Below are 182,700 nucleotides of genomic sequence, written 5' to 3' on the forward strand. Positions count from 1 at the left end.
AAATTCCGCCGCGCCAAACGAAGGTTTAGCGCGGCGTCCTTAATCACTTTATAGCATATCCCCGAAATGTGGCTACCGGTTTTCGGAGAGGTATATGCCTGAAAACAAATAGATAGAAATCGAGCGCTCCGAATGAAGCGCCCGATACTCTGAATTATTTGGATTCGTTTGCTGCACTGTCTGCACTTGGTGGGAAGGCTGCATCAGTCTTCTCGCCGCGGAGCAGGGATTTTGCCAGGTTCAGCTGCACATCTTTGTCTTTGTCCTGTGGGACGTAAGCCTGACTACCAGAACCTTCATCGCCTTCTTCGGCCTGAAGGTGACCACGCAGACCTGCTTCGCCTTTGGTTTCAGCACGGCCTTTCAGCTCATCAGGCAGTTCTTGCAAGGAAATGATGTCAGGGCGGATACCCTTAGCCTGAATGGAGTTGCCAGACGGTGTGTAATAACGAGCAGTTGTCAGACGGATCGCACCATTCGCACCAAGTGGAATGATGGTCTGTACAGAACCTTTACCGAAGGAACGTGTGCCCAGAATAGTCGCGCGGCGATGATCCTGCAGAGCACCGGCTACAATTTCAGAGGCTGACGCAGAACCGCCATTCACCAGAACGATCACAGGCGCACCTTCAGTCAGGTCACCGTTACGAGCGTTATAGCGCTGGGTCTCTTCAGCATTACGGCCACGGGTAGAAACAATTTCACCACGGTTCAAGAACGCATCAGAAACAGCAATCGCCTGATCCAGCAAACCGCCTGGGTTGTTGCGCAGATCCAGCACAAAGCCCTTCAGGTTATCTTCGCCGATTTCAGCAGTCAGCTCATCAACAGCATTTTCCAGGCCATCAAAGGTCTGTTCGTTAAACTGCGTGATGCGGATGTAACCGATGTCATCTTCTTTGTTCCAGCGAACAGAGCGAATGCGGATCACATCACGGGTGATGGTGATATCGGTTGGTTCGTTGATACCTTCACGGCGCACTGTAATGACGATGTCTGTGTTCACCAGACCGCGCATTTTCTCGACAGCCTCATTCAAGGTAAGGCCCATAACCTGTTCCCCATCAAGATGGGTAATCAGATCGCCTGCCTGTACGCCTGCTTTGTAAGCCGGAGTGTCGTCGATCGGGGCAACAACCTTCACAAGGCCGTCTTCCATGGTCACTTCAATACCAAGGCCACCAAACTCGCCGCGGGTCTGCACCTGCATATCGCGGAAGCTCTTTGGAGGCAGATAGCTGGAGTGCGGATCAAGGCTGGTGAGCATGCCGTTGATAGCGGTCTCGATCAGCTTGGAGTCAGCTGGCTCCTCTACATAATCAGAGCGCACACGTTCAAACACGTCGCCAAACAGATTAAGCTGATTGTAGGTATCAGGAGACGCAGCAGAAGCTGGTTCAGCAAATCTGAATGGTGCCTGAGAATATGTTACGACCGCCGTAGCCCCCATGACTACGCCAACCAACAAAAGCGATGCTTTCCGTATCATCCGCGAACCTTTTCGTTTTCGGCGCGTGACCACCATGGGTTGGGGTCGATTGCAGTGCCGTCTTTCCTGAATTCTACATATAAAACCGGCTGGTCCAAACTAAAATTAAGGTTATTAGCGCTTGCGAGGCGCGTTTCTCCCATTTTAGCGATTGGCTCTCCAGCTAGAATAAACTGCCCTAACTCCACCATGACATCGTCCAGCCCGGACATAAGGACATGGTATCCGCCGCCTGCATTAACAATTACCATCTGCCCGTAAGAGCGGAAATCCCCTGCATACACCACCCAACCATCAGTGGGGGAGGTGACCTGGGCATTCGGGCGTGTCGCAATGGATTGGCCAGTCGTTACGTTGCCAAAACCATCTGCAACCCCAAAGTCTTGCAGGAGTGTTCCAGACACCGGATCAGGCAAAAGCCCAAGGGTATCCGAAAAAGCAACAACCGGTTTCAATCGGCTCGGATCAGCAAACGGATCACCGGAGGCGATCCGGTTTTGCCGCTCAATGTCCGCAAGTCGCGCTGCTTCTGCCGCACGACGGCTGCTATCCACTTCTCTTTCAAGGTTAGCAAGCAACTCTTTCAAAGAGGTTGCCTTTTCGGCAAGTTCCCTGGCGCGAGCCTTCTCGGCTTCCAGCGCTGCAAGGCTTTCCTGCCGTGCTGCCTTCTTCTTTTCTAAAAGCAATTCAACACGATGACGCTCTTCCGCCATCTGTATTGCACCACTTCGAACCCGGTTGCGCTCTGCTTCAATTTTTGCTCGAAGCCGAGACAATTCAGCAAGATCACTCGCCAGCGCTTCCGCCTCAATCCGCACTTCTGGCATGATTGAGTTGAGCAGGATCGCACTGCGTACCGCACCAAGAGCATCCTGAGGACGCACGACCATTGCTGGCGGCGGGCGATGACCGATCCGTTGCAAAGCGCTTAAAACTTCAGCTAAAACATCTTTACGTTCATTCAATGACGCCCGGACAGATTGCTCATTTTTTCTGTGCCGGCCCAAGCGCGCTTCAGTGGCTTCCAACTGGTTTTCCAGTTTCTTCATGCGCTCACCGGTACGGATCAACTCTCCGCTCAGGCTCTCGCCATCACGCTCCAGCGCACGAATGGATCTCTGAATTTCTTCACGCTTCTCTTTGGAAAGGGAGATGTTTTCATTCAGGCTGCGAAGCTCTTTTTCCCGTTCCTTTTTTTGGAGCAGGGCAATTGCCGCCGGATCTTCGGGGTCAATCTTGCCATCTTCAATTTTAAAGGAGACGTTCGTCAGTTTTTGCGCAGTACTTTGCAGCGGCAGAACAAGCGCTACCGCAAAAAACAAGGCAAAGCTTGTCACCAATCGGAGGATCAGGTTTCCCCTAAGACGCAACAACTGAACTCCCAAAGTGCAGCGCAGAGCAAAACGCTGACCTTAATACTAAAATATCGACGTAGACCAACCCTGCAAAACAACAGGCACGCAGCCCCAAAGCTAACGCCGAGGATAATGCTCCAGACAGCGTTAAGGAAGTGTCAACCACGTTGAAGGCTTAGCGACTTCCAATAAAAACATCAATATCCATAGCAGTCATTCGGGCGGGTGAAACCGGAATGGGCAAATACAAAACAGACTTAGTGGAAGGTATTGGAAAAAGAGAGGCAACCTCCGCACCATTCACGCGCGGTGATACGGATGCCCTGTCAGTATCGTGATGGCGCGGTAGATTTGCTCGCCGCACAGGATGCGGACGAGTTGGTGAGGCCATGTCATGGAGCCCAGAGCCAGCTTCAGGTCTGCGCGTTGCAGCAGCGCCTGGCCGTGGCCGTCGGCACCGCCAATGGCGAGCACCATATCCGAAATACCCTGATCGGCCCAACCGCCAAGTTTTTTGGCAAAGGCTTCGCTGGAAAGTGCCTTACCATGCTCATCCAGTGCAATCAGGATCGCACCGGAAGGAAGCGCATTGAGCAGCAGTTGCGCTTCTTCGTCTTTTCGATCACTCGTACGGGCAGCCCGACTCTCTGAAAATTCCACCACGGACACAGACGTAATGCCAACGGAACGGCCAGCTTTGCGGGCTCGGTCCAGATAGCGTTCAAGCATGTCCTTTTCCGCGCCAGCTTTCATTTTGCCGACGCAGGCAATCGTGACTTTCATAAAGTCTCCGGGATTAGATCGTAGTGACCCGCAAAAAGATCTCATGCAGATGGAGCAGCACCTGCATCAGCGGCATTTGCCCAGACTCCCTCATTCCCCCAAAGGGGTAGAGAATTGACTGGTGTAATAGTCAGTGCTTCAAAGAAGCACTGATACTATCCGATGAACTGCGTCGGTGCAGAGCTATCCGCAGACCACATCTTTTCTACATTGTAGAAACTGCGGACTTCTGGGCGGAAAATGTGAATGATTGCATCACCGATATCGATGAGCACCCAGTCACAATGCGGCATGCCCTCAACGCGAGCGTTACCGTAGCCAGCATCTTTCAGATCACGGAGCAGGTAGTCGGCAACAGCACCCACATGGCGATGAGAGCGGCCAGAAGCCACAACCATGTGATCAGCCAGAGCAGATTTGCCTGTAAGATCTAGAGATACGATATCCTCAGCCTTGGAATTCTCCAGGCTGTTGAGGATCAGTGCAAGCACGTCCCCCTCATTGGTGGGATCATGCGGTTGAAGAGGAGCGATGGTGTCCGTCCCTTCATGTTGAGTTGTCATGGTCAGCTTAAGAGCCCTCGCCATGGTTAGAGAAAGCAGTACTCTGCCGGTCGAAAAGCCTGAAATGCACAAACTCAAGCCTTCCGTCAAGAAGAATACTCAGGTCCCTATGGCATTTTCAAGACACTACTTGCCGTAAAAAGCGTAAAGTTACCCTGGGGTGTGTCCTCTATTCCTCAGGAGGGTGGAAGAGGTTTCATCCAGCGGACCACGTAAAATGGTCCAGCACGGGGCTTTGCACTCAGGCAGTTGGTCTGCACTTTTTTCTTTTAATTGAGCAAAGGCATACCTTTGGCAAACTTGAGCGGAAAGAGACGAAAGGGTCGCTTTGGGCCGGTCAACAATTGCCACAGGCACCCCTTCTATAATGCTCTGCCAGTTTTGCCAATGGTGAAAATTGGAGAGATTGTCTGCACCCATAACCCAGACAAAATTCAGATGCGGTCTGCGCAGCTTTAATTGCTCCACCGTACTTGCCGTGTAAGAGGTGCCAAGCACCTTCTCATAGGCCGTCACCTTCATGCGTGGATGTCGTGCCAAAGCCTGCGCGGCGGCAACACGTTCTTCCAGGGGTGCGAGGTTTCGGTGAGACTTCAGCGGGTTTCCGGGCGTGACCAGCCACCAGATTTGATGCAGGTTCAAGCGCCGCAACGCCGTCTCCGCCACCATAAGATGGCCGGGATGTGGGGGATTAAACGACCCGCCAAACAAACCAATGCGATTGCCCGGTGCAGCATAGGGAAGGCGCATCCAGTCTGGTTGCACAATCCCAAGCTTGCCGTGGCTATCGCCCATTGTGGGGTCGGGGTTCGTCATGGACGCGTTTGGCCGTTCCCGCGAACCACGTATTTGAAGCTGGTCAGCTGTTCCACACCAACAGGTCCGCGTGCATGCATGCGGCCAGTTGCGATGCCAATTTCGGCGCCCATGCCAAACTCACCACCATCAGCAAACTGTGTGGATGCATTGTGAAGAACGATAGCCGAGTCCACTTCTGCAAGGAATTTGCGGGCCGCAATCTGGTCTTCTGTGATGATACAGTCCGTGTGATTGGAACCGTAGATCCCGATATGCTCAATCGCATCTTCCAGACCGCCAACAATCTTCACAGAAATGATCGCATCCAGATATTCAGTCGACCAGTCATCGTCAGTCGCCTCAGAAGCGGTTGGGCAAAGCATCATGACGTCTTCATCACCGCGTATCTGGCAGCCTTTTTGTTGAAGAGCAGCAAGAATTGGCGGCAAAATGGTTGCTGCCACAGCTTCATCAACCAGCAGTGTCTCGGCTGCACCACAAATGCCCGTCCGGCGCATCTTGGAGTTGATGGTGATTTCAATCGCCTTATCCAGATCGGCCTTTTTGTCGATGAAGATATGAACCAGACCCTCCAGATGCGCAAACACAGGCACACGTGCCTCATCCTGAACGCGTGCAACAAGGCTCTTGCCACCACGCGGAATGATCACATCAAGATTACCATCCAGGCCTTTCAGCATTTCACCAACAGCAGCACGGTCTTTCACCGGCACAATCTGTATGGCATCTACCGGCAGTCCGGCGTCTGCAAGGCCAGCCTGCAAAGCTTTATAGATAGCAAGGTTGGAGTTGATGGTGTCTGATCCGCCGCGCAGTACAACAGCATTACCAGCCTTCAGGCACAGTGCTCCTGCATCCGCAGTCACGTTCGGACGGCTCTCGTAGATTACGCCAATTACACCAAGAGGCGTGCGGACGCGCGAGATGTCCAGACCGTTCGGGCGTTTCCAGTCCGCAATCGTAGAACCGACAGGGTCGTCCAGCTTGGCAATGTCTTCCAGCGCGCAGGCAATGGCTTCAATGCGCTCTTCGTTCAATGTGCCGCGATCAACAAAGGATGCCAGCTGACCATTGGCCTGCATGCTTTCCAGATCAATCGCATTCGCTTTGAGGATCTCAGGGGTTGCAGAGCGAACGGCAGCTGCCATCGCTTCCAGGCCTTTGTTCTTCTGGCTTGTGGGGGCAATGGCAAGAGTACGTGCAGCAGCGCGTGCCTTTTTGCCAAGAGTTGCCATCAGGTCGCGAACATCGGTGTTGTCCGCATTTGCCACTTCAGAAGTATTCAGCATCTGCAAAACCCTTAAGTCATCACTGGTTGAACTTGGTCAACCTAAACAGTTTCTATGAATTGTCCAAATCAGATGTAGAGAGCACAAGGTCGTCCGTATGGACCATCTCTGCCCGTCCCGGATAGCCAACAATGGCTTCAATTTCTTTGCTGTTGCGCCCGATGATGAGAGAGGCCTCACCGTAATCATAGGCCACAAGACCGCGACCCACATCGTGCCCGTCCGCATCTATAATACGCACAGCATCACCACGTGTGAATGTGCCATCCACTTTGGTCACCCCTGCTGGCAGCAGGCTCTTGCCCGCCTTCACAGCTTTTAGCGCACCTGCATCCAGCTGAATGGTGCCATGCGGCTTCAGGTGACCGCTGATCCACGTTTTGCGGGCGCGGGCGGGTGAGGATGGAGCAGGGAACCATGTTGCCCGTGCACCATTTTCAATTGCGTTAAGCGGGTTCATGGTCTTGCCACTGGCAATGATCATGGACGTACCAGCGCTCTGCGCAATCTTGGCCGCATCAATCTTGGTCTTCATGCCACCGGAGGAGAAGGCCGTTCCCGGCGCACCGGCCATGGCCTCAATCTCCTGCGTCACCTGAGGAACCTCAGGCAGGAAAATGGCATCAGGATCTGTCTGCGGAGCGGCGGTGTAAAGCCCGTCCACATCAGACAGCAGCACAAGAAGATCCGCACTCGCCATAGTCGCCACACGGGCGCCCAGACGGTCGTTATCGCCATAGCGGATCTCGGAGGTAGCCACACTGTCATTCTCGTTGATGATCGGCACAGCGCCCATCTTCAGCAATGTGCCAATCGTCTCGCGTGCATTCAGGTAACGGCGGCGCTCTTCCGTGTCGCCGAGCGTCAGCAGAATCTGGCCAGCCGTTAAACCACGCGCACCGAGAATTTCAGAATACGCCTGAGCAAGTGCAATCTGGCCCACAGAAGCGGCGGCTTGCGCCTGCTCCAGTTTGAGCGGACCAGCTGGCAGACCAAGCACACCACGACCAAGAGCAATGGAACCGGAAGAGACCACCAGCACTTCTTTCCCAGCTTCGGAAAGAGCCTGAAGGTCATCTGCCAGCGATTCCAGCCACTCACGCTTCAACCGGCCTTTTTCTACCAGAAGGGCAGAGCCGATTTTGACGGTGATGCGCTTATAGTCGCTCAGACTTCGAGCCATTACGGGCGCCACTCCTCAATTCCATCAGAAGGAATGGCATTGGCCTCGTCTTGCTTATCCTTGTCAATTGCACGAATGATCATGCGCTGAGCAGTGTCGATGTTTTCACCACTGGCAGACGAAATGATCAAAGGCTTCTGACCGCAGGCTTCTTCAAGAGACTTAAAGCGCTCTTCGCGCAGCTCTTCTGTCAGTGCATCTGCTTTGGAAAGACAAACAATCTCAGCCTTCTCATCCAAACCATGGCCATAAGCTTCCAGCTCACCGCGAATGGTGCGGTAAGAATCTGCCGGGTCTTCTTCGCCAGAGCCATCCACCAGATGCAACAGAACGCGCGTACGCTCCACGTGGCCAAGGAAACGGTCGCCAAGACCATGACCTTCGTGTGCACCACGAATGAGGCCCGGAATGTCAGCGAGCACAAAGCCGCGATTGTCGAGTTCACACACACCCAGGTTCGGGTGCAGCGTGGTGAACGGATAATCCGCAATCTTTGGGCGTGCTGCTGATACAGCGGAGAGGAAGGTGGATTTGCCAGCGTTTGGCAGACCCACAAGGCCAGCATCCGCAATCAGCTTCAGGCGCAGCCAGATCCACTTTTCTTCGCCTTCAAGACCAGGGTTCGCATGGCGCGGTGCCTGGTTGGTTGAGGATTTGAAGTGCGCGTTACCGAAACCGCCATTACCACCTTTCAGAAGCAACAAGCGCTGACCAATCTCGGTCATGTCCGCCTGAACGGTCTCGTTGTCTTCTTCAAGAATCTGAGTGCCTACAGGAACACGAAGCACAACATCGTCGCCCTTGGCGCCGGTTCTGTTGCGGCCCATGCCATGCATGCCAATTTTTGCTTTGTAGTGCTGCGCGTAGCGATAGTCGATCAGTGTGTTGAGGCCATCAACGCACTCAACCCATACATCACCACCACGGCCACCATCACCGCCGTCGGGTCCACCTTCGGCAACATATTTCTCACGGCGGAAGCTGACGCTGCCCGCGCCACCATCACCAGACTTTACAAAGATCTTTGCCTGATCGAGGAATTTCATTTTATTCTCTTTCGTCCACCTGTGACGTTCTTTGGAGGACGTCATAAAGCCCTATTGCGCTCCCGCCAAGGGCGGAACGGCAAATCTGGCTAATTTTATTGCTTAAGCGTGTTCCCGAAAAGTGTCTAGCGCTTTCCGGAAAAGAATAAGCAACCTGATTTATGGTTTACTGCCCTGAACAGCCAAAAGGCTCACGAACATCAATTCGCAAGCCTTTCAAAATTCAGATGCGCAAGAACAAATCCCTAAAGACAAGTTGCTTTAGAGACTGGACCGTCAGGCGGCGATCGCCTGCATCGATGTCCATCTGTCCCGGGTCAGCGTAACTGTAGTGTAATCCATTTCAAGATCACCACGTGCGCGGTTCTTCTCTTTAGTCTCGCCAGTCACCTCAAACCCGTTCTTCTGAAGCACATTCAGAGACTTCGGATTGATGGTGAACAGGCCAGTGTTCATCGCAGCCGCATTCAGCCGGTTGAACACGTAATCGCAAACCAGGTTGGTCGCTTCACTGGCATAACCTTTACCCCATTGGGATTTAGCCAGCCAGTAACCGAGGTGCGGTGTTGTCGAGACATTGCGGATGCCGATGACTCCGACAAGGCCTTCGCCATTGTCGATCACCCAGTTGATCTCTTCGCAGTGAGGTGTCGTGCGGCAATGGTCAAACCACCAGTCACCATCATCCTTTGTATAAGGATGCGGAACGACAGTCAGCATCTTGCTCACATCGAAATCGTTCAAAGACGCATTATGAATATCAAAATCACCCTCGCGAAAATCGCGTAGGATCAAGCGCTCGGATTGTAACTCCGGGAACATGACAATCTCTTCTTATTCTTCTTGGAGCGCTTGGCTTATTGTCGCTGGCGCTCTTTCTCTTAAGTACACGAAGATAGCGTCAAACCCGTCGAACCATATGCTCGCAACGCGCCGGTGCTATCCAACCCTTGCTTTTGGTTCCTGAGATCTAAAGTAAAACTCTGCCACGAGTGCTGGGTACAATCACAACGGGACGAGGGAGCGAAAGGCTGTTGCCGCAACCTTGCTCAAAGACCCTATCCTGCCATCTGCTGAAAGTCGCGGAACGCATAAACAGTCGCGCCAGCCAGATCAGAAGAGCAGGACCCATCTTCAATTGTCCGATAAACACACACAGATCGGAGAATCAAAGGTGATCGACACCTGCATCTTTATTCACAGGGGAACAAAGTAAGCAGACAACAGCATCTTGGAGGTTTCAAAATCCGAGAGGAACTTAAAAGCTTGGGGGCGGTCACTATCTCGGACCACTCCCTATTGCAAGCGCTTAGAGCATGTTCATGGAATTTTTTTCACATAGTGAGGAATATTTGCGCGAATATCGGCAAAACCTGCAATGCAACCACAAGGTGACCTAACATCGGGTTTTCCCTCAACTTTTATTGGTTTTGTGAAAACATCAGGGAATAAGTTAGGATTTGACTCAGTAAAAACACAGAGAATTTAAAAAAATTGGTTCTACAGGCATCAAATGGAAAGCTGGATCTTTACTTATCAGTCAATATGTGGAATGCCGTCTCTACGTTAAGACTATCGACACCCTGTCTCCTTTTTAGGCGTCAGTGCACTCGATTTCGCCCTGACGCAACCAAAGCCATCTGCATGTCGCAGCGGCACACTAACTAGGAGATATCACGATGGCTAAAGGCACCGTGAAATGGTTCAACAGCACTAAAGGTTTCGGTTTTATTGCACCTGAAGATGGAAGCAAAGACGTATTTGTTCACATCTCTGCAGTAGAGCGCTCCGGTCTGTCTACTCTGGCTGATGGCCAGGACGTAACTTACGAACTGGAAGCTGGTCGTGATGGCCGTCAGAGCGCTGTAAACCTCGAAACCGTATAATTCGAGCTGTTCAGTGAAAAAGAGCGCAGCAATGCGCTCTTTTTTTTGTCTGGAATTTGGCCCAGACATCAATAAACCAACAATGAGATAGCCATCAGGCGTCCATTCAGCCAAAACGCCCCTCTACAGAATACGACCCTCCCCAAATCCGGCTCTCAACATCATGCTTCGCCGTGATGTCAGCTGAACGCCTCCACATTCCATTCCCTTGCAATCTTGTTTCTCCTCACCAAACTCACTAGAGCTTAGTGTAAGATACGGTATCGTACCCACGTGAGAGACGGAAAACCTGCATGGAATCAGAGAAAAAGGTATCGCGCGGCGAAAAGCGGAAAAATGAGCTTTTAGAAATTGCAGCTGACGCGATCATCGAACTTGGCTATGCCAACACCTCGATGGATGAGATCGTCAGACGCGCCCGCGCCTCCAAAACCACAGTCTACAGACACTTCAAAAACAAAGAAGCAATGTTGGCAGAGATTGTCAGCAACCTGTCTGAAGGGCCTGTCCTCTCCATTAAACCTCTCGACTCAAACGAAGATGGTGGCTCCCGTCAGGAGCTTGAAGAGATTCTTTTTGTCTTTGGCAAGGCCGTTCTGACCCTCATCTATGATGACAGAACTCTGGGCCTTTGGCGCATGTTGATAGGTGAGGGCAGTCGCGCTCCTCATATTACCAAATCATTCTTCCAGCTTGGCCCCAAACGGGCAACCTCCAGCATTGCACAGCAGCTCCAACTGGCGAGCAGTCTGGGCATCGTCGCTATCGAACACCCTGAAAACGCAGCGGCCATCTTCATGGGTATGTTGCGCGAGGACACTCACCTCGCTCTTCTGCTGGGCGTTCAATCCGCACCGACTCTACAGGAAATCTCGGATCATGTTCGCCAATGTGTGCATGATTTCATGAAAGCATATGGCACCTGATCTCATCCAGCGCCGACCAGCCGAAAACAGTCATGCTTGACGAAAGTGATTTTTATCTGCTAAGTGTACGGTACAGTATCGTACACTTACGGAGGTAGAGATGCTTGATAATAACACTGTGACACATCCCATCGTGACCCGGGCAGCGGCCATGCCAACGCCCCAGCACATCAGCTTAAACAAAATCAAAAAGTCGAAAGACGGCATGGAGCTTGAGGTCGACTTCCTCGCAGAGCTCACAGGCGACGGCTTGGTCAAGACCGGCGTGGTCCAGCCCAACGTCCCTGGCTTTGGCGCTTTTGAAGTTCTCTGCGACGAAGGCTCATCCATTGGCGGCACGGATACAGCTCCCGCACCATTGTCTTACCTGGCCGCGGGTATCGGTTTCTGCCTGCTCACGCATGTGCATGGGTTGGCTCAGTCCCGGAAGCTGAACATCTCCTCCATCAAGCTGGAGCAGAAAATGAAGTTCCAGTCCAGAATTCCGGGAATGACCGCTGAAGAAGGCTCGGACATGCTTGGTGTTTCAAAAGGCGTCGAGACAGTCATCATCATCGAATCGCAAGAAGACCCATCTCTGATTGCCTCTTTGGTGGAGGCGAGTGAGAAAGCCTGCATGGCGCTTCAAACCGTCGTAAATGCAGTCCCGGCATCGACCACCATCATCAACAACGGCCAGAAACTCTGAGCCAGAATTGATGTGTAGGGCAGCCTCTCAAGTGAAATCGTTTGAGATGTTGCCCTCCTCTCCATTTCACCTTCTCAACAATGTCTCCGAGAAGGCGGAGGAAATACAATGACATCCTCTTCCCAACACAACTACTTCCCCACCACCTTTCGCAACCAGCTCATGGCAACAATCGTCTGGGCTCAGGTCTTTGTTCTCTATTGCATTGGTCTTTTGGTTTTCACCGAACAGAACACAAGTCAGATTTTCTGGGCAGATCCGTTCATCAAGATCGTGCCGATTTACGTCTCTACCTGGCTCATCATTTTCACCTCGCTGCTTTTGGGCTGGTTTTGCTTTAACAAACTCGGCTGGGCAGGCTTGATAAAGCACACGCCCGGTTTGCAGATCGTGAGCGGTGTAAGCACAGCAATCATCATCACATGCATTATCTGGGCGTTTTTTGGGAGTGAGCTGCCTGACTTTGTCCCGGCAGAAGAAAGCTCACGTCCAGGCTATCTTTTTGGCATGGTGGCTGGTTACGGCGAAGAGCTCGTCTTCCGCATGTTACTGAGTGCGCTGGTCTTCTTCGGAATGTTCAAACTGCTGGCAGGCGTTGAGTACAGATATCGTGTGTTCTGGTCTGCTGGCACTGCAATCCTCATCGCAGCACTAGCTTTTGTCTTCCTTCATGAGCTTGGAGAACTGGATAGCATCTTATTGTGGAACCTGATCGCCACACGCATTCTCGTTCCCGGCATCATAATGGGGGGCCTGTTTTTTCTGGTCGGTCCGGGCTTTCTCATCTTCATGCACAGCACCTTGCACATCATGATACCGCTGCTATTCGACTGATCCCAAAACTTGTCGCGCGCACCCATCGGCACGCGACAAGCAATTTACCTTCAAACCGTCACCGCCCGCATGGCTTCCCATAAATGCCGGGTGAGCTCCGTCTCAATTAAGGTCACTGCTTCATTTCCACGTGCACGACACTTATCTGGTCGCAAACCGGTGCGCTGAAAACCATTCTTTTCTTGTACGCGTAGAGAGCCATGATTTTCGTCGAAGGCCCCACAAGTGATCCGCTCTGAACCAAGGACTTCAAAGCAGTATTGAATAACCTCTGCCGTCGCTTCACTCATAAAGCCCTTGCCCCAGAATGGTTTGGCCAACCAATAACCAATCAAAGGCACACCTTCCTCTGAGATGTGGATGCTGATAACTCCTATAAAACGGTGCTCGAACTCGATGGCCCAGTTGACCTCCTGTGTCAGCGGAGTATTTGCGCAATTACTCAACCACCACTCACCATCGGCTTTAGTGTAGGGATAAGGCACCACAGACAGCATCCGCGTAACCTCAAAGTTATTGAGGTAGTCACAAATCGGCGTCAGGTCATTTTCTCGAAGTACCCGCAAAGTTAGACGCTTTGTTTTAAGCTCAGGAAATTCCATTTTAACAACACCTTTGCTAGCTAATCATCCTTAAACCGTCACCGCCCGCATGGCTTCCCATAAAGGACGGGTGAGCTCCACGTTGATGAGAGTGACTTCTTCTTCTCCGCGAGCGCGACTTTTTTCTGGCTCCGAGCCGATTGTCTGGAAGCCGTTCTTCGCCAGCACATTCAGGGACCCGTCATTTTCTTCAAATGCCCCGGAAGTCACTTTGGTAGAACCTAATTCCTCAAAACAGTAATTGACCACCGCCTCAGTTGCCTCGCTCATATAGCCTTTGCCCCAGAACGGTTGCCCCAGCCAATAACCAATGCGCGGGAAGCTATCTTCTGGGATGCGTATTCCAATGACGCCTGAGAACCCATGTTCGGATTCAATAACCCAGTTCGTCTCTTCGCTTAGCGGTGTCTCCTTGATGTGGTTCAACCACCATTCCCCATCCGCTTTTGTGTAAGGGTAGGGCACGACAGTCAGCATCTTGCTGACTTCAAAGTTGCTGATGTACTCACAGATTGGCTCCAGATCACCCTGCTGAAACTGGCGGAGTGTCAGGCGGTTTGTTTTGAGTTCAGGAAACATTATCATTACTCACGATTTTTTGTCTGAATTAGTCAGCCGAAGAAAGTCATTTCGGGCTATTTGAAGTTGGATCTCATCGAGCTCCACATTTCCCCGCGCGCGGCAGACGTGCTTGGCCTCACCAGTAATCTTGAAACCCATCTTGGTCAGCACCTGCATGGAGGCCGGGTTCTCCTTGAACACTCCGGTCCGCACCACATGCAGCGACCGCGCTTCAAACAGATAATCAAGAACAACACGCAAAGCCTCACTCATCAGTCCTTTGCCCCAATGCTCACGCCCAAGCCAGTAGCCAACGCTCGCAGCTCCATGCAATTCCTTCGCTTTAAAACCACCACAAAACTGCTCATCAAGCTCAATTGCCCAGGTCACACTCTCAGCTGTGTTGTTGGCAAGCGCCTGCTCAATATAATCCCGCCCATCCACTTCCAAAAACGGATGCGGTTGACTGCTCAGCGACTTGGAGACTTCAAAATCCCCTAGGTATGCACAAAGCCTCTCCAAATCCTCAGGCCGCATCTCGCGCAAGACTAGGCGCTCGCTGCGTAGAACGGGGAAGGTTGTGTAAGTGCTGTTTCGTTGTTTCATCACAGCAATTCTTTATCTTTAAAAGGCGAATGTTCGTCACTTGCCGTCCGGAACTGGTCAATGGAAACTTTCAAAAACTCCTCTTCCAGCTCCTCACCGCCCCTCGCATTGCTGGTATTGGTGCGTAGCCCTTTGGTAACGAAACCAACTTTCTGCAACACACGCAAAGAAGCTGGATTGCAACGAAACGCGCCAGTTTGCAGTGTTTCGAGGCCTCGTTTTTGGAACAGATAAGTCAGGGCTAAATGCAGCGCCTCACTCATCAGCCCTTTGCCCCAATGAGGTTTGCCAAGCCAATATCCGATGCCAGCATGAGTGGTCAGGTAGTTTGCTTTGAAGTAACCGCAGAACTGCCCTTCATGCTCAATTGCCCAATGGATCTCCTCTGTCAGATCGCCGCCCATTGTTTGTGCCAAGTACTGCTGCCCGTCCTCAAGGGAGAATGGATGCGGTGGGCTACAGAGCATCCTCGCTACGTCATAATCACTTAGATACTCAGTAAGCCTCTCCAAATCCTCAGACCGCATCTCCCGCAAGACTAGTCGCTCGCTGCGTAGAGCCGGGAAGGTGCTTTGGGTTGTCATCGCGCTCAACCTTCCGCTTCTGCTAAGTCCATAAAATCGGCTTTAGGCAATGCAAGCCGGAGATGTGGAACCATGATATCACCGCGCCCTTTAGAGGGGATAGTTTCTTCGCCCACTTTGCTGAAGCCCATCTTATCCAACAAATGAGAGGAGGCAGGATTGTCGGCAAACACACCGGCCTCAAAGTTCGTAACAAAGCGCTGTTCAAATCCGAAACGCAGAACTGTGCGCAGCGCTTCGCTCATGTAACCACGCCCCCAATAAGGCTCACCCATCCAATAACCGGTCCAGCCTGTACCATCCTCAAACTTTGCCCAGATGCAACCGACAAGGCCAGTCCCATCGTCAATGGCCCATAACACAACACTGTCAGGATCATTGGTTTTGCCGCGATGTATGTAGAACCTGCCAGTCTCTTCTGTAAACGGATGCGGCATGCCAGAGAGCATGCTCGCAATCGCGTAAGAGTTCGCCAGCTGGACAAGGCGATCCAGATCACCGTCTTCAATCATGCGCAATCGAAGACGGTCTGTTTTCAGCTCTGGAAAAGCCATCCTATCTTATCCCCGCCACGGCAAGCTGTGGTTGCTCTGCGTGCTGTGCCAGCTTGAGTTCGAAATTTTGGGTCTCAATTTCGTCGGACTCTCTGGAAGCGCAGGAATGCGTGCAGACGGAGGTTGGAACGAAGCCGTTCTTCATAAGAACGCGGAATGACGCAGGATTCTCCAAAAAAACGCACGCATCAACGTTCTCAACGCAACGTTCATTTTGTAGATAGTTTACAACGGCTTGCACGGCTTCACTCATATAACCCCGCCGCCAGTAGTATTTTCCAAGCGCGTAGCCCAAAGAAGCAGATTTGCCGATCCGGTGTGCACCAATGGACCCGATGAAGCCGGTACCATTATCAATCGCCCAAACCACATCCGAATTCAGATCATTAGAATGACTACGAGTGATAAACTCATGCGCCCACTCATTAGTGATCGGATGCGGAAAGCTGGCAGTCATCCGCGCCACATCAAAATCAGAAAACAGGAACCGCAGCCGAGGATAATCATCCGGCTGAAGTGCTCTTAAAATCAAACGGTTGGTTTGTAATTCCGGAAAAATCATTGCGCTGCCTCCTGCGCTCTGGACTGCTGTGCACTGATAAAATCAAGCGGGGATATGAGGAACTCTTCTGTCGGATAATTGCCCGCGAGGCGTGCTCGACTTCGTCCCTCATTCTGTCCGGTATGAACAAACCCAAGTTTTCGGATTAGTGCCTGAGATCCCGCATTGTCGCTAAAGGCATCGGCAAAGATGGAAGGCAGCTCACGTTCCAGCAGCAAGTAACGGAGAACCTCACTAACTGCCTCATACATAATGCCTTTTTTCCAATGTTCTTCTGCAAGCCAAAAGGCGAGTTCAGGTTTTCTGGAAAGGTGGCCAGCACCAACGCCACCAACCACTTCCCCCTGCAGCTCAACGGCCCAGTTCACTCCATGACCAAGGTCTCTGGGCATAAACCTTTGCAGAAAGACCTCAGCATCCGCTTTGGTATAAGGATACGGAGCACTCGCCAGCATTCGCGTAACATTTTGATTTTGCAGCAGTTCCAGAATGCGAGGCGCATCCGTCTCTTTCCATTCCCGAAGTGTCAGACTGGCTGTTCTCAAACGAGGAAAAGTGGTCATTGTGCTGCCTCCTGCACTCTGAGCTGTTGTGCTGCGATGAAATCAAGCGGGGATATGGCGAACTCTTCTGTAGGATAAGTGCCAGCCAGACGAGCTAGACTGCTCCCCATTCCTTGCCCGGTATGAACAAAACCAAGCTTACGCATCAGCGCTTGCGATCCCTTGTTATCGCTGAATGCATCCGCAATGATTTTGGGGAGTTCGCGTTCAAGAAGAAGGTAGCGCAAAGCTTCGCTAGCGGCCTCAAACATAATGCCTTTTTGCCAATGTTCTTCAGCAAGCCACCAACCCATGTCTGGTGTTTTATCAAGCGGCCCGGCACCAATACCACCAACCACTTCTCCTTTAAGCTCGACTGCCCAATTCAAAACCTCATTTAGATTGTGAGGCATAGCCTTATGCAAAAAGGCTTCGGCATTTGCCTTTGTAAAGGGATGTGGCTTGGAGGTTAGCATGCGTGTAATATTCTGATTTTGAAAGAGTTTTAGCGCGCGAGGTGCATCCGTTTCTCGCCATTCTCGCAGTGTCAAGCTGGTCGTTCTGAAACGAGGAAAGGTGGTCATAGCGCTGCTCCCATCATCACATGCGCATCACCATGCAACGCCTCAAACCGATCCCGCGGCAAATGCATGATGATATTCTCAACGTCTTGTTGCAAAGGTTTAGAGTGCCGAAGGCAAACACCAGCAGGCTCAAAGCCTAGCTTTTTCAATACCTTCTGAGAGGAATAGTTCGTCGCAAACACACGAGCGGCGAAGGTGTCACATGCAGCGCGCGCAAAGCCCCAATGCAGCGCAGCAACACATGCTTCAGTGATATACCCTTGGCCATGTGCGGCTTCGGAAAGCCAATAGCCAATGGTTGGCAGTTCCGGGAACTCTTTGAGATCACCGGGTTTTTGGACTTCAACGCCGCCTATAAGCTGTCCGTTACAGTCGATGGCAAACGGAAATGAGTCCGTTTTAGCATTTGCAAGGCACGCCTGTTCTATAAAGGCTTCGGCTTCCATCATGGTTGGAGGCCACGTTAACCCGGTGAGCCAGCGTGCTATTTCATAGTTAGAAGGTCCGATCTCCCAAAAACGAGGGAGATCGTCAGATTGGAATGGGCGCAGTTGCAGCCTTTGGGTATCTATAGTTGTGGTGAGCATTGTAAAAGGCCTTGTAAATCAAACTCATATTTCTCTAATCGTTCGTTGGAGTAGGTAAGTGAGGGTAAAACGCAGCAAGGCCTCGATGACCCGGATTGCAGACAGAGCGACTGCATCAGGATCAGGTTAAAGCCTGCTGGTTTTGTGTGGTTGAGGGTAAGCCGTTACAGCCAAACAACAATCACGCTGCCGGAAGCAGGTTGCTGTCACTGCAACCCGCTGATCTGGCATCACTTAACCAGCAGAGCCCCATCGCGTATTCGCGATCCATTGGCTGCGGGTCAGTGTAAAGCGTGTGGCATCCACCACGGCCATAGCGCCGAGAGAATGCAGCTTTGTCGTTCCGTCCTGCTTAAAGCCGCACTTGGTCAGCACGCGGTGCGAGGCAGGATTGCTCACGCGACAAGAAGCGGAGAGCTCCTTAACGCCGTTAGCAAACGCGAATTCGATAACAGACTGAACAGCTTCTGTCGCATATCCCTGGTTCCAGAATGGCTCGCCCACCCAATAACCCAGGTGCACAGCACCAAAGTCTTCGGCAAGCGGGTTGAAACCGATAGCGCCAATAATACGGCCAGTGTTCTTCATGCGGATCGCGAACGTCGCCTGAGATGGCAACTGCACATCACACCGTTTCACGAGCGCTTTAGCGTCTTCATACGTGAAGGGATGCGGCATGTTCGTCAGTTTCTCAGCGATCCGACGGTTGTTGGCTAAAAACAGGATGTCAGCCAAATCATCCTTGCGCGCTCGGTCGATGACAAGACGCGCGGTGTCCTGCGGCGACCCGGCCGCAACGCAACTGCTTTCTTCTGGGATTTCTTCGTATTCAACTACCATGGTTTTAACTCCGGTCTACTGCCCATCCCACTGGACAAAGAAAAAGGGAAGATGGCGTCCCATCTCCCCTTTTTCTGATCTTTCGATCTGAACCGGATTTTTCCAAATCCGTCGGGGTCTGATGAGACGCCGACGATTTGGATTATCACGTCAGCGTTACTCGGCGGCGAGTGCCACCGGCATCACATTAATAAATGTTCGGCCATTGCGTTTTTCTTCGAATGCAACTTTGCCTTCGACGGTCGCAAAGATGGTGTGATCTTTACCAATGCCAACACCTGCGCCTGGGTGCCACTTCGTGCCACGCTGACGTGCAATGATGTTGCCAGGAATCACGGCTTCGCCACCGAACTTCTTGATACCAAGGCGACGACCAGCTGAGTCGCGACCGTTGCGGGATGAACCGCCAGCTTTTTTATGAGCCATAACGAAGTACTCCTCGTTTAATCTCTAGGACAGAAACTTGCGCGAATTACTTCGCTGCGAGTTCCTTAGCCTGTGCAACCCAGTTATCACGTTCGAAGCGGCCTTTAGTGCCAGTTTCTTCTTCAACGCGGGCGATGTCTTCAGCAGAAAGAGCTGCGATCTGTGCGTAGGTAGAGATACCTGCAGCATTCAGCTTTTTCTCAATTGCTGGGCCAAGACCCTGCAATTTTTTCAGATCGTCGGAGCCTTCAGCAGCTGGTGCAGCGGCAGCTTTCTTAGGAGCAGCGGCTTTTTTAGCTGGCTTAGCGCCACTGGTCAGGATGTCGGTGATTTTCACAGTAGTGAAAGCCTGACGGTGACCATTACGACGACGGGAGTTCTGACGACGACGTTTTTTGAAGATGATGATCTTACGATCACGACCCTGCTCAACAACCTCAGCTACAACAGAAGCGCCTTCAACGGTTGGTGCACCAATGGTGGTTTCAGCATCTGAACCAACCATGAGAACTTCGTCAAAAGTTACTGTTTCACCAGCTTCGGCAGAAACTTTTTCGATCTTCAGAAGATCGTCAGCAGCAACAGTGTACTGTTTACCGCCTGTTTTGATGACTGCGAACATGCGCATGTCCTTCTTATCTAAGCGCACCCTTTGGCGTCGCAGCAAACTGCGAACTTTGTCGACCGTTTCCTTTATGCTCTAGGAACGTCCCGTTTCGGGGAGATCGACCGCAAACTCTGGAAAAAACCAGAAGGCGGTTTCGATGTCTTGCCTCGGACAGCGCGAAAACACGGGTTTCCCCGCAATTTATGAGCTGCTGGAATATACGCAGGCATTCTGGAATGTCAACGCAGAATCTCGCCAATTATATTAGAAATACGAGAGGTGAGATTTATGTCACGAATACTCAACTGTCAAAGAACGCTCCTTCATCGGAGTGATTCGCGCTATGGTTGCGCTGTCAGATTTATACCTACGATCTAATTGTTACGTCCAAATACCTATTACGCTGCGTTTTAAGGTTCATTCTATGATTGTTTTAAGGATCGATAAACCTTCGCCAGCCAACAATAGCGCAAAGAGATTTGTGCATGTTCCATACAAGTGCTTAGGGGAGAAATGAGCGCCGAATATGGAATGTATGTGACAATCTCGCGATCATTATCATCCAATGAATTAAACCGCATACGTGCGGGGGGCATAAAATGCGCATTCCAAAGTTCGCCTGGATATACTCCGTCGTAACTAGAGTTACAGCTCTTGGGTTGTTGCCGATACTTGTGCTGGGTGGGGCGTTGATTTCCCTCTCCCAAATGAACAGCCAGAATGCTGAGTTTCAAAAAAATACGCAGACCTACAACCAGCTGATGCAAAACGCTCAGGCGATTAGTGCAGCAGTAGATCGTATGCGCGCAATTGGTGGGGAGTTTTTGCTTCATCCAAAAGCAGAGGCATCTGACATTGCAGCAGATGCTCGTGAGCGCGTTGTTGTATTGGTAGAAGAAACACGTGAACTGAATGTTTCAGGCATTGAGGACGAACTCTACGATAACCTGGAAGGCTATGCCTACGGGTTTTCGGAGACGTTTGGCGCAGTGGTTGAAGCGACACTAGAGCGTGGAACCAGCTCAGATGGAGGTCTCATTTCAGTCCTTCAGGGGGCTAGTTCCACAATGCAGCTCGAAATTAATAAGGCACGCCGGAAACTGAACGTCAGCAAAGATACTCATCGTGTCGCTGGTTTGCTAAAAGATCTTCAGGCCATGGAATGGACCATTGGCGTTGACGGGTATGAAATTGAAAAGAGTACCTTCAAAAGCCGCATCGAGCAGTTTGGCATGGTCATTCAAACAGCGAAAATGCCAGAAGAAACATCTCAGGTAGTGAGCGAGCTCTGGGCAACCTACACAGAGACGCTGGAGCAGATTGAAACTCTGAATGCTGACATTCAGGAGGAGATGGTCTTCGCTCTGGAGCAACTGGACGAGATGATCCCGGCTGCGCAACAACTCAACGATTTTGGTGCGGCTGGTGAAGCGGAAGCAACTGCACTTCATAATGAGGCATCAGCGGCAAGCATGCAGCGCTTCTTGTTGCAAGCTGGCGCCATGGGCATTATCGGTCTGATGATTGCGGGTTACATTGCATGGCGCATCTCTCGCCCGCTGGCGAACCTGCATACGGCCATGGGCGTTCTGGCAAAAGGGGACGTCTCAATCAATATCGAAGGCACTAAAGGCCGGGATGAGTTCGCGAAAATGGCGAAGATTCTGGAAGTTTTCCGTGCCAACGCTATTGAGCGAAATCAGCTGAACGATGAGCGCGATGAAGATAACAAGCGTCGTCAGGAACGTGAGCAGAAAGTTGCTCTTCTGGTGCGAGAGTTTGAAAAAGCAGCAACGGCCGCAGGCGATGGCTTTAACTCCGCGATCCAGTCTTTGCATGAAGCCTCCTTCGCTTTGAATGTCACTGTCGAAAGTGTCTCTGATAAAGCTGGCAAAGCAGGTGATGCGGTCAGCCATGCATCAACATCAGTGGCAACTGTGGCATCTGCCAGTGAGGAAATGTCTCTTTCCATTAAGGAAGTCGCGTCTGAAGCGGTGAACTCCAAAGACGTTGCCGATGAAGTCGGTGGGCTTGTCATCAACACGTCCAAGACAATTCAGGAGCTGGCTGAAACTGCATCCCGTATTGGAAAAGTTGTTAGCCTGATCAAGGATATCGCAGACCAGACCAACCTTCTTGCTCTCAACGCCACCATTGAGGCGGCGCGTGCTGGCGAGATGGGCAAAGGCTTTGCGGTTGTGGCTTCTGAGGTGAAACATCTGGCAAACCAGACCACCACGGCAACGGAAGAAATCTCGCAACAGATCCATGCGATCCAGCAGGTGTCTACTGATGCTGTTGGCTCCATCGAAAAAGTGACGAGCATGATGGAGAAGCTATCCACCAGCTCTTCAGCAGTGGCAGCAGCTGTAGAACAGCAGTCTGTAACTGTTGGCGAAATCGCGCGTTCTGTGACCGATGCTTCTGATCAGTCTCGTATTGGTGAGTCCGAAATGGGGGAAGTTGCTAGCACTATCGAAAACTCCACCAAAACGGCAGAAGACATCAACAATCAGGCAGACAGCATCTCTGAAGAAGCTGATCAGTTTAACCGCTCGATCAAAGCCTTCCTTGAAAACGTTCAAGCCGCATAACTCTCCAGAAATGGACAGTCATTTCAACGCAGTGGGTTCGCTCACTGCGTTTTTTATTAGCAGGTGACACGTGAGCTGTGAGTTATCTGCGGCATAGCCGTCGCAGGGCTTGCCGAAGGGAAAGCTTCTTTATATGGTCCCGCAATCCTCACCACGAGGATCAATTAGGAGAGTTGCCGGAGTGGTCGAACGGGGCGGTCTCGAAAACCGTTGAGCACGCAAGTGTTCCGAGGGTTCGAATCCCTCACTCTCCGCCACATATGATATTTAAGATATTGATTATATTGGCATTATTTTGATTCTTGATTTTATGTTCCCACATTCGTTCCCACGCGAAAGAGTTGCTTCACTGCCTGTTTTATTTGGGTAATAGGCCTCTTCATTTCATTCATCAGGTTTTCGTCCTGTAATTAGTTCTCGTTGCCGTTCACGGCTGATCTGGCCATAGCTTTGCAGGGTCGTCAAAACAGAGGTATGACCTAGGTTCTGGGAATTTGCTACTAGCTCGGCGATAGAGGTTGATGAGTTTGCGGCATGGCGCGCCAACATATGACGGAAAGAATGCGGGCCGAAGGTTGGCAAACTTGCTTGGGAGAACGCGTCATTCACTATTTTGCGGACGGGCTCTGTGCTTCTCCATGGACGGCGCTTGAAACCATCAGCTTTGAAGCCCGTATTAGCTTGTGCGATGATGGCTGTGGCCGGGAATAGTGGATCATCGGGCCCAAAGAGCATTTCCTGGTCAAGGTGCCTGATCCATTGGGCTAAAACAGATTCTGCTTCTTCAAAGTTCTTCATGAAAAAGGTGTCGATGCTCTTGCCGAACTTGGTTGCGACCTCGCGCGGGTTCTGTGTAATTGAACGTTCCACCAGATCGACGTGTTTGACCCTTAATGAAATCAGAGCGGCTACGCGAATACCTGTTAGGCAAAGCAGGGCAAAAACGGCCTTGTCACGGAGTTCGCATGGGGTTCTATCTGGAAGCAAGGACAAGGCGTGTTTGGCTTGATTGATGCTGGGCGCAGGGCGCGGGGGTGCCGCGCGCGCCTCTGCTTCGTCACGGCGGGAGAGCTTAAAGTAGTCGGCGTCTGATGGTTTGATCCGACTGCGAAAGCCATCTTGCTGAGATAACCAAAGTACAAACTCGCGTAATGTTGCTAAAATCGCCCGCGTTGTAGACTTGCCCAATGGCTTGCCAGTGGTGCTTTTGAACTGCTCTAGAAAAGTGCGAAATTCCATGGCCCATTCGATATGGAATCGAGCGAAATCCTTGCGCCCATTCCAGACGTCGAAACGTTCTAATGCAGACAGTTCTTTATCGAGTGATTTCTCTGAGAGCTGCCGCGCAAATTTTCGGTAGTCTAAAAATTGGCGCTTGATCCGCTCATTTTGTTCATTAGGCCGCCTGCTCATGTCTATCTCCTGTGGGTCGCTAAATCGGTGACTCAAAACCTGACAATCGGCCTAGGCGCGAAGTGGAAGAACAAGGGGAGCAGTGTCCACCACTATAATGCGGTCTCATGCCGCTTGATTGTAAGGTCAAGAGTCTGCGCGATTTCGGGAATACTCGCCTCTGCTATGGGCTTAGAAAGCACCGTTTCGCAGACTTCGCAGAGTGCGGTAAGCATGGCCCGTCTTCCTTTGATGTTGCAATCTGCAATCCTGCCTGCGGCCTGTTGTGGCTGTCTGCAACGGACACAATAAAATTCATCTGAGGCTGTTTTAGCTTTCCTACCCTGACGCTGGGCCTTGATGAAGTCTAATAGGTCGTCACCACGTACCAACGCCGGACGCTCCTTGTCCATGATCGCCAGACCTTTGGCCACCCAACTGCGAACGGTGCGTGGTGAGACGCCGGTGACCCCCGCCGCCTCGTTGATGGTGTAGGTGCGGAAGGATTTGATCCCTCTCAGGCGCGCTTGCTTTGGCATGTCGCATCCTTCACGCGCCTGGCGTTTGCTGGTTCTTCTTCAACCATGTGCGCAAGGCCTCAATTGTGATCAGACGGCGGGTGCCGATCTTGACGCTTACGAGGTCGCCAGAAGATAGTGCAGCGTAGAGCGTGGTGCGCCCAATGCTGCATAGGCGCGCAGCTTCATTTGGCGAAACTGCCAGAACTTGTGCCGCTTGCGTGATGAGTTCGATTGATTCCGTCATTGCCCATACTCCTTTGTTTGGGTATGGGCGAACGATGGCGGATTAAACTTGGACAGAAACAGGCCGAAGGTTCTTATTCAGTTATTCACCAGCTCGCGCTTTGGTCACGTAGCTCTTGATAGATGGCAGTGAAGGCATTTTATCAATCGTGTCTCGGCTGTTAAGGATTGACTGAATGGCTTGGGCTTCCTCATTGCGCCCCAGCAATGCGGAGCCATCCTCTATTCGCGACTGGATAAGGGGCTCGAGAATACCTTTGTATCGGTTGGGTGCCCCGCCTGGGTTCTTTCGTGGAACTTCCACAATCTCGCGTGGATCGGAGAGTACGGAAAATCCAGACTGATCAGGTGCCAATCCGATCACATCAGAAAGCAGGACCGTTTTTGTGTTTGGGAGTGGTAAGGTGCCTGCTGCCGTCAGAACCAAACTGTATGGCGTGGAAACCTCACGGGCGAGCGCTGACAAAACCGCCATAGCGTCTTTTTCGTCTAGTAAGGTAGGGTGGAGGTAAAGTGAAATGTCTCCTCCTTCTGATGGTAAAGCACCAATGCGCCAAGTTTCACCGTGCACTGGGGAGGATTTGCAGCGCTTGCAGCCAAAAGCATTTGCTAGGCCTGAAACAACGGCCTGCAGATCAGTATACAAACCTGTAAGAGATGCGCGTTCAGGCTCTAAGAATCCAAGCGTTGGGCAAAAATATCCGTATCTATTCGTGTCAAACACGAGTTCGGCGTCATGTGGCCAATCGCATTCCTCGCACACCACGGACTGCACAAATCCCATTTCGCGAATGTAGCCATGGCGTAGCAGTTCAGGAAAGCCAGGCCGTTCTCTAAACGTGAATGCCGAGGCCTTTGCTCCCAGCGCTATGACTTCACTGAGTAGCTCAATGGCGACCAATCAACTCTCCCCAAGCCCATCACCCTCTTGCGTACGTGGAGCAAGAAGCCCCCAGCGTTCCAAAAGAGAAAATGCAAACTGCCGATCCTGCTCTGTCTTGTTCGGTAGCGTTGTTGTGTTAGGTGTCCGCAGCGTGACCGTTAATGTACGTCGCCGCTTTCCCTCTGTCGCAGCCAGGATAATTCGCAGCGTTGCACCAGTGATTTGCCAGCCCGCAGCTTTCAGCGGGGAGGTGTTGCCAAATCGTCTTTCCAAAAACTGGTAGATGGTTTCATCTTCTCCACGCCTTTCCATGTGCATGAAGCCTCCTCCAGTTGAAAAGAAGTTAAGCGATGAAACTTCAATGCGGTCGATCCCGTCAGCAGGTTCAACGTCGAAGTCTGGAGCGCTTCGTAGAATGTTCAGCATGACATCGCGGCGCGGAGTTTCAATCGGCGTGGCTGATTGTGGAGCAAAATTTTTGGCAAAGGCATTCGCGTAATCGTCGCGAATGCGCTTTCCCCCTTTAGCGCAGATTTCGACGATCCGCTCTTTCGCGTCGCAAGCGATCCCAACTTCCAGAACTTTTTGGACCGTCTGCCTTTCGAGCGTTTCAGATGCACCAAATGCCAATTCACTCTCTGGTCGTTCCTCCACATAGATTGTGGCCTGGATTATTTCCGTTTCTTCCCCGGTGATTGAGTTTATCCGAATGGATTTATACCAATCAGCTTCACGTTTACGGTGATCTGGCAGATCGAGAATCTTTATTGCATCTGCCAGAAAGACCTCGCGCGCGCGTTCGTCGTCTAGGGTCCAAGGTTTTCCATCGTCCTCAAATTGAAACGCGGACCATTGCTTGCCGCCGGTCTTTCGCATCAGAGACGATTGTGCCGCAATTCTGTCAATTATCTCGGGGTGATCTACAGCAAGCATCAATAGAATATCTTGAAGCCCTTCAAAGCCTTCCAGCTCGATGCCATGCCCAGCGCAAACCTGTTCCGCACTCACCAGACAGCTCTTATTCGCCAAGCTGGCAAGATGATCCAACTCAGCTTTCAAATTGTCTTGTTTCCGGTCTGGCAAACTGTCAAGTAGCTCTTCGATTGATAGGACCAATGCGCCACCGCGTCCGCTGCTTGTCCAATCAAAACTTTCAGGAACGATAACGCTTCGCGCCTCAAAAAAGCGCATCAGTCTTTGTGAGGGCGACTTGCGAATAAAGCCGCTGAAACTGCCCATATTTAGTGCCCTGTGTGAAATACTTAAGTAAATATAGTATTCACCGGCGTTCAGTGCAACTCGTACGCGTGCGGGATGTGTAAAACTTACGCTACGGCATCTATACTAAGCTTATGCGAGTGCTCATAGCATCCGATACGTTCCAACCGGCACCCACAGGGGAATAGATCAACCCTCAAAGCGTTTAACTTGAAAGCAGCTATCCACCCTAGGGCGCACTCAAATTGCGTATCGTTTTTGCCAAGTTCAGAGCTTCGGCCCTGCTGTTAGGCCACATAGTCGAATTCTGCGCTCCAGTTTTCACTCAACGCCTCAGCCTGTTTCAGGCACAATTCAATAGCTTCATCGGCCCTATCAGGCGGATACCGCCATTTTCTCAGCGCTCGTCGAACAAGATTGCGAAGTTTTGCTCTAACGTTATCACGAACCTGCCAATCCACAGTGGTACTCTTCCTGAGTTGTGCCGTGACGTATTTCGCGAGTTCCCTAAGATTGTTATCGCCAAGCTCTTTCACTGCTGATTCATTTTGAATAAGAGCGCGATAGAAGGCTATTTCATCTGGGTTCAAACCGGACTTTGCAGCCAGATCTGCATCTTCGGCCATATCTTTAGCCATCTTAATCAGCTCTTCGATTACCTGAGCAGTTTCAATTGCACGGTTATGGTACTTGCGCAGTGTCTCCAGAATCCGGTCAGAGTATTTCTTCTCTGACACAACATCAGTTTTCATTCGTGCTTTTACTTCGTCGCGTAGCAGGCGCTCCAGCAAGTCAACGGCTAGGTTTTTTTCCTTTAAATTCGCCACATCTTCCATGAATTCAGGCGACAGCAATCCAATATTTGGCTTATCCAGCCCAACCAGTTTGAAGATATCATCTACGCCTTCAGCAACAATTGCGTTGTCAATAATCTGTTTCAGAGCGGAGTTCTTCTCTTCATCCGTTCTGCGCTTATCGACGGTTGTGAATTTGGCAATGGCGTTCTTGATGGCACTTAGAAAGGCGATTTCCTTTTTAAGCGGCGCAACTTCATCCAAGGTGCTGCACAGTGTATAGGCCTTGCTGATAGCGGCCATAACATCAAGAAAACGCTTCTTGCCGTCCAGTTTTTCACCATCTCCTTTGGCCGCTAGGATGTGGTTCATTGCTCCAGGCAGCAGCTGCAAGGCCTTGTCTTCAAAAGCGCTGTAATCGAAGCCATGCAGAATACCGCGAACCACGTCCATTTTCTCCAGCAAGATGGCATAGGCTTCATGGGTATCATGGGTCGGCTTACCCTTACCGTTTGACCCCGTGTATGCTTTCAAGGCTTGTTTCAGCTCACTGGCGATACCAATGTAATCGACCACCAGCCCGCCAGGCTTGTCTTTGAACACTCGATTGACGCGAGCGATGGCCTGCATCAAATTGTGCCCCTTCATGGGCTTATCGATGTACATGGTATGGCAGTTGGGCGCATCAAAGCCTGTTAGCCACATGTCTCGCACGATCACCAGCTGCAAAGGGTCGTTCACGTCCTTAAATCGCTTCTCAAACAGCTTCTTCGTTTCTTTGCTGTAAACGTGTGGGCGCAGCTTCTCTTTGTCCGAGGCAGATCCCGTCATGACGATTTTGATGGCACCCTTGGCCGTATCCTCATCATGCCACTCTGGTTTTAGAGCGACGATAGCATCGTACATATCCACGCAGATTTCGCGGCTCATGCAGACAATCATACCTTTCCCAGGCATGCTTGCGGTACGCTCATCAAAGTGCTCAACTAGGTCTTTGCCAATCTCGGCAATCCTAGCCTCGCTCCCGACAAGTTTTTCTAGGTTTGACCACTGAGATTTGGCTTTCTCACGCGCAGAGACGTCCTCTTCATCTTCGATGACCTCGTCTACGTCATGATTTAGTTTTTCAATCTCGTCTGCATTTATATCCAGCTTGGCCAAACGGGATTCATAGTAGATCGGGACTGTTGCGCCATCATCGACAGCATCTTGAATGTCATAGACTGAAACATAGTCGCCAAAGACGGCGCGTGTATCTTTGTCGCCAACCTCAACAGGCGTTCCGGTGAAACCGATGAAAGACGCGCCCGGCAAGGCATCTCGCATGTGTTTTGAATACCCGAAGGTATACTTGCCGGTTTTTACGTTGAACTTGGCTTTGTCGCCATATTGGCTTCGGTGAGCTTCATCACTCACAACAACAATATTCTTACGCTCACTTAAAACCGGGTGCGCGGTCTCATTACTTTCCAGCGCAAATTTTTGAATAGTGGTAAATATGATCCCGCCAGACTGGCGCGCAGCCAGAATTTCTCGCAGTTCTTCGCGGCCACCAGCTTGACTTGGTGTTTGCTTCAGCGTTTCCGCCGCCATGCCAAAGGTGTCGTAGAGCTGCCCGTCCAAGTCATTGCGATCTGTTACAACGACGATTGTGGGGTTATTCATATCCGGCTGAGCCAGCAGCTTACCCGCATAGCACACCATAGAGATCGATTTACCAGACCCCTGGGTATGCCAAACAACACCGGCTTTACCTGCATTCTCGCCTTGCACTTTCGTTGCTGAGACGGTGGCGTCTACCGCCGCTCGAACTGCGTGGAACTGATGATAGCCCGCAATCTTCTTGATGGTGACATCGCCGTCTTGTTCAAACAAAACAAAGTGGTGGATGTAGTCTAATAGTAACTCAGGCTGGAAGAAGCCTTTAACCAGCGTCTCTAAAGCATATTCAAAGTGCGGCCTGTCTTTTTCATGGGCGACAGTGCGCCATGCCATAAACCGCTCTTTGTTTGCGGTAAGTGATCCCACACGCGCATTTATGCCATCGCTGACAACCAAGGCCTCATTGAAAGCAAAGAGATCCGGGAGTTCTTCCTTGTAGGTCTGCAGCTGTTGATAGGCAGACCATATATCTGCATTTTTGTCCGCAGGGTTTTTCAACTCCAATACCGAAACAGGCAGGCCATTGATAAACACAATCACATCGGGGCGGCGGTTCCCTTTCGATCCGGTAATCGTGTATTGATTGACAACAAGGAACTGGTTGTTGTTGGCTCTGTCAAAATCAATCAAGCGAACGTAGTCGGTTTTCTCTTCACCGGAGGCATCCTTGAACGTGACTTTCACACCTTCCAACAAATACTGATGGAATGCCTTGTTGTTCTTAATCAGGATTGGTGTTTCTGGCTTTGCCAGATGGTGACCAACTTGTTCCAGCGTCGCCGATGGAATGTGCGGGTTGATAACTTTGAGACGGTCAATCAAGCGGTCATGCAGGATAATTTGCCGATAATCCGCACGTTCTGAGGCGTTCCCATCCGGTGCAATGTCATAACCGCAGATATAGTCGTATCCAATGGATTGAAACCAATCGAGGCACAGCTGTTCTAGTTGATCTTCGGTTATCATTAACTTTACTCCGCCATTAATGAAAATAAAGATTCAATTGAAATATCGTGCTCATCCTCGGGATACCAAATTGGAAATATATTTGCGTGAGCAAGTTCTTTCTTTCGAGCAATACGATCATCACCTTCTCTTAATTCCAAAAATGCGTAATGTCTTGGTAAATTACTTGATCCATGTTCCTTAACCATTTCAACCATAGACTGAATAGTTCGATCAACATTTAGACTACATCCTAGAAAAATAAGAGACTGGCCAAATAGTATCCGATTAAAGAAGTCTTTAACGTCACTGTTATTGGCGTAAGCTAAATCATATTCATTTTTCAGCAATACTCGCTCGCCCACGAACTCACAGCTTCCGTGTAGCTTTAATAGCAGCCGGCTACCGGTTGCTATTAAACGAGTGACTTCTTTTAGTGTCTTTCCGCTTCTTACCAGATCAAAATTTTGGTTGGCATCACCGAAGACCTGCTCAATGAGACCATCAAAGTTTGTCGTTACGATAGAAGATTTCGGGAACAACCTCGGCAGATAATGTATTGCACCGGAAACCTCTTTCTCTGACTTAAAAACTGACTCTAGTAATTCATTGAAACCTGCCGCAGTCATATCATCATGCAGCTCTTGCGCGGCCTCCTCGTACATTCCATCACCGAGAAGTTTTTTCAAAACCTCTTCGGTCACATGTGACTCATTGCAAGCATCATATAAAAACTTAGTCCAACTTGGGTAGCCGCTGGGCATTGACATGCCAGCGCCAATAAATGGCATCAGCTTTCCATTGTCAAAAGTTCTACGGAGCTGCTCAAAACGGTTTGCGTTATCGTAGCAACCGAGAATCTCTTTGGCTGTTTCCACCAGTCTTTCAGATCGCTGTGTTGACCAATCTTCAAAACTTACCTCATAAGAACGAGGCTCTAATTCTCCCAGTATTCGACTGCGCTGGAATTGTAAGCCGATTATCTCCACATCTCCATCGTCATTCAGTTCGTCATCATAAAGCGACTTCAGAAATTTCATCTCAGCCCCCTTTGACAACTTCAGTTGTTAGTTCACCAGAGAGGAGTTTGGGGAGAAGCGTATCTCTTAGAGAGGCTAATTTGTCTGCCTCTGAACAAGAAATAAAAATTTTATCCATTAGCGGGTTTACTAAATCATTGAAGGCAGCAAGTAGTTCTTTTGAGGGAGCTAGCATTTCTATCGAACGCAACGTTTTTAAAGACAGGTACTTTTGTGTGGTTCCCGCCATTCTGGCTTCCAGATATGCTTTCATTTTTGGAGATTTGAGAAGTAAATAGAAATAATTTCTAAGTTGCTCAACTTCTGAAGTTCGAAAAAGGCCAATATTTTTAATCGCGAAGTTTACTTCAGGTTGTAACACAAAGTAAGACACACCCACTGTGCCGATCATTGTCAGTAAAATATCATACTGTTCAACTCTGCTACGTTTATTTATCTTTCTAAAATCTTCATCGGAAATCAGATACGCGTCTTCAATTTTCAAAACACCCGAAGTTATGTGTTTTGATGTCACCAAAGGATAACCAATCTCTGATTTTTTTGGCGAATCATGAGTGCCATCTCGAACATCCAAAACATCACCAGTCAGCTTTATTGCCCACCCCTGCGGAATCTCACCGAGTTCGGAGTCTTCCATAGCATCAGGGAAGAGGGCGGCGGCGGTGGAGAGGGTTTGGAGCTGTTCGGGGGCGAGCGTGTCGAGATGCTCTGTGGTTTTTCCGGCGAGGGCGGCCATGGCGGCGCGGGTGGGGTCTTCTCCGTTTTCCTTGGCTTTGATTTTCGCGCGGGTGGGATCAAAATCCACAAACCAGCTCTTAAACACCGCCTGCGCCATCTCCTCCAACGTTTGGTTGGTCTGACGGTTGAGGTTCATCTTGCTCGTAGTGTTCATCCAAACATTACGAATAAAGTTGATTTCATTTTCTGGGGGCACAAGAATTGGAACTTCACTCAAAATCGAGGTGTTTAGGTTCGGCATCGTTGCTCCGACAGCACGCCGTGATATCCATTCACGAATTGCTGGATGTGAAAGATAGGCATGAATGTAGCTTGAAGGAACACTGCTATAATCCCCCAGGCTAACCTTCAGGCAACCAGTGCCACATAGCCAGCCGCTTTCCTTCTCTGAAATAAGAGAACACTTTTCAACATCGCCACGTCGGCTATAAACAATGTCCCCTTCTTTAACTAGGTATTTTGCAAGCCTATTTGCATCATCTGTAGTAATTCTAGCAATGTCTTCGGTTGAAATGCCTTCGATAGAAATATTCTTCGGCATAATGGACGGTATGCCAAACTCCACATAATCAGATGCGTGCAATTGGCTACCAAACGGTCCAGTTTGAATGGTTCCCCCTCCGTCGGAACAAAGCTGTCCGAGTGTAGTTAGCTTCCAATGCTCTGGATAAGGGGTAATTGCAGATTCAACACTCATAACCCAACCCCGCTAGGTTCTTTTTAATCGCTGCTTCCAGACGGTCGGATTCTTCAAACTGGCTTTTCAACTGCGCGGTTAGCCTTGCCATTTTCTCGGCGAAGGGTTCGCTGTCTTCCTCCACATCGGCTGCGCCCACATAACGACCGGGGGTGAGGACGTGATCATGTTTTTGGATCTCTTCAAGCCTTGCGGATTTTACAAAGCCTGCGACATCCTCGTAGTTCTCGCCCATCTGCCAATTGTGAAAAGTGCCAGTAACTTTACCTAGGTCGTCCGCTGTAAAGTCCCGCAAGACGCGGTCTTTCATGTAGCCCAAGTTTCGCGCATCGATGAACAGGATCTCACCTTTGCGGTCCCGCAGTTTGCGGCCGCTAGCGGCGATACGCTCGCCTTTGTTCTTGGTGAGAAACCAAATGCAGGCGGGAATTTGGGTGTTGGTAAACAGCTGCCCCGGCAGGGCAACCATGCATTCCACCAGATCTTCTTCTATGAGCCGTTGACGAATTGCGCCCTCGTTGTTGGTGTTGGAACTCATGGAGCCATTGGCAAGCAACAAGCCCAAGGAGCCGTTGGGCGCGAGGTGGTAGAGCATATGCTGCAGCCATGCGAAGTTGGCATTACCTGAGGGCGGCGTGCCGTATCGCCAACGCGGGTCATTTTCACTTACGCCAGTGTCCCATTCCTTCATGTTAAAAGGTGGGTTCGCCATAACGAAGTCAGCGCGCAAATCGGGGTGCTGGTCGTTGGTGTAGGTATTGGCAGGCTCTTTACCGAAATTGAAATCAACACCGCGAATGGCCATGTTCATGGCTGCAAGTTGCCATGTGGTGTGGTTGTATTCCTGCCCGTAAATGGAGACATCACCAATCCGCCCCTTGTGGGCATTGATGAAATGCTCTGACTGCACAAAGAAACCACCCGAGCCCATAGCAGGATCGTAGACCCGGCCTTTGAAAGGCTCCAGCATTTGCACGATCAAGCTAACGATGGATTTAGGCGTGTAAAACTGCCCGCCCTTTTTACCCTCAGCCAGAGCGAACTGTCCTAGCATGTACTCGTAGACATGGCCAAGGATGTCTTTGGAATTCAGGCTGGCGTGTGTAAATGGAATGGTTGCGACAAGGTCTATCAACTCGCCCAGCTTGGCCTGGTCGATTTGCAGGCGGGTGTAGAGCTTGTTGAGGACGCCTTTGAGCTTTGGGTTGTCTGCTTCGATCTGCTCCAGAGCATTGTCGATCAGGTGGCCAACGGAGCTAAACTTTTTCGTGGTCCCATCGGGAAGGGTGAGTTCTGCGCCGCCAATAACGGCTTTGTTGTTGTCTCGCAGGAAGCTCCAACGTGCGGCGGCAGGCACCCAAAAGACGTTGACTTCTGCATAATAATCCCGCTGCTCAAGTTCTTCTAAAAGTTCCGCAGCATACTCTTGTGAATCTTCCCCGTCGTAATCAGCTGGATCGAGATAGTACTCATCATCGGGATTCTTCAGCTGCGCGGTGAGTTCATCCTGACGGATTTGAAAGGTGTCCGAGACGTACTTGAGGAATACGAGACCAAGCACGGTGTGCTTGTACTGTGCCGCATCGAGTGTGGAGCGTAGCTTATCAGCAGCATTCCAGAGCTTTTTCTCTAGGTTTGTGAGAAATTGTTGTTCTTCTTCATTCGTCATTATTCGCCCTCAATCCGGCCTCTATGTCGCTAACGTATAGAAGCTGCGCCTTGTTCATCCCAAGATTCGAAAACCACCCTCGCACGCACTAACACAACCACCAATTGCGAAAGACCACAAATGCAAATGCCTGCTCTCCACATGAGAGCGGTATCATGTCGTGCGGGGTTAATCTGGGGACGGCACGTTTCTGGATAACAAGTCTATTTTGAGATCGCAATGACGTTGGAACCGCTGTTCTCTGGCAATGCAGTAAATGCCCAAGCTGCCATCAGATCACGCCGCTTATCAAAGAGGTCAGATCGTGCATAGGCGGCTTCGGCCTTGTTCTTAATACCATGTGCTAAAGCCGCCTCTATCACCTCGCGCGGAAAGCCTGTGGTTTCACCAGCCCAATCACGGAAGGTGGAGCGGAAGCCATGGACAGTAATGCCGTCACGCTCCATTCGGCGCAGAACGGCCGTCATGCTCATATCGGAAATAGGTTTGCCAGGTTTCGCTTCGCTTTCAAAAACCAAGTTGGCATGGTTGCCTTGTGCACCAAGGAAAGCGATAGCAGCATCTGTAAGCGGAACGCGGTGTTCTTTGCCCGCTTTCATTCGTTCCGCCGGAATAGTCCATACCCGAGTTGCTAAATCGACTTCGCCCCATGTCATGCCGCGCGTTTCACCTGACCTCGCCACAGTTAGAATGGTAAAGCCCAGCGCTCTAGCTGCTACACCTTCACGCTCAGCTAATTCACCCATGAAGTCGGCTATCTGCGCATGGGCCAACGCTGGGTGATGCTTAACAGCGCGAACTTTAGCGGGCTTCGGCAGAAGGTTATCAAGATGCCCGCGCCAGCGCGCAGGATTGTCGCCTGTGCGTATTCCAAGAGCAGAGGCGTAATCAATCACGGCCTCTATCCGTTGGCGCACCCTGTTGGCAGTTTCTGGTTTTTCTGACCAAATAGGCTTGAGCGCGCCGATCACATCAGCGGTCTCCACTTTCGCAACCTGCATTTGTCCAATCTTAGGGAACACATAGGTTTCCAGTGTCGAAGACCACTGCGCAGCATGTTTTGCGTTTTTCCATCCAGAACGCTTGCTTTCGATCAGTTCCAAAGCAGCTTCTTTGAAAGTTTTTGGTTTTGCCTGCTGTTTCTTAGCGATTGGGTCTTCACCTTCGGCAATTAGCCGGCGTGCCTCTGCTGCTCGTTCGCGTGCCATCGCAAGTGTGACATCTGGGAAAGCGCCCAGACCTAGATCGCGTCTGCGACCTTGAACCTGATAGCGCAGCACCCACGAGCGTGAGCCGGACGGCTTTACATAAAGAAACAGACCTCTTCCGTCGCCGTGCCGTCCAGGCTTAGCTGTCTTCACTTTTTGCACGCTTAAGCTCATGCTGTTCCCACATTTGTTCCCACACTAAAGTTAGGTTTAAGACGAACGCATACGAATGGCAATAGATCTCGGTGAATTTAGATAATTGAAAAGCAATAATAATTTAGCTATGGGCGAGTTCTGGTAAATCTTGGTGAACACTGATTATACGGACTCACTCTCCGCCATTTGTTCTTTAGCCTACTTTTTCAATGATCATCGTGAGCCACTTCTCGTTAGGGCTGTAGGGCTTGTTGCTCAGCGTAATGCGGGCATCTCGAAGCTGTAGGTTCGGGACCTGCTGCAGGATGTTGCTGAAGCGGGCTTCGGTCATCATGGAAAAGCGACGCCCGTCATCGCGGTTTACTTCTCCTTCTCCCAATTTGAAAGAAGCAAACAAGGTGCCGCCATTCTTGAGGGCATTGCAGAGATTTGTGAGTGCGAGAGGTAATTCAGAATAAGGAACGTGAAGCAATGAGGCATAGGCCCAGATAGCATCGTAAATCGGCTCGCTGTTGAACTCCTGAAATGTGTTGTGCTGGACATCTATACCGATCAGTTTACTAGCCGATTTTACCATTTCAGCAGATGCATCGAAGGCGTCAACTTCAAAGCCAAGCTGCTTGAAAGCGTAGGCATCACGCCCGGACCCGCATCCCGCATCGAGAACTCGCCCACCTGGCGGCACTCTCTTGAGGAACCGTTGGTAGTGCTCCTCCATGTCCAGATGCAGTGTGCGTTCGATAAAGCTCTCTGCATTCTTCTCGTAATAGGCTCGGGTGGTCTCTGATGAGTTCGGCATAAGACCTTCTGCTCTCCCTTAAGTCAGCAATAGTTCAGCCTGGATTTTGAAACAGTTTCTCTGAAATGACCAACACTTTTGCAAAAGAGCATTTGCAATTACCGATCTCAGACTTAATGATCCTACAGGTTCAGGTGGTGCTGTTGCGCTAACCGATATCTGCGCCTGAGAAATATGGAGAATGCATAATGACCGTCGAAGCTGCTGAGCCACAACAAGTGTTGGATATTCCGAAAAAATTGGGACGTAGGCTGCGTCTGGGAATGATCGGCGGCGGTCAGGGTGCATTCATTGGCGCAGTTCACCGCATCGCATCGCGTTTGGATGATCGCTATGAACTTGTTGCTGGTGCCCTTTCTTCTGATCCAACGCGGGCAAAAGCGTCAGCTGAAGAACTCTATATCTCATCTGATCGTGCCTATACCTCCTTCGAAGAAATGGCAGAAAAAGAACCGCTTCGGGATGATCCGGTTGATGTAGTTGCCATTGTGACGCCTAACCATATGCACTATCCGGCAGCTCGCGCGATGCTCGAGGCTGGTATCCATGTCATCTGCGATAAGCCGATGACAACGACGAGTGAAGAAAGTGAAAAGCTTGTTCAACTGGTTGAGGAAACTGGCAAGCTGTTCCTGTTGACGCATAATTACACCGGCTACCCAATGGTCCGGCAGGCGAAAGCTATGATTGAGGCAGGTGAACTCGGGAAAGTTCGTCTGATTCAAGTGGAGTATCCGCAAGATTGGCTGACTGAGCCGATTGAGCAATCAGGCCAAAAGCAAGCCAGCTGGCGTACTGATCCAAAACGATCCGGAGCAGGCGGCTGTATCGGAGATATCGGCACGCACGCCTACAACCTTGCCTCCTTCGTATCCAGCATGAAAGCAACGGAAGTTTTGGCGGAGCTGACAAGTTTCGTAGAGGGCAGAGCGCTGGATGATGATGTGCAGATGCTGCTGCGCTATGAAAATGGTGCCAAAGGGATGCTGTGGGCGTCTCAGGTTGCCCCGGGTAACGAAAATGGGCTGAGACTGCGTGTTTATGGAGATAAAGGTGGTGTTGAATGGGTGCAGGCTGACCCGAACCATCTGGTTTACTCACCCTATGGGAAGTCAAGCTACCGCATCACACGCGGCGGACCTGATGCAATAGAGGCCGCAAATGCAGTCTCTCGCATTCCAGGCGGTCATCCGGAAGGGTATCTGGAAGCCTTCGCAACAATCTATAACGAGTTTGCTGATGTTTTGGCTGCGCGCATCTTAGGTCAGTCAGAACCCGAGTGCAGTAAACTGCTTCCGACTGTATCTGATGGGCTGGATGGGCTGAACTTTATTGAAACAGCGGTGAAAAGCTCTCAGAATGGCTGTTCATGGCAGAAACTATAAGAGATGCTCCCCTCGCCATAGCAGAACGGCGAGGGGAGTTTCTTTAGGCTTGGGAGCCTGCTGGTTTGAGTGGTGGATCCTCTTGTGAGGCCATGCCGCCTGAAACTTCTTCCGTTGCTTCGGCAGTAAGCTCTTCCGGCAATACAAGATTGAGTACAATCGCGATCAGAGCAGCAGGAAGCAAGCCACTCGTCATCAAAATGCGCAGTGTGTCAGGCAGATACTGAACAGCTTTTGGATCCAGCTGCAAACCAAGGCCGATTGATAACGCAATCGCGAAGATCACCATGTTTCGGCGGTTCCAGTTGACGTCGGAGAGCATGGAGACGCCAGCAGCGACCACCATTCCAAACATAACGATCACACCTCCGCCGAGTACTTCGATAGGAATTGTGCGAATGATCGCTCCAACTTTGGGTATCAGTCCGCACACGATGAGGAATAAAGCTCCAATGGTCACCACGTGGCGGCTCATCACGCCTGTCATGGCAATCAACCCCACATTCTGGCTGAAGGATGTGTTTGGCAAACCACCAAAAACACCGGCTATGGCTGTGCCAAAACCATCAGCGTAGGTAGCCCCCTGGATCTCCTTGTCAGTCGCCTCGCGTCCTGCACCGCCTTTGGTGATGCCAGAGACATCGCCAACAGTTTCAACTGCACTCACAAACGCCATGAGGCAGAAGCCAACCACAGCAGCAAGGCTGAAATCAAAGCCGTAGGCGAACGGCATCGGTAGGGCAAAAGAAGCAGAGCGACCAACGCTTGTGGCAATACCGTCCACGGTCACCATGCCAACCATCATCGCGTAAAGGTATCCTGCAAGGATGCCAATCACCACAGCAGATACAGCTAGGATTCCGCGGGCATAGAACTTCAGGCCAAGCGTGACGAGAATAACAATGAGCGCAGCAGACCAGTTGAGCATACTTCCATACTCAGGCTTGCTAATAGCAGGCACACCACCAGCAGCATACTGAATGCCCACTTTCACCAGCGCCAGACCGATCATGGTTACGACAAGGCCAGTCACCAGCGGTGGTAAAGCAAAGCGAATGCGACCAATGAACATCCCTAGAATGGCATGGAACAAACCACCAATAAGCACGCCTCCAAACAGAGCAGGCAAAGCTTCAACGCCTTTACCTGCAACGAGTGGGATCATGATGGGTATGAAAGCAAAGCTGGTACCTTGCACAATCGGCAAGCGGGCTCCAACTGCTCCCATTCCAATTGTTTGAAAAAGCGTCGCTATTCCGGCAAACAGCATGGACATCTGGATCATGTATGTCATGTCCGGGAAGCCCTGCGCCCCTGCATCAGAGCCAAACCCAAATCCGGCAGCTCCGGCAATAATGATCGCCGGAGTAACGTTTGAGACGAACATGGCAAGCACATGCTGAATGCCAAGTGGTACCGCCTTATGTAAGGCAGGTGTGTAGTTCGGATCACGCAGTTGTTCTGGTGTCCCGATGGAATTGCTGGTCATTTAGTCCCCTCCTACTAATGACGCACAGTGTTATTCCGTTATTAAGTAGGCCTCCTTCAGCCAATGTTCTTCTAGGTTATTTCCGTCCCCAATCCGGTCGACAACAGCGAACAGTCCTGACCCGTTGATGGGAGTCAGAACGCCGTGCCATGTGTTCCGTTTGATATTGATGGACTGGGTTGAACTCGCCATAAACGCACGAGGTGATGAAGGCCGTCCACCTTCATCTTCGGCGACTATGACAAGATATTCTGATTGGTTCATCGGAATGAAGCATTGCGAGCCCAATGGATGGCGCTCCAACATCGTCAGCGTGTGCGGCAGGCTGCGAAGCTCTGCCTGAAACAGGCTAACACCAGCGCGGCCACCAATAAACTCAACATCAGCCAGATCAGAAAAACGCTCACATCGGCCTTCGTTGATTAATATAGGTGATGTCCCGCCGGTCTCAATCAGTTCACCAAACGGCATAAATACCGCAGAGGTGAGCTTCTCAATCTGTATGGTGCGCTCTGTTGTGACCTGATTACCCATATCTGATCACCTTTGAAACGAGCCGAGTTGAGCATGTCGATTGACGTCTTTGTAAAGCAAGTACCGGAAACGATCTGGACCGCCAGCGTAGCAAGCCTGCGGACAAAAAGCGCGCAGCCACATAAAGTCACCGGCTTCCACTTCAACCCAATCGTTGTTCAGCCGGTAGACTGCTTTCCCTTCCAAAACATACAGGCCATGTTCCATCACGTGGGTCTCAGCAAACGGAATGCAGCCACCGGGCTCAAAGTTCACGATGTTGACGTGCATGTCGTGGCGCATATCGCTGGGGTCCACAAAGCGCGTCGTCGTCCAGGCTCCATTGGTGTCTGGCATGGGAGCAACCACAGCATTCTTTTCCTGGGTGAACAACGCGTCGGGTCTCGCAATGCCTTCGACAGCCTCATAGCGCTTTCGAACCCAATGGAATGTGGCAGCTAGAGAGCTATTGTTGCGCACTTCATATTGGGCTCCAGCAGGTAGATAGGCGTAGCCACCTTCGGTAAGTGTGAAAGCCTCATTGCCCATTGTGATAGTAATCTCACCTTGAACAACGAACATCACGCCCTGCGCTTCAGGGTCTGGCTCAGGTTTAAGAGAGCCTCCATCTGGCTGAACTTCCATGATGTACTGCGAAAACGTCTCAGCAAATCCAGAGAGTGGCCGGGCAATAATCCAGGCACGCGTCTTTTCCCAGAAAGGCAGATTTGAGGTCACGATGTCCCGCATCACGCCTTTGGGAATAACGGCATATGCATTAGTAAACACTGCCCGGTCTGTCATGACTTGCGTTTGCGGAGGCAAGCCTCCCGAAGGTGCGTAGAAAGAAGAAGGTGATATGCCCTCAGAAGAGGCATCAAAGGTGCGGGGTGGCAGTGTTTGGGTACTCATATGTAAGTTTACTTCCTTGTACGACACTCACGCAGTGGCAGTCCGCGTAAGTGCAGCAACCCGAATTAAGTTGAATTCCTTGCCGGGGAGGTGCACTCGTCGAATTAGGGATCGACGAGGCACTGTTCGAAGCACTGGGCAAATGTGCTGGTATCAACCGTGTCCATTAAGCTCGTCAGCTGGCAGGGCCACCAAACTCCTCCCATCTATCAGTTTAGCCTAATAAATGAGTTGGATTATCAAAATTATTTTGAAAGTATTTCGCGAATAACTATCAAAAGAAACAGATACATAAACGACTTTCCAGTCGGGAATTACTTGCCTTGAAGATGAGTAGAGTACTGAAAACTCTTGTCTTTTAGATACGTCTTCAATCGCTCACTGATGAAATTCAGAAAAAGCCGGATCTTAGGATCTTGATAGCGTTTGTGCGGAAATAGACATGCGAAATGCACATCAGCAGGAGGGGTAGCAGTGCAGACGGCGATAAGGTCTCCGCTGAGCAAATGATCGACAACATCAAACAAAGAGGCATTGATGAGGCCGTGATGGCCGAGTGCCCAGTTCACCAACACATCGCCGTCATCAGAAGTGAAAGGCCCACCAACTGTGAAGCTCTGTAAGCCCTCAGGAGTTTGAAGCGTCCATCGGCTTTCAGCGGAACCGGGAAACTGGAGCAGTAGGCAATCATGCTTTCCGTTTTGGAGATCTGCCCCTTGCTGTGGCTCACCTCGCTGATCAAGATAGGTAGGGGAGGCGCACAGTACCCGAGGACAGTCCAACAGGTTTTTCAGCCGCATTTCAGAGTTTGGTAACTGTCCCAGAATGAATGCCAGATCCAAACCTTCTCCAGTAATGTTGAGAGGACGGTCTGAGAGCCTGAGGCGAACATGAATTTCAGGATAAGCATCGTGGAATTCAGGAATAAGCGGTGCGATCAAACGCCGCCCTATGCCGAGTGGAGCAGAAACAAAGATTGAGCCGCGTGGAGTGTGTGTCACCTCCTGAACAGCCGCTTCAGCCTCTTCCATTGCTTCCAGCATTTTACGGGCACCGGGATAAAAAATGCTACCTTGCTCAGTGGGTTGGATGGTGCGGGTGGTGCGGTTAAACAAGCGAATGCCCAGGTGCTTCTCAAGCTCTCCGATACGGGAGGAAGCAACAGCAGGAGAAACATGCATGTCCCTTGCCGCAGCAGACATGCTGCCAAGTTCAAATACGCGCACAAACATCCTGACATTGTTGATGTAAGACATTGCTTTAACTTTGAAATCCCCACCTCTACACGAAACATACCAGCATCAGTGTAGTCTGGATAGGTGTTTTTCATTTCGTCGTGAGTTGGAAATAAAACATAGTTTTACTCCAAGTTGTATTTCAATTTTACTCGTTTAATCCTGTTCTTTCTATGAGTTGCTCTACTTTTGGGTGCTAAAGCTCCTGAGATTCTATGTGGATTGTCTTACCTGCTAGAATTCAGGATCAAATACTATGCATTCACTTGAGGGTGTTACTCGCTCCGATCAATATAGGGCATTGGGTCTCAGTACCTTTGCTTTTACTATCTGTTTTGCAGTTTGGACCATTTTTTCCATCATTGGCGTGCGCATTAAAGGCGAACTGGGGTTGTCCGATACTCAGTTCGGCTTATTGGTTGCCACACCAGTGCTCACAGGTTCTGTGAGCCGCATTTTCCTGGGAGTATGGACAGAGCAGTTCGGTGGACGGATTATGTTCCCGCTGCAGATGCTCATTACAGCAGTCTGTGTCTGGTTGCTCACCTCAGTACAAACCTATGAAGTGTTTCTGTTAGCCGCCTTGGGCCTTGGATTGGCCGGCGGCTCTTTTATTATCGGGGTAGCCTATGTCTCCCAGTGGTTTGAAAAAGAGAAACAAGGCACTGCACTCGGCATTTTTGGTGCCGGTAATGTCGGCGCAGCAGTTACCAACTTCGTAGCACCATTTCTGGTCGTAGCAGTTGGGTGGGAAGGCACAGCCCGCGTTTATGCAATTGTTTTGGCAGTCACAGCTGTTCTGTTTTATCTGTTCAGTAAAGATGATCCGTCTCAGCAAGAGCGCAAGAAAGAAGGTAAGCAAGCTGTATCTACAGCAGAGCAACTCGCTCCGTTGAAGAACCTGCAAGTCTGGCGTTTTGCCACCTATTACTTCTTCGTTTTTGGCGCCTTTGTCGCGCTCGCATCATTCCTACCGCGATACTACACCGGGGCTTACGGATTGGAGCTCACGACGGCTGGCGTTTTCGCTGGCCTTTATTCACTGCCCGGGTCTGTTTTCAGAGCACTGGGCGGTTGGATGTCAGACAAATGGGGCGCGCGCTTTGTCATGTACCTCACATTTATCGTCTCCCTCTTTTGTCTCTTCCTGCTGAGCTACCCAGAAACCTCATATGTTGTCAGCGGCATTGACGGCCCAATCGAGTTTAACTTCGGTCTTGGTGTTGGTGCCTTCGTCTCTGTGACCGTCGTTCTGGGTTTTGTCATGAGCCTTGGTAAAGCAGCGGTCTACAAGCACATCCCGGTTTACTACCCCTATCATGTTGGTGCTGTCGGAGGCCTCGTAGGCATGATCGGCGGCCTTGGTGGCTTCTTCTTGCCAATCGCCTTTGGAGTTCTGCTCGACTGGACTGGCGTTTGGACGGCACCCTTCATGCTTCTCTTCATCATTGTTGCGGTCTCAACTGTGTGGATGCACGTCGCTATCCGCAGGATGGAGCGCAAGCGTTATCCAGAATTGCAAGACGAAACAGATTTGTCTGATCTCCCGGATGAGCCGGTTGAAGGTCCGGACGGACCTGCAGGCGTAGAAAAGTATCCGTAACCAGCGAAGCCCTTTCTGGACATTCGGTCTGGAGAGGGCATGTAGCCAAAAGGAATGAATGTATGTCTGATAACAACACTCAAAAAGGGCACACACTAATTGAATGGCGACCGGATGATCAGGAATTCTGGGAAACCAAAGGAAAGGCGATCGCCTCTCGGAACCTTTGGATCTCTATTCCGGCACTTTTGCTTGCCTTCTCAGTGTGGCTCGTTTGGAGTGTTGTTGTCGCAAGGCTACCCGCCATCGGTTTTGATTACACGACAGACCAGCTCTTCCTGCTGGCTGCTCTGCCAGGTCTTTCTGGCGCGACGCTCAGGATTTTTTATTCTTTTATGGTTCCTATCTTTGGTGGTCGCCTTTGGACAACGCTAACCACAGCATCGCTGCTTCTTCCGGCTCTGGGTATCGGGTACGCAGTTCAGGACCCCACCACGCCTTATAGCATCTTCCTTCTGTTAGCCCTACTTTGCGGTTTCGGGGGCGGTAACTTCGCTTCTTCAATGGCAAATATCGCATTCTTCTATCCAAAGAAGGAAAAAGGGAACGCGCTTGCGCTCAATGCAGGCCTCGGAAACCTTGGCGTTTCCGTCATGCAGTTTGTGGTGCCGCTTGTCATCACAGCTGGTGTCTTCGGTGCGATCGGTGGCGCTCCTCAAATACTTGAGGATGGATCCCAACTCTGGATCCAGAATGCTGGCTTTATCTGGGTTCCATTCCTCATCATCGCGACGCTGGCCGCATGGTTCGGCATGAACGATATCGCTGATGCCAAAGCGAGCTTTAAAGAGCAATCCATCATCTTCTCAAGAGCGCACAACTGGATCATGTGCATTCTCTACACGGGAACCTTCGGCAGCTTTATCGGCTATTCCGCAGGCTTCCCGCTGCTCATGAAGACACAGTTTCCGGAAGTAAATGCACTCACCTTCGCATTCCTTGGACCTCTCGTTGGTGCACTCTCCCGGGCTGGTACGGGTTGGGTTTCCGACAAGTACGGCGGTGGCCGTGTAACCTTCTGGACCTTCTTGTTTATGGCGGTTGCTGTTGGTGGCGTGCTGTTCTTCCTGTCCATCAAAACAGAGCCGGGAGCTTTCTGGGGCTTCTTTGCCTGCTTCATGGCACTGTTCTTCCTGACAGGCGTAGGCAACGCCTCCACATTCCAGATGATCCCGACCATCATGCGCCAACAGGTCGGCCTCTTGATGCCAGAGCTGGATGCAACAGCTCACCTGCGCCAGTCAGAACGTGAAAGTGCAGCCATCATCGCCTTTACCTCTGCAATTGCAGCCTACGGTGCCTTTTTCATCCCCAAGGCCTACGGAACATCCATCGCCTACACAGGTGGTCCGGATGCCGCGCTTTGGGCCTTTGGCATCTTCTACGTGATCTGTCTGGTGATCACGTGGTTCTTCTACACCCGCAAGGGTGCCTCCGTTCCGTGCTAAGCAAATAACGTGAAGGGCATTTCAGATGTCTCTACTACTCGATAAACTGAACTTCTTCGCAAAACAGGACACTGGTACCTTTGCAAACGGGCACGGTGTTACAACCAATGAGAATAGAAACTGGGAAGACAGCTATCGAAAGCGATGGCAATACGACAAAATCGTACGCTCGACCCATGGTGTGAACTGCACTGGTTCCTGTTCCTGGAAGATCTACGTTAAAGGCGGGATTGTCACCTGGGAAACCCAGCAGACGGATTATCCGCGTACCCGCCCGGACCTGCCAAACCATGAGCCACGGGGTTGTTCTCGTGGTGCCAGCTACAGTTGGTATATGTACTCCGCAAACCGGGTGAAGCATCCACTCATACGCTCTCGCCTCCTCAAGCTATGGCGTAACGAGCGGACAGTGAAATCGCCGGTCGCTGCGTGGGCAGCCATTCAGGATGATCCCGCAAAGCGCGCAGATTACCTGAAAGTGCGCGGACACGGCGGTTTTGTGCGAGCCACTTGGGAAGAAGTCAACGAAATCATCGCAGCAGCAAATGCTTACACCGCGAAGAAGTGGGGCCCTGACCGTGTCGTTGGCTTCTCTCCAATTCCGGCTATGTCCATGATTTCTTACGCAGCTGGTACCCGCTACCTGTCCTTGCTCGGCGGCACATGCATGTCGTTCTACGACTGGTACTGCGATCTGCCTCCTGCCTCACCACAAACATGGGGTGAGCAAACCGATGTGCCTGAATCCGCTGATTGGTACAATGCGGGCTTCCTGATGTTGTGGGGCTCCAACGTTCCACAAACGCGTACACCGGATGCGCACTTCTACACCGAGGTTCGCTACAAAGGCACCAAGTCAGTCGTGGTCTGTCCAGATTACTCGGAAGCGGCCAAGTTCTCGGATCTCTGGCTTCATCCAAAGCAGGGCACTGATGCTGCTCTGGCGATGGCCATGGGCCATGTCATCCTTCGTGAATACCATTTAGACAGGCAGGCAAAATACTTCGAGGACTACTGCCGTAAGTACTCCGACATGCCACTGCTGGTTCGCCTCGTCAAAAAAGACGGCAAATACATCCCGGAGCGCCTTCTGCGTGCTTCCGAATTTGCGGACAATCTGGGTGAAGAAAACAATCCGGAATGGAAAACCGTCGCCCTGGACCGCAAGTCGAAGAAGATTGTGGTTCCGCATGGCTCCATCGGCTTCCGCTGGGGGGAAAAAGGCAAATGGAATCTTGAAGAAAGAGACGGCGCCGGCAAAGACACGGACCTCGCCATGTCTTTCATTGACAAAGCTGATCATGATGAAGTCGCTGACGTGGCTTTCCCATACTTCGGCAATCGTGAGCATGACCACTTTGCGGGAACCAACCATGAAAGCGTGATGGTGCGCAAAGTTCCCGCGAAGAAAGTGAAGCTGGCGGAAGGTGAAGCGCTTGTAGCGTCCGTTTTCGACCTCTTTATTGCCAACTACGGTCTGGATCGCGGATTAGATGATCCAAACTCTGCCAAATCTTACGACGAAGAACTGCCTTACACGCCTACATGGGCAGAGAAAATCACTGGCGTTCCCAAAGATCATATCATCACAACGGCCCGCGAGTTTGCGACAAACGCCGAGAAGACAAACGGACGTTCCATGGTCATCCTCGGTGCTGGTCTGAACCACTGGTACCACATGGATATGAACTACCGTGGCATCATCAATCTGCTGGTGATGTGCGGCTGCGTTGGTCAATCTGGTGGTGGCTGGAGCCACTATGTGGGGCAGGAAAAACTTCGCCCACAAACCGGTTGGACAGCGCTGGCCTTCGCCTTGGATTGGACACGCCCACCACGGCATATGAACTCAACATCCTTCTTCTATGCGCATACAGACCAGTGGCGCTATGAGACGCTCAAGGTAGATGAAATCTTGTCGCCAACCGCCCCTGATGGGGATTGGGATGCATCGCTGATTGATTACAACATTCGCGCAGAGCGCATGGGATGGTTGCCATCAGCACCGCAACTTGAGACCAACTCGCTTCAAGTTGCCAAAGCGATAGAAGAGAGCGGCAAAGAAGCTAAAGACTACATTGCTCAGGAGTTGAAGTCTGGCGGCCTCAAACTGTCTTGTGAGGACCCCGACAACGAAGCCAATTGGCCGCGCAACCTGTTCGTCTGGCGCTCCAACCTGCTTGGGTCCTCCGGTAAAGGTCATGAATACTTCCTTCGCCATCTACTCGGTACTGAGCATGGTGTACTTGGCAAAGACCTCGGTGAAGAAGGCCGTCAGCGTGCAAAAGAAGCTGTCTGGCATGACAATGCGCCCGAAGGAAAACTCGATCTGCTCGTCACGCTCGACTTCCGTATGTCCACCACCTGCGTGTATTCGGATATCGTTCTGCCGACAGCCACATGGTACGAGAAAAACGACCTCAATACCTCGGATATGCACCCCTTCATTCATCCACTTTCCAGTGCAGCTGATCCTGCTTGGGAAGCCCGCAGTGACTGGGAGATCTTCAAGGGTATTGCTAAATCCTTCTCTGAGGTCTCACAAGAAGTTCTCGGCAAGGAAAAGGACGTCGTCCTTGTCCCGATCCTGCACGACACCGCTGGTGAAATCGCCCAGCCATTCGACGTTGCAGATTGGAAGAAAGGCGATATCGACCCGCAACCCGGCAAGACTATGCCAAACGTTGTTGTTGTCGAACGAGACTATCCAAACATCTACAAGCGCTTCACGGCTCTTGGCCCACTGATGAGTAAACTCGGCAACGGTGGCAAAGGCATCAGCTGGAACACCGAGCACGAGGTAGACCTCCTCAAAGGCCTAAACGGAGAGGTGCTTGAAGACGGGCCAACCAAAGGCTTGGCCAAGATCGAAACGGATATCGATGCAAGTGAGGTCGTCCTGTCTCTGGCCCCGGAAACCAATGGTGAAGTGGCTGTCAAAGCATGGGCTGCTCTCTCTGAGTTCACTGGTAGAGACCACACCCATCTGGCACTGCCGAAGGAAGAAGAGAAAATCCGCTTCCGCGATATCGTTGCTCAGCCGCGTAAGATCATCTCTTCGCCGACATGGTCCGGCATTGAATCTGAGCATGTTTGCTACAACGCAGGCTACACCAACGTGCATGAGCTGATCCCGTGGCGAACGATCTCCGGTCGTCAGCAACTCTATCAGGATCACCTCTGGATGCGTGCATTTGGCGAAGGCTTCTGCGTGTACAGGCCGCCGATAGACACCAAAGGCGTCAAACCGGTGATCGACGATAAATCTCTCGGCAGAAAGCAGTTGGTCCTCAACTTCATCACTCCGCACCAGAAGTGGGGCATCCACTCCACATACACCGACAACCTGTTGATGCTCACGCTCAACCGTGGTGGTCCGGTGGTCTGGATCTCAGAGGTTGATGCGCAAAAAGCTGACATTGAAGACAATGACTGGGTCGAAGTCTTCAACATCAACGGTGCGCTTGTGGCGCGTGCGGTGGTCTCTCAGCGCATGAAGGAAGGCACGATCTACATGTATCACGCTCAGGAAAAGATCGTGAATACACCGGGATCAGAGCTCACCGGACAACGCGGCGGTATCCATAACTCGGTGACCAGAACCGTCACCAAACCAACACACATGATTGGTGGGTACGCTCAGCAATCCTACGGTTTCAACTACTATGGAACGGTTGGCTCCAACCGCGATGAGTTCGTTGTGGTTCACAAACTGGAAAAAGTGAACTGGATGGAAGAACCACTGGATGACAGTGGTCAGGAGGCAGCAGAATGAAAGTCCGCGCTCAAGTCGGAATGGTGCTGAATCTGGATAAATGCATTGGCTGCCACACCTGTTCAGTGACCTGTAAAAACGTTTGGACCAACAGAGAAGGCGTTGAATACGCCTGGTTCAACAACGTGGAAACCAAACCCGGTATTGGTTACCCCAAAGACTGGGAAAACCAAAAGAAATGGAACGGTGGCTGGGTTCGCAAACGCAATGGCAAGATCATTCCCAAGATGGGTGCCAAATGGCGTATTCTGGCGAAGATCTTTGCTAACCCTGACTTGCCAGAAATCGACGACTACTACGAGCCGTTTGATTATGATTACGAACACCTGCAGGGCGCTCCTGAAAGTGCTCAGTTCCCAACAGCCCGCCCAAAGTCAGCGATCACCGGCGAGCGGATCGAAAAAATTGAATGGGGACCAAACTGGGAAGAAATTCTCGGTGGTGAGTTCTCCAAGCGCTCAAAGGATTACAACTTTGAGGGTATTGAGAAGGAAATCTATGGCGAGTTCGAAAACACTTTCATGATGTACCTGCCACGCCTTTGTGAGCACTGCCTCAACCCAACATGTGTTGCTGCATGTCCATCAGGTGCCATCTACAAGCGTGAAGATGACGGTATCGTCCTAATCGATCAGGAAAAATGCCGTGGCTGGCGCATGTGCGTCTCTGGCTGTCCTTACAAGAAGATCTACTTCAACTGGTCCTCCGGAAAATCAGAAAAATGCATCTTCTGCTATCCACGCATCGAGTCAGGGCAGCCTACAGTCTGTTCAGAAACCTGCGTAGGCCGTATCCGATATCTGGGTGTCATCCTGTACGATGCGGATAAGATCGAAGAAGCTGCCTCAACCAAGGATGAGAAGGACCTCTACGAAGAGCAACTGAAGGTCTTCCTTGATCCGCATGATCCGAAGGTGATCGAACAAGCCCGCAAAGATGGTGTTCCTGAGGATTGGCTCAAGGCTGCCAAGGCATCGCCGATCTATAAGATGGCAATCGACTGGAAAGTGGCTTTCCCACTTCACCCGGAATACCGCACACTGCCAATGGTTTGGTACATTCCACCTCTCTCCCCAATCCAGTCAGCTGCAGAAGCTGGTAAGATCGGTTGGGATGGCGACCTGCCGGATGTCCGCTCCATGCGCATTCCGGTCCGCTACCTCTCCAACCTCCTCACAGCAGGCAAAGACGAGCCTGTTGTCACGGCGTTGGAGCGGATGCTCGCCATGCGCTCCTACATGCGCTCCAAGTCAGTTGATGGTGTAGTCAATGAAGCTATCGCTGAACGAGTGGGTCTGACTTCTGAGTTGATTGAAGACATGTACAAGATCATGGCGATAGCCAACTATGAGGATCGCTTTGTCATCCCAACCACACACCGTGAAGTTTCCGAGGATGCCTACGATGTCCGTGGCTCCTGCGGCTTCTCCTTCGGCAATGGTTGCTCTGGCGGCAGTGATGGAACTGACCTGTTCGGTGGTTCACGCAAGAAAACTGTCGAAACACCAACGGATATATTTAAGGAGATGCGCGGATGATCGTCTCCTTAAAAATCCTCTCGCTCTTGCTCAACTACCCAACGCAAGAACTGCTGGATGACCTACCAGCACTGAAAAAAGCGGTAAACTCAGATCGCTTGCTCTCTGCAAAAGGCCAGAAAATGATCTGCACTCTTTGCGATGATCTGGCTGGTAAAGATCTCTATGAGGTGCAGGAAAGATACGTGTTCCTGTTTGATCGGACACGCTCACATTCACTACACCTGTTTGAGCATGTGCATGGTGAGGGCAGAGACCGTGGTCAAGCTCTAGTCGATCTGCGTGAGATGTACCTGACAAACGGTTTCGCGGTAGAGACCACGGAACTACCAGACTACATCCCGCTGTTCCTCGAGTATCTGGCGCATCAACCATTTACAGAGGCACAGGAACTGCTTGGCCAGACAGCTCATATCTTCGAGGCCCTTCGTTTGCGTCTCAAAAAGAAGGGCTCAATCTACGCCAATGCGTTTGGGGCTGTTGCTGAAATCAGCAAAGCGGCACCGTCCAAGGAGCTCCTCTCCAATATTCTTGCAGAGCCTGAAGATGATCCAAATGATCTCGAAGCCATGGACCGTATTTGGCAGGAAGAGGTCGTCAAGTTTGGTGGCAATGCAGGAGAGGGTAGTTGCGGCCCTGATCGCTTAAGAATGCAAATGAGAGCTGCGGACAGACGCCCGCCTGATATCACGACCCAGAACATTCAAGGGGAGAACTAGAAATGTCTGGCTTCTTCAACACGTTGTTCTTCGGAATATATCCATACATTGCCCTCTCGGTTATGATTGTAGGCACAATCATCCGTTATGACCGTGAGCCTTACAGCTGGCGCGCTGGTTCAAGCCAGCTCCTGCGCCGCAAGCAGTTGGTCTGGGGTTCAGTGCTCTTTCATGTAGGCGTGCTGATCATCTTCTTTGGCCACTTGGTTGGATTGCTGACCCCAATAGTCCTGTTCGATCTGGTGGGTATCAGTCACGGTGCCAAACAGGTTCTTGCTGTCGTCGTCGGCGGTATTGCTGGCCTGATGGCGATTGTGGGTGCAGGGATGCTCATTCATCGTCGCTTGTATGATGCGCGTGTACGAGCAGTCTCCAGCACAATGGACACCTTCATTATATGTCTGTTGGGCTTCCAGTTGCTTCTGGGTCTTGGAACTATACCTGTTTCCCTCATGCATCTGGACGGTGAGGAAATGGTCAAATTCATGAGCTGGGCACAAGGCATCTTCACATTCCGTGGTGATGCAGCAAGCTATGTCGTTGATGCTTCATGGATCTTCAAGTTGCACTTGTTCGTGGGGCTGACGATCTTGCTCATCTTCCCGTTCACACGCTTGGTGCATATGCTCAGCGTTCCGGCAAGATACTTGTGGCGTCCCGGTTACCAGATCGTGCGTGAGCGCAACTCCACCAATTCACGCCATCCTGCTGAGTGAGGTGAAATGGCCAATCTCTACACCAACCCAAATCTGAATGAAGGTGCTCAGGCCGATGCGGATCTGCCGAGCACTAAGGTGCCTCCAAAAAGCAAACCGATCATTACCGATGTGTCGGTCAACGGGGTCCAAATCTCAGAGCAAGACATTCTGGCAGAGGCCCAAAACCATCCGGCTGAGAACCCAGGTCAGGCGGTGCAAGCTGCTGCGAGAGCGTTAGTTGTCCGAGAACTGCTGTTGCAGCAAGCCAAGGCCTTGAACATTGAGGCTGCACCAGAACAGATGGATGACGGGAGTGAGACACCTGAAGATGCAGCGATCAGAGAACTGATTGAGCAGGAGGTCGAGATCCCGACTGCTTCTAAAGATGAGTGCCAGCGTTACTACGAAAACAACAGGACCCGCTTTAGTTCAGAGCCAATCTATGAAGCCAGCCATATCTTGTTTGCAGCTGGGCCGGAGCAACACACTGCCCGCAGCATAGCCAAAGCCCGTGCCCACGATGTCATCAAACTGCTTGAGGACAAACCAGAAGCTTTTGCTGATCTGGCGCTGGAGTACTCCGCTTGCCCTTCAAAAGAAACGGGCGGAAATCTGGGCCAATTGACCAAGGGAAGCACAGTTTCGGAGTTTGAAAAAGCGCTCCAATCGATGCATGCAGGACAGATGACAGGCGAACCTGTTGAGACCAAGTTCGGCTACCACATCATTTTCCTGAACAGGAAGATAGAGGGAAATACCCTGCCATTCGAGCATGTTGAGGAAACCATCAGAGCATGGTTGGAAGCCGCAAGCTGGTCCAAAGCAGTGTCTCAATACATCACTATCCTGGCAGGGTCTGCTGAGATAAAAGGCATTGATTTACTTGGTTCTGACAGCCCGTTGGTTCAGTAAAATTGTAAGTACTCAGCGATGAGTACCTGCTCTTTTATCGATAAACTTGGATAAGCAGTAAGCTATTGATCTCTGGTATTTTCTCCTTCCTTAAATGTGATTAGGGTTATTTCCGGAGTTCTTCCCGTGATGTTCTCGGGATCCTGTGTTCTGGAGAAAAACAATGTCGAAACTGAACTGGGGCTTTCTCGGAACAAGCTTCATCTCGCTGACAATGGCAGACGCTATACAAGCGGAAGGATCGACGCGGATACATTCCGTGGCAGGCCGGTCAGAAGTGCCTCTGAAAGTCTTTGCAGAAAAGTACGATGTTGAGCATACCTTTGATGACTTCAACGAGCTGATTGAAGACGAAGCCGTTGATATCATTTACATCGCTCTCCCAAACCACATTCACCACGAGTACGTGGTCAAGGCAGCAAATGCGGGGAAAGCAATCCTCTGCGAAAAGTCGCTGTCTATCGACATGGAAAAAACCGATCAGGCGCTGAAAGCAGTTGCCGAGAACGGTGTATTCTTCGTGGAAGGATTGATGTACCTGAACCACCCGTTTGCAGCTGCTATTCGTGATGTGGTTGCTTCTGGTGAGTTGGGTGAGATCCAGTCGATTACAGCTCAGTACTGCGCGTCAATTGCCAGGTTCGTGAACCCACATAGCAAGGGGGCACTTTATAACCTTGGTTGCTATCCGACCTCGCTGATGCATCTTCTATTACAGACTGCATTCCCGACCCATATCTTTGATAATTATAACATATCGGCAATGGGCCGACGTGGTGCAGATGGGAACATCTGCGAGTCAGCAGCAACGTTGCGATTGAACAACGGTGTTGTTTGCCAGCTTCACACGGCAGAAGACTACGGTCTCCATGCTGGTTTCACAGTGCTTGGCTCCAAGGCAAGTCTGGTGTTGAATTCCAACCCATGGCTACCGGAAGCTGAGGGGAATATCTTCACGGTCACCCCCTACGAAAAGCCGGGTGACACGCGCACAGTTACGGCAGACGGCAACGCCTTTATTTATCAGGTCAGAGCGATCCGTGAAGCGATCGAAGCTGGCAACAAGGCGCTGGAAAGTCCGGCTCCGAGTGTTGAGGACAGCCGTCAGATCATGCAGATCCTGACCGCTTGGGAAGCTGCAACCGTGACTGCCTGAGCGACATGATATTGCAATGTGAGGGGTGCGATTGCACTCCTCCGAGCAGCCTGTGTGGGTTGCCAAAATACTCGCAACTACAACAATTCCCAAATTTTTCTCAGTGATCCGTTGCAGCTTGCATTGCCTGCTCTATAAGCAGCAAGCGTCAATTCCTGCATAAAATCAGCTTGCTACGTGGATGCAATTTAGGCAATCAGAGCAATCATTAGCGCTGTGTGCTATTTTTCAATCCATGGAAAATATTGCAAAATAATATTGATTGAAATTATTTGACCGAAAAGTAAAATTTCATAATGTTGCTTCGATTCGAGTGTTTTATCGTCACTTAGCTCAATCCACAGCTATATAGTGGTCCAATAATATTTATACAGTCGATAAATAGCTGAATACCATAAGAAAAGTACTGTGTGATCTGCATTAATTTACGTGTCGTCACGCAAAAAATACTTCTGAGGCATCTAGTCATTAGCCGCTTTGTCTCGTATACAGCCATTTTTAATGCCTTCGTCCTGCTCAGGACCTTTTCACTTAAAATGCGAGATAGGGCAGATTGCGGCTGCAGTCTGATCTGCAGCCCTGCACAATTATTGATTTCAGGGGGTGTGCATGTTTGCGACACGTTTGAACGGTTTGGTGAGACGCCATGTTCTCGCAGCCGTAGCTGTTTTTGCGGCCATAATCGCGGTTTATTCACCAGCAAAAGTTTTAGCTGCCGAACCTCTCAAGGTCGCAGCGATTTACACCGTTCCTGTTGAGCAGCAATGGGTTGGACGTATCCACCAAGCGCTCAACGCAGCGGCAGAACGCGGTGACATCACCTACGTCTATTCCGAGAACACAGCCAACACCGACTATGAGCGCGTCATGCGTGAGTACGCCGAAGCTGGTCATCAGCTCATTGTTGGTGAGGCGTTTGCAGTAGAACGCGCAGCGCGCAACGTGGCTGCAGAATACCCGGAAACAGCTTTCCTCATGGGCTCCTCCTTCCCGGCAGCTGAGCCAAACTTTGCGGTGTTCGACAACTTCATTCACGAACCATCCTACCTCTCCGGTATGATCGCAGGTGCGAAATCTAAGTCTGGCAAAATCGGCATGATCGGCGGCTTTGCTATTCCGGAAGTAAACCGCCTCATGCACGCATTCATGAATGGTGCTAAGGCAACCAATCCAGAGGTGACTTTCACAGTCAACTTCATCAACTCCTGGTACGATCCGCCAAAAGCGAAAGAAACCGCTTACGCCATGATCGATGCCGGTGCGGATGTATTGTATGCAGAACGCTTCGGTGTGTCTGATGCGGCTATGGAAAAAGGCATCTTCGCGATTGGCAATGTGATCGATACCGCTGCCGACTATCCAAACACCATCCTCGCCTCTGCCATCTGGCATATGGAGCCAACAATCGACACTGCGATTGCGGCTGTAAAGGCGAATAACTTCAAGGCTGAAGACTACGGCAAGTACTCCTTCATGGGCCATGCTGGTGGTTCGCTGATGGTTGATGAAACGCTGGTGGATGCGGACCTTCTTGGCAAGGTCAAAGCTGTCGAAGCGAGCATTCTGGATGGGTCCTTTACCGTTGAGATCAACGACGAAGAGCCAAAATCCTCCAATTAACGCTGATCGGGCCGGGGGGATATCCCGGCCCGTCTTCTCCGCCTGCTACGCGCATAACCTCGTCAGTCCAAGGGTATCCCATGCCAGAAACTGAGAGCGGGCATCCGCTTTTATCTCTTCAAAACATAACCAAGATCTTCGGTGATCTGGTTGCTAACGGAAACGTCAATCTGGACCTGCATGCCGGGGAAATCGTTGCGTTGCTGGGTGAGAACGGAGCGGGGAAAACCACGCTCATGAATATCCTGTTTGGTCATTATGTGGCTGATCAAGGACGTGTCATGGTTCGCCACTCCTCCGGTATTCTGGTAGATTTGGAGCCCGGTGCTCCTCAGGCGGCCCTTGAAGCGGGGATAGGTATGGTTCACCAGCACTTCACGCTGGCTGAGAACCTGACAGGTCTTGAGAACATCGTTTTGGGCACTGAGAGCCTGTTCTCACGCCGCTTCAGCCGCTCCAAAGCGCGGGCAAAACTACAGGAGCTGATGCAGAGCTCCGGCCTAGAAGTTGATCTGGATCTGCGCGTCTCCAAGCTCGCTGTTGGTGAAAGACAGCGCGTCGAAATCCTCAAAGCGCTCTACCGGGACGCCCGCATTCTGGTGCTGGATGAACCCACAGCGGTTCTCACACCTCAGGAATCCGACAGTCTTTTCAAAACCTTGAAGCTGCTTGCTGCCAAAGGCATGGCGATCATCTTCATCTCCCACAAGATGGCCGAAGTGCTGGGCGCGTCTGATCGTGTTGCGGTTCTCAGAGGGGGCCGGATTGTTGCTGACCTTCCTACATCGCAGTGTGATCGCCACCAATTGGCTGAGGTGATGGTCGGGCATTCCGTCCAAACCGCAGAACGCAAACCTGGCTATCCGGAAGACGAAACGCTCGTTTTTGCCGGTGTCAGCGCTGGGGATGGCCGCGAGCAGATCGAGAACGTCAATCTCGCCCTCTGTAAGGGGGAAATCATCGGCCTCGCAGGTGTTTCCGGCAACGGCCAAAGCACGCTGGCTAAGGTCATCTCTGGGCTGGAAATCCCTACCTCTGGCTCCGTCCTGCTCAACGGCAAACCGCTCAAGGCCAGTGCTGCGGCTGCCATTAAATCCGGTGTGGCCCGCATTCCGGAAGACCGTCACCACGACGGCATCGTTGGCGCTATGTCGGTAGAGGAAAACCTCGTTCTGGAAGAGATCCGCAAGCCTGCCTACCAACGCTTCGGCCTTCTTCGCTTCAACGAAATTCGCATGCGCGCTCAAGAGGCTATCAAGGCCTACGACATTCGCTGCTCCGGCCCGCTTGCTGTCTCCCGTCTGCTTTCCGGCGGGAACATCCAGAAAATTGTCCTCGCCAGAACGCTGGATCAGCAACCCGATATCGTCCTTGCCGCCCAGCCCTCCCGTGGGTTGGATGTTGGCGCAACGGCTGATGTGCACCGCCGCCTGCAAGAGGCGCGGGATAGAGGCGCTGGCGTCCTTCTCATCTCTGAAGACCTGGACGAACTCTTCCAATTATCCGACAGGATTGCCGTGATCCATCGCGGGCATATCTGCGAGCCAGTGGAGACGGAAAAGCTGGATAAGAAACAGGTTGGTCTGATGATGGCAGGACAATCCATAAAAGGGGAACAAGCAGCATGATCCGGTTTGAACCTCGTACCAATGTTTCTTCGCTCTTCGCGTTTGCCCTGCCAATTATCGCCGGAATCACCGCGCTCGTGCTGGCTGCGATCCCCATTGCAGCGGCAGGGGGAGAAGTTTTCGCCGCCTACGGGCATATCTTCAAAGGCGCATTCGGCTCAAAGTTCGCATTCTCTGAACTTCTGGCCCGCGCAACGCCGCTCATTTTCACGGGTCTGGCCGTCAGTGTCGCCTTTCGTGCCAAACTCTGGAACATTGGCGCTGAAGGCCAGCTCTATGTAGGCGCACTCGCAGCAGTCGCCATCGGCACCGGCGCAATCTCCGCGCCCGCCTACATCATGATCCCGCTGATTATACTGGCAGGCATGATTGCAGGCGGCACTCTTATGCTCGTCCCAACCCTGCTGAAAACGAAGCTGGGCGCAGATGAAGTGGTCACCACCTTGCTGCTCAACTTCGTCGTGCTGCTGTTTGTGCAGATGATGCTGGAAGGCCCGATGAAAGACCCCATGGGCATGGGCTGGCCGCAGTCAGAACCCATGACCAGCGCCGCCACACTGCCCAAAATGTTCGCCCGCATGCGCATCCACTGGGGCCTCGTGATCGCACTGGCATCAGCCCTGATCATCTACATTATGATGAAGCGCAGCGTCTGGGGTTTTGAAATCCGTGCAACGGGTGAAAACGTCTCTGCCGCAAAACATGCTGGCATTCCGGTCACCTCCACATTCATCAAAGTCGGCCTGATCTCCGGTGCATTGGCAGGCCTTGCAGGTGTCAGCGAAGTGGCTGGCCTCAAAGGGTATTTGACTGCCGATATCTCCCCGGGCTTCGGCTACACCGGCGTCGTGGTCGCCATGCTTGCAGGCCTCTCACCCGTTGGTGTGGTTGTGGCTGCTGTCTTCATCGCGGCAGTCTTTGTGGGGGCAGATAGCATGAGCCGCGCCATGGGCGTTTCCAGCTACATTGCTGATCTTGTGGTCGCCATGTCTTTGATCTGCGTATTGATTTCCAGCCTCTTTGTGCGCTTCAAAATCCGCTTTGTCAGGCCCAAAAAGACACCACTTGTCGCTAAAGGGGAGGCATAAGACATGGAATATATTGATATTCTTCTCTCCGCAAATTTCTGGGCTGCTGCCATCCGCATCGCAACCCCGCTCATCTTTGGTGTGTTAGGTGCCTTGGTCTGCGAGCGGGCAGGGGTGCTCAACCTCGGTATTGAGGGCATCTTCGTGGTTGGCGCCATGTGTGGCTGGATGGCTGTTTGGCTCGGAGCTGGCCTCTGGGGCGGCATCCTCGTCGCAGCACTGGCTGGGGCATTTTTCGGCTTGCTCCACGGCATCCTCACGGTGCCGCTGGGCTTGTCTCAGCACGTGTCTGGCCTTGGCATAACCATGTTTGCAACCTCGGTCAGCTACTTCACCTACCGCACAGCTCTGCCAAAAGTGTCCAGCCCACCACGGATCGAGGCATTCCAGCCGCTTGATATTCCGGTTCTTTCAGACCTGCCTTTTATTGGCCCAGCCCTCTTCCAGCAAACATCCATGACCTTTCTGGCACTCGCCATGGTCTTGCTGGTCAGTTACGTGCTCTATCGCACCCCGCTTGGCCTCGCCATCCGCGCCGTGGGTGACAATCCATCCGCCGTTGAAGCACAAGGCCTCTCGGTCTTTGTGCTACGTATCGGGGCGATCATGGCCGGGTCTGCGTTGATGGCGCTGGGCGGTGCCTTCCTCACCATGTCCGCCTTTGATGCCTTCTTCTTTGGCATGATCAACGGACGCGGCTGGATCTGCATTGCACTGGTGGTGTTTGCAAGTTGGAGACCGGGCAAGGCTTTGCTGGGCGCGCTGCTGTTTGGCGCGTTTGATGCCTTCCAGATCCGCCTGCAAAACGAGGTCGGTGCGGTGATCCCATCTCAGGTCTTCCTGATGATCCCGTATCTGCTATCCATCGTGGCGCTGGTGCTTGTGGCTCGCAAGGCAGACTACCCACGCGCCCTGCTGCAACCTTATTTCCGTGGTCAGCGTTAAGCTGGAAAAGCAAGAAAGGCACCACTCATGTCTCTGGATCTCCTTGTCAAAAACGCAGTTCTGACCACTGGCGAAGCTGGTGTAGATATCGCGGTGAAAAACGGCACAATCACCGCGATTGAAAAGGGCATCACCGCAGAAGCGGAGCGTGTGATTGATGCACAGGGCCAGCTGGTCTCAGCACCATTTGTTGACCCGCACTTCCATATGGATGCCACCCTTTCCCTCGGCCTGCCAAGAATGAACGAGAGCGGCACCCTGCTGGAAGGCATCAGCCTTTGGGGAGAGTTGAAACCGTTATTGACCATTGATGCGGTTGTCGAACGTGCTCTGCGCTACTGCGATCTGGCAGTCTCGCAAGGCCTGCTGGCTATCAGAAGCCATGTGGATGTGTGTGATGATCGTCTGCTCGGTGTGGAAGCCATGCTGGATGTAAAGCAACGCATTGCGCCTTATATCGATTTGCAGCTGGTCGCCTTTCCGCAGGATGGCTTCTACCGTTCACCAACGGCGGAAAACAACCTGCTCCGCGCACTGGATATGGGCGTGGATGTGGTCGGCGGCATCCCGCACTTTGAGCGCACTATGGAAGACGGTGCCCGCTCCGTGAAGGCCCTCATGGAAATTGCAGCACAACGCGGCCTGCGGGTGGACGTGCACTGCGATGAATCTGATGATCCTCTCTCTCGCCACATTGAGACACTGACTTACGAGACACGGCGATTGGGCATGCAGGGCAGGGTGACTGGATCGCATCTCACCTCCATGCATTCCATGGACAATTACTACGTCTCCAAGCTGCTGCCTTTGATGGCGGAAGCTGATGTCTGCGCCATTGCCAACCCGTTGATCAACATCATGCTTCAGGGTCGTCACGACACCTACCCAAAACGCCGTGGCCAGACCCGCGTGCGTGAGATGCGCGAACTCGGCATCACCGTCGGCTTCGGTCATGACTGTGTAATGGACCCCTGGTACTCGCTGGGCAATGCAGACATGTTGGAAGTCGCCAGCATGGGCCTGCATGTAGGCCAGCTCTCCAGTCGCGATGACATCCGCTATTGCTATGAGGCAGTCACAACAAACTCTGCAAAGATCATGGGGCTGGAAGGCTACGGCGTCAAAGTCGGCGGCAACGCAGACTTCGTGTTGCTTCAGGCACAAGATGCCATTGAAGCCCTCCGCATGAAGGCAACCCGCCTCACTGTTGTTCGCCGCGGTAAGGTCATCGCCGAAACTGCCCCACGCATCGCCAACCTCTCTCTGGATGGCCGCCCAAAAACTGTGAATGCCGCGGATTACTCCCCAAGCGGCAACGCTTAAAACGGGGACAACCCCGCAAAACCGCGCTTGCGTTGCTATGTGCGTTCATTTGCGTTGAATGCGTTTTTTCTGCGTTCCTACGTCCCGCAGTACGCTGCAGGGCGAAATAACTCCCGCCAAATAAAGTTATCCCCCTGCACACCAGAGCTGGCTATGATGGACTTCTCTGATCAAGCAGGAGGGATGAGCGGTGGAACGCATTCCGGCCCGGAAGTGGTATCGCACTACGAAACTGGCAGATGACATTACGCTGATTGATGAGCCCTACATCAAGCAGTTCTACCGCTGCAACATCTGGCATGTGCGCGGACGCCATAAGGATCTGTTGGTGGACAGCGGCATGGGCGTGGTCAGCCTGCGGCAGCATGTGGCGCTCACCGCTGAAAAGTCCGTCATGGCCGTTGCCAGCCACACCCACTTTGACCATATCGGCTGCCACCACGAGTTTCCGCATCGCTTGATCCATATCGCAGAAGCTGACCTGCTGGCCCATCCAACCCGTCAGAACACGCTGGCTGATCCTTACGCAACTGACGATATCTTCGACGCGCTTCCGCCAGAGCCCTACAAGTCTTCCGAATACGCCGTCAAACCAGCCCCTGCCAGCCACCTGCTGGAAGATGGCGAAGTGCTCACCACCGGAGATCGACACTTCGAGGTCATCCATACCCCCGGCCATTCCCCCGGCGGTATCGCTTTATGGGAGAAGGCGACAGAAACCCTGATCGCAGGAGACATCGTCTATGACGGCCCGCTGGTGACAGACTGCTACCACTCCAACATGGCGGACTACATCGCCAGTATGAAGCGTCTGTTAGACATTCCCGTCCGCACTATCCACGGCGGTCACTTCCCCAGCTTCGACGGCGAACGCCTTCACGAAATCATCTATGCCTTCCTGAAGGAGCATGACAAATAGCGCCAACTCCGTAGTCTTCCCTATAAAATCCAGTCATCTCCTGTGACGCTCAGAACAGCAACCTGCAAAGTCATTGCTTACTCTGGAAGGTGGGAGGGCAGTACGCCCGGGCCGCTGACATCATGGGAGTTGGACAATGACAGCGATTGGTTTGAACAGTTTTGTCTCCGCCGCACACACCATCCCGCAGGATGGCAAGCTCACGGTTGCTGAGGGACAGGTGAAGACCCACTCCAGCACTGCAATCGCAGGCAGGCTCGTCACCTGGGTCAAACAGCAAGCGGCGGGAGAAGTTCAGAAGCAGGAAGATCAGGGCGCCTTCCGTCTGGCGCTCACCAACCACTACGGCAAAACGCTGGGCGAGAAAGCCTATCAGGCCGCCTGTCGGGCTTGCGACCAGAATCCTGGCACAAGCCACAGCCTGACATCCCGGCAAGTGCAGGAAGGCGTCACCTTTGCAGAACATCAGGTGCTGAGAAACGAAAGCTCAGCAGTGCGCATCAAGGCCCTCTCTGAAGATGTGAAGCACAATCCGATCAGCAATCTGGTTCAGAACAAGGCCCATCAGACGGTTCCTTCGTTCCAAAGTGAGATCATTGAGACCCCGGAGACAAACACCGAACGTCTCGCTGCTCGCGCGGATGGCAAATACACGGAGCGGAATCCCTTCCACGTAGAACGGGAACTGATGGCCCGCCTCAGTACAGAGATTGCCGGGAAGTATGATCCACTCCTGGCCGAAAATGCCACCTCCAAGGCTTGGGGCAATGAACTGTTGCAGAGTATCTATCGTGGTGTGCTGCGAGACCAAAGACCTGTCGAGAAGGGGGAGACTCTGAGTGTTTCCGAAACACCTCACCCGATGAAGATCGCCGTTGAGCGCTTTGAAAAGCAGGTCTGGAAATACGCAGAACAAAGCTTCCTGCACTCTCTGCCAGAAAATGCGGAAGTCGCCATCCATGATCTGTCACGACAGCTGAACTGGGAGAACTTCCCCGCACTGGCCGAGCAGCACGGCGTCCCTGGCATTGGCTGGGACAGCGAGGCGACAGGCACCTACTTTGCGGCCAACATCCCGCCAATCCGCGATCTCGCTATTGAGCGGCTCATTGAGAAGCGGGAGGATGAGACGTTCCTGAGCTCCGTCACCGTCGAGAGTTTCAACGACATAATTGAAGATGCGTTGAGCGAACTGAAATCACCGCAACAAAAACATGCCAGCCCACCAGCTGCCGACCACACCAGCAACACCACAAAGCACGTCCGTTGGGTCTAAGCCGATAAGCTCAGCCTGAGGAGCCCATCTCCTCAGGCATCCACGAGATGACATAGCGCGGTAGATCCGGAAACGGTCCTTCACCACGTTTTTCAGAGGAGAGCTGCTCAAATCGCCCCGCCTTGCCAAGAGCCTCACACCCGCATTCCCAGTTCGCCAGCCAGATCCCCAAGGCCACCATGGCGTAGTACCGTGAATGCGTCGCCGCACAAAAATCCACCCGCCGTATCCTCGCATTCTCCGCAAGCACGATACCCCGTGTCGACTGTGCATTGTAGGAGGAGGGCGACCACTGACACACCTCATAACACCGCCCAAACTCCCGATAGGGCCGTGCGTTCGTGTTCAGTGGCTTGGCAAAACCAGCATCCGCAAAGAACAAGTCCTGCACATCCAGCCGATGCCGCTGTGTCTTCTGGATGAGGCGGATCGCCAGCGGGGTGTAGCGGGAGCGATACCCAAACCCGCAAACGCAGATGATGTGATCCTTCTCAGGATCAAACCGTGCGCCCAGATGTTTGATGATGCTCTTGTGGTCCGCTCCCGGCCCAATCCAGCAGGTTGCCAGCCCTTGCCGTGTGGCCTCAATCACCACCTTCTGCAAACTGCGCCCCACATCCACCACCGCCATCTCATGATACTCACGCGGTGCAATAGCCACCAAAAACTCATGCGTCCCAACCGCAGGCCAAACCACAAGCGGATTGTCGACATACTCAAAGCGAATGGGGTGAGGGCTCAGACAATGCTCTGGCCTGCTAGTCCGCTCTGCCAATGAAAGCACCATTTGGCGATGCTCTTCGCTCATAAGCCGCTTTTGAAAGGACCGGCACGAGACCCGCGCCCGCAGCAACTCAAATGCATCCAGATGCTCAAGGCTGGTTGGCAGCGGCTCTTCCGGGTGAAAGCCATACCGAACTGTCACCACATCGAAAATCAGATTGAGAAACAGCAGTCCAGCAAGAACAAGCGGCAAATCCACCAACAGAAATGACCAGCAGCCAACCAGCGCGCCGATCCCAGCCAACACCAGCAACAGCACCACAGCCACCAGATTGGGCAGATACTGCAGCCAGCTGGTCCACTGCAGCCACATCTTCACCCGCCACCACCACCTGGTTTCAAACCAGGCCTCGTTAGGAGTGCGCGTCTCTTGAGGAGGTGTTTCGTTCATGCACGTGTTCCGCAATCAGACCAGAGGAGGCTCACTGCGAAACATTTTAAGCGAGGCTTCTTCCTGAAACGTAACCAAGCATCAGGAACAGGATAGGGTATCAGCCAACCGCCTTAGCTGTTTTCGCTGGGCGGTAAAGGAACCGGTTGAATGCATCCTCCGGCATCATCTGGATCAGACGACCAATCAGCGCCATGGCTGCAACGCAGAACACAAAGCGCCCAACCAGTGCGCCGGACCAGTGCGCGCCAAATGCCATCATCACCAGCGGATCCTCAATCAACCCATGGCAGATGCCCATGAAGGAAAGCGACAGCACCGCATCGCGAGAGGATAACTTGCCTTCCTGCGCTTCTTTGATGATGAGACCACCACCGTAAGAAAGCCCAAGCAAAACACCCACCATGGTGATCGGCGTTGCCGCCTTGCTGATGCCCATAAGGCGCAGTAATGGAGAGAGCAGCCAGCCAATCAGGTCGGTGATCTTCATCAGTTCCAGCAGTTTCAGGAAGATGATCAGCCCCATGATAATCCAGAACATGGTGAAGAGCAGAGACGCACTGGAATAGCCCCACTGCAGCCATGTCTCTTCAATCGTCGGCGCAAAAGGCAACCAGTCAAGCTGGATCGGCTGCTGCAGCCAGCCACCCGCAGAGTAAAACAGGTTCAGCACCATGCCGTAGGTGATGCCCACCACGAAACGCAGGCTGGAGGAAAACACAAAGCTGATCCCGGCACGGCGGGAGATACTCTGCTCCAGTGGCAATGCATGGGCGATCAGCACCACAGAAAGCAGTACGGTCACATCAGCAACACTCAGCGACACCAGTGGCAAAATGGTCAGCATGACAGCCACGGCAGAATAGGTGCTCACCAGCAAACCAACAGCAAGCACAAGCCCCGTTGCAGCAGGCAGTCCCATCAGGCCCATCAGCGGTTCAAGCGCAACGCCAAGATAATCAACCAGCCCTAATTCCATCAGAATGCGCACAAGGATCATCACGGGAACCATGGTCTTGACCATAATCCAGAACAGACCGACGGAGTCTTTTGCAATTTTTTGACAAGCGGCGGTGAAGCTTTTCATTTTTTGACAAACCAATGCTGCGCGCGCTTCGTCTTGCTCAAAGCACTGCGAGTGAACGGAGGTTGGGAAAATCAAAAGGGTCGGCCCTTGCTGCATTGCCCAGCAAAACTACTAGGATATTTCAGGTTTTGAGGAAATAGTATTTTACTCAACCCACCCACTTTAAATTCTCAAAGGAACGTTTGTGCGTGGGGGAAGACCTGTGCCGTTTCCGGCTTAGTCTTTCAGACAGACCAATGCGAATTGTCTCGCTGTAACTCTTGCTTTTGTCACCTCCGGTTCTGCTTTGCTTAACTATCGAAAGACCTCTTCCTTTTGAGCCTGCCTGTTTTGCATTAGCGTTTTTTGAAAGAGCAAAAGCAGGTGAGAAAAATGGCCGGAAAAACCCTGAAGACCTTTAAGAACCTTTCTGATTTTCGCAGTGGCTTCTCTGATCTCAAACAGAAGATGGACCACAAACACGGCATCCATCTGCTGGACATTACCAAGTTTGACAAGGAGTTGGGCAATAAGACCTTCCTTGAAAAAAGCTATGAGGCAGCCGTTGAGGATTCCCCAAAAGTCTCCAAAATCTCTGAAGCGCATGGAAAGCTGACACGGCTCAAAAACTCACTGGAGCGCGAAAGCAGCGGTTTTGAAGACCTCGACAAGCTTTACAACAAGCTGGTTGCTCAGCTGAATGAGGCAAGCAAGAAAAACAAAGGCGACGTCAAAAAGCTCAGTGAAGACAAAGAGTATGATGAAGCCCAAGCCAACCTCCTAAAGCTTGCCCCCCATTGGAAAAAAGCCAGTAAAAAGCGGAATGACTTCCAGAAAGCCGAACGCGAACTCGCCGCTCTCGACAAAAAACTCACGGAAATCAAAGCCGAAGCCTCGAAGAAATGCCCTGTTGAAGTAAAACGGGACTCTAAGAAACTCCTCTTGCTTATCGCAGGCGACAAGGTGGTCGAATACTCTTTGAAACATACAAAGTAAATAATGGTTCAATTGCTAATTCATACGACATAATAATTGGTTACAAATATCAATAACATGATTCTAACGCTATAGTTGTTTTCCTCCGGCGTTGCTGTTTTTCAACTGCCTATCAGCTATGTTGCAGCGACCTTAAGAGATAGCGATCTTTCTCATTGGAGAAAAGATTTTAGAGTTTTAAGTAATTGATATTTTTAATATATTTTTGTTCAGCCTTGGAGGGTAGGGGTGTTTGAAAGACACTCTAACAAATAGGATGAACGTGATTAAGCACGTTGGAGTGATACATTGACCAAAGCAAAATATTCGATTTCTTCAATCCGGAGCATGATAAGTTCTTTTGATAAATTGCTTAGAAATGCTGATGTTGAAGGTTTCTCAAAATCTAGGAAAGATGTTATTTTAAATGAGTTTTCTGCTATTCGCGAATTCTCTGAAGTATTTCCCAAGCACTACCTCAAACGGACGGATGCTATTGATCGGATTGATTATCTGCGTACTCTCTCGACCAATCCCAGAACTATCATCGATGTCGGAGTAAACAAAGGTACTCCTAAACTCTATCGAGCATTTGCGGAGCTCCCGTTCGTATTGATCGATCCTGCCTTCGAGGGAGAAGAGCGGCTCACGGTGAAACCTGAGAATTATACGTATGTGAACAAGGCAGTTGGAGATCACCAGGACACACAAATATTGCATGACAACTCCGGTAAATCATCGCTTCTAGAGCCTAAGGGAGAGTTCAAAATATGGGAGGCACATAGCAAATATGAGGTTCAGATAGATAGGCTTGATACTATTCTCACTGAGGTTGAAGCAGAGCCACCTTATGGTGTGAAGCTTGATGTTCAAGGATATGAGTTGAAAGCGGTCCGTGGAATGACCAAAATAATGCCTAAGATTGATTTCTTGATCTGCGAGACAAACATAAGAAATACGGCAGAAGGGACTTATCAGTTTTCAGAGCTTGTTGCAGAGCTGCTTAAACACGACTTCCTATTTTTTAATTTCCTCAACAATTTCAAATCAAACGCCCGCTACTATGATGTTGTTTTCCTGCATCGTAGCAACGTGAAATTTAATCGTTTGGATTGATAAAACTCGATTTGACTATTGGTCCATGTGTTACTCTTTGCTTGCACTTTTCGAACAGCGCATCGCACATTATTTGCATTCATGCACCGTGGTTTTGGCTAACCAAATATATAAACAAATGCTTGCTATATGGGGAGACACGCTTACTAATCCTGCCATTTGAAAGAGTTGAATACGACTGCTTCTCATCCCCCGTCTGACAGAGTTGTTACTCAGGTGTCATGAGCGCTGTGATGAACAGGACACTGGCTCTTTTGACTTAGCGTTAGCCTGATCCCATTACAAAAGAAACCAGCAGAATGGGATGGACACTATGACTTCAGTTAGCTTGAGCAATTTTCAGAATATCGCGGTCGATTCAGCGCCTTCTCAAAAGCTGACGGTTGCGGATGGGAATGTGCAAACCCGTCAGGCAAGCACGTCTATACAGGGTCGTTTTGTCTCCTGGCTTGCTCTGCAGGGCAACCTAGATTCTCAAAAAGCAGCAGATCAGGGAGCGTTCCGGACTGCCCTTCAGGACAAGTATGGCGCAACCCTTGGAACACAAGCGTACGATCAGGCCTGCAACGCCTGCGGTTTCTCAGCTGGCCAAAACCACAGCCTGACATCAAGACAGGTCGTAACCGGTGTTCACTATGCAGACGAAAAGTTGAATAGCGATCCACTCGCCGCGTTAATTTCCGATCACGAAGTAACAGCTGCAAAATATGCAGCGTCGAGTTCCAACGGCGCTATACAAGATGAGGAAACTGCAGCGTTTATTTCGAAAGTCGAAGCAAAAGCAGCAGAGCCGGAAAACCATGACGTGGCCTCTGTGCTTCCGGCAAACTTGCTGGAGGGGAACTTCTCCGTCCCTGATAATGAGATCAGGCAGGCAGCCGTGGACACCCTCGATGTGATCACACAGTTTATCTCAGAAAAGTACACCCCTGAGATTGCGGAGGTCGTGGAAGGCCGAGTTGTAGAAGCAGGATTGTTTGATGAGCTCCTTGCTGAACAGGTCGATCCAAACAACAGCGTTGAACTGCGCGAGACCATCAGTATCTTCATTGATGCGATCTGGGAAGAAGCAAAGAAAGTTCACATCGAGTCTATCCTGTAAATGATCAGGAAAAGCGCCGAACCATAGTCGTCGGCCTTTGTTAAACCCGTAAGCGAACCAAGCAAAAAAGAAGCGCCTGCTAGGTAGGCAGGCGCTTACAAACCCCGGGCAAGGGATAGTTTAACGATGACCGCTGCTCTTACTCGGCAGCTTGTTTAACTTCTAAAAGGCCAAAGAGATTGCGCGGATCAGCCGGTTCAGCAATCATCTCCAGGTCCTGAGTTGCTTCGTCCTGCTTCACCAGATCATAGATGTAGCGCAGGCCGGAAAAGTCCTCGATGGCAAAGCCAACAGAGTCGAACAAGGTAATATCGCGCTCGGTGGTGCGGCCTTCAGCAGCTCCTGTAATCACTTCCCAAAGTTCAACAACCGGATAGTCATCATCCAGCTGCTGGATCTCACCTTCAATGCGGGTCTGTTCCGGGTATTCAACGAAGATCTTGGACCGCAGCAAAATGTCTTTGTGCAGCTCGGTCTTGCCAGGGCAGTCGCCACCAATCGCGTTGATATGCACACCAGCCCCAACCATGTTGTCTGTCAGGATGGTGGCTTGCTGCTTATCCGCCGTCACCGTGGTGATGATATCCGCACCCGTGATCGCTTCTTCAGAACTGCGGCAGATGGTGATGGTAAAGCCTTTGCCATCAAGGTTTGCAGCACACTTCTCAGTCGCTTCCGCATCCGTATCAAACAGACGCAAGTTGGTAATGCCCATCACCGCCTTAAACGCCAGCGCCTGAAACTCGGACTGAGCCCCATTGCCGATGATTGCCATCGTCTTGGAATCTGCTCGCGCCAGATGCTTTGCCGCCATAACGGAGGTCGCAGCAGTGCGCAGGGCAGTCAGAACGGTCATCTCGGAGAGGAAGAACGGGTAGCCCGTGTCCACATCAGCAAGCATGCCAAATGCAGTCACAGTCTGCTTACCTTCCTTGGTGTTCTTCGGATGACCGTTCACATATTTGAAGCTGTACAGCTCCCCGTCGCTGGTCGGCATCAATTCGATAACGCCAACTTTGGAGTGGCTTGCAACACGAGGTGTTTTATCAAACAGAGACCAGCGGCGGTAATCTTCCTCCACATACTCGGTCATGCCTTTCAAAACAGTCTCAACACCGTGTTTGTTGACCAAATCCAAAATTTTAGAAACGCTTACGAACTGGACCATATGGGGATACCTATCTTTTATTGTGTTGCTTGCGATCAGGCGCGGTTTGGATGGTCCAGCACCTGTTTGCCAAACAAGCTGGAAACCAGATCTGCCATCAAAGTCGCCGTCCGGCCACGCACATCCAGGAATGGGTTCAGCTCAACCAGATCCACAGAAGTGACCAGCTGACTGTCGCAGAGCATTTCCATAATCAGATGCGCCTCACGGAAAGTCGCACCGCCGGGAACAGTTGTGCCCACTGCTGGCGCAATGTCCGGGTCCAGAAAGTCCACATCAAAGCTCAGGTGTAGGCGACCATTGGCGGCTTTCACACGCTCCAGAAACTCATTGATCGGCTTGACCACACCGTTTTCATCAATCCGGCGCATGTCATAGGTCTCAATGCCGGTTTTCTGCAGGGCAGCCCGCTCCGCATTGTCGACGGACCGCAAGCCCATCATGCAGATATTTTCTGGCTTGATCGCTGTGTTCAGCTCCGGATAATACCCCTCAAAACCGGAGAGACCACAAAAGTAAGCCGCGGGCGTGCCGTGCAGGTTGCCGCTGGTCGTTGTGCTGAGATTATGGAAATCAGGATGTGCATCCAGCCAGAGCACAAACTGCTCTTCACCAGCTTCTGCCGCCGCATGGGCGATACCGCTGACAGTTCCAGCTGCCATGGAATGATCGCCACCAAGGAAGACCGGGAGATGACCTTCGCGGACTTCCGCCAAAGCCACATCATGTAGCTTCTCGGTCCAGCTGATTGTCTCACTCAAATGGTGGACAGCGCCGTTGGAATGAACCCGATCCCGACTTGCCTCTGGTAAAATGTTGCCCCGGTCTATAACGGAGTAGCCCAGTGCTTCCAGGGAGTCTTGCAGTCCGGCAGTTCGCAGAGCATCCGGGCCCATCAAGCAGCCCTGAATGTTGGTTCCTGTCTGTACAGGTGCCCCGACGAGCACAACGGTATTCTTCATTCCCACTTCCCGATTAAATCCGATATGGGGTATTATCCTTGTGGAAGTGGCGGTAAAAAGCTGGCATTGTGATCAAAATGGTGGTCGCATTGGCCAGATTGGTAAGTAAGGTTACGCACTTTGGATGAGATAGATCAAAAAATCATCGCGATACTACGTAGAAATGCGCGTGCGAGTGTTTCTGATCTTGCCCTTGAGCTGAAGATTTCTCGCTCGACTGTGCGCTCACGTATGGAGCGTTTGAAGTCCATCGGCGACATTCTCGGCTACACGGTCGTGCTGCGGGGCGATGTCTTTGAACAACCTGTTCGTGGCATTATGATGATCAAGATCGAGGGCAAAGGCACCCAGCGCATCGTCGATCACCTCAACAAGATGACCGAGGTCACTGCCTTGCACACAACAAACGGCAAGTGGGATCTGATCCTAGAACTGGGAACCGACACGCTGGTCCACTTCGATGATGTTCTGCGCCGTATCCGCCTGATTGACGGCATCTCAGCCAGTGAAACCAACCTGCTCCTCTCCACCAAACGCACCAACGAAGCCCGCCGCAACGTGATGCTGGACTAAGTCGCTCAACGCTTGAGATGAAACCGCCAGCACAAGAAATCCACACTGGCGGTCACTTAAGCTAACTAAGCTTCTGCGTGGAAGCCGTCCATGACAACCTTGCCAACCGCAGCGCCGGATTGAAGCCGGTCATGAGCCTTTGCCACATCTGTTATTGAGAACTCAGTCTCGTCCAGCAGAGGCGTGATCTTGCCATCGTCAACCAGCTTGGCAATCTGCTCCAAAATCTCACCATGCACACGCCGGCTCTTGCCCGTCACCATCGGGATTAACATGAGCACACTATGGAAGCTGAGGCCTTTCAATGCCACCAGCAAAACATCTGCAATCGGCAGGATCGTAGCAACTGCGCCATTCATGCGAGCAGCTTCAAAGCTCTTCTGAATATGATCCCCGGCAATGGTATCAAAGACAGCATCAAACCCTTCGCCTCCAGTGTGCTGAGCAACGTACTCGGCAACGGATGTCTCGTCCGCATTCACCACATGGTCTGCACCAAGCTTCTGAGCTGCTGTGAGTTTCTTGGAACGTGAAGTCGTTGTCACCTCACTCCCCAAAGCCTTGGCAAGCTGCACTGCAATGTGACCAACCCCACCAGTTGCACCATGCACCAGCACTTTATCGCCCGCTGAAATCTTCAACTTCTGCACCAATGCTTCCCAAACGGTGATGGAGACCAATGGCAGTGCCGCTGCCTGGCGCATGGTCAACGAAGTGGGCTTGTGGGCCATCAGGTCCGCATCAACCAGCATGTACTCACTCAGCGCACCATTAATGCCAGCTACACCACCAGCACAGCCATAAACCCGGTCTCCCACTTTAAACCGTGGAACGTCCGCACCAACCTCTTCTACAATACCTGCAACATCTCCGTGCAGAACCTGAGGCAGGTTTTCAGACCACGGTGTCTCTGTGGATCGCAACATTGTGTCCAGAGGGTTCACACTGGTCGCGCATACCTTTACGACCAGATGCCCGGCACAGGCTGCTGGTTTTTCAATCTCAGCCAGCTCAAACACATCGCTCGCGCCCAGCCCGTTCAAAATCATCGCTTTCATGGGAAGCCTCATTTGTTATTCGTGAGGCAAACTTATTTTTGCAATTAGCGCAGAACAATACGGCACCAAACAAATCATTTTTGCGTATAAAGCAATAATGAAATCGAGGAGGACGCTGTCATGATGAAACGGATCGCTTATTTCAACGCGGTGATGGAAGCGCACAGCATCACAGAAGCCAGCCGCCGTTTTGACCTGCAGCCCTCCTCAATCTCTCGGCAAATTGTGAGCCTTGAGGAAGAGCTTGGCGTTCGGTTGCTGAACCGGAACACAAGAAAAGTCTCACCAACTGAGGCTGGACTGCGCTTTTACAGCTACTCACGGCAAATCCTCTCGGACCTTGATGAAGCCAAACGCGCAATCAGTGATCTGCAACAGGAGCCTCAGGGCACCCTCACAATCAGCTCCACCGTTGGCTTTGGCGAAACCGTCATCCTGCCGCTTGTGCCAGAGTTTCTTGCAAACCATCCCAAACTGAACATCAAGGTGGAGCTCACCGAGCGCGTTGTCGACTTGATTGAGGAAGGAGTCGACGTTGCAATCCGAAGCGGAAAACTGTCAGATTCCTCACTCATTGCCCGGCATCTGCTGCCCAACAACTTCATCATTTGTGCCAGTCCAACCTATCTTCAACATGCAGGAACACCAGAAACTGCAGATGATCTTTCACATCACTGCTGCATCAAATACGGCTATGCGGGATGGGCCAACTGGTTTCAAATCTCGGAGAAAATTGAAAGGCTGACATTGGGCGATGCGCTTGAAACAAACAGCGTCAACGGACAAAAGCAGCTGATCCTCAATCATGGGGGACTGGCACTTATCCCTCACTGGGCCGTGCGCCAGGAGCTTGATAAAGGCGATCTCGCTCAGGTGCTGCCCGATCTGACCTTCAGTCCCCACGGCCAGCAAACCTCGACCTACGCGATCTACCTGAAACGCGAACTGATTTCTCCCAAGATCAAGGTCTTCACGGACTTCATAATCAGGCAAATCAAAGCGTCGGATTAATACTGGAATTGACAAGAGAACATCGTTCACTTAATTGGAGCAACGATAACTCATCGAGGTGCCAAATGGACTTCATTCACTACACCCTGCAATGGTGCAAGGGCGAGATTCTGGAAGCGTCGCTCTTCGGCGTGTTTGGCCTGACATTATTGCTCTCAGGCATTGCCTTTGGCTGGTTTGGCACCACACCACATGCCAAGGCTATGATGATCCCGCTCATTGTGCTTGGTCTCATCGGTGTTTCAACAAGTGTCTTTGGTGTCATCAACAACACCCAGCGGATGACCACGTTCGCCGAGAAGTATGAGGCTGATCCTGCTGGCTTCATTGCAGAAGAAAAACAGCGCGTGGAAGGATTTGAGCAAATCTTCCGTATCACCTATCCGCTTGCAATTGCGTTCGCTCTGGGCGGCCTCGCGCTCTTCTTCCTGTTCAGCAACGCGCACCTTCAGGCAATTGGAATAGCGCTCCTGATCCTCTCTATGCAGACCCTCACCATCGACATGTTCGCCGCAGAGCGTGGTGAGATCTACTACAAGCACATCCTGCAAGCGCAGCAGCCTGGCTGATAGCGGCAATCGGACGGCAGATAGAAAAAGAGCCCTGAGCGCGTCTTGGAGGACGCTCAGGGCTCTTAAGTTTACAATTACCTTGGCTTGATGGGGAGCGAGTGCCTTACGCTTCTGCTGGCGTAAGTGCTTGTTGTTGTTGCTTTCTCAGTTTTGCCAAGTGGTAAATGTTGATGAACACGCACATGCCGTTGAGCAAAACAACTGGGTAAGCATCAACTGCAACACCATAGATGGTGAACAGGATACAACCGACCATATTGATCACACGAAGCCACAGGACGTTGCCCATCAGGAGGGAAGTCATCACAGTAATTGAGGCCAGATAGCCTACAAGTTCCATATTCATTATGCCGCAGCCATTTCTGGTGTTGTTGCATATGCAGTTTCCAGAGCCAGTTCCATCATCTGGTTAAAGCTGGTCTGGCGTTCTTCAGAGGAGGTTTCCTCAGCTGTGATCAGGTGATCGGATACGGTCAGCACGCACAGCGCTTTCACACGGAATTCCGCAGCAATTGCAAACAATGCAGCAGCTTCCATTTCAACTGCCAGAACGCCCATTTTCTGCATCGCTGGCAGCAGCGCAGGGTTGGAACCGTAGAACAGATCACCTGAGAGGATGTTACCAAAGCGCGGCGACAGACCCAGCTCGCCAGCTGCATCAGAACAGGCCTTCAGCAATTCAAAATCAGGTGCAGCAGCATAGTCATAGCCAGCAAAGCGATCACGGATCATTGCGGAGTTGGTGCTGGCACTTGTTGCGACAATCAGATCGCGCAGTTTCAGCTCTTCATCAACACCGCCACAGCTGCCCACGCGAATGATTTGTTTCACGCCGTAAAAGTTGATCAGTTCATGCGCATAGATAGAGATGGATGGCATGCCCATACCATGTGCCATAACTGAAATTGGCTTACCCTTGTATTCACCAGTAAAACCAAGCACATTACGCACGTTTGTTACTTCGCGTACATTTTCCAGATAGGTTTCTGCAATATACTTTGCGCGAAGCGGATCACCCGGCATGAGGACTGTTTCAGCAAAGTCTCCAGTCTGGGCGTTGATATGCGGTGTCATCAGATTCTCCTATGCAGCTTGCAAGGAGAAAGGTAGAAATATCTCCGATTCAAAAACAGGACAATTGTCCGCATCTCTGAACTAAATAATGCAAAAATGACAATTAAATCGCTCGCAGACATTGGACATAAGGAAGTATTAGAATGGGTCAAAACTGGCCCGTTTCTTCTACGCCATATGGAGCCTGGAGATTACCTCCTCCGGCAAGGCCAAAACCTTGAACACCTGTATTGGATCGATGATGGCTTCTGCACGGTCAGCTACACCGCTGCCAATGGGCGACGCTTCAGTCACGGCAGATTCAATATCGAAGACCGCCTCTATGGTGAGATCGAATTTCTGACGGGAAAACCAATTCAGTTCGACATCCGCTGCGATGGTCCCGTCAGCGTGCGCGTCATCCCGATTGCAGAGCTGGAAGCCCTGTTGGTGCAACATCCTCATGTGGGCATCTGGCTCAGCCAATGTCTGGCCGACACCTATCAGGGTGTGATGGACCGGGTCACCTCGCACTTCATGTACCCGCTGGCCTACAACATCGCCAAAGACCTGCTGATGCGTGAACGCGGCAACAAACCGCCAATCCAGTTCGAGCGCGTCTTCCGCGAGGCCGAACGCTTCGGTTGCTCAGAACGCGTCTACCGCCGCGCCGTCAGCCAACTGATTGAACACGGCTTGGTCGAAAAACGCGGCCGCGAACTCAAAGTCGCCAACCACACCAAACTCGAACGCTACCTCGCCGAAGAGGAAGAGCGGTAATCACACGGCCCTCGGTGCCTCTGCAACAAACATCAGCACTTCATGGAGGGCGTGATGTCGTGATGCCTTTCGAACCTATCTTTCTCTGAATTTGCCCGAGCACGAGCGGTTAACGCTAACCGCAGCATTTCGGTTGCTTGAGCCAAACAACGACCTCCCACCATTGCTCAGGAACGGCGTCGTGATAGTATGTGCGCGCTGCATTTCCTGATCGTAGGGAGGCAACATGTCTGGCGCATCAAGACGGGACTTTTTCAAAGCTGCTGTGGCAGCAGGTATGGGCGGAGCGGTTGCGACACAAGCCTCTGCAGCTGAATACCCATCAGGGCCATTTTGGAACAACGTTCCTGAACCGGATTTGGCCAACACAGAACTTCCGAGGTTCAAGTTCGAACTGGAGAAGACCAAAGGGCGCGTTGATGGTGGCAGTTTCGGCAAAGAGGCGACTGTCGAGCAGTTCCCCATCTCGACAGGAATTGCCGGAGTCTCCATGCGGTTGGAGCCGGGCGTTGCCCGAGAGCTGCACTGGCACGCGACAGCAGCAGAATGGGCCTTCGTCATGGATGGCCGCTGCCGCACCACGGTTATCAATCCTAATGGCCAGTCTTCGACAGATGACTTTGACCCCGGCGATGTCTGGTACTTTCCAAGAGGTCACGGACACTCAATCCAATGCATCGGAGATGAGCCCTGCCACTTCATCCTGATCTTCGACAACGGCTACTTCTCTGAGTTCGGCACGTTCAGCATCACCGATTGGCTGGGGAACACTCCGAAGAACATACTGGCAAAAAACCTCGACATGCCGGAAAGCGCGTTTGACAACTTCCCCAAATCAGAAGCCTACTTCGTGCACGGTGTCATCCCGCCAGAACAGCCAACGCTTCCGCATCAGGGCGAGTTCAACCCCACTCCGGAAGCGCACAAATACAGCCTGATGAAGCAGGAACCTAAGGTCACACGCAAGGGTGGACGGATATGGCGCGTCAGTCAGAATGAATTCCCCATTGCAACCACCATCACCGGCATTGTTCTGGAACTCGATCCAGGTGCGCTGAGAGAGCTGCATTGGCACCCCAACGCGGATGAATGGCAGTACGTGATGGACGGCAGCATCGACGTGACGATGTTTGGCGCAAAAGGTCGGTATGCCATCGAAACGCTGAATAAAGGCGATGTTGGCTACATCCCACAAGGCTATGGCCATTCTATTGAAAACACAGGTACGAAAAAGGCCCGCATCCTGATTGCCTTTAACACGGGGGAGTATCAGGCCATCGACTTGTCAGAATGGCTCGCCAGCAATCCGAATTACCTGCTGACAGCACACTTCAACCGGCAATCCAAGGCAGTCAGGCAGTTTCCAAAGCGAGATGTTTTCATCGCCACGAAGTAACGATATGCGTATGATCAAAGAGGTGAGGCATTCGGAGTGAATCCGTTTGCTCCCTCGTTGATCTGATGGCAAATTGCCTGAAGCGGACCACCAAGCAAACAGGGGAGGGAATGTTTGCAGCACAATCACACATGCGCGTCCCTGCCTGAAACGCTTGCTCAGGTCTGGCATCATTCGGGTGAACTCGGTGTCTCTGGCCCAATCTTGCCGGATGGGTGCAGAGATCTGATCGTCACGGAAGTAGAAGGCAAACGCCCGTCGTGGCACGTATCAGAGCTGTTCGACGAGCCCCACCAGACAGAACGAATAACTGTTAAGCGCATGATCGGCTTTCGCCTGAAGCCGGGCACGCAGGTAAACGAACAAGACCTGATCAAAGCGCTGAGCGTGCTGGGCTCCTGGGATGAAGCCACCATCTGCAGATTGCTCGCAGACCACACCCGCCTCAACACCAGAGTCTCCGAAGCGCTGGGTTGTATCGCGGAGGAGCAATTGTCCATTGCCGCCTCCGCTGGAGCGTTGGGGGTGACGCTCAAAACCTTGCAGCGCACCTTGGCGCGCCACACCAGCCGCTCGCCTGTCTACTGGCGCCAGCTCGCCCGCATCCGCAAAACCGCGCGTGCGATTGAAACCGCAGAAGGTTGGGCTGATTTTGCCCTCGACAACGGCTTCTCCGACCAGGCGCATATGACCCGCGAATTTCAGCGCTGGTTCGGCACCTCGCCCATGCAATTCGCCGCAAATTCCGGCTTCAAACGACAGGCTCAGTCCATCGCCTTCGGATAAGCACCAGCCTCAGGCCGGGGCCGTCACTGGCGAGCAAATCTCAATCAGAAAGCCGTTCATGTCCTTGACGTAGGATGTCGTCTGCCCCCATGGCTCGTCTTTGACCTCCTGCACAAGCTCAGCACCGGCGGCCAATGCTTTTTCAAGGTTGCCAGCCACATCGTCAGTCTGGAATGCAATCTCAAAGCAGGGATTGCCTGCATCCGCCTGCGATGGGTTTTTGCCAAGGTTCTTCATCAACTCGAAGGAGGAGAAGGACAGCGTCGTCTCGCCAGTTTTCACCTCGCCATAATCCCCTCCCTCAGTAATCAGACCCGCCTCTACATCAAACGCCTTGCAATAAAAGTCGATGGTCTCACGAGGGCTCTCAACGTACAGAATAACGTATTTCAAATGCATGGATTTCCTCCTGTTTTCATGAGGATGACCCTAGTCAGGCACGGTGCCCACGTATTGAAAAAAAGCGACACTTTCATCGGCAGCACCCTGATCAATCTTGAATGCAAAGCAGAAGGAATCTGCTAGGCTCCCTCAGGTTCCTGCCAACGAGGCTGTCTTATGCGCAATTTCCGCAAAGTCCTGTACGTGCTCATCACCTGCTTTATCAGCATCTACGGCGCCTACTTCGCCTACACATCGTTTTATGAAGGCACGCTGTTCAACGTCATCGCGGGCCTGCTGATTTGCATGGTTGGCATCATAGGCCTCTACGGCACATTTAGCGGTAAAGTGCAGGATTCAGAGTAAGGGGAGGGATGATGCACGACTTATCAAAATACAAGGCAAAATCAGGAAGTTTCGAGCCAGTCTGGACAATCGAAATCCAAACGCTGGAGGAGGACACTGACCGCATATTAGACGCCGTCATGCAAGTGCACCCGCTCAGCTTTGGGCGCTACCAGCGCAACGCCAGTATTTCGGCGGTTGGCAAGGAAACAGCACAGCCCGAACCAAACTCAACCACCACAACCCACATTGAGGGCTTTCAGGCTGGCATGACAGAGACCTACCCCATGGTAGAGCTCAAAATCTCCATCGAACGCGACCCGAAAGTGCTCGAAAAAGTCATGGACGCCATAATCTACGCTCACCACTACGAAGAACCCGTCATCTTCCTGCGCGAAGACTGGGCCAGCCGCGCCGCCTACAACCCCAACAGCACCAACCCAAACCGCTGGTGGAACAACGGCAAAGGCATGCCGGAAAAGGTGGGGTAACTGGGGAAGCCTACTTTGGAACGCATCCACCACACAGAAGTGATTGTTGGAACGACCTCTGGGTAGCGAGAGAATAAATTGTGCGGGAAATGCAGTTCGGACTTGATGCTAAGAGAGATGAGCCTAAGCTTTTTTAGTGAGCCTGACGTCTTCCATATATGGCTGCGGTAACTGTGCGGAGGTTAGAGACCATACAGATTGCCTGACATGGGTGTCAGCTCCTGTTCCGACTTCTTGTCAATGGGTTTGCTCCTTACATTTCAGGGCGGCATAACCCTCATGGGCACCAGAGCCCAGAGAAGCATGAAACAGCCAAATAGCTTAGGAAGGTGCCCACTTTCACTGTCTCATATAACCTTGATGACAGGTTTGCACTGAGCAGTAGAGCACCCAAGCAAGCACTCAATGTGGTCCTCTGTATGAAACACCAATAATTGGAGGTGTTTGAAAATGAGTAAGTACGACGATACGATCAAACTTATTGAAACACGTTGCGGAAACAACAAAGAAGTGGTTATTGCCCTCGCGACAATATCCTTATCTGAGAAGGAAGCCGGTAAACCCCGCCCTTCAACCCGCATGGTTTGCGCCTATTATGAAAGTGGTACGTTTTATGTGTCCACTGACGCAAGAAAAAATAAGACCTTACAGATAGAGCAGAACAGCGAAGTTTCTGTTTGCGGTATGGAAGGCTTTTCTTTCCAGGGAACAGCTGAAAATCTCGGCTGGGTGAAAGCTGAAAAGAACTCAGAAATTAGAGCGAAGTTCAAAGATATCTTCAATTGGTTTGATGAAGAAGGCGATGAGGATAACCCCAACTCAATCGTTCTGCGCATTACCCTTTCAGAAGGTACGATCCTTGATGGTCAACAGGCCTATGGCATCGATCTGGTCAATAAGGTCGTCCATTAAAGGCTATCCATTGGGGAGCCCAGAACAAGCTTTGGCTTTGATTTAACAAGCATAGAGAGCGAGCAGAGGTAGTACCTCTGCTGAACTTGCCTGAGAGGCAATGCGCTTCTCAGGCTTTTTCAGTGTATCTCCGAAAAGTGGAAACCGGTTTTCGGATAAAGATACGCAAGCACAACAGCTAAAGCAGTTCAGCTTAAATGCGAACTGCTTTAGCTAAGGTCTGCTTAAAACTGAACCGGCACAGTCTCGCCGGTAGAAATCTTACACTCGCCAACGCCGCCATCTGAAAAGCCAGAGCTTGGGTTGCTCAGAGTAATCTGGCACTGCATGGAGCGAGCAGCGCTGAACAGCACGCCTTTGGCTCTTGAATTGTACGTGGTGGAAGAGCTGGAGGAGAAGAAATCATCGTCGTCATCGTCATAGAAGAACCCGTCTTCGACGCTCTCGGTCTGCTTTTTCTCAGTCACCAGCTTGCCGGTGAAAAACTCGCCGCTGGAAAGAGTAGCCACAGCGGAGGCCGCGCCATCATCGAGGAATTCTTCCGTCACCTGAAAAGTCACGCTCTGGGAGTTCTTGCCGTCTTTGCTGACAACACGTCCCTGTCCGGTTGTGGTGGACTGACAACCCGCCAGAACTGCAACAGCAGCAACGCACACACCCACCTTGAAAATAGTCTTCATTGTAATTCACCAATCCCGAAAAGTTAAATGTCGGTTTTGGCTGTCTGGAAGTCGTTTCAAATAACGCAGTCACCACAGCCAAAAGCCCCTGAACCGGCTGTAGGTCAGGGGCAACTTGGTCGGCAATCACAAAAAGCACAGTGTGAGAAAAATTTCGCTCTCTAAAACTCGACTGGGAACGACCCACCAGTAGAGAGCTTACACTGCCCAACACCACCATCAGAGAAACCATCAGCCGGATTGGAAAGCGTTACAACACAGCGCATGCTCCGCTTTGCGCTGAACAAAACACCGCGGGCATAAGGGCTGTATGTGGTTGAGAAGGTGGAGACAAAGAACGGCCCGTCGTCAAAGCCGTCAAAATCATCGAAGTCGTCGAAATCATCAAACCCATCATCGAAGTCGCTTTCTCCAATGTTGGTGGTCTGGCTCTTCGCAGTAACGAGCTTACCGGTAAACACCTCGCCATCTGGCAATGTGGCCGTTGTCGCTGCTCCGCCACTGCCAAAGAAGTTCTCGGTCACTTCAAAGTTAACCGCTTTACCGCCTAGACGACCTTGCCCGGGCGTTGTTGTCTGGCAACCCGCCAAACCAGCAATGGCGACCAGGCACAAACCTGTCGTGAAAAAGCGTCTCATTCTGCGTTCCAATCCCGAATTAAAATGCAAACAACTCGGGGCAGAATTACAGAAAAATGTTGCCAAACGTATTCAAACACCGCTTGCAACAAATGTTGAAACGCCAGCGAAAATGTACACTGGCAGACTACTTTTTCTTGCCGTGGCGCACAGCTCCACGACGCTTGAAAATGGCTTTACGTTTCTTGATTGTCTGCTGCTTCAGCTTCCGCTCCATATTGGCGATAATGGTGTTAAGGAAGCCAAATTGCACCTCTGCTTCCATAACCCTGCCTTTGCTCAGGAAACTCTCAATCTTGTAAGCTGCCTCACTGGCTGTTTCGTTGTTGTCTATAAAGAGGGCCAGATCGTCATCATCCTGAATAGCACTGCGTTGGCCGAAAAGTTTGTTGACGGTATCAGTCAGTTCCTCAACTTTCGCCAGATAACTCTCAATTTTCGCAGCAGTACGTTGCCCACGTTCAAACGCAATTCGCACGCTCTCCATAGCAATCTGGGCATTCTCAAGAGCATCCCTGGCTTCATCTATCCGAGCGAGATCTTCTGCCTTGCTGAGATAAGCTTCGGCATTCTTGACCATGCTCTCAAATTTAGCGAGCTCCTCGGAGTTCTTAAAGAGGTCCTTGCTTCTGTCATAGGACTTGAGTTCGCGATAGATTTGCTCAATGCCAATCTTAACATCTTCCTTGGCATCAAGATCCGGTGTCTGGTCTTTGCTTTCTTCTTCAACAGCTGGCGCAGGAGCCTGCTGCAACATCTCTTGTAAGATCGATGCGCATTCATTGAACTTGTCGAACTGCTTCTCCGCCTCCTTCCCTTCATCTATTTTTAGATGATCCAGCATGATCTGGATGCAAACCAATGCCCTTGCGTGATGTATCGCAAAGCGCTCAAGAAGAGCCTCATTTCCGTCAAAGCGATACTGATCGGCATACAGCTTTGACAATAAGGATTGCCTGTCACCGACTTCTAGGATCATTTCAGAGCGCAGATTATCTCGGTCGATGCGTGTTGCTTCATAGGCTTCCTCAAAAGCTCTCCGGTCATCCTCAATCTTGTCCATCATGGTTTTGGCAAAGTCGACGAGTTGATCTTTGATCGCTTTGCGAAGATTAGTCAGCGTTTCCTGAGAGGTTTTGTAAGAGCTATCAAATGAAGTCAGGTCGATGTTCCAGGCATCAAACTCAGCGCGTTTTTGATGAATTCCGGCAATAATGTTCTCATAGTATGCCGCACCTTCAGACAAACCATTCAACAATGAGCTCAGGATTTGTCGGCTGTTGTCCTGTATCTTCTGCAGGATGATCAGATCTTTCTTTGCTTCAGAAAGAGATGCACGTGCGCTTTCCAGATCATCTCCGGCAAGTGCCGTACTGCCTTCTTCATGATGTTGCATTGCGTCAGCATAGGCAGCTTCCAGATCAGTCACATACTCATCAACACAATGCGGTCGTGCTTGACTGAAAATCGTATTGATAGCGGCGCGGGTCTGATCAAATTGCTGCACCAGCTCAGCCTGCTCCGCACTATGAGGATCAAGAGGTGCCTGTTGCTGCGCTGGGTTCGGTGCGGGTTCAGCTTTTCTTTTCTTTTTCTTCCGCGGTGCCTGCGTAACGCAGCGTTCCAGATTTGCCAGAGCGACCTTGAGATTGCTCAAAATGGCCCGTGCATCCCTCACTTTACCTTCTGCAATCAGCCCTTCCACCTGAAAGGCGAAATCATTGGCAATGCTGTTGTAGCTCAGGAAGTCGTTTTTATGGTCAGGATCTTGTAGAGCGATCCCTTGCTCATACACAGCGTTGATCCGGTCTTTCGCAGCTTCGGCATCTGCAAGATAACCCTCAACTTTTGCAGCAGTATTCGCGCCGCGCTCATAGGCAATTTCCATGGAATCGAGCGTAATACGAGCATTGTCGAGCGCGTCCTCTGAGGCCTCAAACCTCTTCCGTTCCATAAGGACCGATGCTTGCTCGGCAAAGCCTGCGGCCTTGTCATGCAGGTTGGTGTAGATCAATCGCTCTTCATTGTCTCTGAAGACACTGCCCATACTGTCATAATCTTCAAGTTCCACATTGATAAGTGCAATTGCCTTTTGCAGCATCTCCCGGGCTTCAGCTTCAGTCGCAGCAGTGTTGACCTGCGGCATCCACTGCAAGCTACGGGTTTCTTTCTCCAGTTTTTTCAATCCATTGCGTGAGTTTCCAATAGCCTGATCAGCTTCCTCAACCCGCTGGCCACCCACGCAGGCCTCTGCGTAATCAATAAGTGCAGTCACTTCACCGCAAAGGGCATCAAAGCGCACCAACTGCTTGCCACCAAACTTCTCGTCAGCCTGCGCGTATCTCTCAAAATCTTTGCGCGTGTCTGCCAGTGGTTCGAGTGTTCTGCGAAGATCCTCGATTTGCTGAGTTTGAATCTGAAGCATTGATTCCGCTTCAGTTATGTAGTCCCGCATGTCAGCCGCACAGTCACGAATGTCCATGATGCTCTCTTGAGCAAGACGGACACTCTTGGCCAGGAGATCGGTACGCGCGCTTAGGATCGCCGTACGGGCAGATTGATAAGCTGCCTCGAAAGAGGGGAAGTTGACACCGTGGTTCTTTACAATATCCCGTTGACCGTTAAGTCCCTCGACAGTGCTTTCCTGAGCGGTGACTTCACCTGAAAGTCTCTTGAGTTCCTCCTCATCGAAACCTTCCGGTGGAGTGATCTCGATCTCTGAAGTTCCAACAACTGCCTGCAACAACACCTGCTGCATCTGCGAAATGAGCTTTTCCGTTTCCTCCAGTGCGTTCTCACAGTCTATGCCGCGGTTGCTGAGGACAGCATCGTTTGCTTTCTTTGCTGCAGCCGCTGCTTCACCATAGACCTTATCAAAGGTATTTTGCTGCTGCGGGCTATTATCCAATGTGACGCGCTGACCAGCCAGATCTCGAATTTCTCGCTGAGCGATCGACACCTTCAGCAAAAGCGCGGTACCAGCAGCATCCGCGTAACGTTTCGCGCTGTCCATCGCATCTTTCAGAACAGTGTATCTCTCTTTTGCAACTGAAAGAGTCCTGTCGACCTCTGACACCACATAACCGGAGATCGCTCTGTTCATTTCCGTGAAGTTGTCTTGCGCAGCGTCATAAGCCTTATCGACTGCAGACAGGTCCACATTCCAGAGCAAGACAGGCTCGCGCTCTTTGTAGACATCCTCAACGCGCTTTTGTTGCAATGCTGCAGTTTTCTTAAGCTCAACCAACTCCTCAACCGCATTACCGCGCCCTTTTTGATAGGCGGATTGCATTGTCTTCAGGTATTGGTCCGCCTTGTCGGCGTGCGCTTTGATTGAGACAAGATCCGTGAAACCGTTCTCATCCTCTTTGCCAACCAGATCTTTAGCCAGCTCAATCTGTTCTTCTCCCAGCTGCTTAGCTGCTTCAAAAAGATCCTGACTTTCATCCTCTTCGGTAAACACAGGTTTGCGTTTTCCGGCAACCCTGATGGACTTGGCAGCCTTTCTGAGACGCTTGAAGAGATTGCCGAGTTCCGCATCGTGCGCTTTTTTGCGGGCAGTCAGCTCATCATCTGGTTCCGCATCGGTTTTTTGAGTGACCTCTTCATTGCTCTCAGCCGTTGCATCAAGGGAAACATCATCAAGCGGGATGTCTTCAAATTCACCCTCCTCAGTGGGATCTCCCTCCACCAATGGGAACTTCCATTGCAAACGCCTGTAGACCTTTTGCGCCCAGTGGTGCTGTTCTGAAGTGAGCTTGTTCTCCGGCATAGGAAACTCCGCAACGAGATGGATTGTTGGTTGTAACTTAGTCTCTGATGTTCTGGATTTGAGGCATAATCGGGCGTTAGACATGAGAATTGAGCGAACTAGTGAAGATAGAATTGTGACCACTTGCAGATATTGAAATAAAACGAATGGTTACTTGCCGCGCGGCTTGCCTTCTCTGAGTATCTCACCTAGTAAAGCCTCGTAATTTGCGAGCAAGGCTGCCAGATGTCTGAGAAACAACCCATTATCGTTATTGACCGTGAAACCGGCAGAGAGTTTGAAGAAACGGTTCTGGGGGAGAAGTGGATCCGTTGGGCCTATCAGGACGCCAGCTCAAGCCTGATCGAAAAGCTGTTGTTCCGCTCCGCTGCGCTCAGCAAGGCCATGGGCTGGTATTATGACAGCCCGCTTTCCAAAGGCAAAATCCAGAGCGCGATTGATGAGCTGAACATCGACACAGCAGAGTTTGCAGACCCTCAGGAGAGCTTCGCGTCTTTCAACGAGTTCTTCATCCGCCACCTGAAAGAAGGCACTCGTCCGTTCGATACTGGCGCAAACACCATCGTCAGCCCAGCGGACGGTCGTGTATTAGTCTTCCCTAAGTTGGATGAAGACACCTTCACCCCAGTGAAAGGCCATCCATTCTCCATCCGCAAAATGCTGCCAGATATCGCAGATCGCTTTATCGGTGGTTCACTGGCAATCGTGCGCCTGTGCCCGGCAGATTATCACCGCTATCACTTCCCTTGTGCGGGCGAAATTGTTAACGCAAGAGACTTTCAGGGAGCCTACCACTCTGTAAACCCGATTGCTCTGGGCGCTGGTCCAGATGTGTTCGGCGAAAACAAACGCAGCTACACACTGCTCAAGACCGAAAATGCGGGCACCATGTGCTACGTGGAAGTTGGCGCGTTTGGTGTCGGTAGCATTGTAAATACAAAGACTTCTGGCCACGTCGCTAAGATGGATGAAAAAGGCTTCTTTAAGTTTGGTGGCTCAACAGTTGTTGTCGTGTTTGAGCCGGGTGCGGTAAACTTCAGCGAAGATCTTGTCGCCAACAGTGCTGCAGGTAAAGAAACTCTGGTTAAAGTCGGTCAGCCCTTCGCAACGGTTGCCTGAGAAAATCTCCAGATCGCTTAGCATAAGTTGTATTTATCCAGCGTGACTCTTCGTCCAGACTGTCGGCTTCGCTAACAGACTGGACGGGACTATGCCATCTTCACTTATCACTCAGGACCACATCGATACCTATCAGCGCGAAGGTGTCGTACTGATCAAGGGCCTCTTTAAGAATCATGTAGATCTGATCAGGGCTGGTATTGAGCGGAACATGGCAGAGCCGGGAGAATATGCAGCAGAAAACCTGAAGGAAGGCGAGGGCGGCCGCTTCTTTGATGACTACTGCAACTGGCAGCGTATTCCTGAGTTTGTCGAGGTGGTGAACAACTCACCAGCGGCAGAAGCAGCAGCAGACCTGATGCAATCCCAAACCGTTCAGATGTTCCACGACCACGTACTCGTCAAAGAACCTGGAACCTCCAAAGCAACGCCATGGCATCAGGATGGACCCTACTACTTTGTTGAGGGACAGCAGACCGTCAGCTTCTGGTCGCCAATGGACGCGGTAACAGGCGCCACCTTGCGCTGCGTCGCTGGTTCTCATCTTTGGGAAAAGCCCGTGCTGCCAATTCGTTGGCTGTCCGAGCAGAATTTTTATGGCGACAGCGACGAGTACATGCCAATCCCGGACCCTGATGCAGAAGGCATGCCGATCCGCGAATGGGAGATGGAACCGGGTGATGCAGTCGCGTTCAACTATTACACCCTGCACGGCGCACGCGGTAATACCACAGAACAGCGCCGCCGCGCATTCTCACTGCGTCTGCTGGGCGATGATGCCCGCTATATCGAACGTCCGGGCCGCACATCTCCGCCATTCCCGGGTCATGATATGAAGCCAGGGCAAATCTTGCGAGAAGACTGGTTCCCAATCATCTACAAGCGCTGACGATTAAAGATCAGGAGTGCAGTCAGTTGACCGCACTCCCCAAGCTTTAGCTCCTACCAGCATTCAGAGCTTCAGGCTTGAACTCCAGCACCCAACACGTTTTCAGATGTCCTTTCCTGAAGACGTTTCTGGTTTCACTGTGATACTGAACTTCCCGTAGTTCCAGAAAATCTGGCAGGGACTCTTGAGCCTGAGCGTCCTTGGCAAGCAGCTCACCCCATTCCCGTGCCAACTTACTTGGCTTTTCAACAACCTCCGCACCCAAGCTGGCTTCACCGGTTGGTTTCAGGATGAGTTGAGTTCGAATTTTGGGCTCTAACAACGCCCGCAAGGTGCCTGTCACTCCCGGAAATTCATCATGTGCCTGAGGAGCTGTTGCCCCAGCTTCCTGCGTTTCCGGGTCTTCAACCGTAACGGTTGTGTGAGCTGGTTCAGGAGCAGTCTTCTGCTTCACAGAAATCAGATACTCGCTCTTCTTGCCTCCCTCAGGACGTGTGACAGAAACATCAAACAATGCGACCCATGGCTGCTCAGAGATCCATTTCTGGATCCTCTTCAGGCTTCCGCCAGATTTTTCAATCCGGGCGTGCACGTCATCGCGCACATGCTCCATCAGCTTATCCAGCGCAAAGTGTGCCTTTCCAAAGCTCATCAGCAGGCCATTGCCCTTGGTACTCAAGAAATTATCCAAACGCTCTCTCATGGAAGAAAGCTCGTCAAATTGTTTGGTTTGACTGTCTTTCAACTCATTCAGGTTGACAGTCAGAGCAGCCAGATTCTTAGCAGCAGCTTGCGGCAACGCTCTCATTTTGCCGATCTCTGACATCGTATGAGAGGTCGGCTTGTACTCAACCACCCAGGCTGGTTCCAGCATGTCATTCTCGATCAGGAAGCCTTCTATCTTGTGATAGCGCACCTGCTTCAGGATGAAGTAGTCGGGTAACATCTTTGAAATGTTATCGCCCCGTTGCTTAGCCTCCACGAGTGTACTTCCCCACGCCATGGCCAGATCACTTGGCTTTTCAACGATGGGCAAATCATCTACGCCGTCTTCGCCAGTAGGCACCAACTTCAGTGCTTCCATCATCTCCTTGGAGCGCAGACCATTCAGAACCAGCTGGGGCTTGTCGCGCAACTCGCTCTTCGTCAGTCCCAATTGCGGGACCACATCGGTATTGTCAAAGAACGTGCTGTTGCCAACTTTTCTTGGAGCAGGATCGTGACGCAGTTCCGTGTTGATGTTGTAGTATCCGCCATCTTTTTGAATGGAAACAGAAACCAGCGCCGCCCATGGCTGCTTAGCGATCCATGTCTCAGTCTTCTTGGTACTGTGATGATCCGCCAGGTGCTGCTCAGTCAATTGCGAGGCCACCTCACGCAGGCTGGCCAGCGCGTATTGCGCCCGACCATTCTCGTGCGAGAGGCTTTCTGTGCTGGAATGGATCGCATCACCAAAGCTCATGGCTGCCAGTAAATCATTGCTGGCATTCAGCGCTTCTCCCAGTTGCTTGGAAGTCGCCATTCGATAGGTGACAATGTCTTTCTCGACCTCATCCAGATAACGCACATCCTGCTCGGTCACAGCATTTTCTCTGGCGGTGTCGACTGCTTCACTCACGCCTTTACTAAACGCATTCTGGCGCATGAGCGCGTTGACGTCGCCAACAACTTCTTTATTCAGCGCCTTCAGGTTCTGGCTCAGGAATACCAGCAGCTCTTTGTGATTACTGGACAAATCCTCTGGTGCAGCCAGTGCCGCGACCTTCAGGAAGGCAAGGAAGCGAGGATCATGAGCGGCATCTTCAAAGATTTGCTTGGCCAACGTACGTGCATCATTGTCCAGCCCGGTTCTAAACTGCATACGCAGATATGTGTCAGCCTTGTCTTGAGCCATACCCAACAGACCTGTGATCAGCCGTTGCTTTTTTGCTGCTTCCGGTCCTTCATGTGCAGTGCCTGTCGGGTCATTGATAAAGGCCGTTTTCTTTTCTTGATACGCTTGGAATTGCTGCTCAAGCTCCGGGCTTACCGTCAAATCCAACTCATGCATAGCCAGCATTGCCGGATGTGGTTTCAACTCCAACAGTTCGCTGCGTGGTTGAGGTGCGGTTGGCTGCTCAGCGGCTTCCAATTTTGACTGCTCAACAGCTTGTGACGCACCATTTGCGGCAGACGTCTTACTTCCCTCAGGCTTGGGAGTGTCAACAATAACGTAGTCGCTTAAATCAGGATCTGAGCCCATATGATCAAGTGTGTTCGCATGCGCAGCGAGCGGAGGCTCTGCTTTAGTCGAAACAGTCTTTGCACTTTGCTGTGAGGATGTCGCGGTATTGCTCGCGCCATGCCCCATCAACTTTTCTGAAGGCAAACGGTAGCCCTCATAGCGAAGCTTTTTCGCAGCGCGTGACATGCCATCAGTTGGGTTAGAAGGTTCGCCCTCCGGTTTATGATGCTTGTGATAAGCGAGTGGGCGCAGTTGGGGGTCCTTCGCCCCGGCTTTTGCTGGGCGGCTGTGCTGTGTAGACTTTCCGTTCAGCTCATCCAGCTGGTCCAGCAAGCGATGCACATTCTTTGGCTCGGTATGGCCCAGCTTATGCCCTTTATGAGAACTGGTTGTTTTCTTAGGCGTAGCCCCTTGTTGATCTGGATTGACCTGAGGCTGCGAAATTTTTGAATGAATTGGAGAACGACCCATCGGACACCTCATAAATTCCCGGTGTTGGCCTCCATTCTTCAGGAGCGCCGGAACACCAACGTGAAAACAGTAAATTCCATTGATTTGTCAGAGCGATCAGGAGCCAATGATCACCATGTCTGAGCCGTACTTGGGCAAAGGCACATGGATTTCATCGAGGGCCCCCTCTTCAGCAGAAGGCTGTGCACGCTCCAGTCGTCCGTTTGCATCAAGGAGCAAATCAAACGCTTCGCGCATAAGCTCAGCACCACCGCCCGTAGAAACCTCGGTCCAGTGAGATACGCGCTGCCCGGTGATCGACGCGATGATATGTGGTTGAGTGAATGCGTTGCCGTTGCTTTTTAAAAGCATGAGGGCTTGATCAGCAGAAAGGTCAACTTTACGCAGCCCACTCGTCAGTGCCATCATGATAAAATCCTCATGATGCTGACACAAAATCAAATGACTGCGCTCATCAACGCAGAAAAAGTAGGCACCATTACACGGTTCCGGCAGGTCCAGATCAAAACTGGACGAAAACGCCCGAACCAACTCATCAAATGCAGTTGTCTCAGCCATGGCATACTCCTCACCATGAGTGGAAGAGATCTTGGAATGAAGATCTCGATGCAGTTGAGATTGGCACTTCTACAAAGGAGCTACTGTGCTGATCGAAACAGTTACTTTCAGAAAATGAAGAAAAGACAGATCAGCTAGAAGCATAAGATAAAATATAGGTTGAATTACTTATTTTCACCTATCGCTCTCATTGGAACAGTGTATGCTGGCTATGTTAAGTTCCTACCTCTTCTCCGGCAATCCATACTTCGATGATTTCGTTTAAGCATATGTATTTGCGGGCGTTACCGCTCTTCCTCACCGGCAGCGCTGCTTTGTTCACCAACTGGACAGATACTTACGTCTCCAGTTATTTCGGTGCACCCGCTGTCGCTGCGGTCGGAATCTGCGGCATGATGTTTTTCGTCTTGTTTTCATTTTCCAACGGCTTTTCCATCGCAATCCAATCTTTCACTGCTGGGTTTCTGACCAGTCGAGAAAACAACGAAGTGCTGGACGCGTTTGTGGTCTGTCTGATCCTGGGCGTAAGCTTTGGGCTCTTGCTAACTATAGCTTCAATCTATTTTCTCGAAGACATACTTGTTTTCATGAATCCGGACGCTGAAGTCAGGGAAGCTTCAAGACGATATCTGGAGTTTCTCCTTTATGCGACACCGTTTTACTACATGTGCGGCGCCTCCCGCGGTCTCCTTATTGCTGTCGGCAAAGCGTGGACCGTCTCTTACATCGGCATTGGAACGCAGATAGTGAATGCCATTGCAACTGTAGCGCTGGCATTCGGCTGGGCTGGCGCTCCTAAACTGGGAATTTCAGGAATTGGCTTCGGCACGTTCATCGCATTTGCGCTTGCAGCGGTCTTCTATGTGTCAGCAGCACTACAAGCGATCTCGCAGCAAAAGCTGAGGCTTGGAGTCTTGTCTGTACCTTTGATCATCGAGATTTTGAGGAAGGCAATCCTGTCAGCCTCTCAAAGCACAATCTACGCTCTTGGGATCTTTTCAAGCTATTGGATTGTCGGGCATCTCAGTGTTTTAGCTTTGGCCGTCTATCAGGTCATCACTCAGGCAACACTCATCCCGATTTATGTGGCAAATGCTTTGGGAAGCGTCGCGATCAGTCAGGTAGGTCAGGCAGTTGGGGCTAAAGACCTGTCGGGAGCCCAACAGGTTGGTCTGAAGATGATCTCAGGTGCTGCATATCCCATTGTGATCTACGCACTGCTCGTCATGGTGCTCTCTGAGGATGTCCTGACCCTTTTGCTGGGAGAAGCATTGGATGAACCGCAACTCATTATGGTGTTCACTCTCTCCTGCTTAATCTTGCCAATCAACATTGCGGGAGCAGTGATGAACTATGTTCTGCAAGGTGCTCAACTGTTTGGGCGAGCGTGGACAGTCTCAGCAATCACGCAATGGCTCATTTTCTTACCGCTGGCCTATGTATTCGGTGTTTCAATGAGTTACGGTTTGGCTGGTGTTATCTTCGCGGACTTCATTTATCGCGTTGGCTTGTTCCTGACGCAATACAGTTTCTGGAGAGGCTATTCCGAACCTGCATTGGCAAGAGCTTCAGTAAAAATGGGATAAACCGCAGGCCTCTTTCCGACACCTACGGTTTATTGGTTGTGCAGGCGGTGAGGGGCTTTGCCTCAAGCTGCTGCCATTTCGGTCTCTGGTTTGTGCAGGCTCACCACAATCGCAACCGCCAAGCCGTTAGCAAAGTAATAGGCTGCGTCCAGTCCAGTGAAGCCGAAGAGGAAAGGTGCGAGCAAGAAGAGCGCACCAACCGCTCCATCAACGGCCAGATGGAGGCTGTAAGGCAGCACACGGAGTACACCAAACTGGTGATCCGTCAGAAGCGTCAAAATTAACGCTGCTGTGCCAGTGCCAACAGATAGCCAGAGCGCCAATGGATTGGATGCTCCAAGACCAAGAATAAAGGGCAAACCGATCAAGGCAAAGGCAACGGGATAATCCAGATAAGCATGGATACTTTTTGTAACGAAACGGAGGGACATGACAGGGTTCCTTTTTGACTGTGTCGGTCTTTCGTTTTGGGCACAGTCAGATTAGGAGAAGCTCCCGTTTAGCTCAATTTCAGGACGTTCAAAGGAATATGCAGATCGTTCAGGATGGATCTAAAAGTAGAACAGTTGAGCTAATTTTATTTAATGGGATGTGCGATACGCCGCTGGTGTTAAACCCACTTCTTTCTTGAAAACCCGCGTAAATGCAGATTCAGAAGCATATCCAGCAAGCGCTGCCACTTCAGATACACTCATCTGGTCGTCAACCAAACCCTGCTGCGCAATCTGGATGCGCCAACTGGTCAGGTATTGCATGGGTGTAAGGCCCATCTTGCTGGAAAACTGCGTCGCAAATCCAGTCCGCGAAAGACCTGCCTCCCGCGCCAAGCCTTCTACGCTCCACTCGCGTGCTGGAGCCTTATGAAAGGCGGCCAGCGCTCTGCTCAACTGCGGATCAGCGAACCCGGCAAGCCCGAGGTGCTTTTCACCTTCCTGCTCAATGAAACTGCGCAGCGCCTGAGCAAACAAAACCTCGGTCATTTTAAGCGCGATCAGGTCACCGCCAAGGCGTGTGCCATGTGTTTCATCTCCTATCAGACGCAGGGTGGCCTCCATCCAACGCCCTGCGGCTTCTCCATAGTTCGATATATGGATGTAATCAGGCAGCTGATCAAAGATGAGATGACGGGCATTGCGAGCCAATGAGATGTGACCGCAAATCAGCTGTGTCTCACGTTCATCCTCCTCTCCGCCATAAACCAGCACACCTTCACCGTTGTACCCGGAAAGCTCCAGAACACGATCCAGCGGCAGGATGACTTCCTCCTCAGAGCGCCCGCAATAGATATCATGTGCGGCGCCATGAGGAACGATCAGCAAATCACCTTGAGCAAGCAATACCTTCTTGCCCGTCTCTTTCACCCGCACCATACAATCCCCACGATGGGCAAAATGAAAACGTGCCACATTCTCAAAGGACGGCACGGCAACACCCCATGGCACCGTAAAGGAGGTGCGGAAGTAAAGCGTGCCTTTAACAGAAAGGCGGGTGAGGATGTCACTGAGCGTATCAAGCATCCACTCACTATGAGCCTAAGCAACTTACTCGTCCAGAAGCCTGAACGATCTGAGAGATAAAATGAACGCTATGGCCTAAACGGCATCAATAAAGATCGCACGAAAGTCGTTCACGTTCGTCAGTGTCGGGCCGGTGATAACATTGTCGCCAATCGCCTCAAAAAACCCATGCCCATCGTTGTCAGCAAGGGATCGCCGCGGATTGATCTCTTTGCCCCAGGCTCTTTGTAGGGTGGAAGGATCACAGTAAGCCCCTGCAATCTCCTCAATCCCGTCAACGCCGTCTGTATCTCCAGCAAGGGCGTAGACACCTTGCTGGCCGTCTAAAGCAACTGCCAGTGAGAGCAGAAACTCCACATTTCGCCCTCCACGACCATTGCCCTTGATCGTGACTGTCGTCTCACCACCAGAAAGCAACACACAAGGGGCTTTGAACGGCTGTCCATGCGAGGCAACTTGCTTGGCAATCCCGGCCATCACAACGCCTACATCCGTTGCTTCGCCCTCGATGCTGTCACCCAGTATGTAAGCTGGAACACCTTGTTTCTCGGCAACAGATGCTGCGGCTTCCAGCGCCAACTGCGGCGTCGCGATCATATGCGTCTCAACAGATCCGAGGCTCAGGTCACTTTCATCCGGCGTTTCACCAACGCCACTTTCAAGAACCTCCAATGCTCTTGCAGGGAGCTCAATCTTATACCGCTCCACAATCGCCAGAGCTTCGGCACAGGTGGTCGGGTCAGCAACCGTTGGACCAGATGCAATGTTGATCGGATCATCACCGGGAACGTCGGAGATCAGCAGGTTGATCACTTTGGCAGGATGACACGCTGCAGCCAAACGCCCGCCTTTGATCTGCGAGAGATGCCGCCGCACACAGTTCATTTCGCTGATCGTAGCGCCACACCGCAACAGCTCCTTGTTGATGCACTGCTTGTCTTCCAGCGAAAGCCCCTCAAACGGCAAGGGTAGGAGCGAAGAACCGCCACCGGAAATGAGGCAGAGAACTGTGTCATCAGCAGAAAGATCAGAAACAAGCTCCAACATGCGCCTAGCTCCAGCCAATCCTGCTTCATCAGGCACTGGATGCGCCGCTTCAATAATCTCGATGGATTTGCAAGGAACGTTGTAGCCGTAACGTGTGATTACCAGACCACTGAGATGGCCTTGCCAGTTATCTTCCACGGCCCGTGCCATGGCTGCGGAGGCTTTCCCTGCACCAATAACGATGAGCCGCCCTTTGGGCGCGTCAGGCAAAAACTTCGGGATGCACTTTTCCGGTTGAGCGGACTCAATGGCCGCATGAAACAGGTCTCTCAGAAAACGCTTAGGATCAACTGCCATTGCTGATCACCCCCGATTACTACCGAAAAGTTTCGGTTATCTTTTTGAATTTCTTCGTATTTTCTAGCTTTAACCCGCAACTATTTCCAGCAAAAACCTATAGGCTCCGCTCTCTGACGAGAAAGCGGAGCCTGCCACTTTTCGAAACTTGATCGAAACCTGAAAAACTACAGAGAGTTATCTCAGTAGGAAGCCGTTACCAACAGGATCATCGTTTTCCCGCCAGAAGGTTGCTTCTCCGCTGTAATGTGCTTTGCCTGCTACCTGCGCGATGATCGCATCATGTGGCCCGCATTTGGCATCCGCGAAATAAGTGCCTTCAAAGCTTGTTGCAATCAGGCTCTCAAATCGCCGCGTCTGCCCTTTGCTAATCAGACCCTTCGCGGCTTGTGCAGCCAATCGTGCGGTTACACCGGACCCGGTTGGGCTGCGGTCTACCTGGCTGTCAGCAAACACGCAGATGTTCGCAGTTGGGTCAGCGCTGTAAGCGTCATTTCCATCTGTCAGGATAGTTCCATACAGGAATGCAAGATCAGCATCATCCGGATGCTGAAGCGTCACTGCTGCACGAATAGCATCGCTTACAGCGTTTGCAGCATCAACCAGATCACGTGTTCGGGATTTCTGTACATCCAAGCCAAACGCAGAAGCAGGCGCTAGACCATAAAATGCGCCTCCATAGGAGACATCGACGGTCAGTTCACCCAGGCCTTTCACATCAACCGTCACGTCGCGAGAATGAAGGAATGCTGGCACGGAATCGAAGGAGACTGCACCAGGAACACCGTTATCGACCTCGACGGAAGCAACAACCAACCCACAAGGACATTCGATGCGCACTTCAGTGATGGGTGACTTGGCCTCAACCAACCCGTGATCAATTGCGTATCGTCCCAGAGCTATCACTGCATGACCACACATGGTGCTGTAACCTTCATTGTGAATGAAGAGCACACCAAAATGAGCATCCGGGTGAGACGGTTCAACGAGGATCGCGCCGTACATATCGAAATGACCACGAGGCTCAAACATCAAAAAATGCCGGAGGTGGTCAAGGTTATCTCGTGCATAGCGACGCTTTGCCAAAATGATGTCGCCAGGGATCTCCGGATAGCCGTCGGTTACAATACGAAGCGGCTCGCCGCCTGTATGCATGTCGACAACACTTATTTTCTGTTGTTTATCCATGTTCTCCCCCAGAACTAGTCGGAATGCCTTATTTCCGAACTGTTTGTCTTAGCATAGAGCTCCTTCAGCGCTTTCCATTTAATTAGTTGCAATTGATCGGAAAAATGCGCTCAAGCAAAACGAGCCCCTTCATAGCGTGCACAGGAGGATGGCTCAATATGCTGTGAAATATTACTACTCAAGTGATTTGGAGTTTTTCTTAAGATGCTCGTGGCTCTTGGTGTTTATGGTGGCTTGTTTGCGTTTTCATTTCTAGCTGCCACGCTAGCTCCGGGCTCATCAGAGGCAGTCCTCAGCGGCTTGTTACTAGCGGGAGGTTGGGATCCGGTGATCTTGATTGCATCAGCTTCGCTGGGCAATGTGGCCGGCTCAGTGTTCAACTGGTATTGCGGACGTTTTCTGTCTCACTATAAAGACCGGTCGTGGTTCCCGGTAAAAGAGCATCAATTCAAGCAAGCTGTGCGCTGGTTTAAGCGTTACGGACAAGCCTCAATGTTGCTCGCATGGGTGCCAATCATTGGCGACCCACTCACACTCATTGCCGGCACTTTGCGCATGAAATTCATGAACTTTCTGGTGCTGGTCGCAATCGGCAAAGTGGCCCGATATCTGTTTGTGTATTACGCAGTCACGGTTTGGCAGGGATAACCCACGGATTAAGCATGGTTATAAATAATCAATTCTGATTAGAGTAAATGGCCGAACCCTATGGGTTCTATAGATAAAATTAATTTTATATGTGCAATGCAATTTATCATGACTTAGCGGAAATATCGACAATGTAGAAGGGGGGTGATAGAGAAAAACGATCTTTACTCGAACTCACCTTTTGGAAATGCCTTCGTCCACGTCTAACGTCTCCATCGCTTATCGCAAACTGAAGCAAGCAATCCTCGAAAACCGGCTCGGTCCGGGTACGCAGGTGCTTGAGCAGGAAGCGGCTACCCAGCTGGAAATGAGCCGTACGCCAGTGCGTGAGGCCATGCTAATGCTGCAGAAGGACGGGCTCGTGGAAATGCGCCCGCGTCAGGGTATGCGCGTTCTTCCAATCACTGTCGGCGATATCTCGGAGATCTACGAGATCCTTGAAGTTGTTGAAGGGCTTGCTATTCGCAAACTTGCTGAAAAGCCAATTAGCGAAAAGCAAGCACGTGCACTGGAAGACTCTGTTACCCTGATGGATCTTTCACTTGAACGTGGAGACCTCAGCGTTTGGACATCTGCTGACAAGAAGTTTCACGAGGATGTCGTCAAGTTCAGCGGCAACGTGCATCTGGAAACTGTCTTCCTACAGCTCTGGGACAGATCGCAACGCGCGCGTAACATGTTGCTGAAAGCGCATGGTGCCCCTGTCAACTCCGCTCAGGAGCATTGGGAGCTGTTGAAGTTCATCAAAGAAGGCAAAGCGGCGGAAGCTGTCGAGTTTCAGAAAAGCCTGCGTGCTGAGGCCGCAGAGCAAATCTGTAAAATGATCTTTGACGTGATGAGCGGAATGGTCCCGTCAAACTAAAAGCGGGACCGAAGCCCCGCCTTTCCTGAAATCTTAGTCTGCTTCCCAAAGGTGCCCGGGTTTTCCGGTCACATATCCGTTTGCCAGCGCGCCAGGCAGCTGTTGTGTTTGCAGACGTGCTACGGCCTCGGCACTTTCAATCTTTCCGTCAACGAGATCACGATAGATCTCGGCAATCGCAATCATATCAATATCATGCGGTGAAAGACGCAAGCGGCCAACGCCTTTTGTCAAAAGCTCGTCGCGGCCAAGCGTGATGGCTTGAACACTGTGAGACAGTGTTTGAATACCATTCGCTGCAAGGAATTTTTGGTCATCCAGTGTCGTTACGTCCATGCCATCAAGATCACGGTCACAGATGAACTGGCAGTTATCTTTATGCAGCTTGTGAGCGCGTGCATGGTAGCAGCGACCAGAGACGGCCAGTGGCAGACGACCAAATGCAAACAGCTCGATGGTCAGGTCTGGCAGAGCCTGCGCAATCGCTTCAACAGACTTGATCGGCAGTTCAACAGGCGGGCAGAACGTTTCCATACCCAGGTTTATGAGAACCTTCGCTGTCTGCTCATTGTAGATATTGAGGAACGGCCCACCAACGAAAGGCTCGCCCGAGCGTTTGTGAACACTCGCAATATCGTTAGCTTCGACCAGCTCGCAATCTGCTGAAAGGGCATTGATGGACTTACGATCACGCATGGTGACGGGCAGCGCAATTGTTGAGAAGACAACCGTTTTACCTGCATTGGTGAGGCGCTCATAAATCTCAGGCCACACCTTGTCGTTGAACGGCATGCGTTTGCCACAAATAACTTCGCCAATGTAAACGCGCTCAACAGGAGCTTCATCTGCTACACGCGCATAAAAGTCGACGAGTTTTTCGTTGGACCAGTTGAAGAAGTTAGGACCAATGGAAAGTTCGATCTTGCTCATGATTGGTCCTTATCTCCAGATCTTTTTGTAGGCGCCGGTGGTTTCGCGTCCACCTTCTGTCATTGCGCTCAACATGGCTGAAACTTCTTCTTCTGCATTGCCGCCTGCATCCATGGCATCAACAGCTGCACGAAAGGCTTTCACCACCTGTGAAATGTAGGCTTTACCGCGCTGGCGACCTTCAATCTTAACTGCGGTCACACCTGCTTTTTGAAGGCGCGGTAACAAGCTTGCAGCATTTAGGCTAACTGGGTCTTCAAACAGGTAGGAGGTTTCTCCCTCTGCTTTAAAGCGTCCCTTACAGAGCGTTGGGTATCCAGCAGTTTCGCCTTCACCAAAACCATCAATGGTAAAGCCGCCCAGACGGGCATAAAGATTGCTGCCATCTTCGTCGTAAGAAACATCGCCTGGAGGGGAGCAAACGCCAGTCAGGTTTGGAGACTTGCCTGTAGCGTATGAAGACAAAGCGCAGCGCCCTTCCGTCATCACGCATAGGCCGCCAAACACAAAGACTTCAGTCTCGACCGTGACCTCTTTATTGAGCTTGACGATTTCTTCAACGGACATGACACGTGGAAGAACCACACGCTGCACGCCAAAGGTATCCTGATAAAAACTGATTGACTCCGGTGTTGCCGCAGCAGCTTGTACGGAAAGGTGCAGACGCAGGTTCGGATGCTTCTCTTGTGCGTAGTCAAGCACTGCAATATCGGCAGCAATGATCGCATCAGCACCAGATGCAGAAACAGCATCAACCGCGCGCTTCCAGATGTGTGTGTCACCCGCCCGGGCAAACGTGTTCACAGCAACAAGAACGTGCGAACCGTGCTTGTGAGCGAGGCGAACCCCGGCATTCAGCTCCTTTTCAGAGAAATTCAGACCGGGGAAGTTTCGAGCGTTGGTTTCGTTGCGCAAACCGCAGTAAATGCTGTGTGCGCCCGCTTCTGCGGCGGCTTTAAGAGCAGCTGGTGTACCGGCTGGGCAAACAAGCTCCAGTGACGGATTATTATCGTTGCGCTGTCCAAGCATAAAACACCTTCTAGAAAATAACAGAGTTAACCACTTGGTTCGCGCAGGGCGCCTTCACCCTGCAGCGGCAATCAGGAAGTGGCAGTTGGTGCGTCGAGTAGTCGGCGCAGATGATCTAATGTCTTGTTGGTCGCTCCATCCACGACCTCACGTGGGCGACCATTGAAACCAAGGAACTCAGCAGGAGAGAGGTCGGCTTCTTCCATGGTGTTGCGAAGCGCAAGCACAGCGTCCGTGTCACCTTCGATCACCAGATCGCGGGTAAAGAAAACGGCATCACCATCGTAGGTGCCATCAACCAATCCCAGCAGGACGATGAGTGGTCCAGAAATACGCGCCGCACCTTCAGGCGCATCTTTGCGCTTGAACATCTCAACCGTCGCATGTTCACCATTTGGGATCATGCGGAAGACATGCGGGATATCAATCGGGTCGATTATGAAATGAGTGCGTTTGTATGTGTCCAAACGCTCGAAGAGGTCTGGGCGATTACGGGCAAGCCGACGCACAGCTCGGGTCAGAGCAAAGCCAAGCGGAGGAACCGGCAATATGCCGAGAGCTTTTTGCAGGGCAGGAGGAAACAGGCCTCGGTCCGGTTTAAAGAACATACTTTAATCTCCACTGATCAGTATCCTCTCCTATTAATCCTAGCGGAACTCATCATTGATGGAGGTCAAGGACCAGAGCGACAACACCCTTCAAATGTGTGTTAACCCAGCGAACAGATCCCGAGTTTGCCTAGTAATCTGGAATTGGCATGTATTGGCGTACCGAAAAGAAGTTCGAGACACTCTCCAGCTTTCTCAATGTACTGGAAGCGAAGCAGGAGCTTGTGAGAGTAAAGGCGCCGGTCTCAGCTCAGTTTGAAGCGACAGAAATCCATCGTCAGGTGATTGAGCAAGGTGGTCCCGTACTTCAGTTTGATAATACGATCACATGTTCGGGAACGCACAGCAATATGCCGCTCCTGACCAATATGTTCGGCACGCGAGAGCGCGTCGCTCTAGGGCTCGGCTGTGCACCAGATGAGCTTCCGGCCTTAGGTGAACTTCTGGCCTATCTTCGCTCGCCGCAACCGCCGAAGGGCCTAAAGGGCTTCATAGATGCGCTGCCTGTTGCCAAAGCAGCCTGGGCGGCTCATCCAAAACGCTTGCGGTCATCTCCACTGATAGACATGCCGGTTGATCTGGAACAGTTCCCCGTGCAGATGTGTTGGCCAAACGATGCTGGCCCGCTGATCACATGGGGCATCGTTATCACCCGCCCTCCGGGAAAAGATGATCCCTCTCAGTACAATCTGGGTATCTATCGTGCGCAGGTCATCGGCAAAGACAAAGCAATCCTGCGCTGGCTCGCCATGCGCGGTGGAGCTGCCCACCATCGCCTCTGGCAAGCGCGTGGTGAGCGTATGCCGGTTGCCGTTGTCATTGGTGCTGATCCTGCAACAATCTTGTCAGCTGTCATACCAACACCCTCCGATGTAAGCGAACTGATGATTTCCGGTGTCTTGTCCGGCGGACGACCAGAGCTGATCCCATGTAAGCACGTTGACCTGCATGTGCCAGCATCCTCCGAGATCGTTCTGGAAGGCTTTGCGGAGCCATTAGAAACAGCTGAGGAAGGTCCATTTGGGGACCATACCGGCTATTACAACGACCCTGATCAGTTCCCAGTTTTCAAAGTATCGGGTATTCGTGCCCGCAAGGATCCAGTCTACATGAGCACCTTCACCGGCAGAGCGCCAGACGAACCTGCAGTCCTGTCCGAAACTATGAACGATGTATTCTTGCCATTGCTGAAACAGCAAATTCCGGAGGTCGTCGATCTATGGCTGCCACCTGAGGCGTGTTCCTATCGAATTGCAGTTCTCAAGATCAAAAAAAGCTATCCCGGTCAGGCACGTCGCGTGATGATGGGCATGTGGTCGCTGCTACCTCAATTCACCATGACCAAGCTGATCATCACCGTTGATGAAGACATAGACTGCAGAAGCTGGAGCGATGTGATGTGGGCCGTTGCCACCCGCATGGACCCATCTCGTGATCTCGTTGTTCTGGATCGCACACCTGTCGACACGTTGGATTTTGCATCTGGTATGGAAGGTCTGGGCGGCAAGCTCGGTATTGATGCAACAACCAAAATCGGATCAGAAACGCGTACTGACTGGCCGGAAGTGATGCGTATGCCGGAAGAGCTGACCAAGAAGGTTGAAGATCGCTGGGATGAACTGTTCCCCAGTGGCTTGCCTAAAAAACAAAACCAGGATCAACCAAAGGATGCTATCACCCCTTCAGAGATCAAGAATTCTCCTGAAGGAAGTGAGTAGGCTGCATGACGAAGCGTATCATTGTCGGAGTATCGGGCGCATCCGGAGCTCAACTTGCTCTGAAAACGCTGGAAATCCTGAAAGCGCTGAGTGTCGAAACGCATCTGGTACATTCAAAAGGAGCCGTCGCTTCTGTTCAACATGAGCTTGGCAAGGATGGTGTTGAGCAGCTCAAAGCGCTTGCATCCATCACCTACGCACCTGATGAAATGACAGCCGCTATTGCAAGCGGCTCGTTCCACACTGACGGTATGATCATCACGCCATGCTCCATGCGTACACTATCAGGTGTGGCCTATTCTTTCTCAGACAACCTGCTCACGCGTGCTGCTGATGTTGTGCTCAAAGAGCGCCGCAAGTTGGTTCTCGTCCCGCGTGAGACACCTTTGCATGAGGGACATTTGGAGGCGATGCTCAAGGTGACTCGGATAGGTGGAATTATCGCACCGCCGGTGCCTCCATTTTATGCAGATATGCAAAACAAAGCGGATATGCTCAAAGAAATTGCTGCTCGCGGCATTAATACACTAGGAATTGACCCGGGCGTGAACATGACTAAGTGGCAATAGAATTATCCTAGGTTACTTTACTGTAATCTTATGAAAATTCATCGTCCACTTTGCGGCTTAAGTTTACCGGCGATAGCTACCTTTACCTCGGAATTGAATAGGTAATTTCTATTCAATTTTAATAGAAAAATACTAAAGGTGAAGATAATGTCCCTGTGTTTTAAGCGCCCCCTCTGGTTTGGCCTCTTCGTATTTTCGGCTCTTTTCCTAGTGTTAGCGCTAGGTCAGAAAGCGAATGCGACATCTATCACTCTGGATACCACTGATACCGAACTCTGCGAAGTTCAGGTCACAATTGGACCGGAGGCTCCCAACGGACCCATTCATAGATTTACTGATATCGATGCGGATGATCGCTACACCTTCCAGACGAATAAGCTCTGCAATCGCCGCTCTGTAGGTGGTGAGGCATGCCTGGAAGATTACACCGAATGGTCATGTTGTGAAGCGAAAGACGGCGAGGACATCACCTGCAGAGTGCCTTAAATTAGGTCTCCCAGCTCAATTGCACAAAAAACGACCTTCTCTAAGTCGGCGCAATTTGCCAACATAGTTCCTACGACGAGTATTGTATGTCGAGGAATGTATGAAAACGATTGGCTTATTAGGAGGAATGAGCTGGGAGAGCACTGCTACTTATTACAGACTGATTAATCAGCAAACACGTTTACGGCTTGGCGGACTCCATTCTGCTGAGTTGGTTTTATGGTCTTTTGATTTTTCTCAGATCGAGTTGCTTCTTGCTCACGGAGAGTGGGAAGAAGCGGGTAACCTGCTAAAACAGGCGGCGCTGAAATTAGAAGGTGCCGGTGCTGATTGCATTGTGATCTGTGCGAACACAATGCACAAAGTCGCCTCCTACATCCAGGATGGTTTGACGATCCCATTCATTCATATTGCTGAAACAACTGCGAATGCCATCCAAAAGGTAAAACGCAGGAAACCACTTTTGCTTGCAACGCGTTACATTATGGAACAGGATTTTTACATCAGAAGATTGCAGGATACCTACGGATTATCGGTAGTGATCCCTGACAATGGAGGGCAAGCCGTCGTCCATGACATCGCCTATAATGAGTTGTGTCGGGGTCAGATTAATGAGGATTCTCGCCGCACACTCTTGCAGATTGTCAGAAAAGCACAGGACCAGGGTGCAGATAGTGTCATTCTGGGGTGCACAGAGCTTGGACTGTTGGTGGGGCAGGAGGATATTTCAGCTCCGGTCATTGATAGCACCACGGAACATGTGCGTGGAATTTTGGATTTTGCATTGAAGAATGAAAGTGAATTTGAAGAGCTAGTCTAATCAGCGGGAATTTGCCCGCTTCAGGAGGGAAAATAATGAAGAAACTATGGGTCTCTGCCGTACTGGCAGCAGGGCTTGCTTTACCTGCGCAAGCGCAGGAGGTGGCGGACAGTATTGCGCCGGAAATGGCAAGCGGAATCTCCGACAAGCAAATGGTAACCGCGCAGAAGTTTATGGTGGTTGCTGCAAACCCTCATGCATCAAAAGCGGGTTTTGATGTTTTGAAAGCTGGCGGAAACGCCATTGATGCAATGGTTGCTGTGCAGCTCATGTTGGGGTTGGTTGAACCACAATCCTCCGGGATCGGCGGTGGTGCCTTCCTCGTTTATTACGGCGCAGAAGCGGGCGAGCTGACCACATATGACGGTCGTGAAACAGCGCCTGTATCCGCAACACCGGAATTGTTTCAAAACGAAAACGGCGAACCGCTCAAATTCTATGATGCAGTTGTTGGCGGCCTATCTGTAGGAACGCCAGGCACAGTAAAGCTGCTGTATGATACTCATGCGAAATTGGGCTCTCTGCCATGGGCAGATCTGGTTGCACCTGCCATCAAACTCGCAACAGACGGCTTTGAAGTTTCGCCACGCCTGAACGCTTTGATCACCAATGATCAAGAGCGCCTCTCTCGTTTCGAAACAACGAAAAACTACTTCCTGCCGGGTGGCACTCCTTTGCCAGTTGGGCACCTGCTCAAAAACCCAGAGTATGCAGCGACACTGACTGCAATTTCTCAAAATGGAGCGGACGGTTTCTATTCCGGAGATATTGCAAAGTCCATCGTTGAGACTGTTCAGTCTGCTAAGGGCAATCCGGGTAAACTGGCTCTTGAGGATCTGGCAAACTACCAAATCAAAGAGCGTGCCGCTGTTTGTGCAGAGTACCGCGCCTTTGAAGTTTGTGGCATGGGCCCACCATCCTCTGGCGCTCTGACTGTTGGTCAAATCCTCGGTCAGCTCAACAGCTATGACCTGCCTTCCATGAACTCAGGCGATCCAAATGCATGGCGCTTGATTGGTGATGCATCCCGTCTCGCCTTCTCTGATCGCGGTCGCTACATGGCGGACAGTGATTATGTGCCAATGCCAACCAAAGGCCTCGTTGCGCCTGCTTACCTCAAAGAGCGCGCAGAGTTGCTGAGTGGTGACAAAGCATTGTCAAAAGAGCAGGTGGTACCGGGGAACCCAACATGGGATCACGCCATGTTGCTGGCTGACGATGAGAGCATTGAACTGCCATCAACCAGTCATTTCTCTATCGTAGATGCAAACGGCAATGCTGTTTCCATGACGACCACAATTGAGAACGGCTTTGGTTCACGCCTGATGACCAATGGTTTCCTGCTCAACAACGAGTTGACGGACTTCTCGTTCCGTACGCATCGTGACGGTGTGCCGATTGCTAACCGCGTTGAGCCGGGCAAACGTCCACGTTCTTCCATGTCTCCGACAATCGTGATGAAGGACGACAAACCATTCGTTGTTGTTGGGTCTCCGGGCGGCAGTCGCATCATTGGCTATGTTGCAACAACACTGGTTGCGAACCTGGATTGGGGCATGAATATTCAGGAGGCGATCTCTATGCCGCATCTGGTCAATCGCTTTGGTACCTATGACCTTGAGAAGGGCACCGCCGCTGAAAAGCTGCAGCCAGCACTGGATGCTATGGGTTACAAAACCAATATTCGCGACCTCAATTCCGGTCTTCATGGAATTGTGATCACGGCAGATGGCCTGCAAGGTGGCGTAGATCCACGCCGCGAAGGTCTTGCTCTGGGTGAATAAAAACCAGAATTAACGAAGCTGAGACTCGAGAGATCGGCATAATTGTCTCTTGAGTCTTAGCACCCTGCTAAGCGTGTACCAAAGTACGCTCTTAGGTGTCTTCCTTCCTCTGTGATAGCTAGAAACTCTTGAAATTGGCTGTGCCTGTCGGCTCTGGCCTGTGAGGTGCTAGTGCCAATGACGGAGCTACTCCAACATCCGCCCAAAGATACTTGCATGCCATCGGTTGTGCATCGGTGGGTGCTGCTGGCTGCAATGAGTTTCATCCTTGGGCTCGCTTTGTTGGATGAAACAGTCGTCAGTCTGGCTCTGCCAACCATCTCAGAAGAGTTTGGTATGACACTCACTCAAGCCCATTGGGTGGTGAATTCCTATCTGCTGATGTTCGCAGCTTTGGTGGCTCTGGGTGGCAAACTCGCTGATCTGGTGAACATCAATTACCTCATCCTCTCTGGCATGATCATCTTCGGTCTAGCGTCGCTGGCCTGTGGTCTTGCTCCAAACGGAGGCTTCCTCGTAGGCGCGCGTGTGGTACAGGGGATTGGCGCTGCAATCATGTTCCCTCTGCCCATTGTTGCTATTTCACGCATATTCCCACCTGAAGGCAGAGGCTTTGCATTGGGCGTGTTCGGCTCAATCGCCACTATCTTTCTGTCTTCAGGGCCACTCGTGAGCGGCTACTTCACGAGCTATTTCTCTTGGCGATGGATTTTCTGGATCAACCCACCCTTTGTTCTGATCGTCTGCTTGGTTATCGCATTTGCTCCGTTGAAAGGGCGCATTGCACACGGACAGGATAAAAGCCTTTCGGATTACTCATTTGACTGGCTCGGCATCATCACATTGCTTGTGGGGCTTTTCTTCTTCGTGCTGGCCATCATGCAAGCGCCGGAATGGGGCTGGACATCAAGAGATATCGTCTTGTCATTTGCTGTTGGGGTGTCCGCGCTAGCCATCTTCCTCTGGAATGAACTGCATATAAAAGCGCCGCTCATTCAAGTGCGTTTCTTCAAGAAGCCTTCCTTCGCAGTTGCGGCATTTGTGGTCTTTCAGGCGCAATATTCCAAGATTGCAATGTTCATTTTTGGAGCTTTGTACTTTCAGGATAAACTCGGCTTTGCTCCGTTCTTCGCAGGTTTAGCATTGATGTCGGCAGTCGTGATGAATGCAGCAACAGCTGGGTTGAGTGGTGTCTGTGTTGACAAGTTTGGTGTTCGTAAGCCGGCCATGTGGGGCCTATTGGTGCTGTCCAGTTCAACGCTCTGGCTAACTGCCTTCATTGCCGAAGATAACTATTGGTTGCTGCTCCCCGCACTTCTTGCATGGGGAGCAGCAATGCCATTGTTGTTTCTGCCATCAATGAAGTCATCAGTGGACTCAGTTGAGCTAACGAAGAAGGGGCAGGCGAGTGGTGTGATGATCACATCTCAAATGCTGGGTGGCACAATAGGAATGTCCATCTCCAGCTCGATCTTCCTTTTCACGGAAAGCTATGAGTACGTATTCGGCACCGCAGCAGCTGTCACTCTGCTCTGCTACCTGCTGTCTTTTATGTACTTCGGAAAAGATGCAGGTGCTCTCGACAGTGAAAAACAGAGCTGATGCAATCACCAGCTCTGACCGTAGCGTTATCCTGCTTGAGAATAGACCCGCTTACCATCCACATAAGTCGCTGCAATCGCGCGATCATCGCCAAGGATCATCTGAATAAACAGCTGCTCAATCACGTTATTGGCGTAAGCCATGCGGTGGCGGATCAGTGGTGTTGAGAGTGGGTCAATAATAGCGAAATCCGCTTCCATACCCACTTTGATGTTACCGATCCGGTTTTCCTGATAGAGCGCTTTGGCTGAACCAACCGTCGCCAGATAATAGGCCTGTACCGGGTGCAATGAGTAGCCTTGTAACTGGGCAACCTCATAGGCCGTCCGCATTGTGGTCAGCATGGAGAAACTGGAGCCACCACCCACATCTGTTGCCAGCCCTACAGTGATCGGATCGTGTGTAAAATGCGAACCGCGTACATCAAACAATCCAGAGCCAATAAAGGTGTTCGAGGTTGGACAATGCGCAATCGATGTCCCGGTTTCATGAATAAGCGCTTTTTCACGATCATTCAGATAAATCCCATGCCCAAGCACACAGCCCTTTCCCAGCAAGCCAAAGTGTTCGTAAACGCCAACGTAATCAGGATGCTCAGGATATAGCTCTCCGACCCATTCCAGTTCCTGGCGGTTCTCAGAAGTATGGGTCTGTAGCAAAGCTTCAGGATGCTCTTTCCAGAGCGCTCCGGTCGCTTCCATCTGCTCAGGAGTAGAAGTTGGTGCAAAGCGGGGAGTTATGGAATAGAGCGCACGACCCTGTCCATGCCATTTCTCCAACAACGCTTTGGATTGATCATAACCTGTCTGCGCAGTATCACGCAGGTTTTCTGGCGCGTTGCGGTCCATCATGACTTTACCGGCAGCGATGCGCATGTTGTATCGCGCAGCCTGCTCAAACAGCGCATCCACGGACTCAGGATGAATGGTGCAGTAAACGGAAGCACTGGTGATGCCGTTTGAAAAGCTTTGCTGCAAATAAACGTCGGCAGCACGGCGCGCGTAGTCAATGTCGCCAAATTTGGCTTCAGCAGGGAAGGTATAGGTGTTTAACCACTCGATCAGCTGAGCGCCGTAGGAAGCAATAACCTCTGTCTGCGGATAATGGACATGGCAATCCACAAAGCCCGGCAGAATGAATTTGCCGCTGTGATCATGAACCACAGCATCACTTGGCAGCGCCTTAATAAGCTCTGCCGCGTCGCCAACTGCGGTAATCCTACCGTTTTCGGTAACAACCAGCCCATCAGACCAGTCTGTCAGTGCCTCTGCCGGATTATCGCAGAACGGATCGCCGCTAAATTGGAATACATGGCCGCGAAGCGCTGTAATCGTCCGAACAGTGTCTTGCATCAGATCTTCCCCGGGAATTGAACCAAACAGCCATATCTAGCGTAAATCCCGGTAGGGATCGAGGGTAAATACGTAATTACCCGGGAGAGATCTGAGAACAACGTGATGCGTGTAAGAGATCAGTCCTCTTCTACTGCTGCTTCATTGAGTTCAACGTCAATCATCAGATCAGCCGCAATACCTTCCAATGCTTCAGAGACTTCTGCCGGCGACAGATGTGGCGGAATAATAATGCGAGCATTTGCGCGGAACATAAGATCACCACTCATGGAACCCGGTTCAACCAGTGACTCCAGAGTCTCAATGCTCACATGAAGATCTGCCAGCACGCTGGAGACACGGCTGATCATGCCGGGTTGATCTTGTCCCAGAATATGAAGAAGCGCATGAGCACCTGCTGGCGCATCACCCGTGTTGTGAACGTGAATGCCAATGGTAAGCCCCACAGACTCAAGCTTGGTCAGAGCGGCTGAAAGATCTGCTGCCTGTGCCTTTTCAACATGTACACGAACAATCCCCGCAAACTGGCCTCCCAGACGCGAGAGGGAACTGTCGATCCAGTTCGCTTTGTGATCAGCAACCACCTTGGAGATTTCACCAACCAGACCTGGGCGGTCATCAGCAACGACGGTGAGGACAAGCTCTTTTTTCATAACGCATTCTCCACAAAAGCGACCCCTGTGATAGGCTAGGGCCTTGCCTATAATAGCAATGCCAGATGCAGGTGTAAGTCAAACACTTCGATCAAGTTACCCGTATTTTTGCACCTAAGAAAACCTCTGGTATCGACCAATTGCGCAAATTATCATCTTGCTATCTCCAGGGTCGCCAACTAGCTTGCTCCTCGTAAAACTATGGACGGCGTCCCGTGACGGACTGAAATGGATTTCGGGGGCGGTCGACCCACATCGGGGGCCAGAATCGAAGCTGTCTGACGAAATAATGTGTGAAGCTGCGGACTTATAGTGCGCGGTCGATGTTCTATTTCGTTGGTCCATCTATTGTCTTTGCGACGTCTCCTTAAATGACAGCGATAAACCCCTGTTGCCAGTGGCAATGGAAGGCACCGCTGCATGTTGGAGATAGAACATGTCTTATTTTTTGAAGCCCGCGCTCCTCGCAGGAGTGATGGGGCTTTCCTCGTCTGCTGCCTTTGCACATGCGGGACATTTGGGTGAGCTTGCTGGCCACAGCCATTGGATTGGCGTAGCCGCAGTCACCGGCGCTGCAATCATCGCTGGTCTGGCTGCCAAAGCAAAAAAACGATCCTCTTCCTCTGAGGAGAACTCGCCGGAAAATGCTGAGAGCGATGGTGCTCTCTCCCCAGATGGTACAGAAGCAGAGCCAGCATAATGACAATAAAAACAGAAGAAAAACTCGGCGTCATGATCTGCGGACATGGCAGTCGAAACAAAGGTGCAGTTGCCGAATTTGCTCGCCTTGCAAAAGGTATGCGTGAAAGATTTCCGGATCTTCCAGTGGACTATGGATACCTCGAGTTCGCAAATCCAGTGATCCATTCAGGTCTGGACAATCTGCGCGAGCAGGGGTGTACGCGCATTCTTGCAGTTCCAGGCATGCTGTTTGCAGCTGGTCACGCAAAAAATGATATTCCGTCTGTGCTCAACACCTATCAGGCCAAACATCCTGAAGTGTCCATCGAATATGGCCGCGAACTGGCCGTCGATACACGCATGGTACAGGCTGCAGGCGCACGCATTCAGGAAGCCATCGATGCAGCTGGTCCTGAGGTGAAGCCGGAAGAAACCCTGCTTATGGTGGTTGGCCGTGGTGCTTCAGATCCGGATGCAAACTCCAACGTTGCCAAAATCACCCGCATGTTGTGGGAAGGTTTCGGCTTTGGTTGGGCAGAAACCTGTTATTCTGGCGTAACCTTCCCGCTCGTTGAGCCGGGGTTGGAGCACGCTGTTAAGCTTGGTTACAAGCGTATCGTTGTGTTCCCATATTTCCTGTTCACTGGCGTTCTTGTACAGCGTATTTACAACTTCACCGATGAAGTTGCCGCACGCCACCCGGATGTTGAGTTTATCAAAGCTGGCTATCTGAACGATCACCCGAAGGTCATCGACACGATGCAAGAGCGTGTGACGGAGATTGTTCAGGGTTCAAACAACATGAACTGCCAGCTTTGTAAGTACAGAGAACAGGTTCTTGGGTTTGAGGCTGAGATCGGTTTGCCACAGGAGAGCCACCACCATCACGTGGAAGGCTTGGGTGATGAAGCTGAATGCAAGCTGTGTGATGTGACGTGTACTGGAGAGTGTGACAGCAAGGGCGCGGATGCTCACGATCATGCGCATAGTCACTCCCATGACCACAGCCACGGACACCACCATCATCACGGTGATGACCACGGACATGATCACCATCATCATCCGTATCCTCATGCAGATCACCCGCTTGGGCCAAAATCCATGTTGAAGGATGATGCCTGAGAATGGGCCAGAACGTGAATCCAGAAGTTCTGGCACCCTACGATTACATTAAGGATCCTGCCGAAATCTATCGGCAGTCCTTTTCAATCGTACGGACAGAGGCTGACTTAAAGTGCCTGCCAGATAACTTGAGGCCTGTTGCAGTCCGCCTGATCCATTCCTGTGGGATGACTGACATTCCGCAGGATTTGTCATATTCTGAGGATGTAGTTGCCAAAGCAAATGAGGCTCTGCGAAACGGCGCCCCGGTACTGACCGATGTCGAGATGGTTGCACATGGTATTATCCGCAAATACCTGCCAGCAGACAATCAAGTCATCTGCACTTTGAACCAGCCAGACGTGCCCGAGCTTGCAAAACAGCTCGGCACAACAAGGTCGGCTGCGGCTGTTGAGCATTGGAGACCGCATCTGGAAGGTGCTGTTATCGCCATTGGCAATGCACCAACGGCGCTGTTTCATCTTCTTGAGATAGTGGCAAATGGTGCACCAAAGCCAGCAGCTATTCTCGGCTTTCCCGTTGGGTTCGTGGGAGCCGCAGAATCCAAGCAAGCACTGGCGACAAGTTCACTCGGCATGCCGTTTCTAACACTTCAGAGGCGCAGAGGTGGCTCTGCAATTGCAGCTGCAGCAGTCAATGCAATGGCAGCAGGCTTGCCTGAAGAAAAGGTGCAGGAGACATCAAAATGAGCAGTCAAACAGCACCTTGGCTCACAATCATCGGCATTGGTGAGGATGGCTTTAACGGCCTGTCTGAAACAGCCAAATCAGCGCTGAAAGCTGCCTCTCTCATCTATGGTGGAGCACGGCATCTGGAATTTTTGCAAGATGGTGCAAGCAACATCAGTTGTGAGATGAAAGCATGGCCGTCTCCACTTTCAAAAGGCATTGAAGAACTTGCGGTAAACCGTGGTCAAAACACAGTGGTGTTGGCGACGGGGGATCCGCAATGGTTTGGTGTCGGAGCAACACTTCATCGTCAGTTCTGTGCTGAAGAGATCGAGGTCATCCCGCATCTCTCAGCATTCGCTTTGGCTACAAGCCGCTTAGGCTGGCCTCTGCAAAATGTCGAAACCCTCAGCTTGCATGGCCGCCCTCTGGATACCCTGCGCGGTTTCCTCTATCCCGGCGCCCGCATCATCGCACTCACGTCTAATGGTGCAGCCCCAGGTGAGATTGCAGATCTACTCGCTGATGAAGGGTATGGCGCGAGTACCCTGACGATACTTGAGCATCTCGGTGGCCCGCAGGAAAAAGTAATAAGCCGCGAGGCTGAAGAGTATTCTGATCAAGCTGCCGAGCTGAACACGATTGCGATTGAAGCCAAACCAATCCCAAACACGCCTGTCTTGTCACGCACGCCCGGTCTGCCGGATTCTGCGTTCCGTCATGATGGAAAAATGACCAAACAGGAAGTACGGGCTGTAACGCTTGCCAAACTTGCACCTATTCCGGGACAGCTCCTGTGGGACATTGGCGCTGGCAGTGGATCCATCGGTATCGAATGGCTGCGGGCTGCAAAGGATACCAAGGCTCTTGCCATTGAGCCGTTGGAAAAACGGCATGTGTTCATTCGTGGAAATGCAGCAGCCCTAGGGACACCTATGCTTCAGCTGATTGAAGGCAAAGCCCCCGAGGCACTTGATAATTTGCCGCAGCCAAATGCGATTTTTGTCGGAGGTGGCCTCACATCAGCGGGTATACTCAAAACATGCTTTGAAGCGCTGCCATCAGGAGGTCGCTTGGTAGCCAATGCTGTTACTCTGGAAGGAGAGCAAGTGCTGGCAGAGGGCTGGAAGAAGTACGGTGGAGATCTAAGCCGTATAGCAATCTCAAGAGCCGATCCCATTGGCGGTCTCACGGGTTGGCGTCCATTGATGCCGGTAACACAATGGAGCTTGGTAAAGTCATGACTGGTACGCTCTATGGCGTTGGTCTTGGACCAGGAGATCCTGAGCTTTTGACGCTAAAAGCTCACCGGCTCATTTGTTCTGCAAAAACAATCGCATACCCAGCGGCAGTTGGAGTGTCCAGTTTCGCTCGGCAAATTGCAGCACCGTATATTCAAGAGGGAACAACAGAAGTCCCGATTGAAATGCCGATGAAGGTCGAACGTTTTCCCGCAAAGGAAATCTACGATCAGGCGGCAGAGACGATCTCGGAGAAATTGAAAGCGGGAGAAGATGTTGTCGTTCTGTGTGAGGGCGATCCATTTCTCTATGGCTCGTTCATGTACCTCTACGAACGTCTGCGCGGTAACTTTGCCTGCGAAATCGTGCCGGGCGTATCATCAGTCAATGCCTGCGCTGCTGCGCTCGGCAGGCCCCTCGCTGCGCGTAATGAAGTGCTGACAATCATTCCCGGTCCACTGGAAGATGAGCAACTTCAACACAGCATTGGGCAGTCCGACGCTTTCGTCATCTTGAAGGTCGGGCGCCATCTACCGCGCGTCAAGGCTCTGCTTGAAAAACTGGGATTACTTGGTGCAGCAGGATACGTCGAACGGGCGACCCTGCCGGAAATGGTGGTGGCCCGTCTGGTTGACTATCCAAATGAAACTGCACCGTATTTTTCAATGATAATTGTATATAAGGGAGAAGAGGCATGGACGTTGCACCCGCAATCGTTGTGATCAGCCCGGTCGCTCTGAAAACCGCTCAGAAGCTCTCCACTGTACTGGATGAAAGCCTCATTCACGGCTTTGCAAGAAACGGTTCAAAGCCGAATGTAGATTATCATCTCTCCTTCTCTGAACCGATGGATCATCTGCGGTCCTTGTTTCAGTCAGGTACACCAATCATCGGTATTTGTGCTGCAGGAATTCTCATCCGCGCGCTCGCACCTGTCTTGGCAGAAAAGCGAAACGAACCACCTGTCATTGCAGTGTCAGAAGATGGTTCAAGCGTTGTTCCGCTGCTTGGCGGCCATCGCGGTGCCAATGCCTTAGCCCATGAAATTGCAGAGGTCCTGCACGGTCATGCCGCGATCACGACCGCAGGCGACACTGTCTTTGGTGTTGCGCTTGATGATCCACCAGAAGGCTGGACGCTCGCCAATCCATCAGACGCCAAGTCTGTTATGGCGCATATGCTGGCAGGCGATGCTGTAAAACTCTCCGGTCAGGCAGATTGGTTGGAGGCGGCGACTCTTCCTGTTGCGGATGATGCTGAACTGGAAATTGTTGCAACCGAGCAACCCCATGATGGACACAACGGAAAGCTCGTGTTCCACCCTCAAACTCACGTGGTTGGTCTTGGCTGTTCCCGAGGGTGTTCTCTTGAGGAGCTGGATGAGCTCCTTCAAAAAGGCTTGAAACAGGCAAACATCTCAATGGGAGCCGTAGCAGCTTTCGCGAGTATCGACCTGAAGGCCGATGAAGTGGCAATGAACAAGCTCGCTGCCCGCTACAACAAGCCTTTCCGCCTGTTCACGGCTAGTGAGCTCAACGAACACAAAGATCGTCTGCAAAATCCGTCTGATGTCGTCTTTGCTGAGGTTGGATGCCATGGCGTGAGTGAAGGCTCTGCCTTGGCAGGCGTCGGCACATCCGGTGAACTGGTGCTGGAAAAGCAGAAAACTGCAAACGCCACAGTTGCTATTGCCAGAGCGTTGGTCCCTGTGAAACACGAGAAACTTGGTAGAGCAAGAGGCCGCCTTCACGTCATCGGCATTGGGCCGGGGCAAGAAGCATGGCGTACGCCAGAAGCCTCCAGCTGGTTGGCAGAGGCAGATGAAGTCGTCGGCTACGGCCTCTATCTCGACCTCGTCTCATCCCTGATCAGAGGCAAGCAACGCCATGCGTTCCCACTGGGAGCAGAAGAAGAGCGCGTCCGCTTCGCACTCGAAAGAGCTGGGCAGGGCCACAACGTTGCGCTGGTCTGTTCAGGAGACTCTGGCGTGTATGCCATGGGAGCCCTGGTCTTCGAACTACTAGACCGCGCACAGGATAACGGCGGCGTTAGCGATGCCGCTCGCCGCGTTGAAGTTGCATCTGCACCGGGCATCTCCGCAATGATCGCTCTCAGCAACCGCATCGGAGCGCCGCTGGGACATGACTTCTGCGCCATTTCTCTGTCAGACCTTCTCACCCCATGGGAAACAATTCAGCAGCGCCTGGAAGGTGCAGCAATCGGTGACTTCGTGATTGGGTTCTATAATCCAGTCTCCAAGCGTCGCCGCACGCAATTGGCTTGGGCACGGGAGAAGTTGCTGCAACATCGTCCTGAAAATACGCCAGTTATTCTCGGTGCGAACATCGGACGAGAGAATGAGGTCATCACCACAACAACGCTGAAGGATCTACAAGTCGATGATGTCGACATGCTGACTACGGTTATTGTGGGATGTAGTCAAACCCGCTTGGGAGGCAACGGCCAATCCCTGCATTTTGTCTACACGCCACGGGGTTATGCCAAAAAGATCGATGCACCAGAGAAAGAAACGGAGACAGCAGTGTGACGGTTCATTTCATTGGAGCAGGGCCGGGTGATCCCGAACTGATTACGGTACGTGGGCTAAAGCTCATCGAAAAATGCAAAGTCTGTCTCTACGCAGGCTCATTGGTACCGCCTGCTATTGTCGAGGCCGCACCAGAAGATGCATTGGTCATGGATACAGCTTCCATGACCCTTGATGAAATCATCGACGAAATTGCAAAGGCTCACGAAAAAGATCTGGATGTGGCACGGGTCCACTCCGGCGATCCATCCATTTATGGTGCCACTGCGGAACAGATGCGCAGATTGGATGATCTGGGCATTGAGTACGATGTAACTCCGGGTGTACCCGCATTCGCCGCGGCGGCTGCAGCCTTGAAAACCGAGTTGACGATCCCTGAAATCGCACAAAGCATCATCGTCACCAGAACCTCGATGAAGTCCTCAGGCATGCCTGAAGGTGAGGATCTGCAAACGCTTGGCCGCTCTGGTGCTACATTGGCAATCCATCTCAGTGTCAGAAATCTTGGAGAGATCTACCGGAAACTGGCTCCGCTCTATGGTGAAGACTGTCCGGTGATCATCGCCTACCGCGTTGGCTGGCCGGATGAAGCATTCATTCATGGCACATTGGCGGACATTCGTGAAAAAGCAAAAGCTTCGAAGATCACAAGAACGGCTCTCATCTTCGTTGGGCCAGCCTTGAAGGCAGGGAAAGAGTTTCGAGACAGTGCGCTCTATGATGCCAACCACGTTCACGTTCTTCGTCCAAAGAAGAAGACAAAGGTGACTGCGTAACTGCTGGAATTAGGAAGAAGCGGACCACCATTCTTCGCTTCTTCCTGCCACCACATGCGCGAAAGACCCCATGACACGCCCATTGATGTGGCCCAGAGGGTCCAGATCGTGATGCTCCGCATCCTGAGCATCAAAAAGCGGCGGTGCTTCTGATTTGATCGTCAGCGTTGAATAGTGGAACTCATGCGCACCCAACGGGTTCATCCAAGGAAAGCCAGCAGACCTTGCGGCCTCTGTCGCCTTCAGCTTCCGATAGCCTAAATGCAGCTTTCTCTTCGCAAAGCTGGTTTCAATCGGCAGCAGACCAAGCATCTCGTGGGACTGCCCACTTTTATCTGTCAGCGCTTCACCAAGTACCATGTAGCCGCCACACTCACCATAAATGAGCTTGTCTGCAGCTGCAGCAGATTTTATTCCGCGCTTAAAGATGTCTGCTTGAGATAACTGTTCTGCATGAAGTTCCGGATATCCGCCACTCAGGAAGATTGCGTCAGCATTTTCTGATGGGCCTTCGTTTGCCAACGGAGAGAAGAAGGAAAGTGTAACGCCTTGCCTCTGCCAATCACTGAGCAGATGCTCGTAACTGAAAGCAAAGGCAATATCCTTAGCAATCGCGATATATTGCCCAAGCGGAGGTAAATGAGAAATGCCTGTCAGCTCTTTGTTTTCCCGGGCAGGAATAGCAAGCACTTTCGCAAGGCGCATCAAGGCTGGCACATCCACACTTTCAGCAGCCACCTCACCAGCTGCATTTAGGAACTCTTCCAAATCCTCACGCTCACTGGCTTGCACAAGCCCTAAATGGCGCTCAGGCAACTCCAATCTCTTTGAGCGATAAAACGCGCCTAAGACAATGACATCCAAAGGCTCTAGCGCACGCCGCAAAATGCGCTCATGACGCGGAGACCCGACCCGGTTGAGAATGACGCCATTGATGTGGCAATGAGGATGGTATGTGAGAAACCCATGGACAAGGGCAGCAACCGATTGCGCCTGAGACTTGCAATCCACCACCAGAATAACCGGCAGACCCAGATGAACCGCTAATTCTGCAACAGAGCCAGAGCCATCAGCTGCACCGTCAAAGAGACCCATAGCTCCTTCAACAACCACAACGTCAGTGTGTTTTTCCTGCTCCGTGGCGTTGAGTGAAAGTTGCGCCAATGACATCGCCCAGGCGTCATAGTTCAGGCATGGCCGCCCGGAAGCCGCACTATGAAAAGCAGGGTCGATATAATCTGGTCCCGATTTGCCCGAGGCAATACGAAGCCCGGTATCACGAAGAGCACGCAGCAGCGCCAATGTAATCGTTGTTTTGCCAGACCCGGAAGACGGCGCTGCAATAACGAAACCCTTCGCAATGGTCATAGGGCAGGCTCTTCTTTCAATTGAGAGGTTTGCGAGGTACGCGCAAGAGCTGGCTCAATCCAGTTCAGTTGCTCACGCAAATTCACCACATCACCAACGACAACAATCGCAGGTGGCTTAAGGCCACTACTTTCAATATCCTCAGCGCAAGAAGCAAGCGTTGTTTCCAGCACTTGTTGGTTCTGCTGTGTGGCATTGCAGATGACAGCAACAGGTTCAGCTGCACGTCGGCCACCACTCATAAGCTTCTGGGTAATGAGTGAAATATGCTTCATTGCCATATACATCACGATCACGGGTGATCCTTTGGCAAGAGCATCCCAGTCAAGCTCATCAGGCGCAACCCCATTCTGGTCATGACCTGTGAGGAACGTAACTGCTTGATTAATCCCTCGGTGAGTAGATGGAATTCCAGCATATGCCAGCCCGCCAACGCCAGCTGTGATACCTGGAATGATACGGAAGGGAACGCCAGCATCCACCAGTGCAAGAGCTTCCTCCCCACCGCGGCCAAATACAAACGGATCTCCACCTTTGAGGCGCATGACACGCTTGCCGGATTTTGCAAGCTCCACCAGCTTGATCGAAATACTGGACTGCTTGGGGGAAGGTTTGCCACCGCGCTTGCCAGCATAAATGATTTCAGCACCTTCAGCCGCAAATTGAAGAATGCGTTCATCCACCAATGCGTCATAGACAATGAGATCTGCTTGCCGCAAGCCATTCAAGGCATGCAGGCTCAGCAGACCGGGGTCTCCGGGGCCGGCACCAGCAAGCCAAACCCATCCAGCTTCAAGCACCGGAAATTCAAAGTGGGGGAGGGAGATATCAAACAAGTGGTTCTCATGATTTATGTGGTTTTGCGTAGCAATTTAATTGGAAACCAATTGGAAGTCCAAAGCCTTCTGCTTGGTATATCCCGCTAAATCTGTATAGTCGCCGGATGGCTGAAACTGGGCAAAAAAAACTGAGAACAGGCTGGACAACAGGCGCCTGTGCAACCGCTGCGGCAAAGGCAGCGTATACAGCTTTGTTGTCTGGAGATTTTCGGGATCCGATCAGCATCACCTTGCCTCGTGGTGATACGCCATCCTTCTCACTCGCCTTCGAAAAGCTGACTGAAAATTCTGCATCAGCTGCCATCATCAAGGATGCTGGTGATGACCCTGATGTAACCCACGGAGCGCTCATTCAGGCCAGAGTGACCTTCAACACAAAGGTTACCGGAATTCGCTTTCTCGCTGGTCCTGGCGTTGGAACGGTCACAAAACCCGGGCTGCCGATCCCAGTTGGTGAGCCTGCCATTAATCCTGTGCCTCGCCAAATGATGACCCGTGAGTTGCAACAAGTGGCAGATGAGTACGGCGTAACTCTTGCTGTAGATGTTGAGATATCCATCCAAAACGGCGAAGAGCTGGCTCAAAAGACCATGAACTCGCGGCTTGGTATTATCGGCGGCCTCTCTGTACTCGGCACAACGGGTATTGTCCGGCCATTTTCGTGTGCTGCCTGGATAGCATCCATTCATCGTGGTGTAGACGTTGCGCGTGCCACTGGCTTGGCCCACGTTGCAGCTGCAACAGGAGCAACCTCAGAAGATGTGTTGCGTGCCCACTATCCTGATTTATCCGAACAGGCTTATCTTGATATGGGAGACTTTGCGGGTGGCCTGCTCAAGTATCTGCGTGCGCATCCTGTTCGGAAACTAACCATCTCCGGCGGAGTTGCCAAACTGACGAAGCTTGCACAAGGGGCTATGGACCTGCATTCGGCTCGCTCAGCAGTCGATTTTGATGCACTGGCAGATGTGCTGCGTCATGCCGGAGCTTCGAAAGAGCTCCTCGCGGAAACAAGAGAGGCAAATCTAGTCTCTTATGTTGCTCAAAGAGCTGCTGCCGAAAATATTCATATGGGAGAGGTCGTTGCGCAGGGAGCACAACGTGCGGCCTTAAGCATTCTTCGTGGAGCTGCTGTAAGCGTTGAGATTATCGTGGTGGATCGGCGAGGTCAGGTATTGGGTCATGTCCCGGCTGAAGAGTCTGCAAAACTGGAGCAGTTTTGATGCCAGAGAAGCCCAAAATCCTTGTGCTCGCAGGTACACGAGAAGCTAGAAAGCTGATTGCTGCACTGGCTGTGAATGGCGAGCAAAATGTCATTGCTTCACTCGCTGGAGTTACCAAAAACTCAATAGACCTTGCGGTGACAACACGTATCGGAGGCTTTGGTGGTGTCGATGGCCTCTCGAACTATCTGCAAACTCAGGATATTGCTGCCGTTATCGACGCAACCCACCCGTATGCTGCTCAAATATCCTGCAATGCGGCCAAAGCAACAAGGCACCTCGCGATTCCGTTGCTCCGGTTTGAACGAGCTGCTTGGGAGCAAGCCAATGATGATATTTGGTATTCTGCAGATAACGTAGAAGCGGCACTAAAGCTGATTCCACCCAGCGCAAAGGTCTTTTTTGCTGCCAGTGCCAAGATTGCTGCACCGCTGAAACAACGCCCGGATCTTACATTTGTAATCCGTACCTTAAATCGCCCGAGTGGGAGTGAAGTGCTTCAAAACGCGGAGTACATTGAAGGATTGCCAAATGAGAGCTGGTCCGAAGAATCCGAGCTTTTCAAGGTGCTGCAAGTAGACTGGCTCATCAGCAAAAACAGTGGCGGATCAGCATCCTACGGCAAAATCAGAGCTGCTCGTGAGCTACAGATGCCTGTTGCGATGCTTAAGCGCCCAAAGCCATCCGGCGGCATTTTATGCGCGTCGATTGATGAGGTCTTGAAGACCTTAAAGGCTTGCGTGAAAAATACGCAACACTGCCAAACTAATCTTTAGGTTTCTGATAGGGCGCCGTTGTCATCCGCTCGATAATCCCATCTTTAGCGATGAGCCAGTGATAGAGCGCGCCTAAAATGTGCAGCGTGATCAGCCATGCAAACACAACACCAACAGTTGCATGGAAATCCAGAATGCTTTCTGAAACTGGACGATTTTGCGAAACGATACTCGGCAGATCAAACAAGCCAAAAAATGGCATTGGTGCTCCATAAAGAGAGAGCCCAACCCAGCCTAATATCGGATTTACGATCAGCACGAGATAGAGCAACCCATGTACTGAACGTGAGACGATCCGCAGAGCTGGTGAAAGAGAGGCTGGCGGCGGTGGAGCAGGCGTAATCCAATGCTGAAGAAGGCGCAAAACCACGAGCAGGAAGAGCAGGATACCGATGCTCTTGTGATAGAAGTAGAGCGTATTCTGAAGGGCTCCAGGCCCCAGATCTGTCATCACCAGTCCCATCGGAACCATGATTAAGACCAGAATGGCGACGATCCAGTGATACGTCTTCGCCATGGCTGAATATCCGGCAACTTGATAGGCCATGCTCTATTCTCCTGATAACCCCAGAGGTTCCTGAAGAGCCCCTGCAATCTCCTGATCGACAGATTAATCAAGGTTCGTTACCACTAGGCTAACCTTAGGTGAGGTGAGCTGTGAACTCGGTAAAACAAGGGGGCTTGATGGACAGGGGCCACACAACACCAATACATCAACAAGATCATCCGAATAATTCTCAGTTGACCTGCGAAAAGCCGCTAGAACAATCTTCAGGGTTTTTGTCTCCTGATGAATGGCAGGAGGTCTTAGCAGCATCAGTGGAGAGGCGTGCGCCAAACCTGCAAGGTTATGGCAGTGTGTTTGCACCTCTTTGCATGGCGCAAAAGCAGTTTGTTATTGGTCAGCTTGGACAGTCAGTTGATGGCCGCATTGCAACGGTCACCGGAGACTCCAATTATGTGAGTTGTTCTGAAGCATTGATCCATCTTCACCGGCTCCGGGCACTTTGTGATGCTGTCGTGGTGGGAGTGGGAACAGCGGTTGCGGACAACCCTCAACTCACTGTCAGGCATGTCAGCGGACGGCACCCCGCACGTATTGTCATTGACCCTTATGGCCGTATGCCGCGCGACAGTACACTCCTGCAGGATACAAATGCCCGCCGCATTGTGATTACGCGAACAGATGCCCATGCGCGTTATCCTGATGGAGTGGAATGCTTTCAGCTACAGCCAAATGCAAAAGGCCGTCTGTCCTGTGCTGAAATCCGGCATGTACTGCGAGAGTTTCGATGCATCCTCGTTGAAGGTGGTGCTTGGACATTGTCTCGCTTTATCGAGCTAAAAATGATCGATCGTCTTCACCTGATGATCGCCCCGCTCATCATCGGATCAGGACCAAGAGGTCTTCAGTTGCCTGCAATTGATTATCTCGCACAGGCTATCCGCCCCGATGTCACTTGGCATCCTTTGGGTGTTGATATGCTGGCAGATCTGAGCCTGAACAATTAACTTTTCCAAAGGGTTGAAAAGCATTTCCTTTCGCCGGCAAGTGCCCGTATAAATTTGCGTGAATTCCCGAATAAGGACACACGCATGCCAGAGCTCATAAGACGCACGACCCTTTGGGAAGCTAAAGGGCGGATTGAGGAAGTTGAAGTGCGTGTTGTTCACGAAGATGGACGCGAGCACATTACGACAGATCCGGTATGGGTCTACGGCGATTCAATTGCTGTGCTGGCTTATGACCCTCAAGCGAAAACAGTCCTGATCGTTAAGCAACTCCGAGTCGCGCCCTACATTATGGAGGAAGAGATTATCCTAGAGGCATGCGCTGGCGGAATCGAGATCAGCGATCTGTCCATAGAAGAAGCATGTGTACGCGAAGCTCAGGAAGAGCTTGGGTGCCTGCTCACCAATCTCACTAAGGTCGCGAATGTCTTCATCAACCCCGCACGTCTTGCTGAGCGGGCGCATTTTTTCCTCGCCGAGTACACATCTGGCGACCTGAATATTGAAGGGCGCGATCTGGACGAAGACGAAGATATTGAAGTTGTCGAGCTATCATTCCATGAACTGCGAAGCCTTTACGAGAAACAGGAAATCCGCTGCCCACGCCTTTTCATGCTCACACAGGCGTTGATCTTAAAGAACATAGGCCTCTAATTTTGAGCGCTGGAAGCAAAGGTCTTCATAGCTTCATTGAGGCGGAAGGCCAACAATATCAACATGCCCGACCTGCAGTTGTGATTTGCCTTTGCCAAGTGCCGCTAAACGAAATTCCAGCCAATCATCCACGATTGTATCTGATACCCCAACTTCGCGTGCCGCTTGGGCCCACCCCTTAATCAGCTCCAGCTGCAAAGCATCGTCTTCAGGTGCACATACCCAGTCAGAGCGTCCGGTAAAGCAGGTATACCCCGCCTTAAGTAATCGCTCACGAGCATGAAACCCACCAAGCGGCCCTAACGCAGACCCAAATCCTTTATCTGTGGCTTGGTGCTGATTGAATGCGCGCTGAATAAGCCGGTCTGTTGGGTGGTGTGGTTTGCTCAGTAGGATACCGTTGTACGAAAGCCCTGCAAGAAACGGGAGTTTCAGCTGACGCATACGGGCAACAAAGCTATCCAGCCAATTTGCACTTACAAGATCCAGAAAGGCCGAGGTAACAACCCCATGATGCCCTTCCAGAATATCCAGTGACCCGGCATCAGTCAGTTCGCAAACATCTGTTTTCGTTCTCGTATGAGGCAAGGGAGGAGAGATGCGTTTTGCAACTTTGAGAAGTTCAGGGTCGTTGTCGATCAGCAACCACACCTGCTCCCTGTTTGACTCAATGTGTTCTGCCAGATCCTGCAGAAAGGAACCGGTTCCAGCGCCCACATCTATGAGCCGGAGTGGGCCACCCTTGGGGGCATGCTCGACCAACCAGCTACAAAATTTTTTCATGACGTCTTTGTTGCGCGCTCGCCGGTCTGCTTTACGACGTAATGAGAGCCATTCAGAGGAAAATCCACTCACCTGTGAGCCTCCAGTGTGCAAGCAAAGGCCTTTGCGCTGTCATTCCAATCTGGCAATGCACGAGCAGCAGCAAGGGCCCCAGTTGAAAGTTGAGAGCGTAACTCTTTGTTTTGAAGAAGTGTTTCGATGGCCTTGCCCAAAGCTAGAGGATCGCCCGCACCAACATGAAAGCCAGCTGTAGGCGGAACCGTCGATGCGACAGCGCCTTCGCCACTTGCAATAATCGGGAGCCCAAAACTCATAGCCTCCGCAAAAACCATCCCGTATCCCTCATAGTATGTTGGGAGCACAAAGAGGTCGGCTGATTGATAGAAACCCGTTAGTTCAGCTTTGGGAATACCTCCATGAACGCGAATACGCTCAGTGAGGTCATGCTTTTTGATCTGAGATCGCACTTGGCTCGCATATTCTGGATCAAACCGCGTTTCTCCAATGAGATCCAGATGCCAGTCCATATGCTTCAGTTGCCCCAGCGCTTCAACTAAATGCAATTGTCCTTTTCGCGGTACCAACGACCCAACACAAAGCAACTTTGGGGTTGCCAGAGCTTCGTTCGAGGTTGCAACGCTCTCCGAGACAGTCGGCCGATCAATACCGGGCAGAACAATACTGATCTTTTCCGCTGGAACGCCCATTTGAGAGACAAGCGTCTTCTGTGTCGAAGGACTGGTCACAATCACATGCTTTGCAAACGTGAGAGCTTTCGTCTCAGCCGCGCGGAGCACCTTTGCCAGCTTAGGGTCAATCCCACTTTCCAGAAACAGTGGGTGATGAACCAGCGCAATGAGATTGGAACGCTCAGCGATACTCTGCGCCAAATCAGATGAAGCCCCAAGCACCAAACCATCCACGATGATCAAAGCTGAGGGCTCTATCTCTTCAATGACTTCAAACGCCAACTTTTTGTCGGCATCAGATGGGACCGGGTAGGTGCCTTCAAGGCTAATGAGTGAGACATTCCAGCCGTGTTTCTGCAGCCCCCGAATGATCTCACGATCATATCGATAACCACCTGTAGGCGTGTTCAGATCACCCGGAAAGACAAAATAGCAAGATCTGGCAGGTGCTTCTGCTGTCTGGCCTAAAGAAGGATGTAAGTTACTCATGAGCCTCGGATGCAGTCAACGGCGCCTCATAAGACGCACGCGCATTAGGGTTCTCGGAAATTGAAACGCGCACCTTGCTAAGTTCGCTCGGTTCGCGGCCCAGTTTATGTAGATAAGCAGCATCGCACACGCGCTGGTAAATGTAGCTACAGAGAAAATCGACCGTGGTGTTCCGCCCCTTGAACTGAGGAAGGTCATCAAGATTCTTGTAGTTGAACGGATGCAGAATTTCTGCCAGCACATCAAGTGCATTGCCAATGTCTATGACAATCCCGTTCTCATCCAGTTCCTCTGCAAATATAGCGACGTGGACGTGTGCAGTAAGGCCATGAAGCTGAGAGGCAGGACCAAACACCTCTCCTTTCAGGCTGTGCGCGATCATAATGTGATTGCTGATTTCGACTGAATACATCTCAAAATCCTCATAAAATTAAGTGTAAACAATGGGTTGACATAAAGTATCTTTCTTGCCTGAAAGAACGTCTTTCAAATCCTTCGGCGCTTTTTCAAATTCGATGGGAGGCGCGAGCAAAGTATCGAGTACGTCATCTTTCAGAAGAGAGATTGCCGCCTCCATTCGCCTGCGGTGCGTCCAGCGTGGCCTCATGATGGGAGCAACCTGACCGACTTGAGACGAGATAAGACTAAGGCGCTGACTGTGAAAACTCCCGCCAAGAACAAGGCCGGAAGGGCGCGAGCCATACCAGGACGCCTCCACAATTCTGGCTTCTCTCCCTGCAATTCGGATCGCAGTGTTCAAGCCAGCTTCAGAGGCGCTGCAATGCACGACAACATCTTGATTTTCGGGAGCAACTTCCGGCAAGGAAAATGCGCAGGAAAACTCGTCTGCAATGTCCTGCCGCTTCGGGTTGACGTCAATCATAGTCACGTGCGCACCTGCGATGCGAGCGCAAAGATAGCCAACCAGCGAGCCAACAGTGCCAGCACCAACCACGGCAACGTTGGAGCATGGCAGAATAGCTGCATCCCACATGATGTTCAGCGCTGTTTCCATGTTTGCTGCCAAAGTGGCTCGGGTGCTCGGTAAATCACAAGGAATAAGATAGAGCGCATCTGCGGAGAGCAGAAAGTTGTTCTGGTGCGGAAAAAGAGAAAAAACGCGTTGGCCCGCTTTTAAATTATCTTTTGTTTCAATCACTTCAGAAACGTTTGCGTAGCCGTATTTAACAGGAAAGGGAAAGGTCCCTTCCTGAAACGGAGCTATCATTCGTTCCCGCTCGCTCACTGGCACATCGCCACGATAGACAATGGCCTCCGTACCTCGGCTGATCGCGGAAGCATGAGTTTTTAAGTAAACACGGTTACCAGATGATTTAGAGAGTTTTTCCTCTCTTATTTCAATGGTTTGAGGCGCAGTGTACCAAAGCGCTCTGGCTAACTCAGACAAGAAACGCGCTCCCCGGATCGCTAAGTTTTCACAAATATACTCTAGGGAAACGTGAACAAAGGAAACTAGCAGAAATGTAGGTGCCTCTAAAAACAATAATAATTTGGGTAGGACATGACAAAACAATCACGGGTTCCTGAAGAGAACGCCCGCACTAGTCTTGTTGACCAGCTGCTCTCCACCAACATCATCGACAAGCATCAGGAAAATAAGCGCTTATTCAGGCGCAGACTGATCTTTGGAGGGCTCGTTCTAACCTCTTTAGCAGTGTTGACCACCATCATGTCACTCACACTGTTCCTCAACGGTTTTGCCCTTTCAAAAGTCGTGATGCTTCTCGCATTTCTGGTAACCTTACCATGGCTCGTCATCGGTTTCTGGCATGCTGTCATTGGCTTGATGCTCATGAGATTTTCTTCAAATTCCACCGCTCAGGTATACGCTGGCACGCCGCTGGGTACACTTGACCTAAAAAAGCCTTTGCAGAATAAGCAAACCGCCTTGCTTTCCTGCGTGCGAAACGAAGATTCACCTGAAGTGGCTGCGAAGCTGGAAGCGATGCTTCAAGATCTGGATCGTCTGGAAAAACTCAACGGCTTCTCTCTCTATATCCTGAGTGACAGCAATGATCCTGAGCATATCCGGCAAGAAATGCGGGAGTTCTCCCTACTGCGGGCACGATGGCAAAATCGGATTGAAGTGCTTTATCGTAGACGTGAAAAGAATACCGGCTTCAAAGCAGGAAATGTCGAAGATTTCTGCCGCAACTGGGGGACACGGCATGAATATGCGATCACGCTGGATGCTGATAGCTTCCTCTCAGCAGAATCCCTATGCCACCTTGTAAGCAAAATGAATGCAAATCCGCGTCTGGGTATTTTGCAAACACTTGTTCTGGGACTTTCAACCAACTCGTTCTTCACCCGTGTTTTCCAATGGGGTATGCGTTTGGGAATGCGCTCCTACACGCTTGGCGCAGCGTGGTGGCAAGGCTCGTCAGGTCCGTATTGGGGACACAATGCGATTTTTCGCATAAAGCCCTTCACGCAGTTCTGCATGCTGGAGCCTCTGCCAGGAAATGACGCATTGAGCGGCCCGATCCTCAGTCATGATCAGGTTGAAGCTGCGATGATGGCAGACGCGGGCTATGAGGTGCGCGTATGGCCGGTAGAAGGTGGCAGCTATGAAGAAAACCCACCTCATTTGATCGAGTTTATCCGCAGAGATCTGCGCTGGTGTCACGGAAACCTTCAGTACTTTAAGTTGCTCAGAGAGCCCGGGTTTAAGCTTTTGGGACGAATCCAACTTGGCCTTGCAATCCTCATGTTTGCTGGCTCTCCGGCATGGCTCGTTTTTATCGCAATGGCGATTTTAACCGCATCTGTTTCCGCGCCCGAGACGATAACATTCGATCCGTTTTACGGCACGATCCTGATTGTGGCCATCATGAGCATGGTCTTTGCACCCAAACTTGCGACGCTTGCCCATGTCCTGACAGTTCGGAACGAACGCCGGGATTATGGCGGCTCTTTCTCGGTGTTTGTCAGTGCATTCTTCGAGCTGGTCTATTCCATGTTGCTAGCACCAGTCATGGCAATTGCGCACAGCATCTTTATTGCACAACTGTTCGCAGGACGAAAAACGCAATGGGGAGGGCAGGAAAGACAACCCCATGGTATTCCGTTCCTTTTGGCAGTGAAGAAGTTCTGGCCCCAAACTCTTTTCGGCCTTTGCGGTGTGATTTGGATGATGGATTATACCTTTGCAGATACGTGGCTTCTGCTTCCGGTAATCCTTGGACCATTGCTAACAATACCGTTTGCAATGATCACCTCAAAACCAGCGCTCGGTATGTACTTTAAACACTCCGGACTTTGGCTGTTGCCTGAAGAAAAGAAAACACCGCTTGAACTGCAAGGCCTCAATAAAGAGCAGCGCCGTGTAGAGTTGGAACTTGCCAAGGCAAACCGAGCTGCGGTCACGCGATAAAAGAATAAGCTGAAGGTGGTGAGAGCCGTCAGGTTTCCAGGAAAAAGCCGGTTGCGTAAATAGCACGCAACCGATTTTCTGATTTCTAGGTTTCTATTGAACTGGCAAAGCTACAGCGTATCTCCGAAAAGTGGAAGCCGGTTTTCAGATAAAGATACACAAAAACAAAGACTAAAGCAGTTCAGGTGTTCCAACTTAAATGCGAACTGCTTTAGGAAGCTGGTTTTTCCTTTGGCTTTCTCCATGGCTCACCCTTAAACCATGCCACGGTATAGGCGACGGCAATTAAGCCTGCAAAACCAAGCAAGTTTGCCATGATTCCACCTGTGACCGTGCCTTTCAAACCGAGCTCATCCCGGAAGATTGCAATGCCCTGCGCAAGAATGAGGCTTGCAAGGAAAACAGCGAGAGACTGTTGGCCTACCTTCTTGATGACCCGGACAACTTTGCCACCAAAACCGCCCATGAGCAGCCGTTGCCCGCCTTCTCCAACAGCTACCCACGCCACATAAGCAAGGGCTAGGAAGTGGATGTAGCGCAGGAGGCCCATCTCGGATTTTACGGTGAGGTCGCTGATATCATTTGCAATTCTGCGGAGCTCAGGCACCTCATTGAGAATGCGGAAGTAAGCAAACGGAATCGTAAGAATAATAATCGAGGCGCTCAGGAACAAGAGACGTTTCTTGACTGGAGGAGCCGGAATCCAGCCCTTGATGAAGGCAAATCCAGTAAAGAACAGCAACTGCCATGCAAATGGATTGAAGAACCAACGGCGATCGGACCATGGCTCAGCAGGGAAATCCACCAGTCGGAAGGTTGCGATCAGCCAAAATGCAATGATGATTGCTGCAACCGCACCTCGTCCGGCCTTGTAATAGGCAATCATGATCACCGGCAACATCGCAAGGATCACCAGATACATTGGCAGAATATCGAAGTAGTTCGGCACATAGGTAAGGGTCAGCAAACCTGGCAGCTGGAAGATCGGATCTTCGAAGAAGTGCCAAAGGTTCAGCTTCCCGACATAGTCGTCGCTGGTCCAGCCGTTGATTTGCAGGAAGGCAAGCATGCCCGCAACGGCGAGGAACAGGCAGATATGGGCCCAATAAACTTGCCAGACGCGATAAAGAACACGCGCGCTGCCCATGACCAGGCCATGCAGTTCAAAGACGCGCCCGAAGGCAATTGCGGAGGCCATGCCAGAGCAAAACACAAATATCTCGGTTGCATCGGAGAACCCGAAACGCGCCGGAATCCAAAGAGCCCACCCGTTTGCAGGAAGGTGGGCTATGAAGATGATGAACATTGCGATCCCTCGAAAAAAATCGAGGCGTGGATCTCTTGGTCGGCTGGCCGTTTTCATAGGGGTCGGCGGTATACTGTGCTGGTTCACGATGTCTCTGAAACTAAAAACTATAGATGATGAAATGCAGCTCCGAAATCCCCCGAAGCTGCACCTCCATTTATCCCATACGGAATCGTAGGTGTTCACTTTGCATGAGGTCGGTGGCTTCCGTCATGCGAGTTGCTTGAGCCATGCGGGTTTCACCATAGGTGTCTGATCCGCCTCTCAAGCGTGTGCGCTCATCAATCATCCGTTTTGCTTCCTGGCAAAGGCCAGCGCGCAAAGCGGCTTCAATGGTGAGGCGTTCAAATACATCACGCTGAGCATGACTGCCACCAACGGTACGCAGCAGCGGGCGTGCTTCTGCGAGGTGGTGGTAAGCGCTGAAGTAATTGCCGTTCTTGAACTGCATCAATCCAGATGCTGTTGGAGAACCGGCTGTTTTGGTCACGAGACCCATCTCGTTGGTGTCTTGTTCGCCAAATGTGCGCATTCGAGTCAACAGGCGGTCAGAGGACTGACGACGGTTGTCTCCCAGCAGAGCAAGCATGTAGTGCAAGTCTGCGAAAACATTACAGGAATCGTCGACACGCTTTTCGCTGATGCTCGCCAGCTCTTCCCAGCGGTTACCTACCTTGATGCCCTCAAGCTCAAGGCGAACCAGCATGGAAGCTGCGTTGGAGATATCGCGATAATCGTCTGTGTGATCTTTACGGAACTTTTGGTCATAGAGCTCGAAAACACGCTCAACATTGCCACGATCAAGGTGCAGCAGCGCAAGGTGCCACCAAACGTGATAACCAAAGTTGTTGCAGTGTTCCCAAGCCTTTGGCTGGTCATCAAGCCATTTGATGCCTTCTTCGGTCTGGCCGGTCATGTCCAGCACGTGGGCAACTGCATGCAGGCCCCAGGCATCATCATGTTGAAAAGCAACGGCTTCTTTGCCGATCCGTTCAGCCCGGTCAAAATCACCAGTCTCTTCCAGCGCAAAGGAGTAACAACCGTGTACATAGCCTTTTGCGATATGGTCGTCTTCATAAGACGAGATCACACCTTCAATCGAGGAGCGCATGCGGGATGGCTGGCCAAGAACGAAGCGAATAGCGTGGACGAGCTTCAGAAGGAATGCATCGCGTGGGTATTTAAGAAGCAGTTCGTCAAGGCGATCAGCAGACTTGGTCGGCGTACCCTGAAGCCAGTCATTCAAAGCTTCAACAACAGCTTCTTCACGGTCCGTAATCTGTGTATCTCTGCGGCATTTATCAGCAATTGCATAAGCTTCAAAAGCAGTTGCTGTCATTTCGCGTCTGCCAAGCAGTAGGCAGAACAGGCCACGCGCGGCTTGAGCCAGAGCGAAGTCTGGATCGGCCTCCAGTGTTTTCGCAAGATGCTCCGGCGTTGCAGCACTATGTGCCAAAAACGCAAGAATAGTGTTGTTCCAGTGTGTTAATGCACTCTTATCGGAGAGTGTTACCGTGTATTCGAACTGGTCATCAATGCGCATGGATGCGACCCGTGGTTGAGGCGACCAGTATTTCGTGCAATGTGCAATCGCTTATGAGATAAGCCATTGGGTTTACATTACTAACGACACAGGTCTGCCAGGAAATCTGTTGATCAGAACCCTTTCAAAACTGGCGATGACGTTCAACACACAAAATGGTGTTTAATATCAGCAAGCTTTGTTTATGTAGAAAATATAGTTCAACCTCATGAAGAAATAGAAAACACTATTCTATTCACTAAGAAAAAATATGCGTCAAATAGAAGCTTACCTGTAAAAATCTACTATTATTAATAGTGATAATAAGTAAGATTTTAGATATTAAGTTCTATTATACCAGTATTTATTACCTTGTGATAATCTTCTGTTTGTCGGATGAAATAGTGTTCACTGCTTCTTGATTTTCTAGTTAGTCCCCACTGTGTAATGTCCTTACTCCAATTGAGACTAAGTACGTGGCGAATTCATGGCGAATACGAGTAGCTATCAACAAACAAAAATCGATCAACAGATTCAATCACCGCAATCTGTGATCGTCATCGGAGCGCTGGTCGCGTTGGCCGGTGTTGCTCTCTTGGGACTCCAGAACAACGGCTGGCGTGTTTTTGGCGGTGCTTTGATCGGTGCTCTGGCAGGCGTTGCGCTGTACCATACGAGCTTCGGATTTACGGCAGCATGGCGCCGTATTGTCACCCAGCGAAGAGGGCAGGGCCTTCGTGCTCAATTCCTGCTTATCTCATTGGTTTGTTTAATAAGTTTCCCACTCCTCCAATACGGTCCAAACATCGGCATACGCACCGGTGGCTTCGTGTTTCCATTCGGTGTTGGAGCAGCTGTCGGAGCCTTCATTTTTGGCATCGGAATGCAGCTCGGCGGAGGGTGTGGATCAGGCACATTGTTCACTGTCGGAGGCGGTTCATCACGCATGGTGATCACTCTTGCCTTCTTCATTTTGGGCAGCGTAATTGCAACAGCGCATCTTTCATTCTGGAATTCTCTTCCAAGATTACCGGCATTTTCGCTTGTGCGTGGCTATGGGGTCGTCCCTGCGCTACTGATCACCATTGTGCCACTTGTCGCCTTTGCGATATTCTCGGTGTTTATCGAGAAAAAACAATGGGGTGAACTAGAGAAATCCCGCAAAACCACCGGGTTTTTTCAAGGCCAATGGGGCTATGTTCTGGGTGCGTTGATGTTGGCGTTGGTTTGCGTTCTTACGTTCATTGTGTTGCAGCGCCCATGGGGCGTGACATCCGGCTTCGCACTCTGGGGTGCAAAGTTTTTCTATGCCATTGGTATCCCGGTAGAGACCTGGCCTTACTGGCAATGGCAGGTTGGGGCGATCAAAAGATCTGTCTTTGCCGATTCCACATCCGTCATGAATTTCGGCATTGTGCTCGGGGCTCTGATTGCAGCTGGGCTGGCCGGAAAGTTCAATCCGGTGAAAAAAATTAATCTCAGAGATGCTGGAACTGCAGTGATCGGAGGCCTCTTGCTCGGCTACGGCGCGCGCCTTGCTTACGGATGCAACATCGGAGCGTATCTCGGGGGCATAACCTCCGGCTCCATACATGGCTGGTTGTGGCTCGTCTTCGCCTTTGCCGGGTCTATGGTTGGAACCCGTGTCCGTCATTTGATCGGAATGGATCCTGCACCTGTTACCGCAAAATAGAAACCAGCTGCCGGATACGACTAAAACTTGGCCAATTAAAATCAAGGGAGCTTGAACAACAGCCTGTTCAACTCCCGCTTTTAAACTCATTTCATTACGAAAAGGATTGAACCATGAAACTCCTTACGGGGATGCTCGGCTTTGTTGGAACATTGATGTTCGTTATGGCCGCTTTTCAACCATCCCAGGCTCAAATCACCACAGAGCAAGCGCAGCAGGGCAAGGTGCTGCCGCGCAATGGCTGGCGGGTTATCGAAACCACCATGGCGATTGATGAGCTACTGGACTCCCTGAAAAAAGCCATTCGCGAAGAAGACATGCTGCTCGTCAGCATGGCAAGTGCCTCTCGGGGTGCTAAAGCAAACGGCTTCGAAATCCCTGGCAACTATGTGATTGGGGTTTTTCGTAACGACTTCGCCAGACGCATGCTGGCAGCAAGTGTGCAGGCAGGTATTGAGGCGCCAGTTCGCTTCTATCTGACGGAAAATCCGGATGGCACAGCAACGCTGTCCTGGAAAACACCGAGCTTTGTCTTCCAGCCTTACCGAGCCACAGCCTCTGAGGATCTGGTCTCACTGAGCGAGGAACTGGATGTGATCTTCCAGCGCATTGCAGACCGTGCCACAGACAACACCTGAGGCACTCTTTAGAAATCAAAAAAAGAGTGTGTCACCTTTCCCGCGACACACTCGAAAATGCAAATGGTTCTACAGCTTACCGTCGTAGGCTCTGCGGTCAATGCGGCAAGCAAGAACGGTGAAGGTATCGCGCTTCAGTGCTGCCTTCGCTTCTTTCTTAAGGCTCTCAGCATCATCCACCCAAACACCATGCCCGCCATAAGCGTCAGCAAGTGCAGGGAAGTTGGTTGCAGAGAAGTCCACGCCCAGATTAGGGTTCTGGTTCGCACGCTGCTTCAGCTCAATCAGAGACAAGCTCTCGTCGACCAGCACGCAGACAATAAACGGCACCTGCATATCTCGCAGAACCGCCAGATCACCAAGACCCATCTCCAGACCGGCATCACCTACAAACACAACAACCGGATCTTCCGGTTTTGCCATCTTATGCCCGATGCCAAGCGGCAAGGCACATGCCATCGTACAAAGCGCAGAACTCTGCAGCATTGTGCGCGGGTAGTGGCTCTCCCAGATTTGGCTTACCAGAATGCGGTGCGCACCACTGTCCGCAGTTGCAACAGTGGTATCCGGCAAGGCTTCCCGAAGGCCGTGGAACACAGTGGCTGGGCCCCAACCACTTTCTTCCGCAGTAAAGTCGGCCTTCAGCTTTTCCTTGGCTGGTGCGATACGGTCACGAAGCCAATCGCTCTCTTCTGGAACAATACCGGCCTCATCTTCTGGTGTCAGAGCCATCAGGGTTGGCTTCACATCGCCTTCCAGAGTATGGCTCACATGGTGCATGCCATGGCTGCGCAACACAGGCGTCAGCTCAATAACTGATGTCTCTTCACTCCACGGATTACGCCAGTTCACGCGCATTTCAATGGGGTCATAGCCGATCAGCACAACAAGGTCCGCATCAGCCAGCAAAGGCATCAGGTTCTTGTCAGCTTTGGGCGACAAACCTGCTCCACCAAGCGAAAGCTTATGGCCTTCAGGAATGAGCCCTTTGCCCTTGTAGCTGGTGATTAGCGGAATCTGGTAGGCCTCGCAGAACGCCTCAATCTCATTGCCTGCATCCACATTGACGGCATCAACACCAGCAATTGCGATAGGGCGTTGAGCAGAGCCTAGCAAATCACGCGCTTGCTCCAGCACATCACCAAATGGCAGCTGGGCAGCACGAACACCATAGTTCGGTGTTTTCTGTGTTTCGTCGCTTTCACCTTCGGCAACGGAGATCGGCACATCAATGTGCACTGGTCCCGGTTGACCAGACATGGCAATGGAAATTGCCTTGTCCATCATGGCATTCAGCGCACCCGGAGCTGCTTTGAAGCTGGCTTTCACAATAGGACGCAGCAGTTGCTGATGGTCCATCACCTGGTGAGTGTAGGTCTCAGCCTCAGCAGTATCTACGCAGCCTGTCAGGAAGATCAGCGGAACGCGATCCTGAAAGGCATTGGCAATCACGTTGACGGCGTTGGTCACACCCGGCCCAAGTGTTGCCAGCAAAACAACGGGGGCATCCCTGCCTTGGCGCGCAAGGCCATGCCATGCGCCTTCAGCCATAAAGCCACCAGCATTCTCGTGCTTCACCAGATTGAATTTCAAACCAGCAAGGTTCAGGGCATCCATAAGGGCCAGCACTTCGCCACCCGGAATCCCGAAGGCATACTGACTGCCAGCCTGATGCAGTTTTTGAGCAATAAGATCAGCGCCGCGCATAATTATGAATCTCCCAGTGACACGACACCGCGAGCAGCGAGATCGTCAATTTCTTCTTTGGTTTTTTGTAGATACTTGGTCAGCACTTCAATGCTGTCCTCGCCAAGGGTCGGCGGTGCCTTCCGGTATGTAACAGGCGTCTTGCTGTAATTGATCGGGTTACCAATCAAGCTTACCTGACCATCGTCAGATTGCTTGTGTGGCAGAGAAATCTTCATACCCCGATGCAGAATCTGCGGATCGCTGAACACGCCAGCCAGATCATTCACCGGACCACACGGAACGCCAACAGCCTCAAGTTCATCCGTCCAATGCTGGGCACCTTGTTTGATTGTGAACTGACGCAGCAAAGGCACCAGTTCAGCACGATTGCGCACGCGGTCAGCGTTGGTTGCAAAGCGAGGATCAGTGTTCAGTTCAGGACAACCCAGAATCTCACAGAAACGCTGGTACTGCGCATCGTTGCCAACAGCCACCATGAAGTCCTTGTCAGAGGCCGGGAAGGTCTCATAAGGCACGATGGTTGGGTGCGCATTGCCAAGCCGTTTTGGGATGTTGCCGTCAGTTAGATAGGAAAGGCCTTGGTTGATCAGCCATGCCACCTGACAATCCAGCAAGGAGATGTCGATGTGCTGACCTTCACCGCTTTTCTCGCGGTGGTGCAGAGCTGCCAAAATAGCGTTGCAGGCATACATCCCGCACATCACATCAGCAATGCCGACACCAATTTTGGTTGGGCTGCCACCTTCCTCCTCAGGAAGGCCCGTGATGCTCATGATCCCGCCCATGGCCTGAATCAGCGCATCATAGCCCGCTCTATGTGAGTAAGGGCCAGTTTGGCCAAAACCGGTAATGGAGCAGTAGATCAGCCGATCATTCTTCGCACGCAGGTCGTCATAACCGAGGCCCTTGCGGGCAAGGTCACCAACCTTGAAGTTCTCGATAACGATGTCAGCGGTCGCCGCCAGCTCTTTGAGCATCTCCACGCCTTCTTCAGAACGCATGTCGATGCCGAGAGAATGTTTGTTGCGGTTGGAGCTGAGATAATACGCGCTTTCGCCAGTATCCGCACCGCCTTTGCCTTTCAGGAAGGGAGGCCCCCATTTGCGGGTGTCATCCCCGCGTGTTGGGTGTTCAATCTTGATGATTTCAGCGCCCATATCACCCAGCAGCTGAGTGCAGGTTGGGCCTGCCAGAATGCGCGAAAGGTCAAGCACCACAAGGCCATCCAAAGGTCCTTTGGTGGTAGAGGACTGGTGCTGTTCACCGTCTACTAGAGAATTCAAACCGTCTAATCCATTGGTTTTGAGGCAAGATTGACCGCAAATGGAGGGTGACTGACCCTGTCATGTACAGCAATCCAGCAGATTTTGGAGAGACGTTAGAGCACTCAGAAAAGGCCCACCACAACAATCTGAAAAATCACACAGTATCGTGATGGCCCGTGAAATTTGAAGTTTCTACCGTGATGGACCTGTGGGTTTTACCAGTGCTTTGTGTTGGCAAGATCAAGCCATGCACGCCGGATCCAGTTGGCCTTCATGGAGTGTCCGCCATCATGCAGGCAAAGCTCAAGCTTCTCGCCTTTGGCAGACCACACATCACACTGCAACTCGCCAGCACTGATGGATGTCGGCTCGGTATCATAGAGACCAGCTTGCCGCTTCCAGACATCAAGACTGTCAAATACATCGGACTGACGCCAGTTCGCGCCAATCGCACGGCCCACCATCGGAACGGTTTTATCTTCAACCCCGTGGGTATGGTAAAGGTTGGTCAAAGGAGAAGGGCAGGCTGCTGGGATTGGATCCCAGAAGGCACCGGCAATCGGTGCGAAGCCAGCATAGTTCTCACCCTTGTAGCAGGCCAGATTCCAAACCATGGAACCACCCATGGAAAAGCCTGAGAGCAGGATCTTCTCACGATCAATCGGGAAGCGGTCAGAAACGTCTGTCAGCATCTCATCGAAGAACTTGAACTCGTCACGATCCTGACTTGGGGAGCCCGGATAGGACCAGGAACCGCCAATGCCCTGCGGGACAATGAGAGCAACGCCAAGCTCGTTTGCAAGATTACGCAAAGCTTTATTCTCGATGGCGCGATCAGCTTTGCCCTTCCACCCGTGCAGGTAGATTATGGCGCCAATCTGTTCATCATCAGCAGGAGAATCCGGAAGTGCAACATAGTATTCACCGCTCTCAACTTCACAGGGAGCAGTCACACCACAGGTCGCTTCCTCTGCCATTGTCGCATTGGGAACCAACCCGGAAATAACCACGGTAGCAAACGTAATCGCACTTGTAAGAAGGCTCATGCCCATTCCACTTCTTGCCGCTCTCTCGGATTAAACCTATTGAAACTCATGGATGAATCCAGGAATTGCCGAGATTAATTTTGTTTATGCTAACATACGCCTCAAGGGCGGTCTTACTCTCAAAATTGATGCCGTCATTTACAGCTTACCGCGAGAGGGCCTACTGCCATTCCCCTTCCGTGGGAATGTGCAAAGTATTGCCGCAATGCTTGCAGTGAACGGCGTCATTATCGTGACGATTAAGGCCACAATCAGGACAGGCATATTTTACTTTAGACGGACGGAAAATGGTCTGGATCAGCCGCAAAAACAGCGCCACACCAAACACCATGATGACGATTGTAATCCCGCGGCCCATCGTATCCGTCATGGTGATGTCGCCATAACCAGTCGTTGTCAGCGTTGTGACGGTAAAATACAGCGCATCCATGTAGGAGTTGATGTCCGGGTTCAGATGCGCCTCAATCACATAAACAATTGCACTCACCATAAACACGAAGACCAGCAGGTTCATCGCTGAGTTGATGATCTCTTCATGCTCTTTGAACCACGAGAACGTCTCCCGTAAATCCTTCACCACATGGTAAGAGCGCAGCAATCGCAACATGCGGATCACGCGCAAGAAGCCGAGGTTCTCGATGAGGGCTTCAGCAAACAAAGACAGGATCACAATGAGGTCTGCAATGGCCGTGCTGTCAAGCGCCGCTCGGGCAGGCCTCAGCGCAATTGTGAGGCGGAACCCGTAATCAATCAGCAGAATGAACCCGATGGCCCAGTCCAGCCGCGGGTAGCTCTCCAGCTGAGGAAGCGTTGCAGACAGCACGAAGTAGAGGATCGTGACCACATCAAACATCAGCAAGCCGATACGCCAGGAACGTCCAACAGTGGTCTGCCCGAAATACAGACGTCGCAAAGCGCCCCTGAAATCGGTTATTGCTTCCTGCATAAAATTAGATCCCTCAATCCCGATAGCGCGCCCAGATAAAATCTACTAGCAAATGTGGGCATTTCTGCAAAGTCACTCAAGCTCGTCACGCATAAACTTTCGTGTGAGCGACGCTGTCTTGACCCAGCAAGAAAACCTTACGCTTTCCCTCAGTGAGTTTATCGAAAAATTCTGCAACTGATTAAAGGGTTTCTGCTCTACTTCTGGCATGAAGAAAGCCAAGGCCATTCCGGTGCCACCACCTCCCGGGTATTTGGAGGAATGGCGGGCAACCAACAACACCTGTCTGGTAACGGGCGCGACGGATGGCATCGGCAGAGCGCTTGCGATCCGTTTGGCAGATGCTGGCCAAACCCTCGTCATTGTGGGGCGTTCTAAGGAGAAAGTGAGTGCCGTCCTCAAGGATGTTGGCGACGCCGGCCCCCATCACTCCCACCGTGGTTTTGTGGCAGACCTCTCTCTCATCTCAGAGGTGGACCGTCTCGCCGATGAGATCTCGCAAAAGCTGCCGAACCTGAGCCGTATCGTCCTCTGCGCTGCCGAAACACCGGGGTTTCGCGGCATTACAGGAGAGGGGATTGAGGCCGGGTTTGCGGTCAACTACCTCAGCCGATTTCAGCTGCTGAGCAAGATCACACCGCTGCTCAAGGACCAATCAGCACCAAGGGTTGTCTCGTTTGCAAGCCCGGTGACAAAGTTTGAACTACCCGACCTGAACATCCTCAACGATCCTGACTGTGAGCTAGATAGTTGGGACCGAGGAAGAGCACACACCAACTGCAATCTGCTCTTCTTGATGGAACTGGCTGATCAGCTGAAGGACACAGACATCTGCATCAACGCGTTCGGACCCGGCCTTGTGCTGACCAAACAAATGCAGGGCTACAGCGCCATGAGGCGGTTCTGGCTTGGTATGAAAAGCTCGCTGGTCGGCAAATCTGCCCCCTATGCAGCCCTGCCAGCTATGCACATGCTGCTCTCTCCGGACTTTGCGGGCAAGACTGGAGGGTTCTACGAATGCGGAACAAAAATCCCGCCGGACACGCAAATCCTGAGCAAAGAAATCCGCCAGCAATTCTGGACAGAAACCACTCAGCTTGTGCACCTGGCACAGGCGAACAAGGGGTAAAAATTTCCAGAAACCGCTTTTTGTGACACCAGTCACGGGCTTTCCCTCACGAAAGTGGGAGGACAAATGCACTTCTCAGTCTGACTTGATTTGAACGTTGCCAGGGGACCTTGGCAGCGAAGGATAGAGCTGTGCCCAACGCCATCAAGGATTGAGTCACTTCCCTAAGGTAATGTTAGGCAAGTGCTGCCAGCAATTCTCAATGTGTAAGAGTAAAAAATGAACAATAAAATGGAATTCCCTGCCGGCCGGAATGGAAATCTGCTTTCATCAACGCGCAAAGCCACCCTCGCATTTCTGGGGGCGTCTCTTGGCACATTTCTTTTCTCCTCGGCAGTCTTTGCTCAGGAAGCTCCCCCCCCTCCAGGTGTTATTGTTGAACCTGCACGCGAAGAAGTTATTGAAGAAGAACGCGTTTTCTCTGGCCGTACCGAAGCAATCAGTCAGGTCGCACTCATTGCCCGCGTCGGCGGGTTTCTTGAGCCGCTGGAGTTCAAAGAAGGCCAGACAGTTCAGCAAGGCGACCTGCTCTTTGTGATCCAGCAGGAGCCCTATGAGTTCTCAGTAGAGCAATCCCAAGCCAATCTGGAAAGTGCTCAGGCGAAGGTTGATTTGGCAAAAGTTGACTTTGACCGCAAGGAGCAGCTCGTCAACCGGGATACAATTTCAGTCTCCGAACTCGACACAGCCCGCGCGAACCTGAAAGAGGCCAATGCCGCATTGGCTCTGCGTCAGGCAGACCTGAAGCTCTCCGAGTTGGATCTGAGCTACACAGAAATCCGCGCTCCGCTGGATGGTCAGATCGGAACTGCTGCCTTTAAAGAAGGTGCCTACGTCAATGCCAACAGCGGAACTCTGGCAACCATCACGTCTTTGAACCCCATTCGCGTGGCGTTCCCGGTTCCACAAGCACTGATCTTGCAATCTCAGCGCGCCAACAACTTCGTCACCAATAACATACTCATTCGAGTTCGCCTGTCAGACGGCAAGTTCTACCAGCACAACGGAAAGCTGGACTTCCTTGAAGCAGAAGCCAACCCGGGCACAGACACCGTCACCGCTTATGCAATCTTTGAAAATCCTGATCACTTGCTGTTTGACCACCAGCTGGTTGATGTCGTTGCCAACGCCAAAGATGCCACCCCAGTCCTGGTTGTCTCTCAATCCGCACTGCTGCTGGATCAGGAAGGCCCGTATGTGCTGAAGGTGAATGACGAAGACGTGGTTGAGCAACAGCGCATCGCCGTCGTCGATCAGATTAACGGCCTTGTTATTGTTGGAAGTGGCCTCGAAAAAGGTGATCTGGTGATCACATCCGGCATCCAGAAAGTTCGCCCGGGAATTAAAGTCAACGCACAGCTGGCAGGTCAATAAACCATGATCTATGACATGTTTATTCGCCGGCCTCGGCTGGCGATGGTGATTTCGATTCTCATAGTCGTGGTCGGTGCGATCTCGATTTACTCAATTCCGGTATCACAATACCCGACCATTGCTCCCCCAACCGTGCAGGTCAACGCCACTTACATTGGCGCGGATGCGCTGACGGTGGAAGAGAGTGTTGGCCAGCTTGTTGAAGGGGCAGTCAACGGCGTAGACGGCATGCGCTATATGAAGTCGTCGTCTTCCAGTGATGGCACCTACTCGCTAACAGTCTACTTCGATCTGACAACAGACCCCGATATCAATGCGGTGAACGTTCAGAACCGAATAAGCACCATTGAAAGCAAGCTACCGCAGGAAGTCCGGGATCAGGGTGTCAACGTTACCAAAAAGGCCGGTGATCTCCTGCAGGCGATTTCCTTCTATTCGCCCGATGAGACACATGATGGCCTCTTCATTTCCAACTACGTCACCATCAACATCGTAGACGAACTGAAGCGTATTCCAGGTGTGGGTGATGCCAGTGTGTTCGGCGCGCAGGATTACTCCATGCGCATCTGGCTGGATCCGGTCAAACTAAGAGCCCTCAATCTGACAGCAGAAGATGTGATCTCTGCAGTTCAATCACAAAACAAACAAGCTGCTGTCGGTCGTATCGGTGCAGCTCCTCTGGCGGCTGATCAGCAGCTCCAGCTCACCGTCACAGCAAAAGGCCGCTTGAACACCGTTGAAGAGTTCCAGAACATCGTTCTGCGTGCAAATCCTGATGGCTCTGTGGTTCACCTGAGAAACGTCGCCCGCGTAGAACTCAGCAGCGCCTCCTATGACATATTGGCAGAATACAACCAGCAACCAACAGCGATGGTGGGGATTTACCTGTCTCCGGGCGCAAACGCTGTGGCTGTGTCAGAAGCGGTTAATGAGCGTATCGCGTATCTGGCAGAACGCTTCCCGGAAGACCTCACATACATCTCCATCTTCGATACCTCGCTCTTCGTGAATGAGATGATTTCGAAGGTGATCCATACGCTGCTGGAAGCCTTCGTGCTTGTGACCATCGTGGTCTACGTCTTCCTCGGCAAATTCCGCGCAACCCTCATTCCGCTGATCGCGGTCCCCGTATCCATCATCGGTGCTGTCGCAGTGGCCTTCATGATGGGCTACACGGCCAACACCATCTCGCTGCTGGCCTTGGTGCTGGCCATCGGGATCGTAGTGGATGACGCGATCATCGTGGTTGAGAACGTTGAACGCATTATGCACGAACATCCTGATCTCACACCGGCTCAGGCAACATCAAAAGCGGTCAGCGAAATTGCAGCCCCTGTGCTCGCAACTACGCTGGTACTGCTCTCCGTGTTTGTGCCAGTAGCCTTCTTGCCGGGATCGTCCGGTGTACTCTTCAGAGAGTTCGCGGTCTCCATCTCCGCGGCAATGGTGATCTCCACCATCAACGCATTGTCACTGTCTCCAGCTCTTTGCGCCATCTTGATGAAGTCAGAAGACCTGACAGGTGTCATGGCCAAGGTTTCCAAAAAGATTGATGACGTCGGCCATGGTTACGCCGGCCTTATCAAGCGCATCGCAAAAATGTCGTTGCTTTCTCTGCCTGTCGTGGTGGGCTTCGCGCTCTTTGGTTTCCTGGTTGTTTCCAACACCCCAGATGGCTTTGTCCCGGATGAAGACAAAGGCTACGCCATGGTGCTGGTCAATTTGCCTCCGGGTGCATCTCGCAACCGTACTGAAGCGGTCATGCGCAAAGCCGACGATATCATCCGCAAAGACCCGGCAGTCAACTCCACCACAATGATCATCGGGCTCGACCTGCTGGCAGGTGGCGGCTCATCACCAAACGCAGGCGTTTTCTTCGTCAAACTCAAGGATTATGAGGAACGTCCATCACGCGAACTGTCTTCTTTCGCCTTCGTTTACAGAACATACGGAGCTTTGGCAGGTATTCCGGAAGCAACCTTCTTCCCGGTCAACCCAGCTGCAATCGATGGTCTCGGCACGGTAGGTGGCTTTGAGTTCATCATGGAGGCACTGGAAGGTCAGGATCCAACAGTCCTTGCGCAAATCTCCCGCTCCCTGATTGTAGCGGCTAATGAAGCGCCGGATATCGCGTCTTTCTTCACGACCTTTAACGCAAACACACCGCAGTTGAATGTGAAGCTGGATCGTGAGCGTGCTCAGGTGCTTGGCCTGAATGTGGCAAGTGTTTACAACGCATTGCAAGCCACGCTGGGCGGTTATTACATCAACGACTTCAATCTCTACGGTCGCACATGGACCGTCCGCCTGCAGGCAGAGCAGAAGTATCGCTCTGGTGTTGAAGACATCGGCTCCATCTTTGTCCGTTCAGACACAGGTGAGATGGTTGAACTGTCCTCCGTCGTGCACACTGAGCTGTCACGCGGGGCAAACACTATCACCCGTTACAACAACTACCGCGCAGTCGCGTTCAACGGCAATGCAGCCCCCGGTGCAGGCTTGGGTGAAGCTTTGACGGCGATGGATGGTGTCGCGGCCAAAGCCCTGCCAAAAGGCTATGCCTATGAGTGGACGGGGCTGGCATTGGAACAGAAAGAAGCTGCGGGTCAAACTGCACTGGTACTGGGACTAGCCTTCCTGTTTGCCTATCTGTTCCTTGTGGCGCTGTATGAAAGCTGGAATACACCAATTCCCGTTCTGCTTTCGGTTGCTCCTGCATTAGCAGGTGCCTTGTTGAGCCTCTGGATCTTTGGTCTGGCGTTCGACCTGTATGCGCAGATTGGTATGGTCATTCTGATCGCGCTGGCGGGTAAAAATGCGATCCTGATGAACGAGTTCTCACTCGAAAAACGCATTGATGGTATGGGGATCTACGAGTCCGCAATTGAAGGCGCTCGTTTGCGCTTCCGTCCAGTGATGATGACATCACTGGCGTTCTCTGCAGGTCTTGTTCCGTTGGTCATTGCATCCGGTCCGGGGGCAGGAGCCATGGTTGCGGTGGGTGTGCCGGTGCTGGCAGGTATGCTGTTCTCAGCGACTATCGGTATCTTCCTCATCCCGACCCTTTACGTCAGCTTCCAATGGATGCGCGAAAAGGCCGGTTGGACCATCGAGGAAGGCCGTGCAGCAAGAGGTTCCAGTGGTGAACTGGTCATTGATGCCAAGGAAGACAAGCCATCTGAAAATTGATCTGAGAATGATCCTGATGACAATGAAGAAGGCGCCTCTGGCGCCTTTTTTGTTAGGCTACACGCAGCAAGGCGAACCAGTAAAATGCCGCAAGCCCGGCAATCGCGTGGCTGGTGGAAACCGCCACCCATGACCGGCGATACTGGAACATCACCCCCCAATAAAAACTCACCATAAACGTCAGCAAAACGGCCAGTTTGGAATAGGGCAGATGGATGATAGAAAAAGCAACAGAAGCTGCAAAATTGCCCCAGAACACAGAGGAAAGCTTATGCGGCCCCAGCGCGGCTGTCACAGGAACCTGCATGCCACACCGTACAATGAACTGCTGAATAGGGCACATCACCAGTGCATAAAAAATCGCAAACGCCACCTCTGGCCACCCCATGAATGGCCCCTGTACCTGATGCGCGAGAAAGTAGAAGGAAAACGACTCTTCTGAGGGGTGCACAATGTACCGGATAACTGCCATCACCAGAATAATCGGAACAGTCATCACCACCCCATAACCAAACTGGCTTGGGAGATGACTGAACTCAAGCCCGAAGATGCGTGGCGGCAAATAGAGGTTTTTCATGATGTAAAACAGAATAGCCGCGAGAATGAAGTTCAGGCTCAAACTGTAAACCGTCATCGCAATGAAGCCGTAGCCGTAATCATCAAACGTATTTTTGTAGAGGCTGATGAACAACGCAAACGACGACATGGCGATCATGTTCGCCACCAGCAAAACCGCGTAGGCCTGCAATCGACGGGATCGGATCTTGATCTCTTCCAGCACGCGGGAGCTGCTTTGTTCCAGCTGATGCGCCGCCTGCCGGGCAAAATAGCGAAACAGCATGGAATTGGTTTCAGTCGAGGTCGGCAGGGTGCCGTACCGGTTCCAGCTCAATGCAGCGACAACCGTATCCCGTTTGGCTCGCACGCTCGCTATGTAACTTTGTGGTCCTACATGGGCGCGAATGTAAGCCAGTTCTCCTGCCACATCACCGGCTTTCAGGTGTCCAAGAACAGTATCGGCTCCATCCTGATCCTCTTTGATAACCTCTAGATCACCTTCAAGAATGATGAAAAACCGGTCCGCACTTTGCCCTTGTACCAGCAAATCCTCGTGGGCTTTGAGGGAGTAGTACTGGGCACAATCCAGCACCTCACGAATAACAGGCTGTGTCGGCAAGCCCAGGTCGAGAAGACGCTGATGCAACTGCGTGCGATGGCGCGGAATATTGCCATAGCTCACCTCAAGCTGTGATTTGTTTTTTTTAGGAGACTGTTCCTCATCGCGCTGGGACAGGAAGCGCATCTATGGGCCTTCTTTCAGTAAAATCCTCGGCTGAAAAGCACTGCAATGGATTTTAGCGTGCCAGTTCCATCCTGCATGCACTTTGGTAAATCATGGTAATCCTGCACCAATGGGATCTCTCAAATTCCATTCAACTCTATAGCGTATTCCCCAAAACTGGCCGCGGTGTCTGGCCAAGAATACGCACCAAGCTCTAAGGGGATAGGGAGTTCTCTGGAAATGGTGGGAAAGATTTCAGAGTGGCGCCAAACAACAGTGCACGCTTAGATATCGGAAAGCGCAGGAGGGTTGGTTGGTCTTTTCATTGCTGCAATACAAATCCTATCAGTGGATGCCGCGAGACAGAGAGGAACACCACTGCAAGTTTATCTCCAGCAGAGGCCTCGCCAAAGCCTGCCAAAGCCGGAACCAGAAGCTGAAATCTTCGGTGCCTGACCTCGATGATGAGTTGCTGGAGCATCACCACGAAGGTGCCACGCTTTACATCACCACGGATGCCCTGCCGCATTTCGTCCAAACCAAACTACTGCACATTCGCCAGCCATTCGTCCTGCTCAGCGGCGACAGTGATCTGCCCGTTGGACCGGACACGACCCTGCCAAACACGCTGTCCTCACTCGATCTGAAGAACCTGCTCTCCCATCCACTGCTGGTTGCATGGTATGCGCAGAATTTGGCTATCGAGCACGAAAAGGTCTTCAACCTGCCCATCGGTTTGGACTACCACACCATGACAGCCCGCAAATCTCACGCTTGGGGGGACTTTCAAACACCGCTTGAGCAGGAAGAGTGCCTGCGCGTCGTAGCTACCGATGCCGCGCCGTTGGAAGCTCGGGAAGCCCGAGGCTACTGCAACTGGCACCATGCAGCCCATCGTGGAGACAGGGCGGAGGTGATGGAGATTGCGGATAACTCTACCGCTTACTTCGAAGATGATCATCTTCCCCGAGAGCAATCCTGGCGTAAGAACGCGCAGTTCCTCTTCACAATCAGCCCTTTTGGGGATGGAATGGACTGCCACCGCACTTGGGAAGCGCTGTTTCTTGGCGCGATTCCCATCGTCAAAACCTCAAGCCTGAACCCGCTATTTGAGGACTTGCCAGTCGTGGTTCTCGAAGATTGGAGTGAGTTGACCAGTGAACGTCTGCTTGAAGAGAAACAGCGTATTCTGGCAGGAACCTTTGACTTCTCCAGTCTCTACCTGAGTTTCTGGCAAAACCGCTTTCTGGGCCATGAACCTGCACGCCAAGGTCCTCTGACCTATCAGCAGTTCTTAGATACCCTTTGAAAAATGATGCCCCGAAAAAGAAAAAGACCAGAGGAACGAATCCTCTGGCTCAGGTAAAGGGTCAATAGCCCTTGGGGGAACTTGATCGGGATTTCTGAACATGCTGAAAAATGCTCAGAGACACCCTGCAAAATAAAGCAAGTTGCAGACTCAGAACTAACGCAACCTGCTTTTGCGGAGCTGACGCTCAAGCAAAAACGTCAGATCGCCAGATAGGTTTGTCGAAGCTCTTCGTTGTCGAGCACATCCTGTGCCGTGCCATCAAACACCACTTCGCCCATGTCCAGAATCACCGCACGGTCAGCAAGGTGCAGAGCCGCCACAGCGTTCTGCTCCACGATAATCGTCGTGATGCCCAGCTCCTTCACGTTCTCAAGAATGCGCTCAATCTCTTGAACAATCACCGGAGCAAGGCCCTCGTACGGCTCATCCAGCAACAGCAGCTTTACATCACGAGCCAGTGCACGGGCCACAGCCAGCATCTGCTGTTCACCGCCAGACATGGTCACCGCTTCCTGCTTGGCGCGTTCAGCAAGGCGAGGGAAGTGATCGTAGAGACGCTCAATCGACCACCCATGCGGTTCCGAAATCTGCGCCAGTTGAAGGTTTTCCTCCACGGTCAGCCCCGGAATGATCCGGCGATCTTCCTGCACCAATTGGATCCCGTTCTGAGCAGCCAGATAATTTGGCATCTCATGAATAGGCTTATGGTCCAGCCAGATCTCACCATGTGTCAGCTGCGGGTCGCTGGCACGTGCAATCGCGCGAAGAGTAGACGTCTTCCCAGCCCCATTTCGTCCCAGCAGCGCAAGGATCTCGCCTTCGCGAATATCAAAGCTAACACCTTGAACGATATAGCTTTCGCCATAGTAAGCGTGCAGGTCCCATGCTGAGAAATAAGCCGGAGCACCACCTTTGGAGCGCACAGGCGTAACACCCGGCGCGGTCGCGCCCTTGAATTGATCTTCGAGAATGGTCATACGTGCGCCCCTCCCAGATAAGCTTCCTGAACGCGTGGATCGCCCTTGATGTCTTCCGGCTGCCCTTCAGCAATCACAGTACCCTGCGCCAAAACGCTGATCTTGCTGGCGAGGGAGAACACCACATGCATGTCATGCTCGATAACAATCTTGGTGATGCCGCGCTCTCCGATACGCTTCAGCAGATCAATGGTGTTGTTGGTATCAGCCCGCGACATGCCTGCAGTCGGCTCATCCAGCAGCAGCAGTTTTGGGTCCTGAACCAGACACATTGCCAGTTCCAGACGCCGCTTGTCGCCGCGAGAAAGCGAGTCCGCCCTCATGTCTTTCTTCTCGGCAAGCCCAACATCCTCAAGCATATGCATGGCTTTGTCGCGAATTTCGCCCTGACCATCCACACGAGCCCAGGCGTTCATAGTGAATGCCCCATCTCGCTTGGCCAGCGTTGGGATCATCACGTTTTCCTGCAAGGTCAGATCACCAAAGATCTCCGGCGTCTGAAACACGCGGGAAACACCCGCCTGATTGATCTCATGCGGCTTAGCGCCAATGAGATCCTTGCCCAGAAAGGTCACAGAGCCCGTATCAGGGATCAGGCGCCCTACAAAGCAATTGAGCAATGTGGATTTGCCCGCGCCGTTTGGCCCGATGATGGCATGCACATGCCCTTGCTCGATAGAAAGGTTCACGTCATCGAGAGCTTTCAGGCCACCAAAGCGCTTGTTCACGCCCTTAACACTAAGAATTTCCATGGTTGCCTCTCTCTATTCCGCTGCATTGGCTGATGCTGGAGAATGCGAATGACCTGCTCTCTTGCCAACACGCGAAGGTCTCCGGCGGAACAGCTTGGTTATCCGGTTGAAGCCTTCCATGATACCGCCCGGCAGGAAGATCACGATCACCATGAACAACAAACCAAGCGTCAAATGCCAGCCTTCGCCCACAAACAAGCTTGCAAGGCTCACTACTGCTCCCTCCATGAAGTCAGGCAGGAAGGAGAAAATGGCATGCAGTGTCTGCTCGTTGTATGCAGAGAAGATGTTCTCAAAGTACTTGATGAGACCTGCACCTAGGATCGGCCCAAGCAGAGTGCCGGCACCACCCAGGATAGTCATCAAAACCACCTCACCAGATGCCGTCCACTGCATGCGCTCAGCACCCGCAAGCGGATCTGTCACGGCCAGCAGACTACCTGCAACACCAGCAAACGTGCCGGAAATGACGAACGCGGCAAGGGTGTAAGGCCGTGTATTGAGGCCGGTATAGCTCATGCGGTTTTGGTTGGATTTCACAGCACGCAGCATCATCCCGAATGGGCTGCGGAAAATGCGTTGTGAAATATAAAACCCGATGATGAGCAGAACAGCACAGAAGTAGAAACCCGAGTACCCGGTCATCTCAATCCCAAACAGATTGGAGATCAGCGGACCGGACGCCTCTGAAGAGCTGTCAAACAACCGCGGGTCAGATTGCAGCACCCGCAAGCCGGTCTCACCATTGGTGATTGGAGTTAGCACAGAGTACGCCAGATTATAGCTCATCTGCGCAAACGCCAGCGTCAGAATGGAAAAGTAAATGCCTGACCGGCGCAGCGAGATATACCCAATGGCTACCGCAAACAGGCTGGAAAACACCACGGAAAAGAGCAGTGCTGGAATAGGGTTCATTCCCAGCAGTTTGAAGCTCCAGACCGCGGCGTAAGACCCGATGCCCAGAAAGGCTGCATGACCAAAGCTGAGATAGCCAGTCAGGCCAAACAGCAGGTTGAAGCCCAGAGCAAACAGGCCGAAAATTGCAAACTTTTGCAAGAGGTCTGGATACCCGGCACCAATCGGTGCCAGCCAGATCGGCATCGTCAGGATTGCAGCTGTAAACAGCACAAGCATGAGCAGGTCGGAGCGTGGAGAAATCTTGGTCATCATTGGCTCAGGTCTCCATCACACCTTTACGGCCCATAAGTCCACGTGGACGAACCAGAAGGATAATAACTGCAACTAGATAGATAATGATCTGGTCGATACCCGGCAGAATGGTCTTCACCTCATTCATACTCGCAAAGCTTTGCAAGATGCCCAGCAGGAAGCCAGCAGATACCGCACCGGGCAAAGAGCCCATGCCCCCCACGACCACCACCACGAAGGACAGCACGAGGAAGTCCATACCCATGTGGTAATCTGGCGGAAGGATCGGCGTGTACATAACGCCAGCAAGACCAGCGACGACGGCAGCAACGGCAAAGACCAGCGTAAAGCGACGCTCAATGTTGATACCAAGAAGGCCAACAGTTTCGCGATCAGCCATGCCAGCACGAACAACCATGCCAAAGGTGGTGAACTGCAGGAAGGCAAAGACCCCGCCAATCACGCTAAGCGAGAAGAACAGATACACAATGCGCCACTGCGGATAAACGACAGTTCCCGGATCAAAGCCGATCCAAATGCCCAGATCCATCGCGCCGCGCACCATGTCCGGTGCAGATTGCGGAATAGGGTTTGCCCCGAAATAAGTTTTGATGATCTCTTGCAAAACAATGGCCAGACCAAAGGTCACAAGGATCTGCTCAGCATGTGGGCGCTTGTAGAAGTGGCGGATCAAACCACGTTCCATCACATACCCAACCAGCAGCATGACCGGAATGGCAAATGCGATCGACAATGGAACGGAGTAGTTGAGCATCGTCGTGCCAGTGTCACCCAGCCAAACCTCAATGTAAGGTACACGGGTTTCCAAAGGCGTACCCCAGGCCGTGGTCTTGGTAGGATCGACGACAACCTGCTCAAGGCCGATCAGTTTATTGAAAGCTACGGCACAAAATGCGCCAAGCATAAACAAGGCCCCATGGGCGAAGTTCACAACTCCAAGCGTACCGAAGATAAGCGTTAGCCCAAGCGCAATCAAAGCATAGGCACCGCCCTTATCAAGGCCGTTGAGAATTTGAAGAACGATGGCGTCCATCCGCTCTTCTCCCTTTAAATTCGTGAGAAGGTGCAAGGCATCCAATGCGGAACATCAGTGGTTCAAGCAGGAGCCATTGCCCGGCTGCAAAAAACTGCAGCCGGGCAAACGGTGCTGTTAGACCTTGTAAGGTCCAAGCTCGCCACCAAAGATCTCTGGGTCATACGTGACCTGAGAAGCAGGCGTCACTTCAACAACTTCCAGAAGGTCAAACTGGGAAGTCGCGTTCTCGTTACCTTTCACAACCAGCACATCCTTGAAGCATTGGTGATCAGAACCGCGGTAAAGAGTTGGGCCGTTACCCATACCGTCGAACTGGTGATCTTCCAGAGCCTTGATAACCTCTGCTGGATTGAAGGTGCCCGCACGTTCACACGCATCTGCATAAAGCAGTGTCTGAACGTAGCAGGTGTGTGCAGCCTGGGATGGTGGGAAGCCATATTCCTGGCCGAACGACTTAACAAAGGCCTTGGAACCTTCGTCCTGCAAGGACCAGTTCCAGTTGGTTGTGCCGTAAATGCCTTTGATGTTTTCGCCTGCACCCTGAGCCATAAGGCGGGAGTACAGCGGAACGATGATCTCAAAGTTCTTGCCATTGACAAGCTTGTCACGCAGACCAAACTGAACAGCCTGTGTCAGCGAGTTGATCATGTCCTTACCGTAGTGGTTCAGGATCAACACATCAGCACCAGAGTTCAGAACAGGTGCGATGTACTGAGAGAAGTCACCAGCACCTAATGGAGTGCGGACTTTGTTGACGGTTTCCCAACCAAGGCCTTCTGTAGTGTTGGCAATAGACTCTTCCTGTGTCCAGCCCCACGTATAGTCAGCTGTCAGGTGATAAGCACGACGGTCTTTGCCCATTTCTTTGTCAAGCACAGGGCCAAGTGCTGCACCGGACATGTAAGCGTTGAAGAAGTGGCGGAAGCCATAACGCCGCTTGTCCTTGCCGGTGGTGTCGTTGGAGTGGGTCAGACCGCACATAAACACGACGCCCATTTCCTGTGCCAGAGACTGCTGTGCAATCGCCACGCCGGAAGAAGAGCCACCAGACCACATGACAACGCCGTCTTTTTCGATCATGCGCTTTGCAGAGGCGCGAGCCGCATCAGACTTTGTTTGAGTATCACCGGTGACGTAGTCAACTTTCTTGCCAAGAACGCCGTTACCATTGAGCGAAAGCGGCTTCATGGTGCTCAGCATACCGCCGTCACCTTCACCGTTCAGGTGCTTGACGGCCAGCTGATAAGCACGCAGCTCGTCAGCGCCTTCGTCAGCATAAGCGCCTGTTTGTGGCACGTTGAAACCGAATGTGACTGTTTTAGAATTGGTTGGGTCATTGCGGAAATTGGTTTCAGCCCAGGCGCTGCGGCTGATAATAGTTGGGGTCGCCAGAACCAGACCACTGGCTGCTCCCGCCTTCAATAGGCTACGCCGATTCATCGGCCTACGAATAATGCTCATGAAATCCTCCCGAAAGGCAAAATGCCCGAATTGACGTGATAGAGGTCCCGTCCTCCTAAGAACCTGCCGCGTTCACCATTCCTTGTTCACCAGAAACAGTTACGTCAGCTCACGCAAAGGAAAGCCTAGTTCGGTAGTATAATGAATCGCAATTCGACTTATGGTTTTTAAACCAAAGGTTAATACCAAGTAAGATTCTATTATATGTTGTAAATCTTTTGTCCTATTTAGTTTTAAGGAAGTGTTGCACTGCAAATGTGACCTGAATGAAATAAATGCATTTTACGTAAGGTGTCCATTAAAACTGTAAAATACTGAATTCATGAAGAATGTCGTTTAAATTTCTCAGGGTATGCAGAGCACTGGTGTTTGTCTTTTGGTTGAAGGACAAACACCAGTTTTTCGTAGTGCAGCTAACGCAAGTGCGAAGGCTTTCTATCTCAAGTTGCCGAGGAAAGTGCCAACCGACGAACGCAGGTCAGCAGCCTGATTGGATAAAATTTGTGCAGCATCAAGCACGCCTGAAGCGGTTTTGTCGGTTTCATCCGCCGCTTTTTGTACCTGGCCGATGCTATCTGACACCTGCGTGGTTCCCAATGCAGCATCTTTGATGTTCACGGCAATGGATTGCGTTGCGATGCCTTGTTGTTCAACCGCACTGGCAATGGCATTTGCACTGTCATTCATCTCTTCAATGATCTCTTTGATCTCAGAGATCGCCTCTTTGGACTCGCTTGTGCTCTCCTGAATCCCAGAGATTTGATCGCTGATCTGCACAGTTGCATTTGCTGTTTGCTGAGCGAGCGACTTCACCTCGTGTGCAACCACAGCAAAGCCTTTGCCCAACTCACCGGCACGCGCCGCTTCAATGGTTGCGTTGAGGGCGAGCAGATTGGTTTGCTCCGATATTTGAGTAATTAAATCAATAATATCACCAATCTCGATTGCCACTTGGGACAGATGATTGACCTGCTGGAAGGCCTTTGTGGATGCGAGTGTCGCGTTGGAGGCTGTAATCGTTGTTTTGTGAACTTGTTCAGCAATCTCGGAAATGGCAGTCCCCAGCTCCTCGGTTGCAGAGCGCACCGCCTCCACGTTCTGAGAGGCATCCAGAGACGCTGCCGCCACGCTGGAGCTGATCTCGTTGGTGTGCTCCGAGTTGCCGGAAAGGGAAACTGCAGACCCATGAAGCTGATCTGCAGCACTGGCAATGGAGGACGTGACTTGGCCCACGGATCCTTCAAAATGCTCTGCAAGGTCCGTCAGAAACTCTTGACGCGCCTCTTCCCCGGTCTGGTCATAAACCGCCAGTGCAAGGTCCATATCAAGCAAGATGACCTTGTTGAGGATGCCAGGCAGGTTCTTGCTTGGCCGGCTGGAACGGGAGAATAAGCCGCCACCAGACTGCTCAAGAAGAGCTGCGCTGAGCAACGTTCCCAACCTGCTGTAAGCTCCGATATACCATTGCGGTGTCAGGCCGAGTCGCTGATGCGTTCTGCCGATCCGCTGCACAGACTGTGCATAGTCATCATCCAGCTTCCCACTGCATATGAGCCGCCAATGCTCATGCTGCTTCTCCCGCGCATGACGCATGTGCTCTTCATTCTTGAAAAACTTCATAGTCTCAGGAAAGTTTCGAATGTGTCTATAAAACTCATCCAAGACCTCCGGCATGATCGCCATGATGATATCCTGGGAGTTTCCAAGTTCTTCCAACTCCGCTGAAGATATACAGTGATACGTCAATCGATCATCGATAGTTTCGCTCATTAAAAATCCATGCTTAATAAATCATAGTTTTCGTTTCTTTCAGTTATTACGTAAGGAAATATTGGGGTCACGAAAGAAAAAAACGCAAAAAAAGTTATTTACGCTAAGTATAGAATGTAGATTCTAATTGACCCAGCGTAATGGTTTGGATGTGTGTAGTTGGTAATTGTATTTATATTTTGATAACTTTTGATGGAGATCAATGTTCCCATGTGAGTACTGCTCTTTTGTAGTATATGACCGGTGTCAATCAATAAAAATAATACCCCAAATGTTTTTATTAACTGTAATTCGATGAAGCAATTTCAGCTTTAGAGTAAGGTCGAGGTACCTATGAAATTAACTGGGATGACAGATGTAGCGGTACGCATACTGATGCTCATGGCTGTCAACCGGAGCGATAAGTGGACAATTGACCGCTTGTCTGAGGCAACCAACAGCGGGCGTCCTCAGGTCGCCAAGGTCGTGCAGATCTTAAACCGGAAGGGCTACATCAAATCCAGACGAGGGCGATTGGGTGGTCTGATGCTTGCTCATGCGCCAGCTTCCATCAACATCGGCAAACTCATCCGGAATGTTGAAGACAATTTCGCACTGGTGGAGTGCTTTGCATGCAATCCTGCCAAACCATGCCCGTTATCGGGTGTCTGCCGTTTCAAAGGCAAGCTGAAGCATGCGCTGAACTCTTTCATGGAAGAGCTGGATGCAATCAACTTGACTCAGATTATTGAAAACGCAGACGAAATTAGGACAAGCGTTGAGGTGAACGCTGAGAGAAAACTAGAGCTCTCTGCCTAGTACGATGCAATTAAAGTGCATTTAACCAACCTGCTTTCGTGAGCATTAACCGACAAAACTCATAGTTTGGTAGTGCTCACGCCTGCTTAAGACAGTTTCGCGACAATCAGGCCTTGTTCATGAGACCTCTGTGCCCTCACGCACGAGGTTTTTGTTCATTTGGCGAATAGCAAACTGTTCGGCGCAGGCAATTTCTATGAGACGAGTCCGGCACTCAATTTCTCTTAAACTAGCAATCATCTCTGTTGTCGCCATTGCTCTATCTTATTTTGCGCTGACATTTCTCGTTGTAATTCAGTGGGAAAGAACGCTCCAACTCCAAAGCGAACAGCTCTCCCAGATCGCCGTAAACCAATTCTCCACGACGCTTGAGCGTGACGTAGCGCTGGTGAGACACCGTATTCAGTCTCAGCTATCCGAAACAGCAGCCAGCCTTTCTGCCATTGGTGAGCGCGGTGACATCGTAAAAGCTGCAGAAACACGCGTCTGGGCAGGGGATGTGAACATCCTGTCACTGGTGCAGGAAGGCACGCCGCTTGACGCCATTATCCTGCTGAACTACCGTGGCCAGATCGTCGGAGCATCCAAGCGTGCTGATCCGGGGCTGATCCAGAAGCAACTCCTCAAAGTTCATCTGAAACAGTCGCTTAGTACTGTCTGGACACCGTCCACGGGCACAGGCCCAGCCGTCCGATACACGCTTCTTCCAGCCACCCAATTTGGCCCGTTATTGCCAGGGGAGCCTGATGCAGGCGTCTCTCAAGTCCTTTATTCCTCACTCATCGATCCGGGCACCCAGTGGCGTGGAGCCTTGGTGGCGCAGCGGTGGTTTCCCTTCAACTCTGGTGTGATTGACGAATACAGCAAGATCTCAGGTGCCGAGATTGCGATTTTCTATCAGGACAAGCTGGTTGGCGCCTCGCCACATGCACCGGTCGAAGCGCTGCAAATGCCTGAAAACCTGCGTAAACTTAAGATCCTGAACACTGCATTCGAGTATTGTGACAACGGTCCATCACCGCTCGTAATTTGCGCCTTCAAGCCACTCGAAGTCTTGCTGGACGCGCAGGAACGCCTACGCAATGTGGGCGAAGAGACCAGCGCTCAGACGTTCCAGCGGCTTATTGTGTTGGGCTTTACCGCCTGTCTCATCATCTTCATCGTAGCCCTGTTTGTTTCCCGCAAAATGTCCCAGCCACTGCAGCGTATCGCAGATGCCCTCTCTGATGTGGCGGGCGGTAACTTTGATGTGCGGGTAGAGGGCACCAGAAGGATGGATGAAGTCGGAGAGATCGCCCGCGCTGTTAAAGTGCTCCAGGCCTCCGCTCGGGAGCGTGACAGTTTGCGCCTCAATATCCAGCGCAAGAACAAGGAATTGCGCAAAAAAGAACAGGAATTGGTGAAGCAAAATACGTTATTTGACGCTGCATTGAACAACATGTCCCATGGGTTGTGTATGTTCGATACACAGAAAAGATTGATTGTGTTCAATCAGCGCTTTGATGACATCTTCGCTTGTGAACAAGGCGAGGGTAAAATTGGCATGACATGGGATGAAATGGTCCAATGTATGCCTCTGGCCCAGGAGTTTTTGCAGGATGATGGCGAAAACTCCGTCGCACAACAACACTGGCCGAGTACCGTTCGCAGCACATTTACACTCACTTTGCAAAGTGAACAGGTCATCTTGATGACGCTGGAACCGCAAGATGGCGGCGGCTGGGTTGCGATCTTTGAAGACATCACTGATAGGCAGCGCATCAGTGATCACCTGAGCTATCTCGCAACGCACGATGCCTTGACCAAACTGCCCAATCGTTTGCTGATGAATGAGCGCTTGCAAGAGATGAAACAAGCTGCTCTGGCACAAGATGAGCACTTCGGCATTTTGTGGTTGGACCTCGATGAGTTTAAGACTATCAATGATTCATTGGGTCATGCAGTTGGCGATAAGCTCTTGTGCCACGTCGCAAAAATCCTGCGAGAAAAGGTGGCTAACAAAGAGATGGTCGCCCGTCTCGGCGGTGATGAGTTCGCGATCTTGTCTAAATTGCCTGCTTCTCGTGAAGATCTGGAACAGCTTGCCAAAGAAGTGCTGAAAGTCATCGCTTCTCCGTGTTTCCTGGAAGGTCATGAAATCGTGGTCGCCGCAAGTGTCGGTATCGCCACATTCAGCAAGGAATATCAAAACGTGGATGAGCTCATTCGCTTTGCTGACCTTGCCTTGTATCAGGCCAAAAATGACGGTCGAAACACCTTCCGCTTCTTCGAAGATGATATGGCTGCCAAAATCAAGCAGCGTCAGACCCTGATCACCGATCTCTACAAAGCCACTGCAAATCGGGAGCTGGAGGTTTATTTCCAGCCACAGGTCATCTTGGCAACCGGCGAAATCTCGGGGTTTGAAGCACTACTGCGCTGGAACCACCCGCGCTACGGTTTCATCTCACCATTCGAGTTTATTCCACTGGCAGAAGAAACGGGTCTGATTCTGGAAATCGGGGCATGGGTACTGGATGAAGCTTGCTCTCTGGCTGTCGGTTGGCCGAAGCGGGTGAATTTGGCAGTCAACCTGTCACCCCGTCAAATTTACTGCGAACAGCTTCTACCGGTTGTCGATGATGTGCTGGCTCGTACGGGTCTGGATCCCGGACGGCTTGAACTGGAAGTGACAGAAACTGTGTTACTGGCAGATCATCTGCGCGTACGTCAGACTCTGGCGAAGCTGCAGCAAATCGGCGTTAAGATCTCTATGGATGACTTTGGAACAGGCTATTCTTCACTGAGTACACTCCGCCGCTTCCCCTTTGACAGGATCAAAGTTGATAGGTCTTTCGTGATGAGTATGACTGAAGATGATGACTCCCGCTTCATCGTCAACTCCGTCATCGATCTTGCAAACAGCCTCGGCATCACAACAACAGCAGAGGGCGTTGAAAGCAAAGAGATCGCAGAGCAATTGACGGCAATGGGATGTTCTGAAGCGCAGGGCTATTACTTTGGCAAGCCCGCACCTCCCAATCAGGCGCTCTTCTGGATGCTGGAAGAAGCACGCGGCGTCACGCTGGAAGCGCAGGTCAACAACTCAAAACTGACCAAGAAAGCCGCAGGCTAAATCGTCACTCAGCAGGTTCCATCGCGGCGGAACCATCAACTTGCACGGCTGCATCATCCCATGGTTGAAAATTTGGAATGCGCCCGTAAGTGGCTTGCGCATCTATGAAAACATGCTCAAGGCCGGTAATGAAATCGCGTGAACCAGCCATATAAGCCATGTCAAACTCGGTCAAATCTGGCAGCAGTGCCTGCAGAGTTTCAGCTGCGCCATCACCTTGCAAGTCCGCAAAGGTTGGCTGTATGCCGCGGCGGTTTAGCCAGTTAAACACCTGCTGAAACTGGTCTTGCTTCAGCGACTGATCCAGAATGAGCACTTTCTCACGGCGCGGTTGCCCCATGGCAGAACTCAAAGCCATCGCCCAGATCGGAGGTAGGCTGTTCGGTCCGGCAACCATAATCAGCGGCTCGTCATCATGCCCAAGGAAGGAAGAGCCATAAGGACCGGTGATGCCAACCCGCCCCTTCACATCGCCCTTCTTCGCAAGCATTGCGAAGAGATCAGGGGTGTTGGCCCGTTCTATGAGGAAGATCAGCGTATTGAACTCAGTCCCGGCATCCAGAGCAAAACTGGCAAACAGGTTCACCCGCTCCTGACCACGAAACTCAACATGGTAATACTGGCCCGGACGCCATGAAATCGGCTTGGTAAAACTCAGGCGCAACTCGAAAAGGTCATCCGAAACCTTCCGCACTGCGGATACATGCCCCTTAAGCGACTGCAATTCAGAGGATGCGGGCAGCTTCAGCTCAGCATCGCCAGCAACCGTTGCCTTACAAGCAAGAACGGTACTTTTCAGCCGAGAGCCATTGGCTTCCACCTCACCGGAAATCACAGTAACACGCGTGCTTTCACAAGTGCTATTCCCGCAGTCACACTGCAAAGCTAGTCCACCACGCTCAGCGACTTCTAGAAGTGTTTCACCAAGCTTGGCATCAATTGATCTGCCATTGATATTAAGACTGGTCATGGGCACCCATGTTGCTCCGCGTATGTGACGGACGTATCTAAGGTTGTGCAAGTTATAGAACTGCACGCTTATTTCCTAGGGGGAAATCTAAGTCATTCGCGACATTAATACAATTTTAACAATTAATAGTCACCTGACTTTATCTAGTTATTTTTACGCCCTTAGCTCTTCTTGTAGGCCGCAATAACCAGATGACCCGGAACTGGCTCACCCTGCTCAAAGCGAACGGTGATTGGCGAAAGATCAAGAATGGTAAAACCACTGCTCTCCAGCAAGTTCCGAACATAGCCCTCAGCATGCGCAAACCGATGGTACTTGCCCACCATGAAGTTCTGCTCGCCTAACTCCTCTGCAGGAAGTGTCTCAGAGGAAAATGCAAAGACACCATTGGCTTCAATGTTGCCCGCTACACCGGCGAAAAACTCTTCCAGCTCGCCCATGTAGGGCAGCACATCAGTTGCGACGATGAGGTCCCAGCGCTCTTCTTCCTCAACCTTGAGAAATTCAACCACTTCACCCACGTAGAGGTCGTCGTAGATTTCCTTCTCATCCGCAACTTCAACCATCCCCTCGGCAATGTCCACGCCGGTTTTATGGGGCACCAGGTTATTCAGGGCTTCGCCGGAAAGGCCAGTCCCGCAACCAAGGTCCAACAAACGTTTGAAAAGGCCAAGTTCCAGCTTTTCAATCTTGTCACGCACCATCAGCGGAACGGAATAGCCAAGCTGATCCACCAGAACCATGTCGAACACTTCGGCATGCTGATCAAACAGCGTGCTCACATAAGCATCCGGCGCTTTGAGGGGCGCATTTCCTTTGCCCATGCTCGCTAGGCGAACGGCCACGCCACCATGATCTTCCGGATCTAACTCCAGAACTGCTTTGTAGGCCTCAGCAGCCTCGTCAAACTTGCCTGCTTTTTCCAGATCCAGAGCCCGGTTATATGCGTCAGCAAGTGCTTCATTGTCTAGTTTAGTCATGGGGACAGTTGAGCCGCTGTAATATTGAAATTGTAGGTCTTCCTTACACAAGAAATTCTCGAAAATCTACGCAATACATAAGGTTTTGTTGCCGCATCAGAGTAAATAAAATGGATCACCCCGATTAAAATACGCAGATCACTTTTAAACGGCAAGTGAGGTCATGCTGATAGAACCAAGGCTGGTGAACAGTGAGGCCCGTATGGAAGGTGCGCAACCTGAGCTAATTGAGATTGATCCTTTTACGACAATCACAATTGCAATCCTTGTTTTGTTTGTCGGACGAGAGCTCGTTCGAAAAAGTGTAGCCCTTCGCAAACTGACGATCCCTGACCCTCTGGCTGGCGGATTGCTGTGCGCCATTCTTGTTACTGTGCTGACGGTCTGGTGGGGTGTAAAACTTAAATTCTCGACAGAACCGATTGATTTCTTTCTGATTTACTTCTTCGCGGCAATTGGCCTTCGTGCAAAGGTGAGTGACCTTCTTACAGGTGGCAAACCACTTGTCATTCTCATCATCATTTCCTCGGTGTTTCTTGGCGTTCAGAATTTTGTCGGTATGGGGGCGGCCAGCGTCTATGGCTATCCGGTACACACAGGCATCATCGCCGGGTCAGTCTCGCTATCCGGCGGGGTAGGGACAACGCTTGCATGGGCACCAATTTTTGCTTCAGAACTTGGCGTCGCAAATGCGCAAGAGATCGGCATTGCTTGTAACACTGTTGGCATCGTGTCTGCTTGCATTATCGGCGGACCAATTGCTCAGTACCTCATGAAACGGCATAAACTGGCAGGATCCCTCAGCACAGACGAAGCTGTCGGGCAGAATTTCAAGGATGATGGTAAGCTGAATCTGCACTACTACGATGTTCTGGGCGCCGTCTTCTTCATCAATATGGCAATTTTCATCGGCTACATGATGTACCTTGGCCTGCAGGAAGCTGGTGTCGTTATTCCGGTATTCGTGCCAATTCTTGTCGCAGGCATCATCATAAACAACGTGGGCCGCCTGCTTTTTCGCAACTACGACAATGTTGGCCGCGAAAAAGGCATGGCGATGATCTCAGACATCAGCCTCGGTATTTTCCTCAGCATCGCACTGATGACCATGGACCTGTTGGTGGTTTGGCAATTTATGGGCTTCGTCGCACTGGTGATGTCCCTGCAAATCGCGCTTGCCATTAGCTATGCCCTCTTTATCGTTTTCACCTCCATGGGCAAGGATTATGATGCAGCCGTTATCGCAGCAGGCTTTGGCGGGATAGCGCTCGGTTCCACCGCTACAGCCGTGTTGAATATGACCTCCGTCACCCGTCAGTTTGGTGCATCGCCTAAAGCATTCCTCATTGTGCCACTCACCTGCGGCTTCTTCATTGACCTGATGAATACCTGGGTGATCTCAAACCTGATTGCGCTCTGATGAGCGTGAAGTTGAAGCTGAAAACATGGCTGGAGTAATTAAGGTCGCACGAGCAAATATCGCGAGATCGTTGCATACGGTCCGGCCTCATAGTGCACCAGCTCCATTGTGTCAGAGTTTATCATGCGCCCCTGCATAGTGCCTGTGTCAGGGTGCTCAACAAGTGTAATGGACGCGCCGTCCCATCCGATCATCCCAATCACGGGTTCTTTGGATTGTGAGACCTCGGACCGTCCATCATGATCTCGCCCGGACCCCGGACTGATCTGCCAGAAGAAAACTCCCTCCAGCACCGGTCCTGTTTGCTCATCTATTCGCAAATGAGAAGGTCCGTTCTCCTGACTTTGGATATCCCGATGCCAGTAAACAGCATCTTTCTTGATCACCACCCATTGCCCGACCAGCTCTGGATAATGCTGTGGCGGTTTGCCATCAATTGCAAAGGCAACAAACGTGGCACACCCCATCATCAGTGCCGCAATAGCAGCCTGAACAGGAAGTTTCCATTGCCCCATTTATGCCTCCCCAACTCAACTTGAACTCACAGGGCAACACATCTCAGCCAAGACCTAAATCCCTGGGATCTGACGTGGTAGTTCAGATCAAAGAAATCTGCTTGTATGGAAGCAAGAGCATCTGTTTTGTCGTTCTGATAAGAAAGGGATAGCCAATCTTGCCTCTGGAACATATAGTGAACGGAATCTATTATAAGTGATGGCGATCAACCCGGATGATTGCTCAAAAGGATATTTGAAATGACGAAGATTGCAGTGATCCTCACCCAAGGCTTTGCCGATTGGGAATACGCATTGATTGCTGGCACTGGCGGCCCATTTTTCGGTATGCAGGTTGAGTTCTTCACCCCTCAGGTCGGTGAAGTGAAGTCGCAAGGCGGGCTCGCTGCGATTGTCTCGCGTAAGCTGGATGAGATCAGGACGTTTGAACCAAGTGTTATTGTCGTTGTTGGGGGAACAATCTGGGAAACTGAACAGGCTCCGGATATCGCAGATCTGCTCAGGGCTCACCACGAGCGCGGTGGTGCTGTTGCTGGAATTTGCGGTGGCACATTGGCTCTTGCCAGAGCAGGTCTGCTGAATGAAGCGAGACACACATCAAACAACGCAGAATTCCTGCAGCAAAATGCGAAAAACTACAAAGGTGCTGAACACTACCAGTCAAGTGCATCCGCTATCTCGGATCGTGGCGTGATTTCCGCTCCTGGAACGGCCCCGGTATCCTTTTCAGCAGCTGTTTTTGAAGCTGCCGGGCTCGCCACTGATGCTCTTCAGCAGTTTAAAGCCATGCTTGGCGCGGAGCATTTGGAACCAGCAATGGCTGAGGCTACCTCTTAAAACCTGAGTCAGTGCCCCGGGTTGATAGGGCACTGACCAGTTTCTGCTGACTACACGAAAGCAAAGTCGCTTTCGCCAAGGAGTGCAGCATCCACATTCACCAGAGAAATGGAGTTTGTTCCAAAGGTGATCACGGTATCTCCGCCATCATCAAAGATGGTGAGGTTGGCAAACTCTGCCATGCGGCTCTTGATCATGATGAGATCACTGCCAAGTTCAAAGTCGTTGATGGTGTCATCACCTCCCAGATTGAAGAAGCAGAAGTTGTCAGCGCCTGAACCGCCTGTGAGCGTGTCGTCACCAGCACCTGCAATCAACTTGTCCGCACCAGAGCCTCCATCCAGAGTGTCGTCCCCGGCACCGCCTTTCAGCACATCATTGCCAGAGCCACCACGCAGGGTATCGTGACCGTTTCCGCCAATCAGCTTGTCCTTGCCGCCGTTGCCGAGCAGCGTGTCATTGCCAGCTTTGCCAACTAGAGTATTGCCAGCCGCATTGCCGATGATGGTGTCATTGCCGCCACTGCCAATCGCGTTCTCGATAACGGCGTTGTAAGCAATCGCCAGATTACTCAGGCCACCACCCACATCGGAGAAGGAGCCATCAATGAGGCTGATCATCTGGTTGACCTTACCAGCACCTGACATGTCGATGGTGTCATTTCCACCAGCATCCCAAATGGTGACCGCGCTGGGCATTTTTTCAGAGAAATCGTAGGCACCACCAGCATTGGAGTTGTAGCCGTAGACCGTGTCATCCGCACGGGTGGTCATATTCACCCCGTAAAGCTGCTGAAGTGCAAGCACATCCAGCGGCATGAGTGTGTCCGGGAAGCCACCGTAGCCGAGGTTGGAATCGGCGTTGCTCTCATCAAAATAGCTCATCACAGAATACTGCTGCGTATCCTGACGGAACTGAGCATGCTCATCATAAGTAATGCGCACACCCGGACCAGCGTTGTAGTCCCCCGGATGCGCCAGCCCCACAGCATGGCCGATCTCGTGCATAACAGCAAAGTGGCTGTAAGAGCCGGTTGGCAACTCATCGGTTGAGACACTGTTCGTGTTCAGCCAAACGTCGCCTTCATTTTCGCCAGCGTCCGGCGAACCTGGATAATATGCATAGGCACCAGCACCATCCGTGGTGGAGTTGTAGTTGGAAAACAGCATGGTCGCATCGTCGGTGTATCCGTCCGGGTTCACCCGATCAAACGAGATATTGGCAATTTCTGAGTAGGAGGCCAACACCTTCTCAATAGCTGCAATCTGCTCATCAGTGACGTGCGCAAACGTGTCTTCAACCCCGTTGTTGTTCTCACGGAAGCCATAAGTCACTGTCGCAGCTGTACCCGGTCCACTCCACGAGAGGCCAGGGCGAAGCAAGGCACCAGCACCCATATTGCCGTCATAATAAGCTTTGTCGCCTTCCACAGCAGACAAGCCGTACTGGCCGGTGCCTTCATCACCATAGGACGCCACATCAAGATAGAAAGTCCCGCTGGTTGCTGCGGTAAACGTAATGGTGGAGTGCGTGCCCGGTCCGCCGTCATCGTCATCCACCAGCAGGTTCCCATCGGAATCCCGCAGGCGCAGATAAGGGTCAACCAAGCGGCTTTCGCCATCAAAAGTGCCAATAGCAGCAAAGGTGTAAGTCTGCCCGGCAACCAGCTCAACTTCATACCAGTCGTGGTCGCCGTCACTGGCAATAGTGCCCTGAACTGTCTCGAAGATATTGTTGTCCGATCCCTGCGCATCCTGCCCCGTGTCCCTCAAACGGTAGGATGTAGACGTGTTGTCTGCGGCATCTCTGGTCTCATAGAGATTTGTCATTATGTTTCTCCAGCTTAAAATGGACATTCAGATGAATGAGTTCATTTTCGCCGGGGCTTCGGAAGGTCGTCCGTCCGCCCAGCATCTTCCAGGCACGCACGTTCCACTTGCTCAATGGCATATTGAACAGTCCGCTGTTGCTCCTTGCTACTTTGCAAGGGGCTGCCAGCCACAGCCTCCTTCAACCGTTCGATAGCATAGGAACAAGTGGGGTCTGAGTAGGGCCGGTCAGGATTAACCGGCATTGAGGCTCTCACGCCGAAAGCGGAAAAACAGAAAGCAACAACCGCAATAAGCAATCTGGCGTTCTTCATGTGTCACAGCATCCAGTTCAAAAGCTCATGGACCATCAGAGAAGAGCAAAACACAGGTCAGGCAACAAACAATAGTTATTCATGACCGGTAGAAATGACGTCTACCGATGACCTCCCACACATTATGTAATGATCATGCGTACGTGAATTTTCTATCAGTTGACGTAGGGGCAGAAAAACGAAATATCCTTAGGTGAATACATGCAAAAAGCATTATTCATCAAAGATCTGGCATATATGATAGATTAGGTAGATTTATCGTGTATTATTATCAACTAAAATTACGTCAATTAATGTAATTATATTGCGCCTATGGTGATTGGATTAGTTTTATTCATTAGATTTCACGTGGATGAGCTGGCTGATTAATTGTTTTCTAATCAGCCAGCAATCTACGCTACGGCAATCAAGAGTCCTCATCTTTCAGGCCAAACTTCTCACTGAAGACTTCGATCACTTCTTTGCACTCAGCGCCAACCTCGTCCTGCTTTTCACTCAGGCAGGTTAGAACACGACCACCACCAACTTCTGTTTCTGAGCACTGAGCTTCAATGTCAGGTGCGCAAATTGCCAAAGCCTGTCTGGCATTCGCGAAGAAGAAATCCAGCGCATCGGCGAAGTCATCAATCGCAGCTGAGCATTGCTTACTGAGTTTATCCTCATAGGCATACATGCATGCAAAAATGCGACCTTCTCCGGGTGTCACTTCCTTACAATGAGATTTTATCTCTGGTTCACAGGCTTCAAACACGCCTTGGGCTGCATTCTGCGCTGCTGCATCCTGTGCCATCGCATTGTATCCAGTGGTCGCAACCAACAAGCCAAGGCCGAGCAGGGCGGTTCCAATTGATTTAATCATCTTCAGTCTCCAGAACAGCAAAATTATGGATTAACAACGACATAGACAGTCACGCCGTTTTGAAGGACAGGTCTGTAATAGACGCCGCCGCAATTGTAATAGGAGTTGTAGGGCGCGCATCCCGCGATGGACTGACGGGCGTTCACACGCCTGGATGTTCTGCGGGAAGTCCGACGAGAGGTACGCCGGGCTGTGTTGCGTGCAGGGGACTGAGCATTGGCTGTGCCAACGGAAAAGAAGAGCGCCACACCAGTTGGAAGCTCTGAAAAGTCGATCTGGCTGGTATAGCCAACCGAGAAGGCGATAACTGCCGCTGCAAGTAACTTCATCCGCATGGTTGTATCCCTTGATTGCTTCGGCAGAACACAAGCTGAAGGAGGTTTTGCTTGCTCGCCTTTGCTCATCCATGGATGCTTAGGGACAAACGTTAGAGTTATCTTTCAGAGGCTACTCGCGTTTTAGTCATACAAAACCTCAGGCCACTTCGCAGGGCACCTGTTCAAGTCAGCATCAAGTTTTTATGGGATGAACGCTTCAAGTTTGCTCAAAGCTTGAGAGATCTCCTTCAAGCCGTTTTCACTCAAACTCTCATATATGGAGGCAAGAACTTTCTAGCTAAGCATAATGGTCGCAAAGAAATTAAGCTGTCACCGCATTGGTCTGGAGTTGCTGAATGCCGGATGTAGACGCACAAACCATCTCACCAGAGGTCGAAGCCTGGGTGGAAAACGTACTAAGCGCTTGTAACCTCAAGTGGACTGGTCCGACGAAAAATTTTGAGCGCGAACCCAAAGAGAACCTGCGCATTGATGGCAAAACGCCTGTCGCGGATCACATCAATTACCTACGCAAAACATTGAAGGATACATATGCCAGGCGATCTGAGATCGCCGGCAAGGCGAAACTTGACCGAGAGCTTGCGGTGCACCTCCAACACTTTGATCAGGCCTATGTTGCAGTCGATAGTAATATCGACAAAGCACAGGCCAGTATGGGCAGTGGCGATGCTGGAGGCGCAATCAGTGACGCCGTGGACCAGCTTGAGTTCATGAGGGATGCGCTGGAAGCAGCTTATTACTCCGCAGCAAAAGATCCGGAAGAGGCCTACGCCGAGTTGCGTGAGAAAATCGATGCTGCCAAGGCTGAATTGGCAGAGCTGAGTAAAGAAAAAGACAAAATTCAGGATGAGAACGCCCGAGAAGAATTTGAAGACATCTACTCAGAAGCCAGGGATGGGCTGGATCAAACTTTGAAGACGTTGGAAGCTGACAAATTCCTCGAAGCTGAAGAAGAGCTGGAAGAAGCCAAAACCGTGATGCTCGATTTGCGACCTGGCAACAGTGAGGACATCGCAAAACGGAAGAAAGAATATCAAGCTGCTGTCGAGGATGCCCAAAAGAACATCAAAAACCTGTCTGGCAAGCTGGGTACTTTGAATAATCCGGACAAAGTCGCCGAATTCAACAAACACAAAGCCTCCGCAAACAAGTTGATCAAGAAGGTCGAGACGGCTCTCAAGAACGGCAAGGTAAAGTCTGTGCGCTCAGATATTCCGAAACTGAAGGGCGAAGTCGAAAAGATGAAAGCCTGCTTCAAGGTGGAGCCCAAGGCAAAAGCACCGCCCAAAGGCAAATCCGGCAAAAAGTGACCTAAGGCGCAAGCTGAGCAAATGGCCGCTCGCCAAGATGCTGCCAACAACAGAACAACACAATCAGGAAATGAATGCCCCATGAAAACCACAGGCAAAGCCCTCGCGATGTGCGCTGCAATCTTGTTGAGTGGCTCAGCATTGGCTGCAGAGACTGACCCAAAGACCATCATCAATCCTGACACCCTGTCAGATTCAACTAAGTCTGGGTATGCGCAAATTGTCGTTGTCGCTCCAGGTGCTCGCATCGCATATGTGGCTGGTCAGGTGGGCATTTCCAAGGATGGATCAAACACCTTTGAGGAACAGGTCGACCGAACGTTCGACAACCTGATCAAAGCGCTCGAAGCTGCTGGGAGCAGCGTGGAAGACACGGTGAAAATCACGGTGCTGATTAAAGATCATGACCAGTCCAAACTGGACTATGTCAACAAAAAGCGCCGCGAAATCTTTGGTGCCAGCCCACCAGCAAGCACACTCATTCCAGTGCCGGTCCTCGCAACGGAAATCATTGAGTTTGAAGTGGATGCGATTGCAATTGTGCCAGAAAAAGCATCTGCTGATTAAGGTGCTTGCCTGCGAAACTTCTGCCTGTACCGGGCTGGTGAGACGCCAACCTGCGCAAGGAACGAGCGCCTAAATGCGTTCTCGTCAGAATAGCCCAATGCCTCAGAAATCGTGGCTATTGGTGTCGTCGTATACTCCAACTGAGACTTCGCACGCTCACAGCGGATGTTCAAAATGAATTGCTGCGGAGACAGTGACAGTTCTCGCTTAAAGTGCCGCAACAGGCTGCGTGTGCTCATACCCAAAAAGCCAGCAAGCTCCTGTACTTTGAGGGGGCGTGAGGACAAATTGTTCTGCACCCATTGGTCCGCACGTTCAATCGTCTCATCCCGTGTTTTTTCATGCCACGGGATCATGAAGGGCTGCTGCAAGCCTCGGTTTTCTTCAAGAACCATAAATCGCGCACATAATCTGGAAAGGGCAGGGCCTTCCAGCCGGTTGATGAGATGTAGTGCAAGGTCCAGAGAGGAAGTGCCCGCAGCGCTGGTAATGACATTGCCTGCATCAACGAGAATTTCATCACCGGCCAGCTCCACACCTTCATAAGCCGCACTAAATTCCTTCTGCTTCCACCAGGTTGTTGTGGCTTGCTTTCCCTCTAGCAGTCCCGCTTCAGCAAGTAGAAACGTGCTGGTACAACTCGCAGCAATGATGCTGCCGTTTTGAGAATGGCGTTGAAGTTGCTCAGCAACACCACGGAACCAGTTTGTGCTGATCGTGCATTGCGGCGCTGAGGTCGTGCCAATGCCGGGAAGAAACACCACATCAGGCGCAAAAATCTCCTCTAGGGAGCTATCGGGTGTCACCAAAATACCGTTTGAAGATCGAACAGGCTCGCCATCTAATGAGTAAGTCTGGACCTGAAACGGCATGACCTCGTCGCCACGCACTTCTGCAATCTGGTTTGCAGTCTTGAACATGTCTGCGGACCCAAAGGCTGCGAGCCCCAGAAAGTTCTCCAGCAGCAAAATCGCAATGGTTGAAGTCATGCTCAAATCTCATGTGGCGGATTATGTATGATTTGTGTCTAGTCGGACTATATCAAACTTCCTGCCAAAAACTAGGATCAACGGACCAAGGTCAGGTTAGAGCAGTAGGTCAGGATGAAACTTCACTTTCTTCGCAATGCAACCCTCATCATTGAGCACAAGCAACACCGCATACTGGTTGATCCCATGTTGGGTAAGGTTGGATCACTGCCAAGCTACAGCTTCATCCGACATAAAAGCCGGAGAAATCCGATGGTTCCGCTGCCTGATGGTGCCCAGCAAAACCTTGAGGGTCTTACTGCGGCACTGGTAACGCATTGTCAGCTCGGCCATTCAGATCATTTGGATGGCGCAGCAAAGAAACTTCTGCTCTCCAAGAAAATCCCGACCTATTGCCGTTTGGATGATGAGAGTTTCATTGGGAAAAGGGGAATTCTCACCGTGCCGCTGAAGGATGAGCAACGCCAACCCTTCTTCGACGGTTACATCACCCCAATCCCAACGGTTCACGGCTACGGCTGGATTGCGAGATTCATGGGCCCCGGCGTGGGGTACTTTCTCGAGCTGCCCGATGCACCTTCGCTCTACATTTCCGGCGACACTGTCCTCACCAAAGATGTCCGCCACTGCCTCAAAACCCTGAGGCCCGACATCGCAGTTGTCGCAGCAGGCAACGCAAGTCTGGATATCGGCAAGGACATCCTCATGTCGCTGGATGAGATCATGGAGTTCATCAGACTAGCGCCGGGACAAGTTATCGCAAACCATCTGGAGGCCATAAACCATTGCCCTGTAAAGCGAACGCAGCTACGGGATCTGGCGCAAAAGTCTGGTGTCAGTGACAAACTCCTGATCCCGGCAGACGGCGAAACACTGACGTTCAGCAAACAGCCGGAGTTCGCCTGACCGTAATGAGGTGATCCGAAGTGTGCCTGCTCAGCTCTCGGTTCCCATCAGGTCATCCCAGATGGCTTGCGCGACAATGCCAACGTCTCTGTCGCGCTTGCGGATCTGAAACAGGCGGGACTGGCGTGGCTGGAAGCCTTCAACGTTCAACTGGACCAGTTCACCACGTGCCAGTTCCTCGATGATCATATGTTCGGGAATGCCACCCCAACCGAGCTTGGCCTGCAGGATCTCCTTCTTGGCGGCAAAGTCCGTCACCGTCCAACGCAAACCACCCGGCAACAAATCCCGGCTTTGGCTGAGCGCACCGCTACCGCTGTCTGCCACGATGATCTGGGTATACGTCTGCATTTCAGCTATGGTTTTCATATGCTTACTCTGCGCAGGCTCAAACGCGGGGTGCGCAACGGGCAGGATGGTAACATCCGCGAAAGAAACCGCTTCCACCTGTTCAACAGGCACACCATCCATGCTGGCGATAATAATATCAGCCCGGTCATGGAGCAGCCGTTCAATGGGGCCACTCATGCTCTCGCGCGACAGGTGAATATGGGTCGCCGGAAACTTCGCCCGCACATGGCCAATAACCTCAAGAACGCGCTGTAACGGCAACGTTGCCGCAATCGCCAGCGAGACTTCAGCCTCCTGTGTTGCATTCAGTGTTTTCGCCAGACTACCCAGCTCATTCATCTGCTGCATTACGCGAATGGCTTGCCGGTAAAAGACCTCTCCTGCAGGCGTCAGTTTAGGCCGATACGCCTCTCTGGACAGCAAGACCATATCAATCTCGGCCTCTAACTTCTTCAGCATGTGACTGATGGCGGACTGAGACTTGTGCAGGCGATCCGCCGCACCGCGAAAAGTCCCTTCTGTCACAATCGCATGCAAAACAACCAGCTGCTCATAAGTCATAGAATACGCTCACTCAAGATGATCTGAATTTCTAATCATTATCGTGAATATTCAATATTATCAATTAATCATGAGAGGCATTACTTCCTCAAAGCCTGATAACAAACACCTTGAGGAAAGAGCTTCCAATGAAACTGTTTTACAAACCCGGCGCATGTTCTCTGGCAACACACATCACGCTGAATGAGATCGCAGCCACCTACGAGATCGACAGCGTAGACACCGATGCAGGGAAGACCAGCACGGGCGTAGATTTCAAAACCATCAACCCGAAAGGCTACGTTCCTGCGCTCCAGTTGGCGTCAGGAGAAGTGCTCACCGAAGGCGCTGCAATCCTCCAATACCTGGCAGACAATCACCCGCAACACGGGCTTGCTCCAGCAGCTGGAACTGTTGCCCGCACGCGTTTGCAGGAGCACCTGAACTTCACCAGCTCAGAACTCCATAAAGCATTCACCCCGTTCTTCACCGCATCAGCAACGACACAGGACAAGGAAAAGGCCGCAAAGAACGTTGCCGCCAAGTTCAACTATCTGGAGGCTCTGTTCAGTGACGGCAGAGCTTATCTCCTGGGTGCGGAATTCTCTGTTGCGGATGCGTATCTGTTCGTCGTCTGCAACTGGTCGAATTTCGTCGGCGTCGATCTGATCAACTGGCCGTCCCTCGCTGCCTTTGTCCAGCGCACAAGCCAACGCCCATCGGCACAGGCAGCAATGAAAGCTGAAGGCCTGATCTGATGAGCAACCCACAAACCTTTGCAGAAGTTCAGAAGGTGATGACAGGCTACTTTGACGGCCTCTATCACGCAGACACCAAGGCCCTGGCTGAGGTGTTTCACCTCGATGCGCGCTACGTCAACATGATCGAAGGGGACTACATGCATAAGTCCCTGAGTGAGTACTTCGAAATGGTGGATCGCCGTATCCCACCTGCAAAGAAAGGGGAGCCGCGGCAGGACCGCATCCACTCCATGGAATTCGGCGGCTCTCAAATGGCCTTCGTCAAAGCCTCAATGACCATGATGAACCGCGAGTATCTGGACTTCCTCACCCTGACCAAAGACCAGCACGGCTGGCGGATCATGACCAAGATCTTCACCTACATCGCAAAGCCGGAGGCAAGCTGATGCCATATGTAAACATCAAGATCACCAGGGAAGGTGGACCGGATGGCAAAGGTCCAACCGCAGACGAAAAAGCCGAGTTGATCCACGGCGTAACAGAGCTTTTGTCCCGCGTGCTCAACAAAAAGCCAAGCACGACCTTTGTGGTGATTGATGAGGTTGCCCTTGAGGACTGGGGCATTGGCGGCCTGCCAGTCATCCAGTATCGCCAGCAGGTCTCTTAAAGCACTTCAAACAAAAACGCAGGGCTCAAACCCTGCGTTTTTCAGTTCGCCTTATTGCGGCAGAATCTTCAGCGTCACATTCCGGTCTGGCACCAGAAAATCCGATGCTGCCACGACCAGATCGTCCGGGGTGATCTGCTCCAGAATTGTCGTGTAATTCTGATAGCGCTGGATCGCCTCAGGATAGCTTACAGCCTGACTTGCCAGTTCAAACCACAATCCATTGCTGTGTTCGGCATTGTTCATGGCTTCCAGAATAGGCTGACGCGCACGCAGCAACTCATCCGCTGTGATGTTGCCCTTCACCTGCAGCTCTTTGACGATATCCTGATAAACAGTCTCCGCCGCATCCACATCATCCAGTTTCAACTTGCTGGACATTCCAATATAGCCAAACCCTTTGATTGTATTGGAGTTCATGCTGAACGCATAAGGGCTGTAAGTCGCGCCCATAGCCTCACGCAGTTTATCGCGCAGACGAAGCTCTATGACGCCCTGCAACAACTGCAGTGTATAGCTCTGCGTTGCATCTGCATCATCGCTGGTTTTCCAATAATGCTGCAAAAGTGCCGCGTCACTGTCACCCTCATGGGTCAAAGAAACAGCTTGCGCCTCAGGAAACTCAATACCAGTTGCGTAGCTATGCTTTGGCGCCTCAAAGGATTGCTGCAAAGCGCCGAAAGTCTCGGCAACCGCATCCAGAGCGGTCTGAACCTCAAGGTCGCCTACAATACCAATCTCGATCGGGCCCTTTTGAGCGATGCGGGAGATGATTGGCTTCAGCTCCTCATAGTTCCGCTCCAGCAAAGCTTCTTCACTTCCTGCACCCCAGCGTTTGTCACCACTATGCAAAATGCGGGAGAACTCGCGGCCACGAACAGCTTCAGCAGAGCTGCGGGAGTTCTTGTAGGTCTCTTTCAGGCTCTTTTGGTAAAACGCTTGCCCCTCAGGACGATATGCCGGATCTGTCAGATACGCCGCGACCACCTGCAATTGCAGCTTCAGATCGTCCGGCGTTGTTCCGTATTGCCCGGAAATGCCGTCTTCGCCAAAGGAAAGACCAACGCCAACTTGTGTACCAGAAAGTACCTTATCCAGATCAGCAACCGAGTACTTGCCAAGACCACCAACAATAAACGCGCTCTGGAAGAAACCGGCCAAACCATCTTTATCAGCCGGCAGGTCTTCAATACCGCGACCAGTGCGCAGGGAGACAAACACCTTACCCTTGTCAAAGTCCGTCCGCTTGAAGTTCAGCACCACGCCGTTTTCAAAAGTGTAAGAGCGGATTTGCCCAAAACTGCTAATTGTCTGCTGAGCAACTTTGCCTTTGGGACCAAAGCTTTCATAGTCAAAACTAGTCAGCGACTTGGCTTCAAAGGCTGCAACTGGCTGCTTCTGGCTTTCTTCAAACACGGAAAGAATGGTCTCTTCAGCATTTGGAAAGGCCTCGGCAGTCGTCATAAACAGGTTTGGTTTTGCGCCTTCCCAAAGCTCAAGCAGTGCCTTTGAGACTTGCCGCGCTTTCAGATCAGAAAAGTGTTTCTGGAAGAAGGCCAGATCATCAGCAGAGGATGTGGTGACGCTCTCATTGAGCACATCGCGCACGAGTACATTGGCGATTGCACGGTTTGGAATAGTCTCTTCCGCTTTCACCGCAACTTCCAGTGAGTTGAGCCGGTTCACCAACTGCCGGTCAACTTCTTCCTGTGTCACGCCATAAGCCAGTGTTTGCCGCAGTTTCTGCTCCAGCAAAGCAAAACCGTCCTGCCACTTGTCGGTGGCAACGGTCGCGCTGGCAACAACGGTGTCGGCAAAGTCTTCGCTGTAATAATCCGTGCCGGCAGTGACCATAGTATCGTGAGAGGCAAGGGCTGCATCACGCAGACGCTCTTTCAAAATACTGATCCCGATCCTGCGCAGCGTGTTCTGAATGCGGTTCTGCTGGTTATCAATAAGCTCTTGAGAAGGTTTGACGAGATAAATGCTCAACACGGTAGGCAAAGACGGTTCTACAAAAAGCGCAGCACGCGGGGCTTCAGCAACCTTCAATCTCCCAAAATCCGGCTCTTCGCTGTCCAGTTGCTCTGCATTCGCAGGGCGCTTCCAATCCGCAAAGTGCTTTTGAATGGCAGCTTCTGTTGCTTCAACATCAATATCGCCAGTCACAACCACTGTGGTCCGACCGGGCGTGTAGTAGCTCTCGTAAAAATCGCGCAGGGTTGCCTGGTCAACGGCATCAATGCCATCCATTGTGCCAACCGGCAGCAAGGTGCGCTGTTTAATGCCCGGATAAAGGTAATCAAATCTGGCAACCAGCGCGTCATAGCCTGGGCCGTAATTGCCGCGCACTTCAGAGGCGACAACACCGCGCTCACGGTCAATCGCACTTGTTGAGAGTGTAAGTTCACTTGCTGTCTCACGCATAATAAACAGCGCAGTGTCCAGCAACTCCGCATCTGCTGAAGGCAGAGAGAGACGGTATGTGGTGTTATTCAACGTGGTCGCTGCATTGGTGCCTGCGCCAAAGGCCAGTCCTGCGCGCTCCAGTAAGGCCACCATCTCGCCTTCCGGCACATTGGTAGAACCGTTAAACGCCATGTGCTCCAGATAATGGGCAGCACCTGGTTCTGACCCTTTTTCCAAAGAGGATCCAGCATCAACCGCCATACGAACCTCAATCTGGTTCTTGGGGGATTGGCTCTGAACCAGCAAATACCGCATACCATTGGGCAGCTGACGAGAGATTATTCTGGGATGCAGTTTAAGGTCAGTCTCAGGAAACCAATAGGACTGCTGATCTTGGGCAACCTGCAACGCCGGCTTGGGCTGAGGAGCCGCGGCATCCTGCGCATAAACAGGAACAGAAAAGACCAGTCCAGTGCTCAGCAGTGCTGGCACCATAAGGTGTCTGATTACGTGCATTATTGTTTCCCTGCGCCCTGCCCAAATTGCCTATGTGCTCTTGATTGGTGTTCCCGGTGTGAAGATGTTCACGAAAGCACACCCCCATGCTTCAGCGCGCAGGTTTTGCAGACTTTGTTGAAGCCCGTCACAAAACAAATCCTAAGCTGAACCCGAGTACCCGCGAGGTCTTCACCTCATAAAAGCTACATCTGCGTAATTATCATAAACTTTGCTGTTATCTATATGCTTTCGCTTCATGTTGCTTTTGTGGCAAAAACAACTTTGAGGCTATGATGTAAAGCAACGCCACAAAACAAAAAACGCAGAGCCAAAGCCCTGCGTTTTCATCAAATCTTGTGTCTGGCTAAAGAACCGCTTAGAGCGGTAGTTCGCTGACACCACCGTTGGCAGCGGACCATTCCAGCGGATTATTGAGGAACTTCTCAACTTCGTTCACCTTCTCAGCTGAGAAGTAATCGTTTGTGCGGCAAACGCGCAGGATGTCGTGCCATGTGGCAAGGTAGTGCAGGTTTACGCCATGCTCTGCCAGCTTGCCTTTCGTTTCCGGAAAGATGTCGTAATAGAACACCACCAGCGTGTCGGTCACTTCCGCACCCGCTTTGCGCAGTGCTTCGCAGAACTTGATCTTGGACCCGCCATCGGTGGTCAGGTCTTCCACCAACAGAACGTTCTGCCCCTCGTGAATATCACCTTCAATTTGCGCATCACGGCCATAACCCTTTGGCTTTTTGCGCACATACTGCATTGGCAGTGCCATCTTATCTGCAATCCACGCGGCAAACGGAATACCAGCCGTCTCACCGCCTGCGATCGCATCAAACTTCTCAAAGCCCGCATCACGCAGCAGGGTTGCCACGGCAAACTCCATCAGTGTGCCACGAATGCGCGGGTAGGAGATCAGTTTACGGCAATCGATGTAAACCGGGCTCGCTAGGCCGGATGCCAGAATGTACGGCTCTTCTGGACGGAAGTTCACCGCCTTGATTTCCATGAGCATTTTTGCGGTCAGTTCCGCCATCACTTCGCGGTCAGGAAAAGAATTGGAAAACATCGCTGTCCCTCAAGTCACAGTAGGTGGTTTAGAGCGTATTCCCGAAAAGTGGTTCCGGTTTTCGGATAAGAATACGCGCGAAAACAAAGATCTGGAATGCGTGGGATGACAGGGAGCTGGCACCGCACGCATTCACGTCAAAAAAAAGCAGCTTGCCCCGGCCATATTAGGTGCAAACTGCTTTGAAACTCATCTTTAGGTCTCAACCTTCCAGAATATATCAAATCCCGGATTGAAGAGGGTCACCGGCCCGTCCGGTGTTGGAATACTCGGCGGGTAACTGACCTTTTCATCGGCCTTTACCAGGTCAATGGTCGCCTCGTTTGGTGCCATGCCATAAAACGCCGGACCATTGAGAGAGGCAAATGCCTCAAGCTTGTCGAGCGCACCTTCCTGCTCAAACACATGTGCCAGACAGCTCATAGTGTTTGGCGCGGAGAAGATGCCAGCACAGCCACACTCACACAGCTTGTTCTGGTCAAGATGCGGGGCGCTGTCTGTTCCAAGGAAGAAACGGGCATCGCCAGAAGTGGCTGCAGCACGCAGCGCAAGGCGGTGTTTCTCACGCTTCGCCACAGGCAGGCAATAGAAGTGAGGCTTGATGCCACCGACCAGAATGTCATTCCGGTTGATGATCAGGTGGTGCGTGGTGATCGTCGCCGCCAGATTGTCACCACCAGACTTGGCATAATTAACGCCTTCTTCCGTGGTGATGTGCTCCATCACCACTTTCAGCTTAGGGAACTTGCGGCGGATCGGGTCCAGTACAGTCTCAATGAACACTGCTTCACGGTCAAAGATGTCCACGTCAGACGTTGTGACCTCACCATGCACCAGAAGCGGCAAGCCAATCTCGGCCATGCGTTCCAGAACACCCGCCACCTTATCAAAGTCGCGCACACCACTTTGTGAGTTGGTTGTCGCGCCAGCAGGATAAAGCTTCACCGCAGTCACCAGACCAGACTTGGCTGCCTGCTCCAGATCATCCGCATCGGTGGTCTCAGTGAGATAAAGCGTCATGAGGGGAGTGAAGTCGTGCCCCTCTGGCATGGCTGCCAGAATGCGATCCCGATACCCGGCAGCATCCTTGCTGGTGACAACAGGCGGGACCAGATTAGGCATGATGATCGCGCGGCCAAAGTTTGCAGAAGTTGACGGCAGAACGGCCTTCAGCATCTCGCCATCACGTAAGTGCAGGTGCCAGTCATCAGGCCGTCTAATGGTCAGGCGGGTCTCGGTCATCTTCATGCTCCGTGTGGTCGAAAGGCTGCGCGACACCGGTTTACTGCCCAATGCCACCAAATCTCAAGGAAAAACTGATGCTTTCGAGCATCTCGCACAAATACGTAGTTATGGGAACTAGCCCTTCGGGTGAAATGCGCTGCGTAACATTGCGAAAAGTACGCAACTAGGTACTTCCCACTATCCACATCTTCATAGTTTCAAAGTGCCCCGCACAAATCCTAAGCGAATCTACCTGTCAATTCTCACAGGTCGCCAAGCCCCAAATTTACATGGATTGATCTGGTGGGTGGATTATCATAATGTTCCTGTTATGTACTAATTTAATTCACTTTTAGTTCTGGTTTTTGCAGGCGATTCGTTACGGCAGTCTTCACAGCTTGATCTCTTTCAAATGAAAATCGTGTCCATGTCAGTTTTCACGGCCTCCGCCTCATCCGCTCATTCAACTCCCAAGGAGAAGATCGCCTCCTTGCCATCACGTGTTTCCCCTGTTCACCATGGCGCAGGTGAGCAGGGGCGCGTGTACTTTATCGAAGAGGTCATCCGCTCAACCGTGCTCTATGATCTGCTGAAGGTCCTGCGTGACGCCCGGTTGCCAGATGCCTGGCTCGCGTCGGGCGCAATCTACCAAAGTGTCTGGAACGCACTGACGGGTAGGGAGGCTGGACACGGCATCAAAGACTACGACCTGATCTACCATGATGAGGCGGAGACATCCTACGAGGCCGAAGACCGTGTGATCACCAGCCTCGCCAAAGCTTGCGAACCGCTGGGGCTTCCAGTTGAGATCCGCAATCAGGCCCGCGTGCACCTCTGGTTCCCCAAGCACTTCGGCATGGACTACCCCAAACTAGGCTGCTCGCTGGAGTCTCTCCTCTACTACGCCTCAACAACCCACTCCGTCGCCGCCCGCCTGCACGACGATGACCGCCTGCAGATCGAAGCCCCCTTCGGACTGGAACCCATCTTCCAAATGCAGATGCTCCCAAACAAAGTCCTGCCCAACGAAGAAACCTTCACCCGCAAAGCCAACCGTCTCACCAAGCACTGGCCAGAACTAACAATCATCCCTTGGTAGGCTGCCCCCAAATTTTATCCGCCTACCCAAAAGCCCGCTTTTCGATCTCAAAAGCGGGCTTTTGCACGCCAACCACTTGTAAGAATTGAGATAACGAACCGAACCATAACAACAAACGACCTGCAATTGATCCTCAACATTGTTTACCAAGGCCCAACCCACCAATGGATTATCTCATTGGAATCTTTTAGTAGTTAGAAAGAGTAGAGCATCTCCCCGAGGCATGGGTTCCATTCTTTGGATCAGGATATGCATAAACATGAAATGTCAGAGCATCACCCGTGATCCGGTTTGATCACCCGATACTCTGAAATGAACCGGTGCAGGCGTCATCAGGGCTATGCCAAAATTAGTGCGTCACTCAGCTTTGGCCAATGCCAACTTGGAGTACCTGGATCAGGCAACGCTTGCGGACCCTCAACTCACCAGTGAGGAGGATCGCAAGCGGTTGCTTGAGCTGGTCCTGCGCTCCAACGCGCATCTGATTTCCGCCATGAAGGGCATCAGATCCCTCCGCCTGCCGGACTGGTGCATCTCCGGTCCCTCCATCGCATGGCCTCTTTGGACTGCGTTGAAGGGCAAGCCCGCCATGGCGGGAAATCACCAGCTTTACATCACCTACTACGATCCATCAGAGCAAGCCCTCGAAAAAGAAGCCACCTACCTGCGCCATATCCGTCAGATCCTGAGCGCTGGGCCATATCAGGTGCACCTGTCCAATCAGGCAGGCCATGTCATCCATCATGACAGTGAGCGAATGAGCAATGGAACACCAGTCACATGCACTGCAGAAGCTTTAGTGCGCGATCCCGTCCAAACCTATGCACTCGGCGTTCGCTTAGAGACCAACGGAACCTTCACCGTCCTGGCACCGTTCGGTTTGTCTGGCGTTTTTTCAATGAAGATGGAACGCAATACCGGATACTGCGACGAAGAGCACTTCCTCTATAAACTCCGCCGCGTTGAAGCCATGTGGCCGGGAGTTGCTCTCAGATAGCTTTTGCTGGGGCGTTTTCCCAAAAGGTGTTCCGGCCTCCAGGCAGGAATACGCGTGCAAACAAAGAGATAGATCTTCGCACGTGAATGAGCTGTGTCCTAACGAGGCGGCTGAACTGGCAAATAGCCTCTTTCTATCAAATGTACGGTTAAACCAACCGGAAACGGCAGAGCAACTGCATTCTCGTAATCGCACTTTGAACTTGGCGCTCCATCCGGGCAGGCATACTTCCGGAAATCTTCTTGATCACTCCGGCTTCTATCTGTGGCTTGTGCGACAGCAGCCATCCCGTCTCCCAACCGCGCCCGAAGAGCTGCCCAACCGGCAAGGAAGCCATTTTCGCCCCAAAGCGACTTCTCAGCGCCAGCTAATTCCTCGAGATAAGCCAGCTCTTTTCGAAAGGCAGTCTGATAGACAGGGTCCATGTTTACATCGGTGATTTCGTCGTAATAGAGCTTTTCAATGTAAAGCGGTGCAAAACTGCCTGCGTATGGCGCGAAAAGATAAAAGAAGCTGTTGTCCGCACTCACAAGCTCAAGTGTGCCGTCACCATCCAAGTCCTCAAAGCTATAGCCATATCCGCCATCCAGCACCGCACCCTGAACCATCACCCAGCTTCCCTCTCGATTTTGCGTGATGATCTGTTGCTCCACACAGCAATGCGCCCCACCCGTAAATCGCTTGATCACGACCTGAGGAAACTCAGTCTCCTTGGCAAGACGATTAACCTCAACGCTCTGGCCGTACTGAGGAAAATAACTTGGCTCCGTCTCAAACGAGAACACTTTATTCTGCCCGGTCCATCCAACAACCTGTACCTTTGAATTCTTTGAGAATTCATCATTCGGGTCAGTCTGTTCCGTGATGAGGCCCGCATCAACACGCAGCTTTTCGAGTTTCAGAGAAAAATGGTTCTGCGCTTCAAACTCTCCAAAACGCAAGTTTCTGGCGGGCCAAACAGTCTCCAAGTAGCGGCGCCCGTGAGATAGATAAGCATCCTCAGGCAAATCAATCGAAATCTGCTGGCGTGCCAGTTGCAGTTTTTTAAAGTTTACAGGGCCAACAACCACACCGAACCAGCCGTTTTCTGAGCGAACCACCCGCACTTTATCCTGATAGGGTGTCCCTTGCAGAGCGTCCTGAAAGCCTTCCGCCAGCTGCACAGCTTCGGTCGCATCCTGTTTGCTGGCAAAAACAAGCCATTGTTGCCCGCCTGAAAGGCTGAGACTGTCTGCTGCAAAACTGATATTTGGCGTACTGAAAAGTGTGAGCAATAAAACTGAAATCACTTTTAGAAATTGCATTGCTCAACTCCACATACAGTACTAACTAAAACCAATTAAAACAGGTTCTCCTGGTTGCTTCAAAGAGTTTCGCCAAAGCTAGCAACAAGAAACACTAATCAAACCGATTGATGTCGAAATCCGCTGTCTCTTGTAAAAACTCAATAAAGCCATCCACTTGATGCTCGGCGGTCAAACGCCCTTTCTCTGAACTTGCATTTGCAGCATTTCCCACTGTCCCATGCGGGTTCAAATCAGAAGCAATCCAGCCATAAGAAGGGAGCCCGGTTGGCCCCAGCCGGGCATTTTCATCAAGATCTTGAGCTGTTGAGCGGAAGTCTTGTGCATGCGACATGTCAACAAGGTCTGCCCGAAAATGCAGCATCAACGAAGTTTCCTCATCGCCTCCATGCAGCCCAAACTTCAGTTCTTCCTCGCTAAATAGCCCGTTTGGCGCTCCAAAGCTGGACCAATGACATTTGCCAACCAACATCTTGCAGCGAATGCGAAGCTCCCGCGCGACAATGCCGATCAAGTCCAGGTTCCCGCCATGAGAGTTGGCAATGATCATTTTCCGGATGCCACAGGCTGCAACCGAAGTGCCAATGTCAATCCAATGTTTTGCCGCTGTGTCGGCTCTTAGCGACAGTGTCCCCGGCGCATGAATATGCTCATCAGACTTCCCAATGCATTGTATAGGCAAAATACGGAAGTCCAGCGTTTCCGGTGCACGGGCGCACAAGGTCTCTAGCATACCCTCATTAATGTATGTGTCCACGCCAAGCGGGAGATGAGGACCATGTTGTTCAACAGCAGCTGTCGGCAATATCGCAATCGTCCTTTGAGCATCAATATTTTCAAAGTCTGTGGTTTTAAAATCCATCCAATAGCGTCGAGGAAACATGGCAGACACCTCTAGAGTCAGTCGCTGTTCGCAGGCCATCTTTAGTTTGGCCTGAGAAGAGGGGCTAAGCTTTGCAAAGGCTTCGGGTTTTTCTATCAATCACCTTTAAATGGCGAAGCCTTGAGGTTTCAGTAGAGCTGTCCATGTTGTAATGGGCAGCGTATCTGGTTTTTACCCATGGGTTGCAAAGCACACGCACGCCGCGCAAAACGGTTTTCTTGCCGGGCATGCCCATAAGAAAACTAAGCCATCTTGGCGCACCACAGGTGGTAAAAACGGCAAGTTTCTTAATGTTCTGCAAATTTGGTTTGATCGCGCCCTCTTCAGTCAGCTTAAAAGCAACACCTGGCACCAGTACGCGATCAAGCCATCCTTTGATCATGGCAGGCAAGCCATACCACCAGGTTGGATAAATGAAGATGAGCGTGTCGCAGCGCTGCAATGCGTCAATGTGGTGCTCAAGACCTTGCTGGTTGAGGGAGGTATCCAAATAGCTATCCAGCTCGCCCTTGGTTAAAACTGGCTGAAAACCCTCCTCATAAAGATCAATGAGATCCAGGCTGACGTCTTGAAGCCTGAGTGTCTCTACCACCTGTTCAAGGACAGCCTTGCTGAAACTTTCAGAGTTTGGATGGCAATAGACGATCAGCGCATGCATGTTCTTTTCCGGTTCAAATGTTTTTCCATCAATTTCTACCACGCCTTATACGAGTTGAGGCTGGCTTCTCATTGAGTTTCATCATCATGATCGCATGAAAATCGTCTAGTTCGTAATCCTCCCTAACTCAGCTAATGTTTTCTGTAACGTGATGATAATAATAGTATAAATCTACGTATTTCTTAGTTTTGCTATGCTTACTCAGCGGTGCTTTTTGGGTAATGCCTCAATATTTACACAATTTTGTATATTTTTTAGTGCGTACTTTCTGAAAGACCAATTCAGAAAACAAGCCGCGAGCCATCAGGAGGAGATGAGCCCCGGTAAGAAGAAGCGAAATCGCCAATCAAAAATGAAAACCGCTTCCAATCCTCCCAAAAATAATCTGCGCCCTATGAATGGTGCACTGTGTAACTCATCAAAAAGAAGCAGAACCAATGACGAACCACAGACCTACTCTCCGATCCGTTCAGGCTCCATCTGCCGTTGTTATGATCCGCCCTTTGTTTTTCAGCACAAGCAAAGATGCAGCTCAGAGCAGTTCTCGCAGTCTTATTGGTGAATCTCAAAAAGACATCGATTTTGCAGAACAGGCATATGTTGAGATTTCTGCCGCAGCAGATGAGTTGAGTAGGCATGGTGTTGATGTTCATCTGTTCGAAGATAAGTCTCGTGACACACCACACTCTGTTTTTCTGAACAATTGGCTGTCAACGCATGCAGGCGGTTATGTCACCATCTACCCAATGCAGGCGGAGAGCCGTCGAAAAGAACGTCGTAGTGATGTAATCGAGCTTCTTAAATCCGAATACCGCGTTCAGGATGTAGTTGATTTTTCAGAGCTGGAAGATGAGCAGCAGTTCCTCGAAGGAACGGGCGCAATGGTGTTCGATAACGTTGAGCGCGTTGTATATGCAGTCCCGTCAAGTCATGCAAATCAGCAGGCTCTGGAACAGTTCTGTGATCATTTCAAATATGAGCCTGTGATTTTTCAGGCGCAACACACTGATGGCAAGCCTGTTACTCACACCAATGAAATTCTTTGCATTGGCACTGGCATCGCATTGATTGGATCAGACTTGATCACTGATCCTGCAATAAAAGCAGAGATCCTTCGCCGTTTAGAGCAGTCTGGACGTCAGGTTGTTCAGTTGAACAACGAGCAAATTGAAGCCTGTGCAGGACGTTCCATTGAGTTGCATAGCAAAACAGAAGGCTTGCTTCTTGCTATGTCCGAGGGAGCATACTCTTCTTTACATCAGGATCAGATCGATCTGATTGAGCAGAGCACCAAGATTGTTCAGTTGAAGCTGGATACCATTGAACAAGCAGGCGGCTCAGCCCGCTGCGCTATGGCAGGCATCCACCTCAACCTGCGCGAAGTTGAACCTGAGCTGGAAACTGAAGCTACTTAAAGTTTCCCTGCTGAGTATCGTTTAAGTCCACAATATCGGTGACCGTCAGAACAGCTGGCGTGTCACCTTTATTTTTGACCCAATGCTGCACCTCAGAGTTTTCGTTGATCACTTCACCAAGCTTATGAATGACCGGCACACCGCACTCATTACCATACTCAACAAA

168 protein-coding genes, 1 tRNA gene and 1 pseudogene (1 of these 170 only partly in view) are annotated in these 182,700 nt (G+C 51.6%); 76 read left to right on the plus strand and 94 right to left on the minus strand.

Translation table 11 applies throughout. From position 1 onward, the window contains the following. Positions 1–154 precede the first annotated feature (154 nt). The 9 genes from DHN43_RS20820 to DHN43_RS20860 all read right to left on the minus strand — a co-directional run bounded on the left by DHN43_RS20820 (position 155) and on the right by DHN43_RS20860 (position 9,349). The gene (locus DHN43_RS20820; RefSeq protein WP_057462750.1) at positions 155–1,489 is read right to left on the minus strand and encodes a S41 family peptidase; all 1,335 of its coding nucleotides are present in this window, start codon (positions 1,487–1,489) and stop codon (positions 155–157) included. After that, positions 1,486–2,862, minus strand: coding sequence for a murein hydrolase activator EnvC family protein (locus tag DHN43_RS20825; protein WP_208981645.1), 1,377 nt, complete (start codon positions 2,860–2,862; stop codon positions 1,486–1,488). Before DHN43_RS20825 ends, DHN43_RS20820 begins: the two co-directional genes overlap by 4 nt. Positions 2,863–3,144: 282 nt before the next feature. Next, the gene (rlmH, locus tag DHN43_RS20830) at positions 3,145–3,627 is read right to left on the minus strand and encodes a 23S rRNA (pseudouridine(1915)-N(3))-methyltransferase RlmH (RefSeq protein ID WP_108819896.1); all 483 of its coding nucleotides are present in this window, start codon (positions 3,625–3,627) and stop codon (positions 3,145–3,147) included. Positions 3,628–3,782: 155 nt separating this feature from the next. Further along, a complete protein-coding gene (rsfS, locus tag DHN43_RS20835) occupies positions 3,783–4,214 on the minus strand; it encodes a ribosome silencing factor (RefSeq protein WP_208860027.1) in 432 nt (143 codons plus the stop codon). 126 nt (positions 4,215–4,340) lie between these two features. Further along, positions 4,341–5,006 (minus strand): nicotinate-nucleotide adenylyltransferase, encoded by a 666-nt coding sequence (locus DHN43_RS20840; RefSeq protein ID WP_082826887.1) that lies wholly within the window; start codon positions 5,004–5,006, stop codon positions 4,341–4,343. After that, the gene (locus DHN43_RS20845; protein WP_108819897.1) at positions 5,003–6,298 is read right to left on the minus strand and encodes a glutamate-5-semialdehyde dehydrogenase; all 1,296 of its coding nucleotides are present in this window, start codon (positions 6,296–6,298) and stop codon (positions 5,003–5,005) included. Before DHN43_RS20845 ends, DHN43_RS20840 begins: the two co-directional genes overlap by 4 nt. Positions 6,299–6,350: 52 nt before the next feature. Continuing rightward, on the minus strand, positions 6,351–7,481 hold the full coding sequence (proB, locus tag DHN43_RS20850; RefSeq protein ID WP_063286534.1) for a glutamate 5-kinase: 1,131 nt from the start codon (positions 7,479–7,481) through the stop codon (positions 6,351–6,353). Beyond that, positions 7,481–8,527 (minus strand): GTPase ObgE, encoded by a 1,047-nt coding sequence (obgE, locus tag DHN43_RS20855; RefSeq protein WP_057461561.1) that lies wholly within the window; start codon positions 8,525–8,527, stop codon positions 7,481–7,483. Before obgE ends, proB begins: the two co-directional genes overlap by 1 nt. Positions 8,528–8,803: 276 nt before the next feature. Then, a complete protein-coding gene (locus DHN43_RS20860) occupies positions 8,804–9,349 on the minus strand; it encodes a GNAT family N-acetyltransferase (RefSeq protein WP_063286535.1) in 546 nt (181 codons plus the stop codon). An 857-nt stretch (positions 9,350–10,206) separates the two neighbouring features. Between DHN43_RS20860 and DHN43_RS20865 the strand changes: the two genes are divergently transcribed. The 4 genes from DHN43_RS20865 (at position 10,207) to DHN43_RS20880 (ending at position 12,861) form a co-directional block, all read left to right on the plus strand. Further along, on the plus strand, positions 10,207–10,413 hold the full coding sequence (locus DHN43_RS20865; protein WP_057461563.1) for a cold-shock protein: 207 nt from the start codon (positions 10,207–10,209) through the stop codon (positions 10,411–10,413). 293 nt (positions 10,414–10,706) lie between these two features. After that, on the plus strand, positions 10,707–11,339 hold the full coding sequence (locus tag DHN43_RS20870) for a TetR/AcrR family transcriptional regulator (RefSeq protein ID WP_108819898.1): 633 nt from the start codon (positions 10,707–10,709) through the stop codon (positions 11,337–11,339). Between the two features lie 100 nt (positions 11,340–11,439). Further along, a complete protein-coding gene (locus tag DHN43_RS20875) occupies positions 11,440–12,027 on the plus strand; it encodes an OsmC family protein (protein ID WP_063286536.1) in 588 nt (195 codons plus the stop codon). A gap of 108 nt (positions 12,028–12,135) precedes the next feature. Beyond that, on the plus strand, positions 12,136–12,861 hold the full coding sequence (locus DHN43_RS20880) for a hypothetical protein (protein WP_108819899.1): 726 nt from the start codon (positions 12,136–12,138) through the stop codon (positions 12,859–12,861). A 50-nt stretch (positions 12,862–12,911) separates the two neighbouring features. Here DHN43_RS20880 and DHN43_RS20885 read toward each other — a convergent pair whose 3' ends face one another. From DHN43_RS20885 to rplU, 12 genes are all read right to left on the minus strand, one after another. Next, positions 12,912–13,463, minus strand: coding sequence for a GNAT family N-acetyltransferase (locus tag DHN43_RS20885; RefSeq protein WP_108819900.1), 552 nt, complete (start codon positions 13,461–13,463; stop codon positions 12,912–12,914). Between the two features lie 30 nt (positions 13,464–13,493). Continuing rightward, the gene (locus tag DHN43_RS20890; RefSeq protein ID WP_108819901.1) at positions 13,494–14,042 is read right to left on the minus strand and encodes a GNAT family N-acetyltransferase; all 549 of its coding nucleotides are present in this window, start codon (positions 14,040–14,042) and stop codon (positions 13,494–13,496) included. Between the two features lie 9 nt (positions 14,043–14,051). Further along, positions 14,052–14,630, minus strand: a complete 579-nt coding sequence (locus tag DHN43_RS20895) for a GNAT family N-acetyltransferase (protein ID WP_108819902.1) — start codon at positions 14,628–14,630, stop codon at positions 14,052–14,054. Continuing rightward, positions 14,630–15,214 (minus strand): GNAT family N-acetyltransferase, encoded by a 585-nt coding sequence (locus tag DHN43_RS20900; protein ID WP_108819903.1) that lies wholly within the window; start codon positions 15,212–15,214, stop codon positions 14,630–14,632. Before DHN43_RS20900 ends, DHN43_RS20895 begins: the two co-directional genes overlap by 1 nt. 5 nt (positions 15,215–15,219) lie before the next feature. Further along, positions 15,220–15,768, minus strand: a complete 549-nt coding sequence (locus tag DHN43_RS20905) for a GNAT family N-acetyltransferase (protein ID WP_108819904.1) — start codon at positions 15,766–15,768, stop codon at positions 15,220–15,222. A gap of 1 nt (position 15,769) precedes the next feature. Beyond that, entirely contained in the window at positions 15,770–16,330 is a 561-nt protein-coding gene (locus DHN43_RS20910; protein WP_108819905.1) for a GNAT family N-acetyltransferase, read from the minus strand. Next, positions 16,327–16,893 (minus strand): GNAT family N-acetyltransferase, encoded by a 567-nt coding sequence (locus DHN43_RS20915; protein WP_108819906.1) that lies wholly within the window; start codon positions 16,891–16,893, stop codon positions 16,327–16,329. The genes DHN43_RS20910 and DHN43_RS20915 overlap by 4 nt, the downstream gene beginning before the upstream one ends. Beyond that, positions 16,890–17,456 carry a GNAT family N-acetyltransferase gene (locus DHN43_RS20920; RefSeq protein WP_108819907.1) on the minus strand — a complete coding sequence of 189 codons (567 nt, stop codon included), beginning with the start codon at positions 17,454–17,456 and terminating at the stop codon, positions 16,890–16,892. Before DHN43_RS20920 ends, DHN43_RS20915 begins: the two co-directional genes overlap by 4 nt. After that, complete coding sequence (locus tag DHN43_RS20925; RefSeq protein WP_108819908.1) at positions 17,453–18,043, minus strand: GNAT family N-acetyltransferase; 591 nt, start codon at positions 18,041–18,043, stop codon at positions 17,453–17,455. The genes DHN43_RS20920 and DHN43_RS20925 overlap by 4 nt, the downstream gene beginning before the upstream one ends. A 234-nt stretch (positions 18,044–18,277) precedes the next feature. Beyond that, positions 18,278–18,883, minus strand: coding sequence for a GNAT family N-acetyltransferase (locus DHN43_RS20930; RefSeq protein ID WP_057461575.1), 606 nt, complete (start codon positions 18,881–18,883; stop codon positions 18,278–18,280). 156 nt (positions 18,884–19,039) lie between these two features. Next, a complete protein-coding gene (gene rpmA, locus DHN43_RS20935; protein WP_057461576.1) occupies positions 19,040–19,309 on the minus strand; it encodes a 50S ribosomal protein L27 in 270 nt (89 codons plus the stop codon). Positions 19,310–19,355: 46 nt separating this feature from the next. Continuing rightward, a complete protein-coding gene (gene rplU, locus DHN43_RS20940; RefSeq protein WP_057461735.1) occupies positions 19,356–19,931 on the minus strand; it encodes a 50S ribosomal protein L21 in 576 nt (191 codons plus the stop codon). A 584-nt stretch (positions 19,932–20,515) separates the two neighbouring features. Here rplU and DHN43_RS20945 point away from each other — a divergent pair. Together DHN43_RS20945 and DHN43_RS20950 are read left to right on the plus strand one after the other, a co-directional pair. Then, positions 20,516–22,510 carry a methyl-accepting chemotaxis protein gene (locus DHN43_RS20945; protein WP_208981647.1) on the plus strand — a complete coding sequence of 665 codons (1,995 nt, stop codon included), beginning with the start codon at positions 20,516–20,518 and terminating at the stop codon, positions 22,508–22,510. Positions 22,511–22,677: 167 nt separating this feature from the next. Beyond that, positions 22,678–22,767, plus strand: a tRNA-Ser gene (locus DHN43_RS20950). A 127-nt stretch (positions 22,768–22,894) separates the two neighbouring features. Here DHN43_RS20950 and DHN43_RS20955 read toward each other — a convergent pair. The 11 genes from DHN43_RS20955 to DHN43_RS21005 form a co-directional block, all read right to left on the minus strand. Then, a complete protein-coding gene (locus DHN43_RS20955; RefSeq protein WP_108819909.1) occupies positions 22,895–23,923 on the minus strand; it encodes a tyrosine-type recombinase/integrase in 1,029 nt (342 codons plus the stop codon). A gap of 92 nt (positions 23,924–24,015) precedes the next feature. Continuing rightward, entirely contained in the window at positions 24,016–24,441 is a 426-nt protein-coding gene (locus DHN43_RS20960; RefSeq protein ID WP_108819910.1) for a helix-turn-helix domain-containing protein, read from the minus strand. 10 nt (positions 24,442–24,451) lie between these two features. Further along, positions 24,452–24,667 carry a helix-turn-helix domain-containing protein gene (locus DHN43_RS20965; RefSeq protein WP_108819911.1) on the minus strand — a complete coding sequence of 72 codons (216 nt, stop codon included), beginning with the start codon at positions 24,665–24,667 and terminating at the stop codon, positions 24,452–24,454. Between the two features lie 81 nt (positions 24,668–24,748). Further along, entirely contained in the window at positions 24,749–25,567 is an 819-nt protein-coding gene (locus tag DHN43_RS20970; protein WP_108819912.1) for a hypothetical protein, read from the minus strand. Then, positions 25,568–26,788, minus strand: coding sequence for a hypothetical protein (locus tag DHN43_RS20975; protein ID WP_108819913.1), 1,221 nt, complete (start codon positions 26,786–26,788; stop codon positions 25,568–25,570). It abuts the gene before it with no gap. Between the two features lie 266 nt (positions 26,789–27,054). Further along, positions 27,055–30,189 (minus strand): type I restriction endonuclease subunit R, encoded by a 3,135-nt coding sequence (locus DHN43_RS20980; RefSeq protein WP_108819914.1) that lies wholly within the window; start codon positions 30,187–30,189, stop codon positions 27,055–27,057. 5 nt (positions 30,190–30,194) lie between these two features. Beyond that, positions 30,195–31,208, minus strand: coding sequence for an SIR2 family protein (locus tag DHN43_RS20985; RefSeq protein ID WP_108819915.1), 1,014 nt, complete (start codon positions 31,206–31,208; stop codon positions 30,195–30,197). Position 31,209: 1 nt separating this feature from the next. Further along, positions 31,210–32,643: a restriction endonuclease subunit S gene (locus DHN43_RS20990; protein ID WP_108819916.1), complete on the minus strand. Its 1,434-nt coding sequence runs from the start codon at positions 32,641–32,643 to the stop codon at positions 31,210–31,212. Further along, positions 32,633–34,312 carry a class I SAM-dependent DNA methyltransferase gene (locus DHN43_RS20995; protein WP_108819917.1) on the minus strand — a complete coding sequence of 560 codons (1,680 nt, stop codon included), beginning with the start codon at positions 34,310–34,312 and terminating at the stop codon, positions 32,633–32,635. Before DHN43_RS20995 ends, DHN43_RS20990 begins: the two co-directional genes overlap by 11 nt. A 203-nt stretch (positions 34,313–34,515) precedes the next feature. Next, positions 34,516–35,694 carry a tyrosine-type recombinase/integrase gene (locus DHN43_RS21000; RefSeq protein WP_108819918.1) on the minus strand — a complete coding sequence of 393 codons (1,179 nt, stop codon included), beginning with the start codon at positions 35,692–35,694 and terminating at the stop codon, positions 34,516–34,518. Between the two features lie 175 nt (positions 35,695–35,869). Continuing rightward, entirely contained in the window at positions 35,870–36,475 is a 606-nt protein-coding gene (locus DHN43_RS21005) for a class I SAM-dependent methyltransferase (RefSeq protein WP_208995539.1), read from the minus strand. Between the two features lie 188 nt (positions 36,476–36,663). Here DHN43_RS21005 and DHN43_RS21010 point away from each other — a divergent pair, with 188 nt between their 5' ends. After that, positions 36,664–37,860, plus strand: a complete 1,197-nt coding sequence (locus DHN43_RS21010; RefSeq protein ID WP_108819919.1) for a Gfo/Idh/MocA family protein — start codon at positions 36,664–36,666, stop codon at positions 37,858–37,860. A 43-nt stretch (positions 37,861–37,903) separates the two neighbouring features. Here the strand turns inward: DHN43_RS21010 and DHN43_RS21015 are convergent, their stop codons facing one another. The 4 genes from DHN43_RS21015 to DHN43_RS21030 all read right to left on the minus strand — a co-directional run bounded on the left by DHN43_RS21015 (position 37,904) and on the right by DHN43_RS21030 (position 42,030). Continuing rightward, positions 37,904–39,349, minus strand: a complete 1,446-nt coding sequence (locus DHN43_RS21015) for a uracil-xanthine permease family protein (RefSeq protein WP_063299439.1) — start codon at positions 39,347–39,349, stop codon at positions 37,904–37,906. 30 nt (positions 39,350–39,379) lie between these two features. Then, a complete protein-coding gene (locus DHN43_RS21020) occupies positions 39,380–39,883 on the minus strand; it encodes an ureidoglycolate lyase (protein WP_108819920.1) in 504 nt (167 codons plus the stop codon). A 6-nt stretch (positions 39,884–39,889) separates the two neighbouring features. Further along, complete coding sequence (locus tag DHN43_RS21025) at positions 39,890–40,723, minus strand: bifunctional allantoicase/(S)-ureidoglycine aminohydrolase (protein WP_208995554.1); 834 nt, start codon at positions 40,721–40,723, stop codon at positions 39,890–39,892. A 365-nt stretch (positions 40,724–41,088) separates the two neighbouring features. Further along, the gene (locus DHN43_RS21030; protein ID WP_108819922.1) at positions 41,089–42,030 is read right to left on the minus strand and encodes a LysR family transcriptional regulator; all 942 of its coding nucleotides are present in this window, start codon (positions 42,028–42,030) and stop codon (positions 41,089–41,091) included. Positions 42,031–42,265: 235 nt separating this feature from the next. On the opposite strand from DHN43_RS21030, the gene DHN43_RS21035 reads away from it, so the two are divergent. From DHN43_RS21035 to DHN43_RS21105, 15 genes are all read left to right on the plus strand, one after another. Then, positions 42,266–43,612 carry an MFS transporter gene (locus DHN43_RS21035; protein WP_108819923.1) on the plus strand — a complete coding sequence of 449 codons (1,347 nt, stop codon included), beginning with the start codon at positions 42,266–42,268 and terminating at the stop codon, positions 43,610–43,612. A gap of 62 nt (positions 43,613–43,674) precedes the next feature. Further along, the gene (locus DHN43_RS21040; protein WP_108819924.1) at positions 43,675–45,060 is read left to right on the plus strand and encodes a NarK family nitrate/nitrite MFS transporter; all 1,386 of its coding nucleotides are present in this window, start codon (positions 43,675–43,677) and stop codon (positions 45,058–45,060) included. A gap of 25 nt (positions 45,061–45,085) precedes the next feature. Next, entirely contained in the window at positions 45,086–48,835 is a 3,750-nt protein-coding gene (locus DHN43_RS21045; RefSeq protein WP_108819925.1) for a nitrate reductase subunit alpha, read from the plus strand. After that, entirely contained in the window at positions 48,832–50,373 is a 1,542-nt protein-coding gene (gene narH, locus DHN43_RS21050; protein WP_057461585.1) for a nitrate reductase subunit beta, read from the plus strand. The genes DHN43_RS21045 and narH overlap by 4 nt, the downstream gene beginning before the upstream one ends. Then, on the plus strand, positions 50,370–51,092 hold the full coding sequence (gene narJ / locus DHN43_RS21055; RefSeq protein ID WP_108819926.1) for a nitrate reductase molybdenum cofactor assembly chaperone: 723 nt from the start codon (positions 50,370–50,372) through the stop codon (positions 51,090–51,092). The genes narH and narJ overlap by 4 nt, the downstream gene beginning before the upstream one ends. A 2-nt stretch (positions 51,093–51,094) precedes the next feature. Continuing rightward, positions 51,095–51,808, plus strand: a complete 714-nt coding sequence (gene narI, locus DHN43_RS21060) for a respiratory nitrate reductase subunit gamma (protein ID WP_108819927.1) — start codon at positions 51,095–51,097, stop codon at positions 51,806–51,808. A gap of 6 nt (positions 51,809–51,814) precedes the next feature. Further along, positions 51,815–52,702: a peptidylprolyl isomerase gene (locus DHN43_RS21065; protein ID WP_108819928.1), complete on the plus strand. Its 888-nt coding sequence runs from the start codon at positions 51,815–51,817 to the stop codon at positions 52,700–52,702. A gap of 163 nt (positions 52,703–52,865) precedes the next feature. Further along, a complete protein-coding gene (locus DHN43_RS21070; protein ID WP_108819929.1) occupies positions 52,866–53,858 on the plus strand; it encodes a Gfo/Idh/MocA family protein in 993 nt (330 codons plus the stop codon). A gap of 609 nt (positions 53,859–54,467) precedes the next feature. Next, positions 54,468–55,478 carry a BMP family protein gene (locus DHN43_RS21075; protein ID WP_108819930.1) on the plus strand — a complete coding sequence of 337 codons (1,011 nt, stop codon included), beginning with the start codon at positions 54,468–54,470 and terminating at the stop codon, positions 55,476–55,478. An 80-nt stretch (positions 55,479–55,558) separates the two neighbouring features. Next, a complete protein-coding gene (locus DHN43_RS21080) occupies positions 55,559–57,106 on the plus strand; it encodes an ABC transporter ATP-binding protein (protein WP_108819931.1) in 1,548 nt (515 codons plus the stop codon). Next, on the plus strand, positions 57,103–58,194 hold the full coding sequence (locus DHN43_RS21085) for an ABC transporter permease (protein ID WP_108819932.1): 1,092 nt from the start codon (positions 57,103–57,105) through the stop codon (positions 58,192–58,194). The genes DHN43_RS21080 and DHN43_RS21085 overlap by 4 nt, the downstream gene beginning before the upstream one ends. A gap of 3 nt (positions 58,195–58,197) precedes the next feature. Further along, positions 58,198–59,139, plus strand: coding sequence for an ABC transporter permease (locus DHN43_RS21090; RefSeq protein WP_108819933.1), 942 nt, complete (start codon positions 58,198–58,200; stop codon positions 59,137–59,139). Positions 59,140–59,166: 27 nt separating this feature from the next. Continuing rightward, positions 59,167–60,462, plus strand: coding sequence for an amidohydrolase family protein (locus tag DHN43_RS21095; protein WP_108819934.1), 1,296 nt, complete (start codon positions 59,167–59,169; stop codon positions 60,460–60,462). A 190-nt stretch (positions 60,463–60,652) separates the two neighbouring features. Further along, complete coding sequence (locus DHN43_RS21100; protein WP_108819935.1) at positions 60,653–61,381, plus strand: MBL fold metallo-hydrolase; 729 nt, start codon at positions 60,653–60,655, stop codon at positions 61,379–61,381. Positions 61,382–61,517: 136 nt separating this feature from the next. Further along, entirely contained in the window at positions 61,518–62,657 is a 1,140-nt protein-coding gene (locus DHN43_RS21105; protein WP_208995540.1) for a hypothetical protein, read from the plus strand. A gap of 10 nt (positions 62,658–62,667) precedes the next feature. Here the strand turns inward: DHN43_RS21105 and DHN43_RS21110 are convergent, their stop codons facing one another. Continuing rightward, on the minus strand, positions 62,668–63,831 hold the full coding sequence (locus DHN43_RS21110; protein ID WP_108819936.1) for a nitroreductase family protein: 1,164 nt from the start codon (positions 63,829–63,831) through the stop codon (positions 62,668–62,670). Positions 63,832–63,931: 100 nt separating this feature from the next. After that, positions 63,932–64,918 (minus strand): nucleoside recognition protein, encoded by a 987-nt coding sequence (locus DHN43_RS21115; protein WP_208995541.1) that lies wholly within the window; start codon positions 64,916–64,918, stop codon positions 63,932–63,934. A 372-nt stretch (positions 64,919–65,290) separates the two neighbouring features. Between DHN43_RS21115 and DHN43_RS21120 the strand changes: the two genes are divergently transcribed. From DHN43_RS21120 to DHN43_RS21130, 3 genes are all read left to right on the plus strand, one after another. After that, complete coding sequence (locus tag DHN43_RS21120; protein ID WP_108819937.1) at positions 65,291–65,893, plus strand: hypothetical protein; 603 nt, start codon at positions 65,291–65,293, stop codon at positions 65,891–65,893. A gap of 288 nt (positions 65,894–66,181) precedes the next feature. After that, complete coding sequence (locus tag DHN43_RS21125; protein WP_159096955.1) at positions 66,182–66,988, plus strand: FkbM family methyltransferase; 807 nt, start codon at positions 66,182–66,184, stop codon at positions 66,986–66,988. Positions 66,989–67,301: 313 nt separating this feature from the next. Further along, entirely contained in the window at positions 67,302–68,090 is a 789-nt protein-coding gene (locus tag DHN43_RS21130; protein WP_108820009.1) for a hypothetical protein, read from the plus strand. A 139-nt stretch (positions 68,091–68,229) separates the two neighbouring features. Here the strand turns inward: DHN43_RS21130 and DHN43_RS21135 are convergent, their stop codons facing one another. Both DHN43_RS21135 and rocF read right to left on the minus strand, forming a co-directional pair. Further along, on the minus strand, positions 68,230–69,258 hold the full coding sequence (locus DHN43_RS21135; RefSeq protein WP_108819939.1) for an ornithine cyclodeaminase: 1,029 nt from the start codon (positions 69,256–69,258) through the stop codon (positions 68,230–68,232). A 35-nt stretch (positions 69,259–69,293) separates the two neighbouring features. After that, positions 69,294–70,220 (minus strand): arginase, encoded by a 927-nt coding sequence (rocF, locus tag DHN43_RS21140; protein ID WP_063317295.1) that lies wholly within the window; start codon positions 70,218–70,220, stop codon positions 69,294–69,296. A 120-nt stretch (positions 70,221–70,340) separates the two neighbouring features. Between rocF and DHN43_RS21145 the strand changes: the two genes are divergently transcribed. Next, positions 70,341–70,793, plus strand: coding sequence for an Lrp/AsnC family transcriptional regulator (locus DHN43_RS21145; RefSeq protein WP_057461604.1), 453 nt, complete (start codon positions 70,341–70,343; stop codon positions 70,791–70,793). 65 nt (positions 70,794–70,858) lie between these two features. Here DHN43_RS21145 and DHN43_RS21150 read toward each other — a convergent pair whose 3' ends face one another. Next, positions 70,859–71,851, minus strand: coding sequence for a zinc-dependent alcohol dehydrogenase family protein (locus DHN43_RS21150; protein ID WP_108819940.1), 993 nt, complete (start codon positions 71,849–71,851; stop codon positions 70,859–70,861). A gap of 120 nt (positions 71,852–71,971) precedes the next feature. On the opposite strand from DHN43_RS21150, the gene DHN43_RS21155 reads away from it, so the two are divergent. Together DHN43_RS21155 and DHN43_RS21160 are read left to right on the plus strand one after the other, a co-directional pair. Beyond that, a complete protein-coding gene (locus DHN43_RS21155) occupies positions 71,972–72,862 on the plus strand; it encodes a LysR family transcriptional regulator (RefSeq protein ID WP_108819941.1) in 891 nt (296 codons plus the stop codon). A 65-nt stretch (positions 72,863–72,927) separates the two neighbouring features. Continuing rightward, complete coding sequence (locus DHN43_RS21160) at positions 72,928–73,431, plus strand: hypothetical protein (protein ID WP_108819942.1); 504 nt, start codon at positions 72,928–72,930, stop codon at positions 73,429–73,431. 106 nt (positions 73,432–73,537) lie between these two features. Here DHN43_RS21160 and DHN43_RS21165 read toward each other — a convergent pair whose 3' ends face one another. Both DHN43_RS21165 and deoD read right to left on the minus strand, forming a co-directional pair. Continuing rightward, the gene (locus DHN43_RS21165) at positions 73,538–73,780 is read right to left on the minus strand and encodes a YgjV family protein (RefSeq protein WP_057461608.1); all 243 of its coding nucleotides are present in this window, start codon (positions 73,778–73,780) and stop codon (positions 73,538–73,540) included. Next, the gene (deoD, locus tag DHN43_RS21170; protein ID WP_057461610.1) at positions 73,780–74,508 is read right to left on the minus strand and encodes a purine-nucleoside phosphorylase; all 729 of its coding nucleotides are present in this window, start codon (positions 74,506–74,508) and stop codon (positions 73,780–73,782) included. The genes DHN43_RS21165 and deoD overlap by 1 nt, the downstream gene beginning before the upstream one ends. A 96-nt stretch (positions 74,509–74,604) precedes the next feature. Between deoD and DHN43_RS21175 the strand changes: the two genes are divergently transcribed. From DHN43_RS21175 to DHN43_RS21185, 3 genes are all read left to right on the plus strand, one after another. After that, complete coding sequence (locus DHN43_RS21175; protein WP_082830558.1) at positions 74,605–75,267, plus strand: Crp/Fnr family transcriptional regulator; 663 nt, start codon at positions 74,605–74,607, stop codon at positions 75,265–75,267. Positions 75,268–75,493: 226 nt separating this feature from the next. Next, on the plus strand, positions 75,494–76,663 hold the full coding sequence (locus DHN43_RS21180; RefSeq protein ID WP_244306869.1) for a cupin domain-containing protein: 1,170 nt from the start codon (positions 75,494–75,496) through the stop codon (positions 76,661–76,663). 114 nt (positions 76,664–76,777) lie between these two features. After that, on the plus strand, positions 76,778–77,449 hold the full coding sequence (locus DHN43_RS21185) for a helix-turn-helix domain-containing protein (protein ID WP_108819943.1): 672 nt from the start codon (positions 76,778–76,780) through the stop codon (positions 77,447–77,449). A 9-nt stretch (positions 77,450–77,458) separates the two neighbouring features. Here the strand turns inward: DHN43_RS21185 and DHN43_RS21190 are convergent, their stop codons facing one another. Continuing rightward, positions 77,459–77,848, minus strand: coding sequence for a VOC family protein (locus tag DHN43_RS21190; RefSeq protein WP_108819944.1), 390 nt, complete (start codon positions 77,846–77,848; stop codon positions 77,459–77,461). A 159-nt stretch (positions 77,849–78,007) separates the two neighbouring features. Between DHN43_RS21190 and DHN43_RS21195 the strand changes: the two genes are divergently transcribed. From DHN43_RS21195 to DHN43_RS21205, 3 genes are all read left to right on the plus strand, one after another. Beyond that, positions 78,008–78,196, plus strand: a complete 189-nt coding sequence (locus DHN43_RS21195; protein WP_108819945.1) for a hypothetical protein — start codon at positions 78,008–78,010, stop codon at positions 78,194–78,196. A gap of 11 nt (positions 78,197–78,207) precedes the next feature. Then, a complete protein-coding gene (locus tag DHN43_RS21200) occupies positions 78,208–78,666 on the plus strand; it encodes a hypothetical protein (RefSeq protein WP_208995542.1) in 459 nt (152 codons plus the stop codon). Between the two features lie 450 nt (positions 78,667–79,116). After that, positions 79,117–79,578 (plus strand): pyridoxamine 5'-phosphate oxidase family protein, encoded by a 462-nt coding sequence (locus tag DHN43_RS21205; protein WP_108819946.1) that lies wholly within the window; start codon positions 79,117–79,119, stop codon positions 79,576–79,578. Positions 79,579–79,802: 224 nt separating this feature from the next. On the opposite strand, the gene DHN43_RS21210 is transcribed toward DHN43_RS21205, so the two are convergent. From DHN43_RS21210 to DHN43_RS21220, 3 genes are all read right to left on the minus strand, one after another. After that, positions 79,803–80,258: a hypothetical protein gene (locus DHN43_RS21210; protein WP_108819947.1), complete on the minus strand. Its 456-nt coding sequence runs from the start codon at positions 80,256–80,258 to the stop codon at positions 79,803–79,805. A 161-nt stretch (positions 80,259–80,419) separates the two neighbouring features. After that, complete coding sequence (locus DHN43_RS21215) at positions 80,420–80,896, minus strand: hypothetical protein (protein WP_063286588.1); 477 nt, start codon at positions 80,894–80,896, stop codon at positions 80,420–80,422. Between the two features lie 127 nt (positions 80,897–81,023). Continuing rightward, the gene (locus DHN43_RS21220; protein WP_108819948.1) at positions 81,024–84,668 is read right to left on the minus strand and encodes a hypothetical protein; all 3,645 of its coding nucleotides are present in this window, start codon (positions 84,666–84,668) and stop codon (positions 81,024–81,026) included. Between the two features lie 225 nt (positions 84,669–84,893). On the opposite strand from DHN43_RS21220, the gene asd reads away from it, so the two are divergent. Both asd and DHN43_RS21230 read left to right on the plus strand, forming a co-directional pair. Continuing rightward, a complete protein-coding gene (gene asd, locus DHN43_RS21225; protein WP_108819949.1) occupies positions 84,894–85,787 on the plus strand; it encodes an archaetidylserine decarboxylase in 894 nt (297 codons plus the stop codon). Between the two features lie 91 nt (positions 85,788–85,878). Continuing rightward, positions 85,879–86,676, plus strand: coding sequence for a phytanoyl-CoA dioxygenase family protein (locus tag DHN43_RS21230; protein ID WP_108819950.1), 798 nt, complete (start codon positions 85,879–85,881; stop codon positions 86,674–86,676). Positions 86,677–86,722: 46 nt separating this feature from the next. Here DHN43_RS21230 and DHN43_RS21235 read toward each other — a convergent pair whose 3' ends face one another. Both DHN43_RS21235 and DHN43_RS21240 read right to left on the minus strand, forming a co-directional pair. Next, positions 86,723–89,371, minus strand: coding sequence for a hypothetical protein (locus DHN43_RS21235; protein ID WP_108819951.1), 2,649 nt, complete (start codon positions 89,369–89,371; stop codon positions 86,723–86,725). Between the two features lie 96 nt (positions 89,372–89,467). Beyond that, on the minus strand, positions 89,468–89,929 hold the full coding sequence (locus DHN43_RS21240) for a hypothetical protein (protein ID WP_108819952.1): 462 nt from the start codon (positions 89,927–89,929) through the stop codon (positions 89,468–89,470). A gap of 251 nt (positions 89,930–90,180) precedes the next feature. Between DHN43_RS21240 and DHN43_RS21245 the strand changes: the two genes are divergently transcribed. Then, the gene (locus tag DHN43_RS21245) at positions 90,181–91,515 is read left to right on the plus strand and encodes an MATE family efflux transporter (RefSeq protein WP_108819953.1); all 1,335 of its coding nucleotides are present in this window, start codon (positions 90,181–90,183) and stop codon (positions 91,513–91,515) included. A 62-nt stretch (positions 91,516–91,577) separates the two neighbouring features. Here the strand turns inward: DHN43_RS21245 and DHN43_RS21250 are convergent, their stop codons facing one another. From DHN43_RS21250 to DHN43_RS21265, 4 genes are all read right to left on the minus strand, one after another. After that, positions 91,578–91,946 (minus strand): hypothetical protein, encoded by a 369-nt coding sequence (locus DHN43_RS21250; RefSeq protein ID WP_063309316.1) that lies wholly within the window; start codon positions 91,944–91,946, stop codon positions 91,578–91,580. A 150-nt stretch (positions 91,947–92,096) separates the two neighbouring features. Further along, complete coding sequence (locus DHN43_RS21255) at positions 92,097–93,032, minus strand: AraC family transcriptional regulator (protein WP_108819954.1); 936 nt, start codon at positions 93,030–93,032, stop codon at positions 92,097–92,099. Positions 93,033–93,107: 75 nt separating this feature from the next. Continuing rightward, complete coding sequence (locus tag DHN43_RS21260; protein WP_108819955.1) at positions 93,108–94,376, minus strand: glycerate kinase type-2 family protein; 1,269 nt, start codon at positions 94,374–94,376, stop codon at positions 93,108–93,110. A 177-nt stretch (positions 94,377–94,553) separates the two neighbouring features. Continuing rightward, positions 94,554–95,564, minus strand: coding sequence for a proline racemase family protein (locus DHN43_RS21265; RefSeq protein ID WP_108819956.1), 1,011 nt, complete (start codon positions 95,562–95,564; stop codon positions 94,554–94,556). A gap of 204 nt (positions 95,565–95,768) precedes the next feature. Here DHN43_RS21265 and DHN43_RS21270 point away from each other — a divergent pair, with 204 nt between their 5' ends. Together DHN43_RS21270 and DHN43_RS21275 are read left to right on the plus strand one after the other, a co-directional pair. Continuing rightward, positions 95,769–96,212, plus strand: coding sequence for a YqaA family protein (locus DHN43_RS21270; RefSeq protein WP_108819957.1), 444 nt, complete (start codon positions 95,769–95,771; stop codon positions 96,210–96,212). Positions 96,213–96,399: 187 nt separating this feature from the next. Continuing rightward, positions 96,400–97,074 carry a GntR family transcriptional regulator gene (locus tag DHN43_RS21275; protein WP_057461644.1) on the plus strand — a complete coding sequence of 225 codons (675 nt, stop codon included), beginning with the start codon at positions 96,400–96,402 and terminating at the stop codon, positions 97,072–97,074. A 33-nt stretch (positions 97,075–97,107) separates the two neighbouring features. Here DHN43_RS21275 and ubiV read toward each other — a convergent pair whose 3' ends face one another. From ubiV to ubiT, 3 genes are all read right to left on the minus strand, one after another. Then, positions 97,108–98,004 (minus strand): ubiquinone anaerobic biosynthesis protein UbiV, encoded by an 897-nt coding sequence (ubiV, locus tag DHN43_RS21280; protein ID WP_063304365.1) that lies wholly within the window; start codon positions 98,002–98,004, stop codon positions 97,108–97,110. Between the two features lie 9 nt (positions 98,005–98,013). Next, positions 98,014–99,033 carry a ubiquinone anaerobic biosynthesis protein UbiU gene (gene ubiU / locus DHN43_RS21285; RefSeq protein ID WP_057461646.1) on the minus strand — a complete coding sequence of 340 codons (1,020 nt, stop codon included), beginning with the start codon at positions 99,031–99,033 and terminating at the stop codon, positions 98,014–98,016. A gap of 71 nt (positions 99,034–99,104) precedes the next feature. After that, positions 99,105–99,641, minus strand: a complete 537-nt coding sequence (gene ubiT, locus DHN43_RS21290) for a ubiquinone anaerobic biosynthesis accessory factor UbiT (protein WP_063304366.1) — start codon at positions 99,639–99,641, stop codon at positions 99,105–99,107. Positions 99,642–99,790: 149 nt separating this feature from the next. Here ubiT and DHN43_RS21295 point away from each other — a divergent pair, with 149 nt between their 5' ends. The 6 genes from DHN43_RS21295 (at position 99,791) to DHN43_RS21320 (ending at position 106,620) form a co-directional block, all read left to right on the plus strand. Then, on the plus strand, positions 99,791–101,359 hold the full coding sequence (locus tag DHN43_RS21295; protein WP_108819958.1) for a UbiD family decarboxylase: 1,569 nt from the start codon (positions 99,791–99,793) through the stop codon (positions 101,357–101,359). Between the two features lie 5 nt (positions 101,360–101,364). Continuing rightward, positions 101,365–101,928: a UbiX family flavin prenyltransferase gene (locus tag DHN43_RS21300; RefSeq protein WP_108819959.1), complete on the plus strand. Its 564-nt coding sequence runs from the start codon at positions 101,365–101,367 to the stop codon at positions 101,926–101,928. 147 nt (positions 101,929–102,075) lie between these two features. Next, positions 102,076–102,414 (plus strand): hypothetical protein, encoded by a 339-nt coding sequence (locus tag DHN43_RS21305; RefSeq protein WP_057461653.1) that lies wholly within the window; start codon positions 102,076–102,078, stop codon positions 102,412–102,414. Positions 102,415–102,514: 100 nt separating this feature from the next. After that, positions 102,515–103,234: an aspartate/glutamate racemase family protein gene (locus tag DHN43_RS21310; RefSeq protein WP_063294162.1), complete on the plus strand. Its 720-nt coding sequence runs from the start codon at positions 102,515–102,517 to the stop codon at positions 103,232–103,234. A gap of 35 nt (positions 103,235–103,269) precedes the next feature. Further along, entirely contained in the window at positions 103,270–105,018 is a 1,749-nt protein-coding gene (ggt, locus tag DHN43_RS21315; protein ID WP_108819960.1) for a gamma-glutamyltransferase, read from the plus strand. A 216-nt stretch (positions 105,019–105,234) separates the two neighbouring features. Further along, positions 105,235–106,620, plus strand: coding sequence for an MFS transporter (locus tag DHN43_RS21320; RefSeq protein WP_208995543.1), 1,386 nt, complete (start codon positions 105,235–105,237; stop codon positions 106,618–106,620). A 26-nt stretch (positions 106,621–106,646) separates the two neighbouring features. Here DHN43_RS21320 and guaD read toward each other — a convergent pair whose 3' ends face one another. Both guaD and DHN43_RS21330 read right to left on the minus strand, forming a co-directional pair. Then, positions 106,647–107,972 carry a guanine deaminase gene (gene guaD / locus DHN43_RS21325; RefSeq protein WP_108819961.1) on the minus strand — a complete coding sequence of 442 codons (1,326 nt, stop codon included), beginning with the start codon at positions 107,970–107,972 and terminating at the stop codon, positions 106,647–106,649. 119 nt (positions 107,973–108,091) lie between these two features. After that, positions 108,092–108,625 carry a glycine cleavage system protein R gene (locus DHN43_RS21330; RefSeq protein ID WP_057461659.1) on the minus strand — a complete coding sequence of 178 codons (534 nt, stop codon included), beginning with the start codon at positions 108,623–108,625 and terminating at the stop codon, positions 108,092–108,094. Positions 108,626–109,061: 436 nt separating this feature from the next. Between DHN43_RS21330 and DHN43_RS21335 the strand changes: the two genes are divergently transcribed. Then, the gene (locus tag DHN43_RS21335; RefSeq protein ID WP_063286606.1) at positions 109,062–109,325 is read left to right on the plus strand and encodes a DUF6732 family protein; all 264 of its coding nucleotides are present in this window, start codon (positions 109,062–109,064) and stop codon (positions 109,323–109,325) included. Between the two features lie 32 nt (positions 109,326–109,357). Further along, positions 109,358–110,059: pseudogene (locus DHN43_RS27640) on the plus strand (sirohydrochlorin chelatase); the annotation flags it as partial. A 39-nt stretch (positions 110,060–110,098) separates the two neighbouring features. Here the strand turns inward: DHN43_RS27640 and DHN43_RS27645 are convergent. Continuing rightward, positions 110,099–110,380 carry a hypothetical protein gene (locus DHN43_RS27645; protein WP_373456208.1) on the minus strand — a complete coding sequence of 94 codons (282 nt, stop codon included), beginning with the start codon at positions 110,378–110,380 and terminating at the stop codon, positions 110,099–110,101. 50 nt (positions 110,381–110,430) lie between these two features. Between DHN43_RS27645 and DHN43_RS21345 the strand changes: the two genes are divergently transcribed. The 5 genes from DHN43_RS21345 to cobM are packed head-to-tail and all read left to right on the plus strand — an operon-like array spanning position 110,431 to position 115,661. Further along, positions 110,431–111,117, plus strand: coding sequence for a precorrin-8X methylmutase (locus DHN43_RS21345; protein ID WP_108819963.1), 687 nt, complete (start codon positions 110,431–110,433; stop codon positions 111,115–111,117). After that, a complete protein-coding gene (cbiE, locus tag DHN43_RS21350) occupies positions 111,114–112,340 on the plus strand; it encodes a precorrin-6y C5,15-methyltransferase (decarboxylating) subunit CbiE (protein WP_108819964.1) in 1,227 nt (408 codons plus the stop codon). Before DHN43_RS21345 ends, cbiE begins: the two co-directional genes overlap by 4 nt. Continuing rightward, entirely contained in the window at positions 112,337–113,059 is a 723-nt protein-coding gene (gene cobI / locus DHN43_RS21355; RefSeq protein ID WP_208995544.1) for a precorrin-2 C(20)-methyltransferase, read from the plus strand. The genes cbiE and cobI overlap by 4 nt, the downstream gene beginning before the upstream one ends. Continuing rightward, entirely contained in the window at positions 113,032–114,885 is a 1,854-nt protein-coding gene (gene cobJ, locus DHN43_RS21360) for a precorrin-3B C(17)-methyltransferase (RefSeq protein WP_108819966.1), read from the plus strand. Before cobI ends, cobJ begins: the two co-directional genes overlap by 28 nt. Beyond that, entirely contained in the window at positions 114,882–115,661 is a 780-nt protein-coding gene (gene cobM, locus DHN43_RS21365; RefSeq protein WP_063286612.1) for a precorrin-4 C(11)-methyltransferase, read from the plus strand. The genes cobJ and cobM overlap by 4 nt, the downstream gene beginning before the upstream one ends. A gap of 9 nt (positions 115,662–115,670) precedes the next feature. On the opposite strand, the gene DHN43_RS21370 is transcribed toward cobM, so the two are convergent. Together DHN43_RS21370 and cobA are read right to left on the minus strand one after the other, a co-directional pair. Continuing rightward, positions 115,671–117,029, minus strand: a complete 1,359-nt coding sequence (locus DHN43_RS21370) for a cobyrinate a,c-diamide synthase (protein ID WP_108819967.1) — start codon at positions 117,027–117,029, stop codon at positions 115,671–115,673. Beyond that, positions 117,026–117,865, minus strand: a complete 840-nt coding sequence (cobA, locus tag DHN43_RS21375) for a uroporphyrinogen-III C-methyltransferase (RefSeq protein ID WP_108819968.1) — start codon at positions 117,863–117,865, stop codon at positions 117,026–117,028. The genes DHN43_RS21370 and cobA overlap by 4 nt, the downstream gene beginning before the upstream one ends. 107 nt (positions 117,866–117,972) lie before the next feature. On the opposite strand from cobA, the gene DHN43_RS21380 reads away from it, so the two are divergent. Further along, on the plus strand, positions 117,973–119,091 hold the full coding sequence (locus tag DHN43_RS21380) for a cobalt-precorrin-5B (C(1))-methyltransferase (protein WP_108819969.1): 1,119 nt from the start codon (positions 117,973–117,975) through the stop codon (positions 119,089–119,091). Continuing rightward, a complete protein-coding gene (locus DHN43_RS21385; RefSeq protein WP_108819970.1) occupies positions 119,091–119,867 on the plus strand; it encodes a precorrin-6A/cobalt-precorrin-6A reductase in 777 nt (258 codons plus the stop codon). The genes DHN43_RS21380 and DHN43_RS21385 overlap by 1 nt, the downstream gene beginning before the upstream one ends. Here DHN43_RS21385 and DHN43_RS21390 read toward each other — a convergent pair. Next, a complete protein-coding gene (locus DHN43_RS21390; protein WP_108819971.1) occupies positions 119,857–120,414 on the minus strand; it encodes a cytochrome b in 558 nt (185 codons plus the stop codon). The two genes, DHN43_RS21385 and DHN43_RS21390, sit on opposite strands and share 11 nt — an antisense overlap. A 137-nt stretch (positions 120,415–120,551) precedes the next feature. On the opposite strand from DHN43_RS21390, the gene DHN43_RS21395 reads away from it, so the two are divergent. Then, positions 120,552–121,379 (plus strand): RibD family protein, encoded by an 828-nt coding sequence (locus tag DHN43_RS21395; protein ID WP_108819972.1) that lies wholly within the window; start codon positions 120,552–120,554, stop codon positions 121,377–121,379. A gap of 84 nt (positions 121,380–121,463) precedes the next feature. Then, entirely contained in the window at positions 121,464–122,033 is a 570-nt protein-coding gene (locus DHN43_RS21400) for an NUDIX domain-containing protein (RefSeq protein ID WP_108819973.1), read from the plus strand. A gap of 33 nt (positions 122,034–122,066) precedes the next feature. Here the strand turns inward: DHN43_RS21400 and DHN43_RS21405 are convergent, their stop codons facing one another. From DHN43_RS21405 to DHN43_RS21420, 4 genes are read right to left on the minus strand one after another with little or no spacing between them, the layout of a single operon-like run. Beyond that, entirely contained in the window at positions 122,067–122,888 is an 822-nt protein-coding gene (locus DHN43_RS21405; RefSeq protein ID WP_063294148.1) for a hypothetical protein, read from the minus strand. Continuing rightward, on the minus strand, positions 122,885–123,994 hold the full coding sequence (locus tag DHN43_RS21410) for a glycosyltransferase family 4 protein (protein WP_108819974.1): 1,110 nt from the start codon (positions 123,992–123,994) through the stop codon (positions 122,885–122,887). Before DHN43_RS21410 ends, DHN43_RS21405 begins: the two co-directional genes overlap by 4 nt. Beyond that, positions 123,987–124,406, minus strand: a complete 420-nt coding sequence (locus tag DHN43_RS21415) for a 6-pyruvoyl trahydropterin synthase family protein (protein ID WP_057461690.1) — start codon at positions 124,404–124,406, stop codon at positions 123,987–123,989. The genes DHN43_RS21410 and DHN43_RS21415 overlap by 8 nt, the downstream gene beginning before the upstream one ends. A gap of 18 nt (positions 124,407–124,424) precedes the next feature. Beyond that, on the minus strand, positions 124,425–125,402 hold the full coding sequence (locus DHN43_RS21420; protein ID WP_108819975.1) for a zinc-dependent alcohol dehydrogenase: 978 nt from the start codon (positions 125,400–125,402) through the stop codon (positions 124,425–124,427). 114 nt (positions 125,403–125,516) lie between these two features. Between DHN43_RS21420 and mdoH the strand changes: the two genes are divergently transcribed. Beyond that, the gene (mdoH, locus tag DHN43_RS21425) at positions 125,517–127,391 is read left to right on the plus strand and encodes a glucans biosynthesis glucosyltransferase MdoH (RefSeq protein ID WP_108819976.1); all 1,875 of its coding nucleotides are present in this window, start codon (positions 125,517–125,519) and stop codon (positions 127,389–127,391) included. Positions 127,392–127,602: 211 nt separating this feature from the next. On the opposite strand, the gene DHN43_RS21430 is transcribed toward mdoH, so the two are convergent. After that, positions 127,603–128,754, minus strand: coding sequence for an OpgC family protein (locus DHN43_RS21430; RefSeq protein WP_063286622.1), 1,152 nt, complete (start codon positions 128,752–128,754; stop codon positions 127,603–127,605). 100 nt (positions 128,755–128,854) lie between these two features. Further along, positions 128,855–130,240, minus strand: a complete 1,386-nt coding sequence (locus tag DHN43_RS21435) for a tetratricopeptide repeat protein (RefSeq protein WP_063306157.1) — start codon at positions 130,238–130,240, stop codon at positions 128,855–128,857. A gap of 466 nt (positions 130,241–130,706) precedes the next feature. Between DHN43_RS21435 and DHN43_RS21440 the strand changes: the two genes are divergently transcribed. Continuing rightward, on the plus strand, positions 130,707–131,912 hold the full coding sequence (locus DHN43_RS21440; RefSeq protein WP_108819977.1) for a YeeE/YedE family protein: 1,206 nt from the start codon (positions 130,707–130,709) through the stop codon (positions 131,910–131,912). Positions 131,913–132,025: 113 nt separating this feature from the next. Then, positions 132,026–132,550: a DUF302 domain-containing protein gene (locus DHN43_RS21445; protein ID WP_063286625.1), complete on the plus strand. Its 525-nt coding sequence runs from the start codon at positions 132,026–132,028 to the stop codon at positions 132,548–132,550. A gap of 69 nt (positions 132,551–132,619) precedes the next feature. On the opposite strand, the gene DHN43_RS21450 is transcribed toward DHN43_RS21445, so the two are convergent. From DHN43_RS21450 to DHN43_RS21465, 4 genes are all read right to left on the minus strand, one after another. Then, a complete protein-coding gene (locus tag DHN43_RS21450; protein ID WP_108819978.1) occupies positions 132,620–134,257 on the minus strand; it encodes a thiamine pyrophosphate-binding protein in 1,638 nt (545 codons plus the stop codon). Between the two features lie 2 nt (positions 134,258–134,259). Continuing rightward, positions 134,260–135,543 carry a CaiB/BaiF CoA transferase family protein gene (locus DHN43_RS21455; RefSeq protein WP_063286627.1) on the minus strand — a complete coding sequence of 428 codons (1,284 nt, stop codon included), beginning with the start codon at positions 135,541–135,543 and terminating at the stop codon, positions 134,260–134,262. A 197-nt stretch (positions 135,544–135,740) separates the two neighbouring features. Then, positions 135,741–136,571: an alpha/beta hydrolase family esterase gene (locus tag DHN43_RS21460; protein WP_208987960.1), complete on the minus strand. Its 831-nt coding sequence runs from the start codon at positions 136,569–136,571 to the stop codon at positions 135,741–135,743. Positions 136,572–136,731: 160 nt separating this feature from the next. Continuing rightward, positions 136,732–137,517, minus strand: coding sequence for a potassium channel family protein (locus DHN43_RS21465; protein ID WP_108819979.1), 786 nt, complete (start codon positions 137,515–137,517; stop codon positions 136,732–136,734). A 208-nt stretch (positions 137,518–137,725) separates the two neighbouring features. On the opposite strand from DHN43_RS21465, the gene DHN43_RS21470 reads away from it, so the two are divergent. The 3 genes from DHN43_RS21470 to DHN43_RS21480 all read left to right on the plus strand — a co-directional run bounded on the left by DHN43_RS21470 (position 137,726) and on the right by DHN43_RS21480 (position 143,209). Then, on the plus strand, positions 137,726–138,646 hold the full coding sequence (locus DHN43_RS21470; RefSeq protein ID WP_108819980.1) for an SDR family NAD(P)-dependent oxidoreductase: 921 nt from the start codon (positions 137,726–137,728) through the stop codon (positions 138,644–138,646). Positions 138,647–138,865: 219 nt separating this feature from the next. Then, complete coding sequence (locus DHN43_RS21475) at positions 138,866–140,020, plus strand: efflux RND transporter periplasmic adaptor subunit (RefSeq protein WP_208995545.1); 1,155 nt, start codon at positions 138,866–138,868, stop codon at positions 140,018–140,020. Positions 140,021–140,023: 3 nt separating this feature from the next. Next, the gene (locus DHN43_RS21480) at positions 140,024–143,209 is read left to right on the plus strand and encodes an efflux RND transporter permease subunit (RefSeq protein ID WP_108819981.1); all 3,186 of its coding nucleotides are present in this window, start codon (positions 140,024–140,026) and stop codon (positions 143,207–143,209) included. Between the two features lie 52 nt (positions 143,210–143,261). Here the strand turns inward: DHN43_RS21480 and DHN43_RS21485 are convergent, their stop codons facing one another. Next, positions 143,262–144,512 carry a cyclic nucleotide-binding domain-containing protein gene (locus tag DHN43_RS21485; protein ID WP_057461710.1) on the minus strand — a complete coding sequence of 417 codons (1,251 nt, stop codon included), beginning with the start codon at positions 144,510–144,512 and terminating at the stop codon, positions 143,262–143,264. A gap of 292 nt (positions 144,513–144,804) precedes the next feature. On the opposite strand from DHN43_RS21485, the gene DHN43_RS21490 reads away from it, so the two are divergent. Next, complete coding sequence (locus DHN43_RS21490) at positions 144,805–145,800, plus strand: hypothetical protein (protein ID WP_208995546.1); 996 nt, start codon at positions 144,805–144,807, stop codon at positions 145,798–145,800. Between the two features lie 200 nt (positions 145,801–146,000). Here the strand turns inward: DHN43_RS21490 and DHN43_RS21495 are convergent, their stop codons facing one another. The 6 genes from DHN43_RS21495 to DHN43_RS21520 all read right to left on the minus strand — a co-directional run bounded on the left by DHN43_RS21495 (position 146,001) and on the right by DHN43_RS21520 (position 152,969). Then, positions 146,001–146,780 (minus strand): ABC transporter ATP-binding protein, encoded by a 780-nt coding sequence (locus DHN43_RS21495; protein ID WP_063294136.1) that lies wholly within the window; start codon positions 146,778–146,780, stop codon positions 146,001–146,003. Continuing rightward, positions 146,777–147,532, minus strand: coding sequence for an ABC transporter ATP-binding protein (locus DHN43_RS21500; RefSeq protein WP_057461712.1), 756 nt, complete (start codon positions 147,530–147,532; stop codon positions 146,777–146,779). The genes DHN43_RS21495 and DHN43_RS21500 overlap by 4 nt, the downstream gene beginning before the upstream one ends. A 12-nt stretch (positions 147,533–147,544) precedes the next feature. Then, the gene (locus DHN43_RS21505) at positions 147,545–148,699 is read right to left on the minus strand and encodes a branched-chain amino acid ABC transporter permease (protein WP_373456209.1); all 1,155 of its coding nucleotides are present in this window, start codon (positions 148,697–148,699) and stop codon (positions 147,545–147,547) included. Positions 148,700–148,706: 7 nt separating this feature from the next. Then, positions 148,707–149,735 carry a branched-chain amino acid ABC transporter permease gene (locus DHN43_RS21510; protein ID WP_057461714.1) on the minus strand — a complete coding sequence of 343 codons (1,029 nt, stop codon included), beginning with the start codon at positions 149,733–149,735 and terminating at the stop codon, positions 148,707–148,709. Between the two features lie 117 nt (positions 149,736–149,852). Then, entirely contained in the window at positions 149,853–151,199 is a 1,347-nt protein-coding gene (locus DHN43_RS21515) for a substrate-binding protein (protein WP_193757817.1), read from the minus strand. Between the two features lie 435 nt (positions 151,200–151,634). Then, positions 151,635–152,969: a globin-coupled sensor protein gene (locus DHN43_RS21520; protein ID WP_082830560.1), complete on the minus strand. Its 1,335-nt coding sequence runs from the start codon at positions 152,967–152,969 to the stop codon at positions 151,635–151,637. Between the two features lie 333 nt (positions 152,970–153,302). Between DHN43_RS21520 and DHN43_RS21525 the strand changes: the two genes are divergently transcribed. Both DHN43_RS21525 and DHN43_RS21530 read left to right on the plus strand, forming a co-directional pair. Then, on the plus strand, positions 153,303–153,767 hold the full coding sequence (locus DHN43_RS21525; RefSeq protein ID WP_208860038.1) for an RrF2 family transcriptional regulator: 465 nt from the start codon (positions 153,303–153,305) through the stop codon (positions 153,765–153,767). Positions 153,768–153,963: 196 nt separating this feature from the next. Then, positions 153,964–156,882 carry a putative bifunctional diguanylate cyclase/phosphodiesterase gene (locus tag DHN43_RS21530; RefSeq protein ID WP_063286634.1) on the plus strand — a complete coding sequence of 973 codons (2,919 nt, stop codon included), beginning with the start codon at positions 153,964–153,966 and terminating at the stop codon, positions 156,880–156,882. A 4-nt stretch (positions 156,883–156,886) separates the two neighbouring features. Here the strand turns inward: DHN43_RS21530 and DHN43_RS21535 are convergent, their stop codons facing one another. Next, positions 156,887–157,852 (minus strand): 2Fe-2S iron-sulfur cluster-binding protein, encoded by a 966-nt coding sequence (locus DHN43_RS21535; RefSeq protein ID WP_108819982.1) that lies wholly within the window; start codon positions 157,850–157,852, stop codon positions 156,887–156,889. 161 nt (positions 157,853–158,013) lie between these two features. After that, on the minus strand, positions 158,014–158,832 hold the full coding sequence (locus DHN43_RS21540) for a methyltransferase (RefSeq protein ID WP_108819983.1): 819 nt from the start codon (positions 158,830–158,832) through the stop codon (positions 158,014–158,016). 163 nt (positions 158,833–158,995) lie between these two features. Here DHN43_RS21540 and gltS point away from each other — a divergent pair, with 163 nt between their 5' ends. Further along, positions 158,996–160,252 carry a sodium/glutamate symporter gene (gene gltS / locus DHN43_RS21545; RefSeq protein WP_208986409.1) on the plus strand — a complete coding sequence of 419 codons (1,257 nt, stop codon included), beginning with the start codon at positions 158,996–158,998 and terminating at the stop codon, positions 160,250–160,252. A 38-nt stretch (positions 160,253–160,290) separates the two neighbouring features. Here gltS and DHN43_RS21550 read toward each other — a convergent pair whose 3' ends face one another. Next, positions 160,291–160,767: a hypothetical protein gene (locus DHN43_RS21550; protein ID WP_108819984.1), complete on the minus strand. Its 477-nt coding sequence runs from the start codon at positions 160,765–160,767 to the stop codon at positions 160,291–160,293. A gap of 240 nt (positions 160,768–161,007) precedes the next feature. Here DHN43_RS21550 and DHN43_RS21555 point away from each other — a divergent pair, with 240 nt between their 5' ends. Continuing rightward, a complete protein-coding gene (locus DHN43_RS21555; RefSeq protein WP_108819985.1) occupies positions 161,008–161,604 on the plus strand; it encodes a DJ-1/PfpI family protein in 597 nt (198 codons plus the stop codon). Positions 161,605–161,654: 50 nt separating this feature from the next. Here the strand turns inward: DHN43_RS21555 and DHN43_RS21560 are convergent, their stop codons facing one another. The 3 genes from DHN43_RS21560 to DHN43_RS21575 form a co-directional block, all read right to left on the minus strand. After that, positions 161,655–163,433, minus strand: a complete 1,779-nt coding sequence (locus DHN43_RS21560; protein ID WP_108819986.1) for a M10 family metallopeptidase C-terminal domain-containing protein — start codon at positions 163,431–163,433, stop codon at positions 161,655–161,657. A 720-nt stretch (positions 163,434–164,153) separates the two neighbouring features. After that, entirely contained in the window at positions 164,154–164,606 is a 453-nt protein-coding gene (locus tag DHN43_RS21570; protein WP_108819988.1) for a cysteine rich repeat-containing protein, read from the minus strand. Between the two features lie 23 nt (positions 164,607–164,629). Then, positions 164,630–164,941 (minus strand): hypothetical protein, encoded by a 312-nt coding sequence (locus DHN43_RS21575; protein WP_108820015.1) that lies wholly within the window; start codon positions 164,939–164,941, stop codon positions 164,630–164,632. A gap of 338 nt (positions 164,942–165,279) precedes the next feature. Here DHN43_RS21575 and DHN43_RS21580 point away from each other — a divergent pair, with 338 nt between their 5' ends. Continuing rightward, positions 165,280–166,254, plus strand: coding sequence for a hypothetical protein (locus DHN43_RS21580; protein WP_108819989.1), 975 nt, complete (start codon positions 165,280–165,282; stop codon positions 166,252–166,254). Between the two features lie 81 nt (positions 166,255–166,335). Then, complete coding sequence (locus tag DHN43_RS21585; RefSeq protein ID WP_108819990.1) at positions 166,336–166,821, plus strand: RidA family protein; 486 nt, start codon at positions 166,336–166,338, stop codon at positions 166,819–166,821. On the opposite strand, the gene DHN43_RS21590 is transcribed toward DHN43_RS21585, so the two are convergent. Beyond that, a complete protein-coding gene (locus DHN43_RS21590) occupies positions 166,818–167,810 on the minus strand; it encodes a GlxA family transcriptional regulator (RefSeq protein ID WP_108819991.1) in 993 nt (330 codons plus the stop codon). The two genes, DHN43_RS21585 and DHN43_RS21590, sit on opposite strands and share 4 nt — an antisense overlap. Before the next feature lie 114 nt (positions 167,811–167,924). Here DHN43_RS21590 and DHN43_RS21595 point away from each other — a divergent pair, with 114 nt between their 5' ends. Beyond that, entirely contained in the window at positions 167,925–168,716 is a 792-nt protein-coding gene (locus DHN43_RS21595) for an MBL fold metallo-hydrolase (protein WP_108819992.1), read from the plus strand. A gap of 30 nt (positions 168,717–168,746) precedes the next feature. On the opposite strand, the gene DHN43_RS21600 is transcribed toward DHN43_RS21595, so the two are convergent. After that, positions 168,747–169,628: a LysR family transcriptional regulator gene (locus DHN43_RS21600; RefSeq protein ID WP_108819993.1), complete on the minus strand. Its 882-nt coding sequence runs from the start codon at positions 169,626–169,628 to the stop codon at positions 168,747–168,749. 128 nt (positions 169,629–169,756) lie between these two features. On the opposite strand from DHN43_RS21600, the gene gstA reads away from it, so the two are divergent. The 3 genes from gstA to DHN43_RS21615 are packed head-to-tail and all read left to right on the plus strand — an operon-like array spanning position 169,757 to position 170,975. Then, positions 169,757–170,365, plus strand: coding sequence for a glutathione transferase GstA (gstA, locus tag DHN43_RS21605; RefSeq protein ID WP_063317342.1), 609 nt, complete (start codon positions 169,757–169,759; stop codon positions 170,363–170,365). Continuing rightward, a complete protein-coding gene (locus DHN43_RS21610; RefSeq protein WP_108819994.1) occupies positions 170,365–170,754 on the plus strand; it encodes a nuclear transport factor 2 family protein in 390 nt (129 codons plus the stop codon). The genes gstA and DHN43_RS21610 overlap by 1 nt, the downstream gene beginning before the upstream one ends. After that, positions 170,754–170,975: a tautomerase family protein gene (locus DHN43_RS21615; RefSeq protein ID WP_063286648.1), complete on the plus strand. Its 222-nt coding sequence runs from the start codon at positions 170,754–170,756 to the stop codon at positions 170,973–170,975. Before DHN43_RS21610 ends, DHN43_RS21615 begins: the two co-directional genes overlap by 1 nt. Before the next feature lie 51 nt (positions 170,976–171,026). Here DHN43_RS21615 and DHN43_RS21620 read toward each other — a convergent pair whose 3' ends face one another. From DHN43_RS21620 to pyrC, 3 genes are all read right to left on the minus strand, one after another. Next, positions 171,027–173,900: a M16 family metallopeptidase gene (locus DHN43_RS21620; protein WP_108819995.1), complete on the minus strand. Its 2,874-nt coding sequence runs from the start codon at positions 173,898–173,900 to the stop codon at positions 171,027–171,029. A 358-nt stretch (positions 173,901–174,258) separates the two neighbouring features. After that, positions 174,259–174,954, minus strand: a complete 696-nt coding sequence (locus DHN43_RS21625) for an orotate phosphoribosyltransferase (RefSeq protein ID WP_057461032.1) — start codon at positions 174,952–174,954, stop codon at positions 174,259–174,261. 195 nt (positions 174,955–175,149) lie between these two features. Next, the gene (pyrC, locus tag DHN43_RS21630) at positions 175,150–176,196 is read right to left on the minus strand and encodes a dihydroorotase (RefSeq protein WP_199914848.1); all 1,047 of its coding nucleotides are present in this window, start codon (positions 176,194–176,196) and stop codon (positions 175,150–175,152) included. A 409-nt stretch (positions 176,197–176,605) separates the two neighbouring features. Here pyrC and DHN43_RS21635 point away from each other — a divergent pair, with 409 nt between their 5' ends. Further along, entirely contained in the window at positions 176,606–177,277 is a 672-nt protein-coding gene (locus tag DHN43_RS21635; RefSeq protein WP_208995547.1) for a nucleotidyltransferase family protein, read from the plus strand. Positions 177,278–177,617: 340 nt separating this feature from the next. Further along, positions 177,618–178,274, plus strand: a complete 657-nt coding sequence (locus tag DHN43_RS21640; protein WP_208995548.1) for a nucleotidyltransferase family protein — start codon at positions 177,618–177,620, stop codon at positions 178,272–178,274. A 98-nt stretch (positions 178,275–178,372) separates the two neighbouring features. Here DHN43_RS21640 and DHN43_RS21645 read toward each other — a convergent pair whose 3' ends face one another. The 3 genes from DHN43_RS21645 to DHN43_RS21655 all read right to left on the minus strand — a co-directional run bounded on the left by DHN43_RS21645 (position 178,373) and on the right by DHN43_RS21655 (position 181,119). Next, complete coding sequence (locus DHN43_RS21645; RefSeq protein ID WP_108819998.1) at positions 178,373–179,578, minus strand: hypothetical protein; 1,206 nt, start codon at positions 179,576–179,578, stop codon at positions 178,373–178,375. Between the two features lie 94 nt (positions 179,579–179,672). Then, positions 179,673–180,461 carry a creatininase family protein gene (locus DHN43_RS21650; protein ID WP_108820017.1) on the minus strand — a complete coding sequence of 263 codons (789 nt, stop codon included), beginning with the start codon at positions 180,459–180,461 and terminating at the stop codon, positions 179,673–179,675. A gap of 64 nt (positions 180,462–180,525) precedes the next feature. Then, positions 180,526–181,119, minus strand: coding sequence for an NAD(P)H-dependent oxidoreductase (locus DHN43_RS21655; RefSeq protein ID WP_208995549.1), 594 nt, complete (start codon positions 181,117–181,119; stop codon positions 180,526–180,528). Positions 181,120–181,556: 437 nt separating this feature from the next. Here DHN43_RS21655 and ctlX point away from each other — a divergent pair, with 437 nt between their 5' ends. Next, positions 181,557–182,534, plus strand: coding sequence for a citrulline utilization hydrolase CtlX (ctlX, locus tag DHN43_RS21660; protein WP_208995550.1), 978 nt, complete (start codon positions 181,557–181,559; stop codon positions 182,532–182,534). On the opposite strand, the gene DHN43_RS21665 is transcribed toward ctlX, so the two are convergent. Continuing rightward, positions 182,527–182,700, minus strand: partial view of a cupin domain-containing protein gene (locus DHN43_RS21665; RefSeq protein ID WP_208995551.1) — the 3' end only. 297 nt of this gene lie beyond the right edge of the window; only the last 174 of its 471 coding nucleotides appear in the window; its start codon lies beyond the right edge, outside the window — the gene reads right to left on this strand; the stop codon is at positions 182,527–182,529. The two genes, ctlX and DHN43_RS21665, sit on opposite strands and share 8 nt — an antisense overlap.

This window comes from Pseudovibrio sp. Alg231-02 (genome assembly GCF_900143565.1).
Classification (GTDB): domain Bacteria; phylum Pseudomonadota; class Alphaproteobacteria; order Rhizobiales; family Stappiaceae; genus Pseudovibrio.

Coding starts and splice junctions, on each gene's coding strand:
- DHN43_RS20820 (WP_057462750.1), bottom strand. CDS start 1,489: ATGATACGGAAAGCATCGCTTTTGTTGGTTGGCGTAGTCATGGGGGCT.
- rlmH (WP_108819896.1), bottom strand. CDS start 3,627: ATGAAAGTCACGATTGCCTGCGTCGGCAAAATGAAAGCTGGCGCGGAA.
- rsfS (WP_208860027.1), bottom strand. CDS start 4,214: ATGGCGAGGGCTCTTAAGCTGACCATGACAACTCAACATGAAGGGACG.
- DHN43_RS20840 (WP_082826887.1), bottom strand. CDS start 5,006: ATGACGAACCCCGACCCCACAATGGGCGATAGCCACGGCAAGCTTGGG.
- DHN43_RS20845 (WP_108819897.1), bottom strand. CDS start 6,298: ATGCTGAATACTTCTGAAGTGGCAAATGCGGACAACACCGATGTTCGC.
- proB (WP_063286534.1), bottom strand. CDS start 7,481: ATGGCTCGAAGTCTGAGCGACTATAAGCGCATCACCGTCAAAATCGGC.
- obgE (WP_057461561.1), bottom strand. CDS start 8,527: ATGAAATTCCTCGATCAGGCAAAGATCTTTGTAAAGTCTGGTGATGGT.
- DHN43_RS20860 (WP_063286535.1), bottom strand. CDS start 9,349: ATGTTCCCGGAGTTACAATCCGAGCGCTTGATCCTACGCGATTTTCGC.
- DHN43_RS20865 (WP_057461563.1), top strand. CDS start 10,207: ATGGCTAAAGGCACCGTGAAATGGTTCAACAGCACTAAAGGTTTCGGT.
- DHN43_RS20870 (WP_108819898.1), top strand. CDS start 10,707: ATGGAATCAGAGAAAAAGGTATCGCGCGGCGAAAAGCGGAAAAATGAG.
- DHN43_RS20875 (WP_063286536.1), top strand. CDS start 11,440: ATGCTTGATAATAACACTGTGACACATCCCATCGTGACCCGGGCAGCG.
- DHN43_RS20880 (WP_108819899.1), top strand. CDS start 12,136: ATGACATCCTCTTCCCAACACAACTACTTCCCCACCACCTTTCGCAAC.
- DHN43_RS20885 (WP_108819900.1), bottom strand. CDS start 13,463: ATGGAATTTCCTGAGCTTAAAACAAAGCGTCTAACTTTGCGGGTACTT.
- DHN43_RS20890 (WP_108819901.1), bottom strand. CDS start 14,042: ATGTTTCCTGAACTCAAAACAAACCGCCTGACACTCCGCCAGTTTCAG.
- DHN43_RS20895 (WP_108819902.1), bottom strand. CDS start 14,630: ATGAAACAACGAAACAGCACTTACACAACCTTCCCCGTTCTACGCAGC.
- DHN43_RS20900 (WP_108819903.1), bottom strand. CDS start 15,214: ATGACAACCCAAAGCACCTTCCCGGCTCTACGCAGCGAGCGACTAGTC.
- DHN43_RS20905 (WP_108819904.1), bottom strand. CDS start 15,768: ATGGCTTTTCCAGAGCTGAAAACAGACCGTCTTCGATTGCGCATGATT.
- DHN43_RS20910 (WP_108819905.1), bottom strand. CDS start 16,330: ATGATTTTTCCGGAATTACAAACCAACCGTTTGATTTTAAGAGCACTT.
- DHN43_RS20915 (WP_108819906.1), bottom strand. CDS start 16,893: ATGACCACTTTTCCTCGTTTGAGAACAGCCAGTCTGACACTTCGGGAA.
- DHN43_RS20920 (WP_108819907.1), bottom strand. CDS start 17,456: ATGACCACCTTTCCTCGTTTCAGAACGACCAGCTTGACACTGCGAGAA.
- DHN43_RS20925 (WP_108819908.1), bottom strand. CDS start 18,043: ATGCTCACCACAACTATAGATACCCAAAGGCTGCAACTGCGCCCATTC.
- DHN43_RS20930 (WP_057461575.1), bottom strand. CDS start 18,883: ATGGTAGTTGAATACGAAGAAATCCCAGAAGAAAGCAGTTGCGTTGCG.
- rpmA (WP_057461576.1), bottom strand. CDS start 19,309: ATGGCTCATAAAAAAGCTGGCGGTTCATCCCGCAACGGTCGCGACTCA.
- rplU (WP_057461735.1), bottom strand. CDS start 19,931: ATGTTCGCAGTCATCAAAACAGGCGGTAAACAGTACACTGTTGCTGCT.
- DHN43_RS20945 (WP_208981647.1), top strand. CDS start 20,516: ATGCGCATTCCAAAGTTCGCCTGGATATACTCCGTCGTAACTAGAGTT.
- DHN43_RS20955 (WP_108819909.1), bottom strand. CDS start 23,923: ATGAGCAGGCGGCCTAATGAACAAAATGAGCGGATCAAGCGCCAATTT.
- DHN43_RS20960 (WP_108819910.1), bottom strand. CDS start 24,441: ATGCCAAAGCAAGCGCGCCTGAGAGGGATCAAATCCTTCCGCACCTAC.
- DHN43_RS20965 (WP_108819911.1), bottom strand. CDS start 24,667: ATGACGGAATCAATCGAACTCATCACGCAAGCGGCACAAGTTCTGGCA.
- DHN43_RS20975 (WP_108819913.1), bottom strand. CDS start 26,788: ATGGGCAGTTTCAGCGGCTTTATTCGCAAGTCGCCCTCACAAAGACTG.
- DHN43_RS20980 (WP_108819914.1), bottom strand. CDS start 30,189: ATGATAACCGAAGATCAACTAGAACAGCTGTGCCTCGATTGGTTTCAA.
- DHN43_RS20985 (WP_108819915.1), bottom strand. CDS start 31,208: ATGAAATTTCTGAAGTCGCTTTATGATGACGAACTGAATGACGATGGA.
- DHN43_RS20990 (WP_108819916.1), bottom strand. CDS start 32,643: ATGAGTGTTGAATCTGCAATTACCCCTTATCCAGAGCATTGGAAGCTA.
- DHN43_RS20995 (WP_108819917.1), bottom strand. CDS start 34,312: ATGACGAATGAAGAAGAACAACAATTTCTCACAAACCTAGAGAAAAAG.
- DHN43_RS21000 (WP_108819918.1), bottom strand. CDS start 35,694: ATGAGCTTAAGCGTGCAAAAAGTGAAGACAGCTAAGCCTGGACGGCAC.
- DHN43_RS21005 (WP_208995539.1), bottom strand. CDS start 36,475: ATGCCGAACTCATCAGAGACCACCCGAGCCTATTACGAGAAGAATGCA.
- DHN43_RS21010 (WP_108819919.1), top strand. CDS start 36,664: ATGACCGTCGAAGCTGCTGAGCCACAACAAGTGTTGGATATTCCGAAA.
- DHN43_RS21015 (WP_063299439.1), bottom strand. CDS start 39,349: ATGACCAGCAATTCCATCGGGACACCAGAACAACTGCGTGATCCGAAC.
- DHN43_RS21020 (WP_108819920.1), bottom strand. CDS start 39,883: ATGGGTAATCAGGTCACAACAGAGCGCACCATACAGATTGAGAAGCTC.
- DHN43_RS21030 (WP_108819922.1), bottom strand. CDS start 42,030: ATGTCTTACATCAACAATGTCAGGATGTTTGTGCGCGTATTTGAACTT.
- DHN43_RS21035 (WP_108819923.1), top strand. CDS start 42,266: ATGCATTCACTTGAGGGTGTTACTCGCTCCGATCAATATAGGGCATTG.
- DHN43_RS21040 (WP_108819924.1), top strand. CDS start 43,675: ATGTCTGATAACAACACTCAAAAAGGGCACACACTAATTGAATGGCGA.
- DHN43_RS21045 (WP_108819925.1), top strand. CDS start 45,086: ATGTCTCTACTACTCGATAAACTGAACTTCTTCGCAAAACAGGACACT.
- narH (WP_057461585.1), top strand. CDS start 48,832: ATGAAAGTCCGCGCTCAAGTCGGAATGGTGCTGAATCTGGATAAATGC.
- narJ (WP_108819926.1), top strand. CDS start 50,370: ATGATCGTCTCCTTAAAAATCCTCTCGCTCTTGCTCAACTACCCAACG.
- narI (WP_108819927.1), top strand. CDS start 51,095: ATGTCTGGCTTCTTCAACACGTTGTTCTTCGGAATATATCCATACATT.
- DHN43_RS21065 (WP_108819928.1), top strand. CDS start 51,815: ATGGCCAATCTCTACACCAACCCAAATCTGAATGAAGGTGCTCAGGCC.
- DHN43_RS21070 (WP_108819929.1), top strand. CDS start 52,866: ATGTCGAAACTGAACTGGGGCTTTCTCGGAACAAGCTTCATCTCGCTG.
- DHN43_RS21075 (WP_108819930.1), top strand. CDS start 54,468: ATGTTTGCGACACGTTTGAACGGTTTGGTGAGACGCCATGTTCTCGCA.
- DHN43_RS21080 (WP_108819931.1), top strand. CDS start 55,559: ATGCCAGAAACTGAGAGCGGGCATCCGCTTTTATCTCTTCAAAACATA.
- DHN43_RS21085 (WP_108819932.1), top strand. CDS start 57,103: ATGATCCGGTTTGAACCTCGTACCAATGTTTCTTCGCTCTTCGCGTTT.
- DHN43_RS21090 (WP_108819933.1), top strand. CDS start 58,198: ATGGAATATATTGATATTCTTCTCTCCGCAAATTTCTGGGCTGCTGCC.
- DHN43_RS21095 (WP_108819934.1), top strand. CDS start 59,167: ATGTCTCTGGATCTCCTTGTCAAAAACGCAGTTCTGACCACTGGCGAA.
- DHN43_RS21105 (WP_208995540.1), top strand. CDS start 61,518: ATGACAGCGATTGGTTTGAACAGTTTTGTCTCCGCCGCACACACCATC.
- DHN43_RS21110 (WP_108819936.1), bottom strand. CDS start 63,831: ATGAACGAAACACCTCCTCAAGAGACGCGCACTCCTAACGAGGCCTGG.
- DHN43_RS21115 (WP_208995541.1), bottom strand. CDS start 64,918: ATGAAAAGCTTCACCGCCGCTTGTCAAAAAATTGCAAAAGACTCCGTC.
- DHN43_RS21120 (WP_108819937.1), top strand. CDS start 65,291: ATGGCCGGAAAAACCCTGAAGACCTTTAAGAACCTTTCTGATTTTCGC.
- DHN43_RS21130 (WP_108820009.1), top strand. CDS start 67,302: ATGACTTCAGTTAGCTTGAGCAATTTTCAGAATATCGCGGTCGATTCA.
- DHN43_RS21135 (WP_108819939.1), bottom strand. CDS start 69,258: ATGGTCCAGTTCGTAAGCGTTTCTAAAATTTTGGATTTGGTCAACAAA.
- rocF (WP_063317295.1), bottom strand. CDS start 70,220: ATGAAGAATACCGTTGTGCTCGTCGGGGCACCTGTACAGACAGGAACC.
- DHN43_RS21150 (WP_108819940.1), bottom strand. CDS start 71,851: ATGAAAGCGATGATTTTGAACGGGCTGGGCGCGAGCGATGTGTTTGAG.
- DHN43_RS21155 (WP_108819941.1), top strand. CDS start 71,972: ATGATGAAACGGATCGCTTATTTCAACGCGGTGATGGAAGCGCACAGC.
- DHN43_RS21160 (WP_108819942.1), top strand. CDS start 72,928: ATGGACTTCATTCACTACACCCTGCAATGGTGCAAGGGCGAGATTCTG.
- DHN43_RS21165 (WP_057461608.1), bottom strand. CDS start 73,780: ATGAATATGGAACTTGTAGGCTATCTGGCCTCAATTACTGTGATGACT.
- deoD (WP_057461610.1), bottom strand. CDS start 74,508: ATGACACCGCATATCAACGCCCAGACTGGAGACTTTGCTGAAACAGTC.
- DHN43_RS21175 (WP_082830558.1), top strand. CDS start 74,605: ATGACAATTAAATCGCTCGCAGACATTGGACATAAGGAAGTATTAGAA.
- DHN43_RS21180 (WP_244306869.1), top strand. CDS start 75,494: ATGTCTGGCGCATCAAGACGGGACTTTTTCAAAGCTGCTGTGGCAGCA.
- DHN43_RS21190 (WP_108819944.1), bottom strand. CDS start 77,848: ATGCATTTGAAATACGTTATTCTGTACGTTGAGAGCCCTCGTGAGACC.
- DHN43_RS21195 (WP_108819945.1), top strand. CDS start 78,008: ATGCGCAATTTCCGCAAAGTCCTGTACGTGCTCATCACCTGCTTTATC.
- DHN43_RS21200 (WP_208995542.1), top strand. CDS start 78,208: ATGCACGACTTATCAAAATACAAGGCAAAATCAGGAAGTTTCGAGCCA.
- DHN43_RS21205 (WP_108819946.1), top strand. CDS start 79,117: ATGAGTAAGTACGACGATACGATCAAACTTATTGAAACACGTTGCGGA.
- DHN43_RS21210 (WP_108819947.1), bottom strand. CDS start 80,258: ATGAAGACTATTTTCAAGGTGGGTGTGTGCGTTGCTGCTGTTGCAGTT.
- DHN43_RS21215 (WP_063286588.1), bottom strand. CDS start 80,896: ATGAGACGCTTTTTCACGACAGGTTTGTGCCTGGTCGCCATTGCTGGT.
- DHN43_RS21220 (WP_108819948.1), bottom strand. CDS start 84,668: ATGCCGGAGAACAAGCTCACTTCAGAACAGCACCACTGGGCGCAAAAG.
- asd (WP_108819949.1), top strand. CDS start 84,894: ATGTCTGAGAAACAACCCATTATCGTTATTGACCGTGAAACCGGCAGA.
- DHN43_RS21230 (WP_108819950.1), top strand. CDS start 85,879: ATGCCATCTTCACTTATCACTCAGGACCACATCGATACCTATCAGCGC.
- DHN43_RS21235 (WP_108819951.1), bottom strand. CDS start 89,371: ATGGGTCGTTCTCCAATTCATTCAAAAATTTCGCAGCCTCAGGTCAAT.
- DHN43_RS21240 (WP_108819952.1), bottom strand. CDS start 89,929: ATGGCTGAGACAACTGCATTTGATGAGTTGGTTCGGGCGTTTTCGTCC.
- DHN43_RS21245 (WP_108819953.1), top strand. CDS start 90,181: ATGATTTCGTTTAAGCATATGTATTTGCGGGCGTTACCGCTCTTCCTC.
- DHN43_RS21250 (WP_063309316.1), bottom strand. CDS start 91,946: ATGTCCCTCCGTTTCGTTACAAAAAGTATCCATGCTTATCTGGATTAT.
- DHN43_RS21255 (WP_108819954.1), bottom strand. CDS start 93,032: ATGCTTGATACGCTCAGTGACATCCTCACCCGCCTTTCTGTTAAAGGC.
- DHN43_RS21260 (WP_108819955.1), bottom strand. CDS start 94,376: ATGGCAGTTGATCCTAAGCGTTTTCTGAGAGACCTGTTTCATGCGGCC.
- DHN43_RS21265 (WP_108819956.1), bottom strand. CDS start 95,564: ATGGATAAACAACAGAAAATAAGTGTTGTCGACATGCATACAGGCGGC.
- DHN43_RS21270 (WP_108819957.1), top strand. CDS start 95,769: ATGCTCGTGGCTCTTGGTGTTTATGGTGGCTTGTTTGCGTTTTCATTT.
- DHN43_RS21275 (WP_057461644.1), top strand. CDS start 96,400: ATGCCTTCGTCCACGTCTAACGTCTCCATCGCTTATCGCAAACTGAAG.
- ubiV (WP_063304365.1), bottom strand. CDS start 98,004: ATGAGCAAGATCGAACTTTCCATTGGTCCTAACTTCTTCAACTGGTCC.
- ubiU (WP_057461646.1), bottom strand. CDS start 99,033: ATGCTTGGACAGCGCAACGATAATAATCCGTCACTGGAGCTTGTTTGC.
- ubiT (WP_063304366.1), bottom strand. CDS start 99,641: ATGTTCTTTAAACCGGACCGAGGCCTGTTTCCTCCTGCCCTGCAAAAA.
- DHN43_RS21295 (WP_108819958.1), top strand. CDS start 99,791: ATGTATTGGCGTACCGAAAAGAAGTTCGAGACACTCTCCAGCTTTCTC.
- DHN43_RS21300 (WP_108819959.1), top strand. CDS start 101,365: ATGACGAAGCGTATCATTGTCGGAGTATCGGGCGCATCCGGAGCTCAA.
- DHN43_RS21305 (WP_057461653.1), top strand. CDS start 102,076: ATGTCCCTGTGTTTTAAGCGCCCCCTCTGGTTTGGCCTCTTCGTATTT.
- DHN43_RS21310 (WP_063294162.1), top strand. CDS start 102,515: ATGAAAACGATTGGCTTATTAGGAGGAATGAGCTGGGAGAGCACTGCT.
- ggt (WP_108819960.1), top strand. CDS start 103,270: ATGAAGAAACTATGGGTCTCTGCCGTACTGGCAGCAGGGCTTGCTTTA.
- DHN43_RS21320 (WP_208995543.1), top strand. CDS start 105,235: ATGCCATCGGTTGTGCATCGGTGGGTGCTGCTGGCTGCAATGAGTTTC.
- guaD (WP_108819961.1), bottom strand. CDS start 107,972: ATGCAAGACACTGTTCGGACGATTACAGCGCTTCGCGGCCATGTATTC.
- DHN43_RS21330 (WP_057461659.1), bottom strand. CDS start 108,625: ATGAAAAAAGAGCTTGTCCTCACCGTCGTTGCTGATGACCGCCCAGGT.
- DHN43_RS21335 (WP_063286606.1), top strand. CDS start 109,062: ATGTCTTATTTTTTGAAGCCCGCGCTCCTCGCAGGAGTGATGGGGCTT.
- DHN43_RS27645 (WP_373456208.1), bottom strand. CDS start 110,380: ATGAGGATACGGATGATGATGGTGATCATGTCCGTGGTCATCACCGTG.
- DHN43_RS21345 (WP_108819963.1), top strand. CDS start 110,431: ATGGGCCAGAACGTGAATCCAGAAGTTCTGGCACCCTACGATTACATT.
- cbiE (WP_108819964.1), top strand. CDS start 111,114: ATGAGCAGTCAAACAGCACCTTGGCTCACAATCATCGGCATTGGTGAG.
- cobI (WP_208995544.1), top strand. CDS start 112,337: ATGACTGGTACGCTCTATGGCGTTGGTCTTGGACCAGGAGATCCTGAG.
- cobJ (WP_108819966.1), top strand. CDS start 113,032: ATGGACGTTGCACCCGCAATCGTTGTGATCAGCCCGGTCGCTCTGAAA.
- DHN43_RS21370 (WP_108819967.1), bottom strand. CDS start 117,029: ATGACCATTGCGAAGGGTTTCGTTATTGCAGCGCCGTCTTCCGGGTCT.
- DHN43_RS21380 (WP_108819969.1), top strand. CDS start 117,973: ATGGCTGAAACTGGGCAAAAAAAACTGAGAACAGGCTGGACAACAGGC.
- DHN43_RS21385 (WP_108819970.1), top strand. CDS start 119,091: ATGCCAGAGAAGCCCAAAATCCTTGTGCTCGCAGGTACACGAGAAGCT.
- DHN43_RS21390 (WP_108819971.1), bottom strand. CDS start 120,414: ATGGCCTATCAAGTTGCCGGATATTCAGCCATGGCGAAGACGTATCAC.
- DHN43_RS21395 (WP_108819972.1), top strand. CDS start 120,552: ATGGACAGGGGCCACACAACACCAATACATCAACAAGATCATCCGAAT.
- DHN43_RS21400 (WP_108819973.1), top strand. CDS start 121,464: ATGCCAGAGCTCATAAGACGCACGACCCTTTGGGAAGCTAAAGGGCGG.
- DHN43_RS21410 (WP_108819974.1), bottom strand. CDS start 123,994: ATGAGTAACTTACATCCTTCTTTAGGCCAGACAGCAGAAGCACCTGCC.
- DHN43_RS21415 (WP_057461690.1), bottom strand. CDS start 124,406: ATGTATTCAGTCGAAATCAGCAATCACATTATGATCGCGCACAGCCTG.
- mdoH (WP_108819976.1), top strand. CDS start 125,517: ATGACAAAACAATCACGGGTTCCTGAAGAGAACGCCCGCACTAGTCTT.
- DHN43_RS21430 (WP_063286622.1), bottom strand. CDS start 128,754: ATGAAAACGGCCAGCCGACCAAGAGATCCACGCCTCGATTTTTTTCGA.
- DHN43_RS21435 (WP_063306157.1), bottom strand. CDS start 130,240: ATGCGCATTGATGACCAGTTCGAATACACGGTAACACTCTCCGATAAG.
- DHN43_RS21440 (WP_108819977.1), top strand. CDS start 130,707: ATGGCGAATACGAGTAGCTATCAACAAACAAAAATCGATCAACAGATT.
- DHN43_RS21445 (WP_063286625.1), top strand. CDS start 132,026: ATGAAACTCCTTACGGGGATGCTCGGCTTTGTTGGAACATTGATGTTC.
- DHN43_RS21450 (WP_108819978.1), bottom strand. CDS start 134,257: ATGCGCGGCGCTGATCTTATTGCTCAAAAACTGCATCAGGCTGGCAGT.
- DHN43_RS21460 (WP_208987960.1), bottom strand. CDS start 136,571: ATGAGCCTTCTTACAAGTGCGATTACGTTTGCTACCGTGGTTATTTCC.
- DHN43_RS21465 (WP_108819979.1), bottom strand. CDS start 137,517: ATGCAGGAAGCAATAACCGATTTCAGGGGCGCTTTGCGACGTCTGTAT.
- DHN43_RS21470 (WP_108819980.1), top strand. CDS start 137,726: ATGAAGAAAGCCAAGGCCATTCCGGTGCCACCACCTCCCGGGTATTTG.
- DHN43_RS21475 (WP_208995545.1), top strand. CDS start 138,866: ATGAACAATAAAATGGAATTCCCTGCCGGCCGGAATGGAAATCTGCTT.
- DHN43_RS21480 (WP_108819981.1), top strand. CDS start 140,024: ATGATCTATGACATGTTTATTCGCCGGCCTCGGCTGGCGATGGTGATT.
- DHN43_RS21485 (WP_057461710.1), bottom strand. CDS start 144,512: ATGCGCTTCCTGTCCCAGCGCGATGAGGAACAGTCTCCTAAAAAAAAC.
- DHN43_RS21495 (WP_063294136.1), bottom strand. CDS start 146,780: ATGACCATTCTCGAAGATCAATTCAAGGGCGCGACCGCGCCGGGTGTT.
- DHN43_RS21500 (WP_057461712.1), bottom strand. CDS start 147,532: ATGGAAATTCTTAGTGTTAAGGGCGTGAACAAGCGCTTTGGTGGCCTG.
- DHN43_RS21505 (WP_373456209.1), bottom strand. CDS start 148,699: ATGACCAAGATTTCTCCACGCTCCGACCTGCTCATGCTTGTGCTGTTT.
- DHN43_RS21510 (WP_057461714.1), bottom strand. CDS start 149,735: ATGGACGCCATCGTTCTTCAAATTCTCAACGGCCTTGATAAGGGCGGT.
- DHN43_RS21515 (WP_193757817.1), bottom strand. CDS start 151,199: ATGAGCATTATTCGTAGGCCGATGAATCGGCGTAGCCTATTGAAGGCG.
- DHN43_RS21520 (WP_082830560.1), bottom strand. CDS start 152,969: ATGAGCGAAACTATCGATGATCGATTGACGTATCACTGTATATCTTCA.
- DHN43_RS21525 (WP_208860038.1), top strand. CDS start 153,303: ATGAAATTAACTGGGATGACAGATGTAGCGGTACGCATACTGATGCTC.
- DHN43_RS21530 (WP_063286634.1), top strand. CDS start 153,964: ATGAGACGAGTCCGGCACTCAATTTCTCTTAAACTAGCAATCATCTCT.
- DHN43_RS21535 (WP_108819982.1), bottom strand. CDS start 157,852: ATGACCAGTCTTAATATCAATGGCAGATCAATTGATGCCAAGCTTGGT.
- DHN43_RS21540 (WP_108819983.1), bottom strand. CDS start 158,832: ATGACTAAACTAGACAATGAAGCACTTGCTGACGCATATAACCGGGCT.
- gltS (WP_208986409.1), top strand. CDS start 158,996: ATGCTGATAGAACCAAGGCTGGTGAACAGTGAGGCCCGTATGGAAGGT.
- DHN43_RS21550 (WP_108819984.1), bottom strand. CDS start 160,767: ATGGGGCAATGGAAACTTCCTGTTCAGGCTGCTATTGCGGCACTGATG.
- DHN43_RS21555 (WP_108819985.1), top strand. CDS start 161,008: ATGACGAAGATTGCAGTGATCCTCACCCAAGGCTTTGCCGATTGGGAA.
- DHN43_RS21560 (WP_108819986.1), bottom strand. CDS start 163,433: ATGACAAATCTCTATGAGACCAGAGATGCCGCAGACAACACGTCTACA.
- DHN43_RS21570 (WP_108819988.1), bottom strand. CDS start 164,606: ATGATTAAATCAATTGGAACCGCCCTGCTCGGCCTTGGCTTGTTGGTT.
- DHN43_RS21575 (WP_108820015.1), bottom strand. CDS start 164,941: ATGCGGATGAAGTTACTTGCAGCGGCAGTTATCGCCTTCTCGGTTGGC.
- DHN43_RS21580 (WP_108819989.1), top strand. CDS start 165,280: ATGCCGGATGTAGACGCACAAACCATCTCACCAGAGGTCGAAGCCTGG.
- DHN43_RS21585 (WP_108819990.1), top strand. CDS start 166,336: ATGAAAACCACAGGCAAAGCCCTCGCGATGTGCGCTGCAATCTTGTTG.
- DHN43_RS21590 (WP_108819991.1), bottom strand. CDS start 167,810: ATGACTTCAACCATTGCGATTTTGCTGCTGGAGAACTTTCTGGGGCTC.
- DHN43_RS21595 (WP_108819992.1), top strand. CDS start 167,925: ATGAAACTTCACTTTCTTCGCAATGCAACCCTCATCATTGAGCACAAG.
- DHN43_RS21600 (WP_108819993.1), bottom strand. CDS start 169,628: ATGACTTATGAGCAGCTGGTTGTTTTGCATGCGATTGTGACAGAAGGG.
- gstA (WP_063317342.1), top strand. CDS start 169,757: ATGAAACTGTTTTACAAACCCGGCGCATGTTCTCTGGCAACACACATC.
- DHN43_RS21610 (WP_108819994.1), top strand. CDS start 170,365: ATGAGCAACCCACAAACCTTTGCAGAAGTTCAGAAGGTGATGACAGGC.
- DHN43_RS21615 (WP_063286648.1), top strand. CDS start 170,754: ATGCCATATGTAAACATCAAGATCACCAGGGAAGGTGGACCGGATGGC.
- DHN43_RS21620 (WP_108819995.1), bottom strand. CDS start 173,900: ATGCACGTAATCAGACACCTTATGGTGCCAGCACTGCTGAGCACTGGA.
- DHN43_RS21625 (WP_057461032.1), bottom strand. CDS start 174,954: ATGTTTTCCAATTCTTTTCCTGACCGCGAAGTGATGGCGGAACTGACC.
- pyrC (WP_199914848.1), bottom strand. CDS start 176,196: ATGACCGAGACCCGCCTGACCATTAGACGGCCTGATGACTGGCACCTG.
- DHN43_RS21635 (WP_208995547.1), top strand. CDS start 176,606: ATGTCAGTTTTCACGGCCTCCGCCTCATCCGCTCATTCAACTCCCAAG.
- DHN43_RS21640 (WP_208995548.1), top strand. CDS start 177,618: ATGCCAAAATTAGTGCGTCACTCAGCTTTGGCCAATGCCAACTTGGAG.
- DHN43_RS21645 (WP_108819998.1), bottom strand. CDS start 179,578: ATGCAATTTCTAAAAGTGATTTCAGTTTTATTGCTCACACTTTTCAGT.
- DHN43_RS21650 (WP_108820017.1), bottom strand. CDS start 180,461: ATGTTTCCTCGACGCTATTGGATGGATTTTAAAACCACAGACTTTGAA.
- DHN43_RS21655 (WP_208995549.1), bottom strand. CDS start 181,119: ATGCATGCGCTGATCGTCTATTGCCATCCAAACTCTGAAAGTTTCAGC.
- ctlX (WP_208995550.1), top strand. CDS start 181,557: ATGACGAACCACAGACCTACTCTCCGATCCGTTCAGGCTCCATCTGCC.